Here is a 222,899-nt window from a genome sequence, read left to right as displayed (position 1 = left end):
AAGTCACGCCCAAGGCGTTCGCCTTGTCGCGGTCGATGTCGATCTGCAACTGCGGCGCGTCTTCCAGGCCATCCGGACGCACCTGCGTCAGCAGCGGGCTCTTGCTCGCCATGCCCAGCATCTGGTTGCGCGCGTTGACGAGCGCTTCGTGGCCCAGCCCCGCGCGGTCCTGCAGGCGGAAGGTGAAGCCGCTGGCGTTGCCCAGTTCGGGAATGGGCGGCGGGCTCAGCGGGTAGATGAACGCATCGCGCACGCTCGAGAGTGCACCGAAGGCGCGACCTGCCAATGCATCGGCGGAATGCGCCGGGTCCCTGCGCTGGTCCCAGTCCTTGAGCGTCACGAAAGCGAGACCGGCGTTCTGGCCCTGGCCCGAGAAGCTGAAGCCCAGCACACCGACCATGCTCTCGACTTCAGGCTGCTTGAGGATGTACTTCTCGACGTCCTTGATCACCGACAGCATGCGTTCCTGCGTGGCGCCCGGGGGCAACTGCACGTTCACGATGATGTTCCCCTGGTCTTCCTGCGGCAGGAAGGAGGTGGGCAGCTGTCGATACACCAGCACCACCGCGCCGATGATCGCTGCGTAGATCACGAGATAGCGTGCAGCACGCCGGAGGATGCGTGACACGAGGCTCTCATAGCCCTTGGCCGTGCGCGAGAAACCGCGGTTGAACCAGCCGAAGAAGCCCGTCTTCGCGTGGTGATGACCCGCTTCGACCGGCTTGAGCAGCGTCGCGCACAGGGCGGGCGTCAGCGACAGCGCCATGAACGCCGAGAAGCCGATCGAGGCCACCATCACCGCCGAGAACTGCCGGTAGATGTTGCCGGTAGAGCCCGCGAAGAAGGCCAGCGGCACGAACACCGAGATCAGCACCACCGTCACGCCGATGATGGCGCCGGAGATCTGGCGCATGGCCTTGCGCGTGGCTTCGAGCGGCGATAAACCTTCCTCGCTCATGATGCGCTCGACGTTCTCGACCACCACGATCGCATCGTCCACCACGATGCCGATCACCAGCACCATGCCGAACATCGTGAGCACGTTGATCGAGAAGCCCAGCGCGAAGAGGACGGCGAATGTCCCCAGCAGCGCGATCGGCACCACGATGGTCGGGATGATCGTGTAACGCCAGTTCTGCAGGAACAGGAACATCACGAGGAACACCAGCGCCACGGCCTCGAACAGCGTCTTGACCACTTCGCGGATCGAGATGCTCACGAAGCGCGAACTGTCGTACGGGATCACCCACTTCACGCCCGGCGGGAAGAAGCGCGCGAGTTCCGTCATCTTGGCGCGGATGGCCTTGGCCGAAGCCAGCGCATTGCCACTCGGCGCCAACTGGACACCGATACCGACGGCAGGCTCGCCGTTCAGGCGTGCGGACGTCGAATAGGCCTGGCCGCCGAGCTCGATGCGCGCGACATCCTTCAGCCGAACCGACGAGCCGTCGGTGTTGGCGCGCAGCACGATGTTGCCGAATTGCTCGACCGTCGTGAGCTGGCCGTTGACCACCACCGTCGCGGCGATCGCCTGGCCCGGCACATTCGGCAGGTCGCCGATGATGCCGGAGGACACTTGCGCGTTCTGCGCCTTGATCGCCGCATTGACATCACCCGGCGACAGGTTGAAGCCATGCAGCTTGGCCGGATCGATCCACACGCGCATGGAACGCTCGGTGCCGAACAACTGGGCCTGGCCGATGCCGGAGACACGTTGGAGTTCGGGCACCACGTTGCGCGATGCGTAGTCGCCCAGCGCGATCGGATCGTAGGCGGGGTTGTCCGAAGAAAGGATCGTGAACAGCAGGAAGTTGTTGCGCGACTTGTCGACGCGCACGCCCTGCTGCGTCACCGCGGCCGGCAGGCGCGGCGTGGCGCGGGAGAGGCGGTTTTGCACGTCCACCTGCGCGAGGTCAGGGTTGGTGCCCGTCTCGAAGGTGATCGTGATCGTGCCCGTACCGTCGGCCTGAGCGACCGACTCCATGTAGATGAGACCGGGCGAGCCGTTCATCTCGCGCTCGATCACCGACAACACGCTGTCTTCCAGCGTCTGCGCCGATGCACCGGGGTAGGCCGTGCTGATGACGATCGCAGGCGGTGCCACCGGCGGATATTGCGAGATCGGCAATTGCGTGATTGCAACGCCGCCCATCACGATGATGAACAGCGCGATCACCCATGCAAAGATGGGACGATCAATAAAGAATTTAGCCATGCGGGCGCGCTCCTTACTGCTTCGCGGCGGGAGCCGGAGCTTCTGCCGCGGCAGCAGGAGCTGCCGTCTCGACGGGCTTCCATGGCACCGCCTTCACGGCCGTGCCCGGCGGCATCATCTGCAGCTTCTGGAAGCCGTCGACCATGACCTGCTCGCCGGCCTTCAGGCCTTCGAGCACCACCCACTGGTTGTTCTGCGCGGCGCTGATCTTGACGTTGCGCTTGGTGAGCTTGCCGTCGGCTTCGACCACCGTGAGCGTGTCACCCTGCTGTGTGCGCGTGACCGCCTGCTGCGGAACCGTGATGGCGTTGGCGGCCTGCGCCTGCTCCAGGCGGACCCGCACATACAGCCCGGGAAGCAGCGTGCCGTTGGGATTGGGCACCTCGGCGCGCAGCGTGACCTGGCCCGTCGTGGCGTCGACCGTCAGGTCGGAAAACAGCAGCCTGCCAGGCAGCGGATATTCGCTGCCGTCCTCGAGCACCACGCGCACGCTGGCGGCATTCGCGCCGCTGGCGCGCTTGAACTGGCCGGCTTCCATCGCGCGGCGCAGCCGGAGAACGTCCGTGGCCGATTGCGTGAAGTTCACATACATCGGATCGATCTGCTGGATGATGGCCAGTTCGGTGGCATCGCTTTGGCCCACGAGCGCGCCTTCGGTCACCAGCGCGCGGCCGATGCGGCCGGAGATCGGCGCCGTCACGGCGGCGTAGCCGAGATTGATCTTGGCCGTCGTCAGCGCGGCACGGCTCACGCCCACGTCCGCTTCGGCCGTCTTCTGCGCGGCCACTGCATTGTCATATTCCTGCTTGCTGACGGCGTTGACCGCCACCAGCGGCTTGTAGCGATCGGCCAGCGCCTTCGCCTGCACTGCATTGGCTTCGGCACGCGCGAGGCTCGCCTCGGCACTGCGCGCTGCTGCAGCATAAGGAGCCGGATCGATGCGGAACAGCAACTGGCCGGCCTTCACGTCGCTGCCTTCCTTGAAGACACGCTCCAGCAGGATGCCGGCCGCGCGTGCGCGCACCTGGGACACCCGCGACGCTTCGAGCCGACCCGGAAGCTCGGTGATCAGGCCGACATTCGTCGGTGTGGCGACCACCACGCCGACTTCAGGCGGCGGTGGCGCCGCGCCGCCGTGCCCGGCCGGGGCATCGCCCTTGCCGCAGGCCGTCAGCGTGAGAAGCGCTGCGGCGGCGGCTGCAATGGCCGCGTTGCGCGGCGAAAACAATGGGTGGCGCGAGACATGCAGGACGGGCATGCGATTCCTTTGAAACGAGGACTGGGACGGCGCATGCCCGCGCGGTTGCCAAAGGCAATACGGCGAGGTCGGCCATCGGGAAAGGGCCGTAGTTTACATACATTCATGCATGTATAGTGACAGCCTTGCGCAGCGCAGTGAATTCTATAAAAGGGGACAAGGTGGTTCGTCGTACCAAGGAAGAGGCACAGGAGACTCGGCATCGCCTGCTCGATGCGGCCGAAGTGCTTTTCCAATCGCAGGGCGTATCGCAGACCTCGCTGCAGCAGATTGCCCAGCACGCCGGCGCCACGCGCGGCGCGATCTACTGGCACTTCAAGGACAAGGCCGATCTCTTCAACGCGATGATGGATCGCGTCACGCTGCCGCTGGAGGCCGCCGCGCAGAAGGTGGCCGGCGGCCCCGACGCGGATCCCGTTGAAGACATCGAACGGATGATGGTCGAGGCCCTGAAACAGATGACCAGCGACCCCCAGGTGCGGCGCGTGTTCGAGGTGGCCACGCACAAGGTCGAATACACGCACGACATGGAATCGGTGCACCAGCGGCACCTGGAAGCACGCAACGCCTGTGTGGTCGATTTCGAGAAGGCCCTGCTCGGCGGCGCCCGCCGCGCCCGGATCCGGATGCCGATTCCCGCGGCGGCGGCGGCGCAGGGGCTGCACGCGCTGATCAGCGGGCTGATCCAGGACTGGCTGCTGGATCCCGAGGCCTTCGACCTGGTGTCGACGGGGCGGCGGACGTTCCGGGTCTATCTTTCAGGGCTGGGGTTTGTGCGGCCTTTGGCGAGCGCTGGCTGATAGGCGATAATGCAAGGCTCCTGACACGGTCAGGAGACACCCATCTCGCTGTATTTCAACGGATAGAATTCGGCCCTCCGAAGGCTGAGATCCAGGTTCGATTCCTGGCGGCGGGACCAGTGACCTGAATCACAGCGTCTCACTAAGCATCAAAACCCGCACGTTTCCCCAGCGTAGCGGGTTTTTCTTTGCCTCAAGCTGATTCACGGCGTAGCATCCCATCGCAGACAAATACCGTCACTTTTGTCGGTATCTCGGAAAGTACCGATAACAAGATGCCGTCAAGGGGAAGCGATGGCATTGACAGACACGTTCGTTCGTCGGGCCCCGATCTGGGTGCCCTAGGACGGTCCCCAGCTCGCGGCCTATCTGTCAGAGGCTGACATCGTCTTTTACGGTGGGGCGGCTGGTGGCGGCAAGCCTGACCTGCTGATGGGCGTGTCGCTGACCACTCAGGATCACAGCATCCTATTTCGTCGTGAGGCTGCGGATGTCGATGCCCGGCGTTGGACCGTCATCGCCTTGCCGTTAAAGTCGGGCGCGAGCATCCGAGCCGGTTCACGTCCTCCCGCACGGTGGCAGCCCAATTCGGGCTGCCACTCAGACGCCTCCAGTCTGGAGAGAGCGACAACCCTGGCCACATCGCACGCGCTGGGCATGCCGGCGTTCGCTCGGCGCTTTAAGTGGCGGCTTCGAGCATGTCTTGAGCCAGCGTCTGCTGGTGGATGCTGGCTTGACTGGCACGGCGTTGGCCTGGTGCAGATTGCACTTCGAGGCCGTTGTGCGGGCTGTCTGGGCCGGGCAGAGCAAATGACCAATGGCTCGACACTGCGGATACCACCAAGGGGATGCATTCGTTCGTGCACAGCGGCTCCCAGGCGGTCGCACAAGCCTTGATGCCGTCGTACGCGAACGAGAAGTTGATGGCGGTCATCTGGAATCGCAATCTGATGCTGCTGTACACGGCAAACGCCGCGGTCATGGCAGCCCAAGACCCAGGCCTGATGCCCCGCATGCGCCCGCTGTGTGAAAAGCACGGCGCGTGCATGTCCCCACTTCCAAAGAGTAGGGCGCGCAACCCGCTGCGCGATATCAGTCGATACGAGCTTGAACGTCCGTGTCTTCATGCGCGTTGCTGACGCTGCCAGTGTTGATCACGGAGAGATACATACCTTGATCCTTGAGTACCTCATCCGTCAGCAAGCCGCGTTCGTGCAGGGAAACATACAGGGCAGCCGCATATGCTTGGCAGTTGATGGACCGATCGGGGTTAAAGGCAATATCTGAAAAGGCTTGGTATGCCAGCACTCCTTGCGCGAGCTCTGGGTGCTTGTGCAGCGCATTGATATACAACCAGTCGTAAAACCCGGTTCGCGGTTGCAGGCTCCATTCCATACCAAAAAAGCGGAAATTGACGAGGCGCCCATGCCGGACCAAACGCGGATCGCGCTTTGCGTCGATAGACTTCGCGTTCAAAAGATCGACGAACGGGCCGCCGTGCTCGAAAACCTTGCTTGCCTGGTACGCGCATTCCAAGCTGAACTCCCGTTCATGCTTGACCGTTCTGATCATCAGGTTGAAGGCACTCAGGCTCACCCCAATCTCGGTCGGAGACTTGCTTGAAATTTCCAGAACGTCACTGACCTTGATTTGCTTCTGCGCAGCCGCATGGAGTGATTCAATTGACTTGCGAGACTGGCTCAACGCCATACCAGGGAACCACTGGAACTCTACGTGATGGGTCGAGACCAGCAGCTTCCCGCTAAGTGACGGAGTAAAGATCGGTCTTGTAGCCATAACTATCTCCAGTGAACGTAGTCACTGCGTCCATCGAAATAACCGCCATTCAAATGGCACGCCACGTGCGGATACTGAGCAGTGAATTGCCCATAGGTATTCGACCTTTGAAAGTAGACACCTTTAATGTCGTCGGCCTTTGCTCCGTCGAGGAGCAGTACTTCCGCTTGCGGGTTTGTCGCGTAGTGATCAGGAATTTTGAGAGTGGCACGTTCGATGCGACCATAGTCGCCGAACATGGACTGCAGCGCGGCTAGGCCCTGCCGACGATCGATCGGAACATTAAACATCGACCCATCTCCAGCGTTTGTATCGCTGAATGCACACTTCGTTCGCCACAACAACGAGCGATCCAATTTGACGACTACCCACTCGACGCCCGGATGGTTACACCGGAGTCGATAGAACATTCTGTAGTTCGGGTAGCTGATGGTGGTGCAGATTGCGCCAGTGCCGTCGTACCTATCCGGGTCATTCTTGGAAGGTTGTATCCGGCCCGGACGCATGCCTCAATGGTCAACAAGCCTTTCTCCAGGATTGACGGCAGGTTGTTCAGGCGTGTGAAGTGGAAAAGCGATTTTATTCCACGCTGGTTTGCGAATTCTTCAATCGTTGAGGTCATGGCATCTCCGTAACGGCATGCGACGGGCGCATGTCAATGGCGATCTGTTGCTCGATCGAAATACCTCATCAGCCAGGAAGAAGTTGGCACCCAGGCACTTAAATTCCCCCCGGTCCTGGGATCGAAGCCAGAAGGGCGAAGCCATTCAAGTCGCGTCTCAACCACCATCTTGCTGACCGGGAGCCTCGCCTAGCCTTTGCCGGCTCCCTCTGTGAATCCAGGCGCTTCGGCAGCTAGCGGGCTCGTCGGCAGAGTCCTGCGGCACGAGTTCGCCGGCGAAGGCTTTGGCCAACAGCGCGGCGTCAAGCGGTCGGTGGCAGCCTGGGCCTGAGCGAGTCGAACTTCAAACGCGACGAAGTGGCCGCGTGTTTGGGTCATGGCCGCAAAATGCGATACGTCAATCACCAACGTCGGTCTTTCATGCCCCCGAAAGGAGAAATTTCCTTGGCAAACACGGATTCCACGCGATTAGCTGTTCTGATCGATGCAGATAATGCGTCGTCCTCGGTCGTCCAAGAGTTACTTGAGGAAGTTGCGAAGTACGGCACGGCCACTGTGAAGCGTGCGTACGGAGATTGGACAACCACCAACCTGACTGGTTGGAAGGCGCATCTGCATCGCCACGCGATTCAACCGATCCAACAGTTCGCGTACACACAAGGCAAAAACTCGACGGACTCGGCTTTCATCATCGATGCGATGGACCTGCTGTACGCCGGCAATGTAGATGGTTTTTGCATCGTCTCGAGCGACAGCGACTTCACGCGCCTTGCAACTCGCATGCGCGAGGCTGGGAAGGTGGTTTACGGCCTCGGCGAGCGCAAGACCCCGGAGCCCTTCATCGCCGCCTGCGACAAGTTCGTCTTTTTTGAGGTGTTGAAGAAGTCGCTCGAATCGGCCGTGACGCAACCTGTGCTCGATGTTCCCGACCTGAAGGAACTGTTGTTGCACGCGATCCGAGAGACGCTCCGGGAAAACGGTTGGACCCGCCTTGCCACTGTTGGGTCATACCTGGGCAAAAACCACACGTCGTTCGATTCGCGCAACTACGGTTTCAAGAGACTCAGCGAACTCGTCCGAAAGCAACCCTACCTCGAGGTTGCAGACGCTCCGGATGCGACCGGGTTTGTACACGTCGAAGTCCGTCCGAAATAGCCTCTGCAGGCGCTTTCAAAGCGCCGGGCCACTTCTGCTCAAAATCTGCGCGGGATGTCCAAAGGGCGGCGTCGTAGCGTCTGTTCGACGCAAATCAGAGGACCCGTGGCCCGAGAACACCCTGCTGCTGGAGGAACTGGGTGACCACTTCGCCGGACCGACGGAAGCGGCTTCGTCACGCCAATCTTCGCGATCTTCAACTTGCCTTCGCCGCTTATTCCTTGGCCTTGCCGCGAGTGAAGGCGGCGTCCCCGAACATTTCCACGTCGGCCTCCATGGCACGGAATGCGTCGCTCCCGGCAAAGGCGTCGACGTTCTTGCGAAATGTCTCATCTATCTTTACCTGTTGCTTCGCGGAAACGCTTCCCATCGCCGCAGCGGCTTTTCTGGCCTTGTCGTTTAAGTAAGCCCAGAGCGGACCCGGCAAGACGTAGTTCCGTGGGCCAACCAAGCCCTTATTCGCCTGAACCGCGGTCCCCTTCCAAGCATGCTTGTCTGGGCGGACCATCCCGAAAATCGCAAACCGACCCAACTTCGCGAACGTGAAGATGGTGGTCTTCCCGTGGCAAAGGTCCATCTGAATCGCGCGCGCGAGAAATCGGTTGATGTTCGGCGCCGCGTCCGCCGAGCCGCTCTCGATGATGATGTCCAAGGGCAGAAGGTGCTGTCGAAAGTCCCCAGGATGCGGATGCTTCCCGAGGAGGAACTCGCGCCAGACCAGCTCGGCTTCCCGGCACCGCTGCACGTCTTCGGGTTTCCAATCGCTATCGAACTTGTCCTGTTCCAAGGCGAGGCAAAGCAGGCGCCAAGAGACCGACGCGCAGAAGTGGAGCAGCCAAGGCCCATACGCCCGGGTCTTCGACGAGTCCTCCAAGTATGGGTAGAAGAGCAGACTGGCGAACGCTCGCTCATCCTTGCTAAATCGCTCCTCGCATTCCGCGCACAGCCAATGCTTCTTGATCCCGTCCTGGACTCGCAGGTTCGGTTCCGCTGTGCTTCGCAAATGCGAGCCTCCCGAGCTTTCGCGCTTCCATCGAAAGACGAAGGCGGGCAGGATGTGGCTTAGAAGGAGCGGTCGATTCTTGCCGCAAAGCCTGCACCGCTCTTCCACGTCAACTTCTGGGCCGAAAGAAGTCCCTGATATCGGCCGCTAGCGCGCCATCCATCCCGGAGGCGGCGAACAGGGCTTCGTCGAGGCCGCTGAAGGCGACCTGCGGCACGTCGATGTTGTTCATCACCGACGGGTCGCACGCAGAGGCGTTCTCGAAAAAGGACGAATGCTTCCGGCAGGATAGCGGCCGATCGACATAGACCGAGCACGCGCCCTGTGAATCCAGGAACGGGCAAGGCTTGCCCGCAAACTTGTCGCGCGCATGCCGCGGAGCGGCGGCGACCCGCGCCATGCTCCTGCCGCTCGCCTTCGCTAGCCGCTCGGCTTCCGCCTTCGTGATGCTGACGTTCATGTGGCAACAGGACGAGCACCCCTTCTTGCACGCCACGAAGGGCCCGCGGACGTTCGATAGATCCTCGGCCACTTGGTAGATCCGGTGCAGCTTGCTGCGGGTGGCCGCGTTCAAGCTGCGTACTTCCGCGGGCAACTTGTCCTCCGCGTCGAGCAACTCCGGCGGAATGGCCGACATGAAGCCGGCGCGGCGCGCTTCGGCGGCCTCGATTTCGCTCCGATTGGGTTGCTGCACTACCATGAACCCATCGTATCAGCGAGAAAGCTGTGAGGCATCCATGTTCTTAGGCATCGACGACAACACCGGATTGGTTTACGAGAGCGTGGGCTCGGTGCCGGACCGCCCGGTTCTGCCCATCCCGATGGTGTCACAGGCGAGGTTGATTGCCGACCGCTCCGACTGGGACAGACTGCCGGGCGGATACCGCAGCAGCCCTTTCACTTGGCTTTTTCGCGAGGATTCGTTCGACCCCGTCACTCGCACGCGCAGGGGCCGGCTCTATCAGTCGATGGCTAACGCGACCTATCCCGACCACAACATCCGCGTGATGCCCCACCCGTTTGAGGACCCCGGCGGCCGAAACACGGGCAGCGACGGGAAGCTCAAGCGTCCCCTTAACGTCCATGCCGCCGGCACGAGCCTGTTGGAGCAGCCGCAGCGGGGCCTCGGCGCCACGCTCGCCATAGGCAACAACTTGGCGACCTCGGCATGGCGGATCGTGGGAGTGGAGATCACCGTTTCCGACGACGTGATGCTCGTACTGCGCTCCATATCATCTTTCGGCCTCATGCCGGAGTTGGACACCCTCAAAGTCGACGAGCGTTTCCGCGTGGAGGTCGGTAGGGCCGTGCAGAAGGTCGTTGACTCGGCGTTCCGCGAGTCTGCCGTCGCGGTGGTCGATTGCTGCCGCGACGCGGCCGCCCTCGTCGCCTCCCGGTGGATCTGGCAGGAGACAGGCGACGAGTCGATTCTGCGGAAGGATCTGAGCAATGTCGCAGAGAGCTTAGCTGCCGCACCCCACAACAAGCGGGTGGCCGCCAACGCAGCGCGGACCCTCGCCATTCTGCATGCAAGAGGCAAGAGCAACGAGCAGTTCGACAAAGGCTTGAATCCGCCCACTGAGGAGGATGCCGAATACGCACTGCATGCAGTCGCGCTGATCCTGCGGGAGTTGGGGTGGGCGCGCTCTCGAGCCTGACCGCCGAAAGTGGTTGATGGCCCAAATGAGGGCGGGAAGATATCAGCGTCCTGCGGTTGCTGGTGAGCCAAGTTCGCATTCCGGGGGCGAGACCCGACGTTCGAGCACTTGTCTAATTTATCCCTATGAGGCCCTGTTGATGCGATGGCGCATCGGTATAGCGTTGCACCCGGCGGCGACCGGCCGTCGTTAGCTGCCAACTTGTCGCGTCGACACGGACCAGGCCGCATTGCTGCAGCAGCACCAGGGCCGTGTAGAGCTTGTCGGTCTGCCACGTTGCCCGGAACGGCCCGCTCCGGGGCGGGCCGAGTTCCAAGCCGTACTCGCCTTCGATGAAGTCGAACCGCAGCTTTCCGCCCTTCACCACAGCACGCTGCGAGGCCACCTCGCCGTAGCGAGAGAACACCCAGTCCATGACCAGCTCGCGAGTCCAGCTGGACAGGGACTGGTTCTGGAAGCGCTTGAAGGAGGTGTGCAGTGCCGTGAGGGATGTGCGCTCGGCCGCGATGGAACGCAGGGCTTCGGCATGTTGCAGCTCCCGCCGGATGAAGTTGCCGGTCTCGACGGCGCACACCGCCAGGCCGGTGACGGCGAGCCGCAACCAGCCGCCCGGGCCGTCTTGCCATTTGGCAGCCCTGAGCCTCTCGAGTTGCTCCAGGTAGAAGAACACGTCCGGCGCGTCTTCTCCCGTGGCCGTCGCCGCGAGCGACAGCGTTGCGTGATCGCCCTGCGACCGGACGAGGCTGGCGTGCAAGTCTCCGACCGTGGCAAGCCCGGCTTCGGCAAAGCTGTCCGCCACCGCGACGCCGATGGCATCGGCGCAGTCGATCGTACGTCGGCCCGAACGATCATGCGCCCTGACCCACGCGATGACGAACGCGAGCAGGGTTTCGAGCGCCATCCGCTGCAGCAGGCGCAGCTGCAGGACGGCCCAGATGGCCTGGCATTTCTCCAGGCCGGGCTGTATCACCGATCGGGCCGAAGGTGTAGTGCCGCTTGTCATCGCGGCGCGGATGGCCTGCTCGCCTTGATCGTTGTCGCCTTCGTCCAGTTGAGCGACGGTGTGCAGCACGAGGTGAAGGCTGCACCATCGCAGCGCGTCCCGCGGATCGCGGATCTCCCCCGTCGCGTGCGGATCTTCCGGGAAGAACGATGTGAGGAATGCTTGCTGCTCTTCAGCACTCGGCGGCGTGAGCACCGAGAGCGCAGGCCGCGCGCGCTCGACCTGCACCGCCGTGGCCTCGAGGCATGTCACGTCACGCAGCCATCGGTGGGCCTGGGGGGCACCCAGCTTGCCCTCGAACGCCTGCGCCAGGATTTGCCCGCGGTCGGTGCAGACCCAGTGATCGTTCAGGAACTTCAGGCCGTTGGTCAGGCTGGGCAGGTACTGGGGCGCGGACATGAGGCGCGCGTTCATGTCCCACTGGTCCATGGTGAGCCTTTGGACCGCACCGCCCTCTGTGAACGGCCGGGTCTTTCCGGCCAGCTCGGCTTCCAGGCCGTTGGCCCAGAGCAGCGCCAGCTCCATCTTTTCCATCGCCAGTAGCTGGAGCTCTTCGGCGGCGGTGCTGGTCAGGCCCTGCGCGGACGCCAGATGCCGCTGCACCTGCACTGCCATCCAGCACAGTGCGGAATACACGCCGATGTAGCGCACCACGTTGTTGAAGCCGGGAAACACCGTGTTGTAGAGACGCTCGTTCGTGGAAGCGAGATCCAGGGGGTCGCCCTGGCTGCGGGCGAGTTCGAGCGGCTCGGCATAGCGGGTGTTGTTCCATTCGATCATGGTGTCGTCCTCGGACTTGTCTGGCGGAAACGGAGGATGTCGTCCGGGTAGAGCAGCACGTGCGGCCGCCCGTTTCCGTGCAGCATCCAGCGCTGGTACGTGAGTTCCCTGCGCTCCGTGTCGCTGAAATGCTGGTAGCAGATGGGGCAACCGCCTGAGCGCACCTCGGCCGGCTTCAGCGCCTCAAGGCCGCGCGAACGCTCGGGCCAACGGCTCAGGGCGGCATGGATGGGCGCCATGGAGGCCGGCGTGCGCGGGTCGCCAGGCGGGCTGATCGCGTGCAGCAGCAACTCGTCGAGGGGCGGGGCCTGCGCCAAGTCCGCCACGCAAGCCATGGCGGTCGCGCGGAAGCGGCGGTCCATCCGCAGCATGAGTTCTTCGCGCATGCCCCGCGCCACCAGTTCCGCCACCTCGTTCTGCGCAAGCGGCCGGGCGGCCAAACGGCAGATCGCACCTCGCAGCTGCGCCAGATGCCGCTCCTGTGGGTCGACGAGGGAGGGCACGGCGGCGGCCGTAGCGGCCATCGCGCATGCCACCGGCAACAGGTCGTCGCGGATCTCGGTGGCGAAGCCGTAGCGGCTGATGCAATCGAGCCAGATCACCAGGACGCGGTGGGCGTCGAACCCTCCGGGCTCGCCGGCGGAACGCGCCAGGAACTGTGCCTGGGCGCGCTCCATATCCAGCGCGCAGACCGCCAGCACCAGAAACTCCGCGGAGGCGATCCCTTCGCGGCCGGCCTCAAAGGCTGTCCGAATGGCTTGGCAGGCCTTGAGCAACTGCTCCCGCTCCGCCTGAGCCTGCGGCGTGCGGGCCTGCTGTCGTGGCGGCTGCCGCTCGGGGCGCTGCTCGCCGTTCTCATCGGCGGGGTTGGCTTCGTCCAGCGCGATGCCGTTGGGCCCAGCCTCGCCACCTCTGACCTCGTGGTCGGACTCGGGAAACAGCAGGTCAAGCACCCGGGCGAGGAACGCGCCCGTGCGGCGGCCCAAGGTCGCGCCGGGCGGCATTCGCAGCCGGCCGAAACGCATCCAGTCCGCGTAGTTGAACGCCTCATCGAGTGCCCCGCCGTCTTCCTGCGCGGACTCGGTGTTTCCGCGGCCGCGGTGGGCCTGCCCGTGGATGGAATGGCCGCCGAGCGCGCGCAGGATGAGGTCGGTGGCGAAGCGGTAGTCGGACGCCGCTTGCCCGTTGGCCGTCGAGTGCGGGCTCAGCCGCACGCCATTGCGCACGGCCTGCAGCGCGCGCTGGTCGTTCACCCAGGCCCTGGCCCCGAGGCCTGATGGCCCGTGCACGTGCAGCACCAGGCCGTCGTGTGCCGAATCGACAGGCGCCGAGAGGTCCGCCTTGAGCAAGCCGTTAGCGTCGAGCGTCGTGCTGTCGCGCGCGATCTCGCCAGCCGCGCTGGCCAGGACCCATTCAACATGGGCCTGCGCTGAACCTTCGCCTAGAACCAGCGCCTCCAGCCGATTGCTGCCGACCAGGACCGCCTCCATCGTCCAGGCACAGGCAGGCTCGAAAACCTCCTCCTGCGGCACGAAGTTTTCGGGTTCGCAGGATTCCCACCGGAAAGGGGATGCGGCCGCCCAACGTGCGAGGCTGACTTCTACGTTCTTCGTGGATTGCAAGCTTTGGAAGGTGGCGTTGACTGAGCCGCTGACCACCCACGCGCCGTCGTCCGTCTCGAACTCGAATACTTTGGCGTGGAGAGGTTGGCCCCGTTGGCGGTCGACCGGAGCGACAAAGGCGGCACCGTCGTAGGCTTGCGGGTTGCAGGACACGGTACCGAGATGCGCGATGCGCAGGTCGCTGGCGCCAACCGCATGATGGAGTGCGCGCACCGCCGCACCGTCCCTGGAGTGGAAGGGCGCTAGGACAGTGAGCGTGCGGGTCAGGCGCCCGTCCAGGCGCAGCAATTCTTCCACTTGCTCACTCGCGGAACGCTCGAGCGTATGGATCAGGGTCGTGACCCGCCGTGGCCCGGCGGCAAGCCCTTCGCTGTGGCGCAGCCAGCTCGCTGCTGAACCCAGCATGTCGGCGGCGCGCGGCGATGTGGAGCGGCACCGCTCAGCGAGCATTCGTAGGAATGATTTGAGTTGCGCGGCCACTGCGGGCTCCGACGATAAATCGGTGACGTCGAGGCATTCCAGCTGATGCGCCAAGCCTGAAGCGGTGAGATTGCCGCTGCCAACGCACAGCACTTGGCGATCGTCGGCATCGAGCAGCGCGATCTTGGGATGGAAGATGCCGCCACCAGGCGCGCGCATGGGCGCGACGGCATAGCGCGTGCCGATGTGCTGCGCGTACGAACCCATGGTCGATGCCGCGAGCGGCCCGCCGTCGACTAGCACGTGGATTTGACATCCCTCGGGTCTAAACGCGGCCTGAAGAATGGTGGCCTCGAAGAATGCGGGGTTGAAGGTGTAGGTGGTGAAAAGGGCCCTGCGCGGTTTTAACTCACGCAGTAGGCCGATCAAGCTGTGCGACATCTTTTTCTCTCCTCCTTAGGGCAGCGGGCACGACACTCGGGGCGATGATGCAGTATGGCCAGACTCGATTTGAATGACGCTGATCATCAGGGTGGGTTCGACTTGCCTTCAGGGGCTGCTTTGGGCAGCCCAAACGCGCCACCCGTTTCTGACTTGCGCTGAGCGTTGAAGCTCAGTGCAAAGAGTCGCCGACCCCATGTAGGGTTCGCGCGATTCCCGAGCGCCGGGAACACTCTCGGCCATGGCCTCAATTCCCACGGGCAAGAAGCCCGCTACGCCGAAGAATGGCACCAAGCCCGCACCCAGGAAGCAGGCTGTGGGCGTTCCCGTTCGTGCCAAGACGACGCCCGCCACCGAACGCGCTGCGCCAAGAACTTCACGGCCCGACCAGTCCGCGGCCCTCGAGCCGCGCCAGCAGCGCTTTGTCGATGAGTACCTGATCGACCTCAACGCGACTCAGGCAGCCATCCGGGCTGGCTACAGTCCCAAGAACGCCCGGGTGATTGCTTCTCAAAACCTGTCAAAACTTAACATTCGGGCCGCAATCGCAGAGGCCCGCTCGAAGCAGCAGAAACGCACTCAGATCACCGCCGCCAAGGTGCTCCGCGAAGCCTGGAACATCGCCATTGCCGATGTCCGCGAACTGGTGCAGATCAAGGTCGGATGCTGCCGCCACTGTCATGGCGAAGGATTCCGGCGCCAGCGCACAATCGCCGAGCACTACCACGACCGCGAGGCATGCGCCAAGAAGGGTGGCCTGCCGGCCGAGTTCGAGGACGAAGGCGGCGTCGGCTTTGATTCGCTGCGTCGGCCGAACCCGGGTTGCCCGGAATGTGGAGGCGACGGCCAAGCGCGCACGGTCATCACGGACACCCGCGGCCTGTCTCCCCAGGCCGTAGCCGCTTACGCCGGCGCCAAACAAACGAAGTTCGGCATCGAGGTCCTGCTGCACTCAAAGGACGCCGCGCTGGAAAAGCTCTTCAAGCACCTGGGCCTCTACGAGAAGGACAACCAGCAGCGCGTCGATCCGCTGGCCAGCCTCCTGCTCACGATCGCCCGCGGAAACTCCAGCAGTTTCAAGCCGGTGGAGCGAGACCCCGAGCACGACGAGAAGGACTGAAGCGATTGCGATTTCAGATCGGGACGGTGACCTGCTGCTTCCTCAAGTTGGCCGGTTGGTTCCTACGTCGTTGAGTCAGTCTGATTGAACATCGCCTCCAGCGCGGTCTCTTCCTTGCGCTCCCATGGCTCCACGTTTGCCCCGTGTTCCGATTTCGGCAGGACATCTCATCGAACCTACGCCACAAAGTGCAGCCTATTTGCGACGCTCAGTGCGGGATGCTGCATCTGTGGCGATGGAATCGCTTGTCTGCGCGGTCAGCGCCGCGCAAAATCCGCTCCCAGCAATGGCAAATTGCGGCCGCGAGGCCAATCAACTAAGGGGGCGAGCGCCGAGATGCTGACAGCACCGGTGACTCGCTTTCCCGTCGACTCATTCCGACCACTTCGGTAGGAGAGTCGTCGCTCCACTACCCGCTCTGACTGCTCGCAAAGTGCGTGATCGATCGCGATTGCAGATCGGGACGGTGACCCGCTGCTCCCGCTCACTCATGACGAAGTTGGCAGGTTGGTTCCCTACGTCGTTGGTCCAGTCTGCTGCGGAACGTCGCTTCCAGCGCGGCCTCTTCCTCGCGCTCCCACGGCTCCACGTTTTTCCCGTTTTCCGGTTTCAGCCACCTACGTCCCGATGGCGCGCGGCTGGGTGTACCTGGTGGCGGTGCTGGACTGGGCGAGCCGCCGGGTTCTGGCCCATCGTGTGTCGATCACGATGGAGGCAGACTTCTGCGTGGAGGCATTGCAAGAGGCTACCGCGCGCTGGGGCGCGCCGCAGATCGTCAACACCGATCAAGGTAGCCAATTCAGCGGCGCTGATTTGTATGCGTCTGGCCGTGGCATCTTGAGGTGACGTGGCCGGTGGCTGAGCATCGCGTCCATGATGGACATGGTGGATGCGGCTTGGGCAAAGACAGTGGTGGTTGCCTCGCGCTGGCTCGGCGTCGTCGTGCTGGCCGTGTTCGTTGTCGTTCGATCGGCGGCCGTCTGTGCCCGGCTTCGGGGGTCTGCCTGGTCGAGCTCAGGCGCGGCAGCAACGATTCGTGGACGAAGACCGGATCGACCTCAGCACCGTTACACTTGAAAACGAAATCAACTCGACTGCGCTGCGTGTCAAGGCAAGGAGACACGCACATGGCTGAGGAGAAGCACGGATGACACCAGAAGCCAAGGCCCGCCAATTGATCGACCAAAAGCTGGAGCAAGCCGGCTGGATCGTGCAGGACATGAGGCAACTCAACCTCTCGGCGGGTATAGGTGTAGCCGTTCGCGAATACCCCACCGACACTGGACCGGCCGATTACGTGCTGTTTGTCAATCGTAGCGCCTGCGGTGTGATCGAGGCCAAGAAGGACAGCGCCGGTGAGAACCTCACCGTAACTGAGGTCCAGACCGAGCGCTACGCCACCGCCAACCTGAAATGGCGCAAGGACAGCACGCCGCTGCGCTTCCTGTTCGAGGCTACCGGACAGATCATCCGCTTTACCGACAACGCCGACCCCGCACCGCGCTCGCGCGAGGTCTTCCACTTCTTCAAGCCTGAGCAGCTTGCCGAATGGCTGGCGCAGCCGACTACTTTGCGCCGCCGCTTCGTCGAAAGCATGCCGCCGCTGCCCGAGCGCAATCTGCGTGACTGCCAGATCAGCGCGGTCACCGGCCTGGAGAAATCGCTGGCCGCAAACCGCCCGCGTGCGCTGATTCACATGGCCACCGGCGCCGGCAAGACGTTCACCGCAATTACTGCTGTCTATCGCTTGCTCAAGTTCGCTGGCGCCAAGCGAATCCTGTTTTTGGTCGACACCCGCAATCTCGGCAAACAGGCGCACCAGGAGTTCATGGCCTACACGCCGCCGGACGATGGCCGCAAATTCACCGAGCTGTACAACGTGCAGCGGCTGGCATCGAGTAGCATCGACCCGCATGCGCAGGTGTGCATCAGCACCATCCAGCGTATGTACTCAATCCTCTCCGGCGAGCCCATCGATGAGTCGGCCGAGGACGTCTCGCTCAACGAACTGCAGCAAACCGCCAAACAGGAAAAACTGGTCCGCTACAACCCGACCATCCCGGTCGAGGAATTCGATTTCATCATCATCGACGAGTGCCACCGCAGCATCTACAACCTGTGGAAGCAGGTGCTCGACTACTTCGATGCCTTCCTGATTGGCCTCACCGCCACGCCCGACAAGCGCACCTTCGGCTTCTTCAACGAAAACATCGTCGCCGAATACAGCTACGAGGATTCGGTGGCCGACGGGGTCAACGTGGGCTACGACGTCTTCGAGATTGAAACCGAGATCACGCAGAAAGGTGCTGAACTCAAGGCTAAAGTGTGGGTGGATCATCGCGACCGGCAGACGCGCAAGAAGCGCTGGGCCGAGACCGAGGACGACAACACGTACACCGGCAAGGAACTTGATCGCTCGGTGGTCAACAGCAGCCAGATCCGCCAAGTTATCCAAGCCATGAAGACGGCGGTAGAAACGCAGATCTTCCCCGCGCGCAAGGAAACGCCCAAGACCCTGATCTTCGCCAAGACCGACAGCCATGCCGACGACATCATCAACATCGTCCGCGAGGTCTACGGTCAGGGCAACGCATTCTGCAAGAAGGTCACCTACCGCGCCGAGGAAGACGCCGACAGCATCCTGAGCAGCTTCCGCAACGACTACAACCCTCGCATTGCCGTGACGGTGGACATGATTGCTACGGGCACTGATGTGAAGCCGCTGGAAGTGCTCCTCTTCATGCGCGACGTGCGCAGTAGGGGTTACTACGAGCAGATGAAAGGCCGCGGCGTGCGCAGTCTGGATGCCGACAGTCTCAAGCGCGTCAGCGGTAGCGCCGAAGGCGCCAAGACGCGGTTCGTGCTGATCGACGCGGTTGGCGTCGAAAAGTCCTGCAAGACCGAAAGCCGCCCGCTGGAAAAGAAGCCCGGCGTGGCACTCAAAGACCTGCTGCAAGGCGTGGCCTTGGGGCATCGCGACGACCATACGGTGCTGTCACTGGCCAACCGCCTAGTGCGCCTGAGCAAGCAGCTCGACGACAAGGCGAAAGCGCGCATCGAAAAGATTAGCGGCGGTATTCCCGTCGGCGAGCTAGGCAAAGCCCTGATCAGCGCGCTGGACCCGGACGCTATCGTCCAGACCGCGCTCGCCACCGCAAAGGCCAAGGGCATCACCCGCAGCGAAGACACGTTGCTGCCGGAAGAGATCGCCGCCGCCCGCGCCGGCCGCGTGGCTGCCGCCTGCGCACCTTTCGACAAGCCCGAGCTGCGCGACGAGATCGACGGCGTCCGGCGCGAGCGCGAGCAGCTGATCGACCACATCAATCTCGATCAGGTCACCTTCTCGGGCTTTTCCGACCAGGCCGAAGCTCAGGCCGAGGGCGTGATTCAGCGATTTGCCGACTACATCCGCCAGCACAAGGACGAGATCGCCGCCCTGGGCTTCTTCTACCAGCAGCCCTACCAGCGCCGCGCGCTCACCTTCGACATGCTCGAAGAGTTGCACGAGCGTTTGAGCCGGCCGCCGATGATGCTCACCACCGAGCGCCTGTGGAACGCCTACGCCCGCGTGCAGGCGAGCCAGGTGAAGGGCGCCACCGGCCGCCGCCAGCTCACCGACCTGGTCAGCCTGCTGCGCTTCGCGCTGGGGCTGGATGGCGAGGGCGCCGAACTCAAGCCCTTTGCCGACGAGGTGGACCGCCGCTTCCAGGTCTGGATCTTCCGTCACAACGCGCAGCGCGGCACCTCGTTCACGCCGGAGCAGACCGAATGGCTGCGCTTGATGAAGGACCACATCGCAAGCTCATGCTCGATTGCGCGCGAGGATTTTGATTACGCCGAGCTTGCCGACAAGGGGGGCTTGCAGAAAGCCTGGGGTCTGTTTGGCAAGGAACTGGATGCGCTGATGAATGAGATGAATGAGGAGTTGGTAGCGTGAGTGAGCACCTTCCCGAAGGTTGGCAAGCCTCTTGTCTTCAAGAGATCACCTCCGCGGTTGGAGGTGGCACACCGCCGAAGTCCGACCCCAGATTCTGGATGGGCGGAGCGATTCCGTGGGTTTCGCCCAAAGACATGAAGGCGAACGTAATTGCTGGCAGCGAAGATCATGTGACCGAGGCAGCCTTAGCTCGACTCAGCGTGGTGCCTGCGGGGAGCGTGCTCGTCGTCGTTCGCTCAGGGATCTTGTCGCGGACGCTGCCCGTAGCACGAACGACGGTTCCCGTCACAGTGAACCAGGACATGCGCGCCTTCGTGCCCCTGTCCGACATTTCTAGTTCGTTTCTCGCTTGGCAGTTGATTAGCCGAGAACACGAGATCTTGGACAAGTGCTCGAAAGACGGGACGACAGTTGCAAGTATCGAAGGTTCGGCACTTGCTCAGTTCCCGCTAGTGGTTGCGCCTGCCGGAGAGCAATCCCGCATCGTCGCCAAACTCGAAGAACTACTGTCCGATCTCGATGCCGGCGTGGCGGAGCTGAAGGCCGCGCAGAAGAAGCTGCAGCAATACCGCCAGTCCCTGCTCAAGGCTGCCGTCGAAGGCGCGCTCACCGCCCCCTGGCGCGAAGCGCAGCGCCAGCGCGGTACCACCATCGAGACCGGCGCCCAACTGCTGCAACGCATCCTCACCGAACGCCGCGCCCGTTGGGAAGCTAAACAGCTCGCCAAGTTCAAGGAACAAGGCAAAGCCCCGCCCCAAGGCTGGCAGAAGAAATACCCCGAGACGGTGCAGCCGGATACCACCGATTTGCCGAAACTGCCTGAGGGGTGGGTGTGGGCGAGCATTGAGCAGATTTCAGAGATTCAAGGAGGAATCCAAAAGCAGCCGTCACGGGCGCCAATCAAGAACAAGTATCCATTTCTTCGAGTGGCTAACGTAGCACGTGGAAAACTCAAACTACAAGATGTACATGAAATTGAGCTTTTTCAGGGCGAGCTTGAACGTCTTGCATTGGTCGCCGGCGATGTGCTCATCGTCGAAGGTAATGGGAGCCTCACCGAGATTGGGCGCTGCGCATTATGGGACGGCTCAATCGAGAACGCGGTTCACCAAAATCATTTGATTCGCGTGCGACCCATGGGTGTCGTCAGCCAATTTGTAGAGACATGGCTTAACTCATTGGGCGGCATTGAAATATTGTCAAGACTAGCTGCAACCACGAGTGGTCTGTATACGCTCAGCGTTAGCAAGATCTCCAAGATTTCTGTTCCGATTGCTCCCCGTGCAGAACAAGAAGTCTCCATGCGGGTACTCATTGACAATCTTTCGGCGCTGGATGTCCAAGAGCAATCAGTTGAGCACTCGCTCAAGCAATCCGCTGCCCAGCGCCAAAACATCCTCCGCGCCGCCTTCGCCGGCCAGCTGGTACCGCAGGACCCGAACGACGAAACGGCCAGCGTGCTGCTGGAGCGCATCCGTGATGAGCGAGCGGAGCGCGCCAAGCAGCCCAAGGTTCGCCGCATCAAACAAGAAAAGGAGATCGCCGCCGTGGTGAAAAAACTGATCGACGTGCTCGAAGAAGCGGGCGACTGGGTGCCGGCGCAAGAAGCTTTCCGCCGCTGCGGCGTGGCCGACGGCGCGCTGACCGAGCGCATCGAAGAGCTGTATGCCGAGCTGCGCAAGCTGGACAAGGCGGGCCGCCTGGCGGTGGAGGCGGTTACCAATGCGCAGGGCCGCAAGCTGCACGACAAACTCAAACTGCTCGCTGGCTGAGCATGCGCCTGGACAAGCTCACCATCGGCAGCGCCAAGCAAAGCCCAACGCACCAGTTCAAGAACCTGAAGAACGTCACTATCGACTTCGATCAGGAACACTGGGTCACAGTGGTCATCGGTTGGAACGGCACCGGCAAGTCCAATGTGCTGGAAGCGCTAGCCATCATTTTTCGCGACTTGATCGCCAAGGAGCGTAAGCCGGCCTTTGCCTTTCAGCTCGCCTTTCGCATGGGTTCGGGTGAGGATCTGCGGCACATCCATATCGACGCGGACCCAGATCGTGAAAAAGATCCCTTCACAATCCACATCGCAACGGATGCTCAAGCCCGGGGAAACGGGACGCTAATCCCATTTGCCGCGGATGAGAAACCGGTATCGGCTCTGCGTGGCAAAGCCATCAAGCTCACTGCTTTCTTGAATGCGGGCGCCGAGTACTTGCCGCGCTATGTGTTCAGCTACTACTCTGGCGAGAGCCAGCGCATGCACGAGGTGTTTCGTCCTTACTTGGAGACCTACGACAACAAGCTGCGCAACGGCGAAGATCCCGGGCTGAAGCGGCTGTTCTATGCGATGCCGGTGCACAGCCAGTTTGTGTTGCTGGCTTTCATGATCAAGCAGTCGGCTGAAGTTCGAGAGCTCCTCGAGAATGACTTGGGGATTGATCCTGATGAAGGCATCGAGTCGGTTCTCTTCGTCTTGAAACAGCCTGGCTGGAGCAAACGACGCGGGAAGAAGAAGCTAGATGTTGCTGGTGATGACAGGTTTTGGGGATCCAAAGGCGTTGTTCAGACATTCTTGGATCGACTCCAAGACATCGCGCTTGCTCCCGTTCGGATCAAGCGGGTCAAGCAAATCACCCTTTGGAACGAGGAAAGAACAGAGTTTCAGTATCTCTTCGTCAAGGACATTGACGCTCTCCGACGCCTAGTCGGGGAGCAGCTGCCCGCGCAATTCTTCCGTGACCTGGAGAGCACCTACGTCTCTGAGCTCATCGAAGAGGTGCGTATCCGCGTGCGCCTGAAGAAGAACGATGGCAGCGTGACCTTCCGTGAACTCAGCGAAGGCGAACAGCAGTTGCTGACCGTTCTGGGCCTACTGCGTTTCACCGCCGAGGAAGAGAGCCTCTTCTTGCTGGATGAGCCGGATACGCATTTGAATCCGCGCTGGAGCGTTGACTACATCTCTTACCTGAAGCAGTTCATCGCCAGTAGCACGAAGCAGGAAGAAACCAGCCACATTCTGCTGACGACTCACAACCCATTGGCCATTGCCGAGCTGGATCGCGAGCAGGTGCAGATTCTGCGAATGCACAAACAGGACGGTCACCGTCAGATCTTGGCTTGCTATCCGGAGATGGCGCCGCGCGGTATGGGCTACGCCGCAATCGTGACGAGCGACATGTTCGGCATCACGTCGTCGTTGGATCATCCCACTCAGGAACTTCTGGAGACACAAAGAGCCTTCGCTGCCAAAGAGAAACTCTCGCCAGACGAGCAGCGCGAGTTGGACAACATTAATGCGCAACTCGACAGGCTTGGGTTCCGCTTCTTCCATCCTGATGATGAGTACTCCCGCTACTTGCGCTTGCGGAATGCGTTCCTTGTAGAGCGGTTCAAGACGGAACGACCCGGCGAGCTTGCCAAGAACGTAGTGCAGATGTCCCGCACCGAACGTGAAGATTTGGCCAAACGCCTGATTGCGGAGTTGCTGGCCGACGAAGCTAACGTGTCGCAGGGGGCCGCACCTTGAGGTATGTGGACCGCACGAAGCTGGTGAAACCAACCGGATGGCTTGTGCGCGCGCAGGCGGCGACGCAAGCCGTGGCGGGCGGCGCAGACCCGAACGAACACGGCACTGTTTGGCGCGATCTCAAGGATGGACTCGCCAACCTGCTGCACGACAAATGCTGGTACTGCGAATCGAGTGTTGACCGATCAGACAACGCCGTGGATCACTTCCGGCCAAAAGGCAAGGTCAGCGATGCCGCCTACCCACACACAGGCTATCGTTGGTTGGCTTTTGACGAGAGCAACTTTCGGTATGCATGCACCTATTGCAACAGCAGGCGGAAGGATATTGAGAACGGAACGGCCGGCGGCAAAGCAGACCGCTTTCCCTTGGTCAACGAAGCGCAGCGGGTTTACGCAGTCGGAGCGGTGGCCGGAGAACAGCCGCTGCTGTTAGACCCGTGCGAGTTATCCGACTGGCGCCTGCTGGGGTGCCATCAAGAGAACGGTCAGCCCTGCGCGACAAGCACCGATCCGATCGCCAAGCAGCGTGCTGAAGCTTCCATCGAGATCTATCACCTTCACTACGAAGCCACCTGCAAACGACGGCATGCGAGCGCAGTCCAGTTGATGGCGGACGCAGACGAAGGTAAACGCTTGTTTGAATTGGCCACCCAAGACCCTGCCCGCGCGGCGGACTTCAAGACCGTTGCTGGCCGACTGCGTCGAGCGATCGACCGTGAGTCCCCCTACAGCGGCGATATGCACTTTCTGCTGCGTGGTCAGCGCAGTGACGCGCACCCATGGATACAAGAATTGTTAGAGGCCTGACGTGAACACAAGCACCCTCATCCAGAAAGTCTGGAATTTCTGTCACACGCTGCGCGACGACGGCGTGGGCTATGGCGACTACTTGGAGCAGCTGACTTACCTGCTGTTCCTGAAGATGGCGCACGAATACGCGCAAGAGCCCTACAACCGCAACACACGCATCCCCAAGGGCCACGACTGGGGCAGCCTGCGCAGTAAGACCGGCGAGCCGCTGGAAGCGCATTACCTGGCCACGCTACACAAGCTGGGGCAGGGCACCGGCATGCTGGGCGCGATCTTCTTCAAGGCCCAGAACAAGATCCAGGACCCGGCCAAGCTCTCGCGCCTGGTGCAGATGATCGACGAGCAGAGCTGGGTGGGCATGGATGCCGACACCAAGGGCGATCTGTACGAGGGCCTGCTGCAGAAGAACGCCGAAGACACCAAGAGCGGCGCCGGCCAGTACTTCACGCCGCGCCCCATCATCCAGGCGATGGTGGAGTGCCTGCGCCCCGCGCCAGGCAAGACCATCGCCGATCCGGCCTGCGGCACGGGCGGCTTCTTCCTGGGTGCCTACAACTGGCTGACCCGGCCCGGGGCCAAGCTGGACAAGCGGCAGAAAGAATTCCTGCGCGATGCCACCTTCCACGGCAACGAGATCGTGCCTAACACGCGCCGCCTGTGCCTGATGAACCTGTTCCTGCACAACATCGGCGAGCTGGAGGGAGAGCCTGCGGTCGATCGCTCAGATGCGCTGATCGCCGAGCCCAAGCTGAAGGTGGACTATGTGCTGGCCAACCCGCCCTTCGGCAAGAAGAGCAGCATGACCATCACCAACGAGGAAGGCGAGGAAGACCGCGACGCGCTCACCTACGAGCGTCAGGACTTCTGGGAAACCACCTCGAACAAGCAGCTCAACTTCCTGCAGCACATCGTGAGCATGTTGAAGGTAGATGGCAAAGCGGCCGTGGTGTTGCCCGACAACGTGCTCTTCGAGGGAGGCGCGGGTGAAAAGATCCGCCGCAAGCTGCTCGAGACCTGCGATGTACATACCGTCCTGCGCCTGCCCACTGGCATCTTCTACGCTCAGGGGGTCAAGGCGAATGTGGTGTTCTTTGACAACGCCCCTAAGGACGGCCGGGTGCATACCAAGGGCGTGTGGTTCTACGACCTACGCACCAACAAGCACTTCACGCTGAAGACGCGGACGCTAAAACTAGACGATTTACGGGACTTCATCGCCTGCTATCACGCCGAGAACCGGCACGAGCGGAAAGAGACCGAGCGGTTTAAGTTCTTCAGCTACAAAGAATTGATGGCGCGCGACAAGGCCAGTCTCGACATCTTCTGGCTGAAGGACGACACCTTGGACAACCTCGATGATCTGCCGTCGCCAGATGTGCTGCAGCAGGAGATCATCGAACACTTGGAGGCAGCTCTTGCGGCATTCCGTGACACGGCAACAGCTCTACCCAAGAGCAGGCCAGTGCAGTAGCAGACCGAACCACATCGGGTGCCCAGGTGCGGGTGCAAATCAGGAGTGCAAGATGCCTTGGCACACCGCAAGGCGTGCTCTTTTTTTTGCCACCTGGCGTTCCCACGTCTGCTGATATCGGCATGATTTCGGCATGTGTGTGGGCCGGATGAGACATCCAGATTTTCGTCGGTATTTTTGTTGGTATTTAGAATGTTTGCAGTTGCCAATGCCAGCATTCATGCGGGTTGCGGAAGACTTTTTGATTCCTGGCGGCGAACCAATTCAAAGGCTGGAAGCTTCCACAAGCTTCTAGCCTTTTTCGTTTTACCTCTGAAAATGCCTTGGCGGTCGTGCGAGTGCGTACGCGGAAGTGTGCGTCAATCCGGGGGCATGCGGGGGCATTTTGGGGGCAGTTCGCCCAAATGTGGGGGCATCTAGTCTTAGTATTCGAGGGCCAGTCTGGCGAGCTTTTCCAGCACACTCATCTTCGAGTTTTCGCCGCCCACCAGAACACCTGTGGGAGTTCGCCGCATGCCTTAATAGACTTGGCGCACTGGATGTGAACAAGTGGAAATCCCTTGGGTGATATCGGACTTACGCCGAAGGACGGAGGAGTGGCGGCCGGGCGCCGGGCTTTCCAACCAGCTACTTAACTACATAGATCGGGCTATCTTGTCCGAGGCGAGATTGCTTGGGGTCGGAAGCGATCGACCGAAGAGAAGTGCTCGGTTGTCGGTCGCGTGCCACCCGCCGGGTGTCAGTTCTCGGCGAAAGCAGACTGTTGCGTAGGAAATGCCCGCCAGGAATCAGTCTTGATGTCTCGATGCGAATTCCGAGCGACGGACAGCGCGCCAGGTGGCAAAGCGCTCCGCCTCGTCGCCTTCGTGCCCTGAGCGGAAGCTAGGCGGTCTGAAATCACGCCAGCAAGCCGACGCGCAGGTCGTGTGGGATACGACAGGGGATGGTGGACCACCAGCGCTGGAGTTCTGTGTGGAGCATCAGTTCGGACTCCGCGGGTGAAATGCTCGCGTCTGCGCACCAACCAATAGGCTGAACATGGACGTCACCCACTTGGACACGCTGGGGGACTTTGCTCGCAACTTGCTGTGAAAAACCGAGCACGACCGAATGCTTCGTTCTGAACGCAGCTGCAAAGGCCACCACTTGGTAGAGGTCGCTGCGTCGCCAGTCGGGTCCCAGAGTTCGATACTTGATGTCGCCTATTGCGAAGCTTCCGTTGAAGACCAGATCGGGATTCATCGTCAACCCAGCTGTCGAGATCGGTTCCGAACGCTTCTCGACCGAAACCCCAGGCAAGGCGTGCGACACGACGTTGCGAAGGCCTTCCTCAATCAGTTCAGGCGTCCGAATGAGAAACGCTGTTCCTGACCGAACGCCTAGGCGCAGTGAGACGCCAAGGCTACGGTGGATGAGGTGGGCCAGCGAGACTGCACGCTTGTAGTTGCCGGACGTGCGATCAACGCGTACGAGGAGATCTGCGGGGCGCATCGCTGTGCATTGGATCCTAAATGAGGCCCGTCGGGCGCGGGTGCGAGTGCTGTGTCGCAACGCTTGGTTGGTCGCAAGCCGTTGGCACGCTGCTTTGAGGACTCTGTTGAGCGGCGCATCCTCCGAAAGCTCTTCGAACGTGCAATGCGCGACAGGGCGACCCTGCATGATGGCCAGCGTCGTCTCCACAGCCTTGAGGTGTCCTCGAACGGCTGACAATTCATCTTCGAATGCAAAGTAGTCTGGACGCAACCCTCGCCTGAGCAACCCTTCGATAGCCTGTAGAAACCACAGTGCGAGAACCTCGACGAAGCTGGTATCGGCTTGGACGCCGACCTCTGAGGTCGCGATTCGTGGAGAAAGCGTGGCACGCTCGGCCAAATGGAGGAAGTGTGATTCGGGGATCTTTGGGGTGACTTCAAGTTGAACCTCAGGAAGGCGGATGACGCCAACCATGTTCATGACTATTACCAGGTAGTTTTCACCGCCTGCAGGATTGACTTGGATCACGGAGCGGGGGGACGCTTCGTCGCTCTCTTCGGCGGCGCCCCACCAAGTTGAGGCCGATGCGAACTGCTGCCCCAAGCTGCGAAGTGAGGCCGCATCCTGTTCGCTCAGGACGAGCTCGGTTGGGCGTGACTCAATGATCTTCAGGGCTCGCATGGCATCCGCTGCGGTTAGTCGGCCCAGAAGCGATCGAGCGCGAATTGCCCTAGAAGATCTGGTTGATCAAAGAAGTACTCTTCAATGAGCGGGTAGATTCGTCGCCGCCACGTGCTTTGGAGCATGTCCGCGCTCCAGTTCGGCCGCATGAAGAACGCGTGGCCGACGGTATGGTGGCGGTCCAGGTGTTCGGTGAGCGCTTGGTTCAACGCGACGAAGCCGCGAACAAGACTGCGCGCATCGAAGTCGGCGTTGACCTTGCGGTGGTAGCGTTCCAGTACCTCGGGGTCTGGTCCAAGTTCGAAGACTTCGAAGCGGCGCCGCAGGGCAATGTCAATGGACCGAATGCTGCGGTCTGCAGTGTTCATTGTCCCGATGAAGCGTAGATTGCCGGGAAGCGCGAGCTCACTTGAGTACTGCAGTTGAACTGTTTGATCACGGTACTCGAAGGCAAACATGAGCTCCCCCAGTACTCGGGGCAGGTTGGCACGATTGATCTCGTCCAGGACGATGACATAGTCGACATCCTTTCGGTCTGCGAGGTTCTTTTCGCGCATGTCCGCGACGGTTGCCAAGACCAGCCCGGGCGTGAGCTGGAATTGAATGCTTCCGTTGCTTGGGATAGGGCGAAGACCCTCCATGAAAGATTCATAGCTGTAGCTCGGGTGGAACTGTACGAAGCGCACGAACTCAGGTTGATGAGCCGCTAGGTGGAGCGCGAGTTCGCGAGCAAGCCATGTCTTGCTGGTGCCCGGCGGGCCCGCGAGCAATATTTGGGGCGAGTTCCCGAGCAGGGCGTCCTGCATTTCTTGAAGCAGTTCGAGTCGTAGCCCCGTACGCTCCGCGAGCACCGAGAGATCCTGGCGACGCGGAAGCACCAGATCGGGCACGACTGGAGGGCGCGAGATCGGAGGTTCGTCCTCGATGACGTAGCCAAAGGAGTTTTGATTGAGAACACTGTCTGGCGTCGAGAGCCCAACTGCTGGCTCGAGATCGTCCACAGGGCGGGGAGGTGTGAGCCTTTCGATGGCACCGATGCGAACCCAAGTCTTGAAGATCAAGCTTTGCCTGTCTCCGGCTCGCTTCTTGCCATGCAAGTCTGGATCTGTAGCTTCCGGCCAGGGCGATTCGATGCCGGTGTTTCCGTTGCTGGTACTTAGCTCGACGACAGTCATCCGTGCCGCGAGACGTCGATTGCCTGCATAGGCATACAGGTTGAATGGAGGACGCAGTCGATCGAGCGCACCCTCTTTGATCGGAAAGCTCCACCAACTGGCCCAGCTTCCATTTCTGTCGATCGCTTCTCGCACCTTGGCAAGGTCCTGATCGACCTCTCTCCATGTCCCAATTAGCGAAAGGGGGCGGTCGTCCTTGGCAACACCTTGCTGACGGACCCGGTCCGTCACGATGGGCTCGTACTTGGCGAGAAGGACGAGCAGGTCGTTCTGAAGCTCGCCGTCTGAGGGGACTGCATCCGCGGCGTAGTATTTGGAGGCGATGCTGGACGCCTCGTAGAGGCGAGCCAGGCGAGCGTTGGATCCGAGATCTGACTTCCCAGTCAGGTCCCAGCCTTGGTCGGCGAGATCGGACAGGCCAGGACGCAGCTGATTCGCGCGCTGAGAAAGCACCTCGAAGGCGGATCTCTCTCCAAATTCGTCTTCGACTTCGGTGACGCCTTGCGCAAGTTTGAGGTAGACGCCTTGCCCGCCGTCTTGGAAAAGATAGACAACGTAGGTCCCTCGTTGTGTCGACTTCGTTTCGCGCGTGTCAAGGATTGAGATCCAAGGGATAGTGGCCCAGTTGCCCTTGCCATAAGAAGCGATGACTTGCAGGTTGGGGTTGGCAGTGGTGTTGACCCATCCTTGGAGAATCTCGCGGGCGCGCTTGAAGAGCTCTCGGGCCTCGGCGTTGCCCTTGAATTCTTGCGTGCTGTGCAGAGTCGGGTAGCGGGCCATGATGTCCGCGAACACAGCTCGCAATCCTGCGTCACGGATGCGCTTGATCGCGAAGCCACGGTCACTGAGGTACTTGTTGGTCTCTTGACCGCCCGAAAAGCTGTTGACAGACGTCCCAGTGGCAAGAGAGACGATCTTCTTAGGCGGGTACAGCTGATCGTTGGATTCGACCGCCCACAGCTGTGCTTCATTGCTTTGCCAGTCCTTGTACTCGTCGGTGTGCCTGAGCTCCGCGTCAAAGGTTTGCATCGCTTGTGTGATGGCTTGCGCATCGACTGGTGGAATCGGCATCTCGTTCTCTCCGGACACACTTTTTTGCAAATGTACTTGAGGAGTTGGGCAAATTGGAAGCATCGCAAGCGGACGGTGCGACGGCAATGTGCCTGCACGGGCTTTGAAGCCGTCTGCGCGGCTTGGTTGCCTGACACCCTCAACCCCATGCGCTCGTGGCCACCGACTCGGCGGCGTCCCCGCAAGGCCCTTAGATCCGCCAGGGCATCGCGCCGAACGATCCGGCTCGCGCAGCATGGCCGAGCTGCAAGCCGCACTAGCGCAGCTTCATCCGCGCGCGGACTGCGGGAGCCGCATCGACATGGTCAAGGAACTCCGCACTCACTTGAGATAGGACCAGGCAAGAGCTGCCGAAACAAGCATTCCACGCGCAAGCGCTCCGAGGAGTTTCGTGGTGCTCGATGCCCGCAATCTTGGCGCGCCGCTGGCCGCGCGGATCGTGCGTCCGCGCCGGGTCGTTTCGGGTCTGATGGGTCATGGGGCAGTCGTTGAGGTGCACCCCGAACGTCCGCATTCAGCGATGCTGCTAGATTCGCTCGGGGTGGAAGCGGTCGGGCTGAATCGCGTGCCGCAGAGCTTTCACCATCGCGGCGAAGCGGATCGGTTTCCGAAGAAGTGCAATTGCGATGGCGAAGACGCGAAACATGGAGTTCCTAAGGCCAGTGACAGGGAGAGGTTCAAAGTGACTAGCGACGGGTGCTGAGCTCAAAGCGATGTGAAACGATGTGATTTCACTCATCACCCCTCTCTTAACCAATCGCCGCGAACTGCGACTGGCGCTTGCGAGGGGGGCAAACTACCCCGAGGGGAAGAAGCGCGGGAGTACCTACAGGGGGGCGCATCGGCATCACAGCTCGCAAGTTCCACTTTGCATTCCACCGCGGCAGCGACGTATCAGTCACTTCAACTTGGGCTATCGGCGGAGCGGAATGGACATCAGGCAACGGTCGCAACTAGGCAACCTGTCCAACCTCGTACGTGACGAGCCCCACAGGCATACCTCCCTCAGAGCAAACTGCCGATCTCGCACGCTTTCGCTGATCTTTCAGCTGCACTTGTTCATAGCCGCTGATCGGCCGCGCGCAAGAAAGTCTGTGCGACGGCACGGCCTATGCAAGCTGGTTGACTAGTGCAGCTGGCGAAACGCCGAGCGCTTTGCACACATCGATGAACTCGATCACGTCGAGTTGCCGCTCTCCGTTCTCATACTTCGACACGAAGGACTGTGGTCGCTTCAAGCGATCTGCCACCTGCGACTGCGTCAAAGCTGCGTCACTGCGCGCCTGCGCGAGCAGTTGCCGAAGCTTCGAATAGGGATTGGGTTGCAGTCCACGTGGCACGCGGACGAACGTACATCCCGTTTTCGAATATCCCGTTTCGGGATATTATGACCACAAAGCGAAGGGCCTCGGATGTGACGCGGGTCTCGTCAACTCGCGCATCTTTGCGTAGCGACATGTGGCTCTTCGCGGCAGTTCTACCAACGCGCTTTCAGGGAGACACCATGCACCATTTGCTCAAGCACCTCACTCTCGACATCACATCCTCCAAGCGGCAGACCGCCGAGTCCGCCGAATCGGCTTACCCCACCCGGGCGATCCGCATGGTTGTCGGCAACTTGCGTAACGGCCCTTTCGAAAGCATCGCGCGGGTGGTCGCCGGTAGGCTCGGCGTCGAATTGGGTCAGCCGGTCGCGACCGACAGCAGACCCGGCGTGAGTGGCACGCTAGGTCTCGCGGCAGTTGCACGTGCGGCGCCGGACGGCCACACGCTGCTGATGAGCAGCACCATGACGATGTCGATCGCGCCACACCTCTACAACAAGCTCGAGCACGACCCGTGCGAGGACTTCGTGCCCGTGGCACTGATCAGCCTATTGCCATGCGGGGTGGCAGTGAATTCGTCCATTCCCGCCACAGACCTCCAGGATCACATCGAGTGGCTGAAGAACAGCGGCGGCAAGGTCGGCGGCATCTACGCACCACCGGGCACGTCCGGCGCGATCGTCGACAAGCTGGCCGACGCCATCAAGCGCGCGATCCACACAGCCGACGTGCGGGCGCAATTGTCAAAGCAGGGCGTCGACCTCGTGCTCCTCACGGGGCCCGCCGTCCGTGCCTTCCTCGACCAGGAAGATGAGAGCCAAGCTGCGACTTCCAGTAGCTCTCGCCGCCGACTTTGATCATGATGGCGGGCATGCTGACTACCGACCTCGCCCGCTCCTGGCTAACCTTCAGCGCCCCCGTCGCCGCAGCGCAAGCCGCCGGCCGACCCATCGTCGCGCTGGAATCAACCATCATCGCCCACGGCATGCCGTACCCGGAAAACGTCCGCACGGCACGCGAAGTGGAAGCCCTGATCCGCGCCCTGGGCGCCGAGGCCGCGACGATCGCCGTGATCGGCGGACGCATCCGCATCGGCCTGTCCGACGACGAGCTGGAGCTGCTCGGCCGCTCGAAAGAGGCCCAGAAAGTCAGCCGCCGCGACCTCCCAGCCGTGCTCGCCGCCGGCGGACTCGGCGCGACCACGGTGGCCGGCACGATGATCTGCGCGGCGCTGGCCGGCATCGAAGTCTTCGTCACCGGCGGCATCGGCGGCGTGCATCGCGGCGCGTCGGAGAGCTTCGACATCTCCGCCGACCTGCAGGAACTGGCGCGGACCTCGGTGGCCGTGGTGTGCGCGGGCGCGAAGTCCATCCTCGACATCGGCCTCACGCTCGAATACCTGGAGACCCATGGCGTGCCGGTGCTCAGCTGCGAGCAGGACAACTTCGCGGCCTTCTACACGCGCGACAGTGGCTTCCGCGCCGACTACAGGCTCGACGACGCGGAAGCACAAGCCCGGTTCATCCGCACCAAGTGGGACCTCGGCCTGGCAGGCGGCGTCGTGCTGAGCACGCCGGTGCCGGAAGCCGCGGCGATGCCGCGCGAGGAGATCGACGCGTTGACCGAACAGGCGCTCGACGAGGCGAAGGCGCAGGGCATCACGGGCAAGGCCGTGACGCCTTTCCTGCTGGCGCGCATCAAGGCGCTGACGGGCGGACGCAGCCTGGCCACCAACATCGCGCTCGTGAAGCACAACGCCGAGGTGGGCGCGAGGCTGGCGCTGACATTGGCGTCGCTGTCGGGCCGCCAGGATGCCCGCCTGACGGTTTCTTGCGCGGAGGTTCCGTGACTTATCAACTGCACTATTGGCCCTCGATCCAGGGTCGCGGCGAATTCGTCCGTCTGGCGCTGGAGGCGGCTGGCGCTCCGTATGTCGACGTAGCCCGCGAGCCGCCGTCCAAAGGCGGTGGCGAAGCCGCGCTGATGCGCAAGCTCGATGACCCCGGCAATCCGCGCCCATCTTTCGCGCCGCCGTTTCTGATCGACGGCGACATCATCGTCGGGCAAACGGCCGCCATCCTGCTCTACCTTGGCCCGAAGCTGGGTTTGGCCGGTGCCGGCGATGCCGACGCGCTCTGGACTCATCAACTGCAACTCACCATCGCCGATGCGGTGATGGAAGCGCACGACACGCATCACCCGCTATCGACCGATCTCTACTACGAAGATCAGCGCGACGCAGCACTCGCGCGGGCGGAGGCCTTCCGTGAAGAACGCATCCCGAAGTTCCTCGGTTGGTTCGAGAAGATCCTGCAGCGCAATCGCTCAGGCGATCTGCATCTGGTCGGCGACTCGCTGACCTACGCCGATCTCTCGCTGTTCCAACTCGTGTCGGGTCTGCGCTATGCGTTCCCCAAGGCCACTGCGCGGGCGCTCGCACGAACGCCCGCCGTTGCCAAGCTCGCGACGAACGTGAGCCGCCGGCAGCGAGTGCACGACTATCTGCAGAGCCCGCGGCGCATCGCCTTCAACGAGGACGGCATTTTCCGCGCGTACCCCGAACTCGATGGCTGACGCCGACCGCGGGCGGTCACCGTCAGGTTTTTCACCCGTGCTTCTGGTACTTGCTACGTTGGCCACAGGCCTGCAAAGTCGAAAGACAGTTGCCGGTGATGACGAATCGACAACAGATAGACCACTTCTTCAAACACCGCATACAGCATCAGGTAGTCGCCGTGCAGGTATATCCGCAAGCGATCAAGCGCCCCTGCAGGCAGCTTGGCCAGTTGTTCCAGCGCTTCAACGGATTGGGGCGGTTGCTCAACGTAGCGACGTCCTATCAACGGAAAGCGCGCAAGGTTGGGTACTACTGTCTTGCGCAGACCTGCGAGCAGGTTGTCGTAGGCAAATGGCGCATTGGCCTCTGTCAAGAACAGTTCAATGGATTCGAGGCGCGCAATGAAGCTGTCTGTCAGCTCGACCCGGTGAAGGCGCTCAGCCACGCTTTTTGACTGCCCTGGCCGTCGAGGCTGCGGCAGCCCTTCGTTTCTGGAGCGAAGCCAGAGCCGAGTCCGCGTCATGCGTGCGGCCACCCGTGATGTCGTCGAGCCCGCGCTTGGCGTCGTCGATCAGCAGCAGGTGGATGTGTTCCAGCTCCAGGCGGTGGTAGTAGTCCAGGCGGTCGACGTCGATCAACGCAACATAGCTCTCGCCATTCTTGGTGATGATCTTCTCGGCGCCGGCCCTGACCTGGTCCGCCAGCTCAGAAAGGTTGGCACGGGCCGCCGTGAATGGCACAACATCTCTAGCTGAAAAGCCCATGGCCGGCTCCTTTGAGGGGGTTACAGAATTCTGTGCATTTTATGCCTGCGAGAGAACTCGCTGCGGCCGCACGATCGGCATCTTCCGCGCATACCCCGAACTCGATGGCTGACGCCGACGCGCGGACGGTTCCTAGTCGTCTTGCACGTCGCGCAGCCGAAGGCCAGCTTCGTAGAGCGCATTGCGCGGTGCGCCGCTGATCTCGGCGGCAAGACGCACGGCGCTCTTGAGTGGTAGTTCCGCAAGCAGCAACCGCAGCACGCGCTCGCCCTCCGCGCCATCGTCGGCCGCAGCGGGTTTCGGATGCAACACCAACGCGAATTCGCCGCGCGTGCGATCGCGGCTCTCCGCGAACCAGCCGGGTAGGGCGGCAGCGGCGACGGTCGCGATCTCCTCGAACTGCTTCGTCAACTCGCGCCCGACGGTCACGCGTCGTTCACCGAGGCTCGCCAGCGCACGCGACAACGCCTCGATGCGGTGAGGCGCTTCAAGCAGCACAACGCTGCGCGACTCGCTGGCAAGTTCAAGCACCGCGGCATCGCGCTCGCCGGCCTTGCTGGGGAGGAAGCCGGCGAAAACGAATGCGCTGGCCTGATCACCATCCGCCACCAAACCCGCCGCGCCGACCAAGGTCGTCACGCTGCTCGCACCCGGCAGCGGCAGCACGCGATGGCCGGCCTCACGCACGGCGGCCACCAGACGCGCACCGGGGTCGCTCACGCCGGGCGTGCCGGCATCGCTGACATACGCAATGCGTTCCCCGTTCGCGAGCCGTGCAATCACGGACTGCGCCGCCTCGGCTTCGTTGTGCTGATGCACGGCCAGCAAGCCCGAGGACGGCCGGTCGATGCCGTAGGCACGCAGCAGGCTCTGCGTGTGCCGGGTGTCCTCGCACGCCACCGCATCGACGATCTGCAGCACGTGCAGCGCGCGCAGCGTGATGTCGGCCAGGTTGCCGATCGGCGTGGCGACGACGTAGAGCGTCGCCTGCGGATAATGCTGCGCGCCCGCGGCATCGCTTGCGGCTTGCAGGGCGGCGCCGAACGAAGCGGGAGCGAATGAGTTCAATGGGTTTTCTCCAGAACAAGACAACAGGGACGTCGTCGCGTGTGACGACCAAGCAGCGCGGCGATGCGGCCGAAGACGCCGCGCTCGAACATCTAGAGGCGGCAGGCCTGCGCCTGGTTGCGCGCAATTATCGAACGCCGGGGCGCGGCGGCGGTGAGATCGACCTGATCATGCGAGATCCGCGCGACGGCACGCTGGTCTTCGTCGAAGTCCGCCGGCGCACCGCGGCCACGCATGGCGGTGCCGGCGGGAGCATTACGGGCGTGAAGCAGCGACGCATCGTCTTTGCCGCGCGGCACTACATCAGCCGGCTTCGAGCGCTGCCGCCGTGCCGTTTCGACGTTGTCCTGCTCGAGCAGGAAATTGAATGGATACAGGGTGCCTTCGATGCCGGTTGAGGGCCGATCGGGCACCTCACCGCACTCTCCGCATACACCTTTTGTTTCATCAGTCGCACACGCATGCACAGTTATCATCCCGCCCCATGTTCGAGCAACGGATTCAGCAGCATTTCATCGACAGTGCCGACCTGAAGTATCAGGCGGGTCCTCTCCTCGGGAAATCGGTTTCCCAGGCCATGCAGGCGCTGCTTGCGTGCGTGACCAGCGGCGGCAAGATCCTGGCGTGCGGCGCGGGGGTCTCGGGCTTTCTCGCGGCGCAGTTCGCGGCGCAGTTCGTCGGCCGGTTCGAGCGCGATCGTCCCGAGTTGGCCGCGATTGCATTTTCCGGCGACGCCACCGACCCCGCCGCCGACACGCTCGATGCGCCGGACTCCGACCGCTATGCGCGGCAGGTCCGCGCGCTGGGCCAAGCCGGCGACGTGCTCCTGGTATTGAGCGCGAGCGGCCAATCTGCCTCGGTGCTGGCAGCGGTCGAAGCTGCCCATGCGCGGGACATGACAGTCGTCGCGCTTCTGGGCAATGCGGCGAACACGGGCGGCGGCCCCGGCGGCGCCGTGGGCCGGGCGCTGCGCGAAACCGACGTGCAGATCTGCGTGCCGCATGAGCGCGCCGCGCGCATCCACGAAATCCATCTGCTGGTGCTGCATTGCCTGTGCGACGGCGTGGACGCCCAACTGCTCGGCGATCAGGACAGCGATTCTTCCCTGCTGTCCTCCTGATTTCGTCCTACTGCTGCGCGGCGGCGTTTCGCTTCGAAGCCGCATTGCTTTCGTCGACTCTTTTCAGCACGTCCTGATAGGTCGGCGATTCGCGCAGCAGGCGCCCGCCGAGTTCGCGCAAGCGATCGACGGCTTCGGGGGGCAGGACGAAACTGGTGGGCAGGTTCATGAAGTAGCGCCGCTCGTCGGGGTTCTCGATGGAATCGAAACTCACGTCGATGGCGTCGAAGCTCAGCTTGGGCACGGCCGCTTCGGCTTGGGCCTTCGACATGCCGGCCAGGCGGCGCTCGGCGATCTCCAGTTCCCGCTTGTCGGCCCAGCGCTGCGCGATGTCCTTCAGCAGTTCGACCGACTCGTAAGAGAAGTGATCGATCGGCACGCTCGACGATTGAAAGAGCTGCGAAATGACGCCCGGTGGTCGCTCCCTTCGATCCCAATCGGTGTCCGGGGCGGAACGCGAATTGACGACCACCACGACGATGCGGCGAATGTTCTCGAATCCGATTTCGCGCTGGAAGGTCGGGCTCGCCTCGACCTCTTCGAGCGCTTCGAGGAGCCCGCGCAAGCCCAGGTTGTCGGAGACCCCGCCGTCGACCACATGGATGTAGGGGCGGTTCTTGCTGTCCTGGTAGTTCTGGATGTCGCGATAGCGCAGCAATGCTCGACCGGCCGGTCGGCTGGGTCCGGCCGGATTGGTCACATCCTTCACCCACGCCGGCATCACCGCATTGCAACGGCCGCCGTAGTTGTGATACGTGACGGGCGACAAGACCGCCGGCACCGCGGAAGACGTTGCCGCCGCGCGGGCCAGGCGAACCTTGCCGAGGTCGGAGCACAGCAGGTCGAACTGCTCCTGCGAGAAGCCGAAGCGCGCCCCGGTCGAGAGGTCGGTACCGGTCACGGCCGTCGCCGGCGTCGGCTTGTCGATCAGGTCCGCGAAGGTCGCTCCGTTGAAGAGGATTTCGTCGTAGTAGTCGGCCGCCATTTCCGAGCGACCGTAGAGTCCGCTGCCGAGAGCGAACCAGTTGACGGGGTTCAATGCGCGCCGCGTCAGCGTGCCCTGGACGTCGCGCTTGAGGAATCGAGGCTCGTATTCGGTGAAGAGCTGATCGCCATACAACGCGTAGGCAAGCGCAGTGAAGCTGCCACCTGAAACGCCGGCGATGGCATCGACCTCCGAAAGAAGATTGACGGTCTTGCCCTTGACGACGACATTCGTGCGCTTGAGCTCTTCGAGCACGCCGTACGAGAAGGCCGCGGCGCGCGTGCCGCCTCCTGAGAAGGTCAACAGGAACAAGGTGTCGGCATCGGTTTTGAAGCCGTGCGTTCGCTTGATCATCTTGCTCATTCGATAGCCGCCGTTCACGTCGACCTGATCGATCGGCGGATTGACGGGTGCGAGCGAGTTGCACCCAGCCAGAACCAACGTTGCCAGCCCTCCGCAGAGCCTGCGGGCAAGCCATGTCTGCGACCCGGAGAATGGATTCAAGGAGCTTCCTTTCTCGCTCGGACACTGCGAGCGGACACGTCCCGGCCACTCGCAACATTTGCGCCACCGAGCCTTCAGTCGAGCGGGGATTGTAGGGACGCGGGCTGACCCGCAGCTGTAAATGCCGGACGATGACACGCGGTAACGGGCCTGCAAATCCGCTGGGCTAAACTCGCCGCGATCAGACACAAGGAGCGGGCGAAAGCCTGTCCGGCATTGGCCCGGACCAGAACTTTTCGGCACCGGTCAACTCATCAGGCAAGGCGACAAACGGGTCTCCATATGGATGCCAAAAGTTGTCTTGTGCGCCGTCAATCTCACAATCTCAATACCCAGCATCGGAAGGTCCTACTCATGACGAAGACATCCCCACAACGCATCGCGATCGCACTGGCCGCAAGCGCCGTCTTGGTGGCCGGTCTGCCCGCATGCGTGCCGCTGGCCGTCGGAGGTGCTGCCGCGGTCGGTGCGGGGATGGTGGCCACCGATCGCCGCAGCTCGGGCGCGCAGGTGGACGATCAGTCGATCGAGTTGCGCGGGGCCGCGCGCATACGCGACATCGCCAACGACGACATGAATGTCACCATCACGAGCTTCAATCGCCAAGTGCTGCTCACGGGCTCGGTCGGCACGGACGCCGATCGACGCAAGGTCGAGGATGTGGTTCGGCGCGTTGAAAACGTGCGTTCGGTCGTCAATGAATTGACGGTCGGTCCGTCGAGCACCTTCCAGGAGCGGTCGAACGACACCTTCATCACGGGCAAGATCAAGGCCTCGCTGCTCGATCAGAAGGACATCTTCGGCAACTCGTTCAAGGTCGTGACCGAGCGCGGCACGGTCTACCTGATGGGCATTGCCACCCGACGCGAGACCGATCGCGCCACCGACGTCACGCGCGGCGTGTCGGGTGTCCAGAAGGTGGTTCGCATCGTGGAAATCATCAGTGAATCCGATCTGGCGAACATGCAGTCGCAGCAGCTGCAGCCGGGCGGTACGGGGGCGGCGCCGGCTCCGGCTTCATCCGCACCTGCTTCGCGTTCGAATGTCCCGCTGCCGCCGATGGACCCTCTGCCGGCATCGCCGTCTTCGCCGTCATCGCAGCCGCCGGCCAGCGGCGTGACGACGTCACCCATCCGCTAAGGGCAGGCCAGGCACTGCACTGCGCTACTTGAGCCGGGTGATCAGGCTCGAGGTGTCCCAGCGACGGCCGCCTGCCTGTTGCACGTCGGCGTAGAACTGGTCGACCAGCGCGGTCACCGGCAGTCGTGCACCGTTGCGCTTGGCCTCGTCGAGAACGAGGCCGAGGTCCTTGCGCATCCAGTCCACCGCAAAGCCGAAGTCGAACTTGCCTTCGATCATGGTCTTGCCGCGGTTGTCCATCTGCCAGCTCTGCGCGGCGCCCTTGCCGATGACGGCGAGCACTTCGTTCATGTCCAGGCCGGCCCGTTGGCCAAAGGCGATCGCCTCGGACAAGCCTTGCACCAGGCCGGCGATCGCGATCTGGTTCACCATCTTCGCGAGCTGGCCGGCGCCGCTCTCACCGAGCAGGGCGACCGAACGCGCAAAGGCCGACATGACGGGCTTGACGCGATCGAAGGTGGCCGAGTCGCCGCCGCACATCACGGTCAGGACGCCGTTCTGCGCACCGGCCTGGCCGCCGGAGACGGGCGCGTCGATGAATTGCAGACCACGCTCGATGGCGATCTTCGAGAGTTCGCGTGCGACATCGGCCGAAGCGGTGGTGTGGTCGACGAACACCGCGCCCTTTGCCATGCCGGCGAACGCGCCGTTTTCACCGAGAACCACCGAACGCAGGTCGTCGTCGTTGCCGACGCAGCAGAAGACGATGTCCGCGTTCGAGGCTGCGCCCCGTGGCGTTGCGGCGTGAGCCAGAGTGCCCTTGGCTTGGGACTTGAGTTCTTCCTGCCAGGCGATGGATTTGGCGTCGGTCCGGTTGTAGACCGTCACGCCATGGCCTGCTAGCGCAAGGTGGCCGGCCATGGGGTAGCCCATCACGCCGAGGCCGAGAAAGGCGACCTTCTGCGGCGGGATGGTGTCGTAGGTTTTGGGGTTGAGGCTGCTCATGGGCGCTAGCTTAGCGCCCATCCAGCGGTGCTCAAACGATCGCGAAGTGCTCGGTGCCGGCCGACAAGTCGGTTGTACGCGCACGCTGGCTGTTCAGCTTGATCTGCAGCCGCAGGTCGTTCGCCGAGTCGGCATTGCGGATTGCATCGTCGAAGGAGATCGCATTGCCTTCGAACAGGTCGAACAGCGCCTGGTCGAAAGTCTGCATGCCGAGGTTGCGGCTCTTCTTCATGATTTCCTTGATCTCGCCGACTTCGCCCTTGAAGATCATGTCGGAGATCAGCGGCGTATTGAGCAGCACCTCGACGGCCGCGATGCGCCCATGGCCGTCTTCGGTCGGAATCAGGCGCTGAGAGACCAGCGAACGCAGGTTCAGCGACAAGTCCATGAGCAGCTGCGCGCGGCGTTCTTCGGGGAAGAAGTTGATGATGCGGTCCAGCGCCTGGTTGGCGCTGTTGGCGTGCAGCGTGGCCATGCAAAGGTGGCCGGTCTCGGCGAAGGCCACCGCGTGCTCCATGGTTTCACGGTCGCGGATTTCGCCCATCAGGATCACGTCGGGGGCCTGGCGCAGCGTGTTCTTGAGCGCGGCTTCCCAGCTGTCGGTGTCGATGCCGACTTCGCGCTGCGTCACGACGCAGTTCTTGTGCGGATGCACGAACTCGACCGGATCCTCGACCGTGACGATATGGCCGTAGGAGTTTTCATTGCGCCAGTCGATCATCGCGGCCAGCGTGGTCGACTTGCCCGAGCCTGTCGCGCCCACCAGGATGCACAGGCCGCGCTTGCTCATCGAGACATCCTTGAGCACCTGCGGCATGCCCAGCCCGTCGATCGTCGGCAGCTTGGCGGGGATGGTCCGCAGCACCATGCCGACCTTTCCCTGCTGAACGAAGGCATTGACGCGGAAGCGTCCGATGCCGGTCGGCGAGATCGCGAAGTTGCATTCCTTGGTGCGCTCGAACTCGGCCGTCTGCCGGTCGTTCATGATGGAGCGCGTGAGTGCCAATGTGTGCTGCGCGCCGAGCGCCTGCTGCGACACCTTGGTGACCTTGCCGTCGACCTTGATCGCTGGCGGGAACTCCGCCGTGATGAACAGGTCGCTGCCGTTTCGGCTCACCATGAGCTTCAGCAGGTCGTTGATGAACTGGCTGGCTTGATCGCGTTCCATGTAGTTACTCCGGTACGACGGCTATGGGCTGGTCAGCCAGGGAAATTCTCTGGGATCTTGGCTTTTCCGCGCGCCTCAGCAGATGAGATCACACTGCGGCGCACAAGGTCAGTAAGGTTTTGATCGAGCGTTTGCATCCCCTGGCCGCTGCCGGTCTGGATCGACGAATACATCTGCGCCACCTTGCCCTCGCGGATGAGGTTCCGGATTGCGGGCGTGCCGAGCATGATCTCGTGCGCCGCCACGCGGCCCTGGCCGTCCTTGGTCTTGCACAGCGTTTGCGAGACCACGGCCTGCAGCGATTCCGACAGCATCGCTCGGATCATTTCCTTTTCTTCGCCCGGGAAGACGTCGATGATCCGGTCGATGGTCTTCGCAGCCGACGAGGTGTGCAGCGTGCCGAATACCAGGTGGCCCGTTTCGGCCGCGGTCATCGCGAGGCGGATCGTTTCGAGGTCGCGCATTTCGCCCACGAGGATTGCGTCGGGGTCTTCACGCAGGGCGGAGCGCAGCGCGTTCGCGAAGGAGAGCGTCATCGGCCCGACCTCGCGCTGGTTGATCAGGCACTTCTTGGACTCATGCACGAATTCGATCGGGTCTTCCACCGTGAGGATGTGGCCGTACTCGGTTTCGTTGAGGTAGTTGATCATCGCCGCCAGCGTGGTCGACTTGCCGGAGCCGGTCGGGCCGGTCACGAGCACGAGTCCGCGGGGCTTGAGCGCGAGATCGCCGAAGATCTTCGGCGCGTTGAGCTGCTCCAGCGTCAGGATCTTGGACGGAATGGTCCGGAACACGGCCGCGGCACCGCGCGACTGGTTGAAGGCGTTCACCCGGAAGCGGGCCAGGCCGTCGATCTCGAATGAGAAGTCGACTTCGAGGAACTCTTCGTAGTGCTTGCGGTGCGTGTCGCTCATGATGTCGTACACCATGGCATGCACCGCCTTGTGGTCGAGCGCGTCGACGTTGATGCGCCGCACATCGCCGTGCACCCGGATCATGGGCGGCAGGCCGGACGACAGATGCAAGTCGGAGGCCTTGTTCTTGACGCTGAAGGCCAGCAGTTGGGTGATGTCCACGAAGCTCCTCGGTGACGTTTTGATACGCTTTGATGATTATGACGATGATTAGCGGCAACCTCCAGCAAGTTCGGGCCCGGATCGTGACGGCGTGCACGGCGGTGGGACGCGATCCTGCGAGCGTGCACTTGCTTGCGGTATCCAAGACTTTTCCGGCCGAAGCCGTGCGCGAGGCCTACGCCCTGGGCCAGACGGCCTTCGGCGAAAACTACGTCCAGGAAGGCGTCGCCAAGATCGCGGATCTGCACGACCTGCGCGACAGGCTTCAGTGGCACTGCATCGGGCCGCTGCAGAGCAACAAGACGCGCGTCGTCGCGGAGAATTTCGACTGGGTGCACAGCATCGACCGCCTGAAGATTGCCGAGCGCCTGGCCGAGCAGCGGCCGGCGCATTTGCCGCCGCTGCAAGTGTGTTTGCAGGTCAACGTGGATGCGGGCGCCAACAAGTCAGGCGTGTCGGTCGAAGAAGCGCTGCCGTTGGCGCGCGCTGTGGCGGCGTTGCCACATTTGCGGCTGCGCGGGGTGATGGCGATCCCGGAGCCGACACCGGACTTCGAGGCGCAGCGCGATCTGTTCCTGCGCGCGGCCCGTGTCTTCGACGAGATTCGCAAGGACGGTATCGCGCTCGACACCCTGTCGCTGGGCATGTCCGCCGACCTCGAGGCTGCGGTCGCCGCCGGCAGCACGTTGGTGCGGGTGGGGACGGCGATCTTCGGCCAGCGCTAGGCACCGGCCGCGGCCTATTCGAATAGCCCGAGCAACTCGTCCTTCACCCATTGATGGAGCGCCGAGGTCTCGTGGCGCTGGTGCCAGAACAATTCGACCATGCGGGGCGGCGCCACCAGCGGGACGGGCACGTGCCGCAGGCCGGCCATGCGCGAAGGGTCGAGGCCTCTTGACCACGGCAGCACCGCGACCAGATCGGAACTGCGGACCACGTCGTAGGCGGTCGCATAGTGGTTCACGGTGGCGACCAGGTTGCGCTGGAGGCCTCGGCTGCGCAGGAACACGTCGTAGGTCGGCAGGGTCTTGCCGACCAGGCTGACGTCGATGTGGCGCGCGGCGAGGAATTTCTTGAGGGGAATCTTGTCGAGGCGGGCGAGCGCATGCCCCGTGCGCATGACGCAGACGAAGCCAGGCGACCACAGCGCCCGGGACTTGAGAAAGGCCGGCCGCTGCACTTCATCGGCGTAGACGCTGATCGCGAAGTCCGCGTGGTTGTTCGCGAGCACCGGGCCGAAGTCCACCAGCGTGTTGGGAATGGTGTGGACCTGCATGGAGGGCGCTGCCTCGCTCAATCGGCTGCTCAGCCGGGGCACCACGATGCTGGCGACGTAGTCGGACATCGCGATGCTCAGGCTCGCGGTGCTGCGCAGCGCATCGAAGCTGCCGGCCTCCAGGGTGCCGCGGATCGTCTGCAGCGACTGGGCGAGCGGCTCCCAAAGATCGATCGCCCGCCGCGTCGGCTTGATGCCCGCGCCGCTTCGCACGAACAAGCGGTCGTCGAAGGTATCCCGCAGCCGGCGCAGGGCGTTGCTGACGGTCGGCTGGGTGAGCGACAGTTTTTGCGCCGCACGCGTGACGTTGCCTTCCGTCATGAGCGCTTCAAAGACTTTCAACAGATTGAGGTCGGCACTTCGATAGGTTGTAGCCATGCGGGACCATTCAGCAGATCAATAAACACCATAGTAACTATAAATTTGTCGCAATAAATCGCCGAACCTACGATCCGCCACGGCGCCCATGCCATCCAAAAAGATCAGCGAGACAAAGGGTTAAAGGGTTCACATGACGATTCTTTCAGCGCGCATCGAACGGCTGCCGTTTTCGGGCTTTCATCGGCGGTTGCTTATCGTGGGAGGACTCGGCTACAGCTTCGATGCGATGGATGCCGCCGTGATCGCGTTCGTGCTGCCCGTGCTGCGCACGGCCTGGGCGCTGAGCAGCGTGCAGATCGGCGTCCTGGCGAGCGCGAACTTCATCGGCTTCTTCTTCGGTGCCCTGGCCGCGGGTTCGCTGGGCGATCTGATCGGCCGACGCAAGGTGATGATGTCCGCACTGGCGGTCTACTGCGTGGCATCGCTGTTCAGTGCGATGGTCAATGACTGGAGCCATTTCCTGGTCCTGCGCGTCATCGCCGGCTTCGGCACCGGTGCGGAGAGTGTGATCATCGCGCCCTACCTGTCGGAGTTCGTGGCACGCCGTTACCGCGGCGCTTTCACCGGTGCGCTGGCCGGCTTCTTCTCTTTCGGCTTCGTGGCTGCCGCCTTGCTCGGCTACCTGATCGTGCCCGCGTATGCCGAAGGCTGGCGCATCGTGATCTGCCTCACGGCGACGCCGGTCCTGATGCTGCTGTGGTGGCGCCGCGTGCTGCCCGAGTCGCCACGCTGGCTCGAAAGCCAGGGGCGCGTCGTCGAGGCCGGCGCCATCATGGACGCGGTCGAGGCCGACTTCGAGCGGCGTGGCCATGCACTGCCGGCGCTCGACCCGCAGGACGTCGCGGCGCCGCCGCCCAGCGAGAGTCGGGGAAGCCTCTGGAAGAACTACGCGACCTTGCTGTCGCGCAAGCTCTTCCGCATCACGAGCATGACCTGGCTGATGTGGCTGTCGATCACGTTCAGCTATTACTCCTTCTTCACCTGGATTCCAAGCTTGCTGGTCCAGAACGGAATGACGATCACCAGGAGCTTCGGCTATTCGCTGGTGATGTACCTGGCGCAGGTCCCGGGCTACTTTTCCGCGGCCTGGCTCAATGACCGGATCGGCCGCCAGGCCACCATCGTCAGCTACATGTTGCTGGGCGGGCTGGCCGCGTTGGGGCTGGCGTTCACGCACAGCGATGGGCAGATCATGCTGGCAGGTGTGCTGCTGTCCTTCTTCATGAACGGCACTTACGCGGGGGTCTATGCCTACACGCCCGAGGTGTTCCCTACGCAGGTGCGGGCGACGGGTGCCGGACTGGCATCGGCGATCGGGCGCATCGGCGGGATCACCGCGCCGATTCTGGTCGGCTTCATCTACCCGACGCTGGGGTTCGGAGGTGTCTTCGGGATGACGACGGCTGTGCTCCTGTTGGGATCGGCGGCGGTGATGATCATGGGCGTACCCACGCGCGGCCGGTCGCTGGAAGACATCGCGGCGGCAAAGTTGTCCTGAGGCGCGAGCGATGCCATCCGATATCCAACAACTGCTGTCGACAGTCGCCAGCGCCCACGACGACACACGCCAGCCGCAGGCCACTTTCAAGGCCATCGAAGCGGCTTCGGCGAAGTCGATCGGGCATCGGCTGTTCACGATCCTGGTCCACCACCGCGCCGAGCGGGAGTCCGAGCGGATCTACTCCAACATGCCGGACGTCTACCCCGTGCAGGGGCGCAAGCCCGTCACCGATTCACCCTGGATGCAACAGGTCATGGCGCGCGGCTTGCCGTACATCGGCCGCAACGCCGACGACATCCGCGACGTGTTCTTCGATCACGAACTGATCCTTTCGCTGGGCTGCCAGAGCGTGTTGAACATTCCGTTGCGGTGGCGCGGCCAGACGCTGGGGACGCTCAATCTGCTCCACGAGGAAAACTGGTATCAGGTCCACCACATCGAAATGGCGACGGTGCTGGCGCAATTGGCCGTTCCGGCTGTCATGGCGCAACATCTTCCGGTCTACTTTTGAGGGTCTCCATGACGACTGCCGTACTTTTCAAGAATGCCCATCTGCTCGACCCGCTGCTCGGGGAGTTGCAGGCGGGCCGTGACATCCTGGTCGAAGAGGGTGTGCTGAAAGAGATCTCGGACAGGCCGATTCGCACGAACACTGCGGCACGTGTCATCGACGTCAAGGGCAAGACCGTGATGCCTGGCCTGATCGATCTGCACGTGCACGTGGTGGCGGTGGAACTCAACCTCGCGCAGCAAGTGCGCATGCCCAACGTGCTGGTGACCTTGCGGAGCGTGCCCATGCTGCGCGGGATGCTTCGCCGCGGGTTCACCACTGTTCGCGATGCCGGCGGCGCGGGCTTCGCGTTCAAGCAGGCCGTCGAGTCCGGCCTGGTCCAAGGGCCCCGGTTGTTCGTCTCGGGGCGCGCGCTGAGCCAGACGGGCGGCCACGGCGACATGCGGACTCGCTCCGACTACCTGAGCAACGATCCGCCATGTTCCTGCGTGCGTGTCGGCGCGCTCGCGCGCGTGGTCGACGGCGTCGACGCGGTGCGCAAGGCCGCGAGGGAAGAGCTTCAGATGGGTGCCGACCAGATCAAGATCATGGCTTCCGGTGGTGTGGCCTCGCCGACCGATCCGGTGGGTGCCTTCGGCTACTGCGAGGACGAAATCCGCGCCATCGTTGGCGAGGCCCGGGCGCGCGGCACCTATGTCCTGGCGCACGCCTATACGGCGGAGGCCATCGCGCGGGCGGTGCGTTGCGGCGTGCGGACCATCGAGCACGGCAATCTGGTCGACGCGCCGACCGCCTCGTTGATGGCCGAGGCCGGTGCCTATGCGGTTCCGACGCTGGTGACCTACGACGCGTTGGCCAGCGAAGGCGCGACCTATGGCCTGCCGAAGGAAAGCGTAGCGAAGGTGGCGGATGTGCGCGAGGCCGGCCTGCGCTCGCTGGAGATCTTCAAGGCCGCCGGCGTGAAGATGGGCTTCGGGTCCGACCTGCTTGGGGAATCGCAACGTCTCCAGAGCAACGAATTCCGCCTGCGCGCAGAGGTGCTGTCGCCTGCCGAGGCGGTGGCCAGCGCGACGATCGTGGGCGCCGAGGTACTTGGCATGAGCGACCGCCTTGGCCGACTGGTGCCCGGCGCGTTGGCCGATCTCCTGGTCGTGGACGGCAATCCGCTTCAAGACATCAACTGCCTGCTTGGCCAGGGCGAGCGCATTCCGCTGGTCATGAAAGAAGGCGTCGTTCAATTCGAATCGCTGTGAACTCGCCCTTGGTCAGGAGCCGAGTGGCAGCTTGGCGCTGCTTTTCACTTCTTCCATGACCGCGTAGGTCCGCGTCTCGCGCACGCCGGGCAACTGCCACAGTACCGTTCCGGCGAAAGCGCGGTAGTCGGCCATGTCGGCCATGCGCGTCTTCAACAGGTAGTCGAACCCGCCCGCCACCATGTGGCATTCCATGATTTCGTCGCGCACCTGCACTGCGGCCTTGAATTCGTCGAAGACATTCGGTGTCGTGCGGTCGAGCAGCACTTCGACGAACACCGTAAAGCCCCGGCCGAGCTTCTGCGGATCGAGCCGGGCTTCGTAGCCCAGGATGAAGCCTTCGCGCGTCAGGCGCTGCACGCGCGCCAACACGGCAGTCGGCGAGAGCGCGACGGTTTCGGCCAGCTTGAGGTTGGAAATTCGACCGTCTTCCTGAAGAACCTTCAGGATTTTCATGTCGATGCGGTCAAGATCGGCGGATGGGCTGCTCATTGGTGGTGAATTATCCGGTCGGCGGCTGATATTTGGTGAATAACTCAGCGCGAGAAGGCGGAGCATTCGTTGCATCTCTCGGAGTTGAACCATGCGCCTGCCCACCCCCTACCGACCTGAATCCGAAGTCGTCTCCCACCGCCTCGCCTCGCTGAAAGGCGTCCTGGACTGGACCTTCGTCGCGGCATCCGCCGCACCCTGGGTTCGCGCAGTGCGCGACCATCCGCCGCCCTTCTGGGCCATGGAAAGCCTCCTGCGCGAATACCCGATCTCCAGCGCTGAAGGCCTGGCCCTGATGCGTCTGGCGGAAGCGCTGCTGCGCGTGCCTGACGCCGAGACGGCCATTGCGCTCACGGCGGATCAATTGGGCCGTGCCAATTTCGACGGCGCCGCTGACTCGACGCTGTCGCGCCTTTCAGCTTCCGCCATCGCGTTGTCGAAGAAGTTTCTTCCGCACTTGTCGGCGGAGCCGGGGCAGGCCGAACCCGGACCCGGCCTGATGGCGCGACTGGGCGCCCGGACAGTGGTGGCCGCGACCTTGAGGGCCGTGCAACTGCTCGGTCGCCAGTTCGTGCTCGGACAGACCATCGACGAGGCGATGGGCGAGGCACGATCCGCACACCGAAAGCACGCCGCCCTCCGGTTCAGCTACGACATGCTGGGCGAAGGCGCACGCACAGACGCGGATGCATTGCACTACCTGGACAGCTACGTCAACGCGATCCAGTCGATCGCCGCCGGCGCCGACAGGGCCGGCAAGCCGGAAGACAACGACGGAATCTCGATCAAGCTCAGCGCCCTGCATCCGCGCTATGAAGATGCCCAGCGCGATCGCGTGATGAGCGAACTGGTGCCGCGCGTGTGGCGGCTCTGCGAGCTGGCGGCGGACGCTCAGCTCAATCTCACCATCGATGCGGAAGAGGTGGACCGGCTCGAACTGTCGCTCGACGTGTTCGAAGTGCTGGCAGCGCGTGTCGCGGCCGAGCGTCCCGAGTGGCGGGGCTTCGGGCTCGCGATGCAGGCCTACCAGACGCGTGCGCTCGAACTGATCGAGCACGTCGCCGCGATCGCGCGCAAATACAAGCTGCGCCTGATGTGCCGGCTGGTGAAGGGCGCCTACTGGGATGCGGAAATCAAGCGCACCCAGGAACTGGGGCTGCCGCACTACCCGGTCTTCACGCACAAGCACCACACCGACCTGAGCTATCTGGCCTGTGCGCGCGCGCTGCTCGCCGCGCCCGACGCGATCTATCCGCAATTCGCGACCCACAACGCGGGGACCATCGCGGCGATCTTGCAGATGGCTGGCGATGCGCCCTTCGAGCTGCAACGGCTCCATGGGATGGGCGAGGGCGTTTACCGCGAGGTCATGAAGCGCAGCGGCGTGCCGGTACGGGTCTACGCCCCGGTCGGACGGCACAAGGACTTGCTGGCGTACCTCGTGCGCCGTCTGCTGGAGAACGGGGCCAACTCGTCCTTCGTCAACCAGCTCGGCGACGAGTCGGTTGGAATGGACGAACTGCTCGTGTCGCCCCTCTGGCTGGACCGCGACAGTTCGCTGCCCTTGCCCCATGCGCTTTACGGACCGCCGCCTGCTCGCCGCAACAGCCACGGCGTCGATCTCACGGTCGAATCGATGCGCGCGCCGCTGCTCGACGCATTGGCCGCCGTCAGCGTTCCGGTCGTGCCGGAGGCCGATCCGCGCCGTATGGCCGAAGCCGTCGCTGCGTCGGCGGCGAGCCATCGCTCATGGACCTACGCGCCGGTTGCCCAGAGGGCGGCGGCGCTGCGACACGCGGCCGACGCCCTGGAAGCCGCCTTGCCGCGCTTCTGTGCGCTGCTGGTCAAGGAAGCCTTCAAGACCTGGGGCGATGCAGTCGCCGAAGTGCGCGAGGCCGTCGATTTCCTGCGCTACTACGCCGACGAGGCCGAGCGCGTCATGGCGCCGGTCGTCTTGCCCGGGCCGACCGGCGAGAGCAACGAATTGCGCCTGACGGGGCGAGGCCCCTGGGTGTGCATCAGTCCCTGGAATTTCCCCCTGGCGATCTTCCTGGGCCAGGTGGCCGCCGCGCTCGCAACCGGCAACACCGTGCTGGCGAAGCCCGCGGAGCAGACACCCGCCGTCGCGTCGGAGGCGGTCAAGCTGCTGCATGCGGCGGGCGTGCCGGCGGATGCCCTGCAGTTGCTGCACGGCTCGGGTGAAACCGTCGGCGCTGCGCTCGTGGCAGCGGCCGGCGTGGCGGGGGTCGTGTTCACCGGATCGACGCAGGTCGCGAAGATCATCCATCGCACGCTGGCGGGCAAGGACGGTCCCATCGTCCCGCTGATCGCGGAGACCGGTGGCATCAACGCGATGCTGGTCGACTCCAGCGCGCTGCCGGAGCAGGTCGTCGATGCCGTGGTCCAGAGCGCCTTCCGCTCGGCGGGTCAGCGTTGTTCGGCGCTGCGCCTGTTGCTGATCCACGAAAGCATCGCCGATGACGTGATCGAGATGATCCGTGGCGCGGCGAAGGAACTGGTTGCGGGCGACCCGGCCTTGCTGTCGACGGATGTCGGTCCGGTGATCGACCGCGAAGCATTCGACGGCATCCAGCGCCACCTGGAGCGCCTGAACGCCGAAGCCAAGGTGCTGATCGATTCCGACGGGCCGGCGGCATCGCGCATCGCCAACCTCGTGTTGCCCCATGCCTACGAGGTGCCTTCCATCGAGAGCGTGCAGACCGAGATCTTCGGGCCGGTGCTGCATGTCGTGCGTTGGTCGGGCGATCCGCAGGCTGTCATCGACAAGGTCAACGGGCTCGGTTTCGGACTCACGCTCGGCATCCAGACGCGCATCGACAGCCGTGCGCAGGCGCTGGCGGCTCGGGCGCGCGTCGGCAACGTCTACGTGAACCGAAACATCATCGGGGCCGTGGTCGGCGTGCAGCCTTTCGGCGGCGAGGGCCTGAGCGGAACCGGCCCCAAGGCGGGCGGACCGCACTATCTGCCGCGCTTCTGCGCGGAGCAGACACTCACCATCAACACCACCGCCGCAGGCGGCAACGCGGCGCTCCTTGCCGCTAGCGCATAACTGGAAAAGCAAAGCGCATAGGCATGGCGCGGCCGATGCCGGAGGACTATCGTCGCGGCTATCCGTTCAACCACAAGGAATCCCATGAGTTCCGTCTTGTCCTACGTCCAGCCGACCGCCAACAGCCCCTGGGGCACCTATCTTTCGCAGGTCGACCGCGTGGTCCCCTACCTGGGCGAACTGGCCCGCTGGGTGGAGACGCTCAAGCGCCCCAAGCGCGCGCTGATCGTCGACGTGCCGATCGAGATGGACGATGGCTCCATCGCCCATTTCGAGGGCTATCGCGTGCAGCACAACCTGTCGCGCGGCCCCGGCAAGGGCGGTGTGCGCTTTCACCCGGACGTCACGCTCGAGGAAGTCATGGCCCTGTCGGCCTGGATGACGGTCAAGACGGCCGCCGTGAACCTGCCGTACGGCGGCGCCAAGGGCGGCATTCGCGTCGACCCCAAGAAACTGTCGATGAAGGAACTTGAAAAAGTCACGCGCCGCTACACCAGCGAAATCGGCATCATCATCGGCCCGCACAGCGACATTCCGGCGCCGGACGTCAACACCAACGCGCAGATCATGGCGTGGATGATGGACACCTATTCGATGAACGTCGGCGGCACGGCCACCGGCGTCGTCACGGGCAAGCCGCTGCATCTGGGTGGATCGCTCGGCCGCGTCAAGGCGACCGGCCGGGGCGTTTTCGTGACAGGGCGCGAAGCCGCGCGCCGCCTGGGTCTCGACCTGCGGGGCGCGCGCGTGGCCGTTCAGGGCTTCGGCAACGTGGGTTCGGTCGCGGCGGAACTCTTCGCCGAGGCAGGCGCCAGGATTGTCGCGGTGCAGGACCACACCGGCACCATCTTCAACGACAAGGGCCTCGACCTCGCCAAGCTGGTGCCGCTTTCGCGCACCGATGGCGTCGTCGGCTTCAAGGGCGGTGACGTGATCGAGAACGAGGCCTTCTGGGACGTGGCCTGCGACATCCTGATTCCGGCCGCGCTCGAAGGCCAGGTCACCGCCGAGCGCGCAAGCAAGACCAAGGCGAAGCTGGTACTCGAGGGCGCCAACGGCCCGACCGTGCCGGAAGCCGACGACATCCTTGCCGAGCGCGGCGTGCTGGTCGTGCCCGACGTCATCTGCAACGCGGGCGGCGTGACGGTGAGCTACTTCGAATGGGTGCAGGACTTCTCGTCCTTCTTCTGGGACGAGGACGAGATCAACGAGCGCCTCGACCGCATCATGATGAACGCGCTCAACCACATCTGGGACAAGGCCGACGAGCACAAGATCAGCCTGCGCACCGCCACTTACGCGGTGGCATGCGGACGCATCCTGATGGCTCGCCAGGAGCGCGGTCTCTATCCATGATCGAGGTGCCCGCCGACGCCCTGGCGCGGATCGATGCGCTCTTGGCCGGCGGGCAGCGCCGGTTGCTCGGGCTGGTCGGGGCGCCCGGGTCGGGCAAGTCGACGCTGGCGCAGGCGCTGCTGCAGGCGCTGCCGGGCCGCGCGCAGGTGGTGCCGATGGACGGGTTCCACCTGGCCAACATCGAATTGCGCCGTCTCGGCCGTGCGGATCGCAAGGGCGCGCCGGACACCTTCGACGGCGCCGGCTACGTCGCGCTGCTGAGACGCCTGAGGGAACAGCGCGAGGGCGAGATCGTCTACGCGCCCGAGTTCCGGCGCGAAATCGAAGAGCCCATTGCCGGCGCGATCGCGGTGCTGCCCGAAACCCGGCTGGTCATCACTGAAGGCAACTACCTGCTGCTGGATGACGGGCCGTGGGCCGGGGCCGCGTCCTTGCTCGACGAGGTCTGGTACGTGGATGTCGACGACGCGTTGCGGCATGAACGCCTCGTACGGCGGCACGAGCAGTTCGGGCGCAGCAGGGCCGAGGCACTGGCCTGGGTGGCGCAGACCGACGAACCCAACGCGCGCCGCATCGCGGCCACACGCGGGCGGGCGCAGCATGTGATCCGGCTGGACGGCTGATTCCTGCCGCGAATCGGGAACGCCGGAGCGCCCGGCATGTCCAAGCAGGGCCGCCGACCGGCGGGTTCCCGCTAGCATTGCCGAGTTCCGCCCAATTCCCTGCTGCCCACCCCTGCCCTCATGCGTTTACCGATTTCCCGTGCGGCGGCTGCCGCGCTGTCGATGTCTCTTCTTTTTCTGGTTGCCGGATGCGGCGTCTCGTCGCCGCGACGCGTCTCGTACGAGCCGGAAGAATTCGATTCCACCACCACCCACACACGCACCTACGTCGCCACCGAGGGGCAGACCTGCGAGGCCGCGCGGCGGGCGCTGCTCAGCCAGGGGTACATGATCACCGCGGCCAACCAGGAACTGGTGACCGGCCGCAAGAGTTTCCAGCCGGACGCCGAGGTGCATGTGGAGGTCGAGTTCCGGGTGGTCTGCGCTCGCGAAGCCGGCGGCCGCAAGCGCAGCACCATCGCCTTCGCGAGCGCCTTGCAGGACCGCTACGGGGTGAAGAAGGTCAACAATTCGGCCAGTGTTGGCGTCGGTGCGATCGGCTCGCTGTCGCTGCCGTTCTCGTCGAGCGACGACGCCATGGTCAAGGTGGCGAGCCAGACGCTGACCGATGACCGGTTCTACGATCGCTTCTTCTCGTTGATCGATCGCTTCCTGCCCGAGACGACCGAGGAGCCTCCGGCGGAGGTGCATCCCATCGTTCCCGCCAAGCCGCTCGTCGAGACGCCGCTTCAGCCGGTCCCCGCCTCTCCTCCCACGCAGGGCTGAGGATCGCGGCCCCCCGGGCTTGGCGCTCGCGCGGCATTGTGCGATTCTGCGGGGATGATCAAGATCGGCACGCTCTGCTACGTGGTCCCGAGCTGCGTAGCCAGCCCGTTGACGCAGCGGGCGGTCGGCAGGATCGTCGAAGTGGTGTCGGCACCCTACGATGCACCCGACTGGACTTATCTGCCCGGCACGTACTACGACGTGCAGTTCGAAGGCTGGACTTTCTATTGCCGCAGCGACAAGCTGCAGCCCATCTCGGACCCGGGTATCGATGTGTCCGAACCTGCTTCCGAAAGCATCGGGCAGGACGCCTGACCGGAAAGCCCGCCGCCGCCTTCAGCGGGCCAGCGTGGATTTGCCGAACAGGCTTTCGATCAGCTCCACCGCCACTTCCGCCGTGCGGTTGCGCACATCCAGCGCCGGATTGAGCTCGACCACGTCGAGCGAGCCCAGCCGGCCCGTGTCGGCAATCATCTCCATGCACAACTGCATTTCGCGCCAGGTCGGGCCGCCGCGCACGCCCGTGCCGACGCCGGGCGCGTAGTCGGGGTCGAGGCAGTCGAGGTCGAAGCTCACGTGGAGGTGCGTGTCCTCGTCCACGTCCTGCAGCGCCTCGGTCATCGTCGTGCGCATGCCGTGCTCGTCGATGTGGCGCATGTCGAACACGCTGAGCCCGAGGGCGCGGATGGCAGCCTTCTCGTCCGCGTCGACACTTCGGATGCCGATGAAGCGGATCGCGTCGTGTTCGAGCGCCGCTCGCTCGCCGCTCCAGCCCGTCAGCGCCGCGGGTCCATGGCCGAGCAGGCATGAAACCGGCATCCCATGAAGGTTGCCGCTCGGGCTGGTGGTTTCGGTATTGACGTCGGAATGGGCATCGAGCCACAGCACACGCAGTTTCTTGCCGCGCTGGCGTGCATGCCACGCGACGGCGCTGATGGAGCCGATCGCAATGCTGTGGTCGCCTCCCAACAAGATAGGCAGGTGATTGGCATGGAACGCCCGATCAACGGCCTCGTAGACCGCCCGGTTCCACGCGATGACTTCCTCCAAGTGGTGCAGGCCCTCCGCCGGCGCAACCCAGGGCGTCGCCGGGCCGGCCAGGTTGCCGCCGTCGACAACGTTGAAGCCCAATCGCGCCAACATGACGGCGATACCCGCGACCCGCAGCGCGTCGGGGCCCATGCCGGCACCCCGGGTGCTTGCGCCGATGTCGGTCGGCGCGCCGATCAGTTGAAGGGTCGCGGTCATGTGCAGAGGCCTCCTGGAAAGTGCCGGGCGTTCGGCACCTAACGGTACAGCATGAACATGACGTTGACTTCGATGTGCAACCTTTCAGCGCGCGGCCGCGGCGGCAGTCTTGCGGGCCGTCGTCTTGCGCGGTGCCGCCTTCGCCGCGACGGCAGTGCTTTCGGGCACGTCGAGCGCCTTCACGCGCGCCAGCAGCGCACGGTGTTCCTCGACGAGGTGGTCCGCGATGTCATCCACGTCGGGCACCGCCCGACGGCAGGCGATGAGGCCGAAATCCAGCATGCCGTTGTAGCTCTGCACCGTCATGTTGAGCGCCATGCCGTGGCTCGGGATCGACACCGGGTAGTAGGTCAGCAGCTTCGCCCCCGCGAAATGGAGCGCAACCGGCGCGCCGGGCACGTTGGAGATCACCAGGTTGGCCACTGGCGGCAACCGGTCCGCAAGACGCGAGCGGCCGTACATCGACGCCAGCCCCGACATCAGCCATGGTGCGCCGAATGACGGGAAGTCCGTCGGAATCGCCGCCTTCACGTTGCCCATCAGCGACTTCGCGGCCGCTGACGATTCGGAGATGGCCTTGATGCGCTCCACCGGATCGGCCACGTCGGTGGCCAGCGTCATGACGGTCATCGAGACCTGGTTGTTCGATGTCGTGTCGCCCGGCTCGCGCAGGGTGACCGGAATCGCCGCCGTCAGAGGTTTTTTCGGCAGCTTGCCGAGATCGGACAGATACCGGCGCAGCGCGCCCGCGCAGAGTCCGAGCACCACGTCGTTGAGGCTCGCGCCCAATCGCTTGCCGATCAGCTTGACTTCAGCCAGCGGAATCGAGCGAACCGCATAGGCGCGCTGATTGGTGATCGCCACGTTGAGCGGCGTTCGAGGGCCGAGAAGGCTGAGATTCTTCGGCACGTTCCAGAGCCGGCTGCCCTCGCTCGTCGGCTGCGGAACGACGAGGCTGCGCACCGCGCGCGCCATGTCGGGGAAGGTCTTCACCAGCTTCAGGTACTGCTGCAGCGTGTTGGTCAGCGCGGCGCCTGCGAGTTCGGCCACGCCCAGTTGGTAGCGGTTGCGTCGCGCGATGCTGCGGGGCGCCTTGACGGGGCGCGGCGTCGGCGTCAGGTCCATGATCGCTTCCGCGAAGGCGGCGCCGGCCTGGCCATCGATGCCGGCGTGGTGGAGCTTCGAATAGAGCGCGACGCCGCCGCCCTGCAGCCCATCGATCACGAAGAACTCCCACAGCGGCCGGCTGCGGTCCAGCAGCGTCGAATGCAGGCGTGCCACGTACTGCTCGAGCTGCTTCATCGTCCCCGGTCGCGGCAAGGTGACGCGACGCACGTGGTAGTCGAGATCAACGTCGTTATCGTCCACCCACACCGGATTGGACAGTTCGAAGGGCATGAGCGCGAGCTTGCGCGTGAACACCTCCGACAGATGCATCCGGCTCGCCACATGCGCCTTCACGTCTTCGTAGAAGTCGCCCTTGTAGCCGGCCGGAAGCTCCAGCAGATGCAGCCCGCCGACGTGCATCGGCGTCTCGGGCGTTTCGGTGTGCAGGAAGGTCGCGTCGAGGCCGCTGAGGTGTTTCATCGGGCATTCCGGTTGGATTCGAGGCGGCGACAGGCGCAGCGCGAGGGAAAATGATCCGCAATGTCCAGAGGGCCGGATAGCGGGTAAGCCCGGACAAGCCGAGGCCTGCGAGGCCGGCCGCCCGTCGTAGCATCGTGCTGGCGCGAAATTGGGGCAAATGGACTAACTATCGAACCGTTCTAGTTTTTCAGGCCTAGGGCTTTACGGAGAAGATGACCCCATCGCGTCGGATCCATGGCGCGTTCATCAACTTCAAAGGAAACCACCATGTCCACGCAAAACATCTCCACCGCCGCCATCCACGTCGTCGGCCAGTACAACGACGCAGGCAAGACCCTCGTCAGCGCCTACCGTGCCGGTGCGCATCGCCTGCTGGGCGGCGCCGCTTCGCGCTACAGCGCGTTCCTGGACGCTCGCGAACTGCCGATGGTGAGCGACGACGTCAAGGCCCGCCTGCTGAGCGCGCAAGAAAAGGTGACCGGCTTCCTCGCGAGCCGTCTCGACATCGACACCAGCCGCGTCGTCTCGCTGATGGACCGCGTTGCCACCGGCGCGACCAGCGGCATCGAATCGATCGCCAACATCGCCGCCCGCGTCGAGGCGCCCCTGGGTGCCTCGGTCGTGAACGCCTTCAACCGCGTTCACCAGCCGATCGCCGACGTTTCGGTGAAGATCGCCGACACGATCGCCGCTGGCGCCAAGAAGATCGAAAGCCGCGTGGCCGGCGAAGCAGCTGTTGCGGAAGAAGCCGTGAAGGCCGCCAAGCCCGCAACCCGTCGTGCAACCCGCACGAGCCGCGCCGTCAGCAAGGTCTGATTCCGGAGGCGGGCGGCCGCCTCTCTTCCGTAACGTTCCCTGGAGCAACGCATGGCGACTCGCCGCGATGAAACTGACAGCGTGAAGAAGAAGGCGGCATCGCCGGCCAGGAAGACGGTGTCCGCCAAGAAGGCGGCACCGCGCAAGACACCCGCGGCGAAGAAAGCCGCAGGCACTGATTCCACAGCGGCCCAACCCAAGGAAGAAGCCGGTCAAGCAGGCCCCAAAGGCCTGCTGCGAGCCGGCCTCAAGGCGTTGGGCACGGTGCGCGACGATGTCGTCAAGCACCAGACCAATGTGATCGAAAGCCTCCTCGGCATCGGCAAGATCGACCCGGCGGGCGGCAAGTTTCCCGGCCTCGATACCTTCGGCATCCGCAAGTTCGAGGACGTGTTCGACCAGCGCGTCGCGACGTCGCTGCAACGCCTCGGCATGCCGAGCGCCCAGGAATTCCAGGAACTGCGCGAGCAGATACGACTGCTGCTCGAACACGTCGAGCGGATCGAATCCGGTCGACGCAAGCGCTGAGGTCCGGCGGACAGAGCTATCTTCAGCCCGTGGCCAGTTCCAACACGCGAGAACGCATCCTGCAGACCAGCCTTGCGCTGTTCAATGCGCAGGGGCTCGCGGCGGTGTCGACGCACCGCATTGCAGCCGAGCTCGAAATCAGCCCCGGCAACCTCCATTACCACTTCAAGGCCAAGCAGCTCATCGTCGAGCGGCTTTTCCGGCGTTTCGAGGAGAGCCTCGCGCTGCTCAATGCGTCGGTCGACAACGTGCGCGCGATCGATGACCTCTGGCTGTCGCTGCATCTGCGTTTCGAGGCGATCGACGCCTATCGATTCGTCTATCGCGACATGGCCTTTCTTTCCAGCGAATATCCGGCGCTGGGCCAGCGCGCCCAGGCACTGACGGCGCAGAACCTTCTGGCGGCCAAGTCGCTGTGCGAGACGCTGGTCGCCGCAGGTGTCATCGAGGCGACAGCGGAAGAGGCCCAGATGCTGGCACTTCAGATGGTCTTCACCACGACCTGCTGGCTTTCGTTCGAGCGCCTCGTGCCGGGCCGTGACGCCTTGCAGCAGGCCGATCCGGGGCTTGCGGCTTTCTACACGCTGACGCTGATTTCTCCGTATGTCTCGCGCGAATCGAGGGCTTACCTCGATTACCTGCGAGGCAAATACCTCGGATAAATGGCGCTGTCGGCCGATTGGCTAGAAAGACAAATGGAGCTATCGATGATGACTGCCGCTCATGAACCCATCGCGCCGCCTTCGCGGCTGCTGCTCCTTGCTGAAGGACGTGCCCTCTGGGAGGCCGGTGCCGCCGTGGCGCTATGGCCGCTGCTGCAACTCGCGCCGCGCGGCGACGGCCATTCGGTCCTCGTGCTGCCGGGGCTGATCGCGAGCGATCTTTCCACCAAGCTGCTGCGGCGCTATCTGCGCAGCCGCGGCTACGACGCGCACGGCTGGGGCCTGGGCCGCAACCTCGGGCCGCGCGATGGCGTGGAAGACGGCATGACGCGCAAGCTCGAATCGCTGCATGCCGAGAGCGGCCGCAAGGTCAGCCTCGTCGGGTGGAGCCTGGGCGGTGTCTATGCGCGCCTGCTCGCGTCGAGCAGGCCGGACCTCGTGCGCAGCGTGGTCACGCTGGGCAGCCCATTCACCGGCAGCGCTCGCGCGACGAACGCATGGCGGGTCTATGAAGGCGTGAGCGGCCAGAGTTCGGAAGATCCGCGCCGCATGAAGCGCGTTCAGCCGACGCCTTCGGTGCCGACCACGTCGATCTTCAGTCGCAGCGACGGTGTCGTTGCCTGGCGTTGCAGCATCGAGGAAACCGGGCCGCAATCGGAGAACATCGAGGTGGTGGCGAGCCACCTGGGTCTCGGCGCGCATCCGGCGGTGCTCTACGCGCTGGCCGATCGGCTGGCCCAGCCCGAAGGGAGCTGGAAGCCGTTCGATCGCGGAACGTTCGGGCCGCTGGTCTATCCCGATCCCGCGCGCCCACACTGAACTACGGCGCGGGCGTCGCCGCGGCGGGTCCGTCGACGAAGACATCTGCATGGAAGTCGGCCGCGTCGTGGCCGCAGCGTTGCGCCGTCTCGCGCACCGCCTGGACCATGCCCGGCGAACCGCAGGCGTAGACCTCGTGCCCGGCCAGATCGGGGCAGTGCACGGCAAGCGCTTGGTCGACGCGGCCCGCGAAGGCGCCGTCAGGCGCTTGCGTCGTGTCCTCGCTCAGCGCGGCGACGAAGCGGAAATCTGGCCACTGGCGCTGCCATCGCGCCACCGCCGCGCTCAGATAGATGCCGTTGGCTTGGCGCGCGCCCCAGATCAAGGTGATCGGCCGCGCGATCCGCCGCTTGGCCATGTCGTCGATGAGTGACTTGACCGGCGCAAAGCCCGTCCCGCCGGCCACGAAGACGATGGGCCGGGCCGATGCGCCATCGAGCGTGACGGCGCCGAAGGGCAGTTCGATGTCCAGCAGATCGCCCTGCTGCAAGCCGGGCACGCGCGCGCTGAATGCGCCGCCGGGCACGTGCCGGATGTGCAGTGTCAGCGCATCGCTCTCGTGCGGCGCATTGGCCATCGAATAGCAGCGCCTGGTGCCGTTTCCCACGTCGATCTGCAGGTACTGGCCGGCGTGGAATTTCGCGCGCTGCCCGGCCGGGAGGCGCAGTTGCAGCACCGAGACATCCGGCGCCGCGAGCTGGTTGCGAAACACCTTGGCCTGAAAGCGTTTGCGCGCTGTCGGGTCCACGCGGTGCCACGAGGCGGGGGTGACCGTCACGTCCGTGCGCGGCGCGCACATGCAGAAGAGGACTTGGTCCGGCAGGCAAGTCTCGTTGCGCATCGATGCGCCGCCGAGGCCCGCCACATCGCCGGATTCGACCCGCCCGGCGCAGTTGCCGCACACGCCCTTGCGGCAGGAATAGGGCAGCTCGATGCCTGCGCGCAGCGCGGCATCGAGAACGGATTCGGAATCGGCGCAGTCGAACGCGACGTCGCTGCCCGCAATGGCCACGCGATGAGTCATGGGGTCACTTTTCTGAGAGAGATGGATCCGGCGTGCCCGAGAGCAGCGCGATGGTTCGCAGCAGCGCGGTGCAGTCGGCAATGCCTTGGCCGGCGATATCCATCGCGCTGCCGTGGCCCACGCTCGAGAGCAGCACGTCGGCGCCGATGCTGAGGGCGCTCGCCGCGTTGGGTGCGAGCAGCTTGATGGGGATGTGGCCCTGGTCGTGCAGCATCGCGACATAGAGATCGTGGCGGCGTTGCGCCAGCAACATGTCCGCGCCCGAGGGGCCTTCCACGCGCAAGCCCTCGGCTTGGAGCGTCCGCACGGCAGGCTCGACGACGGATGCATCTTCCGGCCCGAACAATCCGCCCTCGGATGCGTGCGGATTGATGCCGAAAACGCCGATCGACGGTGAAGGGTCGCCCAACAAGGCGCAGGCTCGAGCACCGGCGTGCGCGGCCGCGACGACCAGCGCGGGCGTGAGCCGGTCGAGCGCGGTGCGCACGCTCTCGTGCAGCGTTGCGTGCACGATCCGAAGGCCGCCGCCGACCAGCATCAGGAACACCGTGTCTTCCGGTACTTCGCAGACCCGTGCGACCAGCGAGGGATAGCCGCTGAAGCGGATGCCGGCCTGGTGGATCGCGGTTTCGTGATGAGGGCACGCAATCACGGCGTCGACCTCACCACGCCGGCACGCCTCGATCGCCGCAGTCGCCGACGCCACGGCAGACGCGCCTGCAGCCGCTTCGATGCGACCGGGCCGGGCAACCGCCGCCGGCAGTTCGCCCACATCGTTGACGCGCAGTTCGCGAAGCAGCGCGGAATGGCCCAGAACAGCAGCGGTGCGCTCGAGCACGCTGCCCGGTCCGTACAAGGTGATGCCGGCCCGCGCTTCGGCCGGCAGCGCCGCCATGGCCTTGAGCGCGATCTCCGGGCCGATGCCGTTGGGATCGCCGGCCGCGAGCGCGAGCCGGCGGCGCGTCGATGTGGGCAGAGCGGTCGCGTTCACAGCGGCAATGCGAGCAATGTGTCCGTCACCGTGCTGTCGCACACGGCCACGCGAGACTGCAGCCGCAGCCGTCCGTCCTGTTGCACGAATCGGTCCTGGTAATACCCGGTAGCGAATACATCCGTCTGGCCGGTCGCCATGATGCGCGCCACCATGAATGGCGTGCGCGCCTCGGCGTGGTCGTCTTCGGCTTTCAGCAGCAAGGGAATGCCCAACAGGTGCCGGTAGCGCTGGCGCTCGTAGATATTGGCTTCGCGCAGGGCCGCGATGCGGTCTTCCAGCATCGCGCGCGAGTCGGCGTAGACGATGCCGGCCGGCAGGCCCTCGCGCTCGTTTTCGATGTGCGTGATGCGGTACTGGCCGTCGTCGGCGAAGAAGTCGGGCCATCGTTCGAGCGCATCGCTGTCGATGGCGTCGGCGTAGGCGGCGTTGAAAGCGCAGAGCGCCAGAAGGTCGATCATTGAAGGTGCTCCGCTTTCAGCTGCCCATGTGGTGGCGATAGGCCTTCCAGAAGCCGCGCACGGAGGCTTCGGTGGCGCGACCTTCGCTGGATGCGGCGCTGTCGCCGCCCATTTCGACGACCGCGTCATGGTCGTGCGCGCCGGCGATGCCGCGCTGCACGAAGCCGCCGACCGCACCGTCTTCCATCGAGATGAAGCCGGCCGGGCCGATCAGGTTCGACTGCTTGAGCCGGACCGTTCGCTGCTCGGGCGTGTCGTCGGCATAGCCCAGGTAGGTCCAGTTGAGCTCGGTGCGCTCCACGCCCTTGGGCAGCACCTGGCGCACCGCCAGGCAGTTCTGGATCTGCTGGAGCACGAAACCGGGGAAGACGGAGAGGATCTGCAGCGTCACGCCGTCGCCGTACTCGGTGAATCCGGCGAGCAGCGTCGGATCCTTGAGGCGATAGCGATCGGTGTCAGAGCGCAGGCCCTGCTCCTTGTAGGAGGCATCTTTTTCCGCGGCCGGATCGATCATCGAATAGCTGACGTGATGTCCGCCGCTCTCGTCGACGATCACGCCGCCCTTTTGCGACAGGCGATTGAGCTCGAAGGTGGTGAAGAACAGGTGCAGCAAGCTGGCGTGGTAGCTGTCCTTGACGTTCTCGACGTAGAGCTTCCAGTTGTTCGGCAGCGCCTGCGTGAAGCGGCCGATGACCTCGACCGGTTTGTGCAGCACGCGTTCGATGCGCGCGCAGATTTCGTCGCCGAGGTATTCCTCGATGCCGGGCACGTCTTCGCTGAAGCTGCCGAAGACCAGGCCGCAGAAGGTTGCGATGCGCAATTTGCGCGGGCCGTGTTCTTCCTTGCAGAAGCCTGCCGGCATGCCGCCCTGGCCCTTGACGCCCTTCTCGAACGCGATGCCTGTGAGGTCGCCCTGGCGGTTGTAGCTCCAGGCGTGATAGACGCACTGGAAGTTCTCGGCGCGGCCGGACTTTTCGAGCGCAATCAATGCACCGCGGTGCGCGCAACGATTCTCGAAGGCATAGATCTCGCCGTCGTCGTCGCGCACGACCACGACGGGCGTCTCGCCGGCGAAGGTCGTGCGGTAGCTGCCGCCGTCGGGCAGTTCAGCTTCCAGGCACAGGTAGTTCCAGACTTCGCCGCGAAAGATGCGCGCCTGCTCATCTGCCGCCGTCTGCGCATCGCTGTAGAGCGCGAAGGGAATGCGCGTGAGACCGGGGCCGGCCCACTGGATCGGTTGGGATTGAAGTGCGTCTGTCATGGTGTCAGTCGATGGTCACGTTGGCGTTCTTGATGACCTTGGCCCACTTGGCCGATTCGGCCTGGATGAACTGGCCGGTTCGAGCGCTGTCCCAACCGCGCGGCTCGGCGCCCTGTTCGGCAAACTGCCGCTTGACGTCCGGCAGTGCGAGCGCATCGGCGAAGGCCTTCTGCGTGGCTTGCACCTTGGCCGCTGGGGTGCCGGGCGGAGCGACCAGGGCGAACCAGGTCACGGCATTCATGGCCGGCAACTTCTGTTCGGCAAAGGTGGGCACGTTGGGCAGCGCGGGCGAGCGTTGCTCGTCGGCAATTGCGAGGATGCGCAACTTGCCGCTCTGGTGGAACGGCAGCGACGAACTCAGGTTGTCGAAGAACACGTCGATCTGTCCTCCAATGAGATCGACAAGCGCGGGCGCGGTGCCCTTGTAGGGCACGTGCACCATCTCGGTCCCCGTCAGTTGCATGAACATGCTGGCCGTCAGGTGCGACGTGGTGCCGTTGCCCTGCGAGCCGTAGCTGAGCTTGCCGGGATTGGCCTTCAGGTAGGCGATGAGTTCGGGCACGCTGTGCACCGGCAGCTTGGGGTTGATCACCAGCACGTTCGGCACCGTCGCGATCATGGTGACGGGCACCCACTTCGTGGGATCGAAGCTGAGCTTGCGGTAGAGATGCTGGTTGATCGCGATCGGCGCTGGCGGCGAAGCCAGCAGCGTCTCGCCGTCCGGCGGGGCGTTGTAGACCACCTCGGCGCCGATATTGCCGCCGGCGCCGGTGCGGTTCTCGATCATGACGCCGTCGGGAAAGCTGCCGCGCAGCTTGGCTGCCACCACGCGGGGAAGGATGTCTGCCGTGCCGCCGGCCGGAAAGGGAACCACGATCCTCAGGGGTTTGCCGTTCTGGGCCGCGGCGGCGCCCGCCAGGAAGGCGCCGGCCACGCAAGCCGCGCCAAGGCGCCGGGCGAAGTGTTTGAACATGTGTGTCTGTCTCCGTGTCAGTCGTTCATCGGGGTGGGGGAAGTGTCTTGACGCAGCGCAAGACAAACAAGCTAGATTTGCGCTATGCGCAAAAATCACCTCAGCGATACCACTCCTGCCGCTCCTGCCGCTCCTGCCTTGGAGCCCGTGGACAAGAACTTCGTGGCGTCGCTGCAAAAGGGATTGGACGTGCTGACCTGTTTCGGCCGCCAGCACAGCCGCCTCACGGTGTCGGAGGTGGCGCGGCTCATCGGCGGGTCGCCGGCTTCGGCCCGGCGCTCGCTGCTGACCTTGCGCGCCCTGGGCTACCTGGACAGCGACGGCAAGCGCTTCTGGCTGATGCCGAAGGTCCTGCTCGTTGCCCACGCCTATCTCGCATCGCGGCCGACGCCCTCGATGGCGCAGCCGCTGCTGGATGCGCTCTCGGAGCGCACGCGCGAATCGGCCTCGCTCGGGACGCTGCTGGAGGACGACGCCATCATCATCGCGCGCTCGACCGCGCGGCGCAGCCTCAGCACGGGGCTGGGCATCGGCTCCAGGCTGCCGGCCTATTGCTCGGCGCTCGGGCGCGTGCTGCTGGCGAGCCTGCCGCCCGACGAAGCAGCGCAGCGCGTGCATGCAATGCCGCGTCGCCGTCTCACGCCGCGCACGGTGTTCGAGACCGACGAAGTGCTGGCCCTGATCGCGCGCTGCCGCGAGGAAGGGTATGCCGGCAATGACGGCGAACTGGAGTTGGGCGTGCGTTCGATGGCGGTGCCGGTATTCGACCGCAGCGGCGTGACGGTGGCCGCGATGAGCATCGCCGTGCGCGCCGAGCGGATGGAACTGCTCGAGCTTCGCGATGCCTTCCTGCCGGCGCTGCGCAAGGCGAGCGCCACGCTCACTGGCCGGCTCTATCCCGAATGAGGCGGCGCTTCGGTCAGCCGTCGCGCTCGCGCAGGCCGAGCACTCGCCATGCGAGCCTCGACAGCTCCGCCACCACTTCGTCGGGCGACAGGCGGCCGTCGGGCCGGTACCAGCTGTAGAGAAAGCCCGGCAGGCTGAGCGCGGCGAAAGCGGTGATCTTGGTCTCGCCGAAATCGAGGTCGCCATCGGCGCGCGCCTGCTCCAGCAGCGGGAACAACTGGTCGTAGAAGTGATGGGCCAGCTTCTTCTGCGCAGCAATGTACTCGGGGCGATAGACCTGCGGCTCCTTGTAGGCGAAGAAGGCGCAGGGGTGGTGCGAGACCGTCGCGCGGATCAGGCGTTCGATGCCTTCCTTGACTTTCTCGACGGCGCGGCGCTTGTCGTCCTGCGCGAAATCCGTCGAGGTGAAACAATCGACCGCAGGCCGCCACGACAGCGTCTCGAAGATCTCCTGCTTGTCGCGGAAGTAGTAGTAGACGAAAGGCTTGGTGGCGTCCAGCGCGCGCACGATCTGCGCCATCGTCGTGTTCGCATAGCCCTGCGCCGCGAAGAGTTGCGCCGCTGCCTGCAGGATGCGTTCGCGCTGCACGTCGGTGCCGGCAGTGGCGGTGCGCTGCCGTCCCGTGCCCTGCGGCAGGTCGGTTCTCCCGGAAGGCGCATTGCCGCGCTCAGGGGGTTGGTGAGAGGGTTTGTGCCGTGTCGCCGAAGTTATACCCATGGGTAGGATTGTTGGTGCACCATGGGGCCATGGCAAGCGGCCAAGCCCTATCGATAACCCTGTGAGAGTGACGCCATGGAGACAACCCAGCTTCCCGATCGCCCGCAGCAGCCGCTGCACGAGTACCTCCGCACGCACGCGCGCGAGCGTGGCGATCACCCGGCCTGCATCTGGTACGGCCACGCGACGAGCTACGCCGAGCTGGACGCCGCGAGCGATGCTTTCGCGGCGCGGCTCCAGGCGATCGGCGTTCGCAAGGGCGATCCGGTCGTGCTCTTTCTCAACAACTGCCCGCAGTACCTCGTGGCGCACTTCGGTATCCAGAAGATCGGCGCCATCGTGTGCCCGAGCGGCCCGCTCAACAAGGAGCACGAATTGGCTTATCAGGTCAATGACCTGAAGGCACGCGTGATCGTTGCCGCGTCGTCGCTCCTGCCGGTGGTCGACAAGGTGCGCGCGGCGAGTGCACTGGAGCATGTGTTCGTCGTGCACTACGCCGATCTGCTGCCCGTCACGCCGACGCTCGACGTGCCCGCCGATCTCGTTGCGGCACAGCGCGAGCCGCGCAGTGTGCCCGCCGGCTGCGAGGACTTCCTTGCCGTGACGAAGAGCGGCAAGCATCCCGCACCGGTCGAGATCACGCTCGATGACGTGGCGCTCATGACCTACACGTCCGGCACCACCGGGCTGCCGAAGGGCGCGATGCTGACCTACGGAAACGCGCTCTTCAAGACCCGTGCCGCCGCGGACTGCAACGGCGTCACCGCCAGCGATGTGCTGCTCTCGATCGCGCCGCTCTATCACATCGCGGGCATGCTGATGGGCGTCAATGTGCCGGTGTTCACCGGCGCGACGTCCGTGCTGCTGCATCGCTTCGAGCCGCGCGCCGCGCTGCGGGCGATCGAACGCTACAAGGTGAGCTGGTGGTACAGCATCGCACCGATGAACGTCGCTTGCATGCAGGTCGAAGGCATCGCGAACATCGACCTCTCGAGCCTGCGCATGAATCCGGTGACCAGCTTCGGCATCGCCTTCACCGAGCCGCTGGCGCAGCAATGGCGCGGCTTTGCGAAGAACTGCAGTTCTTTCGAGGCCGCCTACGGCCTGAGCGAGACCCACACCTGCGACACCTACACGCCGCACTACGCACCGCGTTGGGGTACGCAGGGCATTCCGGTGCCGGGCGTCACGATTCGCATCATCGACACCGACACGGGCGAGGACAAGCCGGTGGGTGAGGTCGGGGAGATCGTGCTCGCCAGCGCGGGCTCATTCAAGGGCTATTGGAACAAGCCCGAGGCCACGGCCGCAACGCTGCGCAACGGCTGGGTTCACACCGGCGACATGGGCAAGCTCGATGCCGACGGCTACCTCACCTTCATCGGCCGCTTCAAGGAAATGATCAAGGTCTCGGGCTACAGCGTGTTCCCCGAAGAGGTGGAAACCATCCTGATCAAGCATCCGGCCGTCGCGCAGGCCGCGGTCATCGCGCAGCCCGATGCGGACAAGGGCGAGGTGGTGAAGGCCTTCATCGTGAAGAGGCCCGGCGCGGAACTCGATGCCGATGCGCTGATCGCCTGGTCGCGCGAGAACATGGCCACTTACAAGGCGCCGCGAGCGGTGAAGTTCATCGACGCGCTGCCAACCACCGGCGCCGGAAAAGTACTGCGCCGCCTCCTCAAAGACTGACAGATGATGAAGAAAGTCCTGATTGCCAATCGCGGCGAAATAGCGGTGCGGCTGGTGCGCGCGCTGCGCGACCTCGGCATCGAGAGTGTTGCCGTCCACGCGAAGGACGACGCATCGGCACTCCACGTGCAGTTGGCCGACGTCGCGGTGCCATTGCCTGCGACCGGTCCTTCGGCGTACCTCGACATGGCGGCCCTGATCGCGGTTGCACGCGACCACGGCTGCGATGCGGTGCATCCCGGCTACGGCTTCCTGAGCGAGCGCGCGGACTTCGCCAAGGCCTGCGCCGAAGCCGGCCTGCGCTTCATCGGCCCGACGCCGGACCAGCTCGCGCTGTTCGGCGACAAGGCACGTGCGCGTGCGCTGGCCGAGCAATGCGATGTGCCGGTGATGCCCGGCAGCGTCGGTGCGGTGACGCTGGCCGAGGCGCAGGCTTTCTTCGCTGCGCAGCAGGCCGAAAGCGCGGGCGTGATGGTGAAGGCCATCGGCGGAGGCGGCGGACGCGGCATGCGCGCAGTGCTGAATGCCGACGAACTGCCCGAGGCGCACGCACGCTGCATGTCGGAGGCCAAGGCGGCTTTCGGCGTCGAGGGCGTCTACGTCGAGCGCTTGATGCGCAACGCGCGCCACATCGAAGTGCAGGTGATCGGCGACGGACAGTCCGTCGCCAGCCTGGGTGAGCGCGAATGCACGCTGCAACGGCGCTTCCAGAAACTGGTCGAGATCGCGCCGAGCCCTTCGCTGCCGGAGGCGCTCCGCGAGCAGGTCACGGAGGCGGCGCTTCGCATGGCCAAGGCGGTGGGCTACCAGAGCCTGGGCACCTTCGAATTCCTCGTCGACGAGCATTCGTCGACGCTGCCCTATGTCTTCATCGAAGCCAATCCGAGATTGCAGGTCGAGCACACCGTGACCGAAGCGGTGACGGGCCTGGACCTCGTGCAATTGCAGATCGGTGTCGCGATGGGGCAAACCATTGCCGATCTTGCGGTCGAGACGGGCCGCACAGCGCCGCAGCGCGGGTTCGCGGTGCAGTGGCGCGTCAACGCCGAGACGCTCGATGCGCAAGGCAACGCGCGGCCATCCGGCGGCGCGCTGACGCGCTTCGATCTTCCGGCCGGTCCTGGCGTGCGTGTCGACACGCATGGCTATGCCGGCCTCGCGCCTTCGCCGCACTACGACACGCTGCTTGCCAAGCTGATCGTTCACTCGTCGTCCGCGCGCTTTGCCGACGTGGTGCGGCGCTCGCTGCGCGCGCTGGAGGAGTGCCACATCGACGGCATCACGACCAACCTCTCGCTGCTGCAGGCCATCGCGATGCGGCCGGAATTCGCAACGCAGGCGGTGCACACGCGATTCGTCGAGGCGCACCTGGCCGATCTGCTCGCCGCTGCCGCGCAAGTGGACGCGGCCGCCGCGAAGCACGCGCGTCCTGCGGCGATCCAGGCTGCGCAGGCCGTGTTGCAGGATGAGGACGACGGCCTCATGGTCAAGGCGCCGATGCCGGCCAAGCTCATGCAATTCGAAGTCGATGTCGGCGACGTCGTGCCGGCTGGCGCGCAGATCGGCGTGCTCGAAGCCATGAAGATGGAGCATCTCCTGCACGCGCCGGCCGCGGGGCGCGTGGTCGCGCTCCTGGCGGAGCCGGGCGACTACCTCGTCGAAGGCCAGTCGCTGGTGAAGCTGGAGGCCGTGGATGCGCATGCCATCGAAGCCGAAGCGCGCACGGAGCGCGACCTCGACGAGATCCGCCCCGACCTGCAGAAGGTGATCGAGCGCCACGCGTTCACGCTCGACGAGAACCGCGCCGCCGCGGTGGCGAAGCGTCATGCGCAGGGCGGGCGCACCGCTCGCGCCAACATCGCGGACCTTTGCGACCTGGCCGACGAGCCGGGAAACTTCAGCGAATACGGCGCCTTGGCGATCGCCGCGCAGACGCGCCGCCGCTCGCTCGAAGACCTGATCGCCAACACACCCGCCGACGGCATGGTGACCGGCATCGGCAGCATCAACGCGAAGCAGTTCGGGCCCGAGAAATCGCGCTGCGTGGTCATGTCCTACGACTACACCGTGCTCGCGGGCACGCAGGGCATGCGCAACCATCACAAGACCGACCGCATGCTGGGCATCGCGCACCAGCTGGCGTTGCCGGTGGTGCTGTTCGCCGAAGGTGGCGGCGGACGGCCCGGCGACACCGACATGCCCATCGTCGCGGGCCTGAACAACCACACCTTCAGCCAGTTCGCGGCGCTTTCGGGCAAGGTGCCGGTGGTCGGTATCGTTCACGGGCGTTGCTTCGCGGGCAATGCGGCGCTGTTGGGCTGCGCGGATGTGATCATCGCCACCGAAGCCAGCAACATCGGCATGAGCGGCCCCGCGATGATCGAGGGCGGCGGTCTCGGTACCTTCGCGCCGGAGCAGATCGGGCCGAGCAGCGTGCAGTCGCGCAACGGCGTGATCGACATCCTCGTGAAGAACGAGGCCGACGCGGTGGCCGCCGCGAAGCAGTACCTTTCGTATTTCCAAGGTCCGACGAGCGAGTGGGAATGCGCCGACCAGCGCGCGCTGCGTCACGCCATTCCCGAGAACCGCCTGCGTGTCTATGACGTGCGTGCCGCGATGCGTGGCGTGGTCGACACCGGCTCGCTGCTGGAACTGCGCGCCGGCTTCGGGGCCGGCATCGTGACGGCGCTGGCGCGCATCGAAGGCAAGCCGGTCGGGCTGCTCGCGAACAACCCGCACCACCTCGGCGGTGCGATCGACGTCGATGCCGCAGACAAGGCCGCGCGATTCATGCAGCTTTGCAACGCGCATGGCCTGCCGCTGGTGGCGCTGTGCGACACGCCCGGCTTTATGGTCGGCCCGGAGGTCGAGGCGCAGGCCCAGGTGCGGCATGTGTGCCGCATGTTCATGGTGGCCTCGCATCTGCGCGTGCCGTATTTCGCGGTCGTGTTGCGCAAGGGTTATGGACTCGGCGCGCAGGCGATGACGGCAGGCGGCTTCGATGCACCGGTGTTCACCGTGGCATGGCCCACCGGCGAGTTCGGTGCCATGGGGCTCGAAGGTGCGGTGCGGCTGGGCTTCCGCAAGGAACTCGAAGCCGCTGCCGAAGGGCCGGAGCGCGATGCGCTGTTCAAGAAGCTGGTTGCGCAGCAGTATGCGAACGGCGAGGCGATCCACATGGCGCAGACGCTGGAGATCGACGCCGTCATCGATCCGGCCGACACCCGGGCCTGGCTGGTGCGTGGGTTGGCCTCGTCCGCCGCGTCGCGCCGTCCGGCCGCGGCGTACGTCGACACCTGGTGAAGAGGATTCCGTAAACTGCGCTGCTTTGCGCATGAACCTCGTTGCACGACTCCTTGGCGCGCTGCTGCTGAGCGTGCTGCTGGCGAATCCGCCGGCACTCGCGCAGGCGCGCGATGAGGTGCGCTGGACCGGGAGTTGGGCCGCGGCGCCGCAGGACTACGCACAGGCGCTTCCGTGGAGCGGTGCGCCCTCGTCGCCCCCACCTTTGCTCGACAACCTGACATTGCGCCAGGGTCTGCAGCCCACCTTGGGCGGACAGCGCGTCAGGGTGCGGTTTTCCAATCGCTTCGGCAACATGCCTCTGCATATCGCGTCGGCGAGCGTGGCGCGCAGTACCGGCGGAAATGCCGTTTCCCCCGGCACGCTGCAAAGTTTGCGATTCGGCGGGCGTGCCGACGTCACGATCGCGCCGGGCAGGGAGGTGTGGAGCGATGCGACCTCATTCGCCGTGGCGCCGGACCAGGCCGTCTCGGTCAGTTTTCACGTCGATGCGCCGGTGTCGTTCGCGACCGTGCATCACCTGACACCCGGCGCGACCTGGATCACGCCGGGCGATGCCGTCCGGCAAGCCAACTGGACCCATGCCACACGTTCGGGATGGAACCACATCGTGACCGGTCTGGATGTGGTTGGCCCCCGGGCCTCGCGCGTCGTGGTCGCGTTCGGCGATTCGATCACCGAGGGCGCGGGCATCGTGGGCGATGGGCATGCCGTGCGCTATCCCGAGCGGCTGGCATTGCGCTTGCGCGGAAGGCCGGGCAGCGCAGGGCTGTTCGCGGTGCTCAACGAGGGCATTTCGGGCAATCGTCTGCTCAGCGACGGTGCCGGGGCCAAGGGCGTCGAGCGCTTCGAGCGCGACGTGCTGGGACAGAGCGGCGTGACCCACGTCATCATCCTCATCGGCATCAACGACATCGGCTTGACCTTGCAGGATTCAGGCGGGCGCCTCGGCGCTCCGACTGTTGATCAGATCACCGCTGGCCTGCAGCAGTTGATCGACCAGTCGCGTGCCTGGGGCGTCAAGGTGCTGTTGGGCACGCTGCTGCCCTTCAAGGGCTCGGCCTACTGGAATGAGGAGAAGGAGATTCGGCGACAGTCAGTGAATCGCTGGATCCGCGGCCAGCAGGGCATCGACGGCGTCATCGATTTCGATGCTGCGTTGCGAGATCCCGCCGACCCGCAGTCGCTGAAGCCGGTCTACGACCTGGGTGATCACTTGCATCCGAGCGCTTCGGGCCATGCGGCGATGGCCGATGCGATCGACCTGCGCGCACTCCAGAAATAGCCATCCCATCGCAAATTCGGTCGACACAGGTTTACACAAGACTTCGTCGGCGGCTTACGAACGGTACACTTGAGGCAGGGAGGATGAAGTCTCCAGCAACTCAAAGGAGTCCTCATGAAAAAACTGGCTGTCACTTTTGCGATGGGCGCTGCGTCACTTCTGTCCGTTGGCGCCATGGTCGTGCCGACCGCCGCCCAGGCGCAGGCCGTGATCTCGGTGCAGGTGGGGCCGCCGCCGGCGCCGCGCTATGAGCGCGTGCCGCCGCCCCGCCCCGGCTACGTGTGGGCGCCTGGCCACTACGAGTGGAACCATGGGCGATACGTCTGGCAAGGCGGCAACTGGATGCACGCGAGGCCGGGCTACGCCTACCGCGCTCCCCAATGGCACGAGCGCGGCGGCCGCTGGGAATACCAGGCCGGCGGATGGGACAACGATCACGACGGCGTGCCGAACCGGTATGACCATCGGCCGAACAATCCGTCCCGAAGCTGATCTCCGCAAGGGCGCCGCCTGAGGCGCGGCGCCCTCAGCGAGAAGTGAGTTCTCGCTCCAGTTCTCTTGACTGTTTCAATTTCGTTAACACGGCAGTTCGGATTCATTAGGGTTTCTACTAAGAAATCAGGCGCACAATTCATCCCACAGAACAGCAAGCAAGCAGTTCTGGGTGAACAGGGCCCCCGAGCGAGGTGGCCGCCCTCCAAGGGCCGCCCCCACCCAAGACCGGTTCGAAATCATCCTAAACAGTCAAAGGACATTGAAATGAAGACCTCGAAGATCATCGCCGCAGCCGCCCTCACTCTCCTGGCCGCAGCCGGCGCCCAAGCAGAAACCTACGAAGGCGTGCATCCGCTCGTGTCGGCAAACAGCCGCGCAACGGTCCGCGCCGATGCTGTGACCGCAGCACACCAGGTCAACCCCTATGCCGACGGCGCCGAGTCGGGCGTCCCGGCGGTTGTAGTGAGCGCCAGCACCCGCTCGGCCGTGCGCAACCAGGGTGTTGCCGCTGCGCACAGCGCCGACCCGTATGCGGAAGGCGCCTCGGCCGGTGTGGCACCGATTCTGGCCAGCACCGTCAACCGCGATGCTGTGCGCGCCGAGGCACGTGCTGCGGCACGTGGCAACCCCCTCGCGCTGTAATCCACGCGCCTTGGGCGCAAAACAAGAAGCCGGCCATGCGAATTGCATGGGCCGGCTTTTTTCTGCTTCGCTCAGAAGAGGCGAAAGACCAGTGGCATCAGCAGCGCCGCAAGCACCACCTGCATGCCCAGTGCGAGACCGGCGTAGGCACCGGCATCCGCATTGACGTGCAGCGCCCTGGCTGCGCCGATGCCGTGCGCGGCCGTACCCAGGCCGAAACCGCGCGCGGCGTAGCCTTGAGTGCTGGTGCTGATTCGCAGCGCGTCGAAGAGGTACTTGCCGGACAGCGCGCCGATCATGCCGGTCAGCACTGCGAACACAGCCGAAAGTGCCGGAATACCGCCGATCTTTTCGGCGATCCCCATCGCAACGGGCGCCGTCACCGACTTGGGTGCGAGCGACAGCACCACGTCGTGCGGCAACCCCATCGCCCAACCCAATGCCACGGCAGAACCGCCAGCGGCCGCGCCCCCCAGCAGCGATGCGAGCACCAGCCGACCGAAGCGCGCACGCAACTCGGCGCGCCGCTGCCACAGCGGCCACGCCAGCGCGACCACGGCCGGCCCGAGCAGGAAGTGAATGAACTGCGCGCCTGCGAAGTAGGTCTGGTAGTCCACATGCGTGAGCAGCAGTCCGCTCGCCAGCACGATCACCGACCACAGCACCGGATTGGCCCAAGGCGCCGCACCGAGCCGTGTGTACGCCGCATTCGCGAGCAGATACACGACCAGCGTCGCGGTGAGGCCGAAGAGCGGCGTGGCCGATAGATAGATCCAGAGTTCGACGAAACGCGGCATGTTCAGGCTTCCCTCACGCTTTTTGTTTGCGGTCCGGCCAGTAAAGCACCAGCGCCGTGACGGCCAGCCCGATCCACGTCGACAGCGCGATGATCACGAGCATCCGCCCGCCGAACTGGCTGAGCAGCGCGAGGTGCGTCATCACGCCCACGCCGACCGGAACGAAAAGCAGCGAAAGGTGACCGAGCAGAAACGTCGCGCATTCGGCCACCGGCTCGCGCACAACGGAAAAACGCAAGCCTGCGAGCATCAGCATCATGCCGAGCACGGGCCCCGGAAGAGGCAAGGACAAGCCTCGCGAAAGAACCTCGCCGGCAGACTGGAACACCAGCAGCCAGGCCATGCCGCGCAATCCGTTCATCTCAAAAGCGCGGAAGATCGGCGAACGGCTGCGGCTTGCTGCCGCGGAACACCTGCTTGCCGTATTCGGCGCAGCGCTGCAGCGTCGGAATCACCTTGCCGGGGTTCAAGAGACCCGCCGGGTCGAAGGCGCGCTTCACCCCGAACATCTGCTCGTTCTCGGCCGCCGTGAACTGCACGCACATGCTGTTGAGCTTCTCGACGCCGACGCCATGCTCGCCCGACACCGTGCCGCCCATCGCAACACTGGTCTCGAGGATGTCGGCGCCGAACAACTCGCAGCGGTGAAGCTCGTCGGGATCATTCGCGTCGAACAGCACCAGCGGATGCAGGTTGCCATCGCCCGCGTGGAACACGTTGCAGCAGCGCAGGTTGTATTTCTTTTCCATCTCCTGGATGGCCAACAGGATGTCGGCGAGCCGCTTGCGCGGGATGGTCGAGTCCAGGCACATGTAGTCCGGGCTGATTCGGCCCGATGCGGGGAACGCGTTCTTGCGGCCGCTCCAGAACCGGAGGCGCTCCTCTTCGTTCTCGCTGCAGGCGATCGCGGTGGCGCCGCAGCCGCGCAGCACGTCGGTCATGCGGCCGATTTCCTCCTCGACCTCCTCGGGCGTGCCGTCGGATTCGCACAGAAGGATCGCCGCGGCATCGAGGTCGTAGCCCGCGTGCACGAAGTCTTCGACTGCGGCAGTCATGGGTTTGTCCATCATCTCCAGCCCCGCCGGGATGATGCCGGCCGCGATCACTGCGGCGACCGCATCGCCGGCTTTGCGCACATCGTCGAAGCTGGCCATGATGCAGCGCGCCAACTGCGGCTTCGGCACGAGCTTGACGGTCACTTCGGTGGTCACGGCCAGCATGCCTTCGCTGCCGATCACGAGCGCCAGCAGGTCGAGTCCGGCGCAGTCGAGCGCCTCGCTGCCGAACTCGATCGGGTCGCCCTCGGCCGTGAAGCCGCGCACGCGCAACACGTTGTGCAGCGTCAGGCCGTACTTGAGGCAGTGCACGCCGCCCGAGTTCTCCGCCACGTTGCCGCCGATGGTGCAGGCGATCTGGCTCGAAGGATCGGGCGCGTAGTAGAGGCCGAAGGGCGCCGCCGCCTCGCTGATCGCGAGATTTCGCACGCCGCATTGCACGACGGCCGTGCGGCTCACTGGATCGATCTTGAGGATGCGGTTGAACTTGGCGAGCGATAACGTGACGCCGAGCGCGTTCGGCATCGCGCCGCCGGAGAGACCCGTGCCCGCGCCGCGCGCCACGATGGGCACGCCCTGCGCATGACAGGTCTTGAGCACGGCCTGCACCTGCGCTTCGTTTTCGGGCAGCGCGACGACCAGCGGACGCTGGCGGTAGGCCGTGAGGCCATCGCATTCATAAGGGACGGTGTCCTCGTCGTTCGACAGGACGGCGTGCGATGGGAGCTTCGCCTGCAAGGCGCTCACCACCCTGGCCTGAAGTTCTCTGCGGGAGACGGAGGCGTTCCCGGTTTCGACCGACGCTGTGTTCATGCCGCCATTGTCTCCGTCTTGGCCGCCACGGGCGCCGATCCGAAGCTGAAAACGCCAGCCGCCGCGAGCTTGCCGGCCTCGGCCCGCACCACGTCGGCCACCACGGCGATGGCCGCGTTCTGCGCGCGCTCGATGCGCGTGGCCAGCATCAGCATGCGATGCAACTGCACGCCGGAGACTTCCGACAGGCGCACCGTGCCTTGGCGCTGTTCCTTGAAGACCGACACCGGCATGACCGTCGCCCATCGGCCTTGAAGCACGAGTTCGCGGATGGCATCGACCGAGTCGATCTCTGCTTGGATATTGAGCCGTGTGCCGAGCGGCGCGAGGGTTCTTTCCACGATGCCGCGATGCAGCCGCGTCATCAGCAGCGGAACCTTGGCGAGCGCGGCCAGCGGCACCACCGGCGGTGTGTTGGCTTCCATTGGCGTGATGAGCGCGAAGGGCTCGGCCAGCAGTGGTTGATGGGCGAGGGCGCGGTTGGGCTCGGGGTTGGTCACCACCGCCAGGTCGATCCTGCCCCGTTCGAGGCTCTCCAGCAATTGCGGCGTGAAGGCCTCGCGCACGACCAGCCGAATGCCGGCCAGGCCGTGATGACAGCGCTCGAACACGCCGGGCAGGAGCACCCGCGTGAGCGTCGGCGACACGCCGAGCACCACCGTGGACGCCGAATTGGCATCGCCGTTCGTCAACAACTGCCTCACGCGCGCCGACTCGGCCAGCATGCGCTGCGCCGATTCGTAAAGGGTTGCGCCTTCCTGGGTCAGCCGAACGCCGCGCGGACCGCGCTGCAGGAGTTGGACGCCCAGTTCCGTCTCCAGATCGCGCAATTGCCGCGTCAACGCGGATTGGGCGATGGAAAGCGCCGTCGCCGCGGCGGTGAAACTGCCGGCATCGGCAATGGCGACGAAATAGCGCAGGGTGCGAAGGTTCATGGCGGCTGCCTGTCGATGGGAGCAATCGCAAAATGATATGGCTCCGAACCGATTCGGCATTGGACGACGGTGTAGCGCTTACCTAGACTGCCGCGACATATGACAACCGATAGCAAAACCATATGGATTCCCGGTGAGCGCCTGCGGCGTTTCACCGCCGAGGCGCTGGAGCGGGTGGGCCTTTCCCGCGACGATGCGGATTGCGTCGCTGGCCTGATGGCCGAGGCCGACCTGCAGGGTTCGGACGGCCACGGGATCATCCGTCTGCCGCAGTACGTCCAGCGCATCGAGGCCGGCGGCATCAACGTTCGGCCCCATATTCGCGTGGTCGAGGAGCGTGCCGCCATGGCGGTGGTGGATGGCGACAACGGCATGGGCCATCTGGTGGTGTCGCACGCGGTGCGCATCGCCATCGAGAAAGCGCGCAGTGCTGGTGTCGCCTGGGTGGGCACGCGCGCCAGCAACCACGCGGGACCCGCTTCGCTCTACGCGCGCATGCCGGTGGCGCACGACATGATCGGGCTGTACTTCGCGGTCGGCAACGCCAACCACATGGCGCCCTGGGGCGGCATGGAGATGCTGCTGTCGACCAACCCCATCGCCGCGGGGATTCCCGCCGGAGAGGAGCCTGCCGTCGTGCTCGACATGGCAACGACCGTCGCGGCCTACGGCAAGGTCAAGGCCAAGGCCAAGCGCGGCGAGCCGATGCCCGAGGGCTGGATGATCGATCGCCAGGGGCGTCCGCTCACTGACCCCAAGCGGTCGAACGAGGGGTTTCTGTTGCCGATCGGCGGCCACAAGGGTTACGGTCTCGCGCTCATCGTCGGCCTGCTGGCCGGTACGCTGCAAGGCGCCGCGATGGGGCGCGACCTGATCGATTTCAACGCCGATCACGTCACGCCCACCAATACCGGACAGGCCATCCTCGTGATCGATCTCGCAGCTTTCGGCGGGGCGGGGCCGTTCAAGGCGGCCGTCGACGCGCTGGTGCGCGACATCCGCAACAGCGAGCGCCTGCCGGGCGTGGAGCGCATCTGGCTGCCCGGCGAGCAAAGCCATGGCCGACGCGCGGCGTACGAGAAGAGCGGCGTGCCGGTCGCGGCCGCGCTGGTCGATGATCTCGATCAGCTGGCCGCCCGGCTCGGCATCGCCGCGCTGCGCTGAAGCGCGCGGCCGTTCAAAGAAATAAGAACTACGGAGACTCCCATGACATTCCTGCAACGCCTTCTGGCCGGCCTATGGATCTGCAGCGCCGCGATGCTTGCATCCGCTCAGTCGGCGTATCCAACCAAGCCGATCCGCATGGTGATTCCGCTGGCGGCGGGCAGTGCCGTGGACAACGGTGCACGCGTCCTCACGCAGAAGATGGGTTCCGACCTCGGGCAGCCCTTCGTGCTGGAGAACATTCCCGGCTCTTCAGGCCTGATCGGTGCGGATCGCGTCGCGCACGCGGCACCGGACGGCTACACCCTGGGCGGGTTCAACGACAGCGTGCTGACGATGATTCCGCACATCTATCCCAAGGCGGGTTGGGATGCGCTGACCGACTTCGCGCCCATCTCGCTGGTCGGCACGATCGAATGGGGCCTGGTGGTCAAGCCCGATTCGCCCTTCCACACCGTGGACGATTTCATCAAGGCGGCGAAGGCATCGCCCGGCAAGCTCAACTACGGCTCAGGCGGGAGCGGCAGCCCGCAGCACATCGCGATGGCGATGTTCGCCTCGCGCGCAGGAATCAACGTGACGCACGTGCCGTACAAAGGAGCGACGCCGGCGGCGGTCGCGGTGGCCGGCGGAGAAGTCGATGCCGCGTTCCAGGGGCTGGGGACGGTCACGTCGCTGATACAGGGCGGCAAGCTGCGCCTGCTCGCAGTGTCGACGCAGAAGCGACTGGCTCAGTATCCGGACGTGCCGACAGTGGCCGAGTCGGGCTTGCCGGACTTCTTCTTCAACTCGTGGTTCGCGCTGGTTGCGCCCAAGGGGACGCCGAAGGAGATCATCGATCGGCAATACACGGCGGTGCGCCATGCGTTGGATGACCCGGACACCAACGCCAAGCTGGTCGCCCAGGGCATTACGGTGCGGGGCATGCCGCCCGACGAATTCGGCCGCGCGATCGCCGCGCAGTACGAGCTCTACCGCAAGGTGATCCAGGCGAACAACATCAAGGTCGACTGACTTAGCGGAAGACCACCGTGCGGTGGCCATTCAGCAGCACCCGGTGCTCGCTGTGCCACTTCACGGCGCGCGCGAGCACCTGGCTTTCGGTGTCGCGACCGCGTGCGGTGAGGTCTTCGACCGTGTCGGTGTGGTCGGCGCGCTCCACGTCCTGCTCGATGATCGGGCCTTCGTCGAGGTCGGCCGTCACGTAGTGCGCCGTGGCGCCGATCAGCTTCACGCCGCGGTCATGTGCCTGGTAGTAGGGCTTGGCGCCCTTGAAGCTGGGCAGGAAGGAGTGGTGGATGTTGATGGCGCGGCCCGCGAGCTTGACGCACAGGTCGTTGCTCAGGATCTGCATGTAGCGCGCCAGCACCACGAGGTCGGCACCCTCGGCCTCGATGATCTCGAGCTGCCTGGCCTCTCCCTGCGCCTTGGTCGCGGCAGTCACCGGGATGTGGTGGAAGGGCACGTTGTAGCTCGCCGCCAGCTGATAGAAGTCGCGGTGGTTCGAGATGATGGCGCGCACGTCGATGGAGAGCAGGCCGCTCTTCCAGCGGAAGAGCAGGTCGTTGAGGCAGTGGCCTTCCTTGCTGACCATGATGACCGTCTTCATCGGTTCGGCGGCGGCGTAGAGCTTCCAGCGCATTCCGAATTTCGCCGCCAGTTCGCCGATCTGTTCGCGCAGCGCGGCTTCGCTTTGGTCGCACGCGAAGCGCACGCGCATGAAGAACAGGCCGGTACCGTGGTCGTTGTACTGGGCTGCTTCCTCGATGTTGCCGCCGCGATCGAGCAGGAAACCGGAAACAGCGTGGACGATGCCGGTGCGATCGGGGCAGGAAAGGGTAAGGATGTACGCGGGATTCATAAGGCCGGCCATTGTCGCAGGGCGCACGGTTGACGCGGCCGGTGCCAAAATCAACCTTTTCAAGCAAGAACGTACCTCTCAGGAGCGATTCATGGCCTACAACGACTTCAACATGGACAACCAGTGGTTGCCCTTCACCCCCAACCGCCACTTCAAGAAAGACCCGCGTGTTTTCGTGGCGGCCGACGGGATGGAGTTCACCACGCATGACGGGCACAAGGTGATCGACGGCATCTCCTCGCTCTGGTGCGTGGGCGCGGGCCACAACCGCAAGCCCATCAATGAGGCCATCAAGGCGCAACTCGACACGCTCGACTACGCGACGGCGTTCCAGGTCAGTAACGACAAGGCTTTCAAGGCTGCCGAGATGATCGCCGCCATGGCGCCGGGCGACCTCAACAAGGTGCTGTTCTGCAACTCGGGCAGCGAGGCCGCCGACACGTCGCTGAAGGTCGCGCTGGCCTATCACCGCGCCCGTGGCGAAGGCCACCGCAACGTCTTCATCGGCCGCGAGAAGGGTTACCACGGCGTCGGTTTCGGCGGCATGTCGGTGGGCGGCATCCCGGGCAACCGCAAGGTGTTCGGCTCTGCCTTCCTGCCGCGCGTGGACCACATGCGCTTCATCCACGATCCGGTCAACCATGCGTACATCCACAACCAGGAGCCGGTCTGGGCCGAGGATGCACTGGCCGACCTGGAACAGCGCATCCTGCCGCTGCACGATCCGAGCAACGTGGCCGCGATCATCGTGGAACCCATTGCCGGGTCCGCCGGCTGGTACGTGCCGCCCAAGGGCTACCTGCAGAAGCTGCGCGAGATCTGCGACAAGCACGGCATCCTGCTGATCTTCGACGAGGTCATCACGGGTTTCGGGCGCATGGGCACCAATTTCGCGTCGGACTATTACGGTGTCGTGCCCGACATGCTGAATTTCGCGAAGTGCGTGACCAACGGCGTGATTCCGCTGGGCGGCGTGATCTGCCGCGACAAGCTCTACGACGCGATGATGAACACGTCAGCGCCCGAGCACGTGGTGGAGTTCTTCCACGGCTACACCTACTCGGGCCATCCGGTTGCCTGCGCGGCCGCCATCGCGACGCTGGAACTGTTCCAGAAAGAGCAGCTGTTTGCGCGCGCGGGCGAAATGGGCAAGGTGCTGGGCGACGCCTTCCACAGCACTTTCAAGGGACTGCCGAACGTCATCGGCATTCGCAGCCTGGGGCTCGCAGCGGCGGTCGAACTCGCGCCGATCGCGGGCTTGCCCGGCAAGCGCGCCTATGACATCTTCCTCGAGTGCTTCCACAACGGCGCTCTGGTGCGGCCCGCGGGCGACGTGCTCGTGATCGCGCCGCCTTACATCGTCGAGAAGTCGCACATCGACGCCTTGGTCAATACGCTGGCCGACGCGATCAAGAAGCACGCCTGACGAAGCGGTATCAGCCCGGGCTGCGGCGCTCCGGCCGCAGCGCGGCGCAGTAGTCCTTTTCGGGCAGTGCGGGCGTTTGCCACGCGACGTCGAAGACGTCCGCCGTGGCGCGCGGCGCGCCGGCTTGCATCTGCACTACCTTCACCGAGATGTCGGTCGGCAGGTGTTGCGGAACCCCGAGCGCCTTGTCGGCGTGGCCGGCGCCGCTCACCAGCAGCACCGTCTTGCCGGGCACCCGCGCCTTGACGATCGCTAGCGCCATCGACCGGTCGCGCGCGATCTGGATGCGCGTCATCGGGACGATCTGCGACTCCGGAAGCAGGTTGCAGTGCCCGCTGCGCACAGCCTCACGCTGGGCCGCCCGGGCGTCGTCGGCGAGTTGGGCGTCGAGCGAAACGTCCTTCATCGCGTCCTTCATGTGCTCGCGCGGCAGGTTGGCACCAATCACGGGCACGCCAGCGCGCACGGCGGCCATCACGGCGGGCCCGTAGTCGGTCCAGGGCCAGGCGTTGTCGTTCCAGCTCAACGCCGTCTGTACTTGGGATTCGGTCGCGTCGGCGCCGAGATAGCCGGTGCTGTTGCCTGTGTCGGCCATTTCGAGGGCGAGCGCCGCAAGGTGGCCGTTGGCGGTGAGCGCCTCGACAGTCTGACGTTCGATCGCGTGGTGCTCGGGGGCGTCGTGCTGTTCGCCGAGCAGCAGGGCGTCAGTGGGCAACAATGTCGCCACGCGACGGGCGACAGGGGTGTCGGCAGCCGGCGTGCCGGCTGCGCAACCTGAAAGCACCGTTGCACCGATAAGCGACGCGAGGAATGTCAGTGCGAAAGGGTGTCGAAGGAGCATGGCCGCCACTATGCCCCGGCTGAAGAAAAAAAGAGCGCCGAAGCGCTCTTTTGTCGGGTCAATGGACGAGGACGGGTGTGTGCGCCAACTCGGCATACCCTTCGAGGGTGTCCTCGACTTCTTCCTGCGTGGGCGTGTTGATTTGCCAGGCGGCGATTTGCTGCTGGAAGAGTTCGGCCCAGGAACCGTCCAGATAAACCTCCTTGCCCGAGCGCTTGTCGACGATCTCGAAGCCGTGGCGCGCCAGCACCGGAACGTTGGGCGCCACCGGCGCGTCTCCTTCCGTCGGCTGCACGTGCACGACGACGAAAGAGTCGGAGTCGTAGAGCATTTGCATGTCGGGTCCTGTGAGGATGTCGATGGCATTCATGGTCGTTAGATAGCAATCAACGCGCCAGTTTCAATATCCGGCGTTGCGTTGTAGGAACGCGCCTGTATTTTTTTGTGTCCCTCTCAGGGTTTTGCCTCGACCGGCTGGGGTTCGGGGTCAGCGAGCCAGGCCTCCAGCAGCGTGTACGACACCGCCAGCATGACCGGACCGACAAAGATGCCGACCAGTCCGAATCCGAACAAGCCGCCGATGACACCGGCGAAGATCAGCAGCAGGGGGAGATCGGCGCCGCGTTTGATCAGCCATGGACGCAGGAAGTTGTCCATCGTGCCCACGATGAGGGTCCAGATCAGCAGAAAAACGCCCCAGCCGGTCGATCCGCTCCAGAACACCCAGATCACTGCGGGCGCCAGCACCAGCGTCGGCCCGATCTGGACGATGCAGAACATGAACATGACCGCCGTGAGCAGCGCCGAGAACGGCACGCCGGCGATCGCCAGGCCGATTCCGCCCATGACCGCCTGGACGATGGCCGTCACGCCCACCCCCAGGGCCACCCCGCGGATCGCCTGACCGGCCAGGATCACGGCGTCTTCGCCCCGTTGCCCGCCGAGCTTTCGGCCGAACTGGCGGACTGTCGCTGCCGCGGCCTCGCCCTGGGCGTACATGAGGCCCGCGATGACCACGGTCAGGAGGAACTGCAAGGTCAGTGCCCCCACCACGCCTGCCTGGGCGAACACCCATCCGGTGACCTGCTTGGCGTAGGGCGCGATCTCGGCTTCCAGTCCCGCCACGCCCGAAGCCACTTGCGCGTCCCAGGCGGCGGTCAATCGCGGTCCGACGAAGGGCAGCCGCCCCAGCCACTCGGGCACCTTGGGCGGCCCCTGGCTGATCAGCGACTTGACCCACGTGGTGACTTCGTTCGCGTTGGCGGCGATGGTCGAGATCGCCATCGTCAGCGGCAGCACGAACAGAAGCAGCAGGATCAGCACCATCACCAGCACCGCCAGGCTCCGGCGTCGCCAGAGCCGGGCCTCGAACCACAGCAGCGCCGGCCAAGTCGCCACCACCACCATGGCCGCCCAGATCGTCGCGCCCAGAAACGGCCGCAAGACCCAGAGCGAAGAACCGATGAGCAGGGCGATGCTCAGCACGTTGAGCGTGATCTTGGCCAGGTCGGTACGGGTTTCGGTCATGGTGCGGTGCATTCTTGCCTGAATGCCTCGCAGTGTCCCCGAAGTCGGCCGGCAGGCCATCGACAAGATGCGTGACGCTAGTTGGAAGTGCGCAACGGCACCTGTTCGCGCAGTTGGAGGTCGACGAAATCCTGGTTCGGCTGGGTCTGCCTGATGCGGACCGGCAAATAGCCCAGTTCCGGCGCGAGCCAGAGTTCGATCTTGTCGTCAAAGGGCTGGCGCGGGGCGCGTGTGAGCTTTCGCACCGTAAATTCGCCTGCAGGCACCGTCACTTGCTCTTCGCCCGAGATGGTGAAGGTCCAGATCTCGGCGTCGGAGGGCCCGACCGTCTGCACTGCGATGACCGACGCCGGGGGATAGCGCGCCGGATCGCCGGCCATCAGGGCGCCCAGTTGCATCACCACGCTCAGGCGGTCTTGCGCGCCTGCCAGCAGCGGCACGCTGGGTGAGTTGTTGCTGAAGATCACGGTCTTCTGGTCGCGCACGAAATGGGAGGCGACTTCGGTCTTGCGCTTGTCCGAGAAGCGCATCGGCTCGATCCCCGTCGAACCAATGACGCCGTTGCTGTGCAGGCTACGGAAGGTCTTGAAGAGGAAGGTGAGAGACAGCTGGGCGTCGTAGCGGTCGCCGTCCTGCAGCCAGTCGAGATTCCCGAACACGCCCTGCATGGGCGTCGTTCCTTGCTGGGCGGTCGCGGCGAAGACGAGGCGCACCGACCCTGGGATGTGCAGTGGCACCGAGCCGGGCATGTTGGCATCCGCGGCCTCGTTGCCGGCTGCGGCTGCCCCTTGGCCGTTTCCTGTCGCCGAACCCGCGCCGCCGGCGGGCGCGCTATCCGCTGTTCCCGTATCGGTGGTTGTCTGCGAAGCGAGGTCCTGCGACTGCGGCTCGGGCTGGGCGGCTGTTGCGGGTTCGGGCGCCGGTCTGGGTGCGACCGGCCGCGGCCGGGCCGGCGGGCGCGGACGCACCGGCTTGATCTCGGCGGGAGGCGCGGGCCGTGCGAGTGCAGGTGCGGCGGCGGGCGGCGGCGCGACGACGATGGTTCGGGTGATGAACCTGTCGGCCAGCGGAGAAGGTGGTGTTCCCACGCCCGAAGGCGCAAGACCGAGCAGGACCAGATGCACGATCACAACCACCGCGGTCAGCAGCGCCAGCGCGCGCCACGGCGGGCGCGGTGCTTCGGGCAGGACGGGGGGATTGGTCATTCGCATCGGAGATCGACCCGGTGCAGGCCGCGAGGTTCATCTCGGTACACTGCCGCCCGGTCAATCAGTTTAGTAGCGATGCCGTGCCGGCATCGGCCGCCACCCATGAAACTCGCCACTCTCAAAGACGGTTCGCGCGACGGGCAACTCGTCGTCGTTTCGCGCGATCTCGCCACCGCGCACTACGCCACCGGCATCGCCAGCCGCATGCAGCAGGTGCTCGACGACTGGGGCTTCATGAGCCCCCAATTGCAGGATCTCTATGACGCGCTCAATGGCGGACGGGCGCGGCATGCCTTTCCATTCGATCCGGTCCAGTGCATGGCGCCGCTGCCGCGCGCCTACCAGTGGGCCGATGGCTCGGCCTACATCAACCACGTCGAGTTGGTGCGCAAGGCCCGCAATGCCGAAGTGCCCGAGAGCTTCTACACCGATCCGCTGATGTACCAGGGCGGCAGCGACGATTTCATCGGTCCCTGCGATCCGGTCGTGGTCGCCAGCGAGGCCTTCGGGATCGACTTCGAGGCCGAGATTGCCGTCATCACCGGCGACGTCAGGATGGGCGCCACCCCGGCGCAGGCGCTCGACGGCATCCGCCTCATGATGCTTGCCAATGACGTCAGCCTTCGCAACCTGATCCCCGCGGAGTTGGCCAAGGGATTCGGCTTTTTCCAGAGCAAGCCGTCGACCGCGTTCAGCCCCGTGGCAGTGACCCTCGACGAACTCGGCAACGCCTGGCAGGGAGGCCGCGTACACCTCGCACTGCAATGCACATGGAACGGCCGAAAGGTCGGCATGTGCGACGCGGGCGAGGAGATGACTTTCCACTTCGGTCAGCTCATTGCGCACATCGCCAAGACGCGCAACGTGCGTGCCGGCAGCATCATCGGCAGCGGCACAGTGAGCAACAAGGGCGTCGAGAAGGGCGGCCGCATGGAGTGGCCGAAGGGCTACAGCTGCATCGCCGAGAAGCGGTGCATCGAGACCATCCAGGACGGCCAGCCGACGACCGAATTCATGAAGTACGGCGACACCATTCGTATCGAGATGAAGGGGCAGGACGGGCAGTCGATCTTCGGGGCGATCGAGCAGGAAGCGGTGGCGCCGGGCGGGGCCACGTAGCAATTAATTAATGGCCATTAATAGGAACGGCAACCCCTTTTCATGCTTACAGGCGAACTGAAGAACAAGGTCGACCAGGTCTGGAATGCCTTCTGGACCGGCGGCATTTCCAATCCGCTCGAAGTCATCGAGCAGATCACCTACCTGCTGTTTCTGCGCGGCCTGGACAGCGATCAAACCCGCGAAGAGAACAAGGCTGCGCGCCTGAAGGCTGCACCCGTTCGCATCTATCCCGAGGGCAAGGATGCCAAGGGTCGCAACTTCGACGACTTGCGCTGGTCGCGCTTCAAGAATTTCTCGGCGGCGGAGATGTTCGCCGTGCTCAGCGAGCATGTCTTTCCCTTTCTGCGCAGTCTCAATGAGGCCGAAGATCCGGCAGGGGCGGAATCTGCCGTCTCTCGCTCGACTTTTGCGCATCACATGCGCGACGCGCGCTTCACTATTCCCACGCCGGCATTGCTGGCCAAGGTGGTCGATCTGCTCGACGGCATCCCCATGGATGACCGCGACACTAAGGGTGACTTGTACGAATACATGCTCGGCAAGATCGCGTCCGCCGGGCAGAACGGCCAATTTCGCACGCCGCGCCACATCATCCAATTGATGGTTGCGCTGGCCGCGCCGACGCCGCAAGACACCATTTGCGATCCGGCCAGCGGCACCTGCGGCTATCTGGTTGGGGCCGGCGAATACCTTCGGGATCATTACCCGGAAATGCTGCGCGACAAAAAGCTCAACGCGCACTTTCACGGCGGCATGTTCCATGGCTACGACTTCGACAACACCATGCTGCGTATCGGCAGCATGAACATGTTGCTGCATGGCGTGGAGAACCCCGCCATTGCCTACCGCGATTCGCTGGCGCAAGACCATGCGGAAGACGAAGGGGCGTATAGCCTCATCCTCGCAAATCCGCCGTTTGCCGGCAGTCTCGATTACGAGAACACGGCGAAGGATCTGCTGCAGATCGTCAAGACCAAGAAGACCGAGTTGCTATTTCTTGCGTTGTTCTTGCGATTGCTAAAGACCGGCGGTCGAGCTGCCGTCATCGTGCCTGATGGCGTGTTATTCGGGAGCAGCAAGGCCCACAAGGAGATTCGTCGCAAGCTGGTTGAGGAGCAAAAGCTCGATGCGGTTATCCGCTTGCCGGGTGGGGTGTTCAAGCCCTATGCGGGCGTGAGTACGGCCATCTTGCTTTTCACCAAGACGATGAGCGGTGGCACTGACCGTGTGTGGTTCTACGACGTTCAGGCGGATGGGTGGAGTCTCGATGACAAGCGTCAGTCACAACTGGCAGAGAACAAACTGGGGCTCCGTGCATTTGTCGAAGGGCGTAGCCAGCTGTCTGATGAGGAGCACGCCAAAAACAACCTACCCGACGTATTGACACGTTGGAGATCCTTGTATCCCGATGGAGGGGACTTCGCCCCCGAGTTGCAACGATCGCGCAGTGAGCAGAGCTTCTGTGTGCCGAAATCAGATATCAAAGCGAATAACTACGACTTGAGTTTGAATCGATACAAGGTGGTGGCGCATGCAGAGGTCGTGCATGGCGAGCCAGCCCAGATCATTGATGAATTGAAGCGTCTTGAACGCGAGATCGCGGACGGCACTCGGGAGCTTGAGGAGCTTCTGAGATGAGCGGAAATGCGGCGGTTGGTTTGGGTGAGGTGGCGGAATTCATACGCGGCATCAACTTCAAGCCAGAAGATGTGGTAGCTGTCGGAGAGCCGGGGACGGTCGCGTGCATGCGGACAAAGAATGTCCAATCCCAACTTGATCTTCAGGATGTCTGGGGCGTTCCAGAGCGGTTTGTTCGACGCGAAGAGCAAGTGCTTCGTGAAGGGGATATTCTGGTATCCAGCGCCAATAGTTGGAATCTTGTTGGGAAGTGCTGCCCGATCCCGACACTGCCATGGAAAGCCAGCTTCGGTGGGTTTGTTTCCGTACTGCGAACTAAATCGACGCACGTCAACGCACGATATCTCTACCACTGGTTTGCTTCAGATAGTGTTCAAGCGCTTCTTCGAAGTTTTGGGCAGAAGACGACAAACATTTCGAACTTGAACATCGGTAGATGTTTGGCCATGGAGTTGCCGCTTCCCTCGCTCGCCGAACAGCATCGCATCGCGTCAATCCTTGACCTGGCTAAAAAGCTTCAAGTGAAACGTCGAGAGATGATCGACAACCTCGATAGGTTTGGCCGAGCGATCTTTCTCGACATGTTTGGCGACCCCGCAACTAATCCTCGGCAGTGGCCGTGTGCCAACTTGGGTAATTTAGTGGCCGACGGATTCCAGAACGGGCTCTATAAGCATGCGAGCGAATACGGATCTGGTACGCCTATTTTGAGAATCGACGCGTTCTATGATGGCATGGTTACCGGATTGGAGACGTTGAAGCGTGTCCGTGTCTCGAAAGCAGAAGGCGAACTCTTTGGGTTGTGCGACGGTGATGTCATCATCAATCGTGTGAACAGTATGGAGTACCTTGGCAAGTCGGCGATCGTTCCAGTCTTGAGTGAACCAGTAGTGTTCGAGTCAAACATGATGAGATTCAGAGTCGATAGCAAATTGGTCTTGCCAGCGTACGTGGTGGCATTCTTGCAAACAGATTTTGTCAAGCGGCAAATCCGAATGGCGGCCAAGCGAGCAGTAAATCAAGCCAGCATTAATCAGAAAGATGTCGCGGCATTCCAAGTCAACGTTCCGCCACTTGCGAATCAGCAGAAATTCGTCAAACTCATTCACTTGATGGAGCGACTCAAGTCCGTCCATCGCGCTTCCCTCGTCAATTTCGAAAAGCTGTTCAACGTACTTCAGCAACGCGCCTTTCGAGGTGAGTTGTAGCGGTTGGGAGTTTCGACCCCCGAGGTCGACCCCGGGGGGGCGCTACGAGTTCGCCGCAGGTGCTACCCATAGCGTGCAAACTCATTCCCATCCCGCATCAGCAACTGCATGAGTTTCGGGTGAATGAAGAGCTTTTCTTTCCCCGCCTGAACTTCGCCCAGCACGCCCACGCCGACCAGTTCCTTCAGGTAACGCGATGCGGATTGCCGTTGGGCCACCTGTTTGTCGACCAGGTTGCCAATGCGGCAATAGGGCTGCTCGAAGATAGTTTCGATCAACTCCCGGCTGTAGATCTTGGGCAGCTTCTGGCGCACGTAGTCGGTGGTGTGCTCGGTGAGGTTGCGAATCGCGGCTATTTTTTGCGTGGTCCAGCGGGCGGTTTCCTCCACGGCGCGCAGCATGTAGAGGACCCATTCCTCCCAGGCTTGCGTGCGCGTGACGTCCTGTAGCAGGCGGTAGTAATCAGCTTTGTTGGCAATGATGTAGCGGCTCAGGTACAGCACGGGCAGCTTGAGCAGTTCTTCCTGAATGAGCACCAGGATGTTGAGGACACGGCCGGTGCGGCCGTTGCCATCCGTGAAGGGGTGGATCGCCTCGAATTGGTAGTGACTCACGGCCATGCGGATCAACGGGTCCAGGTCTCGCTCTTCATGGATGAAGCGTTCCCAGTTCGCGAGCAGGCTGCGCAGCGATGCTTCGCCTTCGGGCGGGGTGTAGATGCTTTCCCCGTTGCGGTCGCTGACAAGCTGCGTCCCCGGCGTGCGGCGAATGTCCATCTCGACACCTTTGATGGCGGTGCAGATTTCGACGGCGGTCGTGGTGCAGAGGGGGCGCTTGGCCAGTGAATGAAAGCCTTGGTACAGCGCGCTCCGGTAGCGCAACGCTTCCTTGGTAGCAGGGTCTGCCTGGCTGTCGTGACCGTCCGCATGACGGAAGAGTTGGTCGGTCGTGGTGACGATGTTCTCGATCTCCGAACTGTCCTTGGCTTCCAGCAGGGGGATGGTGTTGATCAGGACGGTGGGGTTGGGGATCAGCTCCGTGGCCTGTTTGAGTTCCGCCAGCGCGGCGCGCGCGGTGATGCACTGCTTGAGCACGGTCTTGCTTTCCAGCTCCGTTCTGGGTGGCAAGGGCGGTAGATCGGCATAGGGGCGATCAGGACGCCACGAGGAGTGGGGCGCTGTCATGTTCGAAAAATCTGGTTTTGACGACATGTTTTGAGGATATGTCGCTGCCATCGACACGTCAATCAAACGTGTCGATGTTTTTCGATTTCATCGACACGTTTTGCGGTCATGTCGCCGGCAGCGACACAAGTGGCGAACGTGTCGCAAATTTGGCCTTTCATCGACAATGCCCCCGGCGGGGCTATGACTCATCCTTGTGCGCCAGGGTTTTAGCTAGGTTTTAGAGAAGAAAAAATCCTTTAAAAACAATGACTTATAAAACCAAGTCTTCAGGAAAAGCTCTTTAGCCACGGGTTAATGACCAACTTTTCGTTCCTCCAGACCGAATGGCCCGACCTGCACGCCGAGGCCCTGCGCGCCGAACGCGCCACGCTGGTCGACCCGCGCACGGCCTGCTTCTATGCGCGCCGAACGCTCGAACTGACCGTGGCGTGGCTCTTCCGGGCAGAAGGTGGTCAGGGCGGCACCCTCCGCACGCCGTACAAGACCGATTTGGCGGCATGCCTGTTTGAACCCAGCTTCCAGCAGCTGGTCGGGCCGGCCCTGCACGCCAAGATGGACGTGATCCGCAAGCTCGGCAACCAAGCCGTGCACAGCGCCCGGCCGGTGCCAGCGCAGGATTCGACCTCCGCACTGCGAGAGCTGTTTCATGTGGCGTTCTGGCTCGCGCGGCACTACGCGAGGAACGCGGCCGGAAGGCCCGAGCCGGCGTTGCAATTTCGGGCCGACCTGCTGCCCAAGCCGGCATCTCCTGACGCCGCCGCCAGCCAGGCCGCATTGCAAAAGCAGGCCGAGATACTGGCAGAACGCGATGCCGCGCTTCGCGAGGCCGAGCAGCGAAGCGCCACCCTGGATGCCGAGTTGGCCGCGCTGCGAGCCGAGGTGGCGGCAGCCAAGGCCGCCAACGCCACACCGACCGACACGCATGACTACAACGAGGCCGCCACACGCGACTTGTTCATCGATCTGCTGCTCAAGGAGGCCGGCTGGGCACTGACAGACACGCGCGACCGCGAGTACGAAGTGACCGGCATGCCCAACCAGCAAGGACGTGGTTTTATCGATTACGTGCTTTGGGGTGACGACGGCAAGCCGCTCGCCATCGTGGAAGCCAAGCGCACGCGTCGCGGCGCGAAGGAGGGCGAGCAGCAGGCCAGGCTCTACGCCGATTGCCTCGAAGCGCAGTTCGGCCAGCGACCGGTGATGTATGGCACCAACGGGTACGAGCATTGGCTATGGGACGACGCGATGTATCCGCCGCGGCCCGTGCAGGGGTTCCACAAGAAGGACGAGCTTCAACTGATGGTCCAGCGCCGCACGAGCCGCAAGCCGCTCGCGCAGGCCACGATCGACGGCGCGATCGTCGAGCGCCACTATCAGCATCGGGCGATCCGGCGTATCGGCGAAACCTTCGAGAAGGATCTCCATCGCAAGGCGCTCGTCGTGATGGCGACGGGTGCGGGCAAGACGCGTACGGTCATTGCGCTGGTCGATTTGCTGATGCGTAGCAACTGGTGCAAGCGGGTGCTGTTTCTGGCCGATCGGGTGGCGCTGGTCAATCAGGCCGTCGGCGCCTTCAAGGCGCATTTGCCCGATGCTTCGCCGGTCAATCTGGTGACGGAGAAGACGACCGAGGGGCGCGTCTATGCGTCCACCTACCCGACCATGATGGGTTTGATCAACGGCGGCGGCGAAGGCGCGCGCCGTTTCGGCGTGGGTCATTTCGACTTGATCGTGGTCGATGAGGCGCACCGCTCGATCTACCAGAAATACCGCGCGATCTTTTCGTATTTCGACGCACTGCTGGTTGGCGTTACAGCGACGCCCAAGGACGAGATCGACCGCAACACCTACAGCCTTTTCGATCTGGAAAGCGGCGTACCCACGGATGCCTATGGGTTGGACGACGCCATCGCCGAGGGGTTTCTGGTGCCGCCCAGGGCGGTGTCGGTGCCGCTCAAGTTCCAGCGCCAGGGCATTCGCTACGACGACCTCAGCGAGGAAGAAAGAGACCAGTGGGACGCATTGGAGTGGGACGAGGACGGCGCTGAAGCGCCTGACGAGGTGAGCGCCGAAGCGGTGAACGCGTGGTTGTTCAATACCGACACCGTCGACAAGGTTCTCGAGTTGCTGATGACGCGTGGTCACAAGGTGGCGGGCGGCGACCGCATCGGCAAGACGATCATCTTTGCCAAGAATAACGACCACGCGGAGTTCATCGCGGCGCGCTTCGATGCGAACTACCCGCAGTTCAGGGGCGCGCACGCTCGCATCATCACGTTCAAAACGGAGTATGCGCAGAGCCTGATCGACGATTTCTCGCAGAAGGACAAGGCGCCGCACATCGCCGTCTCGGTCGACATGCTCGACACGGGCATCGATATCCCCGAGGTGGTGAACCTGGTTTTCTTCAAGATCGTGCGTTCGAAAGCCAAGTTCTGGCAAATGGTTGGACGCGGCACGCGTCTGTGCAAGGACTTGTATGGGCCAGAGCAGGACAAGCGGGACTTTTTGATCTTCGACTTCTGCCAGAACCTCGAATTCTTCAGCCAGAACCTTGAGGGCACTGATGGTGTGCTGGCTGAGTCACTGGGGCAGCGGCTGTTCAAGGCGCGCGTGGAACTGCTGGGCGAACTGGACAGGCGTTCAAGCGCCAATGGTCGGCGTGCAGGCGATGGCGACGGCGGCAACATCGTGTTGACCGATGAGCGCATTCGGCAGGATACGGCGGCGCTGCTGCACACGTTCGTGGCCGGTATGAGTCTTGAGAACTTCGTTGTGCGGCCTCAACGACGTTGGGTCGAGGCTTGGGCTCAGCCCGGGGCTTGGGAGCGACCGACGATGGAGCAATTGGGCGAGGTGTCCGAGCATCTGTCGGGCTTGCCGAGTTCCGTGCGCGACGACGACGAGGACGCCAAGCGCTTCGACATGCTGATGCTTCGCACACAGTTGGCCAGCTTGCGCGCCGAGCCGGGCTTCGAGCGTTTGAAGGCTCAGGTCTGTCAGATCGCCGATGCGTTGCTGGAGCTTCCGAATATTCCGGCAGTGCGCGAACAGTTGATGTTGATCGAGGCGATCGCTGGCGACGAGTGGTGGCAGGACGTGACGCTGCCGATGCTGGAGCAGGCGCGCCGCAAACTTCGCACATTGGTCAAGCTGTTGGAGAAGAAGCGCCGCAGGGTGGTCTACACGGACTTTATCGACGAGCTTGGAGAAGCGGCCGAAGTGCCATTGGCCATTGGCGCTAGTGGGGGAGATTTCGAGCGCTTCCGTCAGAAGGCGCGTGTGTTTCTGCGTGCCCACGAAGACCGGTTGGCGTTGCACAAGTTGCGTCGCAACCTGCAACTCACGCCGGCGGACCTGGGTGAACTCGAAGCGCTGCTTCACGAAGCCGGAGGCTCGGACGGCGATATCGCGCGCGCTCGCGAGTTGCACAAGAGCCTGCCTGCATTTGTGCGTTCGCTAGTGGGGCTCGACCGTGAGGCGGCAAAGCAGGCATTCGGGCATCTCCTGGCGGGCACGACCGCGACGGCAAGCCAGATTCAATTCGTCGACGAGCTGATCAATCACTTGACCGAGCATGGGGCAATGCCGCCCGGGAGGTTATACGAATCACCGTTTACTGACATTCACGCTCAGGGTCCGGATGGCGTGTTTGCGCCAAAGGTGGTGGAGTTGCTCTTCACAGCGTTGAGTGATCTCGAGCTCAAGACTGGTTGAGCAATCGCTGGCACGAATTCAAATGGCAGTCCCGCGCAGCAAATCCTTCAAAGTTCCTATCCCCAACCGCCGAAAAGCCCGGTACTGATGCGTTCGAGCCGTTGTGAGCTCGATACCGATTTCTCGCGCCGCTTCCTTCGCCGTCTTGCCGGCGAGCAGATGGCCGATCACCTCACGCTCGCGCAGGCTCAGGCCGAGCAGGCGCGAGGCCAGGGTCGGCTCCGCAGTGTCCCTCGCCACCACGGCGCTGCGACCGTGCGCCGCCGTCGCATCGGCCAGCAGCATTGCGTGCGCCTCCAGCAAGTCGAAATCGGCCTGGCCGAAATCAGGCTGCGCGAGGCTTCGGTAAAAGCTGACCGCGGCACGCTGCCCGGATGGCAGGAGAAGCAGCACCGACGCCCGCTCGCGGATGCCGACATCTCCGTAACAGGCCGCGCGGTAGGCCGGGTCGGCCACTTCATCGGCGTGCTGGTGTCCCAGCCACAACTGCGCACGCTTCGGCAGCTTGCGGGCGGCAAGCCATGCCATGTTGGGATCGAGAAGGTCGAAACGTTGCGCCACGTAGCGCTCGGCCGTGCGTTCGGCGGTGCTGCCATAGGTGCTCGCGGCCGAGACGGTTTCGATTCGGCCTGTGGAGTCCACCGCGAACACGGTGCAGAAGGTCACGGGTAGCACGACATGCATCGCCGTCAGGTAGCTCGCCGCCAGGTGCGAGGTGCCCACGCCAGCGAGCACATTGCTCACGATCGACGCCGCGATGGGCTGATCGCCACCGCGGACAGGCCAGCGTTTCATGAGATATCGAGGGTTTGCACTTCGTACGAAGTTACGACAACGACCACCCCGATGCATCGGGACAATCCCTCCGCATGACCATTGCTGTCGTGTCCCATCCCTCCGCGCTTGCAGGCGACGCTGCGACCGGCCCGCTGCCTCCGGTGGCCTCGGATCTGCCGCCGTCGGTTGGCGCCTTCCACTACACGCGCCACGAGCCGCGTCTTCCGTCGCTTGTGGACGGGCAAGAACCCGGTCCCCATTCTGTGGTGATTGCCGGCGGCGGCCCGGTCGGCATGTCGCTCGCGCTCGGTTTGGCGAACCATGGGATGCGCAGCGTGATCCTGGAGGCCGACGACACCGTTTGCGTCGGCAGCCGCGCGGCTTGCATTTCGCGCCGGAGCCTGGAGATCGTCGAACGCCTCGGCGCGCTTCCGGCCTTCATGGCGAAGGGCCTGCCCTGGACCGGCGGCCGCAGCTTCTACAAGACCGACGAGGTGTTCCGCTTCGAGATGCCGCACGACGCGAAGCAGAAGCTGCCGCCGATGATCAATCTCGAGCAGTACTACATCGAGCAGTACCTGCTGGACGAGATCGTCCGCCGCAATGAATCGACGCCCGGAGTCATCGACATCCGCTGGGGCAGCGAACTCACCGGCTTCACCGAGGACGCCGACGGCCTCACGCTGGAGGCGCGCAATCCGCTGGGCGCCTATGCACTGCGGGCGCAGTGGCTGGTCGGGTGCGACGGCGGCCAGAGCTTCGTGCGGAAGTCGCTCGGCCTCAACCTCGAAGGCACGGCCTATGAAGGCCGCTACGTGATCATCGACATCGAACTGCACAGTGACCATCCGACCGAACGGCGCGCGTGGTTCGATCCGCCGTGGAACCCGGGTTCGACCGTGCTGATGCATAAACAGCCCGACGACATCTGGCGCATCGACTACCAGTTGCGCGCGGGCCAGAGCACCGAAGAAGCGCTTCAGCCGGCCGCGGTGCAGGATTTCGTGCAGCGCCATCTCGACGCCATCGGCGAAGGCCACCTGCCGTGGAAGACGGTCTGGACTTCGGTCTACCGCGCCGGCGCGATGACGCTGGACAGCTACCGGCACGGCCGCGTGCTCTTCGCCGGCAATGCCGCGCACGCGATGCCGATCTTCGGCGTGCGCGGTTTGAATTCGGGCTTCGACGATGCCGACAACCTGGCCTGGAAGCTGGCGTTGGTTGCGCGCGGCGTGTCCGGCGTGTCGCTGCTAGACAGCTATTCGCAGGAACGCATCGCGGCCTTCCGCATCAACGCCGAGAGCGCGATGCGCAGCACCGAGTTCATGTCGCCGCCCACACGGGGTTTCGATCTGCTGCGGGAGGCTGCGCTGTCGTTGTCCGGTGCCCACCGCGAGATCGCCAACCTGATCAATCCGCGTCAGACGCAGGCGGTGCAATACAAGGATTCGGCGTTGTCGAGCGATGACGACGCATCGATGCCCGGCCCGCGGCCCGGCGACGTGATGCCCGACCAGCCGCTGGCGCTGGACCTTCATCTCACCGACTGGCTGAGGCCGACGTTCACGGTGCTGGTGCTGAACATGGTGCCCGTGGATGCCACATTCGCAGCCGACATCGCCGCGGCGCAGGCGGGCCCGCTGCCGGTGGTGACTTGCGAACTTCCGCCGGGAAGCACGGACGAGTCGGTGTTCGCGGCACTGGGTGCGAACGAGGGCGCCGTCTATCTCTTGCGCCCGGATGGCCATGTGGCCGCGCGATGGCGCCGCGTGCCGTCGGGCGCGCTTCAGCGTGCGCTGGCACGAGCATCCGCCCTTCTGAAAACGGAGCACGCATGACTGTCTTGACCCTCGACGCACGCGATCGCGTCTATGCCGAATGTGCTCGCGCCATCAGCGAGGCTGGCCCCGAGCGAGAATCGCTCTTCCTCGCGCGGCTCGCGCTGCTGCTGTTCGAGCAGGTCGGCGACGAGGCGCGTTGTCGGGCCGCGCTGGCGCAGGCGCTGGACGACCTGCCCGTGCCCTCGCTGTCCGCGGGGCCGACTTGAATTTCACGTCAACGCTCATAAAAACCTGGAGACTATTTGATGGATCGCAGAACCCTGCTCACCACCCTCGCCGCCGGCGCAGCGGCCACAGCCGCACCATGGGCGCGCGCTCAAGCCTTTCCCGATCAGCTGATCAAGTGGGTGGTGCCGTATCCCGCCGGCGGCGGAACGGATGTGATCGCGCGCACGCTCGCCGAGGCGATGCGCCAGACGCTGGGCCAGCAGATCGTCATCGACAACCGTCCCGGCGCCTCGACCAACATCGGCGCGGATCTGGTCGCCAAGGCCAAGCCTGACGGCTACACCATCCTGTCGGCCGACAACGCCGTGCTGGCCTTCAACGAGCATCTCTTCACCAAACTGCCCTTCAATCCGACCAAGGACTTCACGTACATCGGCGCGATCGGCAAGTTCCCATTGGCGCTCGTGGTGCATCCGGATTTCCCGGCGCAGGACTTCAAGGCCTTCCTCGCCTACGTCAAGGCCAATCCGGGCAAGGTCAACTACGCATCGCCGGGCAACGGCTCGCCGCATCATCTGGCGATGGAGTTGTTCAAGAACCGCACCGGCACCTTCATCACGCACATCCCGTATCGCGGCGCGGCGCCGGCCATGGCCGATGTGATGGGCGGACAGGTGCCGTGCATGTTCCTCGATCTCGCCTCGGGGCTCTCGATCATGCAGGGCAAGAAGGTGCGCGTGCTGGCCATCGGTTCCGGCGCTCGCTCGAAGCTGCTGCCCGACGTGCCGACGCTGGCCGAAGTCGGCGTACCCAATGCGGAGGTCTTCGCGTTCCAGGGCGTGCTCGGCCCCGCAGGCTTGCCGCCGTCGGTCGTCACGCGGCTCAACGGCGATCTCAATCGCGCCTTCAGCGTACCCGCCGTGCAGAAGCGTTTCAACGACTTCGGCATGGAGGCGATGCCCGGCACGCCTCAGCAGTTCGCGGCGCTGTCGCGCGCGGAATCGCAACGCTGGGGGCCCATCATCAAGGCCGCCGGCATCAAGCTCGATTGAGATCGGTCAAGGCTTGACGAAGGCCTTGCGCGAGCCGTCCTCGAACACCTCGTCGTCGCGTTCGAGTTTGCCGCTGGTGTCCCACACCCGTTCGCGGGTGACGCGGCCCTTGTCGTCGTAGACCGATTCGGCGATGAGCGTGCCGTTCTCGCTGAAACGCCGATGGGTGCCGATGGGGATCTGCCGGAAGCGGTCGATCGCCGTGAAGCGCCCGTGGGCGGCGCGCTGTCCGTTGTCGTGGAATTCGGTGATGTCGATCAGGCGTGCATCGCCCTCCGCGCCGTACACCGCCTTGCTGCGCGGCTGGCCGTTCAGGTAGAAGCTTTCATCGCTCATCGGATCGCCGGCCGGGTTCCACCGTTGGTCGCGAACCAGCGCGCCCTTCTCTGAAAACTCCTGTTCGCGCTGCTTGACCGGCCCGCGCTCGCTCAGCAACGAGATCACCTCGCGGCGCTTGATGCCTTCGGATGAAAAACGCCGCTCGATGCGCTGGTTGGGCAGGAATTCGTCCGTCGCCGAGGGCTTGCCGTTGTCATAGAAGTCCTCGCTGAGGACCCGTTTGCCGGACAGGTACGACACCCGCGAGCGCAGGATTCCCTTGCTGTCGAACAGATCGACGCGCGACGGTCCCTTTCCGAAGCCGCACAGCCGCGCGTCGTCCGCAGCGGGCGCGAGCACCGGCTTGTCGCCGCAGCGCAAGGCGGAGAGTTGGCCACGCTCCGTGAACTCGACCGATGCGCGCTCGCCCGCGGCGTCCGCGAAGTAGGTGACGCGGCGCATCTGACCGGAAGGGTAGAAGCTGCGTACCAGTCCCGTTTCGTGGCCGTCGTCGTAGATCGCGTCGCGCACCACCTGGCCGTTCGGCGAGAACTCCCGGGCACGGCCGTCCATGTTGCCGGCGGCGTTCACGGCGTATTCCTTTGCGAGCTTGCCGTGCTCGTAGGTGCGTACGCGGCCCATGAAGGTGCCGCCCTGGATCTCCTGTTCGCGGACCAATTCGTGGCTGTCTCGGTCCTTGCAGCGCATCAAGCCCGTCTTGCCGGACGTGCTGTTGCCGTCGGCCGGATTCACGCCGATGCCGTTGATCTCGCAGTCCTGCACCGCATAGGCGGCGCGGGGGCCGAGGAAGAACAAGGCCGCCACCAGTCCCGCGACCCGCAACGAGGTCGACGCGGCAACCGGAGCAGAGCGCAGGCTCATGTGTCGTAGACGGTGTCCAGCGATCGGAAGCCCTTGGCCTCGATCGGATTGCCGAAGGGGTCGCAGAAGAACATCGTCCATTGCTCGCCGGGCTGGCCTTCGAAGCGGACCTGGGGCTTCAGCACGAAGTCCGTACCCGCGGCTTCCAGCCGGTCTGCCAGCGCGCGCCATGCGGGCAGTTCGAGGACGATGCCGAAGTGCGGCATCGGCACCATGACGTCGCCCACGCGTCCGGTGCGGGAGGTGGCGAAGGGTTCGCCAAGATGCAGCGAGATCTGGTGACCGAAGAAGTCGAAGTCCACCCAGGTGTCGGTGCTCCGGCCTTCGGCGCAGCCGAGCGCGCCGCCGTAGAAGCGCCGCGCCTCGTCGAGGTCGCGGACGTGGAAGGCGAGGTGGAAGATGGACATGTGACTTTCTGTGTCGAATCGTTCATTGTCCACAAGCCGGGGGCGGATGGCGAGGGGGTGATTGATAATCCCTGCCGATGTCTCCACTGCGCCGCGCCCACCGCCTGATCAGCTTCGTGCTGATGTGGTTCGTGTTGTCGCTGGGCGTGGCGATTGCATCTCCGGTGGTTCATCCCCAGGCCATGGAGCTCCTCTGCTCCAGCGCCGGTGCGGTCAAGGTGGTCGTGCAAACCGACGACGGCCTCCAGGAGATGGGCGGCGCCCACATGGACTGCCCGCTCTGCCTCTTGGTCGGCGCGCCGCCGCCGACGCCGATCGTCGCCCTGCCTTCGATCCAGCCGCTGGGCCATGCCGTCCAGCCGATACCGGCCGCACGCATCGCCGTGGCCACCGCCGCGCCGCTGCCGGCGCGCGGACCTCCAAGCCTCCTCTGACGTAATTCCGGCCTTGCCGCGCGTGGCGCCATTTCGGGTGCGCCCGCGCCGGCTTTCCGCAATTCGTCGGCGCCACGGACGGCGCCGAGGAGCACTTTTCGATGAACAACAAAGCAATGCTGTCGCTCGCCTTGAGTACGGCATTCCCATGGTTTTCGGGGCCGGCGCTCGCGCAGGCCGCCGACGATGCGCCCGAACGCGTCAAGTCGCTGGGGGTGGTGACCGTCACCGGCGGCCAGCCGACGTCATTGCCGACCCAGATCCCGACCACCATCGAGGGCATCACCGGCGAGGAGATAAAGACGCGTATCAACGCCACCGACAGCGAGGACGCGTTGAAGTACTTCCCCAGCCTGCTCGTGCGCAAGCGCTACATCGGCGACTACAACCACGCGATCCTCTCGACGCGCGCCTCCGGCACCGGCAACAGCGCGCGCTCGGCGGTCTATGCCGACGACATCCTGCTGTCGAACTATCTCGGCAACGGCATCGCCAACGGCACCAACTTCGCGCCTCGCTGGGGCCTGGTCACGCCCGAGGAGATCGAGCGGGTGGATGTGATGTACGGGCCGTTCTCCGCGGCCTATCCGGGCAATTCCGCCGGCGCCGTGGTGGACTATGTGACGCGAATGCCGTCGCAACTCGAGGCCCACGTCAGCACGGGCTTCCAGTCGCAGCCCAACAGCCTGTACAACACCCACCAGACCTTCAACAGCTGGCAGGGCAGCGCGTCGCTGGGCAGCCGCAGCGGCGACTGGTCGTGGTGGATCGACGTCAGCCGCGGCGACAGCGAAAGCCAGCCGCTCACCTTCACCACCGCCACGGTGGCATCGGGCACGCCCGGGCGCGCAGGGACGCCGGTCACAGGCTACGTGCTGGGGCTGAACACCACGAACACGCCCTGGTACATCCTGGGCACCGGCACGCAGTACCACACGATCCAGGATCACGCCAAGCTCAAGCTGGCCTACGACTTCTCGCCCACGGTAACCGCGACCTACACGCTCGGCTGGTGGCAGAACACTTCGGAAGGCCGCCCCGCGACCTACCTGAGCAATGCCGCCGGCCAGCCGGTCTACAGCGGGCTGATCAACATCCTGGGGCGCAGCTTCAATCTCGCGCCCACCGCCTTTCCGCTGACCAACGACGACCAGACCCACTACATGCAAGGCCTCTCGGTCAAGAGCAACACCAAGGGCGAATGGGACTGGGAGGTCGCTGCCAGCCTGTACGACTATTCGAAGGACCAGCAGCGCGCGCCGACGGTGGCGCCACCTCTCGCGAACTTCGGCGGCGCCGGAACCTTGCAGGACCAGGGCGGGGCCACGGGCTGGAACACGCTCGCGGCCAAGGGAACGTGGCGGCCACAGGGGATCGGTGGCGCACACATCGTCGACTTCGGCCTCGAGCGCGATGCCTACAAGCTCGGCATTCTCAAGACCAATGTCATCGGCAGCTGGCTCGATGGCCCCTCCGGAACCCTGGTCAGCAACGTCGGCGGCAACACGAAGACCGTGGCCGGCTGGGCGCAGGACAGCTGGGCCTTCGCGCCGCGGTGGAAGACCGTCCTCGGGCTGCGCGTGGAGAACTGGCAGGCGGACAATGGATTCACATCGACCGCGACCAGCAAGCTGGCCTACCCATCGCGCAACGAGACGGACGCTTCTCCCAAGGGCGCACTGGCCTACCAATGGAGCGACGACACCGTGCTGAAGGGGTCGGTGGGTCGCGCGGTGCGCTATCCCACGGTCGGCGAACTCTACGGTGCCACCACCGGCGGCGCGCTGTCCTTCATCAACGACCCTTTCCTCAAGCCCGAGAAGTCGTGGACCGAAGAGCTGTCCGCAGAAAAGGACCTCGGCAATGCGCTGGCGCGTGCGACTCTCTTCCATGAGATCACGGACGATGCGCTCTTCACCCAGGTGATTCCGGGCACGAACCCGGCGGTCTCGCGCGTGCAGAACGTCAAGCAGGTGCGCACCACCGGCCTGGAGCTCGCCTACTCGGGCCAGGACGTGTTCGTGCGCGGACTGGAACTCGGTGCGAGCCTCACCTACGCCAACTCCAAGATCGCCGAAAACCCGGCCAATCCGGCCAGCATCGGAAAGTGGCAGCCGCGCGTGCCGCGGTGGCGCTCGACGGTGTTCGCCACCTACAAGCCGGACGCCAACTGGTCCTATACCGCTGCGGTCCGCTACAGCGGCACTCAGTACTCCAACCTGGACAACAGCGACGTCAACGGCTTCGCCTATTTCGGCGCAAGCAGGTACATCACACTCGATCTGCGGGTTCGCTATCAGATCGACAAGCAATGGTCGATGGCCTTCGGCATCGACAACGCCAACAACTACCAATACTGGAATTTCCATCCGTACCCCCAGCGCACGTACACCGCTGAACTGCACTGGGATCTTTGACTCCACACTTCACGAAGGATCTGCCATGAACCCCACTCTCACCTACAAGCATCTCGCCGCCTGCATCCTGCTGACGGGCGCCGGCAGCGCCCTGGCCCATGTGACCCTGCCACCCGGCGGCGGTACAGCAGGCACCAACTACGAAGCCGCATTTCGCGTCGGCCACGCCTGCAAGGATGCGAAGAGCACGACCGGCATCGCCGTACGGCTGCCCAAGGGCTTCGCATTCACCGATGCACAGGCGCGCAAGGGCTGGAAGCTCGAAGCGCCGTCGGCCGGCGACAACGGCGGTGAAGTGCGCTGGACGGCGGAGAACCCGCAGTCGGCACTTCCCGCCAGCGAGCGGGCCGACTTCGTGGTGCGCGGCAAGCTTCCGGCCACGCCCGGCGTCCTGTGGTTCAAGGTGCTGCAGACCTGCGACAACGGCAGCGCCGACTGGGCGCAGATTCCGGCCAGTGGCAACGACACCAAGGGTCTCGAGAGTCCCGCCGCCCGGCTCGACGTGCTGGCGCCCGGCGTGGCAGCGGTCGACGTGCGCGATGCCTGGATCCGCGCATCGGTGCCGGGCCAGAGCGGCACTGGTGCTTTCATGAAGCTCAGTGCGCCGTCGGGCGCGCGGCTGGTCGGCGCCTCGACGCCGGTGGCCGGCGTGGCGGAAGTCCACGAGATGAAGATGGAAGGCGACACCATGCGCATGCGCCCCGTCGAGGGTGGCGTCGAGTTGCCGGCGCGGCAGACCGTCGAGCTCAAGCCGGGTGGCTTTCACGTGATGCTGACCGACCTGAAGCAGCCCTTGCCGAGCGGAACCAATGTGCCGATGACGCTGCGCTTCGAAGATGCCAAGGGACAGAAGACTTCGTTGAATATCAACGTGCCCGTGCTCACCGGCGCCGCGGTACCCGCGGGCGGCGAACACAAGCATTGACCCGCCCAAAAGCCCGCGTCCTTGGAGTAAGCTGCCCGGACAACAATACTCTTCCGGAGACCCTCATGAGCGACGCAAGCAAGCCTTTCGCCTTCAGTCAGTTCGTTCCCGGCTTCGACTTCCTGAGGAACCTGGCGAGCGGAAGCGCTTCGGCCGGCGCCAGTGCGGTTCCGGGTATGCCGAGCCTTTCCAGCTGGGTGGCGCCGACGCTCAGCGTCGAGGAAGTCGACAAGCGCATCCAGGAGCTCAAGACGGTGCAGTTCTGGCTCGAACAGAACGGTCACGCCCTCAAGGCGACCATCCAGGCGCTCGAAGTGCAGAAGATGACGCTGTCGACGCTGCGCGGCATGAATGTGCAGATGGAAGATCTGGCGAGCGTCTTCACGCGGCAGGCCGCCGCGGCGACGCCCGCATTCCGCGACGAGGCGCCGGCACAGGCCCCCGCACCGGTGGCCGAGCCGGAGCCGAAAGCGGCAGACAAGGCAGATTCCGAGGAAGCCGATGCGGCCGCCGCCAAGTCGAAGCGCGCAAAGGCCAAGGCTGACGGCCCGTCGGATGATGCGGCAGGCGTTGTGGACCCTCTTCAGTGGTGGGGCGCGCTCACGCAGCAATTCCAGCAGATTGCCAGCTCTGCCTTGCAGGAAGCATCCCAGCTGAAGATGCCGGCCGTGCCCCAACCGCTGTCCGATGCCATGGACCGGGCGATGGCGCCGGTATCCGGCAAGGCAGTGCGCAAACCTGCCCCTGTCGCAACCAAGAAGAGGCCAGCCGCCGGCCGAAGCGCCGTCGCGGCCGGCAAGTCGTCGACTTCGGCGCGCAAGCGGGCGCGCTGACACTGACAACCGTCGTCCCCTTCCCGCACAGAAAGCCGAGCGCATGAAGCTCTTTCCTTCCGGCCACGCCACCCATCCGCAATGGCGCATGGCTGCCGGACTCGTGCTCGCTCAACTGCGGGCGCAAATGGCGTTGCCCGACTACGCACACACGCCCACGCTGGGCCTGCTCTACATCACCGACCACTACTCTGCCGACGCGCAGGAAATCCTCGACCATCTGAGCGCCGAACTGCCCGAGATCACCGACTGGTCCGGCACCGTGGGCGTCGGCGTGGCGGCCAACAACGCCGAGTATTTCGACGAGCCGGCACTCAGCCTGATGCTCTGCGAATTGCCGAGCGATCAATACCGCGTGTTCTCCGGCGTGGCGCCTCTGGCCAATTCGGAGATGAGCGGCTTCGCGGCGAACACGGCGCTCGTGCATGCGGACCCGCGCACGCCGGAACTCGGCGAACTGATCGCCGAGATGGCCGATCGCACCGACACCGGCTACCTGTTCGGCGGTCTCTCGTCCGGGCGCGCCGGCTCCTTGCAGTTCGCGGTCGGCGGCAACGGCAACATCCCGGGACATGGCGCCGTGGGCGGCGTTTTCTCGGGGGGCTTGTCGGGCGTGGTGTTCGGCGAAGGCGTGCGTCTGGTGTCGCGCGTCACGCAGGGCTGCCAACCCGTGTCGGAGGAGCGTGAAATCACCGAGGTCGATGGCAACCTGCTGCTGACGCTCGATGGCGAGCCTGCACTCGATGTGCTGCTGGACGATCTGAACGTATCCCTCGACGCGCCCGAGCATGCGGTGGACGCGGTGCGTGCCACGCTGGTGGGGCTGGCCGAGGCCGGCAGCGACGGCGTCCGTCGTACGCGCGACCTGGGTGCCGATGTCCGGGTGCGGCACATCATTGGCCTCGACCCGACGCGTCGCGGCGTGGCGATTGCCGACGTGGCCGAAGTCGGCATGCGCTTGAGCTTCTGCCGGCGCAACGCGCAGGCCGCGCGCTCCGACCTCATGCGTGTGTGCGCCGAAATCCGGGAGGAACTGGAGCCCGAGGAGCAAACCTTGGCCACCGCGCGCGCAGTGGCGGCCGGCGAGGCCGAAGCGGCGCCGCATCCGGCCCGCCGCATCGCCGGTGCCGTCTACGTGAGTTGCTCAGGCCGCGGCGGCCCGCACTTCGGCGCGCCGGGCGCCGAGTTGCAGATCGTGCGACACGCGCTGGGCGATGTGCCGCTGGTCGGCTTCTTCGCCGCCGGCGAGATTGCGCGGCACCACCTGTATGGCTACACCGGCGTCTTGACGGTCTTCACCAGCGACGACTGAGGCTTCGTTTCTGCGCGCGCGCCGGTGAAGCTGAAATCCACCTCGGGCGCGAGACCGCTGACGATGCGTGCGATCGACTTGCCCGAGCCGCAGGCATGGGTCCAGCCCAGCGTGCCGTGGCCGGTGTTGAGGAACAGGTTCGGCAGTTTCGTCGCGCCGATCAGGGGCACGTTGCTCGGCGTCGCTGGGCGCAGCCCGGTCCAGAACTGAGCTTGCGTGGCGTCGGCGGCACCCGGAAACAATTGTTCGACCCGTCGCACGATGGCTTCGCAGCGCACGCGGTTCAGGTCGCGGTCGTAGCCGTTGAACTCCGCCGTGCCTGCAATGCGCATCCGATCGCCGGTTTCGGAGGTGTAGCGCGAGAAGACGAGCTTGAATTCGTCATCGGTCAACGACACCTGGTAGGCCTTGGGCGCGTCCACGACCGGCATCGTGACCGAATAGCCTTTGGCCGGGTAGATCGGCAGGCGGATGCCCAGCGGCGCGGCAAGCAGCGGGCTCAGGGAGCCCATGGCCAGCACGAAGGCATCGCCCCGGATGCGCTGGAACCGGCCCTCGCTATCGGTCGCTTCCACATGGTCGATCGTTCCGCCGGCCTCACGAAGAGCGGTCACGGTGTGGCTCATCAGGAAGCGAACACCTGCGGCCTTGGCCAGCGCCGCGAGTTCGCGCGCGAAGTGGTTCGCATCGCCCGATTCGTCTTCGGCGGTGTAGGTGGCGCCGGCCAGTTGCGGGCGGACGTGCGCCAGCGCGGGCTCAAGTTTCACTGCTTCATCTGCCGAGATGACGCGGCGATCGCAGCCCAATGCGCGCATCTGTTCGGCTGGCGCCAGAGCGGCGTCGAATTCCTTCTGCGTCGTATAGAAGTGCAGGATGCCCTGGGTCCGCTGGTCGTAGGCGATACCGGTGTCGCGGCGCAGTTGCTGCAGCGTTTCGCGGCTGTAGGTGCCCAGGCGAACGATCTGCTCGATGTTGTGGCGGGTGCGCGCCGGCGTGCATTCGCGCAGGAACTGCAGTCCCCAGAGCCACTGCCGCATGTCGGCGCGGAGGCGGAAGAGCAGGGGAGCGTCCTCCTTGCCGAGCCATTGCAGCACCTTCAGCGGCGCGCTCGGATTGGCCCAGGGCTCGGCATGGCTCACCGATATCTGGCCGCCGTTGGCGAAGCTGGTTTCGGCAGCAGGTGTGGCCTGCCGGTCGATCACGGTCACTTCATGGCCGAGTTGCTGGAGGAAGTAAGCCGAAGTCACGCCGAGCAAGCCGGCGCCAAGAACGATCACGCGCATTTCAAGAACCCTCGAAGGTTGCAGCGCTTGGCTCGAACGGAAACGGATGCTGTGAAAAAGAAAAGCAACCGGACCGTGCGTCCAAGTTGCCGCTCCCCCTGTCCTCGGTACCTGAGAGATTCACCCGTTGCGCCCGCAACAGGTTTGCTCCTTCGGTGCATCACGTGGTGTGATGGCTCTCCAGACGGCTCTGACAGTTGGTGCAGTACAGGCTCGTTTGTGCGAGCCGACCTGAGCGTTTATGGGAGTTTGCGCCTTCGGTGGGGCCGCCAAGCGGCCCGCTCTCCTGCAGTGCGGCGATTGTAGGGGCGCCGCGCCCGGCTGGCTACAGCCCTCTGAAGGCGAAGTCGAGTTCGGGCCGCAAGCCACTGACGATACGGGCGATCGATTTGCTCGCGCCGCAGGCGTGCGTCCATGTCGCCGTGCCCGGGGCGGTATTGAGGAACAGGTTGGGGACTCGCGTCTTGCCGACCATTGGCAGCCGATTGCGGCTCACCGCGTGCATGGCGGTTTCGAACGAAGCCTGCGCGGTGTCAGTCATGCCGGGAAACAGCGCCTCGATGCGCCTGAGGATCGCTTCGAAGCGGTCCGAGTCTGGCTCGCTCTGCTCGTCATGGCTCACGCGCACGGTGGAAGAAACCCGGAGATAGACACCGTTGGCGTTCTCGACGCGTGCGATTCGAAGCTTGCCCTGTCGGTCGTGCAGCGCGATGTGCGGTGCGTGCGCGGCGTCCCTGACCGGCATCGTGGCGATGTACTCGCGAACGAAATTCAGCGGCATGTCGATGCCAAGGTCTTCCGCATGCGGAACGCTCGATGCGCCCAGGGCGAGAACATAGGACTGCGCGCGCACGGTGGTGGGTTGTCCTTGTGCATCCAGCAGGTCGACATGACTGATGCGGCCGTCACGCGTCTTCAGCGAGACCACGGTGTGCTTCATCATGAAGCGCACACCGGCCGCGCGGCAAAGAAAGACGATGCTTGCCGCGAACTGGGCGGGATCGCGTGCCGGGTCCTCGAGCGAGAAAGTCGCTCCGGCGAGCTTGCTGCCGACGGCATGCAATGCAGGCTCCAGGCCCGTGGCCTCTTCGGCGGAGAGCAGACGTTCCTCGCAGCCGAGTTCGGACCAGTGGGGTGCGCGGGCCATGCGCCCATGGAAGGCTTGGGCGTCGGTGAAGAAGTTCATGAGCCCGTTCGAGCGCGGCCGTTGCGACATGCCGGCCTCGTCACGCAGCGCACGTGCGCTCTCGCGGCTGTAGGCGGCGAGACGCACCATGTGCTCAAGCGGGTCGCGTTTCGCCGGTTCGCCAATGGCTCGGTCGAGCAGCTTGGCGATGCGATGACGCACCTTTGCGCGCAGGCGGGACCAGCCGCCTTCTGTTCGTCGCGCATAGGCCGAATACGCTTCGGAGCGTTGCAGCGCAATCGCAGATTCGCTGGGTTCGGCCCGGCCCCGGGCCTTGGCGGCGGGGGTCGCGTGGCGGTCCACCACGATCACCTCGTGACCGAGTTGCTGAAGGTAATAGGCCGTCGTTACACCGAGCAAACCGGCGCCGAGCACAACCACGCGCATGTCCGAATCCTTTTGGGATGGCATGAACGGCGGGTGTTGGTGCTTACTGTGCAAAGCGCCGAGACCCGGGGTTCAGACTGCCGCTCCCTCTGTCTCCTTTACCTGAGAGTTTCATTCGCTGCGCCATGCAGCGGATTTGCTCCGTCGGTGCACCACGTCGCGTGGCGTCTCTCCAGTCGGCGATTGATCAATGTGAGGCAGTCACCGAACCGCTGTTGCGGTTCACCTGAGCGTTCATGGGAGTTTGCGCCAACGGTGGGACGACGAATGCGTCCGCTTTTCTGCGGGGCGAATTTTATAGAGGAAACCGGTTTCTGTGTGTTTCAGGCCCTGCGCAGACGCGTGAACAATTCGAACTCCCAGTTGCGCATGCCCAGGAGCAGGGTGTAGCCCTCCCGCTCCTTGGGCGACAGCTTCTGGTCGGTCTGGTGCTGCTGGGCGAAGTCCTGTGCAACGCGCTGCAGGCGGTCCAGGAAGGCAGGCGCCAGCGATTTGCTGATCGATCCATGCACCAACAGGAGGCCTTCGGCCGGGCCGTCGAAGCCGCCGCGGTAGTAGTCGAGCACGACGTTCTCGCGAAAGAAATCCATCACCGGGCCGTGCGGGCGCCATCGGAAGGTCTTGGCGAGCTTCAGGCGGTAGCGGTTCAGCGGACGCAACTCGATGATGCCGATGCGGTCGAGTTGCGCCAGGTAGCCGATGCATTCGGCCTCGGTGATGCGGTAGGCGGCGACGATCTGCTCCAGCGTCCATTGGCTCAGCACGCAGATGGCGAGCAGCAACAACTTCTTGTCCCTGACGACAGCTTTTTCTTGCTCGAGCGTCAGTTCCTTGAGCAAGGGCTGGGCGTCCGCCACGCGGCGGGCGAGTTCCGCGAAATCGATCTTGAGCGCCCGGCAGATCGCGTCGACCCGCGTCAGCGGCATGTCGCCCTTGGCGAGCATCCGCTTCACGCTGGATTCGGCCATGTCCAGCGACTTGGCGAGATCCGCGTAAGTCATGTGGGCGTTCTTGAGTTCGTTCTTGAGGGCGACGACCAGATCGACAGTGGTGCTCATGAGGTGGTGGTATTGCCGGCTGATACCGGGGGTGGTGAAAAAGTGCTCCGTATCGATTCTCGATGCCAGGGAGGGGGTCGGCAACCTAGATTGCGCCCATCGAGCTATTCATCGGAGTCCGTCATGCCACTGTCGTCCTTCTCCAACCGTGAACGTTGCCTCGTTTCGCTGTTCGCGCTGCTCCTTTTGGCCGCAATCGCCGGGCCGGTCCTTCCGGCCTCTGGCCTCGCCGGGGCGCCGTTCGCCGATCGCCATGCCTGGCACGGCCTGCCAAATGCGATGGATGTGTTGAGCAACCTGCCCTTCGTCGCGATCGGCATCTGGGGCCTGCGCTGGCTGCATTGGCTCGATCGCGCGCACGAAGACGCGCTCGACGCCTCACCGCTGCCCCAAGCGGGCGCTCACCTTCCCGTGAATGCGCTCGATTGCGCCTGGGTGTTCTTTGCCGGCCTGATCCTGACCGCTGCCGGGTCCGCCTTCTATCACCTGCAGTCCGATGGCATGCGCCTGGCAGCCGACCGTGCAGGCATGGCGGTGGCTTTTTCGGGCCTGGTCGGCCTGGTGGTCTGCGAGCGAGTCAGCGCACGCGCCGGATGGCCGGCCGCATGGTTCACGATGGTCGGCGGCCTGCTGGCGGCGGCCGTCTGCCACAGGACCGGGAATGCGCTGCCCTGGGCGCTGGTGCAGTTCGGTGGCATGGCGCTGATCGTGATCCTCTCGCTGGCAAAGCCGTTGAACGGCGCCATCGGGCTGAAGTTGGGCTGGGTGATCTTCTTCTACGCCATGGCCAAGTTGTTCGAGGTGTCGGATCAGGCCATCTATGACGTCACGCAGGACCTGATATCGGGTCATAGTCTCAAGCATTTGACCGCTGCATTGGCGGCGCTGCCGGTGTTGCACGGGCTCCAGGCAATGGGTCGTCAGACCCTGCGGCACAATCCGGGCGCAGCCGCAGTGACGGCTTGAGGAACCCGCCAGCCAGGCTTTGCGAATGACCACAACTGCCAACGCATCATCCTCCCCCATGCCTGATACGCATGCGCACGCCAACCAGTTCGCGCTTCTGGGCCAGCGGCGCTTTGCGCCGTTCTTCTGGACGCAGTTCGCCGGCGCGGCAAACGACAACCTCTTCAAGTTCGCCTTCACGGTCATGGTGACCTACCAGCTGCAGCTCAGCTGGATGCCGCCGGCCATGGCGGGGCTCGCGATCGGGGCGCTGTTCATCCTGCCGTTCCTGCTCTTCTCGGCCACGGCCGGGCAGCTCACGGACAAATATGACAAGACGAAGATGATCCGCTTCGTCAAGAACCTCGAGATCGCGATCATGCTGATCGCGGCATGGGGTTTCATGCGGGCGGACGCCGCGGTGCTGCTTGGCTGCGTCTTCCTGATGGGACTGCATTCCACCTTGTTCGGGCCGGTCAAGTTCGCTTATCTGCCGCAGGTGCTGGACGCGCGCGAGCTCACGGGCGGCAACGGCATGGTCGAGATGGGCACCTTCGTCGCCATCCTGCTCGGCCAGGTCGCCGGCGGCCTCCTGGTCGCTGTACCGCATATCGGCCACACCTCGGTGGCCCTGGCCTGCGTGCTGCTTGCGCTGGCCGGGCGTGGGGTGGCGCAGGCGATTCCGCGCGCGCCTGCCACCGATCCGGGGCTTCGGATCAACTGGAATCCTGTGAGCGAGACCTGGCGCAATCTCAAGCTTGCGCACGGCAACATCGTGGTTTTCCGTTCGCTGCTGGGTATTTCGTGGATGTGGTTCTTCGGCGCCATCTTCCTGAGCCAGTTTCCGAGCTTCGCCAAGGAGGTGCTGCACGGTGACGAGCAAGTGGCCTCGCTGCTGCTGGTGGTCTTTTCCGTCGGCATCGGCATCGGGTCGCTCCTGTGCGAGACGCTGAGTCGTCGCCAGGTGGAGATCGGCCTGGTTCCGTTGGGCGCGATCGGCATGAGCGTGTTCGCGATCGACCTGTACTTCGCGTCGCGCGCGCTGCCTGCGCTTGGCGATCTAGGGCTGGGCGGCTTCCTGCGCGAGAGGGCGCACTGGCGCGTGATGGCCGACCTCGGGCTTCTGTCGCTGTTCGCGGGGCTCTACAGCGTGCCGATGTATGCGCTGATCCAGTTGCGCAGCCAGCCCACGCACCGGGCGCGGATCATTGCGGCCAACAACATCCTCAATGCGCTGTTCATGATCGCCAGCTCAATCATCGCGGGCGCACTGCTGAAGGCGGGCTTCACGATCCCGCAGATCTTCCTCTTCACCGGCATCGCCAACGCGATCGTCGCGTTCTACATCTTCATGCTGATGCCCGAGTACCTGCTGCGCTTCGTGGCCTGGGTGCTTTCGCGCTTCGTCTACCGCTTCGACGTCAAGGGCGATGAACACATTCCTGCCCAGGGTGCGGCGGTGCTGGTCTGCAATCATGTGAGCTTCATCGATGCGGTGCTGCTCATGGCGGCGAGCCCGCGTCCGATCCGCTTCATCATGGATCACCGCATCTTCCGCGTACCCGTGCTGGGCTGGCTGTTCCGGCTGGCCAAGGCCATTCCCATTGCGCCGCAGAAGGAAGACCCCGTCGCCTACGAGGACGCATTCGCACAGGCGGTGCAGGTGCTGCGCGAGGGCGATCTGCTCGCCATCTTTCCCGAAGGCGCGATCACCCGCGACGGCAAGCTGCAGCCCTTCAAGGGCGGCGTGATGAAGATCCTGGAGGCCGCGCATGCCGAAGGTATCGACGTGCCCGTGATTCCCATGGCGCTGACCAATCTCTGGGGGTCGTATTTCAGCCGCGTCGAAGTGCGGGACGGGGAAAACGTCGCCATGGTTCGGCCGTTCCGGCGCGGCGCATTCAGCCGCGTGGGGCTCAACGTGGGCGACGCGATGCGCCAGGCCGATGTCCAACCCGAAGTCTTGCAGCGGCGCGTGAGCGGACTCCTGAGCGCATGATGCCCGCCTGATGCCGCTGCCCTTCCCCCATTGGTTCTGGGCCACTGTCACCTGGTTCGGTGACAGTGGCTTTCTGCTGCCTGTGGCACTGTGGATTGCGGTATGGCTCGGCGTCCGTGATACAACCCGGCCGTCGGCCTGGCGCTGGGCGCTTCTGTTCGGCTTCGGGTGCTGCGTGATCGCTTTGTCCAAGATCGCGTTCCTGGGCTGGGGCATCGGCATTGCCAAGATCAACTTCACCGGCTTCAGCGGGCACACGGCGCTCTCGGCCAGCGTGTGGCCGGTCGCATGCTGGCTGGCCGCCTCGCAGCAGGCGCATCGTGTCAGAGTCGCCGCTGCGTCGTTCGGGTTGGTGTTTGCCGTGTTCATCGGAGCGTCGCGGCTGGCGCTGTACGCGCATTCCAAATCGGAAGTGGCGGCCGGCTTCGCGCTCGGCATGGCGGTCAGCGGCGCTTTTCTCTTGTGGCAGCACCGACTGCCGCACCCGCGGTTGAGCTGGACGCTCGTGGTGCTCAGCCTGGTCACGCCGCTGGCGTTCCTGCATCCCGGCACACCGGCACCCGCGCAGGACGTGCTCGAGGTGATTGCGATGCGCCTCGCCCGAACCGACCGGATCTACACGCGCGACGATCTGCTCGCGCGCCGGTCAAAGCCGCAGGCCAGTATCGAGTAGCGATACCGGAAGCGCTGGAAGTCGCCACTGGTTCGTTAACTTGTTCCGCGAGGTTCAGGTGCGAACCATCATCCGCGCACTTTCACTTCGCCACGAGGCTTCCATGCAGACCACCTCTTCGAATGTTTCCATCCAACGCGATACGCGTGCCTGGCAGCTCCAGGTCTGGGTGTCGTTCGGGCTCGCCGTCTTCCTTTGTGCGACCGGCCTGGGCTGGCTGCCCGGGCAAGCGCTCGATCGCGCATTCATGGTGATGGGTTACGTGTTCTGCCTCTCGGCCGCCTTCGTGCTGGCCAAGTCGTTGCGCGACAACCAGCGCGGCGGCGTGCGGGCCGCCGGCGAAACGCCGATGTGGAAGCTGGTCGTCTGGGGCGGCTTCTTCACTGCGATGGGGCTGACCGGCTGGGGCCTCCTGCGGATGGAGGTCAGCGAAACCTACAAGGCGTTTCTCGGCGTGAGCTGGCTGTTCCTGATCAGTTCCGCCTTCACGCTCGCCAAGACGCTGCGCGATCGTCACGAGGCCGACCTTGCCGATGCGCGCATCCGGGGCCGTCGCGAGGCCCGCTCCGAGATTGCGGCGGCCGAATGAGCCGCCAACCTGTCCTCCACATGTCCAGGAGACCCATCATGAAGCAGTACTTCATCACGATGCTCTTTGCGCTCGGTGCGGCCTTCGCCAACGTGGCCATCCCTTTATCGGCGCATGCGCAGAGCGAAGCGTCTGCCGCCTTGTCGATGTTGCCGGTCGCCTCGGTCGTGGGCACCGCCTCGGTCGCCGGGGCCGCGGCGAGTGCCGCAGTGGCGGTACCGGCTGCGCTGTCGGTGGCCGGCGCAACGCTGACGGTGGTTGCGGTCGAGGCGTCGGTCGACGGCACCGTCTACCTCCTGGAGCGCGCATCGGACGGTGCGAGAGCCACCGTGAAAGTGCTGGGCCGCGCCGCCAATGGCTCCGCGGTCGCGATCGGAAGCACCATCACCGTCAGCGTGATCGGCAGCGGTGTCGTGCTCTCGGCGGCGGGTGAGGTGCTGGCTTTCGTGCCCAACGCGCTCGGCCGCGCGCTGCTTTACAACGAGAAGTTGTCATGAGGCGGACCCCCACCAATTTCGGGCCGTATGAGCGCGAATACCAGGCCCGCGTTTCGGTCACTCGGCGCATCCTGAAAGCAGTGGTGCAGCTGATCCTGACGGCGGTTGTCGTCGCGCTGGCCGGGACGTTCCTGTTCCCGTTGAACGCCCATGCCGGTCGATCGTGCGAGCCGGCGAAGCCCACTGCGGCGGCGGTCATGAAGGGCATGCAACTCGCCGAACGAACGGTGCAGCAGCTCGACGCGAGCGGGGCAAAGGTCGTTTTCCTGGCGCGGGCCGGACAGGACTTGAGCAAGTACGGTCTGCGCTATTCGCACCTCGGTTTGGCCTACAAGACGAACGCTGGAACCTGGCGCGTGGTCCACAAGCTCAACCTGTGCGGTACCGCGGTCGCCGCCGTGTACCGGCAAGGTTTGGGCGAGTTCTTTCTCGATGATCTGTGGCGCTACGAGGCGGCCTGGATCGTGCCGACGCCGAGCGTGCAGGCGCAACTGCTGGCGGCGCTCAACGAGTCTCCAGCGCGCATCATCCGCTTGCACACCGCGCCCTACAGCGTCGTGAGCTATGCGTGGGGCTTGAAGTACCAGCAGTCGAACCAGTGGGCCATCGAGACGCTCGCTGGCGCCATGGAGCCAGCCGCCATCGCAAGCCGCGAGCAGGCGCAGGCCTGGCTGCACTTCAAGGGATACGAGCCGACGACGCTCCGGCTTGGGCCGCTCACGCGCCTCGGCGGTCGCGTCGGATCGGCCAACGTCGCCTTCGACGACCATCCCAACGAGAAGCGCTTTTCCGATCGCATCGAGACGGTAACTGTGGATTCGGTCTTCGCCTGGATGCCCCGCACCGGACTCGGTGCCGCGCCCGTGGTGCTGAAGCTTTAGACCAGAATCGCGACGTCCGGAACCTGAATCCCCAATCCAGAAGGAACTCGATGAGCAAGTCCCTGCGCCTGTCCGAAAAGTGGTTTCGCCGCGGCCTTTGGGTGGTGGCGCTGGTGTTCGCCAGCTTTCTCATCGGACTGGGCAGCACGATCGTCGGAGATCTGCCGCGCGTCGAGCACAGGCTCGACCTCGACGACTTCATCGACCACGCCGCGGCCGACCCGCTGCGCAACACCGTCCGCGAAGCCGAGCGCGTGGAGCAGGATGCGGCACGCGAACGGGAGCAGGCGGACCTCAAGCTCCTTACCGCACGGCAGGCGAGTCGCGCAGCGCGCGAGACCTTCTCGAACTGGGTCGCAACGCGGCACGCCACCGCGCAACCCGACCAGGACACTGAACTTATTTCCCGCACCAAGGCGCTGGATGCGCTGAAGCTCAAGGAGGATGAAGCGGAACGGGCTGTGGGTGCGCAACGGCAGGTTGCGCTCGACGCCCGACAGTCGCGCCAGCGCGCCCAACAGCGGCTCGCCGAGTTGGAGGACCAGGCGCGCACCCGGCTGGATGCGGAAAACCGTCGCGTCGAGCTGCGCGTGTTCAGCTATCGCCTGGCACTCACCCTGCCGCTGCTCGTGATCGCGGGCTGGCTGTTCGCGAAGAAGCGCAAGAGCACCTGGTGGCCATTTGTCTGGGGCTTCATCTTCTTTGCGCTGTTCGCGTTCTTCGTCGAACTCGTGCCGTACTTGCCGAGCTACGGTGGGTATGTGCGCTATGCAGTGGGCATCGTGGTGACGGTGCTCGTCGGGCGGTATGCGATCGTGGCGTTGAATAGGTACCTGGCGCGCCAGAAGCTCGCCGAGGCGCAGCCCGACACAGTGCGTCGCAACGAGCTGAGCTACGACACCGCGCTGGCCCGGCTCGCCAAGAGCGTGTGCCCGGGATGCGAGCGGCCCGTGGACTTGAAGAACACCGAGATCGACTTCTGCCCGCACTGCGGCATCGGGCTGTTCGATCACTGCCACGTATGCAAGGCGCGCAAGAGCGCCTTCTCGAGGTTCTGCCACGCCTGTGGCGCCGGCGCGATGGCGGCCGACGCGCTGCGCGATCTGCGCCCTCAGGTCCAGCCGGCGTCGACGACGTAATCCTGCGCAGTACACATCTTCGAATCGTCCGCCGCGAGGAAGAGCGCCATGCTGGCGATGTCCTCGGCCATCAAGCGACCGGGGAGGCACTGCGCGGCGTCGATCTCGGCACCGGATTCGGGCTTGACCCAAAGGCGCAATTGCCGCTCGGTCATCACCCAGCCCGGAACGATCGAGTTGACGCGGATGTTCTGCTTGCCGAGGTCGCGCGCCAGCGATCGGGTCAGTCCGCGCGCCGCGGATTTGCAGGCCTGGTAGACCGGATAGCCGCGGCCCTTGATCATCCAGCTGATCGATCCGAAGTTGATGATCGAGCCGCCGCCAAGCGCGCGCATGTCGTCTGCCACCGCCTGCGCGGCAAAGAACTGGTGCTTGAAGTTGACGGCGACCAGCCGATCGAAGTCGTCGCTGGTGACGTCGGCCATCTCGTGGCGGCGGTCGTTGGCGGCGTTGTTGACGAGCACCTTGATCGGCCCGAAGCGCGCCCGCGCCGCGGCGATCGTGGCATGCAGTGCGGTCACATCCGTCACGTCGCATTCGAGAAAGAGCGCTTCGTTTTCCGTGCCCAGCTGGCTCGCCAGTGCTCGGCCTGCCGCCACGTCGAGATCGCAGAAGGCGACGCGAGCGCCTTGCCCGTGGAAGGCGCGCACCAGCGCTTCCCCGATGCCGCTCGCGCCGCCGGAGATGAAGACCGTGCGGCCGACCAGCGATGGATAGCGCGCCGACGGGGAAGGGGAGGTCGATTCGGTCATGAAGGCATTTTGACCCTCGGCGGTTCAGCTTTGCCACCCGTGTGAACGAGAATGCCGCGGTCACGACGATCCATGGTGCGAATCGCATGAAAGAGAACAAGACGAGCTTGGTGCAGCTTTCCGCGGGCTCCGTACGGCTGGTGCTGGTGCCGGAACTGGGTGGTGCCATCGGGGCGCTCTATGACGAACAGGCCGACGCGCGCTTCCATTGGCTTCGACCGGCGACCGACGACGCCTTGGCGCGACGAGATCCTTTCGCGATGGCGAGCTTTCCGCTCCTGCCCTGGTGCAACCGCATCAGGGACGGTCGCGCGCACTTCGGAGGCCGCGACATCGCGATCGCAACGGGGCACCCCGCCGGACCTTCGGGCAAGCACACACTGCACGGCATCGGATGGATGCGGCCCTGGAAGGTCGCTCAGTCTTCGCCGACCCAAGCCAGACTCGAGCTCGCCGTCGAAGCTGACACGCAGTGGCCTTGGCGCTTCGAGGCTTCGCAATCGTTCGAGCTCGATCCCTCCGGGCTGCGCTGCACTGTCACGCTGACCAACCGCGACACGGCCCCCATGCCGGCCGGGATCGGCCATCACCCCTACTACCCCCATCGCGCTGGCACGCGTTTGCAGACAACGACCGCAGCCATGTGGCGCGGCGATGCGGAGGTGATGCCGGTGGCGCTCGAGCCGACGCCGGAGGTGGATCGGCTGCGCGAAGGCGTGCTGCTGTCGACGCTGGACCTAGACAACAACTTCACCGGCTGGTCGCGCACGGCTCGCATCGATTGGCCGAATGAAGCACGTGCACTGGAGATGTCGGCCGATTCAACGTTCGATTTCTTCGTGCTGTACTGCCCGCGCGGAGCAGATCACTTCTGCGCCGAGCCGGTGAGCCAGTGCACCGATGCGATCAACCTGTCGGGCCGTTACGGATCGAGCGAACTCGGCGGCGCGGTCCTCGCGCCGGGCGAGACCTTGTCGGGGAACTGGGCCCTTCGATCCGCCTAGATGCCGCGTGCGCGGTCGGCCTTGAATTGCGCGCGGAACTCGGTGAAGCGGCCCGCGTCCAGCGCCTCGCGAATCTCGCGCATCAGGCTCAGGTAGTAGTGCAGGTTGTGGATGGTCGTGAGCATCGGCCCGAGCATCTCTCCGCACCGGTCGAGGTGATGCAGGTAGGCGCGGCTGAAGCCGTCGCGGCCGCCCTCGTTCCACGGCACGCCCGACGTGCCGGCGCACGCATGACACGTGCAGCTTGCGTCGATCGGGTGCGGATCGCTCTTGTGGCGCGCATTGCGCATCTTGAGGTCGCCGTAGCGCGAGAACAGCGTGCCATTGCGGGCGTTGCGCGTCGGCATCACGCAGTCGAACATGTCGACACCCTGTGCCACGCCTTCGACCAGATCCTCCGGCGTGCCGACGCCCATCAGGTAGCGCGGCTTGTCGGCCGGCAATTTGTGCGGCGTGTGCGCCATGATGCGCAGCATTTCGTCCTTGGGCTCGCCCACGCTCACGCCACCGATCGCATAGCCCGGGAAATTCATGTCCACCAACTTCGCGAGCGATTCTTCGCGCAGGTTCTCGAACATGCCGCCCTGGACGATGCCGAAGAGCGCATTCGGGTTTTCGAGTCGCGCGAATTCGGTCTGGCAGCGATGGGCCCAGCGCAGGCTGAGCTCCATGGACTTGCGCGCCTCGGCTTCCGTCGTCATGTGGCCTTGTGTCTCATAGGGCGTGCATTCGTCGAACTGCATGACGATGTCGCTGTTGAGGATGGTCTGGATCTGCATCGAGACTTCGGGTGTGAGAAACAGCTTGTCGCCGTTGACCGGCGAGGCGAACTTCACGCCTTCCTCGCTGATCTTGCGCATGGCGCCCAGCGACCACACCTGGAAGCCGCCGGAGTCAGTGAGGATGGGCTTGTTCCACTTCTCGAACTGATGAAGGCCGCCGAAGCTGGCCATCACGTCGAGGCCAGGGCGCATCCAGAGATGAAAGGTGTTGCCGAGGATGATCTGCGCGCCCATCTCTTCGAGACTGCGCGGCATCACGCCCTTGACGGTGCCGTAGGTGCCCACGGGCATGAAGATGGGTGTCTGCACGGCACCGTGGTTCAGCGTGAGCGTGCCGCGCCGCGCGTGGCTTGACGGGTCGGTGGCGAGGAGTTCGAAGTTCAGCATGGATCAGTGCTTTCTGGCGAGGAGCATCGCATCGCCGTAACTGAAGAAGCGGTAGCGCTCGCGGATGGCGTGGGCATACAGCGCCATGACGTGTTCGTAGCCCGCGAAGGCGCTGACCAGCATCATGAGCGTGCTCTTGGGCAGGTGGAAGTTGGTAACGAGCAGATCGACATGCTCGAAGGCAAAGCCGGGGGTGATGAAGATGCGCGTGTCGCCGGCGGCCTCGCCGCTCTTGGCCCACGATTCGAGCGTGCGGACGGTGGTGGTGCCGACGGCGACGATGCGACCGCCGCGGCCCTTGGCCTCGGCGATTGCACTTTGGGTGGCGGCGGGCACTTCATAACGCTCGGCGTGCATCGTGTGCTCGGCGATGTTCTCCGTCTTGACGGGCTGGAAGGTACCGGCGCCGACGTGAAGCGTGACGTTGGCGCGTTGCACGCCGCGGGCTTCCAATTCGGCGAGCAGGGCCGGGTCGAAATGCAGCGCTGCCGTCGGCGCGGCCACGGCGCCGGGCACGCGGGCGAACACTGTCTGGTAGCGGCTTTCGTCGTCAGCAGAGTCGGTGTGCGTGATGTAGGGCGGCAGCGGCACGTGGCCGCAGCGGGCCATCAATGCGTAGGGGTCTTCGCCCGACGGGCTTTCGAAGCGGAAGCGGAAGAGGGCGCCGTCTTCCTCCGGCCAGCGACCGAGCAGCTTGGCACTGAAGCCGCCGACCATGGTGAGCGTGGTGCCCACCTGCGGCTTCTTGCTGACTTTCATGTGCGCGACGACTTCGTCGCCTTGCAGCACGCGCTCCACGAGGAGTTCGAGTTTGCCGCCGGTTGGCTTTTCGCCGAAGAGCCGCGCCTTGACGACGCGCGTGTCATTGAAGACAAGCAGGTCGCCAGGCCTGAGCAGCGACGGAAGGTCCCTGAAGATCCGGTCGACCGGTGCGTCGCCGGAGCCGTCGAGAAGTCGGGAAGCGCTGCGTTCTGCGGCGGGATGCTGGGCCACCAGTTCGGGCGGCAGGTCGAAATCGAAATGGGAAAGCGTGAAGTCGCGCATGGTGCTTGAGGGCCGGACAGGCCCGTGCCAAGGAGGCGGGGGAACGGATTCGGAATGAATGCGAAGAGGCGGGCAGAATTGTCCCATGCCTGTCGCCGCCAAGCCTTCGTCCCCGGAAAAGCCTTCAGCAGCGCCGCCGCCCTCGCCCGGCACGGGACTGAGCGCCATCCAGCGCGCGCTTCGCAAGCTTGGCCTGCAGCGCGACATCGATTTCGCACTCTATTTGCCGATGCGCTACGAGGACGAAACGCGCGTCGTTCGACTGGCGGACACGCGCGACGGCGACATGGCGCAGATCGAGGCCGTGGTGACCGAGAGCGAGGTCGTCTTTCGCCCGCGCCGCCAATTGATCGTGACCGTCGACGACGGCAGCGACACCTGCCAATTACGCTTCTTCAATTTCTATCCGTCGCAGCAGAAGCAGCTTGCAGTCGGCTCGAAGGTGCGCGTGCGGGGCGAAGTGCGCGGTGGATTCGTGGGGCGCCAGATGATGCACCCCGCCGTCAAGGCTGCCGGCACTGCGTTGCCGGAAGCATTGACGCCGGTCTATTCGACGATCGCAGGGCTGGCCCAGCCGGTCTTGCGGCGCGAGGTCCGCTCGGGCCTCGCACGGGCTGTGCTCGACGAGACGCTCCCGGCAGGCGCTGCCCCGCAAGGCGCTTGGGACCTCCGTCGCGCACTCACCTTTCTCCACTACCCAGCGCCCGATGTCGCGATCGCCACGTTGGAGGATCACAGCCATCCAGCCTGGCAACGGCTCAAGGCGGACGAACTCCTGGCGCAGCAACTTTCGCAACTGCAGGCACGACGTGCGCGCGCAGCCCAGCGCGCGCCGGTCCTTGAAGTCGACGCATCCGGGGGTGCACTCCATCGCGATCTGTTGGCTGCGCTGCCATTTGCGCTGACGGGGGCACAGCAGCGTGTCGGCGGCGAGATCACGCGCGATCTCGCGCGAGAAATTCCGATGCACAGGCTGCTCCAGGGCGATGTCGGATCAGGCAAGACCGTCGTGGCCGCGCTCGCTGCCGCACGCTGCATCGACGCGGGCTACCAATGCGCGCTGATGGCGCCAACCGAAATCCTCGCGGCCCAGCATTTCGGCAAGCTGGTGGGCTGGCTCGATCCGTTGTTGGCCGAGCACGGCCTGCGCGTCGCCTGGCTCACCGGCAGCCAGAAGAAAAAGGAGCGCGACACGATGATGGCTGCGGTCGAGAGTGGCGAGGCGGCCCTTGTCGTTGGCACCCACGCGGTCATCTCCGAAAAGGTGCGCTTCAAGAACCTGGCGCTCGCAGTCATCGACGAGCAGCATCGTTTCGGCGTGGCCCAGCGGCTGGCCCTTCGCGGCAAGGCGAGCGGCGATTTCGAGCCGCATCTGCTGATGATGAGCGCCACGCCGATTCCCAGAACACTCGCGATGAGCTACTACGCCGACCTCGACGTGTCCACGCTCGACGAACTGCCGCCCGGCCGTACACCGATCGTCACGAAGCTGGTCGCGGATCACCGGCGGGACGAAGTCATCGACCGAATTCGTGCCCAGCTCGAGCAGGGTCGTCAGGTCTACTGGGTCTGCCCCTTGATCGAGGAAAGCGAGGCCGTGGACCTGCGCAACGCCACCGAAACCCGCGACGAATTGGCCGAAGCGCTCGGCGCCGAAGTCAGCGTCGGCCTTTTGCACTCGCGCATGCCCACCGCCGAGAAGCAGGTGGTCATGGAGAGCTTCACGGCCAGCCGCCTGCAGGTGCTCGTCAGCACAACAGTGATCGAAGTCGGCGTCGACGTGCCCAATGCGTCGCTGATGGTGATCGAACACGCCGAGCGCTTCGGCCTGTCCCAGTTGCATCAACTGCGAGGCCGCGTCGGTCGAGGCGCGGCCGCATCCGCCTGCGTGCTCCTCTACGCCCCCAATGAAGGCGGCCGAGTCGGAGAAGCAGCCCGAGCCCGTCTCAAGGCCATGGCCGAGACCAGCGACGGCTTCGAAATCGCAAGACGCGACCTGGACATCCGCGGCCCCGGCGAATTCCTGGGCGCCCGCCAATCCGGCGCCCCGCTGCTCCGCTTCGCCGATCTCACCACCGATGCACTCCTTCTAGACTGGGCCCGCGAACTGGCCCCCAAAATGCTGGACCGTCATCCCGACCTGGCCCAAAAACACGTAGACCGCTGGCTAGGAAGCAAAGCCGAATACCTGAAAGCATGATCACCAGGCCAGCGAAGCCAGCCCGTTCCGGAAACACCGTGGAACCGGCTTGGCCGGGCCACCGGTGTTGCCCCCGGTAGGGGGTGGGCGGCTACACGAAGTGAGCCAACCTGGGGGCGAGCAATAATTTCTCTATGACTCTGACCGAACTCAAATACATCGTCGCGGTCGCGCGAGAGCGGCATTTCGGCAAGGCCGCAGAAGCCTGCTACGTGTCGCAACCGACTCTGTCCGTGGCGATCAAGAAGCTGGAGGACGAACTCGAAGTCAAGTTGTTCGAGCGCAGCGCTGGCGAAGTCACGGTCACGCCGCTCGGCGAACAGATCGTCCAGCAGGCCCAGAGCGTGCTGGACCAGGCGGCCAGCATCAAGGAAATCGCCAAGCGCGGAAAGGACCCGCTGTCCGGCCCGTTGAACCTCGGTGTGATCTACACCATCGGCCCGTACCTCCTGCCTGACCTCGTGCGCCAGAACATCGCGCGCACGCCGCAGATGCCGCTGGTGCTGCAGGAGAACTTCACGGCCAAGTTGCTCGAAATGCTGCGCTCAGGCGAGATCGACTGCGCCATCATGGCCGAGCCCTTCCCGGATACGGGCCTGGCCATGGCACAGCTCTACGACGAGCCCTTCATGGCCGCATTGCCGGCCCATCATCCGCTGGCGAACAGAGAGTCCGTGACTTCCGACGAACTCAAGAAGGAGACCATGCTCCTGCTCGGCACCGGCCACTGTTTTCGCGACCACGTGCTGGAGGTTTGCCCGGAGTTCGCTCGCTTTTCAAGCAACGCCGAGGGCATCCGGAAGAGCTTCGAAGGCTCGTCGCTCGAGACCATCAAGCACATGGTGGCCTCCGGCATGGGCGTCACGCTGGTGCCGCGCCTGTCGGTGCCGGCCGATGCCCTCAAGCCCCGGTCCAAGGGGCGCAAGGAGCCGGAACAGATCGTGCGGTACCTCCCGGTCCTCGACACGCAGGGTGGAGACCCGCCGACGCGCCGCGTGGTTCTGGCCTGGCGGCGCAGCTTCACGCGCTACGAGGCCATTGCGGCGCTTCGAAACGCGATCTATGCCTGCGAGTTGCCGGGCGTCAAGCGCCTCTCCTGAAAAACGCGCCATTGGCCTACGAACGGGACCTGCGCCGGACGCAAAGGCTGCGATAGAGTGCGGCTTTCCAGACGTCAATTCACTTGAAGAAAGAGCTCACCGCCATGGCAAAAGTCGTGAAGAAACCCAAGTCTCCTGCCACCGCCGCTCCGTCTGCCGGAAAGGTGCCCAAGAAGGGCGGCGTTGTCGTCGCGGAGGCGTCGGGCAGCCGCAATGCACCGATCATCAACATCGGCATCGAGCGCCAGGATCGCGCCGCCATCGCCGAGGGGTTGAGCCGCGTGCTGGCGGATACCTACACGCTCTACCTCACTACACACAATTTCCACTGGAACGTGACAGGGCCGCACTTCAACTCGCTCCACGCGATGTTCATGACCCAGTACACCGAGCTGTGGGCTTCGACGGATGTCATCGCCGAACGTATTCGTGCGCTAGGTCACTACGCGCCCGGCTCGTACGCCGAATTCAGCAAGATCGCGACCGTGCCTGACGTTCCGCAGAGCCCACCCAAGGCCATGGAGATGGTGCGCATCCTGGTCAAGGGCCATGAAACCGTCTCGCGCATCGCGCGCGAATTCATTCCGGTTGCCGAGGAAGCGGGCGACGATCCGACCGCGGACATGCTGACCGCGCGTTGCACTGTGCACGACCAGACGGCCTGGATGCTGCGTTCCCTGCTTGAAGACTGACGCACCCATGATGCCCGCCGCTGGGCCATTCCAACCCGCGCCCGCGCCGCATCGCGGGCGCTTTGCGCTGTACCTCGACCTGATCCGATGGAATCGTCCAGCGGGGTGGCTGCTGCTTCTTTGGCCGACATTGGGTGGATTGTGGTTCGCCGCCGAAGGATGGCCGGGGTGGCATCTGCTCGCAGTGTTTGTCGCAGGCACCATCCTCATGCGCAGCGCGGGCTGCTGCGTGAACGATGTGGCCGACCGCGATTTCGATCGTCACGTCAAGCGGACGGCGCAGCGGCCAGTCACCAGCGGTGCGATCTCTGTCGGAGAGGCGCTTACGGTCGGCGCGGTCCTGGCGCTCGCCGCCTTTGCGCTGGTCCTGACGACCAATCGTTTCGCGGTTCTGTTGTCCTTCGCTGCGCTTGCCGTGACGCTGATCTATCCGTTTGCCAAGCGGTTTGTGTCGATTCCGCAGGCTGTCCTGGGCATCGCGTTCAGCTTCGGCATTCCGATGGCGTTTGCGGCCGTGCGCGGCAGCGTGCCTGAACTCGCCTGGTGGCTGCTCGCCGGCAACTTGTTCTGGGTGCTGGCGTACGACACCGAATACGCAATGGTGGATCGCGACGACGATCTGAAGATCGGCATGAAGACCTCGGCTATCACATTCGGGCGCTTCGATGTCGCGATGGTCATGGTGAGCTATGCGATCTTTCTGGCTGTATGGGCCGCCGCCGGTGCCGGTAGATCGCTGGGCGCAGTCTTTCATGTGGCGATAGCCATCGCCGGTGCACAGGCGCTATGGCACTGGCGCCTGATTCACGATCGCACCCGCGACGGGTGTTTCAAGGCCTTCCGACTCAATCATTGGCTGGGCTTCACCGTATTTGCGGGCGTCGCGGCAGGCTACTTGCTGCGTTGAGGCGGCCGTCGACCGCCGAAGCCTGAGCCTCGGGTTGGGGATCAGCCTTTTCCGAACTCCTCGCCAAGTTCAGCAGCGCGCTTGTGCGCCGCGCGGATTGCGTCCTTGAATTTCGCCTTGACTTCAGCGTTCTCCAAGGCGGTGATCGCGGCGTAGGTTGTGCCGCCCCTGGATGTCACGCGTTCACGCAGGACTGAAGGCGGTTCGGTCGCATTGCTCGCCAGGGCCGAGGCGCCGGAGAAAGTTCCCACGGCGAGTCGATGCGCCTGTTCGGCCGTCAGTCCGAGTTCGACGCCGGCCTCCGTCATGGCCTCGATGAAATAGAACACGTACGCCGGACCGGAGCCGGAAACCGCCGTCACTGCGTCGAGTGCGGCCTCGGCGTCGACCCACATCAGGTCGCCTGTGGGGGCCAGGACCTGTTCGACGAGCTTGCGACCTTCGCTGTCGACGGCGTCGCGCGCGAACAGGCCGGTCATTCCTTGGCCGATGAGGGCGGGGGTATTGGGCATTGCGCGGACCACCCGCTCCGTGGCGAGCCAGCGCGCGATGCTGTCTGACGGAATCCCGGCCGCGACGCTGAGGTGCAGGGCGTTCGCTGCCAGTCCGCGTACGGCCTGCGCGGCCGTCGCGAAAGTCTGCGGTTTGACCGCCCACACGACGACTTCGCAGCGCGCCAGCGCTGTACTGGCTTCCGCCTGGGCGTTGATGCCGAAATCGTGAGCCAGCCTTGCGCGCGCTTCGTCAAAGGGTTCGACGACTTCGAAGGCGTTCGCAGGAACGTCCTGTTTCACGAGCCCCCCGATGATGGCGCTGGCCATGTTTCCTCCGCCGATGAAGCCGATGGGCGGCAGGGGGGTCGGTTCCCGGCGGGGCAGGAAGGTGACGGCGATATTCATGACTTATCCGGTGAATTCGAATGCTGCGAACTGGGTGATCTGCAGCGGATTGAAATTGTCGTCGCTCACCGCGACCAGCAGTCGGTTGCCGTTCGGCAAATTGGGACCCCAGCAGAGGCCTTCGGTGTTGTCCACGCGCGACAGCCCGAGCGAAGCTAAATCGGCGACCAGTTTCTTTGGCGCAGACCGATGATTGTCCGGCGTGAGGGCTTCGACGGCCAAGATATCGGTGGCGTCCCGGGTATCTATTTCATAGAGACGGACCGAGTTGCCGACCCCGGTGGCATAGGCGCGTTCGAGCACCAGCATGCGGTTGACGTCGATCATCAGCACTTCGCTGACGCCGTTGTCGGCATGCGTCCAGGGTATGAGTGGCCGTGTCGGAATGGCGTCTGGCACGTAGGCGATCTGGCGATCGACCACTCCTGTCGAAATCTTGATCCGCGTGAATCGGCAAGGACCGCCCACCCCGGCGAGCGTAGGAATCGGGCCGTCCTGAATCAGCGCGTTTTCCATGGCCACCCAGGCGTGCCGATTGTCGGGCGTCAGCGCGAGTCCCTCAAGGCCGAGGTTGTCGCGGGCGCCGTGTCGGCCGTCAGCGGACGGCTGAAACATGACCGGAAGCGGAATCTCGCGGACCAGCGCGCCGTCCGGATTCGACTCGTAGAGCGCGGGACCGAAACCGCGCCGCTCATCGCCCTCGCTGGTCCAGAGCAACGTCCCGGTGCCTGGACGCCATCTGATGGATTCCGGATCGGGGACCGGCACGGCTTCAGGCGCATGGCGCCTGGCCGGCCACGGTGTGTTGTTTGACTGTTTTAATACCACCACGGCGGTCAATTGGGGGGCGCCATCGTCCTTCCCAGGCGTCCAATGCATGCCGTAAAACCGAACGGGATTCAAATCTGATCGATCGTCGCTCAGAAGCAAGTACTCACGTCTTTCGGTGTCGTAGTCGATGCCTGAAAGGCCGCCGACGGCTGTTCCCTGAAAGGCGAGGCGATGTGGCCAACGCGCTTCGGCTACGAGACGCAGACGCTCCGGGCCGGTAGTTGCGCAGATTCCGCTTTTGCAACCGAGGGCTCCGCCCGCAATTGCCGCCGCGGAGAGCAGCCATTGGCGCCGGGTGAACGAGATCGAATGTTGGACGCGCACGGCCGGAAGTCTACGGGGTAGGGCCCCATCGCAACGCAAGGTGTTGACGGTCGACAAATGCTGTGCAACAATCGCAGGCTTCGCTTCAGAAAGGCGAAGCTTCTGCCCAGCGGAAGCGCACCGAAGTGGTTTTGGTGCGTGGACGACGGGCCCAAGACTGATCGTTGAGTCGTTTCGGAGTTGTCCGGGCCGGTGAAGCGGTACAAGTTGGGAATATCACGAAATGATCCAAACTGAATCCCGGCTCGATGTGGCCGACAACACGGGCGCGAAATCCGTCCTGTGTATCAAGGTGCTCGGTGGCTCCAAGCGGCGTTACGCCAGCGTGGGCGATGTCATCAAGGTCAGCATTAAGGAAGCCGCTCCGCGGGGTCGCGTCAAGAAGGGCGAGATCTACAGCGCAGTGGTGGTTCGCACCGCCAAGGGCATCCGTCGCAGTGACGGCTCGCTCGTTAAGTTTGATGGCAATGCGGCTGTGCTGCTCAATGCCAAGTTGGAGCCCATCGGCACCCGTATCTTTGGACCGGTCACGCGCGAACTGCGTACTGAAAAGTTCATGAAGATCGTGTCGTTGGCACCTGAAGTTCTGTAAGGACAGTGCCATGAACAAGATTCGCAAAGGCGACCAGGTCATCGTGTTGGCCGGGCGCGACAAAGGCAAGCGTGGCACTGTGTCGCTGCGCAAGGATGACTCGTTTGTCATCGTCGACGGCATCAACCTCGTCAAGAAGCACACCAAGCCGAACCCCCTGAAGGGTACGACAGGTGGCATCGTCGAGAAGGCCATGCCGATTCACCAATCCAACGTGGCGATCTTCAATGCTGCGACCGGCAAGGCCGATCGCGTGGGCATCAAGGTCACGGACGGCAAGCGCGTGCGCGTCTTCAAGTCCAGCGGCGAAGAAATCAAGGCCGCCTAAGGGGTACTCACATGGCTCGTCTCCAACAACACTATCGCGAAAAAGTCGCGAAAGACCTGACCGAAAAGTTCGGCTACACCTCGCCGATGCAGGTTCCGCGCTTGACCAAAATCACCCTCAACATGGGTGTGGGTGAAGCGGTTGCCGACAAGAAGGTGCTCGACAACGCCGTTGCTGATCTGACCAAAATTGCTGGACAGAAGCCTGTAGTGACCAAGTCGAAGAAGGCGATTGCAGGATTCAAGATTCGCGAGAACCAGCCGATTGGCTGCATGGTCACGCTGCGCGGCGTGCAAATGTATGAATTTCTCGATCGTTTCGTGACCGTTGCGCTGCCGCGCGTTCGCGATTTCCGCGGTATCTCGGGTCGTGCTTTCGATGGCCGTGGAAACTACAACATCGGCGTCAAGGAACAGATCATCTTTCCTGAGATCGAGTACGACAAGGTCGATGCGCTGCGCGGCCTCAATATCAGCATCACGACGACGGCAAAGACCGACGAAGAAGCCAAGGCGCTTCTCGCTGGCTTCCGTTTCCCGTTCAAGAACTGAGGTAGTTTGTGGCTAAAGTAGCTTTGATCGAGCGCGAGCTCAAGCGAGAAAAACTGGTCGCAAAGTACGCCGCCAAGCACGCGGAACTGAAGGCGATCGCCAACGACGCGAAGAAGAGCGACGAAGAGCGCGCAGCCGCCCGTCTGGGTCTGCAGAAGCTTCCGCGTAACGCCAACCCGACCCGTCAGCGCAACCGTTGCGAAATCACCGGTCGTCCGCGCGGCACCTTCCGCCAATTTGGTCTGGCCCGCGCCAAGATCCGCGAACTGGCTTTCAATGGCGACATCCCTGGTGTCACCAAGGCCAGCTGGTAAGCCAGGCAGGAGCAAACAACATGAGCATGAGTGATCCCATTGCCGACCTGCTGACGCGTATCCGTAACGCGCAGATGGTGGCGAAGCCCACCGTGTCGGTCCCGTCTTCCAAGGTGAAGGTTGCGATCGCACAGGTCCTTAAGGACGAGGGCTACATCGACGGCTTCAAGGTCAAGACAGAAGCCGGCAAAAGCGAACTCGAAATCGCACTGAAATACTACGCTGGTCGCCCGGTTATCGAGCGCATTGAGCGCGTGAGTCGTCCCGGCCTGCGCGTCTACAAGGCCAGTGCCGCTATTCCGCAAGTCCAGAACGGCCTCGGCGTTGCGATCGTCACGACCCCGAAGGGCGTGATGACCGACCGCAAGGCGCGCGCTGCCGGTGTCGGCGGCGAAGTGCTGTGCTACGTTGCCTAACCGAGACATCGAGGAGAAACTGAAATGTCCCGAGTAGGAAAAATGCCGGTCGCCATCCCCGCAGGCGTGGATGTATCGATCAAGGACGACCAGATCAGCGTCAAGGGTTCGGGCGGCACGCTCAACCTGGCGCGCAATGCGCTGGTGAATATCGTCAACAAAGATGGCAAGCTCAGCTTTGAGCCCGCCAATGATTCGCGTGAAGCCAATGCGATGAGCGGCACGGTTCGTCAGTTGGTAAACAACATGGTGCTCGGCGTGACCAAGGGTTTCGAAAAGAAGCTCAGTCTGGTCGGCGTCGGCTACAAGGCTCAAGCGCAGGGTGCCAAGCTGAATTTGCAGGTTGGTTACTCGCATCCGGTGAACAAGGACATGCCGCAAGGCATTACGGTCGCGACGCCAACCCCGACCGAAGTGATCATCAAGGGCGCCGACCGCCAACGCGTCGGCCAAGTGGCCGCCGAGATCCGCGCTATTCGTCCGCCAGAGCCTTACAAGGGCAAGGGCATCCGCTACGCGGACGAGAAGATCGTGATCAAAGAGACCAAGAAGAAGTAAGGGGCAGCAAAATGATGTTGACCAAAAAAGCACAGCGTCTTCGCCGCTCGCGCCAGACCCGTATTCGCATTGCGACGCAAGGCGTGGCGCGCCTGACAGTGAACCGCACCAATCTGCACATCTATGCCACCGTCATTTCCGACGACGGCACCAAGGTGATTGCTTCCGCATCGACGGCCGAAGCCGAGGTGCGCGCCTCGCTGGGCGGTTCCGGCAAGGGTGGCAACGCCGCTGCGGCAACCGCCATCGGCAAGCGCATCGCTGAAAAGGCGAAGGCTGCCGGCGTCGAGAAGGTCGCTTTCGATCGCGCAGGTTTCGCCTATCACGGCCGCGTCAAGGCGCTGGCCGATGCCGCTCGCGAAGCTGGCCTGCAGTTCTAACCGGACACGAGATTCAAAATGGCAAAGATTCAGGCAAGAACGCAGAACGAAGGCCCCGAAGACGGTTTGCGCGAGAAGATGATCGCGATCAACCGCGTCACCAAAGTGGTGAAGGGTGGTCGTATTCTCGGTTTCGCAGCGCTCACCGTAGTGGGTGACGGCGACGGCCGCGTCGGCATGGGCAAGGGCAAGTCGAAGGAAGTGCCTGCTGCTGTGCAAAAGGCGATGGAAGAGGCTCGTCGCAATCTGGCGAAGATTTCGATCAAGAACGGTACGCTCCATCACCGCGTCACGGGCCATCACGGCGCCGCCTCGGTGGTCATGATTCCGGCACCGAAGGGTACCGGCATCATTGCCGGCGGTCCGATGCGCGCGGTCTTCGAAGTAATGGGCATCACCGACATCGTGGCGAAGAGCCATGGTTCGTCGAATCCTTACAACATGGTCCGCGCCACGCTGGACGGGTTGAAGAACTCGACCACGGCGTCTGAAGTGGCTGCCAAGCGTGGCCTCACCGTCGAAGAACTCTTCGCCTAAACCGGGAGTACCGAGATGACGACGCAACAACAAACATTGAAGGTGCAATTGGTCAAGAGCCCGATCGGCACCAAGGAATCGCATCGCGCCACCGTGCGCGGCCTGGGTCTGCGCAAGCTGAATAGCGTGAGCGAGCTGCAGGACACGCCCGCGGTGCGCGGCATGATCAACAAGATCAGTTATCTGGTCAAAGTGCTCTAAAAGAGTCGCTGAGAGAGACGAATATGGAACTCAATGGCATCAAGCCGGCAGCCGGCGCCAAGCACGCCAAGCGCCGCGTCGGCCGTGGTATCGGCTCCGGCCTCGGCAAGACTGCAGGTCGCGGTCACAAGGGTCAGAAGTCGCGCGCAGGCGGTTTCCACAAGGTCGGCTTCGAAGGTGGTCAGATGCCTCTGCAGCGTCGGCTGCCGAAGCGTGGCTTCAAGTCGCATTTGCTGAAGTACAACGCCGAAGTGACGCTGACCTCGCTCGAAAAACTCGGCCTGGCCGAAGTCGACGTGCTGGCGCTCAAGCAAGCCGGTCTGGTGGGCCAGATCGCAAAGGTGGTCAAGGTCATCAAATCTGGTGAGATCACCAAGGCCGTCAAGCTGACAGGAATCGGCGCGACTGCCGGCGCCAAGGCCGCGATCGAAGCCGCTGGCGGCAGCGTCGCCTAAATACACGGACTGAAAGAAGCTCTTCGTGGCAACCAACGCGGCAACGCTCGCAAAAACGGGCAAATTCGGTGACTTGCGTCGCCGGCTTGTCTTTTTGCTGCTTGCGCTCGTGGTCTATCGCATCGGGGCGCACATCCCGGTGCCGGGTATCAATCCGGACCAACTGGCGCAGCTGTTCCAGGGCCAGCAAGGCGGTATTCTGAGCCTGTTCAACATGTTCTCGGGCGGCGCCCTTTCGCGCTTTACCGTGTTCGCGTTGGGCATCATGCCTTACATTTCTGCGTCGATCATCATGCAATTGATGACCTACGTTGTGCCGACCTTCGAGCAACTGAAGAAGGAAGGTGAAGCCGGTCGCCGCAAGATTACTCAGTACACGCGTTACGGTACGCTGGCTCTGGCACTCTTCCAATCTTTCAGCATTGCAGTCGCTTTGGAGTCGTCGGCCGGTCTGGTGATTTCACCTGGCTTCGGTTTCCGCCTTACCGCGATGATTAGCCTCACGGCTGGCTCGATGTTCCTGATGTGGCTGGGTGAGCAAATCACCGAGCGCGGACTGGGCAACGGGATCTCGATCCTGATTTTCGCCGGCATTGCGGCGGGGCTGCCCAACGCTATCGGGGGACTGCTCGAACTCGTTCGTACGGGCGCCATGAACGTGTTGGTCGCACTGTTCATTGTGGCCGTGGTTGTACTGGTGACGTATTTCGTCGTCTTTGTCGAACGCGGTCAGCGCAAGATCCTAGTGAACTATGCGCGGCGTCAGGTGGGCAACAAGGTGTATGGCGGTCAATCGTCACACCTGCCCCTCAAGCTGAACATGGCCGGTGTGATCCCGCCGATCTTTGCGTCGTCCATCATTCTGCTGCCCACTACGGTCGTGGGTTGGTTCAGCACCGGTGAGAGCATGCGTTGGATCAAGGACGTCGCCAGTGCGCTGAGGCCTGGGCAGCCCATCTATGTGCTGCTTTACGCCAGTGCCATCGTGTTTTTCTGCTTCTTCTACACGGCGCTGGTGTTTAACAGTCGTGAGACTGCCGACAACCTTAAGAAGAGCGGCGCATTCATTCCAGGCATACGGCCGGGTGATCAAACCGCGCGCTATATTGACAAGATCCTGGTTCGCCTGACGCTGGCTGGCGCGGTGTATATCACCTTCGTTTGCTTGCTGCCTGAGTTCCTGATCCTGAAATACAACGTGCCGTTCTATTTTGGCGGCACCTCCCTGTTGATCATCGTGGTCGTCACGATGGACTTCATGGCCCAAGTACAGAACTACATGATGTCTCAGCAGTACGAGTCACTGCTAAAGAAAGCCAATTTCAAGACTTCGTAGGTGTAGATGTCGAAGGACGATGTCATCCAGATGCAGGGTGAGGTTCTAGAAAACCTTCCCAACGCAACTTTCCGGGTGAAGCTCGAAAATGGGCATGTCGTTCTTGGACATATTTCCGGAAGGATGCGGATGCATTACATCCGCATCCTTCCTGGTGACAAGGTCACCGTTGAGTTGACGCCCTACGACTTGAGCCGGGCGCGTATTGTGTTTCGGGCGAAATGAGTCGCCGGGTTGAACAGAGTTTTAGGAGAATGAAATGAGAGTTTCGGCTTCGGTCAAAACCATTTGCCGTAATTGCAAGATCATCCGCCGCAAGGGTGTGGTGCGTGTGATCTGTACCGACCCGCGCCACAAGCAGCGCCAGGGTTGATTGATAGAGTATTAGAGGACGCACATGGCACGTATTGCTGGCATCAACATTCCGCCGCACAAGCACGCTGAAATCGGTTTGACCGCCATTTTCGGCATCGGTCGCACGCGCGCTCGCAAGATTTGCGAAGCAAGTGGCATCGAGTATTCGAAGAAGATCAAGGATCTGACAGACGCCGATCTCGAGAAGATCCGCGATCAGATCGCGCTCTTCACGATCGAAGGCGACCTGCGCCGCGAGACGACGATGAACATCAAGCGCTTGATGGACATCGGCTGCTACCGCGGCTTCCGTCACCGTCGCGGCCTGCCAATGCGCGGCCAGCGCACGCGCACCAATGCCCGCACTCGCAAGGGTCCGCGCAAGGCCGCGCAGTCTCTGAAGAAATAAGGATAGACCAGCATGGCTAAAGCTCCTGCCAACAACGCTGCACAGCGCGTCCGCAAGAAGGTTCGCAAGAACGTTGCCGACGGTATTGCTCACGTGCACGCCTCGTTCAACAACACGATCATCACGATCACTGACCGTCAGGGCAACGCCCTGTCGTGGGCGTCTTCTGGCGGTCAGGGCTTCAAGGGCTCCCGCAAGTCGACTCCGTTCGCTGCGCAGGTTGCCTCGGAAGTTGCCGGGCGCGCCGCGGTCGAGCAAGGCATCAAGAACCTCGACGTCGAGATCAAGGGTCCTGGCCCAGGTCGCGAATCGTCGGTGCGCGCACTCGCCGCACTCGGTATCCGGATCAATTCCATTGCCGACGTGACCCCGGTGCCGCATAACGGCTGCCGTCCGCAGAAGCGTCGTCGCATCTAAAGCGAAGACGTCCGGCGCAGCCCGCTTCGCAGCGGCTGCGCATTTGCTTTTTTAACAAGCCCACCGCCATCGGCACGCCGCTGATGGCTCCCGCAGTCCCCTGCGGCAGATGACACAAAGGAAGATCAAGTGGCACGCTATCTCGGCCCGAAGGCCAAACTCTCCCGGCGCGAAGGCACCGACCTGTTTCTGAAGAGCGCCCGTCGTTCGATCCAGGACAAGGCCAAGTTCGATTCGAAGCCCGGCCAGCACGGCCGCACGTCCGGTCAGCGTACCTCGGATTTTGGCCTCCAACTGCGCGAAAAGCAGAAGGTCAAGCGCATGTACGGCGTGCTCGAAAAGCAGTTCCGCCGCTACTTCGAGGAAGCCGATCGTCGCCGTGGCAATACGGGTGCCAACCTGCTGTTCATTCTCGAATCGCGCCTGGACAATGTCGTCTATCGCATGGGCTTCGGTTCGACCCGCGCAGAAGCACGGCAACTCGTGTCGCACAAGGCGATCACGGTGAACGGCCAGTCCGTCAATATTCCGTCGTACTTGGTCAAGACTGGCGACGTAATTGCGGTTCGCGACAAGTCCAAGAAGCAGAACCGCATTGTCGAAGCACTTCAACTGGCTCAACAGGTCGGTATTCCGGCTTGGGTGGAGGTGAATGCCGACAAGGCCGAAGGCACCTTCAAGAAGGTTCCCGATCGCGACGAGTTCGCAGCCGACATCAATGAATCGCTGATCGTCGAACTGTATTCGCGTTGATTTGTCTGCCTTCGCCCATGGCTTCCATGGAGCCCGTCGAAGAAGGCCGATGTTTTTATTCACGTTCCTGCCTTGAGCTTTGCTGCAAGGCAGGTGCTTCACCAGCCTTACCGGTGTAACGAGCCGGGGGTATTGAGAGGAAGTCTGCATGCAAACCACCCTGCTGAAACCCAAGACCATTCAGGTCGAGCAACTCGCGCCCAACAGGGCCAAGGTGACGCTCGAGCCTTTCGAGCGTGGCTATGGCCACACGCTTGGCAACGCACTGCGCCGTGTTCTGCTGTCGTCGATGGTTGGCTATTCGGCGACCGAAGTCACGATCGCGGGCGTGCTGCACGAGTACTCGTCCATCGATGGCGTGCAGGAAGACGTTGTCAACATTCTGCTGAACCTGAAGGGTGTGGTGTTCAAGCTGCACAACCGCGACGAGGTCACGCTGAGCCTGCGCAAGGACGGCGAAGGTGCTGTCACGGCTTCGGACATCCAGACGCCTCATGACGTCGAGATCATCAATCCCGATCATGTGATCGCGCATCTGTCGCAAGGCGGCAAGCTCGATATGCAGATCAAGGTTGAAAAGGGTCGCGGCTACGTGCCCGGAACGATGCGCCGTTACGCGGATGAGCCGACCAAGTCGATTGGCCGCATCGTCCTCGATGCCTCGTTCTCGCCGGTCAAGCGCGTGAGCTATACCGTTGAAAGCGCTCGCGTCGAACAGCGCACGGACCTCGACAAGCTGCTAGTTGAAATCGAAACCAACGGCGCGATCACCGCTGAGGACGCGGTCCGCGCTTCGGCCAAGATCCTGGTAGAGCAATTGGCTGTGTTCGCTCAACTCGAAGGTGGCGAATTGGCCGCATTCGATGCGCCGGCACCGCGCAGCGCCCAGCAGTTCGATCCGATTCTGCTGCGTCCAGTCGACGAGCTTGAACTCACCGTGCGCTCCGCGAACTGCCTGAAGGCGGAGAATATCTACTACATCGGTGACCTGATCCAGCGGACCGAAAATGAGTTGCTCAAGACCCCGAATTTGGGGCGCAAGTCGCTCAACGAAATCAAGGAAGTGCTTGCCTCGCGCGGCCTGACCTTGGGCATGAAGCTCGAAAGCTGGCCCCCGGCTGGTCTCGACAAGCGTTGATTTTTGGATATGGCCCATAGGGGCCTGTGCACCGGGCAGTACCTGACACGGCTGCCTGTTTTTATAAAGTAAAGGAAAGCACTATGCGTCACGGACACGGACTCCGCAAACTCAACCGCACCAGCTCGCACCGCCTCGCGATGCTGCAGAACATGATGAACTCGCTCATCGAGCACGAAGTCATCAAGACCACGGTCCCGAAGGCCAAGGAACTGCGTCGCGTCATCGAGCCGATGATCACTCTGGCCAAGAAGCCGACGGTCGCCAACAAGCGCCTAGCATTCGACCGCCTGCGTGATCGCGACAGCGTCGTGAAGCTTTTCGGCGAACTTGGTCCTCGCTACCAGGCTCGTCCTGGCGGCTATACGCGCATCCTGAAAATGGGTTTCCGTGTGGGCGACAACGCGCCGATGGCGCTGGTCGAACTGGTGGATCGTCCTGAAGTAAATGAGGCAGTTGCAGACGAGCAAAACGCTGCAGAATAGGCTATAATTCCATCTTGCCGCGCGATGGAGCAGCCTGGTAGCTCGTTGGGCTCATAACCCAAAGGTCGCAAGTTCAAATCTTGCTCGCGCAACCAAATTTTCGGCGACAAAAATCGCTGATTGAAAAAGCCCACTTTGGTGGGCTTTTTTTTGGTCGTCCAAGCGGCGCGCAATTGGCAATTGATCTCTGCCGCTGAGTGCCGCGGAAAGAGCTATGCGCCCAGCCGCACATCGGCATCTGGGCGGCGGGCGGGCGGCACGTCTCTATGTGCTCAAGAGCTGAGGCCTAGTCAGGCACTACGGCCGTCACTTCAATCTCAACCTTGGCGCGCGATTCGACGAGTGCCGCAACCTGCACGCAGGTCATTGCCGGGAAGTTCTTCCCCATGGCGTCGCGATAGACAGGGCCGAGTTCGCCCAAGCGGCGGTTGTATTCGTCCCGGTCGATCACGTACCACGTCATGCGCACCATGTGCTCCGGTCCTGCACCTGCCTCGCGCAGCACTGCGGCGATGTTTCGGAGCGCGAGGCCCGTTTGTTCGATGAAGTCATCCGATTCGAACTGCTGTTGTGCATTCCAACCGATTTGTCCGCCGACGAACACCATGGTTCCGCGTGCGGCGACGCCGTTGGCATAGCCCTTCGGAGGAGCCCAGCCCGGGGGTTGCAGAAATTTGATCATGCCAATTGCCTCAGTTTGAATCGTTGGAGTTTCCCGGTCTCGGTTCGCGGCAGGCTCGCCACGAATTCGATCTCCCGGGGGTATTTGAAAGGCGCGATGGTCGCCTTGACGTGGTCTTGGAGTGCCTTGACCATGATGGCGTCACCGGCATGGCCGGGCTTGAGCACGCAGAAGGCCTTGACGATCATGCCGCGCTCTTCGTCGGGTTTGCCGATCACGCCGCATTCAGCTACGGCCGGGTGTTTGAGGAGTGCGTCCTCGACCTCCGGCCCGCCGACGTTGTAGCCCGCCGTGACGATCATGTCGTCAGCGCGGGACTGGTAGAAGAAGTACCCGTCCTCGTCCTCGACAAACGCATCGCCAGGGTAGTTCCATCCATTCCGCACGTAGTCCGCCTGGCGGGCGTCGTCGAGATAGCGACAACCCACGGGGCCGATGATGGCCAGCTTGCCAACCGTGCCTCGGGGGACTTCATTGCCCTCATCGTCGACGATCTTGGCGGTGAATCCCGGAACGGCTCTTCCCACCGCCCCACGACGGATTTCGTCACCCGCGGCGGAAATGTAGATGTGAAATACCTCGGTTCCACCGATGCCATCGAGCATCTCCAGGCCGGTCGCCTGCTTCCAGAGTTGACGTGTCGCATCTGGCAGTGCCTCACCGGCGCTGACGCTGATGCGGAGACTCGGCACGCCGGCCTCTTTCGCGAACGCGGCCATCTGCCGATAGAACGTGGGCGCTGTGTAGCTGATGGTCGCACCGACGTTGTGGATCACCTGCACCATCGATTCGGGCGTGTACGGCGCATCGTGAAAGTACACGGAGGCGCCCGCGTACATCGGGAAGATCAACAATCCGCCCAACCCGAAAGTGAATGCCAACGGCGGAGAGCCGATCACGACGTCGTCGCTGCGAGCCCGCAGGACATGGCGCGGCCAGGTCTCGCACATCGCCAGCACGTCTCGATGCGTGGTGACCGGCGCCTTGGGCTTGCCTGTCGTTCCGGACGTGAAGGCAAGCAGTGCGATGTCGTCGGCAGAGGTTGGACACGCGTTGAAGGCGCCGTTCTTGCCAGCCGCTCGCGCCGATAGCGAGTCTGGTGTGTCTGGCTGGTTGAATGCCACGATCGTCTTCAGAACGGGATGCTGCAGTTGCGCCGCCTGAAGCTCGTCGAGCAGCTTGCCTTCGCAAAGCGCGACGGTAGGCTGCGCCTTGTCCAGGATCTCTCCCAGCTCCTTCGCGCGCAGCAGGGGCATCGTGGCGACGGCAATCATCCCGGCCTTGACCACGCCGAGCCATGACAGCGCCATGGCGATCGAGTTTCCGCCTCGCAGCAGCACGCGATTGCCCGGCACCAGGCCGAGGTCTTCGGTCAGCACCTGGGCGATGCGGTTGACTTCGACCGCCGCCTCGGCATAAGTCAAGGTCTGGCTCGGTGAACGCAGCATCGGCTTGTCGGCGAAGCCCTTGGAGGCCGCCTTGTCCAGCAGCTCTTCCACCAGATTCAAGCGGTCCGGCAACTGAAGTTCGGGCAGGTCGTACCGGAAGATCGGTAGTTGATCCGCCGGCGGGAGCCGGTCATGTACAAAGCGATCGATCTGCGCAGTTGAAGTCATTTGGCCCTCAATACGGATTTGCCGATGATGAGTTGTTGTACTTCCGTCGCGCCTTCGTAGATGCGCAGCGAGCGGATGTCGCGATAGAGGCTTTCGACCTTCGTGCCGACCTTGACGCCGAGGCCGCCGTGCATTTGAAGTGCCATGTCGATCACGCGGCTTGCGTTCTCGGTTGCGGTCATCTTGGCCATGGCCGCGGCAGCGGTCAGGTCGCCCACCGGAGCCTCGCCGCGGCGTTCGCTGTCGTCGCGCATCCATGCGGCGCGATAAGTCAGCAGAGCGCCGGCGTCGATCAACGCCGCCATCTCGCCGAGCTTCGCCTGCGTGAGTTGGAAGTCCGCCAGCGTCTGGCCGAACATCTTTCGCTTCTGCGCGTGTTGGACGGCCTCGGACAACGCGCGGCGAGCCATCCCGAGCGCGGCGCCGGCGACCGACGCGCGGAAGATATCGAGCGTGCGCATCGCAAGCTTGAAGCCGCCGTGCAACTCGCCCAATTGGGCACTGCGCGGCACCACGCAACCTTCGAAACGCAGGGTCGCGAGCGGATGCGGCGCCATGACGTCGATGTGCGCCGACGTGTCGAGTCCGGGCGTCTTGGCATCGACGATGAAGGCGGTGATCCCGCGGGCGCCGGCGGTCGGATCGGTCTTTGCGAACACGCAATAGAAGTCGGCGATGCCGCCGTTGCTGATCCAGGTCTTCTCACCCGTCAGGCGCCAGCCGTCAGCCGTTTCCTCGGCGCGCATCGCCATGGCACCGACGTCCGAGCCCGCTTCGGGTTCGCTGAGCGCGAAGGCCGCGATCTTGTCGCCGCGCCCGACGGGCGCGAGATAGTCCGCATGCTGCGCAGCAGTGCCTGCCAGCGTGATGGCACCGCTGCCCAGGCCCTGCATCGCGAATGCGAAGTCAGCCAGTGGAGAGTGGAACGCCAGCGTCTCGCGCAGCAGCACGAGGGCACGCGAATCGAGCTTGTCGAGCGCGCCACCCGAAGCAGCGGGCACGCAGTAGCGCAGCCAGCCAGCATCGCCCAGCCTCCGGACCCAGTCGCGGCAGGCCGCGCGGTCGTCGTGCTCGTCCACGGACTGGGCTGCGGCCCAGGGCAGGAGTTCGCGCGCGAGCGCTCGGTGCGCCTCTTCGAAGAAGGGCAGCGCCAAGTGCCCCGTGGAGGGATCGACAGCAGATGCAACCATGGATCAATCCCCTCCGAACACGGGCTTGCGCTTCGCGGCGAAGGCTTCGTAGGCGCGCTTGAAGTCCTCGGTCTGCATGCAGATCGCCTGCGCCTGCGCCTCGGCTTCGATGGCCTGGTCGATCGTCATCGACCATTCCTGCGACAGCATGGTCTTGGTCATGCCATGCGCAAAGCTCGGGCCTTCGGCCAACTCGCGGGCCATCGCGGTGGCGGCGCCGACAAGGGCATCGCTCTCGTGCAACGCATTGAAGAAGCCCCATGCTTGCCCTTCCTGAGCCGTCATCGCGCGGCCGGTAAAGAGCAGTTCGGAGGCACGCCCCTGGCCGATGACGCGAGGCAGGAGCGCGCACGCGCCCATGTCGGCGCCCGCGAGTCCGACGCGGGTGAACAGGAATGCGGTGCGCGTGGAAGGCGTTCCATAGCGAAGGTCGCAAGCCAGGGCGATCATCGCGCCGGCCCCGGCGCAGACGCCGTCGATCGCGCCCACGATGGGTTGCGGGCAGTGGCGGATCGCCTTCACGAGGTCACCCGTCATGCGCGTGAACTCCAGCAGTTCCGGCATGCGCATGCGGGTCAGCGGCCCGATGATCTCGTGCACGTCACCGCCGGAGCAGAAGTTGCCGCCCGCACCAGTCACCACGATCGCCTTCACGTCGGTGGCGAAGCTCAATGCGCGAAACAAGTCGCGCAGTTCCGCGTACGAATCGAAGGTCAGCGGGTTCTTGCGCTCCGGTCGGTTCAGCGTGATCGTGCCGACGCCAGCGTCGAAAGACCACGAGAAATGCGTGGCCACGTAGCCGGCCTTGGGTTCGAACTGCGCGCGCATGGGACTGTCCGCGCCGATGTAGTGCTTCATAGAGCCTCCGCCAATTGTTGATGTGAATGTTGCTTGACCTTGCCCAGCAGTTTGTGCAGCTGGGCGATTTCCTTGCTGTTCAGCGCGGAGAAGGCATCGCAGATCCATGCCTCGTGCTGCTGTGCCATGTCGTTGAAGAGCTTGCGGCCTCGCGTCGTGAGGCGAACGCGCCACGCACGGCGGTCGCCTGCGACGTCGACACGCTCCACCAGCCCTTCCGTGACCAGCTGGTCGGTGATGCCGGTGACGTTGCCGCCGGTGACCATCATGCGTCGCGAGAGCTCGTTCATCTTGAGCCCTTCGGGTGCACGCTCGAGTTGCGACATGAGATCGAATCGGGGCAGCGTCGTCGCGAACTGCTCGCGCAGTTCATTGCGAACCTGCTTCTCGATCAGCTGGGTGCAGGTCAGCAGGCGCAACCAGAGACGAAGCTCGTCGGGGTGCTCGCTGTGGGCTCTGGCTTCGAGGTCCATCTATTGCTCCTCTTCGGGCACGCGTGGTGCTGTCGCCAGCGCTGCCGCGAGTTGCTGCTGCTTTGCGATCTCGCGGTACATCTGGTCGCGCCCGCTCAGATACTGCTTCGGCCATTCGATATCGCGGTTCTGCAGCTTGGCGGTTTCGTGCAAGGTCCACGCGGGGTCTGCCAGGTGCGGTCGCGCAATGGCACACAAGTCGGCGCGACCCGCAGCGATGATGCTGTTGGCCTGATCGGCATCGGTGATGGCGCCGACGGCGATGGTCGAGATGCCCACCTCGTTGCGAATGCGATCCGCGAACGGCGTCTGGTACATGCGGCCGTACACCGGCTTTGCGGCGCGCGTGGTCTGACCCGACGAGACATCGATGAAGTCGCAACCGGCTTCCTTGAAAGCGCGCGCCATCACGATCGCATCGGCGTCGGTATTGCCGCCGGGCGCCCAGTCATGCGCCGAAATGCGAACGCTCATCGGCCGATCGGCCGGCCATGCGGCGCGCATCGCGCGGAATACTTCGAGCGGATAGCGCAGGCGGTTGTCGATGTCGCCGCCATACTCATCCGTGCGCAGATTGGTCAGCGGACTGAGGAAGGACGAAAGCAGATAGCCGTGCGCACAGTGCAGCTCGAGCCAGTCGAAGCCGGCCTCGGCCGCGCGCTTCGTGGAGGCGACGAACTGGTCGCGCAGGAGGTCCATGTCGGCCCGCGTCATCTGCGCGGGCATTTGGTTCTGTTCGCCATACGCCAGCGCGCTGGCAGCGATCAGCGGCCAGTTGCCTGCCGGCAGCGGCTCGTCGGTGCCTTCCCAGCCGACTTGCGTGGAGCCCTTGGGACCGCTGTGACCCAACTGCATGCCGATCTTCGCGCTCGACTGCGTGTGCACAAAATCGACGATGCGCTTGAATGCCGCCGATTGCGCATCGTTGTAGAGGCCGGTGCACGCCGGCGTGATGCGGCCTTCGGGTGTCGGGCTGGTCATTTCCACGAACACCATGGCGGCGCCGCCGAGTGCGCGTGCGCCAAGATGGACCAGCAGGAAGTCCTGCGGCACGCCATCGACCGCGCTGTAGGTTGCCATCGGCGAGCAGACGATGCGGTTCTTGAGCGTCAGCCCGCGCACGGTGAGCGGCATCAGCATCGGAGGCAGCGGTTTGCCGCCGGACAGCCATTGCTCGTAGCCGCCCAGCCATTTCGTGTCGCGCAGGCGCAGGTTCTCGTGGCTGATGCGCTGCGATCTGGTGAGCAGCGAGTAGGCGAACTGTTCGATCTCCATGCCCGTGTAGCGCGGCACGTTCTCGAACCATTCGGTCGAGTTGCGGGCTGCGTTCTGGATCTTGAGCACTTCGACGCTGCGCCGGGCCTCGTAGGCCTCGAGCACTTCGTCGATGCCGCCGCCAGTGGCGAATTCGTTGGCAAGGTCGATGGCATCTTCGAGCGCGAGCTTGGTGCCCGAACCGATGGAGAAGTGCGCCGTGTGCGCGGCATCGCCCATGAGCACAACCGGCACGGGCTTGCCATTGACCTCGATGCGGTGCGTCCAGTGCTTGCACACGACCCGCGGGAAACGAATCCAGTTGGCCGAGCCGCGCAGGTGCGTGGCATTGCTGATCAGCTTGTGGCCATCCAGGTACTTCGCGAAGAGCTGCTCGCAGAAGGCGATCGCTTCCGGCTGCTCCATCTTGTCGAGACCATGGGCCTGCCAGACGGCTTCGGGCGTCTCGACGATGAAGGTCGACGTCTTGTCGTCGAACTGGTAGGCGTGGGCCTGGAACCAGCCGTGCTCCGTCTTTTCGAAGGCGAAGGTGAAAGCGTCGAAAGTCTGATTCGTGCCGAGCCAGACGAAGCGACATTGACGCAGGTCAATGTCAGGTTCGAAAACGTCCGCATAGCGCTGGCGGATGCGGCTGTTGAGCCCGTCGCAGGCGATCACGAGGTCCGCGTTGTACTGGGCGGCCAATGCCTGGTCGTCCGTGACGTCGGTTTCGAACACCAGCTTGACGCCGAGCGCCAGGCAGCGCTCCTGCAGGATGTTGAGGAGCCGCTTGCGGCCGATGCCGCAGAAGCCGTGCCCGCCCGATCGCACCTGGCGTCCCTTGAAGAACACCTGGATGTCGTCCCAATGGTGGAACTCGCTGCCGATCAGGGCCGCGGTGTCCGGGTCGGCCGCCGCCAGGTTGGCGAGCGTCTGGTCGCTGAGCACGACACCCCAGCCGAAGGTGTCGAAGGGGCGGTTGCGCTCGACGACGGTGACGTCGAGGGCCGGCTGCCGGGCTTTCATCAACAGCGCGAAGTACAGGCCGGCAGGGCCGCCGCCGATGCACAACACACGGTGAAGGTTCGGGGTGAAGCTATTCATGGATAAATAGTTTAGACATAAACGATCTGCTGTCAAGCCGGGTGTGCCCTGGGGTTGTCCCGGTACCCCAGTTGACGAGCCCGCGCGCGCTGGCAAGAATCAGTGACATGCAAAGCCTGATACCGAAGATCGAGTCCCAGCTTTCCACTTTGTCGGTTCCCATCACGCTGCAACTGCCAGATGGTCGGCGAGTTGCCAAGCCTGGCTCACGCGTGACGCTTGCTTTCAACGAATGGTCGGCGCTCGCCAAGCTTGCAGGGCGCCAGATCGGTGCCATCGGCGAGGCCTACGTCGAGGGTCGTGTCCAGATCGAGGGTGCGATGCGCGACCTGTTCGGCGCGGCGGTCGGCCTCCTGCCGGGCAATCCTGCCGAGACCAACACGAGCTGGTGGAGTCGTCTGCAGCGGCGTGCCAAGTCGCGCGGCGCGCACTCCCTGGGCAGGGATGCGGCGCAGGTCCAGTTTCACTACGACGTCTCCGACGACTTCTACGCGTTGTGGCTCGATCCGCGCCGCGTGTATTCGTGCGCCTATTTCCGTGACGCGGGCATGACACTCGCCGAGGCGCAGGAGGCCAAGCTCGACCACATCTGCCGCAAGCTCTTGCTGAAGCCCGGCGAGCGGTTCCTCGACATCGGCTCGGGCTGGGGCGCGCTCCTGATGTGGGCCGCCGAGCACTACGGGGTGGATGCGACCGGCATCACGCTGTCCAAGAACCAGCATGCGCACGTGCAGCGGCTGATCGAGGAGAAGGGTCTGCAAGGCCGCGTCCGCGTCGAACTGCGCGACTACCGCCAGCTCGACGAAGCCAAGCCCTTCGACAAGATTTCATCGGTGGGCATGTTCGAGCATGTCGGCAGCGCCAACATGCCGACCTATTTCCGGAAGATCCATTCGCTGCTGAAGCCCGGCGGCCTGGTTTTGAACCACGGCATCACGTCCGGGCAACTCAACTACCACCAGCTCGGCGCCGGCATGGGGGACTTCATCGAGAAGTACATCTTCCCCGGCGGCGAACTCCTGCATGTGACGCACGTGCTGCGCGAGACGGCCGCTGCGGGGCTCGAGATGGTCGACACCGAGAACCTGCGCCCGCACTACGCGCGCACGCTCTGGGCTTGGTCCGACTCGCTCGATGCGCAGCTCGACACGGCGCGCGAAGTCCTGAAGCGCGGGGGAGGGCGGCAGGAAGAGAACGCCGAGCGCATCCTGCGCGCCTATCGCCTCTATCTGGCGGGTTCAGCCATGAGCTTCGAGCAGGGCTGGATCTCGTTGCACCAGATGCTGTCCACCAAGCGGGACGGCAACGTGGAAGCCAGGACGCTGCGCGGCGCGCAATCGGAGTACCCTTTCGTCCGGGATTACATCTACAAGTGAGGCTCCATGCTGTATCGATTCAACTCTCGGGCGACGCCCCCTTTCGTGATGCTCGAAGTCCATGCTCGGCAGCTGTTCGACATCATCGGCAAGGAGCCGGCGCCGCAGGGTGTCGTCACCATCGAGCAGATGCCCGCCGCCATTTCGGCGCTGGAGGCAGCCATGGCGCGTGAGGGAAAGAACGCCCACAACGCCGATAACTATGCGGTCGAGGGCCACGACGAGGATGCCGAGAAGCAGCACATCGGGCTGCGGCAGCGTGGGCAGCCTTTGCTGCACATGCTCAAGGAGTCCCTTGCCGACGGCAAGGACGTGACCTGGAGTGTTTGACTCGCCCCCAGGTTGGCTCACTTCGTGTAGCCGCCCACCCCCTCGCCGGGGGCAACACCAGCGGCCCGGCGGAGCCGGTTCCGCGGTATTTCTGGGATGGGGCCGGGGCTGATTTAGTCGACTTTGGCGCCGGATGCTTTCACGACTGCGGCCCACTTGACGTGTTCGCTTTCGATGAGCTTCGCGAATTCGGCGGGGGTATTGCCGCTGGGGATGGCGCCTTGGGCAACCATCTTTTCCTTGAGGGCGGGGGTGGCGAGGGCCTTGGCGACTTCGTGCTGGATGCGGTTGATGATGTCCGGGGAGGTGCCGGCCGGGGCGAGCAGGCCGAACCATGAACTGGCCTCGTAGCCCTTGAGCATGGGGCCGCCGACTTCTTCAACGGTGGGCACGTCGGGGAGCGCCGGGGAACGCTGTGAACTGGTCACCGCGAGTGCCTTGAGCTTGCCGCTCTTGATCTGCTGCATGGAAGACGGCAGGTTGTCGAACATGACGTCGGCGTTGCCGCCCACCAGGTCCATCAGCGCAGGGCCCGATCCGCGGTAAGGGATGTGGATCATGTAGCTGCCCGTCATGCTCTTGAAAAGCTCGCCGGCCAGATGGATGGACGTGCCGCTGCCGCTCGATGCCATGTTGAGCTTGCCGGGGTTCGCCTTGGCGTACTTGACGAAGTCGGCGACGTTGTTGATGTTCAGCGCCTTCGCCTTGTCGACGTTCATTTCCATCACGTTCGGCACCGCCGCGACCAGGGTGATGGGAGCGAAGTCCTTGATGGGATCGAAGGGCAGCTTGGGGTAGAGCGCGCGGTTGATGCCATGAGTGCCCACTGTGCCCATCAGCAGCGTATAGCCATCGTTGGGCGACTTCGCCACGATCTCGGCGCCGACGTTGCCGCCGGCGCCCGCCCGGTTGTCGACGATGAACTGCTGGCCAAAAGCCTTCGAGAGTTCGGGCGCGACGGCGCGCGCGAGGATGTCGGTGGTGCCGCCCGGCGCGAAGGGCACCACGATGCGCACGGGCTTGGTGGGCCAGGCGGTGTCCGCGGCGGCGGGGCCGGCGATAGCGATAAGCGCCGCGCTCGCGACAAGGGTCAGGGCGCCGCGGCGGGCGAGAGAGAAGAGGGGCATTCGCGTGTTCCTTTGAATCCGGTTTTTACAGTCGAAGCGCGCCCGTCGTCGCGGGTGGAAACCCCGTGCGACCGGCGCTGCTCCCGGCCACCGAGGCGATCAGCTTGTCGAGCGTGGCGTCCAGTCGCTGCAACTCGTCAGCGCCAACGCCTGCGAACAACTCGGCCTCGCGTTCGTGAGCCTGCACGACGACCGTGGCATACAGCGCCTTGCCGACGCTGCTCAGGAAGAGCCGGCTGCGCCGCAGGTCGGTCGGATCCTCGTGGCGGTGCAGGCGCTTGTTGCGTTGCAGACCCGCCAGCGCGCGGCTGACGGCCATCTTGTCGAGCCCGGTGAGGTCGGCGACCTGGGTGGCCGTGAGTCCCGGCTGCGCACCCAGCACGGCCATGGCGCGCCATTCGTTCAGCGTGAGCTGGTGCTGTCGGCCGACGCGCTGCTGGAACGGCCTCGCCGTGAGGTTGACGACGCGGACCAGCTTGAAGAAGACCGAGTCCCCCGTTGCCGGGACCTGCGGTCCCTTGGGCGCGGTTGCGTCCACGTCAGTGTCGGCGTTCATCCCCGCAACGTCCTGGCCGCGTTCACGATCTGATCGACGCTCACGCGCGATTGGGCTTCCAGCACCGGCGCGTAGCCGACGGGAATACGCGGCGCGCCCAGGCGGGCGATGCGGCAGCCGGTCGCTTCGGCCGCCGTCGCCGCGATCTCCGCGCCGAAGCCCGCGGCTTGCACGGCCTCGTGAACCACCAACAGGCGCCCGGTGCGTCCGCACGATGCAAGCACGGCCTCGCGGTCCCAGGGCCACAGCGTGCGAAGGTCGATGAGGTCGACGTCGATGCCTTCCGCCGCCAGCCTGTCGCAGGCGGCGATGCAGGCATGCATCTGGCGGCTCCAGCTGACCAGCGTCAGCGTGTTGCCGCGGCGCAAGTGCGCGGCCTTGCCAAGCGGCACCTCCTGCGTCACGTCGACAGGGCCCCGTGTACCCCACAGCGTCTTGTGCTCGATGTAGACCACCGGATCACCGCACTGCATGGCGGCGCGCAGGAGCGCGTAGTTGTCCTGCGGCGTGGACGGGCTCACCACGACCACGCCGGGCAGGTGCGCGAACCAGGCCTCCAGCGATTGCGAATGCTGCGCTGCCGAGGCGTCCCAGATGCCGCCCGGCATGCGCGCCACCAGCGGCACGCGGCCTTGGCCGCCGAACATGAAGCGGTTCTTGGCGGCCTGGTTCACGAGTTCGTCCATGCCGCAGAGCGCAAAGTCGACCACGCGCATCTCGACCATCGGGCGCAGGCCCGCGAGCGCCATGCCGACGCCGGCGCCCATGATCGCGGCTTCGGAAATCGGCGTGTCGATCACGCGCTCGTGGCCGAATTCGTCCTGAAGGCCCTTGTATTGGCCGAAGATGCCGCCGCGGCCAACGTCTTCGCCGAGCACCACGACGCGCGGGTCGGCTTGCATCTCGCGCCGCACCGCGAGCACCGCGGCCTCTGCGTAGCTGAGTTCCTGGACGGCTGGCGATGCGACAGGGCGGTCCCGGGCGATGTCGTTGCTCATGTCCATTGACCGGCTCCGGTGGTCTGCACGTCGGTGAATGCGGTGGAAGGCTCCGGCCACGGTGCCGCGTCGGCGGCCGCGAGCGCGGCCTCGACTTCCGCATGCGCCTCGTCTTCGATGGTGTCGAGCACCAAGCCGTCGATGCCGTCATCGATCAGACGGCCCCGTGCATGCGCGATCGGGTCGGTTTCGAGCGCCGCGGCCAGTTCGGCCGGGTCGCGGTAGGCGGCGGGATCGACCGACACGTGGCCCTTCACCCGGTAGGTCAGTGCGTGCAGCATCCGCGGCCCCTTTCCTGCGCGTACTTCGGCGATCAACTTTCCCGCCGCCGTGTGCACCTTGAATACGTCGTTGCCGTCGACCTGCGTCGCGGCGATGTCCATGGCTTCGGCGCGCGCCGAAGCACCGTCGCCGGCCGTCATCGGGCCGCTGGCCGTGGTGGCGCTCCAGCGGTTGTCTTCGCAGACGAAAAGCACCGGCAACTCATACACGCGGGCCCAGTTGAGCGCTTCGAGAAAGGGCCCGCGATTGATCGCGCCGTCGCCGAAGAAGCAGACAGTGATCGCGTCCTTCTGCAGCAGCTTCTGCGCGTGCGCCGCGCCGACCGCGATCGGCAGACCGGCCGCCACGACGCCGTTTGCGCCCAGCATGCCGACCGAGAAGTCAGCGATGTGCATGGAGCCACCCTTGCCGCCGTTGAAGCCGGTCGCCTTGCCGAAAAGCTCGTCCATCATGCGGCCCAGGTTCGCGCCCTTGGCCAGCGTGTGGCCGTGGCCGCGATGGGTCGAGGTGAGGTAGTCGGCGGCGGTCAGATGCGCGCAGACACCGGCCGGAACCGCCTCCTGGCCGGTGGACAGGTGGAGCGGCCCGCGCACCTTGGCGGCGCCGGCGGCCTGCTGGCCATAGGCACTCACGCCGCCCTGGCTTGCGGCCTCCGCGGCATTTTCGAACGCGCGGATGCGCACCATCGTTCGGTAGAGCGCGGCGCTCGCCGCAACGGAAATCTCGGTCTCCATATGTTCTCCAGCGCACACAGGGCGTGCGTTTCAGCCGAAATCGTATCGCTCGTGACGAATCGCGATGTAGCGCATTTACCCGCAGGGATAGTCCCGATGGCCGCCGAATCCGTGGGCTGCGATAGTTAGTTCGGCACTCGAACTAACTCGAGCCAATGAACCATCACAGCCTGGAGACATGCCCATGAAGCTCGCCCGCACCCTGACCACCCTGGCCTTCGGCCTGACCGCCATCGGCGCTTGCGCCCAGACCGTGGTGGGCGTCAGCTGGTCCAATTTCCAGGAGGAGCGCTGGAAGACGGACGAGGCGGCCATGAAGGCGCAGCTCGAGAAACTCGGCGCGAAGTACATCAGCGCCGACGCGGGCGGCTCCCCCGAAAAGCAGCTTGGCGACATCGAGGGCCTGATGTCGAAGGGAGCGAAAGCCCTGATCGTGCTGGCCATGGACAAGGACGCCATCCTGCCGGCGGTCAACAAGGCCCTGAAGCAGAAGGTGCCTGTGGTCGCCTATGACCGCCTGATCGAAACGCCCGGCGTTTTCTACATCACCTTCGACAACGTCGAGGTCGGCCGCATGCAGGCACGCGCGGTCTACAAGATTCAGCCCAAGGGCAACTACGTGATGATCAAGGGCTCGCCCACCGACCCGAACGCCAACTTCCTGCGCTCGGGCCAGCAGGAGGTGATCGCCGATGCGGTGAAGAAGGGCGACATCAAGATCGTCGGCGACGAGTACACCGACGGTTGGAAGCCCGAGGTCGCGCAGAAGAACATGGAGCAGATCCTCACGAAGGCCGGCAACAAGGTCGACGCGGTGGTGGCTTCCAATGACGGCACGGCAGGCGGCGCGGTGGCCGCGCTCACGGCGAAGGGCATTCGCGGTATTCCGGTGTCGGGGCAGGATGCCGACTTCGCTGCGCTCAATCGCGTCGCACACGGTACTCAGACCGTCACGGTGTGGAAGGACGCGCGCGAACTCGGCCGCGAAGCCGCTTCCGCCGCCGTCGCGCTGGCACAAGGCAAGCCCGCCGAGAAGGCGGCCGACTGGAGCGGCGGCGAGAAGAAGGTCGCCATCTCCTCGCGCTTCCTCACGCCGGTGCCGATCACGCGCGACAACCTCGATGTCGTCGTGAAGGCCGGCTGGATCAAGAAGGATGAGCTCTGCAAGGGCGTCCCGGCCGACAAGGCCCCCGCGGCATGCAAGTGACGCGATGAGTTCCCCTGGGTGGTGGCGCCGGACCGGCGTCGACCTCCGGCTGCTGCTCATGTGCTTGCTGCTGGTGGTGATGGCGATCGTGTTCAACCTGCTCTCGGGCGGGGTGTTTCTCTCGCCCGAAAATCTCTACAACATCGCGCAGCAGACGGCGGTGGTCGGCATCGTGTCCACCGTGATGGTGCTGATCATCGTGGCACGCCACATCGACCTGTCGGTGGGCTCGGTGATGGGCTTCGTCGGCGTGCTGGTGGCGTATCTGCAATACACGTCCGGCTGGTCGTGGCCGGCGGCGAGCCTGGCCGGACTGGCGGTGGCGTTGCTGGTGTCGCTGTACCAGGGCGGCCTCACGGCGGTGCTGGGCGTGCCGTCTTTCGTGGTCACGCTGGGTGGCCTGATGTCGTTCCGGGGCGCGGCCTTTCTCGTCGCGGACGGCAAGACGCAACCGGTCAATGACGAGTTCTTCCAGCGGCTGGGCGGCGGCTACGACGGCGGCATCGGCACGACGGCGACGTGGGTGCTGGTGGTGGTCGTGGGCGTCATTTTTTTTGCGCGCATGTGGCAGAAGCGTCGTGCGCGGCAGCGTCACGAGATGCCGGTGGAACCCCTCTGGATGGACCTGCTGCTGACGGCCGTGCCCGTTCTCGTCGTCTTCGCCTTCGCGGCGACGATGAACAACTACCAGATCTCGTCGAAGACGGAAGCGCAAGGCATGCCGATCCCGGTGTTGATCTGGGCCGCAGTGGCGGTGGTGCTGTCCTTCATCGTGCATCGGACGCGGTTCGGTCGCTATGTTTTCGCGATGGGCGGCAACCCGGATGCGGCGGCGCTGGTCGGCATTCCGGTCAAGCGCGTGACGCTGATGCTCTTTGCGCTGCTTGCGGTCCTGGTGACCATCGCCGCGATCGTTTCCATCGCCCGTCTCAACGCCGGCACCAACTCGCTGGGCACCGGCATGGAGCTCTACGTCATCGCGGCGGCCGTCATCGGCGGCACCGCGCTGGCCGGCGGCAGCGGCTCCATCTTCGGTTCGGTGCTCGGCGCGCTGATCATGCAGTCGCTGGACAGCGGCATGCTGCTGCTGGATGTGCCCATCGGCAAGCGCATGGTGATCATCGGACAGGTGCTGATCGTCGCCGTGGTCTTCGACGTGCTCTACCGCAAGAAATTCGGGGAGAACTAGATGACCACGAACCCACCCCTGGTCGAACTGCGCGACATTCACAAGGCCTTCGGCGGCGTGAAGGCCGTCGACGGTGTCAGCGTCAACCTCCATCCCGGCGAAGTGGTCGCGCTGCTCGGCCACAACGGCGCGGGCAAGTCCACGCTCATGAAGATGCTCGCGGGCGCCTATCCGATCGATTCCGGCGAGACGTTGATCGCGGGCGAGAAGGTCAACATCCGCACGCCTTCGGAAGCGCAGGCACAAGGCATCGAGACCATCTACCAGACGCTGGCGCTGGCCGACAACCTCGACTCGGTCGCCAATCTCTTCCTCGGCCGCGAAAAGCTCACGCCCTGGCGCACGCTGGACGACCACTTCATGGAAGGACAGGCGCGCAAGGTGTTCCAGCGCCTGAACAAGAACTTCACCAACATCCGCGTGCCGGTGCGGCGCCTTTCGGGCGGGCAGCGGCAGGTCGTGGCGATCTCGCGGGCGCTGTACTTCAACGCCCGCATCCTGATCATGGACGAACCCTGTGCGGCCCTCGGTCCCGAGGAGACAGCGATGGTCGGTGCGCTGGTGAAGCAACTCAAGGCCGATGGCGTCGGCATCTTCCTGATCACGCACGACATGCCTGACGTATTCGGGCTGAGCGATCGTCTCGCGGTGATGAAGAACGGCCGATTGGTCGGCACCTACCGCACGGCAGACGTGACCGAAGACGAAGTGCTCGGGATGATCATTGCCGGCAAGCGGCCGGAGGGCAAAGAGCAGGCGCACAGGTGACAACGAGCGGGGTGAGTCCGTGACCACGATCGGCGACCAGCAACTGGTCAAGCGCATCAACCGCAGCGTGTTGCTGCGCCTGGTGCGAGCGCAGCCGGGTCTCTCGCGCGCCCGGCTGGCGGTGGAGAGCGGCCTCACCAAATCGACCGTGAGCCTGCTGGTGCGCGAGCTGCTCGAAGACGGCTGGCTCGACGAGGCCGGCGCGCCGGTGGTCGATGGCCTCGGGCGCCCGTCGACGCCGCTGCGCATCAACGTCGGCGTGCGCGCGTTGATCGGCGTGGAGATTGCGATCGAGATCGTGCGCGTCGTGTGCGTCTCGCTGCAAGGCGATGTGCTCCATGCCGATGCGCAGTCGCTCGACGACCACGCGCCGCCGGCGGTCTGCGCGCAAGTCGCGCGCATGGTGGCGGCCGCGCACCGTCATCTGCTGGCGTCGGGACTTCGGCCATCGGGCATCGGTGTGGGTGTTCCGGGCGCCGTGCACGACGCAACCGGCGTGGTGCGATTCGCGCCCAACCTCGGCTGGCGCAACGTCAGCCTGCTGCCGGGGCTCACCGGGGCACTTGCCAGCGAGGGCGTTTCGGGCATCGCCGTGCAGTTGCAGAACGACGCCGATGCGGCGGTGCTGGGCGAGTTCGAGTTCTCGCCGGGCGAGGGCGAGGACCCGCTGATCTATGTGAGCTGCGACGTCGGTGTCGGTGCCGGCATCGTGCTGAATGACCGGCTGTTCATCGGTGCACAAGGCATGGCCGGCGAGATCGGGCATACGGTGCTGCAGATCGATGGACCGCGGTGCTCGTGCGGTCGGAAGGGGTGCGCGGAAGTCTTCCTGAGCTCGCGTGTGCTGGACCGCGGTGCCGCTGAACGAGAGCGTGCCGCGGGCTTCCTGGGCGTGCTGCTCCAGAACCTGTGGGTCACTTTCGAGCCGCGTGCGATCGTCGTGGGCGGCAAGTCGTGCCAGGCGCATCCCGAGTTCCTGCGCGGCGCGATCGAGACGGTGAAGCGCTATGCCGAAAGCGCGGGCATCCCTCCGCCGGTCGTGCGCGGCGTGCGCTATGGCGAATGGACGCCGGCGATCGGCGCCGCGGCGCTTGCGTTGCATGAATACCTGCGGCCGCTGCATCCGAACTCCGAAGCGAGGCGCGAACGTGCTTCGGCGGCCTGATTCGAAGGCGAGGGCGGCCTAACCGGATCAGCGTCCCGTCAATCGGCGTAGACGCCGGCAGCCTTGATGATGGGACTCCATTTGGCGATCTCGGCCGCCACGAACTTCTTGTGGCCTTCGGGTTCGATCCTGCCATCGGTCGCCACCACGGCGCCCAGGCCCTCCTGTTTCTTGACGAAGTCAGGGTCCTTCAGCGCAACCTTGAGCGCATCGTTGAGCTTCTTCGTGACCCCCGCCGGCGTTCCCTTCGGTGCGTAGAGGCCGTGCCAGATGGTGACCTGGAAGTCCTTCAGCCCCGATTCCTGAAGGGTCGGCAGATCCTTCAGCAACGGCGTGGTCAGGCGCTTGTCGGTGGTGACGGCGAAGGCTTTCACCTTCTTGGCTTCGATCTGCGGCGAGGTGTTCGTCGTCTGGTCGCACAGCAGGTCGATCTGGCCGCCGATCAGGTCGGTGATGGCGGGCGCCGTGCCCTTGTAAGGCACGGGCGTCATCTCGGTCTTCATGGCGCTCTGGTAGAGCAGGCCGCACAGGTGCGAGGCCGAGCCGACACCGGCGTTGCCGAGATTGATCTTGCCCTTGTTGGCCACGATCCAGGCGGTCAGTTCCTTGTAGTTGTTCGCCTGCATGCTCGGCTTGGAGATCAGGGTCATCGGCACATCGTTGACGATGCCGAGGTACTCGAAATCGGTCTCGACCTTGAACGGCACGTTGCGCACCAGCGTCGGGACGGTCGACATGGCGATGTGATTGAGCAAAAGCGTGTAGCCGTCCGGCGCTGCGCGCGCCACCTTGGTCGCGCCGATCGAGCTGCCGGCGCCGGGCACGTTGTCGATCACGATGCTCACTCCCCCCAGCGGCTTGCGCAGGGCTTCGGCGAGATCCCGCGCGACACGGTCGGTCGGGCCGCCGGCGGCAAAGGGCACCACGATGCTGATGGGCTTGCTGCCAGGGTAATCCTGGGCGTGAACGCCCGCGACAGCTGCGGCAATGGCCGTGAAAGCGAGCAATTTCTTCATGATCATTCCAAGTTGAAAACGCGGCGATCTTATCGGCTGACCAGAACCTGACTCATCCCGGATTGCCCTTAGGGAAGCAGGAAATGCCTGCGCCGCGCCCGCACGCTGCGCGACACGGCGGCGCATGCAAAAATTCCAGGCCTCGCCCTGCAGATTCCTCGCCCCAGCCGACCGATGCCCGAAAGCCCGCAACCGCTAGAGACCGCCATCGAGTTGCTGCGAGCGGCGAGGCGCATCGTCGTTTTCTCGGGCGCGGGCCTGTCGAAGGCGTCCGGCATCCCGACCTACCGCGACGCCGACGGCCTCTGGATGAACCAGAACGCCGTCCAGTTCTCGCATGCCGACGATCTGGCGCGTGATCCGGCCGGTTTCACGCGGTTCTGGGCGCAACGGCTTGCGGTCGCCGAGGGCGCCAAGCCCAATCCCGGGCACCTGGCCCTGGCGCGATTGCAGCGCCTGCGCCCGGCGACGCGGCTCATTACGCAGAACGTCGACGGCTTGCTGACACTGGCCGGCGGTGTCGACGTGCTCGAACTGCACGGTTCTCTGCGCCGGTGGCGCTGCGACCATTGCGGCAATCGGCGCGGTCCCTGGCTGTTGCACCGGTGCAAGCGCTGTGGGTCGCGCGCCCGGCCGGACGTCGTCATGTTCGGCGAGATGCTGAACGATGGCGTGCTGCTCGACGCCCGGACGGCCGCGCAGGAAAGCGACGCTTTCATCGTCGTCGGCAGCACGGCCGTGGTCTACCCGGCCGCCGACCTGCCGCTGGAAGCCATGGCGCACGGCGGCAAGCTCATCACGCTCAACATGGAGCCGCTGCGCCTCGACGCGGCCGCCAGCGCGGTCTTGCGAGGTCCGGCGGAAGATCTCCTGCCGAAGCTGGTCGCGGGCGTCGACTACGCCAGCACCACCCTCGGAAAATAGAACGACACCACCCAGTTCGGCACGTCGACGATCGAGCTGATGCGAAGGTCCGCGCACACGCTGCACAGCATGTAGGCGTCGAGCGGGTCGTAGCCGTAACGGCGACTCAGGAGTTCGATCATTTCCGACACCGCCATGCGGGCGCCCGCCATGAGATCGGGTCCGATGCCGGTCGTGACCTCGTAGCCGTGCGTGTCGAAATGCCGGCTGACCGGTCCCGGCGTGACATAGCGCGGTGAGCGCAGCCGGGCGTCCTTCACCAGTTCGAACTTGAGCGCCACATCGATCGGACTCTCGATCGCCGTGCCGCAGACTTCGCCGTCGCCCTGCGCCGCATGCGTGTCGCCCACGGAGAAGAGGGCGCCCTCGACCTCGATCGGAAGGTAGAGCTCGGTTCCTTCCGCGATGTCGCGGGCATCCATGTTGCCGCCGACGTTGCGCGGCGGAATGATGCTGTGCAAGCCCGGTTCCGCAGGTGCGACGCCGATCGTCCCGGTGAACGGCTTCAAGGGCACGCGGCCGCCGGGCCCGTACATCGCGGGCGTCAGGCCGGGGTCGTAATTCCAGTGATGGAGCCTCGCGTTCGGGAATTGGTCGGTGAGCAGCCCGAAGCCGGGAATGTTCGCAGTCCAGCCCCAGCCCGAGGGCCGCAGCGACAGCACGGTGACCTTGAGCGCATCGCCCGGCTTGGCACCGTCGATGTACACCGGCCCCGTGACCGGATTCACGTGCGCGAGGTCGAGCTTCTCGACATCGGCGGACGTTGATGTGCGCGTGAGTTGGCCGGAGGACGCGTCGAGCGTCTCGAACTGCACCGTCTCGCCCGGCGCGATCGTCAGGCAGGGCGGGAAGGCGTTGTTCCACCCGTGATGGATGTGCTTCCTGTGGATGGTGTGCTGCGTGGCGAGTTCGCTCATGGCCAGCGCTCCTAGACGGCCACCGTCAGCGCGCCGTCGATGACCAGGTTGGTGCCGGAGACCCGGCTGGCGGCCGGGCTCGAAATGAACACCACGCCGCGCGCCACTTCGTCGGCGGTGCCGAACTTGCCGGTGGGATTGACCTTGAGCGTCGACGCGAAAAGGTCGGGCATATTCTTCTCGGCGCTTTGCCAGAAGCCACCGTCGAAGTAGGTGTTGCCCGGCGAGACGCAGTTCACGCGGATGCCTTTGCCGGCAAGCTGCCGGCTCAGGCCCTTGGCGTAGTGGATGAGCGCCGCCTTGGTTGCGCCGTAGGAGCCTGCAGCGAAGTCGACCTCGAAACCGGAGACGCTCGAGATCAGCACGATCGAGCCGCAGTCGGATTTCTCCAGGAACGGCACGGCGGCGGCCACGGCATTGACCGTATGCATCATGTCGGTGCGGAACGATTTTTCCCAGGACTCCGCGTTGTCTCCGACCGCCAGTGCGCTCACGTTGCAGACCAGGGCGTCGATACCGCCCAGAATGCCGGCGCTGGCGGTGATCCATGCGCTCAGCGCCGGGCCGTCGGCCACGTCCAGCGCGCGACCGAAGGATTTGACGCCCTTGGCCTGCAGGGCGCCGGCAGCTTCGCCCACCTCGTCTTCCTTGCGCGCGCAGATCGCGATGTCGGCGCCCTCGTCGGCGAAACATTCGGCGATCGCCCTGCCGATTCCCCGACTGCCGCCTGTCACGACAGCGCGCTTGCCCTTGAGACCGAGATCCATGACCACTCTCCTTTGAGGGATGGGGGCATGCATTCTGAGCGTCCGCCGCGGCGCTGTAAATGTCGGCACGGGCGTCGGGTGCATTCACTTGTGACGGCCGTGCGGGCCGCGCAGAATGGAAACGCTTGCCCCTTCCGGAGAAGACGACTCATGAAAACAGTGGCTGAAATCCTCAAGGCCAAAGGCGATTCGACGGTCTATTCCATCGAGCCCTCGGCCTCGGTCCTTGATGCTGTCAAGCGAATGGCAGAGAAGAACGTCGGCGCACTCCTCGTCATGGAGGGCGACCGCATCGTCGGCGTGGTGACGGAGCGCGACTACGCGCGCAAGGTCGTCCTGCTGGCCCGCTCGTCGAAGGACACGCCGCTGCGCGACGTGATGACCTCGGCGGTGATCTACGTACGACCGAGCCAGACCAGCGAAGAATGCATGGCGCTCATGACCGAGAACCGGGTGCGTCACCTGCCGGTCATGGACGAAGACAAGCTGGTGGGGCTGATCTCGATCGGCGACATCGTGAAGGGGATCATCTCGGAGCAGAACTTCATCATCGAGCAGTTGCAGCACTACATTGCCGGAGAACCCCGCTGATTCGGCGGTGACCGGAATGCCCCTGACGCCCGAAGACCTCGAACGCATCGAAGCACTCACGCTCGCGCACTACGACGGACAGGCCGAGGATTTCTGGGCAGGCACGCGCGGCCACGACGTGAGCCAGAACATCGCGGCCTTGCTGCAGTACATCGAGGCCCCGCCGCCTTTCGAGATCCTGGATTTCGGCTGCGGCCCTGGCCGCGACCTGCGGACCTTCAGGCAACTCGGTCATGTCGCAGTCGGCCTCGATGGCGCCGCGCAGTTCGCGGAGATGGCGCGTTCCTACAGCGGTTGCGAGGTGTGGCAACAGAACTTCCTGTCCCTGGACCTCCCGGGCAGCCGGTTCGACGGCGTGTTCGCGAATGCATCGCTGTTCCACGTGCCTGCTCAGGAGTTGCCGCGCGTGCTCGCGGAATTGCGCGAGACGCTCAAACCCGGCGGTGTGCTGTTCAGCTCCAATCCTCGCGGCGAGGGGCAGGAAGGCTGGCGCGGAGAGCGCTATGGCGCCTTTCACGACCTTGAAGGCTGGCGCAGACTCATGACGGCGGCGGGTTTCGTCGAACTTGCGCACTACTACCGGCCGATCGGCGTGCCCTTCGAGCAGCAGCCGTGGCTGGCGAGTGTGTGGCGCAAGCCGCTCAGTCCGCCCTCTCGCCGCCCTTGAAGCCAAGTTCGCCAGGACCGCGGGCCAGCAGTTGGCGCAGCCGGTTCCGAAGTGCTGGAACCGGCTGGACGAGGTGGGTGGCGTCCCATTGCCGGTACACCTCCCTTTCCCTGTCGAGACACTGGCCGAGCGCCGAGAGGTTGCGCTCGTTGTACGCCCAAGTGCCCCGGACCACGAAGTTGCCCGGTATTTCCGAGTCGGGCATGGGCGAGATCGTCACCCCTTCCGCACCCATGGCCTGCAAGAGCGCGGAGCGAGCGCCGGCCACTTGCATTCCGTCTCCGTGCATCTCGATTTCGCGGCTCAGCACATAGCTCACGGCCTGCAGGCCCTGGAAATGCTCGGCCAGGAACGCGGTCGTTTCCAGCAGCACCAGGGGGCCGAAATTCCGCTTCTGGTCTTTCACGAACTGCGAGGGAACGAAGCGCCCGAGGAACACTTCCGTCCCATCGCGGCTGACGATCACGGGATCGAGCGTTCCAAGGTGGATGTTCCCGTCATGAACCTGCATGGCTTCGCCGAGTTCGTAGTCTTTTCCGTGTCGTCCGGTTATTCGAAGTCTCTCAAAGGTCATCGTTTCATCGAGCTGCGCCTTCGGTTGAAGGCGTATCGAGGATGCCACGTGTGACCGCGCCCGGATGCAGCGTCCATCGCGCCAGGCTCGGCCCTCGGCAAGACCGCACGAAATGACGCGAAAACTTGCGGCTTCGGACGCTCAGGAAACCATGAGATCGTCGAGCAGGCGGTAGTCGGGCAGCGTGGTGTCGATCGCGCGGCCGGCACGAACGATCGTGCGGTCGAACTGCGTGCGCGCGAGCATCTCGGAATAGTTGCGCGCCTTCAGCACGAGAAAGTCGGCCGGTGCGCCGGCTTTCAGCACGCCGCGGTCGATGCCCATGATGGCGGCCGGCGTCTCGGTGGCGGCGCGGATCCAGTCGCCGAGCGGATGGTCCAGGTGCAGGATCTTCACCGCCTGCGTGAAGGTGTCGAGCATGTCGTGATCGCCGTACGCATGGAACGGGTCGCGGCAGTTGTCGCCCGCCACCGCCACGCGCAGGCCGCGCGCCTTCATCTCGTGCAGCGTGGTCACGCCACGCCAGCGCGGTGTGCGTTCTTCCTGGCTGCGGTCCTGGAGGTACATGTTGACCGTCGGCAGGCTCACGATGTCGATGCCCGCGTCCTTGCAGGCGGCGATCGTCTCTTCGATGAACTCGTCGGTCTGCAGGGCCAGTGAAGTGACGTGGCCGCACAGGATGCGCCCTGCGAAATCCTGCGCTACCGCAGTGCGCGCGACGCGAATCAGCGCGCGGGCACGCGGGTCTGTCGATTCGTCGACGTGCAGGTCGAGATTCAGGCCCCGTTCCGTTGCGAGCTGGAACACGCGGACCAGCGCCTCGTCCAGGTCCGGCGGCATGGTCTCGGTCGGATGGTTGGCGGAGCGTGTCACGCAGCCCAGCTTGCCGCCGCTTTCGGCCACGATGTCCGCGAGCTGGCGGCCTTCGTCCGTCAGGAAGATGTTGAGCGGTGCGATGGAAGACACCTGCAGATCGACGCGTCCGGCCCAGCGTTCGCGCATCTCCCGCAACACGGGGAACGAGATCGACGCCTGCGGCGCAAGCGAGTCGAGGTGGGTGCTGATGGCGACCACGCCCTTGGCATAGGCGGTACTGAGGCCGAACTCCATGCGTCGGCGCACGTCGTCCGCGTTCCACCGAGCGGTGCGGTCGCGCATCGTCGCCATCGAGGCGCCTGCGCCATCGCCGGTCGGATTGGGCTGGCGCGGCCAGATATGGCCCTTGTCGAGATGGGTGTGGCAGTCGACCATGCCCGGCAGCACCATCGAGGCGTCGAGATCGGGGCCGAGCTCCGCGGGCATGGCGCCTGCCGTGTCGATCGCGGCGATGCGGCCGTTGTCCACCAGCAGGTCGACCGCGACGAGTTCGTCATCGACGCGGCTCGGCAGTTCGGCGGCGATGAGACAGCGGGGCGCGCGAAGATTGCGCAGGGCGTAGCGCGTGGCGGCGGGAGGCTGGAGAAAAGAGTGGGTCATCGACAAAAGGAGGAATGATTCTTGCGCAGATGACTGCCGCAAGGAGCATGCCTGTGTTTCCACCGAAGCGCTCCCTGATAATCCGTTCCGACGGAGCGCTTTCGCGGCGACCCCACTTGCAGTTTGATGAAACGAGGATCTGATCTTGGGCACCGACAACGCTTTTGCCGAACTGGGCCTGCCCTCCGGCGCCACCGAGCGCGAAGTCAAGGCCGCATGGCGCCGGCTGGTGTCGCAGTGGCACCCGGACCGCAACAACAGCGCCGATGCCGTCGCGAGGATGCAGCGCATCAACCGGGCTTTCGAGGAAATCCGCAACGCAGGATTCGCCGAAGGCCCGGAAAGCGCCACCGCAACCGCAGGTGCCAGTGACGTCGAACCTCACCCGGAGGCCGCTGCCGCAGCCGACGCGGACGACGCCGAACCCCGGCGCCGGTCCATCCATCGCAAGATCAAGCTCACGCTCGAAGAGGCGGCGGCCGGCTGCATCAAGACCGTGCGCGGAAAAATGACGCATGTCTGCGCGACCTGCGACGGCGCGGGCCACCAGGTGCTCGGCGGCAATTGCGCGCATTGCGGCGGCTCGGGCGCCGTGGCAAAGCGCTCTTTCTTCGGTTGGCCCGGCGGCATGAGCGAGTGCGGAGCCTGCCACGGCGGCGGCATCGCGCAGCGGACTTGCCCCGATTGCGAGGGCGCCGGGACGCAGACGAGTGCCTACCAGCTGAAAGTCCGCATTCCGCCGGGTGTGCGCCAGGGTGACCTGCTGCATGTCGACGGACGGCGCGCGCGTGCGAATCCGTCGCAGGCCGATCTGGAGATCCGCGTCGAACTGATCGACCACGCATTCTTCGAACTCGACGACGACGGCACGATCCGCTGCGAGATTCCAGTCGACGGATTCGCATGGATCGCCAATCGCCAGATCCAGGTCCCCACCGTCTCGGGGTTTCAGCCGATCAACTTGCGCCGCGACAAATTGATGTATCGCCTGAAAGGCCACGGCTTTCCGGTGGCGCGACGCGGTCCGCGCGGAGACCAGATGGTCACGGTGAAGCCGGTGTTCCCGGAACAGCTGAGCGCCGACCAGGAGATCCTGCTCGATCAACTCATTGCCAGCGCGTCGGGCAGCGGAGACGGTGCGGACGAGCGTCTGCGCGCATGGAACCGTAGCCTGCGCGCCTGGGAGCGCAGCCAGAAGGCACGCGGCTGAGTTCCACGTCAGCGGTAGCTGCGCAGATCCTCGATCACCTTGCCGTCGTTCGGCAGGCTTCCCGGCCCGACGAACTCCACCGCGCCACGCAGCTTGGTGACATCTCGCACCGCTTCGCCGATGCGGTCCGCGAGTCCCTTGGGCGCGGCAGCGCATTCGAGCCGGAGCGTCATGCGGTCGTCGGCCATCTCGCCTTCGACCACCAATCGTGCGCGCAGCACTTCGGGAAAGCGTCGCGCGATCTCCGCGACCTGGCCGGGATGAACGAACATGCCGCGCACCTTGGTCGTCTGGTCGGCGCGGCCCAGCCAGCCCCTGATGCGCGTGTTGGTGCGCCCCGTGGCGCAGTGCCCCGGCAGCACCGCAGAAAGATCGCCGGTGCCGAACCGGATCAGTGGGTAGTCGGGATTGAGCGTGGTGACGACGATCTCGCCGACCTCGCCTTCCGCCACCGGATCGCCGGTGCCGGGCCGCACGATCTCCACGATCACGCCCTCGTCGAGGACCAGTCCCTCACGGCTGCTCGTCTCGTAGGCCACCAGCCCGAGGTCGGCGGTCGCATAGCACTGCGTGCCGGTCACGCCACGTTCGGCGATCCAGTCGCGCAGGCTTGGCGGAAAGGCTTCGCCGGAGACCAGCGCCTTCGTGAGCGAGGGGAGGGCGACGCCTTTTTCAGCCGCCTTCTCAATGATGATCTTCAGGAAGCTAGGGGTGCCCGCGTAGCCGGCTGGCCGCAGGTCGGCAATGGCTTCCACCTGCTGTTCCGTCTGTCCCGTGCCGCCTGCAAACACCGTGCAGCCCAATGCGCGCGCGCCGCATTCCATGATCGAGCCGGCAGGCGTCATGTGATAGCTGAAGCTGTTGTGAATCAGTTCGCCGTTGCGAAAGCCCGCGGCGTGGAGTGCGCGCGCCGTACGCCAGTAGTCGCGTGCCTCGCCTTCGGGCTCGTAGATCGGGCCGGGACTCGCGAAGACACGCGTCATGCGCGCGCCGAAGCGGATCGCCGAGAAACCGCCGAACGGGTCGCTCGCGCGCCGTTCCTTCTGCAAGGCCAGCAATTCGGACTTGCGGGTGACCGGCAGCCTTGCAAGCGCCTCAAGGCTCGTGATGTCGCCCGGCTTGACGCCGTCGAGGATTTTCGCGAAAGCCGGCGCTGCCGATTGCGCCTGCATGATCTGGCGCGGCAAGGCGGCGAGCAGATCGCGCTCCCGCTGCTCGGGGTCGCGCACTTCGAGCGCGTCGTAGAAGTCGCTCATGCCAGCCACCGTTTCCTGCGCTTGTAGCTTTTCACATCTTTGAAGCTCTTGCGATCCGCGCCGCCGACGCCGAGATAGAACTCCTTGACGTCCTCGTTCTCGCGCAGGCTCTTCGCCTCGCCGTCCATCACGATGCGGCCGTTTTCGAGGATGTACCCGTAGTCGGCGAAGCGCAGCGCCATGTTGGTGTTCTGCTCGGCGAGCAGGAAGGTCACGCGCTCCTTCTCGTTGAGGTCCTTCACGATGTCGAAGACTTCTTCCACGATCTGCGGCGCGAGGCCCATCGAAGGTTCGTCGAGCAGCACCATGTTCGGATTGGCCATCAGCGCGCGGCCGATGGCGCACATCTGCTGCTCGCCGCCGGAGGTATAGGCCGCCTGCGAAGTTCGCCGCGTCTTGAGGCGAGGGAAGTAGGCGTAGACTTTCTCCAGCGTCTCTGCAACGGCGGCCTTGCCGTCGGTGCGCGTGTAGGCGCCCGTCATCAGGTTGTCCTCGATCGACAGGTGCGCGAAGCAGTGCCGTCCTTCCATCACCTGGATCAGCCCGCGCTTCACCAGCTCCGCGGGTGACAGCGCCTCGATGCGCTCGCCACGCAGCTCGATCGTTCCCTTCGTCACCGCGCCGCGCTCGCCGGCCAGCAGGTTGGAGACGGCGCGCAAGGTGGTCGTTTTGCCCGCGCCGTTGCCGCCGAGCAGCGCCACGATGCCGCCTTCGGGCACCGTGAGCGAAACGCCCTTCAGCACGAGGATCACATGGTTGTAGATGACCTCGATGCCGTTGACGTCGAGAAGGACGTTGCGTTCGCTCATGGTGCCTCGAAATGCGCGCAGTTCAGGAAGCGCTGCAGTCGGCGGCGTCGCGCCGATTCACTTTCTTTTCACCCGCGTACTTCTCGCCGGCCACCTTGACCATCGGCTTGATGATCTGTTCGTCGGCCTCGTACCACTCGGGCGCGATGTTCCACTTGCTGCCGTCCCATGTCTCGATCCGTGCCCAGCTCGATCCCATGTGGTCCTGGCACGAGGTGCTGATCGGCCGCATCACGCCGGCAAAGCCCAGCGCATCGAGCTTCTTCTGATCAAGGGCGAGGTTCTCCAGGCCCCAGCGCACCTGCTCGCCGGTCATGACCTTGCCCTTGCCGAAGCGCTCCTGTGCGCGCCGGACGGCTTCCACGCCAAGCATCTGGATGATCACGCCGCGCGTGTAGAGGACCGAGCCGACTTCTTCCTTCGGACCCGTGCCCTGACCCTTGTCATGCACGTTCTTGAGGATGTCCTGGATGACCTTGGGTTGCGTCCCGGAGGTGTTGAGTGCCAGCGCGTTGTAGCCCTTGGCGTTGGCGCCGACGTCCTTCACGTCCGGCTCGGCGCCGGCCCACCACACGCCGTACATCTTCTCGCGCGGGTAGCCGGTGGCGACCGCTTCCTTGAGCGCGGTCGAGTTCATCACGCCCCAACCCCAGAGCAGCACATAGTCGGGCCGCTGCTGCCGCACCTGCAGCCAGGCCGATTTCTGCTCGATGCCCGGCGCCGCGACCGGAATCAGCGAAAGCTCGAAGCCGTTCATCTTGGCGCGTTCCTGCAGCAGCGGGATGGGCTCCTTGCCGAATGGCGAGTCGTGATAGACCAGCGCGATCTTCTTGCCCTTAAGCTTGTCGGCGCCGCCTTCCTTCTTGGCGATGTGCTGGATCAGGATGTCGGCGGCCGTCCAGTAGCTGCCCATCAGCGGGAAGTTCCACTTGAAGACATTGCCGTCCTGCGAGGCCGAGAGGCCGTAGCCCAGCGTCAGCAACGGGATCTTGTCGACCGGCGCCTTGTCGGTCAGCGCGAAGGTGATGCCGGTGGCCTGCGGATCGATCAGCGTGGCGCCCTTGTCCTTGAGGCGCTCGTAGCATTCGACGCCTTTGTCGGTCGCGTAGCCGGTCTCGCATTCCTCGTAGCTGATCTTCACGCCGTTGATGCCGCCGGTCGCGTTGATGAGCTTGATGTAGTCCTGCTTGCCGTTGGCCCAGGGCGTGCCGTTCGGCGCATACGGCCCGGTGCGGTAGACCAGCAGCGGGAAGAACTGCTCCTTGGCCTGCGCCTGCGCGAGCGAAGGTGCGAGCATCGCGCCGATGGTGCTGGCCACCAGAGCGGCGGTCACAGCGAGCGATTTCAGTTTCATGCCTGTCTCCTTATGGGGCACCGCGGTGCCGGGGGTTGCGAACGAAATCAATGCGGGAAGGGCCAGAGGCGCAGTTTTTCCTTGCCGGTCGACCACAGCCGAGCAAGGCCATGCGGTTCGACGATCAGGAAGAAGACGATCAGCGCGCCGAAGATCATGAATTCGAGGTGCGACGCGAATGCTGTGGAGATCGAGATCCCGAGCCAGCCCGGCAACTGGTTGAGCAGGATCGGCAGCAGCACGATGAAGGCCGCGCCGAATAAGCTGCCCATGACGGAACCCAGTCCGCCGATGATCACCATGAAGAGCAACTGGAACGAACGGTCGATGTTGAAGGCCGCGGGCTCCCAGGTGCCGAGATGCACGAAGCCCCACAGCGCGCCCGCCACGCCGACGATGAAAGAGCTCACCGCGAAGGCCGTGAGCTTGGCGTAGACCGGACGAATGCCGATCACCGCTGCCGCCACGTCCATGTCGCGGATTGCCATCCATTCGCGGCCGATGGCGCTGCGCACGAGGTTCTTCGCGAGCAGCGCGAAGACCGCCAGCAGCGTCAGGCACAGCAGGTATTTCTGCACGGCGGTCTCGACCGGAAGCCCGAACAGGCTGAGCCCCGAAACAGTCACCGAGCCCGAAGACGAGTTGTTCGTCAGCCAGTTGATCCGCAGGAATGCCCAGTCGATGAAGAACTGCGCGGCCAGGGTAGCGACCGCGAGATAAAGACCCTTGATGCGCAGGCTCGGAATGCCGAAGAGCACGCCGATCGCCGTCGAGCACAACCCGCCGAGCAGCAGCGAGAGGATGAGCGGCATGCCTTCGATGCGAACGTGGAAGTTGTAGGCCGCATAGGCGCCGACCGCCATGAAGGCGCCCGTGCCGAGCGAGATTTGTCCGCAGTAGCCCACGAGGATGTTGAGGCCCAGCGCGGCAAGCGCGAGGATGAGGAACGGGATCAGGATCGCGCGGAACCAGTATTCCGGTGCAATCACCGGCACCACCGCGAAGGCGAAGACCAGCAGCGCGAGGATGAGCACGCGGTCCTGCCGGATCGGAAAGATCTGCTGGTCGGCGCGATAGCTCGACTTGAATTGGCCGTTCTCGCGGTAGAACATGTCAGTGCCCGCCCGGCCGCCCGAAGGGCACTGAGCGTCCCCTCGGGGGGCAGCGATACACGAAGTGATGAGCGTGGGGGCTTTTCATCTCTAGACCCTGTCGATGATTTTTTCGCCGAAGAGACCTTGTGGGCGAACTAGAAGGAAGACAAGCGCCAATACATACGCAAACCAGATCTCGATGCCACCGCCGAGCATCGGGCCGAGGTAGATCTCCGAGAGTTTCTCGCCGACACCGATGAGCAACCCGCCGACGATCGCGCCGGGGATAGACGTCAGGCCACCGAGGATCACCACCGGCAGCGCCTTCAACGCCACCAGCGACAGCGAGAACTGCACGCCCAGCTTCGACCCCCAGATGATCCCGGCGACCAGCGCCGCGAAGCCCGCGACGGACCACACGATGACCCAGATGCGATTGAGCGGAATGCCGATCGACTGCGCGGCCTGGTGATCGTCCGCCACCGCGCGCAGCGCGCGGCCGGTCGATGTCTTCTGGAAGAAGAGCGCCAGCACCACGACCAGCGCGGCGGCGACGAGAGCGGCGATCAGGTCTTCCTGGCTCAGCAGCAGGCCGCCCTGGAAGAGGTTGTCGAGCACCATCAGCGGCTCCTTCGGCATGCCGACATCGATCTTGTAGATGTCGTTGCCGAAGATCGACTGGCCGAGCCCGTCGAGGAAATAGGCGATACCCAGCGTCGCCATCAGCAGCGTGATGCCTTCCTGGTTGACCAGCTTGCTGAGCACCAGGCGCTCGATCAGCCAGGCCACGACGATCATCACCGCCATCGCCGCGAAGAAGGCGAGCACGTTGGCCAACACCTGGCTCTCGAAGCCCAGCCAGTGCGGAATCCATTCGGAGAAGCGCGCCATCGCGAGCGCCGCGAACAGCACCATCGCACCCTGCGCGAAGTTGAAGACACCGGACGCCTTGTAGATCAGCACGAACCCAATCGCGATGAGCGAATAGAGCATGCCGACCATCAGGCCGCCGAACAAAGTTTCAAGAAAGAAACCCATTTCAGTGCTCCGTTCCCAGGTAGGCGCGAATGACATCCGGATTGGCGCGCACTTCATGCGGCGTTCCGTCGCCGATCTTCTTGCCGTAGTCGAGCACCACCACGCGGTCGGAGATGTCCATCACCACGCCCATGTCGTGCTCGATCAGCACGATGGTCGTGCCGAACTCGTCATTCACATCGAGGATGAAGCGGCTCATGTCCTGCTTCTCTTCCACGTTCATGCCCGCCATCGGTTCGTCGAGCAGCAGCACCTGCGGCTCCATCGCGAGCGCGCGGCCCAGGTCGACGCGCTTCTGCAGGCCGTAGGGCAGGCGCCCGACCGGCGTCTTGCGATGCAGCTGGATCTCCAGGAAGTCGACGATGCGTTCGACGAACTCGCGGTGCGCAAGCTCTTCGCGCTCGGCCGGGCCCCAGCGCAGCGCCTGGGCGAGCAGGCCGCTTTTCATCTTGAGGTTGCGGCCCGTCATGATGTTGTCGAGCACGCTCATGCCCTTGAAGAGCGCGAGATTCTGGAAGGTGCGCGCCACGCCCATCTCCGCCACCTGGCGCGAGTTCATGTGCTTGAACTGCTTGCCGCGGAAGGTGATGGAGCCTTGCTGCGGCTGGTAGACGCCGTTGATGCAGTTGAGCATCGAACTCTTGCCCGCGCCGTTGGGGCCGATGATGGCGCGCACCTCGTGCTCGCGCACATTGAAGCTGATGTCCGTCAGCGCCTTCACGCCGCCGAAGCTCAGCGAGATGTTCTGCACATCGAGGATGACGTCGCCGATGTTCCTGCTGCTCATGCGGCGGCTTTCAGGGGCGCGAAGCGTTTGGCTTCGACGATCTTCAAGGTCGCGCTGACTGTGCCGGTGCGCCCGTCCTCGAACTTGACCTGCGTCTCGATGTACTGCTCGGCCTTGCTACCGTAGAGCGCATCGACCAGCACCGCGTACTTGCCGGCGATGAAGCCGCGCCGCACCTTGCGCGTGCGGGTGAGTTCGTCGTCGTCCGGGTCCAGTTCCTTGTGCAGCACCATGAAGCGCGCGATCTGCGTGTCGGCCATGCCTTCCTCGGCGGCGAGGTCGGCGTTGACCTTGGCGATGCATTCGGCCACGAGCGTCAGCACTTCGGACTTGCCGGCGAGGTCGACATATCCGCCGTAGGGCAGCCCGCGCCGCTCGGCCCAGTTGCCGACGGCCTCGTAGTCGATGTTGATGAAGGCGCAGACCTCGTCGCGCTCGTGGCCGAAGCACACGGCTTCCTTGATCTGCGGGAAGAACTTGAGCTTGTTCTCGATGTAGTTGGGCGCGAACATCGCGCCCGCGCAACTGCCGCCCGGGCCGGTCATGCGCCCCACGTCCTTTGCGCGGTCGATGATGCGCAGGTGGCCTTCCGCATCGAGCACGCCCGCGTCGCCCGTGTGGAAGTAGCCGTCGGCATCGAGCACTTCGGCGGTCGCGTCAGGCCGCTTGTAGTACTCCTTGAGCACCGACACGCCGCGCACCAGCACTTCGCCGTCCGGCGCGATCTTGAGTTCGATGCCCGGCGCCGCGCTGCCCACCGTCTGCAGCTTGACCTTGCCGTCCTGCTGGAGGCACACGTAGGCGCAGGTCTCGGTCTGGCCGTAGAACTGCTTGAGGTTGACGCCGATGGAACGATAGAAGCGAAACAGGTCCGGTCCGATCGCCGCGCCGGCCGTGTAGGCCACGCGGATGCGGCTCATGCCGAGCACATTGCGCAGCGGACCGTAGATCACGAGATTGCCGATGGCATACAGCAATCGATCGCCGAAGCTGACCGGCGCGCCGTTGAGGATGTCGGCGCCCACGCGCCGCGCCAGCGCCATGAACTTCGCGTAGAGCCAGCGCTTGGGCGCGGCCGCATCCTCCATGCGAATCGAGACTGCGGTCAGCAGGCCTTCGAAGGTGCGCGGCGGGCCGAAGTAGTAGCTCGGCCCGATCTCGCGCATGTCGTTCATCACGGTCTCGGCGGACTCGGGGCAGTTGAGCGTGAACCCGCCGACCAGCCATTGCGCGACCGAGAAGAGATGGTCGCCGACCCAGGCCATCGGCAGGTAACTCATGATGTTGTCGCCGGGACCGAGCCTGTCGGTCTCCACGCCGCCGCGCCCCGCCGCGATGAAGCTCGCGTGCGTCTGGCACACACCCTTCGGCCGGCCCGTGGTGCCCGACGTGTAGAGGATGACCGCGACATCGGTCGGCTCGCCGGCTGCCACGCTGCGCGCGAAGAAGTCGGGATGCGCCGCGTCCCACACGCGGCCGAGCTCGCGCAACTGCTCGTAGCTCATCAGGCCCGGCTGGTCGTAGTGGCGCAATCCGCGCGGGTCGTCATAGATGATGTAGCGGATCGCCGGTCGTTTGTCCTTCTGGATGTCGCGGCATTCGAGCAGCTTGTCGACCTGTTCCTGATCCTCCGCGATCACGAATTCCACCGCCGCGTCTTCCAGCATGAAGACCATCTCGGCGGCCACCGCGTCCTGGTAGAGCGGCACCGGTACACCGCGCAGGCTCTGGGCGGCGACCATCGCCATGTAGAGATGCGGCCGGTTGGCGCCGACGATGGCGAGGTTGTCGTCGGCCTTGAAGCCCAGGCTTGCCAGCCCGCAGGCGATATCGCGCACCTCGCGGGCGGTGGCGGCCCAGCTCCAGGTTTGCCAGATGCCGAGGTCCTTTTCGCGAACGGCCGGCGCGTCGGGTTGCCGCTCGGCGTGGCCTTGCAACAGGCGAGGAAAAGTGAGGGCTTTGGTCTGCACGATGGGGCGGACTGTAGAACCAACTTTGACGCCAACTTGTCGTTCCGACGACAATCCTAGGGACACTACTCCCCGGAGTTTCCCGATGCCTATCGGCAACGACAGCGGCACGTCGTCCATCCGAGACCGCGTGCGCCCGGCGCGCGAAGACGAACTGAACAACATCCCCTGGCTGCACACGCTCACGCAGGCGGAACGGCGCCGCGCCGAAGCGGCGGTGGTGGTCGGCGACGCCGAGCCGGGCGACCTCGTATGCCGCATCGGCCGCCCGCCGACTTACTGGTTCGGCGTGGTCGCCGGCTTGCTCAAGATGAGCAACGACAACGCCGACGGCACCTCCATGACCTACAGCGGTCTGCCGCCCGGCGGCTGGTTCGGTGAGGGCACGGCGCTCAAGCGCGAGCCCTATCGCTACAACATCCAGGCGCTGCGCAAGAGCGTGGTGGCGGGGCTCCCGGTGGACGATTTTCATTGGCTGCTCGACCACTCGATCGGCTTCAACCGGTTCGTCATGAACCAGCTCAACGAGCGCCTGGGGCAATTCATTGCGGCGCGGGAAGCCGATCGGCTCAACAACCCGGATGTCCGGGTGGCTCGCAATCTGGCGGCGCTGTTCAATCCGGTGCTGTTTCCGGGTGTGGGTGAGTTGCTGCGCATCACGCAACAGGAGCTGGCTTACCTGATCGGGCTGTCGCGCCAGCGGGTCAACGAAGCCTTGCGCACGCTGGAGGCACAGGGCGCGATTCGCGTCGAATACGGCGGGCTGCGGGTGATCGATCTCGCGGCGCTGCGCACCAGCGGAACGATGGGGAAGGGCGTCTAGCGTGTCGTGACCAACGACGCTGCCGGCAGCGTCTGGCGCACGAGCTTGTCATCCGCGTAGGGCCGGAGATAGGCCGCGGTTTCTTCGACGGGGCAATGCAGCCAGTCGTCGATCCATGCATCGCGCAGGATGACGGCGCGTCGGCGTTCTGGCTGCTCGGGCGTGCCGAAAGTCAGCAGGGCAAAGCTCTCGACGCATTCGCCGGCGGGCGAGCGCCAGCCGTTCCACAGGCCCGCCAGTGCCAGCGGTTCGCCGTCGGCACGCGAGACGCGCACGACCGAATCCTCGGTGTCGCCGCCCTGGAACACGGCATCCGCGAGGATCACGCACCGGTGCCCGCGCTTCCAGGGCTGGTAGAAATTGCGCTCGGCGGATGCGGTCTCGCTGCGCGCTTCAAAGGTGTCCGCGTCCAGGCCGTCCTTGGAAAAAAGCGGGATCAGGCCCCATCGGCCCGGGGCGATCTCGAAGCGTGCCGTGGCTGCGTCGACTGTGCGATCCGCGCGCGGCTGGCGCACGAACATTCCCTGCTCGCCGGGGCGGACGATCGACTCTTCGGGGCGGAATGAGATACCAAAGCGCTTGGCGAAGTGGCTTGGCTCGCTCGCTGCTTGGTAATGGGTAGGCATGGGCCGGGGCTGTAAAGAAACGTCGCAATTCTAGTGAGCACACCGATACCATCTGTCGCGCGGCACCATCGTCCATGCTTTGTTCATAAGACCTTTCTCACAAAACCCATGACTTCATTTCATCTCACCGTGATCACCGGCGCCTCCCGCGGCTTGGGCCGCGCGATGGCCGAACAGCTCCTGCAACCAGGCCGGCGCCTGCTGTGCATTTCGCGCCAGAGCGACGACGCACTCGCTGCCCGAGCCCGTGAGGCCGGTACCGAACTGGAGCAATGGCATCAGGATCTCGCCGATCCAGTCCCCGCCGCCACGCGCCTCGCGGCATGGATTCAGCAACTCGACGCCGAGGACTTCGACACCGCCACCCTGATCAACAACGCCGGCACCATCGGCCGACCGCGACCGCTTTCGGGCGCCGACCCCACCGAATTGGCGCAGGCCCTGCGCGTGGGCCTGGAGGCGCCGATGCTCCTTACCGCCGCCTTCCTGGGTGCAACCAAGACCTGGCGCGCCGAACGAAAAGTGCTGAACATTTCTTCGGGCCTCGGCCGCAACGCAATGGGCAGCCAGGCACCGTACTGCGCCGCCAAGGCCGGCATGGATCATTTCTCGCGCGCTGTCGCCCTGGAGGAGAAAGGCATCGGTGGCGCGAAAATCGTCTCGCTGGCGCCCGGCGTCATCGACACCGACATGCAAGTCCAATTGCGCGAAACCGATCCGGCCCTCTTCCCCGACCGCACCCGCTTCGAGACCCTCAAGTCCGAGGGCAAGCTGGACTCCCCCGAATCCGCCGCCGCCAAGGTCCTCAGCTACCTGGCCCGCCTCGACTTCGGCGTCAACCCCGCAGCCGACGTCCGCGACTAAGAAAACGGCCGGCAAAGCCCGGCCCGTTCGTGAAACACCGCGGAACCGGCTTCGCCGGGCCGCCGGTGTTGCCCCCGGTTGGGGGTGGGCGTCTACACGAAGTGAGAGAGCCTGGGGGCGAGCAACATGAACACCGCGGAACCGGCTTCGCCGGGCCGCCGGTGTTGCCCCCGGTTGGGGGTGGGCGTCTACACGAAGTGAGCCAACCTGGGGGTGCTACTCAATGGTCGCGCCAGAGGCCTGAACGATGCCGCGCCACTTTTGGTAGTCATTCTTGAGCAGCGTGGCCAGTTGCTCGGGCGTCATGCTCTGCGGCTCCGCGCCCTGGGCGATGATCGCCGCCTTCATGTCGGGCGTCGCGAGCAGCTTGTTCACTTCGGCGTTGACCTTCGCGACGATGTCCTTCGGCGTACCGGCGGGCATGAAGAGACCGTACCAGGTGCTCACGTCGAAATCCTTGTAGCCCAGTTCCGCCACGCTCGGCACGTCAGGCAGCGAGCTGCTGCGGCGCAGGGAGGTCACGGCCAGCGGGCGCAACTTGCCCGACTTGATCTGGCCCATTGCCGAGGGCAGCGACGACACCATCAGGTCGACGTTGCCGGCCAGCACGTCCATCATCGCGGCGTTGGAGCCCTTGTAGGGCACGTGCCGCATCTTGATGTTGGCGGCGGTGTTGAAGATCTCGCCGGCCAGGTGAATGGTCGTGCCGTTGCCGGGCGAGCCGTAAGTGATGGTGTCGGGCGCCGCGCGCGCCGCATTGACGACATCGGCCAGCGTCTTGAACTTCGAATCGCTGCGCGTGACGATGACCACGGGGGTGTAGGCCACGTGCGCGACGGCCGTGAGGTCCTTGGTGGGGTCGTAGCTCAGGTTCTTGTAGAGCCAGGGCGCGACGACCATGTTGTCCTTCTGGCCCATCACCATCTCGTAGCCGGTGGGTGCCGCACGCACCGCTTCGGCGATGCCGATCGTGCCGCCGGCACCGGCCCGGTTGTCGGGCACCACGGTCCAGTGGCTGACTTCGGTGAGTTTGTTCGCGACCAGGCGGGAGAGGATGTCGGTGCCGCCGCCCGGCGGGAACGGCACGATCATGTGGATCGGCTTGGAAGGATAGGTCTGGGCTTGCGCGGCGGCGGTGAAGGCCAGTGCCACGGTGACAGCGCTGATGGCGGTGAGGAGTTTTCGGATCATGGGGGTGTCTCGTCGTTCGGGGTGCCGGCAAGGTGCGGCGCTGGATGCGCCGTCAGTGTGCCGGAACGAGACTGCCCGAGGACTCGCAATTCGAGATGACCGTCGTATCGAATCGCGAGCCCGCCGCGGCGGACCGGGCGTTCAGTGGACGGTGGGCGGTCCGAGATCCTCGAACGGGTCCACGAAGGCCGTGACGATGGGTACGCCGCCGGCGTCCGGGCCGCGTGCATCGGCACGGCGCTGCAGCGCGGCGATGCCGGCCATCATGGCCGCGCCGTAGGTCGGCATCGGGCCTTCGGCGGCGTCGATGGGCCGGCAGTCAGCGCCGTCCTGCTTCTGGAGGACCCAGTAGAAGTGGCCTGCGATCGGCTCGTCGACGACCAGTGCGATGGCTTCGGTATCCATGGTGTGCCCTTTCGAATCACGTGGAGAAGGGTTGTACGCACCATGCGAACCGGCAGATAGCAACGATTTCACGGGGCTGCGGGTGCCATTGCAACAACGGATGCTTGTGTGAAATCGCGCACGCCCGGCGCCTTCGCTGCCGCGCGTATTTACGCTTTCTTTACGGCCGCGCGTCGAGTCTGTTCCCCCTTTTTATGCGCTCTTGCCGAGACTGAAATCCTTGTCTCGCATGCAGGAGTGATTGGATGGACATCGTATGGATTGCCGCGCTGGCGGCACTGTGGATCGTGATGGTCGGTATGGTGGCCGGGCTCTTCAAGCTCGAAACGCCAAGGGGAGAACGTCCGTGATCGGCCTTGAAGTTGTCTACGGATTCGGCGGGCTGATCGCCGTGATCCTGTTCGCCTACCTTGTATTCGCGCTCATCTGCGCGGAGGAATTCTGATGGACGCCTCTGCCTGGGGCCTGCTGGCTCTCTATCTGGTCGTGCTCGGCGTGCTTGCCTGGCCGCTGGGGCGCTACCTGGCCGTTCTGTGCGATGGGCGCCTGCCGCGCTGGATGCAGCGTGTCGAAGCGCCGCTCTACAAGCTTGCCGGCACTTCGGCCGGGCAATCGATGCACTGGCGCGGCTACGCCGTCGCGCTGTTGGCCTTCAATACGATCGGCGCGCTGGCGGTCTACGGCCTGCAACGTCTGCAGGCGTTGCTGCCGTTGAATCCCGCAGGCATGGCCGCCGTGTCTTCGGACTCGTCCTTCAACACCGCGGTGAGCTTCGTGACCAACACCAACTGGCAGGGCTATGCCGGCGAATCGACGATGAGCTATCTGACGCAGATGCTCGGGCTCACGGTGCAGAACTTCTTCTCCGCCGCGACCGGTATCGTGGTTGCTTTCGCGCTGGCGCGCGGCTTCGCGGCGCGCAACACCGACGGCAAGGGCTTCGTCGGCAACTTCTGGGTCGACGTGACGCGGATCACGATGTGGCTGCTGCTGCCGATTTCGTTCGTGATCGCCATGTTCTTCGCCGGGCAGGGCGTCATCCAGAACTTCGATGCCTACAAGACCGTGACCACCATCGAGGCCACGGCCTACCAGAGCCCCAAGGTCGATGCCGCGGGCCAACCGGTCAAGGATGCGCGAGGCAATCCGGTGACCGAAGCCGCGACCACCACCACGCAGACGCTCGCCATGGGCCCCGTCGCTTCCCAGGAGGCGATCAAGATGCTGGGAACCAATGGCGGCGGCTTCTTCAACGCCAATTCCGCGCACCCCTACGAGAACCCGACGGCGCTGTCGAATTTCGTCCAGATGCTGGCGATCTTCCTGATCCCGGCTGCGCTGTGCTTCGCGTTCGGCCGCGTGGTCGGCGATCTGCGCCAAGGCTGGGCGGTGCTTGCGGCGATGACGGTGCTCTTCGTCGCGGCCGTGATCGTGGTCATTCCCGCGGAGCAGGCCGGCAACCCGTTGATCGGTGCGCTGGGCGCGGACCAGGTCTCCAGCGCACTGCAGGCGGGCGGCAACATGGAAGGCAAGGAAGTGCGTTTCGGCATCGCCGCATCGGGCCTGTTTGCCGCCATCACCACCGCCGCGTCGTGCGGTGCGGTCAATGCGATGCACGACTCGTTCACACCGCTGGGCGGCATGGTGCCGCTGGTGCTGATGCAACTCGGCGAGGTCGTCTTCGGCGGCGTCGGCACGGGCCTCTACAGCATGCTGATCTTCGCGATCCTCGCGGTCTTCATCGCGGGGCTGATGATCGGACGCACGCCCGAATATCTCGGCAAGAAGATCGAGATCCACGAGATGAAGCTGACCTCGATCGCGATTCTCGTCACGCCCATCCTTGTGCTTGCAGGCACTGCCGTCGCAGTGATCGCGGACGCGGGCAAGGCCGGTATCGCCAACCCCGGTGCACATGGGTTCTCGGAAATCCTGTACGCGTTCACCTCGGCCGGCAACAACAACGGCAGCGCCTTCGCCGGGCTCTCGGTCAACACACCCTTCTACAACACGCTGTTGGCCATCGTCATGTGGTTCGGTCGCTTCGGTGTGATCGTGCCGGTGCTCGCCATCGCGGGCGCATTGGCCGCCAAGAAGCGCCTGCCGGTGACGTCCGGGACCATGCCCACGCACGGACCGCTGTTCGTGACGCTGCTGATCGGCACCGTGCTCCTCGTGGGCTTGCTCAACTACGTACCGGCGCTGGCCTTGGGTCCGATCGTCGAGCACCTGATGCTCTGGAAGTCATGGACATGAAAACGAAAACTTCGCTCTCGCTGCTCGACCCCGTCCTGCTGCGCCCGGCGCTGTGGGCATCGGTCACCAAGCTGAGCCCGCGCGTGCAATGGCGCAACCCTGTGATGTTCATCGTCTACATCGGCAGCATTCTCACGACGCTGCTCTGGGTTCACTCGCTGAGCTATCCCGGCGAGACCGGCATGTCGGCCACCTTCGTGCTGGCGGTGTCGATCTGGCTGTGGTTCACCGTCCTGTTCGCCAACTTCGCCGAGGCCCTGGCCGAAGGCCGCAGCAAGGCCCAGGCGGCCTCGCTGCGTGGACTGCGCAAGGACACCTGGGCCAAGAAGATGGTCGAGCCTTTCCACGGCGGCAAGTGGCTGCCACTGCAGGCGCCAGAACTGCGCCGCGGCGATGTCGTGCTGGTGGAAACGCATGACGTGATCCCGCTCGACGGCGAGGTGATCGAGGGCGTGGCCTCGGTCGACGAAAGCGCGATCACCGGCGAATCTGCCCCCGTGGTGCGCGAGGCGGGCGGCGACTTCTCGGCCGTGACCGGCGGCACGCGCGTGCTGTCGGATTGGCTGGTGGTGCGGATCTCGGTCAACCCGGGCGAGTCCTTCCTCGACCGCATGATCGGCATGGTCGAGGCCGCCAAGCGCCAGAAGACGCCGAACGAGATCGCGCTCACGATCCTGCTGGTCGCGCTGACCATCGTGTTCCTGGTCGTCACCGCGACGCTGCTGCCTTACTCGGTGTTCAGCGTCGGCGCCGTGGGCGCGGGCACGGTGGTGTCGATGACCGCCCTGGTCGCACTGCTCGTGTGCCTGATCCCCACGACCATCGGCGGGCTGTTGTCGGCGGTGGGCGTGGCGGGCATGAGCCGCATGATGCAGGCCAATGTGATCGCGACCTCGGGTCGCGCGGTCGAAGCCGCGGGCGACGTCGACGTGCTGCTGCTCGACAAGACGGGCACTATCACGCACGGCAATCGGCAGGCCAGTGCGTTCCTCACGGCGCCTGGCATTTCGCAGGAAAAGCTGTCGCGCGCCGCGCTGCTGGCATCGCTGGCCGACGAAACACCGGAAGGCCGCAGCATCGTGGAACTGGCCCGCCGCGGCGGCACCGCAGACCACGGCGCCGAAGGCGCGCACTTCGTGCCCTTCACGGCGCAAACGCGCATGAGCGGCGTGAATCTGCCGCCTGCACCGAACAGCCTGGACGCTGACGTGGTCGCCCTGCGCAAGGGCGCGGTCGATGCCGTGCGCAAGCATGTGGAAGCGATCGGCGGCGCCATGCCGGCCGAGGTGCTGCGCGCCGCCGACGCTGTCGCGCGCCGCGGCAGCACGCCGCTCGCAGTCGCAGAAGGCAACCGCGTCCTGGGCATCGTCGAGCTCAAGGACATCGTCAAGACCGACATCAAGGAGCGCTTCGCGGAACTGCGCCGCATGGGCATCAAGACCGTGATGATCACCGGCGACAACAAACTCACGGCCGCCGCGATTGCCGCCGAGGCCGGGGTCGACGACTTCCTCGCCGAAGCCACGCCCGAGGACAAGCTGGCGCTGATCCGCCGCTACCAGTCCGACGGCAGCCTGGTCGCGATGACCGGCGACGGCACCAACGACGCGCCGGCGCTCGCGCAGGCCGACGTGGCTGTCGCGATGGGCAGCGGCACGCAGGCCGCGAAAGAGGCCGGAAACATGGTCGACCTGGACTCCAACCCGACCAAGCTGCTCGAAGTGGTGGAAACGGGCAAGGCGTTGCTCATGACGCGCGGCTCTCTCACGACCTTCTCGATCGCCAACGACGTCGCGAAGTACTTCGCCATCATTCCGGCGATCTTCGTATCGACCTATCCGCAGCTTGCCGCGCTCAACGTGATGCGGCTCGCGAGCCCGTCGTCCGCCATCCTGTCGGCGGTGATCTTCAATGCGCTGGTGATCGTGTTCCTGATCCCGCTGGCGCTGAAGGGCGTGCGCTACCGGCCCGTCGGCGCCGCGGCCTTGCTGCGGCGCAATCTGGCGATCTACGGACTCGGCGGCCTCGTCGTTCCTTTCATCGGCATCAAGTTGATCGACTGGTTGCTGGTCGCTGTGCATCTGGTCTGAGGATCTCTCATGAAAAACATTCTTCGTCCCGCCCTCGTGCTGTTCGTGCTGCTCAGCGCGCTCACGGGCATCGTCTATCCGCTCGCCGTCACCGGCGCCGCGCGGGCAGTCTTTCCGGCGCAGGCTGCCGGCAGCCTGATCGTTCGCGACGGCGTACCGGTCGGCTCCACGCTGATCGGGCAGAACTTCACTGATCCCAAGCACTTCTGGGGCCGCCCGTCGGCGACATCGCCGATGCCCTACAACGGGGCCTCATCCGGCGGTGCCAACCAGGGGCCGCTGAACCCGGCGCTGGCCGACGCCGTCAAGGGTCGCATCGAAGCGCTGCGCGCAGCCGATCCGGGCAACACGGTGCCGGTGCCGGTGGATCTGGTCACAGCCTCGGCGAGCGGGCTCGATCCGGACATCAGTCCGGCTGCCGCCCGCTACCAGGCACCGCGCGTGGCGCGGCTGCGCAATCTGCCAGTTGCCCAGATCGAGCAGTTGATCGACGCGCACACCGAGTTGCGGCTGTGGGGGCTGTTCGGCGAGGCGCGCGTGAACGTACTGGCGCTCAATCTCGCGCTGGATGCGCAACCTTCGCCCTGAGCCGGAGGAATGGCGCTGATGCGCTAACCTGCGGCGCATCGCCTCATGAACGACGATCTCCGCCCGGATCCCGACACCCTGCTCGCGCAGTTGCGCGCGGACGAACAGCGCGCGCAGCGCGGCAAGCTGCGCATTTACTTCGGCGCCAGCGCGGGCGTCGGCAAGACCTGGGCGATGCTGAGCGCAGCCCAGCGTGAACGCGCGGCCGGGCGCGATGTCCTGATCGGCGTCGTCGAAACGCATGGACGCAGCGAGACCGCAGCGCTGCTCGCCGGACTCGACACGCTGCCCCTGCGCGAAGTCGCCTACCGCGGTCACAAGCTCGCCGAGTTCGATCTGGACGCCGCGCTCGCGCGCAAGCCGGCGGTACTGCTGGTCGACGAACTGGCCCACACCAACGCACCCGGTTCGCGCCACGCCAAGCGCTGGCAGGACGTGCAGGAACTGGTCGCGGCCGGCATCGAAGTGTGGTCGGCGCTCAACGTCCAGCATCTGGAAAGCCTCAACGGCACGGTCGGCGCGATCACCGGCGTGCGCGTGCACGAGACCGTGCCCGACACCGTGCTCGACGAGGCCGACGAGGTGGTGCTCGTCGATGTCACGCCCGACGAACTCACCTCGCGGCTTGCGGCAGGCAAGGTCTACATGCCGCAGCAGGCCGAGCGGGCGGCGCAGAACTTCTTCCGCAAGGGCAACCTCATCGCGCTGCGCGAGATCGCGCTGCGCCGCACCGCCGAGCACGTGGAAGACGACGTGCGCGGCTGGCGCGTCGAGCAGTCCGGCCCGCAGGGCGACGCTGGCCCCCCGGCATGGAACACTTCGGGCGCGATCCTCGCGTGCGTCGGTCCGCACGAGGGGGCGGGCCAGACGGTGCGCACGGCGGCCCGGCTGGCCGGTCAGCTCAACGTGCGCTGGCACGCGGCCTACGTCGAGACGCCGCGCCTGCAGCGCCTCGACGCGAAGCAGCGCGACGGCATCCTCGCCGTGCTCAAGCTGGCCGAGGAGCTGGGCGCGGAGACGGCGGTTCTCACCGGCGTCGACATCGCCAAGGAACTCGCGGGGCAGGCGCAGCGGCTCAATTGCGCGACGCTGGTCGTGGGGCGTCCGGAGCCGGCCACGGGCTTGGCACGCTGGCGTTGGTCTCCCGTGCTGACGCATGATCTGGCGCGTCTCGCGCCGGGCGTGGACATCGTCGAAGTCGCGCGCGCCGAAAGCTCGCGCCGTCTCGCGCAAGTCCGTCCGGGCGTGCGGCGCGGTGAGCTGGAGGTGGAAGATGCCGACCGCCCGCGTGCGCGGTGGCCCGGCTACGCATGGGCGACGGCCAGCAGCATCGCGATCACATTGCTTGCGCTGCCGCTCGCGGGGGTGCTCGAGCTGGCCAACATCGTGATGCTGTTCCTGCTCGGCGTGGTCGGCGTGGCGATACGGTTCGGCCGCGGCCCGGCTGCCTTGGCGGCGGCCCTCAACGTCGCCGCCTTCGACTATTTCTTCGTCTCACCGCGGTTCTCGTTCGCTGTCAGCGACGTGCAGTACGTGGTGACCTTCGGCGTCATGCTGGGTGTCGGTCTGCTCGTCGGGCAGCTGACGGCGGGCCTGCGCTTCGCGGCGGGTGTGTCGGCGAGCCGTGAGCGGCGGGCGCAATCGCTGTTCGAGCTGACGCGCGAGCTCTCCGCAGCACTGGAGAGCGCGCAGGTCGCGGCACTCGGCACGGCCGCGGTGGAAGGGCATTTCGGCGGCCACGCACTGGTGCTGGTGACGGACGCCAACGACCGCCTCGTGATGCCCGACCAGCCTCCGTCCGGCTTCGACCCGAGCGTGGCCGACTGGACCTTCCGCCAGGGTCAGCCGGCTGGACTCGCGACGAGCACGCTGGCGGCGCAGCCCTGGCACTACGTGCCGCTGAAGGCACCGATGCGGGTGCGCGGCGTGCTCGCACTCGAACCCGCGCAGCCGCGGTGGCTGCTGATCCCGGAGCAGGCCCGGCAACTTGACACCTTGGCGCGTCAGATCGCGATCGCGCTGGAGCGCGTGCACTACGTCGAAGTGGCGCAGCAGGCCGTCGTCGAGATGGAATCGGAGCGGCTGCGCAATGCGCTGCTCGGCGCCATTTCGCACGACGTCCGCACGCCACTGACCGCGCTCATTGCGCTGGCGGAGTCGTTCCAGGCGCTGCCCGATCCCGGTGGCGAGCATCGCGCCGTGGCGCGCGCGATCGTCGCGCAGGCGCACCAGCTGCATGCGCTCGTCAGCAACCTGCTCGACATGGCGCGGCTCGAAAGCGGCATCGCCGGCGGCGCCGTCAACCTGCGGCGCGACTGGCAGTCGGTGGAGGAGGTGGTGGGCTCGGCCATTCGCGCAGCGCGGCCCGCGCTCGGCGACATGGCAGTGCAGACGGCGCTGCCTGCGGATCTGCCGCTGGTCGAATTCGACGCGGTGCTGATCGAGCGTGTGCTGGTCAACCTGCTCGAGAACGCCGGCAAATACGGCGCGCCGCCGGTCGTTGTTGGCGCTCGCGTCACCGACAGCACGCTGGTATTGAGCGTGCGCGATCACGGCCCGGGCCTGCCGTCGGCACGCCTGGGGCGCGAGCAGACCCTGTTCGACAAGTTCACGCGCGGCCAGGCGGAATCCGCCACGCCGGGCGTCGGACTGGGGTTGGCGATTTGCAAGGCGGTCGTGAGTGCGCATGGCGGCGAGATCGCGGCCGCCAATGCCGTGGGCGGCGGGGCAGAATTCACCGTGACGCTGCCACGTCGCGCACCGCCGGTGCCGTTGGAGGCATCGGAACCGACCCGAATTTCCGCCTGAAACCGCCATGCCCAGCCCCACCGCCATCGTGATCGAGGACGAGCCCCAGATCCGCCGCTTCGTGCGCGGTGCGCTGGAAGCCGAAGGCTGGCAAGTGCACGAGGCCGGCTCGCTGCGCGATGGCCTCGCCGCCGCCGGCACGCGCCAGCCCGATCTGGTGGTGCTCGACCTGGGGTTGCCGGACGGCGACGGGGTCTCGCTCATTCGCGACGTTCGGGGATGGTCGGGCGTGCCGATCATCGTGCTCTCGGCCCGTACGGACGAGGCCGACAAGATCGCGGCCCTCGACGCCGGCGCCGACGACTACCTCACCAAGCCCTTCGGCACCGGCGAACTGCTGGCCCGCGTTCGCGCCAACCTGCGCCGGCCGCGGGCGGCAACTGGCGGCGAGGAGCCCGAGCCCGTGTTTCGCTTCGGCGAGATCGAGGTGGACCGTACCGCGCGGTTGGTGCGGCGCGGGGGTGCCGAGGTGCATCTGACGCCGACCGAGTACCGTCTGCTGTCGGTCCTTGTCGCCAACGCGGGCCGGGTGTTGACTCAACGCCAATTGCTGCACGAGGTGTGGGGGCCTTCGCACGGCGAGCAGAGCCACTACCTGCGCATCTACATGGGCCATCTGCGGCAGAAGCTGGAAGCCGATCCCGCGCAGCCGCGCCACTTGCTCACCGAGACGGCGGTGGGCTATCGGCTGATGGCTTGAGCGTGCTGCCCCGTGGCGCGTGGCCGCGCGCGAGCAGCACGATCGCAACCCCGCCGAGCACGAGCACCGAGGCGATCACCAGGCGCAAGCTTGCGGTTTCGCCGAGAAAGGCCACGCCGCCGAAGGCCGCGATGACAGGCACGCTCAACTGAACGGTGGCGGCGCTGGTCACCTTCAGGTCGCGCAGGGCGGCATACCAGATCACGTAGCCGAGGCCGGAAGTCAGGATGCCCGAAGCCAGCCCATACCCGATGCCCGCCAAGCTCCAGTGCATCGAAGGCAGCGTCGCGGCGCTGACAGCCAACGCCAGGGGCGCGGCGCGGATGAAGTTGCCTGCGGTGGCGTTCGTGGGGTCGCCGGCGCCCTTGGCTTTCAGCGAGTAGATGGCCCATGCCACGCCGGCCGCCGCCATCAACAATGCGCCGCCGAGGGGCGGTGCTGACAGGCCGGGCAGCAGCAGGAAGACCAGGCCGCCGACAGCCAGGACGAAGCCGGCAAGCTGCGCCCGTGTGAACTGCTCGCCCCGGGACAGCCCCCAGCCGATCATGCTGAGCTGCACCGCCGCGAAGAGCAGCAGCGCACCGGTGCCCGCCGACAGGTTGAGGTAGGCGAAGGAAAACGCTTCCGCGTAGGCGAACAAGGCCAGGGCCGAAAGCCAGCCGCCAGCGAGGCGAGTCCCGCGCGGCGTGCGTTGCGATGCGATGAGCCAGAGCACCAGCGCGCCCGAGACCAGGCGCACGGAAGTGAAGGTGCCCGCGTCGATGCCGGTGTGCAGCAGCGCCAGGCGGCACAGCAGCGAGTTGCCGGCAAAGGCCAGCATCGCGAGCGAAGTGAGGATGACCAGATTCATCGAGCGCCATGGAAGCCGATGGATGTGCGATTGGAACACCGGCGCCGAATCACGGAGAATCTTTGGCTACCCGACCGCCGCCGATTCATGTCCGATATCCCCGAACCCTCCCGTCTCAACAAACGCATGGCCGAGTTGGGCCTGTGCTCGCGCCGCGAGGCCGACGACTGGATCGCGCAGGGCTGGGTCAAGGTCAACGGCCGGGTGGCGGAGATGGGCGTCAAAGTGACGCCGACCGATCGCATCGAAGTCGACAAGAAGGCGCAGCACCAGCAGCAGCAACAGGTCACGATCCTGCTGCACAAGCCCATGGGCTACGTGAGCGGGCAGGCCGAGGACGGTCATGAACCGGCGGTGGTGCTGATCAATCCGCGTACGCACTGGCGCGAAGACCCGAGCCGCAACCGCTTCTCGCCGCCGCAACTGCGCGGTCTCGCGCCGGCCGGCCGGCTCGATATCGATTCGGTGGGGTTGTTGGTGTTGACGCAGGACGGCCGCGTGGCTCGCCAGTTGATCGGCGAGGACTCGGGGATCGAAAAGGAGTATCTGGTGCGCGTCTCCTACGGACCGGTCGCGCAGAACTCGCAGGCGGCTTTTCCGCGCGAGGAACTCGCGAAGCTGCGCCACGGCCTGAGCCTCGACGGCCAGGCGCTCAAGCCGGCCGGTGTCGATTGGCAGAACCCGGAGCAGTTGCGCTTCGTGCTGACCGAAGGCAAGAAACGCCAGATCCGCCGCATGTGCGAACTCGTCGGCCTCAAGGTCGTCGGCCTGAAGCGCATCCGTATCGGCAATGTGGTGCTGGGCAACCTCCCGGTTGGCCAATGGCGCTACCTAGGCCCCCAAGAACGCTTCTAAGCTTCGGCAAGCGATTCGGGAACTGCAGCGGAACCGGCTTCGCCGGGCCGCAGTGCAGTACCCCCGGCAGGGGGTTGGCGAAGCGACACGAAGTGCGCGAAGCCTGGGGGCGAGCCTTATGTACATGCTTTGTTGTGGGAAGGGTGCATGCCTTTGGCCTTGGCGTCGGCTTCAGTCATGTACTCGCCCTTCTTGGTCTTGCCGTAGTAGCGATCACCCATGCAGTGGTAGACCTGGGTTTCATCGTTGGCCCAGACCTTGCCCGCGCCGCCGCCGGGTGCCGCCGTCATCTTGGAAGGGTCTGGCGGCATCGTCCTGGCTTTGGCCGTGGTCGCGGCGGGTGCAGCCGCCGCGGCGGCCGCGGCGGCTGCAGCTGGCGCCGCAGCCGCTGGCGCAGGTGCCGCAGCAGCGCCCTTGGCGTCCGCCTTCCCATACCAGGTCTTGATGCCCTTGTGGCCATGGCAGGCGCCCGACTTGGAGTCGGGCGCCGCATAGCTGCCATCCTTGCACTGGACTGTGGTCCCGGCCGGTGCGTCCGCCGGGATTTGTTGTGCCTGGGCGCTCCAAGCGCCCAACATGCCGGCCACGACCAGCGTCGCCCTGAGGGAAAACTTCATCCCGACTGCTCCTGAAACGATGTGTGACTAGACGAGGCCATGTTGCGGGGCCGAACCCAGCAGAAGCTGACTTAAGCTGCCGTCAAGAAACCCAACCATCAGCGAAATCCATGACTCACTTCTTTCCGCCGCCACATGTCAGCCCCCTCGAAAGCATCCTGCCCGACGAACCGCTATTGATGATGGGCGCCGGTCCCGTTCCGATTCCGCACCGGGTGGCCTACGCAAACTCCATCGTCATCAACCATCTCGGCGAGACGATGGGCAAGGTCATCGATCAAGTGAAGGCCATGGGGCGGTACGTTTTCCAGACCACTTCGCCGCATGTTCTCGGTGTGGCGGGGCCCGGTTCCGCGGCGATGGAAATGGCGATCACGAACCTGGTGGCTCCCGGCTCCAAGGTCCTGAGTGTTGCGAACGGGTATTTCAGTCAGCGGATGGCCGAAATGGCGCGTCGTGTAGGCGGAGACGTGGACGTTCTCGAGATACCGGGAAATCAAAGCGCAAGTCCCGATCTGGTGGGGGCCCAGCTGCAAGCCAAGGCTTACGACGTCCTCACCATCGTTCAAGGCGAGACCTCGAACACGGTCTGGAACCGGGAACTCCCGGCCATTGCAGCCCTGGCAAAGGCCCGTGGGTGCCTCGTGGTCGTCGACGCGGTTTGCACGCTCAGCACCATGCGCCTCGACATGGATCAGTGGCAGATCGACGCCGTCATTACAGGCGGCCAGAAGGGCCTGTCTTCGATCCCTGGCGTCTCGTTGCTGGCGTTCTCACAAGCCGCCTGGGAGGCGATCGAGCGACGCAAGGGCATCCTGCCGCACTGGTGCCTCGATGCCAAGCTCGCGGACAAGTTCTGGAACCAGAACTCCTACCACTACACCGCGCCCGTGTCCGGCATCCTGGCCCTGCACGAGGCGCTGCGCCTGGTGTGCGAAGAGACGCTGGAGGCGCGTTTTCATCGTCATCTGGTTTGCTCCGAGGCGCTGCAGGCGGGGATCGAGGCGATGGGCCTGACGCTGCTGGTCGACAAGGCCTCCCGGCTGAACTCGGTGGTCGGCATCAACGTGCCGGACTCCGTTTCGGCCGATGGCGCCCGCGCCTACATGTCCAGCGTCCACAAAGTGGAAATATCCGGATCGTTCGGCCTGAATATCCTGCGTATCGGCCAAATGGGCGAGCAATGCCGAGAGCACAACCTTTTCAGGACTCTGCATGCGCTGGGGATCAGCCTGGTCGCCAATGGGGCGAGTCTGAATGTTCCTGTCGGGATGGCCGCACTGGAGCGGACGCTTTCTGAAAGAGGGCGGGCGACTCCCGACTGAGTTGCCCCTGCCGCCGGGCGGGCCACCAGACTGCGCGCTCATGCGTGCCTCATAAATCCGGCGTAGCCTCTTCCCGAATTGTGTGTCGGACCCAAGGAGACCCCGTGCGCGCCCTGCTCGTGGAAGACGATGAAATGATCGGTCGCAGCCTGGTGCATGCGCTCGACAACGCCGGATGGTCGGTCGACTGGGTGCGCGACGGGGCGCTGGCGCACAGCGCCCTGGCCGACGGCGGCTACACCTGCGTGTTGCTCGATCTCGGCCTTCCCAAGGAAGACGGCACCGAAGTGCTGCGGCGCGCTCGCAGGCGTGGCGACGCCACGCCCGTGCTGGTGCTCACCGCGCGAGACGGGCTGGACGATCGCATCCAGACCCTCGATCTCGGCGCCGACGACTACCTGCTCAAGCCCTTCGAGTTGCGCGAACTGCTGGCGCGCATGCGCGCCGTGGTGCGCCGCCGCGACGGCGCGGCACATTCGGTGATCGGTACTCCCACGCTCCAGCTCGACCTCACCACGCGCGACGTCGTCGTCAACGGCGCGCGAGAGGTCCTGACCGCACGCGAGTTCGCGCTGCTGCACGCGCTGCTGGAGCGGCCCGGTGCGATCCTGTCGCGCGAACAGCTGGAGGACCGCATCTACGGCTGGGGCGACGAGGTCACCAGCAACGCGATCGACGTGCTGATCCACGGCATGCGGCGCAAGCTCGGCGCCGAGGCGATTCGCAACGTCCGCGGGCTTGGCTGGCGAGTCGTTCCGGCGTGAAGGCACCTTTTCGACTCCGGTCTCTGCGCGGACGGCTGCTGCTGTGGCTGATTGCGTTGTATGTGGTTGCCATTGCGGCCACGATCTGGTTCTCGTACGGTGCCTACGGCCGCCTGATCAACAACTTCATGGACGACCAGATGCGCATGGTGGCCGAATCGCATGCGATCCACCATCGGCCGCCGACCCTCCAGTCCGTGACCCGTGAGGATGCCATTCGACGCGGCGCCTTCGTCGTCCAGGTCTGGAGCGCCGACGGCGGCACGCTGCTCGCCAGTTCATGGCCCGGCCTCGACGTGCCGCTGCAATCGGAGCCCGGCTTCAGCGAAGTGACCACCGGCAACAAGGCCGAGGACGCGTGGCGTGCCTACACCGCGAAGGTTGGAACGGGGATCGACATGCCGCGCGTGCAAGTGGTGCAGAACGACAGCTTCCGGCGCAACCGCATCGTTCGCCGCGCGGTGCTGGAGAGCCTGCCGATCCTGCTGATGCTGCCCGTGACGCTGCTGATCCTGATGTTCATCGTATCGGCGGCTTCGCGCTCGCTGCGCGGCGTCGCGCACGATGTGGCCGCACAGGAAGTGGGTGAGACGGGGGATGTGGCCATTGCCCGCGTGCCGGAGGAAATCGTGCCGCTGGTCACCGCATTCAACAGCCTGCTCGGGCGGATGCGCAACACCCTTTCCGCGCAGCGGCGTTTCATGCAGGACGCGGCGCATGAGTTGCGCACACCGATGGCAGCGATCGGCCTCCAGATCGAGAACCTGCGCGCCCACGTGCCGGCCGGCGACGCCGCCGAGCGCTTCGCCCAACTCGAAAGCGGCGTGAAGCGCGCGCAGCATCTCATCGAGCAGTTGTTGCGCCTCTCGCGACAGGACGCACCCACGGCGAGCGCCCGCGGGCCGGTCGATGTTGCGGCGCTGTTGCGCGACAGCGTGGGGCAAATGATGGTGCTCGCAGACCAGCGCCAGGTCGACGTGGGCTTCGAGGGACGCATCGCGCCGCTCGTCACTGCGCCGGCGGCCGAGCTGCGCAGCGTCTTCGACAACCTGATCGACAACGCCGTGCGCTATGCGCCGCAGGGCGGGGTGGTCGACGTGCGGCTGCACATGGTCGACGGCCATGCGGTGGTCGATGTGCTCGATGACGGCCCGGGCATTCCGTCGGACCAACTGGATCGGGTCTTCGATCGGTTCTTTCGCGTCACGGGTGCGCCGGTCGGCGGCAGCGGCCTGGGCCTTGCCATTGCGCGGGCGGCGGCGTTGCGCAACGGGCTGCGCATCGTGCTCGCGAACAGGTCGGATGGTGCCGGCCTGCTCGCGCGGGTGTACCTGTCGGCCTCGCCCTCATCGTGAGCTAATTCTTCGCTCACTCCCGCCTCAGACGGCCTGCCTAGAGTGAAAGCAGGTCCTTCGCGGCGCGTGTCGCGCCGCGGGGCGCGACCCCATGGAACTCGAGGAGACTCCTTATGCATGCTTCCGTCAAAGTGTTGGCCGTTGGCACCTTCGCAACCCTCGCGGCATTCGCCTCCGTGACCGCCAGTGCGCAGTCGACGCAGGGGTCCGATGGGTCGGACTATCGTCCGATGCAGACGAACAACTCGGCGCCGAGGCCTGAAGTGACTCAGGGTGCGATGGACGCGGCACGCCCGACCGGCACCGAAGCCGTCGGCCAGTCGACTGCGGCGCCGATGGGCACTTCACAGCTCACGCGCGAAGAGGTCCGCAAGGGCGCCATCGAAGCGGCGCACCCGATGCAGACCGAGGCGCTCGGCCAATCGACCGGCATGGCCGGCATCACGGGCGGCGCGGCCCACTGATTGCTGTCACTCCAAGCGGACTGCGCGATTCGCTGGGTCAGGCGCTATCCTGCGGCTTCCTTCGTGAAGCCCGGGATGCGCCATGCGTTTTTTCGTTTGCAGATCATTCGTCGTCGTCGGCGCACTGATCGCCTTGGCGACGTCGACGAATTCCAGCGCGCAGGGGGCGGTCAATGCCCTCTGCAGCACCGACGCCGGTTGGTGCGAGGCGGCGGCCGCGGAATTCGGGCGCGCCACCGGCATCCGGGTGCTCCAGGCGCACAAGGGCACCGGCGAGATCGGCGCCCAGTTGCGCGCGGAAGCCGCCAATCCCAAGACCGACATCTGGTGGGGCGGCACCGGCGATCCCTTTCTCCAGGCCGCCGAGCAGGGTCTGCTCGATCCTTACAGGCCGGCCTATATCAACGATCTGTACGACTGGTCCGTGCGCCAGTACGCCATGTCGCAGAACATGGTCGGCGGCTTCTACACCAGTGCGATGGGCTTCGGCTTTAACACCGAGGTGCTCAAGAAGAAGCATCTGCGCGAACCCCGCTGCTGGGCCGATCTGATCAAGCCCGAATACAAGGGCGAGGTGGAGATGTCGCACCCCGGCACGAGCGGCACCGGCTACACGATCGTCGCCGGCCTGGTGCAACTGATGGGCGAAGACCAGGCCTTCGACTACCTGCGGAAGCTGCACCGCAACACCATCGCCTACACCCGCAGCGGGCAGGCCCAGGCGCCCAATGTGGCAAAGGGCGAGGTCGCCATCGGCGTGAGCTTCATCTTCGGCTTCGACAAGTGGCGATTCGACGACTATCCGGTCAAGGCGGTGGCGCCCTGCGAAGGCACGGGCTACGAGATCGGCGGCATTGCGCTGGTGAAGGGCGCGCGCAACAAGGCCAATGCGATCCGCTATTACGACTGGCTCATGAGCCCGGCGGGCCAGTCGATCGGCGCGAAGGCAGGCAGCCTCCAATCGCCGGCCAACAAGACGTTCAAGCCCGATCCGCGAATCCCGTCGATGGACGGGGTGCGGCTCATCAAGTATGACTTCGAGAAGTACGGGAGCGCGGCTGAGCGCAAGCGGTTGATCGAGCGTTGGACGCGGGAAGTGGAATCGCAGCCGCGGTGAGGGCTGGGTCAGAGGTCGTGATTGGCATCCCGCTCAACGGGACTTCATTTTCTGGCGGCTTTGCCGATATTGGGATATCGGGCGCTACACGACGCCCCGAACCCTATGTTGCGAGCCTAAGCCCCCATGTCCAGAAGTGTGTTCCGAACATTCCCGGCCGGCCTGAGCCTGACGCGCGTGGCGGCGCTGACCGCCTTGTGTACCTTGCTTCAACTGCCGTTGCCCAGCGAAGCGGAGCCCCTGCTCGGTGCGAGCACGGCGACGGGACGTTTCCAGGTCAAGTTGGTGATCCTCCCTGTGTTCAAGGTTCTGGAGGTCACGCCCGTGAAGGACGGATACGAATATCGCGTGTGGACCAACACCCAATCGATGGTCATCGGCGGTCGCGAATATCGATTCACCAAGGTCGGGGAGACCACGTTGAAGGTCGACGGCCGCGTCAGCGACATTGACAAGCAACTCAACCTGGACAGGAGGCAGGGGCTCGCGTGGAGAAGTGTCGTGCGAGCCGGCACCGCGATGGGCACGGGCGCGGACAACACCTCATCAGTGCCCGCGAGTGACCCCGTCGACATCCACACCGTGACGGTGACCTATTAGTGAACGCCGGTGATCGCCGTCAGTACCTGACGGTGACGGTGACGGTGTCCTTGTAGTCGTCGGGCCTGACGTTGACGCTGGTGCCGAGAACCCGGCCATACACGGTCAGGGACTGGGTCGTGCCATCGCCGGTGCGCTGAAGGGTATTGGTCCCCACCTGACCGCCCCAGGGAGTAGCGCGATTGGCATCGCTATAGAGCTGGTAGGGGACCTTGTCCGTATTGCCCCCGATCGTCGGCAGCATGGTGCCGACCCCCGCCGTGTTGCCGTTGGACGGCGTCAGAGCGACTGTGTAGGCCGTTGGCTTGGAGCACATGACGCCGATGGTGGTCGACTTGTCGACATTGGCGGCGCCCGGCAAACCGTCCACGCTGCCGAAGTCCAGGGGGTTCGCAGACACCACGCAGCTCTTGATGATGGTGGCCTTGGCGGTGAAGGGAAAAGTGGTCGAGCTGTTGCCGCTGCAACTGGTCGGTGGAGCGGTGGTGCTCTCAGTGATGGTGACCGCCGTATGGTTCGCGATGAATTGACCTTGGTAGCTTCCGGGCGGCACCGTCGTCTGGCCGCTGACGAGGCGGCCTTGCATCGACGCGCTGCCGTTGCTGGCAGCGCCCTTGGCGAGATCCAGATTCACCACATAGGGCGTCGGCGTGATGGTGTTGTACTCCGAGCCCAGCACGATGCTGAAGCCCGGTGGCTGGTAGATCTGGAATTGCAGCGAATTGCCGGAGGTGTCTTTCATGACACGCGGATTGAAGTTGCCCGTGCCTTCGATTCCGTCGCCGACATCGAAGCAGACGCGTGCGTAAGTCCGCGCGTTGTTGTTGTTGGTGCAGGTGTAGTTCAGCGTGGCGGTGGTCGTGAAGCTGCCGCCGCTGACCAGGTCCACGCTGCCGAAGTCGACATTGGTCATCGTCGCGGTACAGCTGACAGCGGCCTGCGCTCTTTCCGCGGGCAGTCCCCATAGCACGACACACAGTAGCGGCAGCAGCAAAGCGTGCCAGGCGCGGATCGAAAGACTCATGGGGTGCCCTCCTTGATGCAGCGCAGCGGCCCGATCTGGGGGATGCTGTCGCCTTCCTTGTGGTAATCGAAGCTCGTGTGGCATTTGCTGCCGCTGGGCATCTGCACGACGAGCGTGTTGTGAGTGTCCAGGGTATCGAGATATGCCGCGCCGTCGAAGCCGACCATGGCGGGCTCCGTCTGGCCGTTGACGCGCACCAGGCTGCCCACGGGCAGCGGCTGGCCGGCCTCGTCCACAAGTGTCAGGGCGGTCGCGCGGATCGGCGAGATTCCGAAGCGCACCAGCGTGCCGGCACGGTCGCTGGGGGTGGCGAGGGTCTTGACGCGCTCGATGCGCACATCGGCGGGCAGTTGCATCGGATCGATGGCGAGCTGGTTGTTCTGGTAGGCGTTGAGCGGTGTCACCAGCAGCATGCCCTTGCTGTCCGTGGTGCCGATCGGGCGATTCTCGAGTTTCACGGGCACGCCCGCGACACCATCGGTGGAGACCACGGCGAAGGCATCGTCGATATGCTGCGCCGCGAAGGTCTGGCCGCCCATGAATACGACCGAGCCGGAGCTGCCAGCGTAGGCATAGCTGCTGTTGCCGAGCACGCTGACGCCCGCGACGGCCCGGCCGTAACGGCCCAGGTAGTCGATTTCGCCCCGGGCTCCGTTCTGGCCCTCCCCCTGGCTCACGCCGGCACGCCAACCGATGCCGCCGTCGCTTGGCGTCGAGCGCTGGGCATCGGCGGTGTAGACGTTGCGGTCGTTGTTGCGCTGGACGCCGGCGTTGGCCGTGACATTGCCGTCCAGTGCCCAGGTGAAGCCAACGAAGAGACTGCGCTCGCGCCGGTCGGTCAGGTTCTGGTTGAGGCTCACGCTCAGCGACGCGTTCCGCCCAAGCGACTTGTACCAATAGGCGTTTGCAAAACGCGTGGCGTCCTGTTGGGGATATTGCAGATAGAGATAGCTGAGGCCGAAGCTGCCGAAATTGTCGGTGCTGTAGCCGATCGTGGCGCGGCCGGTTCCGCGGGGCGTGGGGCTTCCATAGAGCGACGCGACATCACGATACTCACCCCGCGTGGTGGTCTCGTCGAAGCCGAAATTGAACCGGTCATTGCGCCAGCTGTAGCCCAGGTTCAGCAACTGGCCCTGATGCCCCTCGTTGCTGCTGGCGCCCACGGCGCTCGACAGCACGCCGGCCTGTCCGAGGAGCCAGGCGCCGCCGACACCACCCGCGACCAGCCCGCGAGTGGCCTCCGCGTGCGTTTCCACTGTGAGGTTGTTGCTCACGCCATAGCGCCAGACGCCGCTGGTGGCGGGGTCGTTGCCGTAGTCGAACGAGCTGATGCCGTAGTTCTTCCGCACCGCACCGAGGTCCACCGACCAGTCGGACAGACCTTCCTGCAGCAGGCGCTGCGTGTCGTAGAGAGAGAAGTTGAGCGTTGTTGCCCGCCCGAGCGCATCGGTGAGCACCACCTGCGCGTTGCCGGCGCCACTGATGCCGGGCACCGTGTTGAGCTGGAACGGGCCAGCCGGCACTTGGTTCGTGGACTGGCGCATGCCGTTGATGAAGAGATCGACCTGCGACGGCAGCACCGCCGAACCCATGAACTCCGGCAGCGGCGCCGTGATGCGATAGGGCTGCAGCGAGAAGTTGCGCGCCAGCTGGATGCCGCCGATGCGCGTGGAGCGCGACCAGGGCAGCGCGGCCGTGACCGTGTCGCCCATGCGCAGCGTCAGCATGTCGTCGGGAAAGGAAGTGCTGACCGTGGTGTCCAACCGGATCGACTGGCGGTCCCAACCCTCGCCTTCGAGCCGTGTCGCTTGCGAGAGCATGGTGTTGCTGAGCACATACGCTCCGGCGAATGCGCGCAGTTCCGTGAACGCATTCAGGCTCGACGCGCCGCGGCGGCCCTGGGTGCCATAGAGGTCGTAGTTCAGCAGCAGCCCCGGCGTGGCGCTGGCCTTCTGGGTTGCGACAGGCGGAGGGTTCACCACGGTCACGGGCAGGCGAAGCAGGTCGGTTCCGGCGCTGAGGGCCAGGCTCTGGCGCCCCGCGTCGTAGTCGATCTTCAGGCCGCGCAGGCTGCGCAGCCGCACCGGGTCGGTGGCGTCCGGCGGTAGCAAGAATCCCAGTTCACGCAGCTTGGACGCGCTGCCCCACAACTCACCATCGCGCAGGCCGAAGTGGACCAGACCCTGTGGATTGCCGTTGAGGCTGAGCTCCAGGTAGAGATCGTTGCCGCGCGGGCCGGCGAGATCGCCTTCGGCAGCGGCAGCGGCGGCGGTGATCGGTGCGGGCGCAAGGCTGGCTGCGGCTGCAGGCTCCCCTGCCTGCGCGGCGAATGCCAGCAGGCTGGAAAGGAGCAGCAGACTTTCAGCGCGCGCGTTCGATGGCCGGGAGACTTTGCTGCGTCGTGTTGCCATTGACCATCGTTTCCATGAAGCCACCGGCGGCAAAGGTGGCAACCGGCGTCTTCAATGACCAGCGCATCTTTGCGCCAGGCAACACGTAACCCAGCAGGCCGCCATGGACGGCTGTTCGGCGTCCGGCGGCATCGACGAAATTGAGATCGGCCAGTTGAGCGTGCGTGCCGCCGGCGTTGGCCACTTCCAGGACGGCATGGTCACCCTCACGGCTCAGCGACCACGTCAGTTGCGGCGCGCTGGGCGCAGTTCCGGCCGGTTCGAGGAAGATCGGAACCGAGTAGCGCAGCACGAACTGCAGGCCTTTCTTGGCCTCCTGGTTCTCGACCGGTAGCTCGTCGATGATGACGCGGTATGCGTCCTCGACCGCGCCGGCTCCGCTGGGCGGCGCGCCGGTACGGATGACGCGGATCAGTTGCCGGTCCGATGCTGCGAGTTGCATCATCGGCGGGCTCACCAGGATGTTGCGCGAGGGCGTGAGCTTGTCCTCGCCGTTTTCCTGCGTCCAGTGATAGACCCGTACCTGCGCATGCACCACGTTGTCGCCCGTATTGCTGAGCCACAGGCCGTCGGCGTTCTGCGACGGCTGCAGCGTCAGCGTGACCGGTGAGACCTGCAGGCCGCTTGCGGCGGCAATTCCGCAGGCAAGGCCGAGCACGACGAGGGCAACGTGTCGCAAGCGCATGGTTCGGGCGTTCAGTCTTAGTAGTTGACGTGGATGGTGACGGTGTCGGCGTAGCTGTCCGGCGTCACATTGGCGCTCGTACCCGGAATCGTTGCATACACCGTATGCGTCTTCGCTGCGCCGCTACCGGTACCTGCTACACCGTTTCCGACCGCGGTACCGCTGGCGGTATCCCCCCAGATGGCCCCCGCGGCACCCGCCGCCGAACGCAGCTGGTAGGGCACCGAATCCGAATTGCCGGTGACCGGCGCCACGTTCTGGGCAGCCATGCTGCCCGCGCCGGCGGTGTTGGCGTTCGAGGGAACCAGTCCGATGAAATAGGGCGTGTTCTTGGAACAGGTCACGCTGAAGGTGTTATTTGCAGCCAGGCCGGTCGCCGAGGAATCCTGGGTGCCGAAGTCAATGTTGGATGTCGAGCCCGCCGTGACCGAGCAGGCCTTGTTGACCTTGATCAGAACTTGGAACGTGGCCGTGGCCGGATTCGGTGCTGCAATGGCCGCACTTGCGAATGCGGCTGCTGCGGCGACGGTCATGGCGGCGAATGGAAACAGCTTTCTCATCAATGGCTCCAAGGTTTGTGAACGAGTTATGAAAGGAATGGCAGAAATGTAGGGGTCCTCCTACAAACGATGTAGGACATAGTTCTCAGAAAAGTCTCAATGAGTACTTTTGTGGTCGCATCTGTGATGTAAGTCTTTGCAACTAACGTCAAGCGTCCATCCCCACGGTCCGCCTTCGTGACGTTCTTCACGTTGGCCGCTGTGGAGCGCGTCTTGTAAAGTTCCCTGTTCGCCATAGGCGATGTGTTTTCTCTTTGATAGCCACTGCGTCATGACCATTTCCAAGACCAAACTCCCATTCCAGGCCGAAGTCGCGCAACTGCTTCACCTCGTCACCCACTCGCTCTACTCCAACAAGGAAATCTTCCTGAGGGAGCTGATCTCGAATGCGTCCGACGCCTGCGACAAGCTGCGCTTCGAGGCCATCGACCAACCCGCGCTGTACGAAGACCAGCCCAATCTCGACGTGCGCGTCTCCTTCGACAAGGACGCCAAGACGCTGACCATCACCGACAACGGCATCGGCCTGAGCCAGCAGGAAGCCATCGACAACCTCGGGACCATCGCGAAGAGCGGGACCAAGGAGTTCATGAGCAAGCTGTCGGGCGACCAGAAGGCCGATGCGCAGCTCATCGGGCAATTCGGCGTGGGCTTCTATTCGGGCTTCATCGTGGCCGACAAGATCACCGTCGAATCGCGCCGCGCAGGTTTGCCTGCCGAAGAGGGCGTGCGCTGGGTCAGCGCCGGCGCCGGCGACTTCGAGGTCGACAGCATCGCGCGCCCGCAACGCGGCACCAGCGTGACGCTGCACCTGCGCGACGACGCCGAGGAATACCTCAACGCCTGGAAGCTCAAGTCCATCATCGGAAAGTATTCCGACCACATCTCCTTGCCGATCCTCATGGAAAAAGAAGAGTGGAAAGAGGGTGAGGACAACAAGGGCGGCGCGATGGTCAAGACCGGCGAGTGGGAGCCGGTCAACCAGGCGAACGCACTCTGGAGCCGTCCCAAGAAGGACATCACCGAGGAACAGTACGTCGAGTTCTACAAGAACATCAGCCACGACTTCGAGGCGCCGCTGGCCTGGAGCCACAACCGCGTCGAGGGCAACACCGAGTACACGCAGCTTCTCTACATCCCGGCCAAGGCGCCGATGGACCTCTGGAATCGCGACAAGGGCGCGGGCGTCAAGCTCTACGTCAAGCGCGTCTTCATCATGGACGATGCCGAGGCCTTGCTGCCGAGCTACCTGCGCTTCGTCAAGGGCGTGATCGACTCCGCCGACCTGCCGCTCAATGTGAGCCGCGAACTGCTGCAGGAAAGCCGCGACGTGAAGGCGATCCGCGAGGGCAGCACCAAGCGCGTGCTGAGCATGCTCGAAGACCTCGCGAAGAAGCAGAAGGCCGAGGGCGACAGCAGCGAGGGCAAGATCGACGTGGGTTCGGGCGAATCGGTGCCCTCGCCCGAGCCGACCGAAGGCGTGACCGACGTCGTCGACAAGAACGCCACGCCCGCTGCCGAAGCTGCTGCGAGCTACGCCGACGAGTCGGGCAAGTACGCCAAGTTCTACGCCGAGTTCGGCGCGGTGCTCAAGGAAGGCCTGGGCGAAGACTTTGCCAATCGCGACCGCATCGCCAAGCTGCTGCGCTTCGCGTCGAGCACGAGCGACACGATCAGCGTGAGCTTTGCCGACTACAAGTCGCGCATGAAAGAAGGCCAGGACGCGATCTACTACATCACCGCCGACACGCTGGCCGCCGCCAAGAACAGCCCGCAACTCGAGATCTTCAAGAAGAAGGGCATCGAGGTTCTCCTGATGACCGATCGCGTCGACGAATGGGCGCTCAACTACCTCACCGAATTCGACGGCACGCCGTTGCAAAGCGTGGCGAAGGGCGCGGTCGATCTCGGCAAGCTGCAGGACGAGGCCGAGAAGAAGGCCGCCGAGGAAGCCGCCGAGTCGTTCAAGCCGGTGCTGGAGCGCCTCAAGGAAGCGCTCAAGGACAAGGCGGAGGACGTTCGCGTGACCACGCGGCTCGTCGACTCACCGGCCTGCCTCGTGGTGAAGGACGGCGGCATGAGCACCCAGCTTGCGCGCATGCTCAAGCAGGCCGGGCAGCCCGCGCCTGAGGTGAAGCCGGTGCTGGAAGTGAATGCGGAGCATCCGCTGGTCAAGAAGCTGGAAGGCTCCGATCACTTTGATGATTTGGCGAACATCTTGTTCGACCAGGCGCTGTTGGCTGAAGGTGGTCTGCCTGCAGACCCGGCCGCCTACGTTCGCAGGGTCAACGCATTGCTGGCCTAGGCTGGAGCGCGGACGCGTGGCTGAGCGCCGGCGTCACGCGCGCCTCGCGCTCGGCGTGGCAGGTTTGCAGGGACGCTAGTGCTAGTTGGGCTTGAACCGAAAGCCATCGGGCGTTTCTGTCGGCGGCGCTTGGTGGCAGTGGTACATGTCCATGTACACCATGCGTTTTACCGGACCACATGAAAGCTTGTATTCATCAATGACGTGGTAGTCCGGTTCACCGGGCTTGAGAGGCGCGCCGCTGATATTGCGCTCCAGCAACGCGGACGCATCTTCGCGGGTGAGGTCCTTTGGCAGATCGGTGCGCGTGCCGATGCCACCGACGCGACGATAGACAAGCGCCGAACCATCGGAACATTGAAGACGATCAAGGTGGGCTCGCTCGCCGAACGGCCCGCAGACTTCGATCGCGGTCTCTTTGGCTTCGCCTCGACCATGAGAGCGAGACGCCGACGAAGCGGGTTGCGAAGAGGGCGCCGCGCAGCCCAGCAGTGCAGATGCCGCAACTGCAGCAACCATCAGATTTCGAATGCTCATTTTTCTCCCTGAGACGCCAGATTAGTTGTTTGGGGCGTTCCGTTCCAGTGTAACGACGCAGTCAATTACGCACTCGCGGGTTGCGGTCATTCAGAGAATTCTCATGCTTCCCTTATCGAGGCGTGGCGGCGTTCCGACATTGGATGACGAAGTGCGTGAAGGCATGGAAGGGTCATCCCCGAGGTGTGCATAGAATCCAAAAAAATTCAAAGCGCTCAGGGAGAAAAAGATGACTCGACGCATCGGCATTGGCTACGTCGTGGCTAGCCGGAGGCTTCAGTTGAAGCTTCAATCATTGATCAGAGTGGCCCCGCGAACTACGCGATCCGCGGCTTCTGTCGGCCCGATCAATTTTGACAATTCACAAAGGCCGTCAATGGGCTTTTGTGCTCGTCGCCTTCTCAGTTTGTTGGCAGGGCTTGCGCTCGGCGCCTGCTCATCCACGACCAGCACATCCCCTATTCATTCGGAGGAAAAGATCATGTCCAGTCCAGCCCCTACAACGGCGCCGCGCCCCGATGCGCCCGAAGTTCTGCGCCGACTGCTTGCGCTGATCGACACCTTGCATCAGCCGCAGGACCTGACGATTGAACGGGTGGCGCAATTCAGCGGCTTCGCCATGATTCCGTATTCGGACAAGCCGAACAACGATGCGTATGGGATATTTCGGCCGCTCACGGAGATGTGGTGGTACGGGTACACCTGGAAGTTGAATAACACCACACGGCTTCCAAATCTTGGCTTCGGGTTCGACAAGGCTGAAAAATACGCCGATCGCCCTCCGATGACAGGGATCTGCCAATTCGATGTGGCGCAGTTTCACGATGCGCTGCTCAAGATGGGCTACCGGCACGTCGGCAATACGCGCCGCGAGAGTCCAGCCCGCCAGTACCAGCGCGGACTGGCAAAGGTCGACATCGGGATCGTCGGCGAGAGCAGCGAGAGTCTCGAAAAGATTTCGCATGACTGCATCAACAGGGTCTCCATCGGTTTCCTTGAGAAATACATGGATTTGGGGGCGCTGTAGTGAGCACCATCAGCGCCCAACTGGAGCGGGTGATCCGTGAGGTTGGCGACCCGACTTCGCCGGCTCACCAGAATCTGCGCGCGGTCATTGAAGAGTCGCCGGTATTGATGCAGCAGGTGAACGAGGCCGTCGCACAGGGCCACTTGAAGCATTTCGCGTTGATGCCAGCGAGCGAGAACGCCGGAGCCAGCTACAGCCCCGACACACAGACCGCGAACCTCAAGCACAGCAATCTCTTGGATCCCGAAGGGCGCGATATGCTCACCTTCCTCATGGGCCATGAAATCCAGCACGGCGTCAACCGTGAGCGGACGAGAAAGAGTCTGGAACAGTTCGACCAGAAAGTCCGACGCGTGTTGGAAAGCGGTCACCCGTTCCATGACTACAGTTCTGCCCTGGACGAGATGCTGGCGATGAACCGTCGCGACGAAGCCAGCGCGCATATTGCCGGTTGGAACGCGCTGGTCAGCCGAGTGAAGCATCGCCATCCAGAAGCCGGTTTGCACGACATTGGCAAATTGTCGAGAGACGTTGGCTACATCAAGGATTTTCTCGAGAGCAAGGAAATCGACGGGCGCGAGCAGTTCACTGCGAAAGATGGCTTCACTCTCAACGCGGATCTTTCCATCACACCCAACTCCCGCAACATCGAGGCCGCCGGAAGGCACTATTTCGACAAGAAACCGGGCGAAACCCGACTGGGCCACCACGGCAATTCCGACTACGCCAACTACTACGCGGCTGCGCTGGTCAGTTCCGTCTGCCAATACGAAATCCTCAATCCGACCTTGGCCGGCAAGGTGCAACTGGACATGCATGGGCTCGGCCTGCAAGAGAAATTGCTCGAGCAAAACGGCATTTCGCTCGGCAGGCCGGCGGCGCGCTGCGCGTACCAAGACATCCGCGCTCCAGAGGTCGCAGGCCACTTCGACCATACGGCTGACAGCCACGAGCACATACCGATCCACGGCCTGCCCACGCCGAGCCGGCTGTCGCCCGGATTGGATCGAAGCTCAACGGTTGTGCAACTCGACCACCCCACGCATCCCGACCACGCGCTATTCGGCCAAGCCCAAGCCGGCGTGCATATGCTCGATGCCAAAGTGGGGCGCACCCCCGATCAGCAAAGCGACCAGTTGGCATCAGCCCTCGTCGCAACTGCTCGCACACACGGAATGAATCGCATCGACCACGTGGTGCTTAGCACCGATGCTTCGAAGGTGTTTGCTGTCCAAGGAGCGCTGGACTCAGCCCTCAAACGAATCGCCAGCGTGCCGACCGTGGAAGCCCTCAACACGCCTATCGCGCAAAGTACCCAAGCCTGGGAGCAGGCATCCGAACGGATTCAGCAACAGGCCCAGGACCGCGTCCTGGAGCAACAGCACACCGCCATTCAGCGACAGGCGCCGGTGATGAGGCTTTAGAGGAAGTCGCTTCCGGGCGTCAGCGGCGCATGCCGGTAGGTTGCCGGCGTGCGGCTGAGCTTGACCGGTGACGCGATGCCGCGGTAGCCGCCTTCGAGCTCGACCACCATCCCTCGATGCGCAGTGTGGGGATGCGTGAGCGCCGCGTCCACCGGCAGCACCGGCGCGGCGGGCACGCCAGCAGCCATCAACGTCGGCACCAGCGTGCGGCCGTCGAAATCCGCAAGCGCCGCTTCGAGCTGCTGCTTGAGGCCTTCGCGATGCACCGATCGCTGGCCGGCCGTACTGTAGAGCGGGTCTTCGGCGAGCGCCGGCTGCCCGATGCAGGCGCAGAAGCTCGCGAACTGCCGGTCGTTGCCGACGGCCACGAAGATCGGGTCGGTCCGGGTCGCCAGCGCGTCGTACGGATAGATGTTCGGATGCGCGTTGCCCGTGCGTCGCGGCGCCGTGCCATCCATGAACCAGTTGGCTGCGTGCGGATGCAGCAGCGACAGGCCGCTGTCATAGAGCGCTGCTTCCACGAACTGGCCCCGTCCGCTGCGTTGCCGCTCGTTCAGCGCCAGCAGCACGCCGATCACTGCGTTGAGGCCGGTCACCATGTCGACCACCGGCAAGCCGACGCGCAGCGGACCGCCGTCTGCTTCGCCGTTGACGCTCATGATGCCGGTCATGGCCTGCACCGCCGCGTCGTAGCCCGGTAGGGCACCAAGCGGCCCATCCGAGCCGAAGCCCGACACGCGGCACCACACGAGACGCGGGAAGCGTTGCGACAGCGTGTCGTAGCCGATGCCCCAGCGCTCCATCGTGCCGGTCTTGAAGTTCTCGATCAGCACGTCCGCTTCCGCCACGAGTGCGAGCAGTGCGTCGCGTCCCTCGGGCGAACCCAGGTCGAGGTGTTGGATGCGCTTGTTGCGGTTGAGGCCGTGGTAGTACGAAGCAACACCGTCCTTGAAGGGCGGGCCCCATGTGCGCGTGTCGTCGCCTTGCGGCGGCTCGACCTTGAGCACGTCGGCGCCGTGGTCGCCCAGGATCTGCCCGCAATAGGGGCCGCCGAGAATGCGCGAGATGTCGAGCACGCGAATGCCCGCCAGCGCGCCGGTCGTGGGAGTTGTCGCAGCGGAGGTCATGGTGCGTTCAGTCCAGTTGCGCGCCCGATTGCTTGACGACGGCGGACCACTTGGCCATCTGACCGCCGATGAACTTGCCCAGTTGCTCGGGCGAGTTCGACGGCGCCGGCTCCAGGCCTTGCGAGGCGAACAGTTGCTTGACCTTGGGGGTCGCCAGCACTTCGACAAACGCCTTGTTGAGCTTGGCGACGCGATCGGGCGGCGTTCCGGCCGGCGCGACGATGCCGAAAAACACGCTCACGTCGAAGCCCGGAACGCCTTGCTCGGCCACGGTGGGCAGGTCGGGCAGCGCCTGCGAGCGCGCGGCGGTGGTGACGCCGAGCGCACGCAGCTTGCCGGCCTTGACGTAGGGCAGGGCGGTGAGCACGTCGGTGAAGCTCATGCTCACCTGGCCGCCGAGCAGGTCGTTCAGCGCCGGGCCGGTGCCCTTGTAAGGGATGTGCTGCAGATCGACGCCGGCCATCGCGTTGAACATCACGCCGGCCAGGTGCGACGAGGCCCCATTGCCCGACGACGCATAGCTCAGCTTGCCCGGATTGGCCTTGGCATAGGCCACGAGCTCTTTGACGTTTTTCGCCGGCACGGAGGGGTTGACGACCAGGATGTTCGGCAGATGGCCGACCTGGATCACCGGCGCGAAGCTCTTCACCGGGTCGTAGTTGACCTTGCGGTACAGGCTCGAATTGATGGCCAGCGGCCCTGAGGTGCCGAACAGCAGTGTCTGGCCATCGGGTGCGGCGCGTGCCACGAACTCGGCGCCGATGTTGCCGCCTGCGCCAGCGCGGTTCTCCACGATCATCGGCTGGCCGAGGCGGTCCTTCATTTCAGCGGCGAGGGTGCGCGCCATCGCATCGGTCGGACCGCCCGGCGGGAAGGGCACGACCAGCGTGACGGGTTTGTCCGGGAAGGTGTCGGCGTGTGCAGCCGGCAGCAAGGGCAATGCCGCGGCGGCAGTCATGAAGAAGGTCGCAAGAATTCGCATGTGTGTGTCTCCGTCTTTTGTGGGTCGAATGAGGTGTGGCGCGATCAAGCCACTCAGGCCGTGGCGAGTGCTGACGCTGCGGGGCTGGCCGCCCAGCCGACCGGGATTGCATCGGGTGTCAGCGGGTCGCGCGGAAGCACGCGGTGCAGCAGCACCAACTGCGCCCACTCGACGCGCTGCGCCGAACCGGAGCGTGAGCCCTCCCATGCCATCGCGATCGCGCTGCAGGTGTGATACAGGGCGGAGGCAGCCTGGCGGGCGATCACGTCGCCGCCTTCCTGAGTCGCGGTGGTGGCGAGTGCGGCAGCGCGGGCCAGCGCGTCGCGCAGGGCCGATGCAAAGGCAGGTGCCACCACGGTCTGGTCGAGCAGCGTGGAGAAGTGGTCCCGCAGTGCGCTCAGCGAGTCCTCGCGCTTGATGGCGCGAAGCACGTCGAGCGCGACGATGTTGCTGGTGCCTTCCCAGATCGAGCCCAGGTGCGCATCACGCACCAGGCGCGGATCGGCCCATTCCTCGATGTAGCCGCAGCCGCCGCGCACTTCCATGGCGTCGCCCGTCACCTTGCGGGCATCGCGGCAGGCGCGGAACTTGATGAGCGGCGTGAGGATGCGCAGCAGCGGATAGGCGGCCTTGTCGCCCTGGTCCGAACGCGCCAGCGCCAGCGCGGTCTGGAACACCATGGTGCGCGCCTGCTCGGAGGGCAGTCGCAGCTTCAGCAACTGGCGCTGCATCAGCGGCATGTCGGCGAGGCGCTTGCCAAAGGCCCGGCGTTCACTCGCAATGTATTCGGCCTCGGCAACGGCGCGGCGCATCAGCCCGGCGGCGCGCACGCCGTTCGACAGGCGCGAGTTGTTGACCATATCGGCCATCTGCACGAAGCCGCGTCCCTGTTCGCCGACGAGATAGGCAACGGCGCCTTCGAGACGAATCTCGCCGCTCGCCATCGAACGCGTGCCGAGCTTGTCCTTGAGGCGGATGATCCGATAGTGGTTGGCGCTGCCGTCGTCGAGCTGACGCGGCAGCAGGAACAGCGAGACGCCCTTCATGCCGGCCGGTCCACCGTCGACGCGCGCCAGCACCATCGCGAAATCGGCGTCGGGGTTGGAACAGAACCACTTGTCCCCGCTGAGGCGCCATTGGCCGGCTTCGTCCTGCCAGGCGCGCGTGACGGTGGCAGCGATGTCGGAGCCGGCTGCCTGCTCGGTCATGAACATGGCGCCCTGCGCCAGCGTGTCGAAGTCCAGCGACTGGAAGCGCGGCAGGAAGCGCGCCACCAGTTCGGGGCTGCCGAACTTCTTGAGCGTGCGCGCCAGCGAGTCGGTCATCGAGACCGGGCAGCACAGGCCGAACTCGGCCTGCACGAAGAGATAGGTCAGGATGTACTTGACCAGTGGCGGCATCTTGCCCTTCCAGCCCAGCGTCTCGTCGCGGTGCGACATGGCGGCGAGCCCGAATTCGCTCAGCGCCAGGCGTTCCATCTCGACATAGGCCGGGTGCTTGATCACCTTCTGGTCGTCGATGCCGGTGCGCGTGCGGAGCTTGAGCGTCGGCGGGTTGCGGTCGGCGGTCTGCGCCAACTCGTCGAGCGGGCCGCCGGCCAGTGCGCCCAGTCGCTCGAAATGCGGCTGCATGTGCCGCGCCAGATCGGGCGGGAGGTACAGCGCAATGAGCTTGTGCAGCTCGGTGTCGGTGGTGAAGAGGTTCTGCCCGTGGCGGTCGGGCACGGGATGGGCGGCGTTCGCTCCGGCTGGGCCGGTTGTCGATGCGGTGCTGGACATGGCTCGTCTCCTTTGTGCCCGGATGTTCGAGCGCTCGACGATTCTTGTCCAATATCAAATAGGTCTCGATTGATCTGGTTTGCCTATCGTGGGAGACTGCGCCGCATGGAACTGCGACATCTGCGCTACTTCGTCGTGCTGGCCGAGGAACTGCATTTCGGCCGCGCCGCGCGGCGGCTTTCGATCTCGCAACCGCCGCTCAGCGTCGCGATCCGGCAGTTGGAGGAGTCGGTCGGTGCCCGCCTGTTCGACCGCAACAGCAAGGAAGTGCGCCTGACGCCGGCCGGCGATGCGCTGCTTGCTTCGGCCCGCGCACTGCTGCGGCAGGCCGAGGAGGCGGCGCTGGAGGCGCGCGATGTGTCACAGGGCTCGGCAGGACGACTGCGCATCGGCTTCGTCGGCGCGATGCTCTACCGCGGGCTGCCACAGGCCTTGCGCAAGTTCCAGGCAAAGCACCCGGCGGTGCGCGTCACGCTGTCCGAACTCAATTCGGGCGAACAGATCGCCGAGTTGCTGCATGACCGGCTCGACTTCGGCTTCGTGCACACGAGCCGCATGCCGGCGGAGTTGAGGCACGTGCTGTTGATGACCGAGCCCTTCGTCGCGTGCCTGCCTGTCGGTCATCGCCTCGCGCGGCGGCGCACCGTGCCCACGGCGAGTCTGCGCGACGAACCTTTCGTGCTGTTCGCGCGCAACGTGTCACCGGACTATCACGAGCGAATCCTCGCCATCTGCGCGGACGCGGGTTTCCGGCCGGAGGTACGCCATGAAGTGCGTCACTGGCTCTCGGTGGTGTCGCTGGTGTCTCAGGGCATGGGCGTCGCACTGGTGCCGAATGCGCTTCACCATTCGGCGTTGCGCGGCGCGGTCTTCCGGCCGCTGGAAGAGCAGGGCGCGCACTCCGAGTCGTATTGCGTGTGGCGCGATGGGCCGGAGAACGTGGTGGTCCAGGCCTTTCTGCGCACGGTGCGAGCTGGGCGTATGAGTTGACTCAGGCGTAGAGGGCTCTTCGGCCATCCCCTCGCACTGGTCCAGCAGCATCTGGATCCGAACCATGGGAAGTTGATCGGGAAGATCGTCGCGGGCTATTCGTGGCGCACCATGAGAACGGCGCTGTGAGTCTAGAAGGCAACGATGTCCAGGGGGCCGAGCGAGTGGGCGGCGAACCTCGCGAGGCGGCACGGACTGCATCCGCGTCCAATCCCTGGGCTTGGACGGGCGGTTGAACTCACGTCCGAAGAATCCGCATGCTGTATGGAGTGGCTTCTACAGAGCAGCATTACAGCGCAACGAGATACGGCGGGCGTGATGGCAATCCATCGCGCCTCGCAGGCGTGTCGGATAGAGGTTATCACCTCGAACCTATGAAACTGGGCGGCAGTGGGCGCTGCGCGGCGCCGCGCCTAAACCCCCTTCCGAAAATCCCGCGCGTCTGGTGGCGGCATGCTGCCCGTATAGGAGTTACGAAGCGTTTCTGTATGGCATAAGATGCCCATACGCATACGAACAGGAGGCCGCTTTTTATGCTCACCGACATTTTTGCCGATCGCTATTTGAAACGAAAAATTTGGGAAAATGTCGGTGAGACCGAGAAGCGTCTATTGGTTCAGGCCTTCACCTTGCTCAAAGAAGACGTCATCCCGTATTGGACGAAAGACGGCAAGGTTAATGACATATACAAACCCCACTGGGAGTCTATACAGAAAAAATTGTCCCGCGAACTTGGGATGCAGAGCCTCTCGCCGCTTGCAGGCGGATACTGGAACCAATTCAACGGCGCGAAGAATTGGGTTGGATTCACCTACTCGTTAGACAAGGTTTGCGAGAACTTCCTTCTCGCTGATTACAACGGCGGTGAGCCTGATCGCTGGATGAAAGAGCGAGTTAGTCTTGTCGAATTGGGATTTCGCGAGAGGCATAACGATATTGAGCGTGCGAATTTAATTTTTTCGCTGCAAAGCGCCAAAGAGCGCGAAAAATTGGACCAAACAGTTCAATTGATTAACAAGCTGGCGGAATTTGGGCAAGCCCAAGGAGGAAAACATGATTCAATCTATTCCTCCCCGGCGGCTAGGGCAAATCAAGATTTAAACAGAAAATACGAACAATATGCACACGAACTCAACGTTCGATTTCAGCGTGCCGGAGTGCCTCTCAACTATCACAATGGTTTCATCCAAATTGCGGAGGATGAGCAGGTTGAGCGCAATATCGCGACGCCTTTCTGGAGACTCGTGAGTGCCCCCAAATGGGCAAACGTGGACACCGACATGAAAGAGGCGGTGGATCGCAGGGAGTCCAATGATCGCGACCCGTCGATGTACGCGGCGAAAGCCTTGGAAAGCACCATAAAGATCATCTCCGGCGAGAAGGGCTTCACGCGTGGGACTGAGAAGAACGCCAATCACTACATCGACAACTTGGTCTCGGACAAGAATGGTCGCTTTATTGAAGTTTGGGAAGGTGATGCGCTCAGACACATCTTCAAAGAGACTCGCAATGATTTTGTCCACGGCCCAGGAGAGAAGCCGATGCCCGCGCTCACAAAGCAGCAGGTGGACTGGGCAATCGAGTCATGCATGTCCTGGATAAAGTCTCTGATTGGACGCTTGTCAATTACCTGAGCGAGGACGCGAATGGACTACAAAACATGGCTACCGCTCGCTGGTGTGATAGTTGGTTGGTTGTTGGGTCAAGGTACAACCCTGTCACGAGATTGGTGGGCCGCGAGGAATCTGCGAAAGGGACTGCTCACCGAGCTGGAGGATGTGTACGCCCAGACGGAGCGATTGGTCTGGATTCATAGTCGGCACCTTCAGCTTGCGACTATCAAGGCCGTTGAGAACACAGTCCCTCTTCCTGTGCAGGCGATGTTCTATGAGAAATTCTTCAAGGAGGCTTTCCGGCACTTGAATCGAGAACAGCGGTTGTCCTACCAACTCATTCACGGACAGCTCAACAACTACAACGAGCAATCTGGCATGTTCAGCAAAGAGACCCGAGAGTTTTATGACGAATTCAGCGACACAGACCCTTCCGATAAAAAGACAGAAGCCATCGAAAAATGGGGCGACCGAAGCAAGGAGCTTTACAGATTAGCAACGGTCATCCGATGGCACATTCGTTTTCACCTAGACAATAGAAAAATGCCAAAGATGGACATAAAAGGGGCAGTGCACGAATCCTATGTAAAATTTCTCAACGAATTGGAAGAGGAAATCAAGAAGATTATGGAGGGGGCAAAAAATCTGAAGCCAGACGCTTTCCGGAAGATTTATGACCCGACGCATTTCAAAAAGACCTTGGCTCCGGCCGAGTGACTTCGTCCGGAGCGAAGTCGAATCGGCGCGATCTTGGTGGTCTCAGGTCAAGGGGGCAGCGGCGGGTCGAACGAGTAGCGGAAGAAGCCGTACATCACCAGCAGTGCGTCACGTGCGTCCTGCTCCATGATCGACTTCGGATGAGACTTGCGGCTTGACACGCGTTGGCTAATCGTGTCTTGGTCGCTCTCATGGCGGCGGTGCACGAATGGATTGCGGAAGTCGTTCAGTACGGTCGCCCCGATCAGCAGGTCTTCGTTGAACAGCCCCGCCTCGCGCGCTTGGTTAATCGCCGCAGTCATCGTCGGAGACTTCTTTTTGGGCGGCAGCGGTGGTAGGGCGTCATTGATCACGTGCTCGACGTAGGCGAGCGCCAGGACCAACGTCGCGATGAAATTGCCGTTGACGAAGCTGCTGCGGGCCTCCTGCATCACCCCAGACGTTTCCGAGCGTTCCCAATAGGCGCCGACCTGAACATGATGCTTCCCCATCCAAATATGGCGCTCTGCGCGCTCGTTGCGGTCCTCCGGATCGAGTTGCTCAAGGCAGGCAATCACGCGCTCGCGATATTCATCGTCGGTTTCTGGCCTTTTCGTTCCATCGGGATTCGTGCGAGGCGCAAACGGATATGTCGCGGCCATACCTAGCCGCGCTCTGCCACTGCGCGCACCACTATGAACAGCAGCACCATCGCAAGGGCAAACAGCACCTTCCAAACAGGCGACGAGTACTGGCGGTGGCTCGGCGGCGGCCCGGTGTAGGGGCCATCCGTGTTGTCGGGCAGGTAGAACGTGCCGCCACGCTCAACCGTTTCGGCATCCTTGCCCGTTCGCCGCTTCCACCAAGCCCGTTGTTCTGGCGTCATCCGGCCAATATACAAGCGCGCCGTTGACGTTTTGCAGGTGGCACAAGCTCATTCTTCGTCGCCGTGAAATTCTTCGTACAGGTCCGCCAACGATTTTCCATTGAACGACCAATACAACTTCGACGCCACACCGCGACCAACGATTTCAGGCATGAGCTTGAGCGAGACGCGCTGCAACGAGGATTCCTCGCCTTGGTAATTCACCGTGTGCGGCCCGGCAATCGTTGCTGTCGTGACGCCGTCCCTGAACGTAATGACGTCGCCGACCTGTAGCCCAATCTGCAAGTAGTCGATCTTTGGGCGCATCTTCCGCTTGTCCTTGGCTGCGGATTCAAGTGCTTCAGGGTCCGTCTTGGCCTCCGCCTGTGCCTCCACCTGCGCCGTCACTACCTTCCCCTGGTGTAGCAACTCCAGAATAGCCACTACTTGACTGGGCTTGGTTCTGAAAAACTCGCGCGAAGGATTGATGCGGTCTGGAGCGAACGCAAGGTGAAGCGCCTGCTCCACCTTTCTTGCGTCTGGAACATTGCAGGCATAGACGCAATCGAAGGGAAGTGGAACCGCGCTGCTGCTACCCAGGGTTGCGATGCGCTCGCCTGCATCTGAAGCCCGCGTCATTCCAATCTTGACGATACCGGGCATCGCTGGATTCGTCAGCACGTAGACCGTTTGAAGTTCCTGCTGCGAGTTCGTCTCGTCCATTTTTGTTCTCTCGGTGTTGTCCAACGCATTGTCGCCGCGCGTGGGGCGTTGACGCGAGGAGGGGCGCGGCAGGCTGACCGGCTGCCGCCTGTGTAGGGTAGGGTGGTCCACCGCCCCGAACGGCCTCCGGACACTTCCCTTCAAGCGCCTACCCGCCTCCCGCCTCCCGGCGCCCGCAGGCGCGGCGACTTCAGCCCGTAGGAGTGCCCGTCCGGTGGCCCGTACACCGCGCGACAGGATCGGAGTACAAAACGGAGTGGAATTTGCCAAAAACCACCGTTCTTCAGAGGGAACTGAGGTTTTGATCGAGAACATCTCTTGCTTCTGCGAAGAGCTTCAGCGATAGATCATCGCTGCTGGCAGCACGTGGTTCCCGACTCAGCGAGAGATCACGCCGCAGCCAGATGCGGCGGCAAGTAGGAGAAGCGGGTCGTCACGAAATCATGCGAAACCCCTGCAGGGCGCGCCTGACTGAGTAGTTCGCCGCTGATGTGAGTAGTGCGCTACGCATGGCCGAAGAGGGTCAGGCTGCAGTCATTCGCATCCGCACAACCGGAAGCCGCCCCCGCTGCACACCGGCCGTATTGACTGCCGCAGGCGAAAGGCAGAGTAGGGCCCGCATGAGCCGCTTAGCGGGCAGACAGTCGGTCCTCGACGGAAGCCCTCCGACATCAAACCGGAATTCTTGACGCGGATTGGCAACTGCAAGGCATGCAAGTGCGCGTCGCACCTTGCACGGTCGTCCCATACGCAATGGCTGCTGCGGCAGCCCCTGGCTATACTGCGCCGGTCACGTCAAAAAAAGAGGCGTGATCGGGTGTGGAAGCCCGTGTAACCCGCTGCGACGCAAGCCGCAGTTCTCCGCAGAGGGTCTGCGGCTTCGCTGTTCGTGCCACCATTTTTAGGCGGCTCGGGCGGGGAGCCGAAAGGCTCGCCGGTTCGCGCAAGCGGGTTCCCGGTCTTCCACACCTGTTCGAGCCGCCGCCCCATGTGGAAGTGGGTACGTCGGCCATACCAATCCGAACCCGCAGGGAGGCCATCCATGGCTAAATCCAATCGCGCATCCGTGTCACCGCTGCGCAAGGCGTCGTTATCTGCTGTGCAGCTCGACGACGATTTCTGCAATCTCAAGCAAGCCCTTCGCGCTGTCACATGCCTCGAAGGCCTGCTGACGCCGATCTACCTGACGCCACCCCACGAGCAGTTCAGCATCGAGCCCGGCGACCTGCGCGCGCTGGTCGCGGTAATCAATGCCGAACTGGTCCGCTGCGCCGAGCCCGTCGACGCTTCCATTCGTTCGCTCCGCAAGGCCCTCAAGCACAAGGTGCACTGAGCGGGGCTCGGGTCAGGCGTAGAGCGGCTCTTCCGCCATCGACTCGCACTGGTCCTGCAGCATCTGGATCTGCCCCTTCCAGTAGTCGCTGGTGCCGAACCATGGGAAGTTGATCGGGAAGATCGGGTCTTCCCACCGCCGCGCGAGCCATGCGCTGTAGTGGATGAGCCGCAGCGTGCGCAGCGGCTCGATCAGCGCCAGTTCGCGCCGGTCGAAATCGCGGAACTGCTCGTAGCCATCGAGCAGGCCGCTCAATTGGCCCGTGCGCTGCGCGCGGTCGCCCGACAGCAGCATCCACAGATCCTGCACCGCAAAGCCGGTGCGCGCGTCGTCGAGATCGACAAAGTGCGGGCCGCCGTCGGGCCGGTCGGTCGGCGTCCAGAGGATGTTGCCGGGGTGAACATCGCCGTGCAGGCGCAGCTTCTTCAGCGCCGGGTCCGCGGTGCCTCGATCGTCCGACCCCAGGGCGGTGACCGCAATCATCTCGAAGGCCGCATTGCAGGCGGTTTCCCATTCGCGCTGCACGTCGAGCGGCACCATGTCGTGGCCCAGCAGCCAGTCGCGTGATGCGATGCCGAAGGTCTGCAGGTCGAGTGTGGGGCGCGATTCGAAAGGCTTGCGCGCCCCGACGGCGTGGATGCGTGCCAGGAAGCGGCCGACCCATTCCAGCACTTCGAAATCGTCGAGTTCCGGCGCGCGGCCGCCGCGGTACGGGCTCACGCTGAAGGCGAAGCCGCCGTGGCGGTGCAACGTCTGGCCGTCGATCGCGATCGGCGCCACCGCGGGCACTTCCGCCGCCGCGAGTTCGAGCGAAAAGCCATGCTCTTCGAGGATGTCGGCTTCGCTCCAGCGCCCCGGCCGGTAGAACTTGACCACCACGGCGCTACGGTCTTCCAGGTACACCTGGTAGACGCGGTTCTCGTAGGAGTTCAGTGCAGTCAGGCGGCCGTCGCCGTGCAGGCCGAGCGTTGCCAGCGCGTCGAGCACCACGTCCGGCGTGAGACTCTCGTAGGGGTGGGCGGAGGCTTTCGCCGCAGACTGGGTCATGCGGCGATTGTCGCTATCTGAAGGACTAGTTTCTCGACAGCGAAAGAATGTGCCCGACGCGCGGATCGCTTCGGGCCGCGAGCACTTCGGCATAGGCGGCTTGCACTTCGGCCGCGCCGTCGTGGTGCTCGGCCCGAAGCCACGGCGCCTTCGGGTTGGTCACCCGCTCGATGAAGGCATGCCATGCCTGCTTCATGCGTTGGCCAAAGGCCTCCGGGCCCCATTCAGAGGTGCGCTTCTTGATCTGCGCCGGCGCGAAGAAAAAGGTCGCGCGCGGGCCCGGAAGATCCTTGCCGCTGCCGGGCGCGGCCCGCTGGTCGACGTGTGTGCTGCCGATCGAGGCGCTGTGCTTGAGCTGGCTGAATCGCGTGTGGATCGCCTGGCGCAGCGCGCCGTTGCCGGCGAAGTCCACGTAAACGCATGGCGTGTCTGCGGAAATCTGATCGAGCTCTTCGTAGGCCAGCACGCGGTGGTAGCAGCCCAGGCTCTCGCAGAAGGCCTTGTTGGCGGCGGACGTGAGGCCGATCACCTCGATGCCTTCGCGTTGCGACAACTGAAAGGCGGTGCCGTAGGCCGTCTTGCTCGACGCGCTCGACAGCAACACCGCGCCGGGGCGCGCGCCGAAGAAGTCGTTGTCGTCGAGGAAGTCGTCGATCAGCCAGGAGGTGATGAAGAGCGGGCGCAGCAGCGCCTGGATGTCTTCGGTGTCGGCCGTGTAGAGCGGATCGGACTTGCTGCGGAAGTACTGGTTGTAGACCACCGGCAGCGCCGCACGGTGGGGCGCAGCGTCGGCGAAGCGCTCGGGCGACAGGCGCTCCGGCGTCAACACGACGGCGGACGCCATCGGGAAGTAGCCATACAGGCGCTCACCCACCGCGACGCCCGGGTGCAGCGAATGCACGACGGTCGCGAAACCCCACACGGGAATGCTGCCCCAGCCTTCCTCGCCGGTCGGATAGAACTGCCAGTAGCTCATCGCCTCGCCGAACGCGGCATAGGTGATGTTGTTGGACGTGAGGGCGAATCGTTCGATCCGCACGCGGACCTGCCCGTCGGCAAGCCGCGCGTCCTCCGCGGTACGCATGCGGGTGGAAGCGAGATCGTCCTTGCGGATCAAGAAGTCGGTCGTGCTCATGAGTCACCTCCTGTTTGCCATGGGCGCGCGGAGACCTTAGCGCAGACCTGCGTCGGTTGCATGAAAAAGACCCGCCCGATCGTCGCATAGGCGACGCCCGGACGGGCCTTGTCGAAAGCGCTGCTGGGATCAGGTGATCAGGCGATCGACAGTTCCACTTCGACGTTGCCGCGCGTGGCGTTCGAGTACGGGCACACCTGGTGCGCCGTTTCAACCAGCAGTTTCTTCTGTGCGTCGTCGAGGCCCGGCAGCGTGATCGCCAGCTTGACCGCGATGCCGTAGGCTGCACCGTCGTCGATCGGGCCGAGGGAAACGCTGGCATCGATCGCCACGTCGTCCGGCACCTTGACGTTGATCTTCGGCGCCACGGCCCTCATCGCGCCGATGAAGCAGGCCGAGTAGCCGACCGCGAACAGCTGCTCGGGGTTGGTGCCGGGCTTGCCCGAACCGGGCGGGCTGAGCTTGACGTCGAGCGCGCCGTCGCTGGTCTTGCCGGCGCCGTCGCGGCCGCCGATGGTGTGTGCTTGCGCGGTGTAGAGGACCTTGTCGAGTTTCTTGACCATGATGATTCCTTCTGGCTGGTTGGAGAAATGAATGCTTCGACAACGCGAAGCGCGGGAGAAAACCGGAAAACTAGGCGGCCTTGATGCGGTCCCGCAGTTGCTGCACCTGCTGAGTGAGCGAGACCAGGTCGTCGATCGAGCATTGCGAGGCCGCCAGGAGACAGGCCGGCACGCTGGCCGCGCGCACCTTGAGCTTGCGGCCGGCGGCAGTGAGGCTGATGCGCACGCGACGCTCGTCCTCGACGTCGCGGATGCGCGCCACCATGCCATTGACTTCGAGCCGCTTCAACAGAGGGGTCAGCGTGCCGGAGTCGAGCGAGAGCTTTTCGCCGAGTTCCGACACCATGAGGCGGTCGCGCTCCCACAGCACCAGCATGACGAGGTATTGGGGATAGGTCAGCCCGATCTTGTCGAGCAGGGGCTTGTACAGCTTGGTCATCGCCAGCGATGCCGAATAGACCGCGAAGCAGAGCTGATTGTCCAGACGCAGCATCTCGTCGGCGGAGGGTGCGGAAGGGGCTGGAGTGCGCATGGGCTGAAGTGTAGCTGACAATTAAATTGTGTGCAATTTAAATTGTTGCCGGATGTTCCGGCAAAGAGTTCCAGGGTCAGCGACCGGAGAAACGCGCCGGCCGGCGCTCGATGAAGGAACGCACGCCTTCGGCCGCGTCCTCGCTGTTCGACAGTGTCTTCTGCACCGGGATGAAATCCTCCACCGCGGCGAGGGGACCTTGCTCGATCGCCTTGATGACGTTGAGCCGCGTCGCGACCACCGCCAGCGGGGCCTGTGCCGCGATGCGCTGCGCAATGCGCAGGGCTTCGTCGAGTTCCTGCCCGGCAGGGACCACGCGTTGAACGAAGTTCAGGCGCAGCGCCTCGGCGCCGTCGAACTCGTCGGCGGTCAGCAGGTGCAGCATGGCATTGCCGACACCCGCGCGCTCTGCCATGCGCAGCGTGGCGCCGCCCGTGGCCATGATGCCGCGCTGCACTTCCATCTGCGAGAAGCGGCAGTCGTCGGCCGCGACCACGATGTCGGCGCCGAGCATCAACTCGATCCCCACGGTGAAGCAGATGCCCTTGACCGCCACCACCATCGGCTTGGTGCGGCGACGGTAGCCTGGCAGTCCGAAGTCGTGCGGCTCCACCAGCCCGGTCGGAACGGCCTTTTCGCCGCGCTTCATGAACTCGGCCACCGCCGGCAAGTCGAGCCCTGCCGTGAAGTGATCGCCGAACGCGTGCAGCACGCCCACCCGCAACGCCGGTTCGTCATCGAGCCGCGTGTAGGCCTCGGCGAGTTGCCGGAACATCGCGGGCGTCCATCCGTTGCGCTTGGCCGGGCGGTTGATGCCGATCAGCAGGACGTGGTCGAGCACCTGCGTGTCGATGCAACCCTCGGGCGGTGGCGTGGTGGGCGTGGCGGTCATCCATGTCTCCATGTTCAAAATGAAATTCCCAATTCCAGGAATACCGCGGAACCGGCTCTGCCGGCCCGCTGGTATTGCCCCCCTGCAAGTGCACCCGCGGTCGAGGCATTAAAAAAAGTGTTCCTCGAGTGAAAAAGTGCATCGGTGTGGCTCATTTTCAGGCCGGTGTATCCCGAAAAGTATCCCTTTTATCCGGCCTCGATCGTCGAGGCGGATTGGGAGCCGACAGAGTACACGAACGCCCACGCGTGCTGTGATGATCGAACGCTCACACGGCGCACAATCTCCGACGTGTGTTGACCACCCCAGGGGGGCGCTCCGATGCCAGATTCACGAACACCGACCGAGCGGCTCGTCGACGAGCTCTCGCGACAGCTTGCCGAATGGCCGAGCCGCGCAGTCAGCATGCGCGCAGCAGTGCTTTTCATAGGCCTGCACGAGCGGCTCGCCGACACGCTCGCGGAGAGCGGCAGCACGCCTCGTGCCGAAGCCGAGGCCACTGCCACGGAAGTCGTTTTTAGCCTGCTCGACGGCTTCGCTGGCGCTGCCGAGGCGATGGTGTCGGCCATGACCCGCGCAGCAGCTGCGGCAGCGTGCGCGACGCGCCACTAAGCCGACGCAGAGCCATCGCGCCGCCGTTCGGCGATGCAACGAGGTCGCTTCTATGAGCGGGCACTGAAGTAGAGAAGCGATTCGCTCAGCTATCCTTCAGTGCGATGGATCATGGACCTTACGTCATACACGAATTTGGTGAAGCCGCGGAAGAGCACTATGGCAAGCACATAGGTTGGCTTACAGCGGCCACACATAGCGCCATCTCATGGCCACAGGAAGACGTTCGGGTTTGCTACGACGGCGACGACTATTTTCTTCGCGGCGTGAGGGCGCGAAACGGACACATGAGCAGTCCAGCCATCACCATGCGTTGGTCCGACGGCGAGACGAACACGGTGCTGGGCAAGATGTACAGGTTTGCCTCGATTCTCGGTTGGTACAAACGGAGCTACGTCGATGTCGGCCAACACATATATGGTTCCCATGCGATGCTCTTTTCCGAAGCATCGAACATCTCCGAGACCCTCGCGAGCAGCCCTCATGGATTCAGCTGCAACTATTTGCCTTTGATTCGCGACGAGCAGACGAGGCGAGCGTTGGCATTCTGGCGCGAGGGCTCCAGGCTCCGGTATCTGCACGCGGGGTACTCGTTCCTAAGCTTCTTCAAGGTCATCGAATCGCAACTAAGTGCGGCTGCGGCCCGCAAGTCCTGGTTAGGCCAAGCGATTCCACAGTTGGTCGACGAGGCGGGCAAGCGAGTCGGTGAGCTTGCTGCCCAAGGATTGGATGTCGGAAAGCACCTCTATGAAAGCGGAAGGTGCGCGATTGCTCATGCCCAGTTCAGTGATGGTCGAGGCGACCCAGACATCGCACAGGACCGCGTGAGGCTTGCCCGAGAACTCGACATCGTGGAGGCCCTTGCGCGCAAGTACATCTCGGAAGTGCTCGAGGTTCCGGACGAGATGGACGTCTATCGCACGCGCAACCGCCTCGAACCGCTTGCCTCCTACGTTTCTGAGTCGCAACGGAATGCGCTCCGAGCGCTTGAGCATGTGTCTCGGCGAAGCTTCGGATTGCGTGAACTGCGCGTCGGCTTCGCAGAATGGCCAGAAGCACCGGCTGCGGAGTTCTCCAATTTGCGCCTGCGCGTCGCCGCCGTCCAAAACGGCATCGTTTTTCTCCAGGCGATCAACGACGCGGAAACCATCAAGATCAACTTCACACTGGATTTCCCGCGAGGGAAGGCTCACATCGATCCTTATCAGTCGGTCTATTCAAAGCCCGTACGGATCGGCTCTGCTGCCGACGCCATCGCCGCGGTCTTGTTCCGCAAGGCAGTGCTCGGGAATGGGCGAATGGAGTTGTGGCTTCCCGACGGCGGGCGGATGGACTTCGAGGTCGTCATTCCCGTAAACATCGACTTCGGAGCTACCTACCGCGACATGGATGCGGAGATTGAATCGCTCCGGCGTCTGGGATCGCAGTCGCTGAACCCGGATCCAGCGTCGCCCGCTTCCGCCGCTCCTTGATGCGGGGGGCGGGTCGCTCGCGCACGAGTGACCGAGTGACACCACGCCCTCACGGCGAAGAGAGATTTTTTCTCCCAAAAGGGCGATTCCAGTGCGGGTCTCCTAATTCACCGCCAACTGCGGTTTGATCTTCCGAAACTGCGCGCAATCGAGAAAAATCTATCCGATTCGGCGAGCGAAGTTGGACAATCTCGCCATGTCCGACGAAGCGCCTGCACTCCGCTTGAGCTATTGGGGACGCCCCGGCGCGGCGATCGACCAAGCGCTCACGCATGAGCTCACCGAGCACGCGCGCGCTTGTCATCGTGAACAAAGGCGGCGCGACGACGCCGAAGCCATCGGCTCTCTCGTGCGTGACGCGATCCTCGCCGGTGAGGTGTCGCAGGCCGCTGTCATGAGCCTCCTGGTCGCCGCGCCGCCACCCGTGCCGAGCCTGCGCCAGCACATCGCCGCGACGCTGCGCCAGTGGGCCGGTGCGTTGATCCCTTCGTCACTTCGAAAAGGAGCCCCGCATGGCTGAGACCACCACCACCACGAAAACAGTGAGGGGCTCCTTCTGGAACGACGGCGACGGAAATCAGGACGCCGAGTTCGAGCTCGCTCGTGCAATGCATCTCAACACGATCGAGATGAGGCACGAGGCCCAACTTGCGGCGACCGCCGAGCGCGTGGCCGAGGCCGCGAGCAGCGCTATCCTGAGCGGCGCTTCGAGAGACGCGCTCGTCGCTGCCGTGCTCGGGGCGCTTAAACCCGTCGAGACTGGCCGTCGTCCCGACCTCATGGGCGGCTTCGTCGCACGGCCATGAGCTACTGGACCGTCGCCGATTCGGCGCCGCTTGCTGCTGCGCTCACTGCGTCTTTGCCGCGGGACAAGAACGGCCTCTTTGTCGTGGAGCACGGCGGGCGCATTGAACGCACGGCGCGGGCCGAAGTCGCACTGCTGCTCGTGCTGCACGGCACTGTGGGGAAGCCCCGCGCTCAGCGATCGACGCGCCAGGTTGGCGCACTGGAGCGCGCACAGCAGGCGATCGCCCGCGCCGACGCTGCCGTCGGCAAGACGCGCGACTCTGCCCTGAGCAAGAGCGAGCGCGCTGCGGTCGATAAGCTGCCGAATGCAGCCGTGATCGACGTATTCGGCAGCGTTCTCGGGCGCGAGCTCGCCGTGCGCGATCGACGCCTGCTCGACCTCGAATCGCGGCTCGGGGCCGCGCCGACGGAACGCGCCGACACGCTTTCACGGGCACGGGCGGCGCTACGCCACGCCGAGGCCGTCTTGTAGACCCCGCAGAGGCGCGCAATGACCACGCGGCGCAGCACGCTCTCGCGCGACGAGAAAGCCGTCCTCGCCCACGGTCGCCGCCTCGGGCTTGAGGTCGCCGTTGCGATCCTGCGCCGCGAGGTCGAGCGACAGCCCACGGCCGCCGTGCGCGAGACGGCAGACCGCGAGACGACGACAGAAGGCCAAGCGCGCGCTCTCGTCGGCGCTCCGACTCGATCGGGCTACCTCACGAAGGGCGCGCCATGACATCGCGGATGCAGAATCGGACCGCAGAAATTTCCCGGCGACGGTGCGACACGAACCGGCCAGTGCAGACAGCAGGAGCTCCGGCCATGCGCACTGGTCCGGGCCGCGTCGAGCGGCAGCAACACCCCAGCCCCAACCCCGTGCGCGACGCTGAGACCCTGCGGTTGGCGCTCGTGCAGTTGCGCTCGGGGCGCTTCACCGCCGCCGAATCAACGCTCTCGAAGGCGCTCGAGCCGCAGAAAAAAACTGGCGGCTAAGGCTCGACGGCCATGCTCAGCAAGACAGCGCTTCGGCAAGCTGCCGCGCCCGTCGTGCGGCTGTACGCGAGCGAGCCCATGAGTCTGGAACAAGTCGGCACGGTGCTCGGTCTCTCACGCGAACGCGTGCGGCAAGTCGAGCAAGAGGCCCTCACGAAGTGTGCAGCGATGCTCGCGCAGCGCGGTTACCGGCTAGAAGACCTGATCGGCGATCCGCGCGAAGCCGTGGGGCTGCCGAGGCGGCGAATCCATCGCGACGAATGACTGCCGACTTGGTCCCCGTTGCACTCACCCCTTTACTTTTCCTTCGACCTGAATCCACGGACTACCCAGAAGACGGCCAAGCCAAGTGCGCCCACGACGATGCATGGAATCAGCGCCCTCAATGTGTACTCCAGAATCACTTCGCTCCGACGCTCCTGACGATACGCACGATCGGCGATAGTGACATAAGCATTCCAGACCTGTTGTTGTTGCTCTTCGGTCACCCCGACACGCAGTTTCTGAATGCGATCGGATCGTTCGTCTCCTCTGATCAAAAAGAACTGGTCCCCCGCCGGGGTCAGATCGTCAAGCACCAATTGATCGCGAAGAGCACGCGGCAGCTCATCGAAGAACGCAGGACGATGGACAGCCAAATATTGCTGTCTCGTTGCAGTTACCTCGTTGAACTTTGAGACGCCGTCGATCGCGGCGATCACGACCCATATCACCGACAGCAAAATCCACAGACGGGTCCAACCATTGAAACGAACTGAGCGAGAAATCAACAGGATCTCCGTGTTGGGGAATGAACTAAGGAGCCAAAATCAAGTAGCCCCGAGCGCACGGTGTTCCTGCGACTCTAACCGGCGCGCGACCGTCCGCTAAGACACCGCTAGTGGGATTCCGGCAGGCTCGTGACGAACTTCCGGCCTGGGCTCGCCGCACGTAGCGCGCCCCAGAGCCGTTTTCGCGGCCCGACGCTACTTCGGCTATGTCCTGAGCCTGTTCGCGTCGCCTTGCCCCGCGTGGGCGTGTGCACGGCTTCACTTCACAGGAGCTATGTGCAGCGTCGCAAACCGATTTGCCCCGAGTACGAGCACGCCAGACGCGGGGCCACCTTTGAACAGATCGGCGTACTGCGGTTTGGTGAGCTCGTAGACTTTCAAGCCGAGGCCAATGCCTTGCCTGTTGCGAGCGTAAAAGTTGACCGACTCCCACGCGTCCGTCGTCCATTCGTCGACCGCTCGGCTCTTATGCAATTCGTCGAAGTTTGCGGTCGGAACCCATACCTTTGCGAAGTAGCTGCCGTCGGCAGCTGGTTGGAGTGGCGCATAGCCGTTGACTCGAACGATTTCATCGTCCATGGGCGCACTCAGCGCGTGGATTTTTAGGTGGTCCGGGATGTCGACCTCGATCGTGTACTCATAGGCACGGTCCTTCGTGACCAAGCCGTTCGTGATGGCCGCAGCCACCGAGACATGCTCGATGTGTGAAGGGAGTTCACTGAGGTAGGAGCGATAACTCTTTGCGAAGGACGCCGAGAGGTGCCCGACGGTTCGTCCTTCGATCATCACCTTGACCGCATTCGCGTCGTGTGGGTTTTGATCGTCGGGCACGAGGTACGCGAGACAAATGACCAGCGAATGGGTGTTCGGCGGGTTTTGCGCTATCGCAGCGATCGCGCTGCGATAGCGCGACGTTCCGGCGACGGTGATCTTGAATGCACCTTTGGATTCCCAGTGCGCGTATTGCGGCAGACCCTTCATTCCGAACGCTCCTCTTGCCCTTCTGGCCGAAATTGGCCTCGCAGATTCTCGTGCAGGCCGACGCAGGGTCTTCCCGAAGCGTGCCGCATGCCGAGCGAAGCGAATAGAGCGCTTGAGAGGCGTCTTCAAAGGGTCAGTTCGGGGTGTCGTCGGCCATGTCGTCGAACCTCGAAGCCCCTGCACTCGTGGCACGGTGCCACAGCGCAGCGGCCTGCTCGCGCGACGACGACGCAGCAGCTTTGGCCGACGGGCGCGCTGCTGCGCCGATGCGCGCTCAGGTTGCGTGGCCCGCGCGGCGGTGACCGCCCGGTCAACACGTGCGCGTTCATGCGCAGTCAACACCGCGTCGACCGTCATGCTCGCCTGCACGTGCGGCTCACCGTCGGACCCGGTCCACGTGCCGAGCTTGAGCGCGCCGCTGACCGAGAGCGCCGCGCCCCTGCCGAGCGCGCAAAGGATGTCCTGAACCGTCGCCGAGAACGCGAACAGCGTCACGAACAGGCTCGCATCGCCGTCGTGAACGTGCAGCTTCGCGAGCGTATAGGGCTTGCCGCTCGGGCCCGTGCGGCGCTCGGGATCGGCGCTGAGCTTGCCCGTGGCGATGGCAACGATGGTCATGGCTCACACCTAAAAGGCTCGCCGAAGCGTTGAGCAACGATGCCCGCAAGCGCCGCCTGCACCCTTATTGGCTCGCCGACGGTGCGCGGCGAGTCGAACGAGCAGTGGAGAGGAGGCGGCGAGTGGTTTGCCTCGTAAGCGATCAAACAAGCACGCCCTTCCTTGCAACGCGATGAACTGAGAGGCTACCTGTCCATGTAGATCAACATGGACAGGTGGACATGACAGAAAAGCACGCAGAGTTGAAGGCCCGATTGGTCGTGGGGTACAAGCGCGACGGTCGAAGCGTCTACGACGAAGGGGCCAAGCAGGAATTGATTTTGGCGTGCCTGAAGCCGGGGGTTTCGGTTGCACGCATGGCGATGGAACACGGGGTGAACGCGAACTTGCTGAGGGCGTGGATTGCTGCCCACCAGCAACGCAGCGTCAAGGAGACGTCCACCACGATTGCGCAAACGCAGGATGAGGCATTCATTGCCGTGCACGTCGAGACAGGCCAGGACAAGGTGAACAGCGTGTCGCAGTGCGAGCGGGCGATGGGAGTGCCCGCGGTGGTCAGCGCACCTGCGATGGCCGTGCCGGTGAATCGTGACGAGGCGTCTTCGCCGCGGGCTGCCCCGGTGGTCGGGCTGCACGTGCGGCTTCCCAACGGTGTGCAGTTGGATCTGGGAGAGGCGAGCTTGCATGAGCTGTCGTCGCTGGTGCAGATGTTGGGGCGACTGCCATGTTCCGCTTCGACGAAGGACTGAGGGTCTACCTGCACCGCGAGGCCATCGACTTCCGAGTCGGCCTCAATGGCTTGGCGATCCTGGTTGAACAGGCGTTGGGTTTGGATCCGTTTGCGAAGGCGGTGTACGTCTTCCGCAATCGGCGACGTGATCGTGTGAAGATTCTCGCCTGGGACCGCAACGGGTTCTGGCTCATGATGAAACGGCTTGAGGAACAGGACCGTTTCAGCTGGCCCGACGCGGCGACGGTGCCGACGCTGACGGTGGAGCAACTGCACTGGTTGCTCGACGGCATCGACCTCGCCGTCATCCGCAAGCATCCCCATCGCTTCTACACGCGCGTGGCCTGATAGAGGGCCAGTCGCGGCGCGCAGCGCCACGAGGAATTCGCATGAAGATGCGATGATCCCGGAACGCTCGCGTTCGATGTGGATCGAAGCAGGCGATGGTTCAGATGCCCACCGCCGAAGAATTCGCCGCTTTGCAAAAGGCCTTGGCCGACGCCATGGGCGAGCTCCGCGTGGTGACCACCGAGCGGGACCTGGCGCTCGAGCGGCTTCGCGCGTTGCAGCGTCAGTTGTTCGCCGCCAAGAGCGAGGCGCGCGGCACTGATCAGAAGGACCTGTTCCTCAACGAGGCCGAGGCGCTCGCGCCGACCGCGCAAACACTGCCAGCCGAAATCGATGATGAGGACTCGACGCCGGTCGCTGGCCATCATCGCAAGAAGCGCGGACGCAAGGCGCTGGATCCCGCACTGCCGCGTGACATCGTTCGTCACGAGCTGCCTGAGTCCGAGCGTGTATGCGCGCACGACGGCCACGCGTTGGTGGAGATCGGCGCCGAGGTCAGCGAGCAGATGCACGTCATCCCCGAGCAGGTGCGCGTGCTCCAGCACCACCGCATCAAGTACGCGTGCCCCTGCTGTGACCTGAGTCTGAAGGTCGCGCCGACACCGGCGCGCATCATCCCGCGAGGCCTTCTCACTGAAGAGGCGCAGGCCTGGGTCATCACGGGCAAGTACCAGTTCGGCATGCCGTTGTATCGCACGGCCGTTCTGCTGCGCCGCTTCGGCGGCGACATCGTGAGCAACACCCTGGCCGCGGGCGTGGTGCGTATCGGCCTGGCCGTGCAGCCCATCATCAACCTGCTGCGTGACCACCTGTTGGACTCCGACCTGATCTACGGGGACGAGACTACTGTGCAAGTGCTCAAGGAGCCCGGTCGCAAGGCTCAAACCAAAAGCTTCATGTGGGCTCAGATGAACGGCAGCGGACCGCCGGTGCGACTGTTCGCCTATGCACCGGGTCGCGGTGCCGTGCACGCGCAGAAGCTCTATGCCGGTATCCGGCGCGGCGCCACGCTCGTGAGCGACGGGTATCAGGTCTACGACGGGATCGCCCAGGACCATGGCCTGACGCATCTTGGATGCTGGGTGCATGCGCGCCGACCGCTCATCAAGGCCGAGGAGTCGATCCCGAAGGCCGCCCGATCGCCGGACCAACTGGCCACACGGATCATCAAACTCATCGGCAAGCTTTATCGTGCGGAGGCGCTGGCCAAGGGGTGGGCGCCGCAACGCCGTCTCCGGCTGCGCCAGCGCTACAGCGCCTCAGTGGTCAAGCAGATCGAACAGTTGCTGCTCATGCACCTGCACGCCGTCACCCCAACGAGCCTGCTGGGCGAGGCGCTGCACTATCTGCACGGCCAGTGGCCCAAGCTCATCCGCTTCCTGGACAACGGGACCTGGCCGCTGGACTCCAACCCGGTTGAAAACGCCATCAGACCATTCGTCGTTGGTCGCCGTTCATGGCTCTTCGCCGACACTGTCGGCGGTGCGAATGCCAGCGCGAATCTCTACTCGCTCATTGAGACTGCCAAGGCCAACAACGTCGAGCCGTATCGCTACCTCGTCGCCCTGTTCAAGAAGCTGCCGCTCGCGCAGACGGCCGACGACTACGAGGCCTTGCTGCCCTGGAACATCGCGCTGCCAACTCCGTAACCCAACCCCGCACTTCATCAGCGTCGATGAACAGGGCGCGGTTTATTGACTGCTTACG

Annotated in this window: 220 protein-coding genes, 2 tRNA genes, 1 pseudogene and 3 riboswitches (1 of these 226 running past the window's edge); of the genes and pseudogenes, 128 read left to right on the top strand and 95 right to left on the bottom strand. The window is 64.3% G+C overall.

Annotated features, from left to right (window positions below):
- Window positions 1-2,215, bottom strand: the 5' portion of a protein-coding gene (locus AC1DN9_RS08435; RefSeq protein WP_478099073.1) for an efflux RND transporter permease subunit. Its footprint begins 947 nt before the window's first position; the window shows 2,215 of its 3,162 coding nt (coding positions 1-2,215); the start codon lies at window positions 2,213-2,215; its stop codon lies off the left edge, out of view.
- A 13-nt stretch (window positions 2,216-2,228) separates the two neighbouring features.
- Window positions 2,229-3,473, bottom strand: a complete 1,245-nt coding sequence (locus AC1DN9_RS08430; protein ID WP_478099072.1) for an efflux RND transporter periplasmic adaptor subunit — start codon at window positions 3,471-3,473, stop codon at window positions 2,229-2,231.
- Between the two features lie 161 nt (window positions 3,474-3,634).
- On the opposite strand from AC1DN9_RS08430, the gene AC1DN9_RS08425 reads away from it, so the two are divergent.
- From AC1DN9_RS08425 to AC1DN9_RS08405, 5 genes are all read left to right on the top strand, one after another.
- Entirely contained in the window at window positions 3,635-4,273 is a 639-nt protein-coding gene (locus AC1DN9_RS08425; protein ID WP_478099070.1) for a TetR family transcriptional regulator, read from the top strand.
- 44 nt (window positions 4,274-4,317) lie between these two features.
- A tRNA-Arg gene (locus AC1DN9_RS08420) sits at window positions 4,318-4,392 on the top strand.
- Window positions 4,393-4,779: 387 nt separating this feature from the next.
- Entirely contained in the window at window positions 4,780-4,956 is a 177-nt protein-coding gene (locus AC1DN9_RS08415; protein ID WP_478099068.1) for a transposase, read from the top strand.
- Between the two features lie 38 nt (window positions 4,957-4,994).
- Window positions 4,995-5,087 carry a hypothetical protein gene (locus AC1DN9_RS08410; protein ID WP_478099169.1) on the top strand — a complete coding sequence of 31 codons (93 nt, stop codon included), beginning with the start codon at window positions 4,995-4,997 and terminating at the stop codon, window positions 5,085-5,087.
- Window positions 5,088-5,121: 34 nt separating this feature from the next.
- Window positions 5,122-5,412: a DUF6988 family protein gene (locus tag AC1DN9_RS08405; RefSeq protein ID WP_478099066.1), complete on the top strand. Its 291-nt coding sequence runs from the start codon at window positions 5,122-5,124 to the stop codon at window positions 5,410-5,412.
- On the opposite strand, the gene AC1DN9_RS08400 is transcribed toward AC1DN9_RS08405, so the two are convergent.
- Complete coding sequence (locus tag AC1DN9_RS08400; protein ID WP_478099064.1) at window positions 5,366-6,070, bottom strand: DarT1-associated NADAR antitoxin family protein; 705 nt, start codon at window positions 6,068-6,070, stop codon at window positions 5,366-5,368. The two genes, AC1DN9_RS08405 and AC1DN9_RS08400, sit on opposite strands and share 47 nt — an antisense overlap.
- Before the next feature lie 2 nt (window positions 6,071-6,072).
- On the bottom strand, window positions 6,073-6,576 hold the full coding sequence (locus tag AC1DN9_RS08395; protein ID WP_478099063.1) for a DarT ssDNA thymidine ADP-ribosyltransferase family protein: 504 nt from the start codon (window positions 6,574-6,576) through the stop codon (window positions 6,073-6,075).
- 560 nt (window positions 6,577-7,136) lie between these two features.
- Here AC1DN9_RS08395 and AC1DN9_RS08390 point away from each other — a divergent pair.
- Window positions 7,137-7,847: an NYN domain-containing protein gene (locus tag AC1DN9_RS08390; RefSeq protein WP_478099062.1), complete on the top strand. Its 711-nt coding sequence runs from the start codon at window positions 7,137-7,139 to the stop codon at window positions 7,845-7,847.
- Between the two features lie 214 nt (window positions 7,848-8,061).
- Here the strand turns inward: AC1DN9_RS08390 and AC1DN9_RS08385 are convergent, their stop codons facing one another.
- Together AC1DN9_RS08385 and AC1DN9_RS08380 are read right to left on the bottom strand one after the other, a co-directional pair.
- Window positions 8,062-8,634, bottom strand: a complete 573-nt coding sequence (locus AC1DN9_RS08385) for a hypothetical protein (RefSeq protein WP_478099060.1) — start codon at window positions 8,632-8,634, stop codon at window positions 8,062-8,064.
- Window positions 8,635-8,959: 325 nt separating this feature from the next.
- A complete protein-coding gene (locus tag AC1DN9_RS08380; RefSeq protein WP_478099059.1) occupies window positions 8,960-9,487 on the bottom strand; it encodes a YkgJ family cysteine cluster protein in 528 nt (175 codons plus the stop codon).
- Between AC1DN9_RS08380 and AC1DN9_RS08375 the strand changes: the two genes are divergently transcribed.
- A complete protein-coding gene (locus AC1DN9_RS08375) occupies window positions 9,477-10,508 on the top strand; it encodes a hypothetical protein (protein WP_478099057.1) in 1,032 nt (343 codons plus the stop codon). The two genes, AC1DN9_RS08380 and AC1DN9_RS08375, sit on opposite strands and share 11 nt — an antisense overlap.
- Window positions 10,509-10,620: 112 nt before the next feature.
- On the opposite strand, the gene AC1DN9_RS08370 is transcribed toward AC1DN9_RS08375, so the two are convergent.
- Both AC1DN9_RS08370 and AC1DN9_RS08365 read right to left on the bottom strand, forming a co-directional pair.
- Window positions 10,621-12,291, bottom strand: a complete 1,671-nt coding sequence (locus tag AC1DN9_RS08370; RefSeq protein ID WP_478099055.1) for a hypothetical protein — start codon at window positions 12,289-12,291, stop codon at window positions 10,621-10,623.
- Window positions 12,288-14,774 carry a phospholipase D-like domain-containing protein gene (locus AC1DN9_RS08365; protein ID WP_478099053.1) on the bottom strand — a complete coding sequence of 829 codons (2,487 nt, stop codon included), beginning with the start codon at window positions 14,772-14,774 and terminating at the stop codon, window positions 12,288-12,290. The genes AC1DN9_RS08370 and AC1DN9_RS08365 overlap by 4 nt, the downstream gene beginning before the upstream one ends.
- Window positions 14,775-15,015: 241 nt before the next feature.
- On the opposite strand from AC1DN9_RS08365, the gene AC1DN9_RS08360 reads away from it, so the two are divergent.
- The 7 genes and pseudogenes from AC1DN9_RS08360 to AC1DN9_RS08330 all read left to right on the top strand — a co-directional run bounded on the left by AC1DN9_RS08360 (window position 15,016) and on the right by AC1DN9_RS08330 (window position 25,637).
- Complete coding sequence (locus tag AC1DN9_RS08360; RefSeq protein WP_478099051.1) at window positions 15,016-15,894, top strand: terminase small subunit; 879 nt, start codon at window positions 15,016-15,018, stop codon at window positions 15,892-15,894.
- 615 nt (window positions 15,895-16,509) lie between these two features.
- A pseudogene (locus AC1DN9_RS08355) lies at window positions 16,510-16,704 on the top strand (DDE-type integrase/transposase/recombinase); the annotation flags it as partial.
- Window positions 16,705-17,041: 337 nt separating this feature from the next.
- On the top strand, window positions 17,042-19,831 hold the full coding sequence (locus AC1DN9_RS08350) for a type I restriction endonuclease subunit R (protein WP_478099049.1): 2,790 nt from the start codon (window positions 17,042-17,044) through the stop codon (window positions 19,829-19,831).
- Entirely contained in the window at window positions 19,828-21,603 is a 1,776-nt protein-coding gene (locus AC1DN9_RS08345) for a restriction endonuclease subunit S (RefSeq protein WP_478099047.1), read from the top strand. The genes AC1DN9_RS08350 and AC1DN9_RS08345 overlap by 4 nt, the downstream gene beginning before the upstream one ends.
- Before the next feature lie 2 nt (window positions 21,604-21,605).
- A complete protein-coding gene (locus AC1DN9_RS08340; protein ID WP_478099046.1) occupies window positions 21,606-23,354 on the top strand; it encodes an AAA family ATPase in 1,749 nt (582 codons plus the stop codon).
- A 5-nt stretch (window positions 23,355-23,359) separates the two neighbouring features.
- Window positions 23,360-24,163 carry an HNH endonuclease family protein gene (locus tag AC1DN9_RS08335; protein ID WP_478099044.1) on the top strand — a complete coding sequence of 268 codons (804 nt, stop codon included), beginning with the start codon at window positions 23,360-23,362 and terminating at the stop codon, window positions 24,161-24,163.
- Between the two features lies 1 nt (window position 24,164).
- Window positions 24,165-25,637 (top strand): class I SAM-dependent DNA methyltransferase, encoded by a 1,473-nt coding sequence (locus AC1DN9_RS08330; protein ID WP_478099042.1) that lies wholly within the window; start codon window positions 24,165-24,167, stop codon window positions 25,635-25,637.
- Between the two features lie 897 nt (window positions 25,638-26,534).
- Here the strand turns inward: AC1DN9_RS08330 and AC1DN9_RS08325 are convergent.
- Together AC1DN9_RS08325 and AC1DN9_RS08320 are read right to left on the bottom strand one after the other, a co-directional pair.
- Window positions 26,535-27,791 (bottom strand): McrC family protein, encoded by a 1,257-nt coding sequence (locus AC1DN9_RS08325; RefSeq protein WP_478099041.1) that lies wholly within the window; start codon window positions 27,789-27,791, stop codon window positions 26,535-26,537.
- 14 nt (window positions 27,792-27,805) lie between these two features.
- Complete coding sequence (locus AC1DN9_RS08320; protein ID WP_478099039.1) at window positions 27,806-30,037, bottom strand: MrcB family domain-containing protein; 2,232 nt, start codon at window positions 30,035-30,037, stop codon at window positions 27,806-27,808.
- 391 nt (window positions 30,038-30,428) lie between these two features.
- On the opposite strand from AC1DN9_RS08320, the gene AC1DN9_RS08315 reads away from it, so the two are divergent.
- Window positions 30,429-30,740 carry a hypothetical protein gene (locus tag AC1DN9_RS08315; protein WP_478099037.1) on the top strand — a complete coding sequence of 104 codons (312 nt, stop codon included), beginning with the start codon at window positions 30,429-30,431 and terminating at the stop codon, window positions 30,738-30,740.
- Between the two features lie 406 nt (window positions 30,741-31,146).
- On the opposite strand, the gene AC1DN9_RS08310 is transcribed toward AC1DN9_RS08315, so the two are convergent.
- Window positions 31,147-31,377, bottom strand: a complete 231-nt coding sequence (locus AC1DN9_RS08310) for a helix-turn-helix domain-containing protein (RefSeq protein ID WP_478099035.1) — start codon at window positions 31,375-31,377, stop codon at window positions 31,147-31,149.
- 164 nt (window positions 31,378-31,541) lie between these two features.
- Here AC1DN9_RS08310 and AC1DN9_RS08305 point away from each other — a divergent pair, with 164 nt between their 5' ends.
- The 3 genes from AC1DN9_RS08305 to AC1DN9_RS08295 are packed head-to-tail and all read left to right on the top strand — an operon-like array spanning window position 31,542 to window position 33,936.
- A complete protein-coding gene (locus AC1DN9_RS08305) occupies window positions 31,542-32,219 on the top strand; it encodes a Bug family tripartite tricarboxylate transporter substrate binding protein (RefSeq protein ID WP_478099034.1) in 678 nt (225 codons plus the stop codon).
- A 17-nt stretch (window positions 32,220-32,236) separates the two neighbouring features.
- Window positions 32,237-33,211: a pseudouridine-5'-phosphate glycosidase gene (locus tag AC1DN9_RS08300; RefSeq protein ID WP_478099167.1), complete on the top strand. Its 975-nt coding sequence runs from the start codon at window positions 32,237-32,239 to the stop codon at window positions 33,209-33,211.
- The gene (locus AC1DN9_RS08295; RefSeq protein WP_478099033.1) at window positions 33,208-33,936 is read left to right on the top strand and encodes a glutathione S-transferase; all 729 of its coding nucleotides are present in this window, start codon (window positions 33,208-33,210) and stop codon (window positions 33,934-33,936) included. The genes AC1DN9_RS08300 and AC1DN9_RS08295 overlap by 4 nt, the downstream gene beginning before the upstream one ends.
- A gap of 53 nt (window positions 33,937-33,989) precedes the next feature.
- On the opposite strand, the gene AC1DN9_RS08290 is transcribed toward AC1DN9_RS08295, so the two are convergent.
- The 3 genes from AC1DN9_RS08290 to rsmI form a co-directional block, all read right to left on the bottom strand.
- Window positions 33,990-34,364: a type II toxin-antitoxin system RelE/ParE family toxin gene (locus AC1DN9_RS08290; protein ID WP_478099031.1), complete on the bottom strand. Its 375-nt coding sequence runs from the start codon at window positions 34,362-34,364 to the stop codon at window positions 33,990-33,992.
- The gene (locus AC1DN9_RS08285) at window positions 34,357-34,683 is read right to left on the bottom strand and encodes a type II toxin-antitoxin system Phd/YefM family antitoxin (RefSeq protein ID WP_478099030.1); all 327 of its coding nucleotides are present in this window, start codon (window positions 34,681-34,683) and stop codon (window positions 34,357-34,359) included. Before AC1DN9_RS08285 ends, AC1DN9_RS08290 begins: the two co-directional genes overlap by 8 nt.
- Before the next feature lie 132 nt (window positions 34,684-34,815).
- Complete coding sequence (rsmI, locus tag AC1DN9_RS08280) at window positions 34,816-35,751, bottom strand: 16S rRNA (cytidine(1402)-2'-O)-methyltransferase (protein ID WP_478099028.1); 936 nt, start codon at window positions 35,749-35,751, stop codon at window positions 34,816-34,818.
- Between rsmI and AC1DN9_RS08275 the strand changes: the two genes are divergently transcribed.
- Together AC1DN9_RS08275 and AC1DN9_RS08270 are read left to right on the top strand one after the other, a co-directional pair.
- A complete protein-coding gene (locus tag AC1DN9_RS08275) occupies window positions 35,751-36,149 on the top strand; it encodes a YraN family protein (protein ID WP_478099026.1) in 399 nt (132 codons plus the stop codon). The genes rsmI and AC1DN9_RS08275 overlap by 1 nt on opposite strands.
- 86 nt (window positions 36,150-36,235) lie before the next feature.
- Window positions 36,236-36,871: an SIS domain-containing protein gene (locus AC1DN9_RS08270; RefSeq protein ID WP_478099024.1), complete on the top strand. Its 636-nt coding sequence runs from the start codon at window positions 36,236-36,238 to the stop codon at window positions 36,869-36,871.
- A gap of 7 nt (window positions 36,872-36,878) precedes the next feature.
- Here the strand turns inward: AC1DN9_RS08270 and AC1DN9_RS08265 are convergent, their stop codons facing one another.
- Entirely contained in the window at window positions 36,879-38,360 is a 1,482-nt protein-coding gene (locus AC1DN9_RS08265; protein WP_478099023.1) for a patatin-like phospholipase family protein, read from the bottom strand.
- A gap of 354 nt (window positions 38,361-38,714) precedes the next feature.
- Between AC1DN9_RS08265 and AC1DN9_RS08260 the strand changes: the two genes are divergently transcribed.
- The gene (locus AC1DN9_RS08260; RefSeq protein ID WP_478099021.1) at window positions 38,715-39,500 is read left to right on the top strand and encodes a BON domain-containing protein; all 786 of its coding nucleotides are present in this window, start codon (window positions 38,715-38,717) and stop codon (window positions 39,498-39,500) included.
- 24 nt (window positions 39,501-39,524) lie between these two features.
- On the opposite strand, the gene AC1DN9_RS08255 is transcribed toward AC1DN9_RS08260, so the two are convergent.
- From AC1DN9_RS08255 to AC1DN9_RS08245, 3 genes are read right to left on the bottom strand one after another with little or no spacing between them, the layout of a single operon-like run.
- Window positions 39,525-40,445: an NAD(P)-dependent oxidoreductase gene (locus tag AC1DN9_RS08255; RefSeq protein ID WP_478099019.1), complete on the bottom strand. Its 921-nt coding sequence runs from the start codon at window positions 40,443-40,445 to the stop codon at window positions 39,525-39,527.
- 31 nt (window positions 40,446-40,476) lie between these two features.
- Entirely contained in the window at window positions 40,477-41,613 is a 1,137-nt protein-coding gene (locus AC1DN9_RS08250; protein WP_478099018.1) for a PilT/PilU family type 4a pilus ATPase, read from the bottom strand.
- 32 nt (window positions 41,614-41,645) lie between these two features.
- Window positions 41,646-42,689, bottom strand: coding sequence for a type IV pilus twitching motility protein PilT (locus AC1DN9_RS08245; protein ID WP_478099016.1), 1,044 nt, complete (start codon window positions 42,687-42,689; stop codon window positions 41,646-41,648).
- 38 nt (window positions 42,690-42,727) lie between these two features.
- On the opposite strand from AC1DN9_RS08245, the gene AC1DN9_RS08240 reads away from it, so the two are divergent.
- Window positions 42,728-43,414: a YggS family pyridoxal phosphate-dependent enzyme gene (locus AC1DN9_RS08240; RefSeq protein ID WP_478099014.1), complete on the top strand. Its 687-nt coding sequence runs from the start codon at window positions 42,728-42,730 to the stop codon at window positions 43,412-43,414.
- A 14-nt stretch (window positions 43,415-43,428) separates the two neighbouring features.
- On the opposite strand, the gene AC1DN9_RS08235 is transcribed toward AC1DN9_RS08240, so the two are convergent.
- A complete protein-coding gene (locus AC1DN9_RS08235) occupies window positions 43,429-44,343 on the bottom strand; it encodes a LysR family transcriptional regulator (protein ID WP_478099012.1) in 915 nt (304 codons plus the stop codon).
- A 133-nt stretch (window positions 44,344-44,476) separates the two neighbouring features.
- On the opposite strand from AC1DN9_RS08235, the gene AC1DN9_RS08230 reads away from it, so the two are divergent.
- Genes AC1DN9_RS08230 through AC1DN9_RS08220 form a run of 3 tightly spaced genes read left to right on the top strand, consistent with a single transcriptional unit; the run spans window position 44,477 to window position 47,611 of the window.
- Window positions 44,477-45,844 (top strand): MFS transporter, encoded by a 1,368-nt coding sequence (locus tag AC1DN9_RS08230; protein WP_478099010.1) that lies wholly within the window; start codon window positions 44,477-44,479, stop codon window positions 45,842-45,844.
- A 10-nt stretch (window positions 45,845-45,854) separates the two neighbouring features.
- Window positions 45,855-46,358, top strand: a complete 504-nt coding sequence (locus AC1DN9_RS08225; RefSeq protein WP_478099009.1) for a GAF domain-containing protein — start codon at window positions 45,855-45,857, stop codon at window positions 46,356-46,358.
- Between the two features lie 8 nt (window positions 46,359-46,366).
- The gene (locus tag AC1DN9_RS08220) at window positions 46,367-47,611 is read left to right on the top strand and encodes a metal-dependent hydrolase family protein (RefSeq protein ID WP_478099007.1); all 1,245 of its coding nucleotides are present in this window, start codon (window positions 46,367-46,369) and stop codon (window positions 47,609-47,611) included.
- Between the two features lie 12 nt (window positions 47,612-47,623).
- On the opposite strand, the gene AC1DN9_RS08215 is transcribed toward AC1DN9_RS08220, so the two are convergent.
- Window positions 47,624-48,103, bottom strand: coding sequence for an Lrp/AsnC ligand binding domain-containing protein (locus tag AC1DN9_RS08215; RefSeq protein WP_478099006.1), 480 nt, complete (start codon window positions 48,101-48,103; stop codon window positions 47,624-47,626).
- A gap of 91 nt (window positions 48,104-48,194) precedes the next feature.
- Between AC1DN9_RS08215 and AC1DN9_RS08210 the strand changes: the two genes are divergently transcribed.
- The 5 genes from AC1DN9_RS08210 to AC1DN9_RS08190 all read left to right on the top strand — a co-directional run bounded on the left by AC1DN9_RS08210 (window position 48,195) and on the right by AC1DN9_RS08190 (window position 54,232).
- Window positions 48,195-51,173, top strand: coding sequence for an L-glutamate gamma-semialdehyde dehydrogenase (locus AC1DN9_RS08210; protein WP_478099005.1), 2,979 nt, complete (start codon window positions 48,195-48,197; stop codon window positions 51,171-51,173).
- 84 nt (window positions 51,174-51,257) lie between these two features.
- Window positions 51,258-52,529, top strand: a complete 1,272-nt coding sequence (locus AC1DN9_RS08205) for a Glu/Leu/Phe/Val family dehydrogenase (RefSeq protein WP_478099003.1) — start codon at window positions 51,258-51,260, stop codon at window positions 52,527-52,529.
- On the top strand, window positions 52,526-53,152 hold the full coding sequence (locus AC1DN9_RS08200; protein ID WP_478099002.1) for a nucleoside/nucleotide kinase family protein: 627 nt from the start codon (window positions 52,526-52,528) through the stop codon (window positions 53,150-53,152). The genes AC1DN9_RS08205 and AC1DN9_RS08200 overlap by 4 nt, the downstream gene beginning before the upstream one ends.
- 162 nt (window positions 53,153-53,314) lie before the next feature.
- Window positions 53,315-53,917 carry a DUF2242 domain-containing protein gene (locus AC1DN9_RS08195; RefSeq protein WP_478099001.1) on the top strand — a complete coding sequence of 201 codons (603 nt, stop codon included), beginning with the start codon at window positions 53,315-53,317 and terminating at the stop codon, window positions 53,915-53,917.
- Window positions 53,918-53,971: 54 nt separating this feature from the next.
- A complete protein-coding gene (locus AC1DN9_RS08190; RefSeq protein ID WP_478098999.1) occupies window positions 53,972-54,232 on the top strand; it encodes a hypothetical protein in 261 nt (86 codons plus the stop codon).
- 21 nt (window positions 54,233-54,253) lie between these two features.
- On the opposite strand, the gene rocF is transcribed toward AC1DN9_RS08190, so the two are convergent.
- Both rocF and AC1DN9_RS08180 read right to left on the bottom strand, forming a co-directional pair.
- Window positions 54,254-55,165, bottom strand: a complete 912-nt coding sequence (rocF, locus tag AC1DN9_RS08185; RefSeq protein ID WP_478098998.1) for an arginase — start codon at window positions 55,163-55,165, stop codon at window positions 54,254-54,256.
- Window positions 55,166-55,249: 84 nt separating this feature from the next.
- Entirely contained in the window at window positions 55,250-56,752 is a 1,503-nt protein-coding gene (locus AC1DN9_RS08180; protein ID WP_478098996.1) for a WS/DGAT/MGAT family O-acyltransferase, read from the bottom strand.
- Window positions 56,753-57,019: 267 nt separating this feature from the next.
- On the opposite strand from AC1DN9_RS08180, the gene AC1DN9_RS08175 reads away from it, so the two are divergent.
- The 4 genes from AC1DN9_RS08175 to AC1DN9_RS08160 are packed head-to-tail and all read left to right on the top strand — an operon-like array spanning window position 57,020 to window position 59,577.
- Complete coding sequence (locus AC1DN9_RS08175) at window positions 57,020-57,568, top strand: hypothetical protein (protein WP_478098994.1); 549 nt, start codon at window positions 57,020-57,022, stop codon at window positions 57,566-57,568.
- Between the two features lie 51 nt (window positions 57,569-57,619).
- Window positions 57,620-58,096, top strand: a complete 477-nt coding sequence (locus tag AC1DN9_RS08170; RefSeq protein ID WP_478098992.1) for a phasin family protein — start codon at window positions 57,620-57,622, stop codon at window positions 58,094-58,096.
- Window positions 58,097-58,125: 29 nt separating this feature from the next.
- Entirely contained in the window at window positions 58,126-58,758 is a 633-nt protein-coding gene (locus tag AC1DN9_RS08165) for a TetR/AcrR family transcriptional regulator (protein ID WP_478098990.1), read from the top strand.
- A 45-nt stretch (window positions 58,759-58,803) separates the two neighbouring features.
- The gene (locus AC1DN9_RS08160) at window positions 58,804-59,577 is read left to right on the top strand and encodes an esterase/lipase family protein (RefSeq protein ID WP_478098989.1); all 774 of its coding nucleotides are present in this window, start codon (window positions 58,804-58,806) and stop codon (window positions 59,575-59,577) included.
- Window position 59,578: 1 nt separating this feature from the next.
- Here AC1DN9_RS08160 and AC1DN9_RS08155 read toward each other — a convergent pair whose 3' ends face one another.
- The 5 genes from AC1DN9_RS08155 to AC1DN9_RS08135 are packed head-to-tail and all read right to left on the bottom strand — an operon-like array spanning window position 59,579 to window position 64,287.
- Window positions 59,579-60,601: a 2Fe-2S iron-sulfur cluster-binding protein gene (locus AC1DN9_RS08155; protein ID WP_478098987.1), complete on the bottom strand. Its 1,023-nt coding sequence runs from the start codon at window positions 60,599-60,601 to the stop codon at window positions 59,579-59,581.
- A 4-nt stretch (window positions 60,602-60,605) separates the two neighbouring features.
- Complete coding sequence (locus AC1DN9_RS08150) at window positions 60,606-61,592, bottom strand: PdxA family dehydrogenase (protein WP_478098985.1); 987 nt, start codon at window positions 61,590-61,592, stop codon at window positions 60,606-60,608.
- Window positions 61,589-62,053, bottom strand: a complete 465-nt coding sequence (locus AC1DN9_RS08145; protein ID WP_478098984.1) for an aromatic-ring-hydroxylating dioxygenase subunit beta — start codon at window positions 62,051-62,053, stop codon at window positions 61,589-61,591. Before AC1DN9_RS08145 ends, AC1DN9_RS08150 begins: the two co-directional genes overlap by 4 nt.
- 16 nt (window positions 62,054-62,069) lie before the next feature.
- Window positions 62,070-63,314, bottom strand: a complete 1,245-nt coding sequence (locus AC1DN9_RS08140) for a Rieske 2Fe-2S domain-containing protein (RefSeq protein ID WP_478098983.1) — start codon at window positions 63,312-63,314, stop codon at window positions 62,070-62,072.
- Window positions 63,315-63,318: 4 nt separating this feature from the next.
- Window positions 63,319-64,287 (bottom strand): Bug family tripartite tricarboxylate transporter substrate binding protein, encoded by a 969-nt coding sequence (locus AC1DN9_RS08135; RefSeq protein ID WP_478098981.1) that lies wholly within the window; start codon window positions 64,285-64,287, stop codon window positions 63,319-63,321.
- Between the two features lie 147 nt (window positions 64,288-64,434).
- On the opposite strand from AC1DN9_RS08135, the gene AC1DN9_RS08130 reads away from it, so the two are divergent.
- Window positions 64,435-65,193: an IclR family transcriptional regulator domain-containing protein gene (locus AC1DN9_RS08130; protein WP_478098980.1), complete on the top strand. Its 759-nt coding sequence runs from the start codon at window positions 64,435-64,437 to the stop codon at window positions 65,191-65,193.
- A gap of 13 nt (window positions 65,194-65,206) precedes the next feature.
- Here AC1DN9_RS08130 and AC1DN9_RS08125 read toward each other — a convergent pair whose 3' ends face one another.
- A complete protein-coding gene (locus AC1DN9_RS08125) occupies window positions 65,207-65,911 on the bottom strand; it encodes a TetR/AcrR family transcriptional regulator (protein ID WP_478098979.1) in 705 nt (234 codons plus the stop codon).
- Window positions 65,912-65,986: 75 nt separating this feature from the next.
- Between AC1DN9_RS08125 and AC1DN9_RS08120 the strand changes: the two genes are divergently transcribed.
- The 5 genes from AC1DN9_RS08120 to AC1DN9_RS08100 all read left to right on the top strand — a co-directional run bounded on the left by AC1DN9_RS08120 (window position 65,987) and on the right by AC1DN9_RS08100 (window position 73,325).
- Window positions 65,987-67,600 carry an AMP-binding protein gene (locus tag AC1DN9_RS08120; RefSeq protein ID WP_478098977.1) on the top strand — a complete coding sequence of 538 codons (1,614 nt, stop codon included), beginning with the start codon at window positions 65,987-65,989 and terminating at the stop codon, window positions 67,598-67,600.
- Between the two features lie 3 nt (window positions 67,601-67,603).
- Window positions 67,604-70,903 (top strand): carboxyl transferase domain-containing protein, encoded by a 3,300-nt coding sequence (locus AC1DN9_RS08115; RefSeq protein WP_478098976.1) that lies wholly within the window; start codon window positions 67,604-67,606, stop codon window positions 70,901-70,903.
- Window positions 70,904-70,934: 31 nt separating this feature from the next.
- A complete protein-coding gene (locus tag AC1DN9_RS08110; RefSeq protein WP_478098974.1) occupies window positions 70,935-72,188 on the top strand; it encodes an SGNH/GDSL hydrolase family protein in 1,254 nt (417 codons plus the stop codon).
- 114 nt (window positions 72,189-72,302) lie between these two features.
- Window positions 72,303-72,680 (top strand): YXWGXW repeat-containing protein, encoded by a 378-nt coding sequence (locus tag AC1DN9_RS08105; RefSeq protein WP_478098973.1) that lies wholly within the window; start codon window positions 72,303-72,305, stop codon window positions 72,678-72,680.
- Window positions 72,681-72,947: 267 nt separating this feature from the next.
- Window positions 72,948-73,325: a helicase SNF2 gene (locus AC1DN9_RS08100; protein ID WP_478098971.1), complete on the top strand. Its 378-nt coding sequence runs from the start codon at window positions 72,948-72,950 to the stop codon at window positions 73,323-73,325.
- Window positions 73,326-73,396: 71 nt separating this feature from the next.
- Here the strand turns inward: AC1DN9_RS08100 and AC1DN9_RS08095 are convergent, their stop codons facing one another.
- From AC1DN9_RS08095 to AC1DN9_RS08080, 4 genes are read right to left on the bottom strand one after another with little or no spacing between them, the layout of a single operon-like run.
- Entirely contained in the window at window positions 73,397-74,122 is a 726-nt protein-coding gene (locus tag AC1DN9_RS08095; RefSeq protein ID WP_478098969.1) for an LrgB family protein, read from the bottom strand.
- Between the two features lie 13 nt (window positions 74,123-74,135).
- Window positions 74,136-74,483 (bottom strand): CidA/LrgA family protein, encoded by a 348-nt coding sequence (locus tag AC1DN9_RS08090; RefSeq protein ID WP_478098967.1) that lies wholly within the window; start codon window positions 74,481-74,483, stop codon window positions 74,136-74,138.
- 1 nt (window position 74,484) lies between these two features.
- A complete protein-coding gene (locus AC1DN9_RS08085; protein WP_478098965.1) occupies window positions 74,485-75,990 on the bottom strand; it encodes an FAD-linked oxidase C-terminal domain-containing protein in 1,506 nt (501 codons plus the stop codon).
- A complete protein-coding gene (locus tag AC1DN9_RS08080) occupies window positions 75,987-76,925 on the bottom strand; it encodes a LysR family transcriptional regulator (RefSeq protein ID WP_478098963.1) in 939 nt (312 codons plus the stop codon). The genes AC1DN9_RS08085 and AC1DN9_RS08080 overlap by 4 nt, the downstream gene beginning before the upstream one ends.
- Before the next feature lie 99 nt (window positions 76,926-77,024).
- Here AC1DN9_RS08080 and AC1DN9_RS08075 point away from each other — a divergent pair, with 99 nt between their 5' ends.
- Together AC1DN9_RS08075 and AC1DN9_RS08070 are read left to right on the top strand one after the other, a co-directional pair.
- The gene (locus AC1DN9_RS08075) at window positions 77,025-78,089 is read left to right on the top strand and encodes an Ldh family oxidoreductase (protein WP_478098962.1); all 1,065 of its coding nucleotides are present in this window, start codon (window positions 77,025-77,027) and stop codon (window positions 78,087-78,089) included.
- 42 nt (window positions 78,090-78,131) lie between these two features.
- Window positions 78,132-79,103, top strand: coding sequence for a Bug family tripartite tricarboxylate transporter substrate binding protein (locus AC1DN9_RS08070; protein WP_478098960.1), 972 nt, complete (start codon window positions 78,132-78,134; stop codon window positions 79,101-79,103).
- A 1-nt stretch (window position 79,104) separates the two neighbouring features.
- Here AC1DN9_RS08070 and purU read toward each other — a convergent pair whose 3' ends face one another.
- Entirely contained in the window at window positions 79,105-79,950 is an 846-nt protein-coding gene (purU, locus tag AC1DN9_RS08065) for a formyltetrahydrofolate deformylase (RefSeq protein ID WP_478098959.1), read from the bottom strand.
- 91 nt (window positions 79,951-80,041) lie between these two features.
- Between purU and aptA the strand changes: the two genes are divergently transcribed.
- Window positions 80,042-81,376: an omega-aminotransferase AptA gene (gene aptA / locus AC1DN9_RS08060; RefSeq protein WP_478098958.1), complete on the top strand. Its 1,335-nt coding sequence runs from the start codon at window positions 80,042-80,044 to the stop codon at window positions 81,374-81,376.
- Window positions 81,377-81,386: 10 nt separating this feature from the next.
- Here the strand turns inward: aptA and AC1DN9_RS08055 are convergent, their stop codons facing one another.
- From AC1DN9_RS08055 to AC1DN9_RS08040, 4 genes are all read right to left on the bottom strand, one after another.
- The gene (locus tag AC1DN9_RS08055; RefSeq protein WP_478098956.1) at window positions 81,387-82,217 is read right to left on the bottom strand and encodes a ChaN family lipoprotein; all 831 of its coding nucleotides are present in this window, start codon (window positions 82,215-82,217) and stop codon (window positions 81,387-81,389) included.
- A gap of 58 nt (window positions 82,218-82,275) precedes the next feature.
- On the bottom strand, window positions 82,276-82,587 hold the full coding sequence (locus AC1DN9_RS08050) for a BTH_I0359 family protein (protein ID WP_478098954.1): 312 nt from the start codon (window positions 82,585-82,587) through the stop codon (window positions 82,276-82,278).
- 83 nt (window positions 82,588-82,670) lie between these two features.
- A complete protein-coding gene (gene ydiK / locus AC1DN9_RS08045; protein ID WP_478098953.1) occupies window positions 82,671-83,744 on the bottom strand; it encodes an AI-2E family transporter YdiK in 1,074 nt (357 codons plus the stop codon).
- A 77-nt stretch (window positions 83,745-83,821) separates the two neighbouring features.
- Window positions 83,822-84,949 (bottom strand): DUF3108 domain-containing protein, encoded by a 1,128-nt coding sequence (locus AC1DN9_RS08040; protein WP_478098952.1) that lies wholly within the window; start codon window positions 84,947-84,949, stop codon window positions 83,822-83,824.
- Window positions 84,950-85,054: 105 nt separating this feature from the next.
- Between AC1DN9_RS08040 and AC1DN9_RS08035 the strand changes: the two genes are divergently transcribed.
- From AC1DN9_RS08035 to AC1DN9_RS08025, 3 genes are read left to right on the top strand one after another with little or no spacing between them, the layout of a single operon-like run.
- The gene (locus AC1DN9_RS08035; RefSeq protein ID WP_478098950.1) at window positions 85,055-86,071 is read left to right on the top strand and encodes a fumarylacetoacetate hydrolase family protein; all 1,017 of its coding nucleotides are present in this window, start codon (window positions 85,055-85,057) and stop codon (window positions 86,069-86,071) included.
- Window positions 86,072-86,113: 42 nt separating this feature from the next.
- A complete protein-coding gene (locus tag AC1DN9_RS08030; protein ID WP_478098948.1) occupies window positions 86,114-87,712 on the top strand; it encodes a type I restriction-modification system subunit M in 1,599 nt (532 codons plus the stop codon).
- Complete coding sequence (locus tag AC1DN9_RS08025; RefSeq protein WP_478098946.1) at window positions 87,709-88,920, top strand: restriction endonuclease subunit S; 1,212 nt, start codon at window positions 87,709-87,711, stop codon at window positions 88,918-88,920. Before AC1DN9_RS08030 ends, AC1DN9_RS08025 begins: the two co-directional genes overlap by 4 nt.
- Window positions 88,921-88,982: 62 nt before the next feature.
- Here AC1DN9_RS08025 and fic read toward each other — a convergent pair whose 3' ends face one another.
- Entirely contained in the window at window positions 88,983-90,161 is a 1,179-nt protein-coding gene (gene fic, locus AC1DN9_RS08020; protein ID WP_478099166.1) for a protein adenylyltransferase Fic, read from the bottom strand.
- Between the two features lie 240 nt (window positions 90,162-90,401).
- Between fic and AC1DN9_RS08015 the strand changes: the two genes are divergently transcribed.
- Window positions 90,402-93,824: a DEAD/DEAH box helicase family protein gene (locus AC1DN9_RS08015; RefSeq protein ID WP_478098944.1), complete on the top strand. Its 3,423-nt coding sequence runs from the start codon at window positions 90,402-90,404 to the stop codon at window positions 93,822-93,824.
- An 18-nt stretch (window positions 93,825-93,842) separates the two neighbouring features.
- On the opposite strand, the gene AC1DN9_RS08010 is transcribed toward AC1DN9_RS08015, so the two are convergent.
- Window positions 93,843-94,619 (bottom strand): LuxR C-terminal-related transcriptional regulator, encoded by a 777-nt coding sequence (locus AC1DN9_RS08010; RefSeq protein ID WP_478098942.1) that lies wholly within the window; start codon window positions 94,617-94,619, stop codon window positions 93,843-93,845.
- A gap of 74 nt (window positions 94,620-94,693) precedes the next feature.
- Between AC1DN9_RS08010 and AC1DN9_RS08005 the strand changes: the two genes are divergently transcribed.
- Genes AC1DN9_RS08005 through AC1DN9_RS07995 form a run of 3 tightly spaced genes read left to right on the top strand, consistent with a single transcriptional unit; the run spans window position 94,694 to window position 97,662 of the window.
- Entirely contained in the window at window positions 94,694-96,439 is a 1,746-nt protein-coding gene (locus tag AC1DN9_RS08005) for an FAD-dependent monooxygenase (protein WP_478098940.1), read from the top strand.
- Window positions 96,436-96,648, top strand: coding sequence for a hypothetical protein (locus AC1DN9_RS08000; protein WP_478098938.1), 213 nt, complete (start codon window positions 96,436-96,438; stop codon window positions 96,646-96,648). Before AC1DN9_RS08005 ends, AC1DN9_RS08000 begins: the two co-directional genes overlap by 4 nt.
- Before the next feature lie 39 nt (window positions 96,649-96,687).
- Window positions 96,688-97,662, top strand: a complete 975-nt coding sequence (locus AC1DN9_RS07995; RefSeq protein ID WP_478098936.1) for a Bug family tripartite tricarboxylate transporter substrate binding protein — start codon at window positions 96,688-96,690, stop codon at window positions 97,660-97,662.
- 6 nt (window positions 97,663-97,668) lie between these two features.
- Here the strand turns inward: AC1DN9_RS07995 and AC1DN9_RS07990 are convergent, their stop codons facing one another.
- Both AC1DN9_RS07990 and AC1DN9_RS07985 read right to left on the bottom strand, forming a co-directional pair.
- The gene (locus AC1DN9_RS07990; protein WP_478098934.1) at window positions 97,669-98,862 is read right to left on the bottom strand and encodes a toxin-antitoxin system YwqK family antitoxin; all 1,194 of its coding nucleotides are present in this window, start codon (window positions 98,860-98,862) and stop codon (window positions 97,669-97,671) included.
- Complete coding sequence (locus tag AC1DN9_RS07985; protein ID WP_478098932.1) at window positions 98,859-99,269, bottom strand: VOC family protein; 411 nt, start codon at window positions 99,267-99,269, stop codon at window positions 98,859-98,861. The genes AC1DN9_RS07990 and AC1DN9_RS07985 overlap by 4 nt, the downstream gene beginning before the upstream one ends.
- Before the next feature lie 77 nt (window positions 99,270-99,346).
- Here AC1DN9_RS07985 and AC1DN9_RS07980 point away from each other — a divergent pair, with 77 nt between their 5' ends.
- From AC1DN9_RS07980 to AC1DN9_RS07960, 5 genes are all read left to right on the top strand, one after another.
- The gene (locus AC1DN9_RS07980; RefSeq protein WP_478098930.1) at window positions 99,347-99,703 is read left to right on the top strand and encodes a DUF2946 family protein; all 357 of its coding nucleotides are present in this window, start codon (window positions 99,347-99,349) and stop codon (window positions 99,701-99,703) included.
- Between the two features lie 101 nt (window positions 99,704-99,804).
- The gene (locus AC1DN9_RS07975; protein WP_478098928.1) at window positions 99,805-102,120 is read left to right on the top strand and encodes a TonB-dependent receptor; all 2,316 of its coding nucleotides are present in this window, start codon (window positions 99,805-99,807) and stop codon (window positions 102,118-102,120) included.
- Between the two features lie 25 nt (window positions 102,121-102,145).
- Entirely contained in the window at window positions 102,146-103,045 is a 900-nt protein-coding gene (locus tag AC1DN9_RS07970; protein WP_478098926.1) for a copper chaperone PCu(A)C domain-containing protein, read from the top strand.
- Window positions 103,046-103,110: 65 nt separating this feature from the next.
- Window positions 103,111-103,878, top strand: coding sequence for a PhaM family polyhydroxyalkanoate granule multifunctional regulatory protein (locus tag AC1DN9_RS07965; RefSeq protein ID WP_478098924.1), 768 nt, complete (start codon window positions 103,111-103,113; stop codon window positions 103,876-103,878).
- 43 nt (window positions 103,879-103,921) lie between these two features.
- Complete coding sequence (locus tag AC1DN9_RS07960; RefSeq protein ID WP_478098922.1) at window positions 103,922-105,190, top strand: FIST signal transduction protein; 1,269 nt, start codon at window positions 103,922-103,924, stop codon at window positions 105,188-105,190.
- Here the strand turns inward: AC1DN9_RS07960 and AC1DN9_RS07955 are convergent.
- The 3 genes from AC1DN9_RS07955 to AC1DN9_RS07945 form a co-directional block, all read right to left on the bottom strand.
- Window positions 105,151-106,473, bottom strand: coding sequence for a D-amino acid dehydrogenase (locus AC1DN9_RS07955; RefSeq protein ID WP_478098921.1), 1,323 nt, complete (start codon window positions 106,471-106,473; stop codon window positions 105,151-105,153). The two genes, AC1DN9_RS07960 and AC1DN9_RS07955, sit on opposite strands and share 40 nt — an antisense overlap.
- A gap of 88 nt (window positions 106,474-106,561) precedes the next feature.
- Window positions 106,562-106,667, bottom strand: a riboswitch (glycine riboswitch).
- A gap of 4 nt (window positions 106,668-106,671) precedes the next feature.
- A riboswitch (glycine riboswitch) is annotated at window positions 106,672-106,772 on the bottom strand.
- A 26-nt stretch (window positions 106,773-106,798) separates the two neighbouring features.
- Window positions 106,799-108,070, bottom strand: coding sequence for an FAD-dependent oxidoreductase (locus AC1DN9_RS07950; RefSeq protein WP_478098919.1), 1,272 nt, complete (start codon window positions 108,068-108,070; stop codon window positions 106,799-106,801).
- A gap of 55 nt (window positions 108,071-108,125) precedes the next feature.
- Window positions 108,126-108,232, bottom strand: a riboswitch (glycine riboswitch).
- A 137-nt stretch (window positions 108,233-108,369) separates the two neighbouring features.
- Entirely contained in the window at window positions 108,370-109,104 is a 735-nt protein-coding gene (locus tag AC1DN9_RS07945; protein WP_478098917.1) for a helix-turn-helix domain-containing protein, read from the bottom strand.
- A gap of 123 nt (window positions 109,105-109,227) precedes the next feature.
- On the opposite strand from AC1DN9_RS07945, the gene AC1DN9_RS07940 reads away from it, so the two are divergent.
- From AC1DN9_RS07940 to AC1DN9_RS07910, 7 genes are all read left to right on the top strand, one after another.
- Window positions 109,228-110,070, top strand: a complete 843-nt coding sequence (locus tag AC1DN9_RS07940) for a hypothetical protein (RefSeq protein WP_478098916.1) — start codon at window positions 109,228-109,230, stop codon at window positions 110,068-110,070.
- 25 nt (window positions 110,071-110,095) lie between these two features.
- Window positions 110,096-112,048, top strand: a complete 1,953-nt coding sequence (locus tag AC1DN9_RS07935) for an MFS transporter (protein ID WP_478098915.1) — start codon at window positions 110,096-110,098, stop codon at window positions 112,046-112,048.
- A gap of 10 nt (window positions 112,049-112,058) precedes the next feature.
- Window positions 112,059-112,721, top strand: a complete 663-nt coding sequence (locus tag AC1DN9_RS07930; protein WP_478098913.1) for a phosphatase PAP2 family protein — start codon at window positions 112,059-112,061, stop codon at window positions 112,719-112,721.
- A gap of 103 nt (window positions 112,722-112,824) precedes the next feature.
- A complete protein-coding gene (locus AC1DN9_RS07925; protein ID WP_478098911.1) occupies window positions 112,825-113,310 on the top strand; it encodes a YiaA/YiaB family inner membrane protein in 486 nt (161 codons plus the stop codon).
- A gap of 38 nt (window positions 113,311-113,348) precedes the next feature.
- On the top strand, window positions 113,349-113,807 hold the full coding sequence (locus tag AC1DN9_RS07920) for a hypothetical protein (RefSeq protein ID WP_478098910.1): 459 nt from the start codon (window positions 113,349-113,351) through the stop codon (window positions 113,805-113,807).
- Between the two features lie 92 nt (window positions 113,808-113,899).
- Window positions 113,900-114,688: a DUF2145 domain-containing protein gene (locus tag AC1DN9_RS07915; protein WP_478099164.1), complete on the top strand. Its 789-nt coding sequence runs from the start codon at window positions 113,900-113,902 to the stop codon at window positions 114,686-114,688.
- A 50-nt stretch (window positions 114,689-114,738) separates the two neighbouring features.
- A complete protein-coding gene (locus AC1DN9_RS07910) occupies window positions 114,739-115,827 on the top strand; it encodes a serine endopeptidase (RefSeq protein ID WP_478098909.1) in 1,089 nt (362 codons plus the stop codon).
- On the opposite strand, the gene AC1DN9_RS07905 is transcribed toward AC1DN9_RS07910, so the two are convergent.
- Window positions 115,800-116,579, bottom strand: a complete 780-nt coding sequence (locus AC1DN9_RS07905; protein WP_478098907.1) for an SDR family NAD(P)-dependent oxidoreductase — start codon at window positions 116,577-116,579, stop codon at window positions 115,800-115,802. The two genes, AC1DN9_RS07910 and AC1DN9_RS07905, sit on opposite strands and share 28 nt — an antisense overlap.
- 86 nt (window positions 116,580-116,665) lie before the next feature.
- Here AC1DN9_RS07905 and AC1DN9_RS07900 point away from each other — a divergent pair, with 86 nt between their 5' ends.
- Entirely contained in the window at window positions 116,666-117,583 is a 918-nt protein-coding gene (locus AC1DN9_RS07900; RefSeq protein ID WP_478098906.1) for an aldose 1-epimerase, read from the top strand.
- Here AC1DN9_RS07900 and tgt read toward each other — a convergent pair.
- Window positions 117,580-118,752 carry a tRNA guanosine(34) transglycosylase Tgt gene (tgt, locus tag AC1DN9_RS07895; protein ID WP_478098905.1) on the bottom strand — a complete coding sequence of 391 codons (1,173 nt, stop codon included), beginning with the start codon at window positions 118,750-118,752 and terminating at the stop codon, window positions 117,580-117,582. The genes AC1DN9_RS07900 and tgt overlap by 4 nt on opposite strands.
- 3 nt (window positions 118,753-118,755) lie before the next feature.
- Window positions 118,756-119,796 carry a tRNA preQ1(34) S-adenosylmethionine ribosyltransferase-isomerase QueA gene (queA, locus tag AC1DN9_RS07890; RefSeq protein WP_478098903.1) on the bottom strand — a complete coding sequence of 347 codons (1,041 nt, stop codon included), beginning with the start codon at window positions 119,794-119,796 and terminating at the stop codon, window positions 118,756-118,758.
- An 85-nt stretch (window positions 119,797-119,881) separates the two neighbouring features.
- On the opposite strand from queA, the gene recG reads away from it, so the two are divergent.
- The 4 genes from recG (at window position 119,882) to ubiA (ending at window position 124,695) form a co-directional block, all read left to right on the top strand.
- Window positions 119,882-121,996 carry an ATP-dependent DNA helicase RecG gene (gene recG / locus AC1DN9_RS07885; protein ID WP_478098902.1) on the top strand — a complete coding sequence of 705 codons (2,115 nt, stop codon included), beginning with the start codon at window positions 119,882-119,884 and terminating at the stop codon, window positions 121,994-121,996.
- A gap of 134 nt (window positions 121,997-122,130) precedes the next feature.
- The gene (locus AC1DN9_RS07880) at window positions 122,131-123,096 is read left to right on the top strand and encodes a LysR substrate-binding domain-containing protein (protein ID WP_478098900.1); all 966 of its coding nucleotides are present in this window, start codon (window positions 122,131-122,133) and stop codon (window positions 123,094-123,096) included.
- 104 nt (window positions 123,097-123,200) lie between these two features.
- Window positions 123,201-123,788, top strand: coding sequence for a Dps family protein (locus AC1DN9_RS07875; RefSeq protein ID WP_478098899.1), 588 nt, complete (start codon window positions 123,201-123,203; stop codon window positions 123,786-123,788).
- A 7-nt stretch (window positions 123,789-123,795) separates the two neighbouring features.
- Entirely contained in the window at window positions 123,796-124,695 is a 900-nt protein-coding gene (gene ubiA / locus AC1DN9_RS07870; RefSeq protein WP_478098898.1) for a 4-hydroxybenzoate octaprenyltransferase, read from the top strand.
- 41 nt (window positions 124,696-124,736) lie between these two features.
- Here the strand turns inward: ubiA and proC are convergent, their stop codons facing one another.
- Window positions 124,737-125,594, bottom strand: a complete 858-nt coding sequence (proC, locus tag AC1DN9_RS07865) for a pyrroline-5-carboxylate reductase (RefSeq protein WP_478098896.1) — start codon at window positions 125,592-125,594, stop codon at window positions 124,737-124,739.
- A 3-nt stretch (window positions 125,595-125,597) separates the two neighbouring features.
- The gene (locus tag AC1DN9_RS07860; RefSeq protein ID WP_478098895.1) at window positions 125,598-126,749 is read right to left on the bottom strand and encodes an esterase-like activity of phytase family protein; all 1,152 of its coding nucleotides are present in this window, start codon (window positions 126,747-126,749) and stop codon (window positions 125,598-125,600) included.
- A 223-nt stretch (window positions 126,750-126,972) separates the two neighbouring features.
- Between AC1DN9_RS07860 and rplN the strand changes: the two genes are divergently transcribed.
- The 19 genes from rplN to AC1DN9_RS07765 all read left to right on the top strand — a co-directional run bounded on the left by rplN (window position 126,973) and on the right by AC1DN9_RS07765 (window position 136,068).
- Entirely contained in the window at window positions 126,973-127,341 is a 369-nt protein-coding gene (rplN, locus tag AC1DN9_RS07855) for a 50S ribosomal protein L14 (RefSeq protein ID WP_093105273.1), read from the top strand.
- Between the two features lie 10 nt (window positions 127,342-127,351).
- The gene (rplX, locus tag AC1DN9_RS07850; protein WP_478098893.1) at window positions 127,352-127,669 is read left to right on the top strand and encodes a 50S ribosomal protein L24; all 318 of its coding nucleotides are present in this window, start codon (window positions 127,352-127,354) and stop codon (window positions 127,667-127,669) included.
- An 11-nt stretch (window positions 127,670-127,680) separates the two neighbouring features.
- Complete coding sequence (gene rplE / locus AC1DN9_RS07845) at window positions 127,681-128,220, top strand: 50S ribosomal protein L5 (protein WP_028250827.1); 540 nt, start codon at window positions 127,681-127,683, stop codon at window positions 128,218-128,220.
- Between the two features lie 8 nt (window positions 128,221-128,228).
- A complete protein-coding gene (gene rpsN / locus AC1DN9_RS07840; protein ID WP_068674578.1) occupies window positions 128,229-128,534 on the top strand; it encodes a 30S ribosomal protein S14 in 306 nt (101 codons plus the stop codon).
- A gap of 20 nt (window positions 128,535-128,554) precedes the next feature.
- The gene (gene rpsH / locus AC1DN9_RS07835; protein ID WP_088954787.1) at window positions 128,555-128,950 is read left to right on the top strand and encodes a 30S ribosomal protein S8; all 396 of its coding nucleotides are present in this window, start codon (window positions 128,555-128,557) and stop codon (window positions 128,948-128,950) included.
- 24 nt (window positions 128,951-128,974) lie between these two features.
- Entirely contained in the window at window positions 128,975-129,508 is a 534-nt protein-coding gene (gene rplF, locus AC1DN9_RS07830) for a 50S ribosomal protein L6 (RefSeq protein ID WP_478098891.1), read from the top strand.
- Between the two features lie 14 nt (window positions 129,509-129,522).
- Window positions 129,523-129,888, top strand: a complete 366-nt coding sequence (rplR, locus tag AC1DN9_RS07825) for a 50S ribosomal protein L18 (protein WP_478099163.1) — start codon at window positions 129,523-129,525, stop codon at window positions 129,886-129,888.
- 18 nt (window positions 129,889-129,906) lie between these two features.
- Entirely contained in the window at window positions 129,907-130,425 is a 519-nt protein-coding gene (gene rpsE / locus AC1DN9_RS07820; protein WP_028250822.1) for a 30S ribosomal protein S5, read from the top strand.
- A gap of 15 nt (window positions 130,426-130,440) precedes the next feature.
- Window positions 130,441-130,626, top strand: a complete 186-nt coding sequence (rpmD, locus tag AC1DN9_RS07815; RefSeq protein WP_009124818.1) for a 50S ribosomal protein L30 — start codon at window positions 130,441-130,443, stop codon at window positions 130,624-130,626.
- Between the two features lie 23 nt (window positions 130,627-130,649).
- Window positions 130,650-131,081 (top strand): 50S ribosomal protein L15, encoded by a 432-nt coding sequence (rplO, locus tag AC1DN9_RS07810; protein WP_478098890.1) that lies wholly within the window; start codon window positions 130,650-130,652, stop codon window positions 131,079-131,081.
- A 25-nt stretch (window positions 131,082-131,106) separates the two neighbouring features.
- Entirely contained in the window at window positions 131,107-132,417 is a 1,311-nt protein-coding gene (gene secY, locus AC1DN9_RS07805) for a preprotein translocase subunit SecY (RefSeq protein WP_478098888.1), read from the top strand.
- Between the two features lie 6 nt (window positions 132,418-132,423).
- Window positions 132,424-132,642 carry a translation initiation factor IF-1 gene (infA, locus tag AC1DN9_RS07800; protein WP_150590309.1) on the top strand — a complete coding sequence of 73 codons (219 nt, stop codon included), beginning with the start codon at window positions 132,424-132,426 and terminating at the stop codon, window positions 132,640-132,642.
- A gap of 34 nt (window positions 132,643-132,676) precedes the next feature.
- Window positions 132,677-132,790, top strand: a complete 114-nt coding sequence (rpmJ, locus tag AC1DN9_RS07795; protein ID WP_038201958.1) for a 50S ribosomal protein L36 — start codon at window positions 132,677-132,679, stop codon at window positions 132,788-132,790.
- A 24-nt stretch (window positions 132,791-132,814) separates the two neighbouring features.
- Window positions 132,815-133,180: a 30S ribosomal protein S13 gene (rpsM, locus tag AC1DN9_RS07790; RefSeq protein WP_019653977.1), complete on the top strand. Its 366-nt coding sequence runs from the start codon at window positions 132,815-132,817 to the stop codon at window positions 133,178-133,180.
- 12 nt (window positions 133,181-133,192) lie between these two features.
- Window positions 133,193-133,597, top strand: coding sequence for a 30S ribosomal protein S11 (rpsK, locus tag AC1DN9_RS07785; protein WP_009124825.1), 405 nt, complete (start codon window positions 133,193-133,195; stop codon window positions 133,595-133,597).
- A 129-nt stretch (window positions 133,598-133,726) separates the two neighbouring features.
- Window positions 133,727-134,350, top strand: coding sequence for a 30S ribosomal protein S4 (gene rpsD / locus AC1DN9_RS07780; RefSeq protein WP_478098886.1), 624 nt, complete (start codon window positions 133,727-133,729; stop codon window positions 134,348-134,350).
- A gap of 148 nt (window positions 134,351-134,498) precedes the next feature.
- On the top strand, window positions 134,499-135,488 hold the full coding sequence (locus AC1DN9_RS07775; RefSeq protein ID WP_093162415.1) for a DNA-directed RNA polymerase subunit alpha: 990 nt from the start codon (window positions 134,499-134,501) through the stop codon (window positions 135,486-135,488).
- A gap of 83 nt (window positions 135,489-135,571) precedes the next feature.
- On the top strand, window positions 135,572-135,973 hold the full coding sequence (gene rplQ, locus AC1DN9_RS07770; protein ID WP_478098885.1) for a 50S ribosomal protein L17: 402 nt from the start codon (window positions 135,572-135,574) through the stop codon (window positions 135,971-135,973).
- Between the two features lie 18 nt (window positions 135,974-135,991).
- A tRNA-Met gene (locus AC1DN9_RS07765) sits at window positions 135,992-136,068 on the top strand.
- 191 nt (window positions 136,069-136,259) lie between these two features.
- Here the strand turns inward: AC1DN9_RS07765 and AC1DN9_RS07760 are convergent.
- From AC1DN9_RS07760 to AC1DN9_RS07735, 6 genes are read right to left on the bottom strand one after another with little or no spacing between them, the layout of a single operon-like run.
- Window positions 136,260-136,655, bottom strand: a complete 396-nt coding sequence (locus tag AC1DN9_RS07760; RefSeq protein WP_478098882.1) for a RidA family protein — start codon at window positions 136,653-136,655, stop codon at window positions 136,260-136,262.
- A complete protein-coding gene (locus AC1DN9_RS07755; RefSeq protein ID WP_478098880.1) occupies window positions 136,652-138,271 on the bottom strand; it encodes an AMP-binding protein in 1,620 nt (539 codons plus the stop codon). Before AC1DN9_RS07755 ends, AC1DN9_RS07760 begins: the two co-directional genes overlap by 4 nt.
- Window positions 138,268-139,461: an acyl-CoA dehydrogenase family protein gene (locus tag AC1DN9_RS07750; protein ID WP_478098878.1), complete on the bottom strand. Its 1,194-nt coding sequence runs from the start codon at window positions 139,459-139,461 to the stop codon at window positions 138,268-138,270. Before AC1DN9_RS07750 ends, AC1DN9_RS07755 begins: the two co-directional genes overlap by 4 nt.
- Before the next feature lie 3 nt (window positions 139,462-139,464).
- Window positions 139,465-140,319 (bottom strand): enoyl-CoA hydratase family protein, encoded by an 855-nt coding sequence (locus AC1DN9_RS07745; RefSeq protein WP_478098876.1) that lies wholly within the window; start codon window positions 140,317-140,319, stop codon window positions 139,465-139,467.
- The gene (locus AC1DN9_RS07740) at window positions 140,316-140,792 is read right to left on the bottom strand and encodes a MarR family winged helix-turn-helix transcriptional regulator (protein WP_478098874.1); all 477 of its coding nucleotides are present in this window, start codon (window positions 140,790-140,792) and stop codon (window positions 140,316-140,318) included. The genes AC1DN9_RS07745 and AC1DN9_RS07740 overlap by 4 nt, the downstream gene beginning before the upstream one ends.
- Window positions 140,793-143,150 carry a bifunctional salicylyl-CoA 5-hydroxylase/oxidoreductase gene (locus tag AC1DN9_RS07735; RefSeq protein ID WP_478098872.1) on the bottom strand — a complete coding sequence of 786 codons (2,358 nt, stop codon included), beginning with the start codon at window positions 143,148-143,150 and terminating at the stop codon, window positions 140,793-140,795.
- 107 nt (window positions 143,151-143,257) lie between these two features.
- On the opposite strand from AC1DN9_RS07735, the gene AC1DN9_RS07730 reads away from it, so the two are divergent.
- Window positions 143,258-144,526, top strand: a complete 1,269-nt coding sequence (locus AC1DN9_RS07730; RefSeq protein WP_478098871.1) for a class I SAM-dependent methyltransferase — start codon at window positions 143,258-143,260, stop codon at window positions 144,524-144,526.
- Between the two features lie 6 nt (window positions 144,527-144,532).
- Window positions 144,533-144,856, top strand: coding sequence for a DUF1840 domain-containing protein (locus AC1DN9_RS07725; protein WP_478098870.1), 324 nt, complete (start codon window positions 144,533-144,535; stop codon window positions 144,854-144,856).
- Window positions 144,857-144,969: 113 nt separating this feature from the next.
- Here AC1DN9_RS07725 and AC1DN9_RS07720 read toward each other — a convergent pair whose 3' ends face one another.
- Genes AC1DN9_RS07720 through AC1DN9_RS07705 form a run of 4 tightly spaced genes read right to left on the bottom strand, consistent with a single transcriptional unit; the run spans window position 144,970 to window position 148,553 of the window.
- Window positions 144,970-145,983, bottom strand: coding sequence for a Bug family tripartite tricarboxylate transporter substrate binding protein (locus AC1DN9_RS07720; protein ID WP_478098868.1), 1,014 nt, complete (start codon window positions 145,981-145,983; stop codon window positions 144,970-144,972).
- A gap of 25 nt (window positions 145,984-146,008) precedes the next feature.
- On the bottom strand, window positions 146,009-146,539 hold the full coding sequence (locus AC1DN9_RS07715; protein ID WP_478098867.1) for a MarR family winged helix-turn-helix transcriptional regulator: 531 nt from the start codon (window positions 146,537-146,539) through the stop codon (window positions 146,009-146,011).
- Window positions 146,536-147,543 carry an alpha-ketoacid dehydrogenase subunit beta gene (locus AC1DN9_RS07710; RefSeq protein WP_478098866.1) on the bottom strand — a complete coding sequence of 336 codons (1,008 nt, stop codon included), beginning with the start codon at window positions 147,541-147,543 and terminating at the stop codon, window positions 146,536-146,538. Before AC1DN9_RS07710 ends, AC1DN9_RS07715 begins: the two co-directional genes overlap by 4 nt.
- Window positions 147,534-148,553: a thiamine pyrophosphate-dependent dehydrogenase E1 component subunit alpha gene (locus tag AC1DN9_RS07705; RefSeq protein WP_478098863.1), complete on the bottom strand. Its 1,020-nt coding sequence runs from the start codon at window positions 148,551-148,553 to the stop codon at window positions 147,534-147,536. Before AC1DN9_RS07705 ends, AC1DN9_RS07710 begins: the two co-directional genes overlap by 10 nt.
- A 184-nt stretch (window positions 148,554-148,737) precedes the next feature.
- Between AC1DN9_RS07705 and xylF the strand changes: the two genes are divergently transcribed.
- From xylF to AC1DN9_RS07685, 4 genes are read left to right on the top strand one after another with little or no spacing between them, the layout of a single operon-like run.
- Window positions 148,738-149,760, top strand: coding sequence for a D-xylose ABC transporter substrate-binding protein (gene xylF, locus AC1DN9_RS07700; protein ID WP_478098862.1), 1,023 nt, complete (start codon window positions 148,738-148,740; stop codon window positions 149,758-149,760).
- 4 nt (window positions 149,761-149,764) lie between these two features.
- Window positions 149,765-150,949, top strand: a complete 1,185-nt coding sequence (locus tag AC1DN9_RS07695; protein ID WP_478098860.1) for a sugar ABC transporter permease — start codon at window positions 149,765-149,767, stop codon at window positions 150,947-150,949.
- The gene (locus tag AC1DN9_RS07690; RefSeq protein WP_478098859.1) at window positions 150,950-151,717 is read left to right on the top strand and encodes an ATP-binding cassette domain-containing protein; all 768 of its coding nucleotides are present in this window, start codon (window positions 150,950-150,952) and stop codon (window positions 151,715-151,717) included.
- 19 nt (window positions 151,718-151,736) lie between these two features.
- Window positions 151,737-152,882, top strand: a complete 1,146-nt coding sequence (locus AC1DN9_RS07685; protein WP_478098857.1) for an ROK family transcriptional regulator — start codon at window positions 151,737-151,739, stop codon at window positions 152,880-152,882.
- Between the two features lie 38 nt (window positions 152,883-152,920).
- Here AC1DN9_RS07685 and AC1DN9_RS07680 read toward each other — a convergent pair whose 3' ends face one another.
- A complete protein-coding gene (locus tag AC1DN9_RS07680) occupies window positions 152,921-153,898 on the bottom strand; it encodes a tripartite tricarboxylate transporter substrate-binding protein (protein ID WP_478098856.1) in 978 nt (325 codons plus the stop codon).
- A 174-nt stretch (window positions 153,899-154,072) separates the two neighbouring features.
- On the opposite strand from AC1DN9_RS07680, the gene AC1DN9_RS07675 reads away from it, so the two are divergent.
- Window positions 154,073-154,822, top strand: coding sequence for an SIR2 family NAD-dependent protein deacylase (locus tag AC1DN9_RS07675; protein WP_478098855.1), 750 nt, complete (start codon window positions 154,073-154,075; stop codon window positions 154,820-154,822).
- On the opposite strand, the gene AC1DN9_RS07670 is transcribed toward AC1DN9_RS07675, so the two are convergent.
- Window positions 154,795-155,739, bottom strand: a complete 945-nt coding sequence (locus tag AC1DN9_RS07670) for an acetamidase/formamidase family protein (RefSeq protein ID WP_478098853.1) — start codon at window positions 155,737-155,739, stop codon at window positions 154,795-154,797. The two genes, AC1DN9_RS07675 and AC1DN9_RS07670, sit on opposite strands and share 28 nt — an antisense overlap.
- An 11-nt stretch (window positions 155,740-155,750) precedes the next feature.
- Window positions 155,751-156,506, bottom strand: a complete 756-nt coding sequence (locus AC1DN9_RS07665; RefSeq protein WP_478098852.1) for an SDR family NAD(P)-dependent oxidoreductase — start codon at window positions 156,504-156,506, stop codon at window positions 155,751-155,753.
- 150 nt (window positions 156,507-156,656) lie between these two features.
- Here AC1DN9_RS07665 and AC1DN9_RS07660 point away from each other — a divergent pair, with 150 nt between their 5' ends.
- Both AC1DN9_RS07660 and AC1DN9_RS07655 read left to right on the top strand, forming a co-directional pair.
- The gene (locus tag AC1DN9_RS07660) at window positions 156,657-157,097 is read left to right on the top strand and encodes a CBS domain-containing protein (protein WP_478098851.1); all 441 of its coding nucleotides are present in this window, start codon (window positions 156,657-156,659) and stop codon (window positions 157,095-157,097) included.
- A gap of 16 nt (window positions 157,098-157,113) precedes the next feature.
- The gene (locus tag AC1DN9_RS07655) at window positions 157,114-157,764 is read left to right on the top strand and encodes a class I SAM-dependent methyltransferase (RefSeq protein ID WP_478098849.1); all 651 of its coding nucleotides are present in this window, start codon (window positions 157,114-157,116) and stop codon (window positions 157,762-157,764) included.
- Here AC1DN9_RS07655 and AC1DN9_RS07650 read toward each other — a convergent pair.
- Both AC1DN9_RS07650 and AC1DN9_RS07645 read right to left on the bottom strand, forming a co-directional pair.
- Entirely contained in the window at window positions 157,739-158,275 is a 537-nt protein-coding gene (locus tag AC1DN9_RS07650) for a hypothetical protein (protein WP_478098847.1), read from the bottom strand. The two genes, AC1DN9_RS07655 and AC1DN9_RS07650, sit on opposite strands and share 26 nt — an antisense overlap.
- 204 nt (window positions 158,276-158,479) lie before the next feature.
- A complete protein-coding gene (locus AC1DN9_RS07645; RefSeq protein WP_478098845.1) occupies window positions 158,480-159,814 on the bottom strand; it encodes a cytosine deaminase in 1,335 nt (444 codons plus the stop codon).
- Window positions 159,815-159,959: 145 nt separating this feature from the next.
- Between AC1DN9_RS07645 and AC1DN9_RS07640 the strand changes: the two genes are divergently transcribed.
- Window positions 159,960-161,024: a DnaJ C-terminal domain-containing protein gene (locus AC1DN9_RS07640; RefSeq protein WP_478098843.1), complete on the top strand. Its 1,065-nt coding sequence runs from the start codon at window positions 159,960-159,962 to the stop codon at window positions 161,022-161,024.
- 8 nt (window positions 161,025-161,032) lie between these two features.
- Here AC1DN9_RS07640 and AC1DN9_RS07635 read toward each other — a convergent pair whose 3' ends face one another.
- From AC1DN9_RS07635 to AC1DN9_RS07605, 7 genes are all read right to left on the bottom strand, one after another.
- Window positions 161,033-162,280, bottom strand: coding sequence for a phenylacetate--CoA ligase family protein (locus AC1DN9_RS07635; RefSeq protein ID WP_478098842.1), 1,248 nt, complete (start codon window positions 162,278-162,280; stop codon window positions 161,033-161,035).
- Window positions 162,277-163,089 carry an ABC transporter ATP-binding protein gene (locus tag AC1DN9_RS07630; RefSeq protein ID WP_478098840.1) on the bottom strand — a complete coding sequence of 271 codons (813 nt, stop codon included), beginning with the start codon at window positions 163,087-163,089 and terminating at the stop codon, window positions 162,277-162,279. The genes AC1DN9_RS07635 and AC1DN9_RS07630 overlap by 4 nt, the downstream gene beginning before the upstream one ends.
- A gap of 22 nt (window positions 163,090-163,111) precedes the next feature.
- A complete protein-coding gene (locus tag AC1DN9_RS07625) occupies window positions 163,112-164,443 on the bottom strand; it encodes an ABC transporter substrate-binding protein (RefSeq protein WP_478098838.1) in 1,332 nt (443 codons plus the stop codon).
- A 47-nt stretch (window positions 164,444-164,490) separates the two neighbouring features.
- On the bottom strand, window positions 164,491-165,555 hold the full coding sequence (locus AC1DN9_RS07620) for a branched-chain amino acid ABC transporter permease (protein WP_478098837.1): 1,065 nt from the start codon (window positions 165,553-165,555) through the stop codon (window positions 164,491-164,493).
- A 90-nt stretch (window positions 165,556-165,645) separates the two neighbouring features.
- Entirely contained in the window at window positions 165,646-166,575 is a 930-nt protein-coding gene (locus tag AC1DN9_RS07615) for a branched-chain amino acid ABC transporter permease (RefSeq protein ID WP_478098835.1), read from the bottom strand.
- A gap of 1 nt (window position 166,576) precedes the next feature.
- A complete protein-coding gene (locus tag AC1DN9_RS07610) occupies window positions 166,577-167,362 on the bottom strand; it encodes an ABC transporter ATP-binding protein (protein ID WP_478098834.1) in 786 nt (261 codons plus the stop codon).
- Window positions 167,359-169,332 (bottom strand): AMP-dependent synthetase/ligase, encoded by a 1,974-nt coding sequence (locus AC1DN9_RS07605; protein ID WP_478098832.1) that lies wholly within the window; start codon window positions 169,330-169,332, stop codon window positions 167,359-167,361. Before AC1DN9_RS07605 ends, AC1DN9_RS07610 begins: the two co-directional genes overlap by 4 nt.
- An 85-nt stretch (window positions 169,333-169,417) precedes the next feature.
- Between AC1DN9_RS07605 and AC1DN9_RS07600 the strand changes: the two genes are divergently transcribed.
- Window positions 169,418-170,155 (top strand): Crp/Fnr family transcriptional regulator, encoded by a 738-nt coding sequence (locus AC1DN9_RS07600; protein WP_478098830.1) that lies wholly within the window; start codon window positions 169,418-169,420, stop codon window positions 170,153-170,155.
- Here the strand turns inward: AC1DN9_RS07600 and AC1DN9_RS07595 are convergent.
- Window positions 170,152-170,781, bottom strand: coding sequence for an SOS response-associated peptidase family protein (locus AC1DN9_RS07595; RefSeq protein ID WP_478098828.1), 630 nt, complete (start codon window positions 170,779-170,781; stop codon window positions 170,152-170,154). The two genes, AC1DN9_RS07600 and AC1DN9_RS07595, sit on opposite strands and share 4 nt — an antisense overlap.
- A gap of 108 nt (window positions 170,782-170,889) precedes the next feature.
- Here AC1DN9_RS07595 and AC1DN9_RS07590 point away from each other — a divergent pair, with 108 nt between their 5' ends.
- Window positions 170,890-171,645, top strand: a complete 756-nt coding sequence (locus AC1DN9_RS07590) for an SDR family NAD(P)-dependent oxidoreductase (protein WP_478098826.1) — start codon at window positions 170,890-170,892, stop codon at window positions 171,643-171,645.
- 216 nt (window positions 171,646-171,861) lie between these two features.
- Here AC1DN9_RS07590 and AC1DN9_RS07585 read toward each other — a convergent pair whose 3' ends face one another.
- Complete coding sequence (locus AC1DN9_RS07585) at window positions 171,862-172,836, bottom strand: Bug family tripartite tricarboxylate transporter substrate binding protein (RefSeq protein WP_478098824.1); 975 nt, start codon at window positions 172,834-172,836, stop codon at window positions 171,862-171,864.
- A 141-nt stretch (window positions 172,837-172,977) separates the two neighbouring features.
- Entirely contained in the window at window positions 172,978-173,241 is a 264-nt protein-coding gene (locus AC1DN9_RS07580) for a hypothetical protein (RefSeq protein WP_478098822.1), read from the bottom strand.
- Window positions 173,242-173,587: 346 nt separating this feature from the next.
- Between AC1DN9_RS07580 and kdpF the strand changes: the two genes are divergently transcribed.
- The 6 genes from kdpF to kdpE are packed head-to-tail and all read left to right on the top strand — an operon-like array spanning window position 173,588 to window position 181,683.
- Window positions 173,588-173,686 carry a K(+)-transporting ATPase subunit F gene (kdpF, locus tag AC1DN9_RS07575; protein ID WP_478098820.1) on the top strand — a complete coding sequence of 33 codons (99 nt, stop codon included), beginning with the start codon at window positions 173,588-173,590 and terminating at the stop codon, window positions 173,684-173,686.
- Window positions 173,686-175,497: a potassium-transporting ATPase subunit KdpA gene (kdpA, locus tag AC1DN9_RS07570; RefSeq protein ID WP_478098818.1), complete on the top strand. Its 1,812-nt coding sequence runs from the start codon at window positions 173,686-173,688 to the stop codon at window positions 175,495-175,497. Before kdpF ends, kdpA begins: the two co-directional genes overlap by 1 nt.
- Window positions 175,488-177,587, top strand: a complete 2,100-nt coding sequence (gene kdpB, locus AC1DN9_RS07565) for a potassium-transporting ATPase subunit KdpB (protein ID WP_478098816.1) — start codon at window positions 175,488-175,490, stop codon at window positions 177,585-177,587. The genes kdpA and kdpB overlap by 10 nt, the downstream gene beginning before the upstream one ends.
- Before the next feature lie 9 nt (window positions 177,588-177,596).
- Window positions 177,597-178,175: a potassium-transporting ATPase subunit KdpC gene (kdpC, locus tag AC1DN9_RS07560; RefSeq protein ID WP_478098814.1), complete on the top strand. Its 579-nt coding sequence runs from the start codon at window positions 177,597-177,599 to the stop codon at window positions 178,173-178,175.
- Window positions 178,176-178,220: 45 nt separating this feature from the next.
- Window positions 178,221-180,983: a DUF4118 domain-containing protein gene (locus tag AC1DN9_RS07555; RefSeq protein ID WP_478098813.1), complete on the top strand. Its 2,763-nt coding sequence runs from the start codon at window positions 178,221-178,223 to the stop codon at window positions 180,981-180,983.
- 7 nt (window positions 180,984-180,990) lie between these two features.
- Window positions 180,991-181,683, top strand: a complete 693-nt coding sequence (gene kdpE / locus AC1DN9_RS07550; protein ID WP_478098811.1) for a two-component system response regulator KdpE — start codon at window positions 180,991-180,993, stop codon at window positions 181,681-181,683.
- Here the strand turns inward: kdpE and AC1DN9_RS07545 are convergent.
- The gene (locus AC1DN9_RS07545; RefSeq protein ID WP_478098809.1) at window positions 181,646-182,533 is read right to left on the bottom strand and encodes a DMT family transporter; all 888 of its coding nucleotides are present in this window, start codon (window positions 182,531-182,533) and stop codon (window positions 181,646-181,648) included. The genes kdpE and AC1DN9_RS07545 overlap by 38 nt on opposite strands.
- A gap of 87 nt (window positions 182,534-182,620) precedes the next feature.
- On the opposite strand from AC1DN9_RS07545, the gene AC1DN9_RS07540 reads away from it, so the two are divergent.
- A complete protein-coding gene (locus tag AC1DN9_RS07540; protein WP_478098807.1) occupies window positions 182,621-183,388 on the top strand; it encodes a pseudouridine synthase in 768 nt (255 codons plus the stop codon).
- Window positions 183,389-183,504: 116 nt separating this feature from the next.
- Here the strand turns inward: AC1DN9_RS07540 and AC1DN9_RS07535 are convergent, their stop codons facing one another.
- Window positions 183,505-184,005, bottom strand: coding sequence for a DUF3761 domain-containing protein (locus tag AC1DN9_RS07535; protein WP_478098805.1), 501 nt, complete (start codon window positions 184,003-184,005; stop codon window positions 183,505-183,507).
- Window positions 184,006-184,115: 110 nt separating this feature from the next.
- Here AC1DN9_RS07535 and AC1DN9_RS07530 point away from each other — a divergent pair, with 110 nt between their 5' ends.
- The 6 genes from AC1DN9_RS07530 to AC1DN9_RS07505 all read left to right on the top strand — a co-directional run bounded on the left by AC1DN9_RS07530 (window position 184,116) and on the right by AC1DN9_RS07505 (window position 189,630).
- Window positions 184,116-185,330 (top strand): pyridoxal-phosphate-dependent aminotransferase family protein, encoded by a 1,215-nt coding sequence (locus AC1DN9_RS07530; protein WP_478098803.1) that lies wholly within the window; start codon window positions 184,116-184,118, stop codon window positions 185,328-185,330.
- Window positions 185,331-185,434: 104 nt separating this feature from the next.
- Entirely contained in the window at window positions 185,435-186,094 is a 660-nt protein-coding gene (locus tag AC1DN9_RS07525) for a response regulator (protein ID WP_478098801.1), read from the top strand.
- Window positions 186,091-187,449 (top strand): ATP-binding protein, encoded by a 1,359-nt coding sequence (locus AC1DN9_RS07520; RefSeq protein WP_478098800.1) that lies wholly within the window; start codon window positions 186,091-186,093, stop codon window positions 187,447-187,449. Before AC1DN9_RS07525 ends, AC1DN9_RS07520 begins: the two co-directional genes overlap by 4 nt.
- Before the next feature lie 113 nt (window positions 187,450-187,562).
- Window positions 187,563-187,913, top strand: a complete 351-nt coding sequence (locus AC1DN9_RS07515; RefSeq protein WP_478098798.1) for a hypothetical protein — start codon at window positions 187,563-187,565, stop codon at window positions 187,911-187,913.
- Window positions 187,914-187,995: 82 nt separating this feature from the next.
- The gene (locus AC1DN9_RS07510; protein WP_478098796.1) at window positions 187,996-189,030 is read left to right on the top strand and encodes an ABC transporter substrate-binding protein; all 1,035 of its coding nucleotides are present in this window, start codon (window positions 187,996-187,998) and stop codon (window positions 189,028-189,030) included.
- A 138-nt stretch (window positions 189,031-189,168) separates the two neighbouring features.
- On the top strand, window positions 189,169-189,630 hold the full coding sequence (locus tag AC1DN9_RS07505) for a hypothetical protein (RefSeq protein ID WP_478098794.1): 462 nt from the start codon (window positions 189,169-189,171) through the stop codon (window positions 189,628-189,630).
- 19 nt (window positions 189,631-189,649) lie between these two features.
- On the opposite strand, the gene AC1DN9_RS07500 is transcribed toward AC1DN9_RS07505, so the two are convergent.
- Genes AC1DN9_RS07500 through AC1DN9_RS07485 form a run of 4 tightly spaced genes read right to left on the bottom strand, consistent with a single transcriptional unit; the run spans window position 189,650 to window position 194,310 of the window.
- The gene (locus tag AC1DN9_RS07500; protein ID WP_478098792.1) at window positions 189,650-190,654 is read right to left on the bottom strand and encodes a Csu type fimbrial protein; all 1,005 of its coding nucleotides are present in this window, start codon (window positions 190,652-190,654) and stop codon (window positions 189,650-189,652) included.
- On the bottom strand, window positions 190,651-193,065 hold the full coding sequence (locus AC1DN9_RS07495) for a fimbria/pilus outer membrane usher protein (RefSeq protein ID WP_478098791.1): 2,415 nt from the start codon (window positions 193,063-193,065) through the stop codon (window positions 190,651-190,653). Before AC1DN9_RS07495 ends, AC1DN9_RS07500 begins: the two co-directional genes overlap by 4 nt.
- Window positions 193,016-193,750: a fimbrial biogenesis chaperone gene (locus AC1DN9_RS07490; protein WP_478098790.1), complete on the bottom strand. Its 735-nt coding sequence runs from the start codon at window positions 193,748-193,750 to the stop codon at window positions 193,016-193,018. The genes AC1DN9_RS07495 and AC1DN9_RS07490 overlap by 50 nt, the downstream gene beginning before the upstream one ends.
- A gap of 17 nt (window positions 193,751-193,767) precedes the next feature.
- Window positions 193,768-194,310: a Csu type fimbrial protein gene (locus AC1DN9_RS07485; protein WP_478098788.1), complete on the bottom strand. Its 543-nt coding sequence runs from the start codon at window positions 194,308-194,310 to the stop codon at window positions 193,768-193,770.
- Between the two features lie 271 nt (window positions 194,311-194,581).
- Between AC1DN9_RS07485 and htpG the strand changes: the two genes are divergently transcribed.
- Window positions 194,582-196,615 (top strand): molecular chaperone HtpG, encoded by a 2,034-nt coding sequence (gene htpG / locus AC1DN9_RS07480; protein WP_478098787.1) that lies wholly within the window; start codon window positions 194,582-194,584, stop codon window positions 196,613-196,615.
- An 81-nt stretch (window positions 196,616-196,696) separates the two neighbouring features.
- On the opposite strand, the gene AC1DN9_RS07475 is transcribed toward htpG, so the two are convergent.
- A complete protein-coding gene (locus tag AC1DN9_RS07475; RefSeq protein WP_478098785.1) occupies window positions 196,697-197,152 on the bottom strand; it encodes a hypothetical protein in 456 nt (151 codons plus the stop codon).
- Between the two features lie 229 nt (window positions 197,153-197,381).
- Here AC1DN9_RS07475 and AC1DN9_RS07470 point away from each other — a divergent pair, with 229 nt between their 5' ends.
- Window positions 197,382-198,179: a hypothetical protein gene (locus tag AC1DN9_RS07470; RefSeq protein ID WP_478098784.1), complete on the top strand. Its 798-nt coding sequence runs from the start codon at window positions 197,382-197,384 to the stop codon at window positions 198,177-198,179.
- A complete protein-coding gene (locus AC1DN9_RS07465) occupies window positions 198,179-199,603 on the top strand; it encodes an XVIPCD domain-containing protein (protein WP_478098782.1) in 1,425 nt (474 codons plus the stop codon). The genes AC1DN9_RS07470 and AC1DN9_RS07465 overlap by 1 nt, the downstream gene beginning before the upstream one ends.
- On the opposite strand, the gene AC1DN9_RS07460 is transcribed toward AC1DN9_RS07465, so the two are convergent.
- From AC1DN9_RS07460 to AC1DN9_RS07450, 3 genes are read right to left on the bottom strand one after another with little or no spacing between them, the layout of a single operon-like run.
- Window positions 199,600-200,730, bottom strand: a complete 1,131-nt coding sequence (locus AC1DN9_RS07460; RefSeq protein ID WP_478098781.1) for a CaiB/BaiF CoA transferase family protein — start codon at window positions 200,728-200,730, stop codon at window positions 199,600-199,602. The genes AC1DN9_RS07465 and AC1DN9_RS07460 overlap by 4 nt on opposite strands.
- A gap of 7 nt (window positions 200,731-200,737) precedes the next feature.
- Complete coding sequence (locus tag AC1DN9_RS07455) at window positions 200,738-201,712, bottom strand: Bug family tripartite tricarboxylate transporter substrate binding protein (RefSeq protein ID WP_478098779.1); 975 nt, start codon at window positions 201,710-201,712, stop codon at window positions 200,738-200,740.
- 53 nt (window positions 201,713-201,765) lie between these two features.
- Window positions 201,766-203,490 (bottom strand): acyl-CoA dehydrogenase family protein, encoded by a 1,725-nt coding sequence (locus AC1DN9_RS07450; protein ID WP_478098777.1) that lies wholly within the window; start codon window positions 203,488-203,490, stop codon window positions 201,766-201,768.
- Between the two features lie 105 nt (window positions 203,491-203,595).
- On the opposite strand from AC1DN9_RS07450, the gene AC1DN9_RS07445 reads away from it, so the two are divergent.
- The 3 genes from AC1DN9_RS07445 (at window position 203,596) to AC1DN9_RS07435 (ending at window position 206,810) form a co-directional block, all read left to right on the top strand.
- Window positions 203,596-204,480, top strand: coding sequence for a LysR family transcriptional regulator (locus AC1DN9_RS07445; RefSeq protein ID WP_478098776.1), 885 nt, complete (start codon window positions 203,596-203,598; stop codon window positions 204,478-204,480).
- Window positions 204,481-205,013: 533 nt separating this feature from the next.
- Window positions 205,014-206,114, top strand: coding sequence for an AbiJ-NTD4 domain-containing protein (locus AC1DN9_RS07440; protein ID WP_478098775.1), 1,101 nt, complete (start codon window positions 205,014-205,016; stop codon window positions 206,112-206,114).
- A 12-nt stretch (window positions 206,115-206,126) separates the two neighbouring features.
- Window positions 206,127-206,810: a hypothetical protein gene (locus AC1DN9_RS07435; RefSeq protein ID WP_478098774.1), complete on the top strand. Its 684-nt coding sequence runs from the start codon at window positions 206,127-206,129 to the stop codon at window positions 206,808-206,810.
- A 47-nt stretch (window positions 206,811-206,857) separates the two neighbouring features.
- On the opposite strand, the gene AC1DN9_RS07430 is transcribed toward AC1DN9_RS07435, so the two are convergent.
- Genes AC1DN9_RS07430 through AC1DN9_RS07420 form a run of 3 tightly spaced genes read right to left on the bottom strand, consistent with a single transcriptional unit; the run spans window position 206,858 to window position 208,377 of the window.
- On the bottom strand, window positions 206,858-207,451 hold the full coding sequence (locus AC1DN9_RS07430) for a hypothetical protein (protein ID WP_478098772.1): 594 nt from the start codon (window positions 207,449-207,451) through the stop codon (window positions 206,858-206,860).
- A 2-nt stretch (window positions 207,452-207,453) separates the two neighbouring features.
- On the bottom strand, window positions 207,454-207,675 hold the full coding sequence (locus tag AC1DN9_RS07425; protein WP_478098770.1) for a hypothetical protein: 222 nt from the start codon (window positions 207,673-207,675) through the stop codon (window positions 207,454-207,456).
- 48 nt (window positions 207,676-207,723) lie between these two features.
- On the bottom strand, window positions 207,724-208,377 hold the full coding sequence (locus tag AC1DN9_RS07420; RefSeq protein WP_478098768.1) for a GIY-YIG nuclease family protein: 654 nt from the start codon (window positions 208,375-208,377) through the stop codon (window positions 207,724-207,726).
- 1,042 nt (window positions 208,378-209,419) lie between these two features.
- Between AC1DN9_RS07420 and AC1DN9_RS07415 the strand changes: the two genes are divergently transcribed.
- Window positions 209,420-209,710 (top strand): hypothetical protein, encoded by a 291-nt coding sequence (locus tag AC1DN9_RS07415; RefSeq protein ID WP_478098766.1) that lies wholly within the window; start codon window positions 209,420-209,422, stop codon window positions 209,708-209,710.
- Between the two features lie 12 nt (window positions 209,711-209,722).
- Here the strand turns inward: AC1DN9_RS07415 and AC1DN9_RS07410 are convergent, their stop codons facing one another.
- The 5 genes from AC1DN9_RS07410 to AC1DN9_RS07390 all read right to left on the bottom strand — a co-directional run bounded on the left by AC1DN9_RS07410 (window position 209,723) and on the right by AC1DN9_RS07390 (window position 213,879).
- The gene (locus tag AC1DN9_RS07410) at window positions 209,723-210,757 is read right to left on the bottom strand and encodes a serine/threonine protein kinase (protein ID WP_478098764.1); all 1,035 of its coding nucleotides are present in this window, start codon (window positions 210,755-210,757) and stop codon (window positions 209,723-209,725) included.
- A 25-nt stretch (window positions 210,758-210,782) separates the two neighbouring features.
- The gene (locus tag AC1DN9_RS07405) at window positions 210,783-211,892 is read right to left on the bottom strand and encodes a DUF2855 family protein (RefSeq protein WP_478098763.1); all 1,110 of its coding nucleotides are present in this window, start codon (window positions 211,890-211,892) and stop codon (window positions 210,783-210,785) included.
- Window positions 211,893-212,029: 137 nt separating this feature from the next.
- On the bottom strand, window positions 212,030-212,455 hold the full coding sequence (locus AC1DN9_RS07400) for an organic hydroperoxide resistance protein (protein ID WP_478098762.1): 426 nt from the start codon (window positions 212,453-212,455) through the stop codon (window positions 212,030-212,032).
- Between the two features lie 70 nt (window positions 212,456-212,525).
- A complete protein-coding gene (locus AC1DN9_RS07395) occupies window positions 212,526-212,987 on the bottom strand; it encodes a MarR family winged helix-turn-helix transcriptional regulator (RefSeq protein WP_478098760.1) in 462 nt (153 codons plus the stop codon).
- Between the two features lie 76 nt (window positions 212,988-213,063).
- Entirely contained in the window at window positions 213,064-213,879 is an 816-nt protein-coding gene (locus AC1DN9_RS07390) for a crotonase/enoyl-CoA hydratase family protein (protein ID WP_478098758.1), read from the bottom strand.
- A gap of 321 nt (window positions 213,880-214,200) precedes the next feature.
- Between AC1DN9_RS07390 and AC1DN9_RS07385 the strand changes: the two genes are divergently transcribed.
- The 5 genes from AC1DN9_RS07385 (at window position 214,201) to AC1DN9_RS07365 (ending at window position 217,242) form a co-directional block, all read left to right on the top strand.
- Window positions 214,201-214,491 (top strand): hypothetical protein, encoded by a 291-nt coding sequence (locus AC1DN9_RS07385; RefSeq protein ID WP_478098756.1) that lies wholly within the window; start codon window positions 214,201-214,203, stop codon window positions 214,489-214,491.
- Window positions 214,492-214,778: 287 nt separating this feature from the next.
- Window positions 214,779-215,963: a methylamine utilization protein MauJ gene (mauJ, locus tag AC1DN9_RS07380; RefSeq protein WP_478098754.1), complete on the top strand. Its 1,185-nt coding sequence runs from the start codon at window positions 214,779-214,781 to the stop codon at window positions 215,961-215,963.
- 196 nt (window positions 215,964-216,159) lie between these two features.
- Window positions 216,160-216,483 carry a hypothetical protein gene (locus AC1DN9_RS07375; protein ID WP_478098752.1) on the top strand — a complete coding sequence of 108 codons (324 nt, stop codon included), beginning with the start codon at window positions 216,160-216,162 and terminating at the stop codon, window positions 216,481-216,483.
- Window positions 216,476-216,769 carry a hypothetical protein gene (locus AC1DN9_RS07370; RefSeq protein ID WP_478098751.1) on the top strand — a complete coding sequence of 98 codons (294 nt, stop codon included), beginning with the start codon at window positions 216,476-216,478 and terminating at the stop codon, window positions 216,767-216,769. The genes AC1DN9_RS07375 and AC1DN9_RS07370 overlap by 8 nt, the downstream gene beginning before the upstream one ends.
- Entirely contained in the window at window positions 216,766-217,242 is a 477-nt protein-coding gene (locus AC1DN9_RS07365) for a hypothetical protein (protein ID WP_478098750.1), read from the top strand. Before AC1DN9_RS07370 ends, AC1DN9_RS07365 begins: the two co-directional genes overlap by 4 nt.
- Here AC1DN9_RS07365 and AC1DN9_RS07360 read toward each other — a convergent pair.
- Window positions 217,216-217,428, bottom strand: a complete 213-nt coding sequence (locus AC1DN9_RS07360; RefSeq protein WP_478098749.1) for a hypothetical protein — start codon at window positions 217,426-217,428, stop codon at window positions 217,216-217,218. The two genes, AC1DN9_RS07365 and AC1DN9_RS07360, sit on opposite strands and share 27 nt — an antisense overlap.
- Window positions 217,429-217,574: 146 nt before the next feature.
- Here AC1DN9_RS07360 and AC1DN9_RS07355 point away from each other — a divergent pair, with 146 nt between their 5' ends.
- Together AC1DN9_RS07355 and AC1DN9_RS07350 are read left to right on the top strand one after the other, a co-directional pair.
- The gene (locus AC1DN9_RS07355) at window positions 217,575-217,745 is read left to right on the top strand and encodes a hypothetical protein (protein ID WP_478098747.1); all 171 of its coding nucleotides are present in this window, start codon (window positions 217,575-217,577) and stop codon (window positions 217,743-217,745) included.
- A 12-nt stretch (window positions 217,746-217,757) separates the two neighbouring features.
- Window positions 217,758-218,009, top strand: coding sequence for a sigma factor-like helix-turn-helix DNA-binding protein (locus AC1DN9_RS07350; RefSeq protein ID WP_478098745.1), 252 nt, complete (start codon window positions 217,758-217,760; stop codon window positions 218,007-218,009).
- A 32-nt stretch (window positions 218,010-218,041) separates the two neighbouring features.
- Here AC1DN9_RS07350 and AC1DN9_RS07345 read toward each other — a convergent pair whose 3' ends face one another.
- On the bottom strand, window positions 218,042-218,515 hold the full coding sequence (locus AC1DN9_RS07345; protein WP_478098743.1) for a hypothetical protein: 474 nt from the start codon (window positions 218,513-218,515) through the stop codon (window positions 218,042-218,044).
- A 258-nt stretch (window positions 218,516-218,773) separates the two neighbouring features.
- The gene (locus AC1DN9_RS07340; protein WP_478098741.1) at window positions 218,774-220,114 is read right to left on the bottom strand and encodes an HIRAN domain-containing protein; all 1,341 of its coding nucleotides are present in this window, start codon (window positions 220,112-220,114) and stop codon (window positions 218,774-218,776) included.
- A 221-nt stretch (window positions 220,115-220,335) separates the two neighbouring features.
- On the opposite strand from AC1DN9_RS07340, the gene AC1DN9_RS07335 reads away from it, so the two are divergent.
- The 3 genes from AC1DN9_RS07335 (at window position 220,336) to tnpC (ending at window position 222,841) form a co-directional block, all read left to right on the top strand.
- Window positions 220,336-220,863 carry a transposase gene (locus AC1DN9_RS07335; RefSeq protein WP_478098739.1) on the top strand — a complete coding sequence of 176 codons (528 nt, stop codon included), beginning with the start codon at window positions 220,336-220,338 and terminating at the stop codon, window positions 220,861-220,863.
- Entirely contained in the window at window positions 220,839-221,192 is a 354-nt protein-coding gene (gene tnpB, locus AC1DN9_RS07330) for an IS66 family insertion sequence element accessory protein TnpB (protein WP_478098737.1), read from the top strand. Before AC1DN9_RS07335 ends, tnpB begins: the two co-directional genes overlap by 25 nt.
- Before the next feature lie 104 nt (window positions 221,193-221,296).
- Complete coding sequence (gene tnpC, locus AC1DN9_RS07325) at window positions 221,297-222,841, top strand: IS66 family transposase (RefSeq protein WP_478098735.1); 1,545 nt, start codon at window positions 221,297-221,299, stop codon at window positions 222,839-222,841.
- Window positions 222,842-222,899 lie beyond the last annotated feature (58 nt).

It is taken from the genome of Variovorax sp. 05L425 (assembly GCF_056397705.1).
The sequence above is the reverse complement of the archived record's forward strand: the minus strand, read 5'-3'. Positions and strand labels throughout refer to the sequence as shown.

Coding starts and splice junctions, on each gene's coding strand:
- AC1DN9_RS07750 (WP_478098878.1), bottom strand. CDS start 139,461: ATGGTTGCATCTGCTGTCGATCCCTCCACGGGGCACTTGGCGCTGCCC.
- AC1DN9_RS07340 (WP_478098741.1), bottom strand. CDS start 220,114: ATGACCATCGTTGCCATCGCCACGGGCAAGCTCAGCGCCGATCCCGAG.
- AC1DN9_RS07475 (WP_478098785.1), bottom strand. CDS start 197,152: ATGAGCATTCGAAATCTGATGGTTGCTGCAGTTGCGGCATCTGCACTG.
- AC1DN9_RS07455 (WP_478098779.1), bottom strand. CDS start 201,712: ATGCGAATTCTTGCGACCTTCTTCATGACTGCCGCCGCGGCATTGCCC.
- AC1DN9_RS08145 (WP_478098984.1), bottom strand. CDS start 62,053: ATGATCGACCTTCTGGCGCTCTGCGCTTTCAACGCCGCCTACGCCGAC.
- AC1DN9_RS08250 (WP_478099018.1), bottom strand. CDS start 41,613: ATGGAACGCGATCAAGCCAGCCAGTTCATCAACGACCTGCTGAAGCTC.
- AC1DN9_RS08380 (WP_478099059.1), bottom strand. CDS start 9,487: ATGTCGGCCATTCCGCCGGAGTTGCTCGACGCGGAGGACAAGTTGCCC.
- AC1DN9_RS07980 (WP_478098930.1), top strand. CDS start 99,347: ATGTCTCCACTGCGCCGCGCCCACCGCCTGATCAGCTTCGTGCTGATG.
- AC1DN9_RS08360 (WP_478099051.1), top strand. CDS start 15,016: ATGGCCTCAATTCCCACGGGCAAGAAGCCCGCTACGCCGAAGAATGGC.
- rpsE (WP_028250822.1), top strand. CDS start 129,907: ATGGCAAAGATTCAGGCAAGAACGCAGAACGAAGGCCCCGAAGACGGT.
- AC1DN9_RS07490 (WP_478098790.1), bottom strand. CDS start 193,750: ATGCGCTTGCGACACGTTGCCCTCGTCGTGCTCGGCCTTGCCTGCGGA.
- AC1DN9_RS07760 (WP_478098882.1), bottom strand. CDS start 136,655: ATGATCAAATTTCTGCAACCCCCGGGCTGGGCTCCTCCGAAGGGCTAT.
- AC1DN9_RS08095 (WP_478098969.1), bottom strand. CDS start 74,122: ATGCCGCGTTTCGTCGAACTCTGGATCTATCTATCGGCCACGCCGCTC.
- AC1DN9_RS07460 (WP_478098781.1), bottom strand. CDS start 200,730: ATGACCTCCGCTGCGACAACTCCCACGACCGGCGCGCTGGCGGGCATT.
- AC1DN9_RS07960 (WP_478098922.1), top strand. CDS start 103,922: ATGAAGCTCTTTCCTTCCGGCCACGCCACCCATCCGCAATGGCGCATG.
- rpmD (WP_009124818.1), top strand. CDS start 130,441: ATGACGACGCAACAACAAACATTGAAGGTGCAATTGGTCAAGAGCCCG.
- AC1DN9_RS07730 (WP_478098871.1), top strand. CDS start 143,258: ATGCAAAGCCTGATACCGAAGATCGAGTCCCAGCTTTCCACTTTGTCG.
- ubiA (WP_478098898.1), top strand. CDS start 123,796: ATGATGCCCGCCGCTGGGCCATTCCAACCCGCGCCCGCGCCGCATCGC.
- AC1DN9_RS08075 (WP_478098962.1), top strand. CDS start 77,025: ATGACAACCGATAGCAAAACCATATGGATTCCCGGTGAGCGCCTGCGG.
- AC1DN9_RS08055 (WP_478098956.1), bottom strand. CDS start 82,217: ATGCTCCTTCGACACCCTTTCGCACTGACATTCCTCGCGTCGCTTATC.
- tnpB (WP_478098737.1), top strand. CDS start 220,839: ATGTTCCGCTTCGACGAAGGACTGAGGGTCTACCTGCACCGCGAGGCC.
- AC1DN9_RS07875 (WP_478098899.1), top strand. CDS start 123,201: ATGGCAAAAGTCGTGAAGAAACCCAAGTCTCCTGCCACCGCCGCTCCG.
- AC1DN9_RS08000 (WP_478098938.1), top strand. CDS start 96,436: ATGACTGTCTTGACCCTCGACGCACGCGATCGCGTCTATGCCGAATGT.
- AC1DN9_RS07775 (WP_093162415.1), top strand. CDS start 134,499: ATGCAAACCACCCTGCTGAAACCCAAGACCATTCAGGTCGAGCAACTC.
- AC1DN9_RS08225 (WP_478099009.1), top strand. CDS start 45,855: ATGCCATCCGATATCCAACAACTGCTGTCGACAGTCGCCAGCGCCCAC.
- aptA (WP_478098958.1), top strand. CDS start 80,042: ATGGCCTACAACGACTTCAACATGGACAACCAGTGGTTGCCCTTCACC.
- AC1DN9_RS07675 (WP_478098855.1), top strand. CDS start 154,073: ATGCCCGAAAGCCCGCAACCGCTAGAGACCGCCATCGAGTTGCTGCGA.
- AC1DN9_RS07930 (WP_478098913.1), top strand. CDS start 112,059: ATGCCGCTGCCCTTCCCCCATTGGTTCTGGGCCACTGTCACCTGGTTC.
- AC1DN9_RS08175 (WP_478098994.1), top strand. CDS start 57,020: ATGTCCACGCAAAACATCTCCACCGCCGCCATCCACGTCGTCGGCCAG.
- AC1DN9_RS08115 (WP_478098976.1), top strand. CDS start 67,604: ATGATGAAGAAAGTCCTGATTGCCAATCGCGGCGAAATAGCGGTGCGG.
- kdpA (WP_478098818.1), top strand. CDS start 173,686: ATGGACGCCTCTGCCTGGGGCCTGCTGGCTCTCTATCTGGTCGTGCTC.
- AC1DN9_RS07950 (WP_478098919.1), bottom strand. CDS start 108,070: ATGCCATCCCAAAAGGATTCGGACATGCGCGTGGTTGTGCTCGGCGCC.
- AC1DN9_RS07985 (WP_478098932.1), bottom strand. CDS start 99,269: ATGTCCATCTTCCACCTCGCCTTCCACGTCCGCGACCTCGACGAGGCG.
- AC1DN9_RS08240 (WP_478099014.1), top strand. CDS start 42,728: ATGACGATGATTAGCGGCAACCTCCAGCAAGTTCGGGCCCGGATCGTG.
- AC1DN9_RS08160 (WP_478098989.1), top strand. CDS start 58,804: ATGATGACTGCCGCTCATGAACCCATCGCGCCGCCTTCGCGGCTGCTG.
- AC1DN9_RS08325 (WP_478099041.1), bottom strand. CDS start 27,791: ATGCGAGCCCTGAAGATCATTGAGTCACGCCCAACCGAGCTCGTCCTG.
- AC1DN9_RS08260 (WP_478099021.1), top strand. CDS start 38,715: ATGACGAAGACATCCCCACAACGCATCGCGATCGCACTGGCCGCAAGC.
- AC1DN9_RS08085 (WP_478098965.1), bottom strand. CDS start 75,990: ATGAACACAGCGTCGGTCGAAACCGGGAACGCCTCCGTCTCCCGCAGA.
- AC1DN9_RS08365 (WP_478099053.1), bottom strand. CDS start 14,774: ATGTCGCACAGCTTGATCGGCCTACTGCGTGAGTTAAAACCGCGCAGG.
- rplO (WP_478098890.1), top strand. CDS start 130,650: ATGGAACTCAATGGCATCAAGCCGGCAGCCGGCGCCAAGCACGCCAAG.
- tgt (WP_478098905.1), bottom strand. CDS start 118,752: ATGCTGAACTTCGAACTCCTCGCCACCGACCCGTCAAGCCACGCGCGG.
- AC1DN9_RS07390 (WP_478098758.1), bottom strand. CDS start 213,879: ATGACCGCCACGCCCACCACGCCACCGCCCGAGGGTTGCATCGACACG.
- AC1DN9_RS07435 (WP_478098774.1), top strand. CDS start 206,127: ATGGACTACAAAACATGGCTACCGCTCGCTGGTGTGATAGTTGGTTGG.
- AC1DN9_RS08170 (WP_478098992.1), top strand. CDS start 57,620: ATGGCGACTCGCCGCGATGAAACTGACAGCGTGAAGAAGAAGGCGGCA.
- AC1DN9_RS08275 (WP_478099026.1), top strand. CDS start 35,751: ATGGGTTTTCTCCAGAACAAGACAACAGGGACGTCGTCGCGTGTGACG.
- rpsK (WP_009124825.1), top strand. CDS start 133,193: ATGGCTAAAGCTCCTGCCAACAACGCTGCACAGCGCGTCCGCAAGAAG.
- AC1DN9_RS07935 (WP_478098915.1), top strand. CDS start 110,096: ATGACCACAACTGCCAACGCATCATCCTCCCCCATGCCTGATACGCAT.
- AC1DN9_RS07690 (WP_478098859.1), top strand. CDS start 150,950: ATGACCACGAACCCACCCCTGGTCGAACTGCGCGACATTCACAAGGCC.
- htpG (WP_478098787.1), top strand. CDS start 194,582: ATGACCATTTCCAAGACCAAACTCCCATTCCAGGCCGAAGTCGCGCAA.
- AC1DN9_RS07425 (WP_478098770.1), bottom strand. CDS start 207,675: ATGACGCCAGAACAACGGGCTTGGTGGAAGCGGCGAACGGGCAAGGAT.
- AC1DN9_RS07665 (WP_478098852.1), bottom strand. CDS start 156,506: ATGGATCTCGGTCTCAAGGGCAAGCGCGCTGTCGTGACAGGCGGCAGT.
- AC1DN9_RS07590 (WP_478098826.1), top strand. CDS start 170,890: ATGACTTCATTTCATCTCACCGTGATCACCGGCGCCTCCCGCGGCTTG.
- rplX (WP_478098893.1), top strand. CDS start 127,352: ATGAACAAGATTCGCAAAGGCGACCAGGTCATCGTGTTGGCCGGGCGC.
- AC1DN9_RS08405 (WP_478099066.1), top strand. CDS start 5,122: ATGCATTCGTTCGTGCACAGCGGCTCCCAGGCGGTCGCACAAGCCTTG.
- AC1DN9_RS07655 (WP_478098849.1), top strand. CDS start 157,114: ATGCCCCTGACGCCCGAAGACCTCGAACGCATCGAAGCACTCACGCTC.
- AC1DN9_RS08180 (WP_478098996.1), bottom strand. CDS start 56,752: ATGAAACACCTCAGCGGCCTCGACGCGACCTTCCTGCACACCGAAACG.
- AC1DN9_RS08195 (WP_478099001.1), top strand. CDS start 53,315: ATGTCTCTTCTTTTTCTGGTTGCCGGATGCGGCGTCTCGTCGCCGCGA.
- AC1DN9_RS07970 (WP_478098926.1), top strand. CDS start 102,146: ATGAACCCCACTCTCACCTACAAGCATCTCGCCGCCTGCATCCTGCTG.
- rpsH (WP_088954787.1), top strand. CDS start 128,555: ATGAGCATGAGTGATCCCATTGCCGACCTGCTGACGCGTATCCGTAAC.
- AC1DN9_RS08035 (WP_478098950.1), top strand. CDS start 85,055: ATGAAACTCGCCACTCTCAAAGACGGTTCGCGCGACGGGCAACTCGTC.
- rplQ (WP_478098885.1), top strand. CDS start 135,572: ATGCGTCACGGACACGGACTCCGCAAACTCAACCGCACCAGCTCGCAC.
- rpmJ (WP_038201958.1), top strand. CDS start 132,677: ATGAGAGTTTCGGCTTCGGTCAAAACCATTTGCCGTAATTGCAAGATC.
- AC1DN9_RS07755 (WP_478098880.1), bottom strand. CDS start 138,271: ATGACTTCAACTGCGCAGATCGATCGCTTTGTACATGACCGGCTCCCG.
- AC1DN9_RS08320 (WP_478099039.1), bottom strand. CDS start 30,037: ATGCCGATTCCACCAGTCGATGCGCAAGCCATCACACAAGCGATGCAA.
- AC1DN9_RS07735 (WP_478098872.1), bottom strand. CDS start 143,150: ATGAATAGCTTCACCCCGAACCTTCACCGTGTGTTGTGCATCGGCGGC.
- AC1DN9_RS07530 (WP_478098803.1), top strand. CDS start 184,116: ATGACTCACTTCTTTCCGCCGCCACATGTCAGCCCCCTCGAAAGCATC.
- AC1DN9_RS07350 (WP_478098745.1), top strand. CDS start 217,758: ATGCTCAGCAAGACAGCGCTTCGGCAAGCTGCCGCGCCCGTCGTGCGG.
- AC1DN9_RS08015 (WP_478098944.1), top strand. CDS start 90,402: ATGACCAACTTTTCGTTCCTCCAGACCGAATGGCCCGACCTGCACGCC.
- AC1DN9_RS07955 (WP_478098921.1), bottom strand. CDS start 106,473: ATGCGCGTGATCGTTCTTGGCGCCGGCTTGCTCGGCGTGACTTCGGCT.
- kdpB (WP_478098816.1), top strand. CDS start 175,488: ATGGACATGAAAACGAAAACTTCGCTCTCGCTGCTCGACCCCGTCCTG.
- AC1DN9_RS07515 (WP_478098798.1), top strand. CDS start 187,563: ATGCATGCTTCCGTCAAAGTGTTGGCCGTTGGCACCTTCGCAACCCTC.
- AC1DN9_RS07705 (WP_478098863.1), bottom strand. CDS start 148,553: ATGGAGACCGAGATTTCCGTTGCGGCGAGCGCCGCGCTCTACCGAACG.
- AC1DN9_RS07540 (WP_478098807.1), top strand. CDS start 182,621: ATGTCCGATATCCCCGAACCCTCCCGTCTCAACAAACGCATGGCCGAG.
- AC1DN9_RS08090 (WP_478098967.1), bottom strand. CDS start 74,483: ATGAACGGATTGCGCGGCATGGCCTGGCTGCTGGTGTTCCAGTCTGCC.
- AC1DN9_RS07635 (WP_478098842.1), bottom strand. CDS start 162,280: ATGAGCGACTTCTACGACGCGCTCGAAGTGCGCGACCCCGAGCAGCGG.
- AC1DN9_RS07645 (WP_478098845.1), bottom strand. CDS start 159,814: ATGACCCACTCTTTTCTCCAGCCTCCCGCCGCCACGCGCTACGCCCTG.
- AC1DN9_RS08370 (WP_478099055.1), bottom strand. CDS start 12,291: ATGATCGAATGGAACAACACCCGCTATGCCGAGCCGCTCGAACTCGCC.
- AC1DN9_RS08235 (WP_478099012.1), bottom strand. CDS start 44,343: ATGGCTACAACCTATCGAAGTGCCGACCTCAATCTGTTGAAAGTCTTT.
- rplR (WP_478099163.1), top strand. CDS start 129,523: ATGTTGACCAAAAAAGCACAGCGTCTTCGCCGCTCGCGCCAGACCCGT.
- rplN (WP_093105273.1), top strand. CDS start 126,973: ATGATCCAAACTGAATCCCGGCTCGATGTGGCCGACAACACGGGCGCG.
- AC1DN9_RS08340 (WP_478099046.1), top strand. CDS start 21,606: ATGCGCCTGGACAAGCTCACCATCGGCAGCGCCAAGCAAAGCCCAACG.
- AC1DN9_RS08220 (WP_478099007.1), top strand. CDS start 46,367: ATGACGACTGCCGTACTTTTCAAGAATGCCCATCTGCTCGACCCGCTG.
- AC1DN9_RS08070 (WP_478098960.1), top strand. CDS start 78,132: ATGACATTCCTGCAACGCCTTCTGGCCGGCCTATGGATCTGCAGCGCC.
- AC1DN9_RS07995 (WP_478098936.1), top strand. CDS start 96,688: ATGGATCGCAGAACCCTGCTCACCACCCTCGCCGCCGGCGCAGCGGCC.
- AC1DN9_RS07740 (WP_478098874.1), bottom strand. CDS start 140,792: ATGGACCTCGAAGCCAGAGCCCACAGCGAGCACCCCGACGAGCTTCGT.
- AC1DN9_RS07925 (WP_478098911.1), top strand. CDS start 112,825: ATGCAGACCACCTCTTCGAATGTTTCCATCCAACGCGATACGCGTGCC.
- AC1DN9_RS07725 (WP_478098870.1), top strand. CDS start 144,533: ATGCTGTATCGATTCAACTCTCGGGCGACGCCCCCTTTCGTGATGCTC.
- AC1DN9_RS07440 (WP_478098775.1), top strand. CDS start 205,014: ATGCTCACCGACATTTTTGCCGATCGCTATTTGAAACGAAAAATTTGG.
- AC1DN9_RS08080 (WP_478098963.1), bottom strand. CDS start 76,925: ATGAACCTTCGCACCCTGCGCTATTTCGTCGCCATTGCCGATGCCGGC.
- AC1DN9_RS07630 (WP_478098840.1), bottom strand. CDS start 163,089: ATGAGCGAACGCAACGTCCTTCTCGACGTCAACGGCATCGAGGTCATC.
- rpsM (WP_019653977.1), top strand. CDS start 132,815: ATGGCACGTATTGCTGGCATCAACATTCCGCCGCACAAGCACGCTGAA.
- AC1DN9_RS07905 (WP_478098907.1), bottom strand. CDS start 116,579: ATGACCGAATCGACCTCCCCTTCCCCGTCGGCGCGCTATCCATCGCTG.
- AC1DN9_RS07710 (WP_478098866.1), bottom strand. CDS start 147,543: ATGGACATGAGCAACGACATCGCCCGGGACCGCCCTGTCGCATCGCCA.
- AC1DN9_RS08110 (WP_478098974.1), top strand. CDS start 70,935: ATGAACCTCGTTGCACGACTCCTTGGCGCGCTGCTGCTGAGCGTGCTG.
- AC1DN9_RS07375 (WP_478098752.1), top strand. CDS start 216,160: ATGTCCGACGAAGCGCCTGCACTCCGCTTGAGCTATTGGGGACGCCCC.
- AC1DN9_RS07745 (WP_478098876.1), bottom strand. CDS start 140,319: ATGAAGCACTACATCGGCGCGGACAGTCCCATGCGCGCGCAGTTCGAA.
- AC1DN9_RS08200 (WP_478099002.1), top strand. CDS start 52,526: ATGATCGAGGTGCCCGCCGACGCCCTGGCGCGGATCGATGCGCTCTTG.
- AC1DN9_RS08375 (WP_478099057.1), top strand. CDS start 9,477: ATGGCCGACATGAAGCCGGCGCGGCGCGCTTCGGCGGCCTCGATTTCG.
- AC1DN9_RS07625 (WP_478098838.1), bottom strand. CDS start 164,443: ATGAAACTGAAATCGCTCGCTGTGACCGCCGCTCTGGTGGCCAGCACC.
- AC1DN9_RS08025 (WP_478098946.1), top strand. CDS start 87,709: ATGAGCGGAAATGCGGCGGTTGGTTTGGGTGAGGTGGCGGAATTCATA.
- AC1DN9_RS07945 (WP_478098917.1), bottom strand. CDS start 109,104: ATGAGCACCACTGTCGATCTGGTCGTCGCCCTCAAGAACGAACTCAAG.
- AC1DN9_RS07485 (WP_478098788.1), bottom strand. CDS start 194,310: ATGAGAAAGCTGTTTCCATTCGCCGCCATGACCGTCGCCGCAGCAGCC.
- mauJ (WP_478098754.1), top strand. CDS start 214,779: ATGAGCAGTCCAGCCATCACCATGCGTTGGTCCGACGGCGAGACGAAC.
- AC1DN9_RS07430 (WP_478098772.1), bottom strand. CDS start 207,451: ATGGCCGCGACATATCCGTTTGCGCCTCGCACGAATCCCGATGGAACG.
- kdpC (WP_478098814.1), top strand. CDS start 177,597: ATGAAAAACATTCTTCGTCCCGCCCTCGTGCTGTTCGTGCTGCTCAGC.
- AC1DN9_RS08100 (WP_478098971.1), top strand. CDS start 72,948: ATGAAGACCTCGAAGATCATCGCCGCAGCCGCCCTCACTCTCCTGGCC.
- AC1DN9_RS07670 (WP_478098853.1), bottom strand. CDS start 155,739: ATGAGCGAACTCGCCACGCAGCACACCATCCACAGGAAGCACATCCAT.
- recG (WP_478098902.1), top strand. CDS start 119,882: ATGCCTGTCGCCGCCAAGCCTTCGTCCCCGGAAAAGCCTTCAGCAGCG.
- AC1DN9_RS08190 (WP_478098999.1), top strand. CDS start 53,972: ATGATCAAGATCGGCACGCTCTGCTACGTGGTCCCGAGCTGCGTAGCC.
- ydiK (WP_478098953.1), bottom strand. CDS start 83,744: ATGACCGAAACCCGTACCGACCTGGCCAAGATCACGCTCAACGTGCTG.
- AC1DN9_RS08255 (WP_478099019.1), bottom strand. CDS start 40,445: ATGAGCAGCCTCAACCCCAAAACCTACGACACCATCCCGCCGCAGAAG.
- AC1DN9_RS08230 (WP_478099010.1), top strand. CDS start 44,477: ATGACGATTCTTTCAGCGCGCATCGAACGGCTGCCGTTTTCGGGCTTT.
- AC1DN9_RS08305 (WP_478099034.1), top strand. CDS start 31,542: ATGCACCATTTGCTCAAGCACCTCACTCTCGACATCACATCCTCCAAG.
- AC1DN9_RS07555 (WP_478098813.1), top strand. CDS start 178,221: ATGAACGACGATCTCCGCCCGGATCCCGACACCCTGCTCGCGCAGTTG.
- AC1DN9_RS07420 (WP_478098768.1), bottom strand. CDS start 208,377: ATGGACGAGACGAACTCGCAGCAGGAACTTCAAACGGTCTACGTGCTG.
- AC1DN9_RS07450 (WP_478098777.1), bottom strand. CDS start 203,490: ATGTCCAGCACCGCATCGACAACCGGCCCAGCCGGAGCGAACGCCGCC.
- AC1DN9_RS07385 (WP_478098756.1), top strand. CDS start 214,201: ATGCCAGATTCACGAACACCGACCGAGCGGCTCGTCGACGAGCTCTCG.
- AC1DN9_RS07400 (WP_478098762.1), bottom strand. CDS start 212,455: ATGGTCAAGAAACTCGACAAGGTCCTCTACACCGCGCAAGCACACACC.
- AC1DN9_RS07580 (WP_478098822.1), bottom strand. CDS start 173,241: ATGGATACCGAAGCCATCGCACTGGTCGTCGACGAGCCGATCGCAGGC.
- AC1DN9_RS07620 (WP_478098837.1), bottom strand. CDS start 165,555: ATGTTCTACCGCGAGAACGGCCAATTCAAGTCGAGCTATCGCGCCGAC.
- xylF (WP_478098862.1), top strand. CDS start 148,738: ATGAAGCTCGCCCGCACCCTGACCACCCTGGCCTTCGGCCTGACCGCC.
- AC1DN9_RS08005 (WP_478098940.1), top strand. CDS start 94,694: ATGACCATTGCTGTCGTGTCCCATCCCTCCGCGCTTGCAGGCGACGCT.
- AC1DN9_RS08210 (WP_478099005.1), top strand. CDS start 48,195: ATGCGCCTGCCCACCCCCTACCGACCTGAATCCGAAGTCGTCTCCCAC.
- AC1DN9_RS07585 (WP_478098824.1), bottom strand. CDS start 172,836: ATGATCCGAAAACTCCTCACCGCCATCAGCGCTGTCACCGTGGCACTG.
- AC1DN9_RS07660 (WP_478098851.1), top strand. CDS start 156,657: ATGAAAACAGTGGCTGAAATCCTCAAGGCCAAAGGCGATTCGACGGTC.
- AC1DN9_RS08010 (WP_478098942.1), bottom strand. CDS start 94,619: ATGAAACGCTGGCCTGTCCGCGGTGGCGATCAGCCCATCGCGGCGTCG.
- AC1DN9_RS07500 (WP_478098792.1), bottom strand. CDS start 190,654: ATGAGTCTTTCGATCCGCGCCTGGCACGCTTTGCTGCTGCCGCTACTG.
- AC1DN9_RS07720 (WP_478098868.1), bottom strand. CDS start 145,983: ATGCCCCTCTTCTCTCTCGCCCGCCGCGGCGCCCTGACCCTTGTCGCG.
- AC1DN9_RS07680 (WP_478098856.1), bottom strand. CDS start 153,898: ATGAAGAAATTGCTCGCTTTCACGGCCATTGCCGCAGCTGTCGCGGGC.
- AC1DN9_RS08125 (WP_478098979.1), bottom strand. CDS start 65,911: ATGGGTATAACTTCGGCGACACGGCACAAACCCTCTCACCAACCCCCT.
- AC1DN9_RS07355 (WP_478098747.1), top strand. CDS start 217,575: ATGCGCACTGGTCCGGGCCGCGTCGAGCGGCAGCAACACCCCAGCCCC.
- AC1DN9_RS08400 (WP_478099064.1), bottom strand. CDS start 6,070: ATGGCTACAAGACCGATCTTTACTCCGTCACTTAGCGGGAAGCTGCTG.
- AC1DN9_RS07535 (WP_478098805.1), bottom strand. CDS start 184,005: ATGAAGTTTTCCCTCAGGGCGACGCTGGTCGTGGCCGGCATGTTGGGC.
- AC1DN9_RS07470 (WP_478098784.1), top strand. CDS start 197,382: ATGACTCGACGCATCGGCATTGGCTACGTCGTGGCTAGCCGGAGGCTT.
- AC1DN9_RS07965 (WP_478098924.1), top strand. CDS start 103,111: ATGAGCGACGCAAGCAAGCCTTTCGCCTTCAGTCAGTTCGTTCCCGGC.
- AC1DN9_RS07600 (WP_478098830.1), top strand. CDS start 169,418: ATGCCTATCGGCAACGACAGCGGCACGTCGTCCATCCGAGACCGCGTG.
- AC1DN9_RS07650 (WP_478098847.1), bottom strand. CDS start 158,275: ATGCAGGTTCATGACGGGAACATCCACCTTGGAACGCTCGATCCCGTG.
- AC1DN9_RS08105 (WP_478098973.1), top strand. CDS start 72,303: ATGAAAAAACTGGCTGTCACTTTTGCGATGGGCGCTGCGTCACTTCTG.
- rplF (WP_478098891.1), top strand. CDS start 128,975: ATGTCCCGAGTAGGAAAAATGCCGGTCGCCATCCCCGCAGGCGTGGAT.
- AC1DN9_RS08040 (WP_478098952.1), bottom strand. CDS start 84,949: ATGACCAATCCCCCCGTCCTGCCCGAAGCACCGCGCCCGCCGTGGCGC.
- tnpC (WP_478098735.1), top strand. CDS start 221,297: ATGCCCACCGCCGAAGAATTCGCCGCTTTGCAAAAGGCCTTGGCCGAC.
- AC1DN9_RS08050 (WP_478098954.1), bottom strand. CDS start 82,587: ATGAATGCCATCGACATCCTCACAGGACCCGACATGCAAATGCTCTAC.
- AC1DN9_RS07410 (WP_478098764.1), bottom strand. CDS start 210,757: ATGACCCAGTCTGCGGCGAAAGCCTCCGCCCACCCCTACGAGAGTCTC.
- AC1DN9_RS07900 (WP_478098906.1), top strand. CDS start 116,666: ATGAAAGAGAACAAGACGAGCTTGGTGCAGCTTTCCGCGGGCTCCGTA.
- AC1DN9_RS07615 (WP_478098835.1), bottom strand. CDS start 166,575: ATGGGTTTCTTTCTTGAAACTTTGTTCGGCGGCCTGATGGTCGGCATG.
- AC1DN9_RS07415 (WP_478098766.1), top strand. CDS start 209,420: ATGGCTAAATCCAATCGCGCATCCGTGTCACCGCTGCGCAAGGCGTCG.
- AC1DN9_RS08155 (WP_478098987.1), bottom strand. CDS start 60,601: ATGACTCATCGCGTGGCCATTGCGGGCAGCGACGTCGCGTTCGACTGC.
- AC1DN9_RS07370 (WP_478098751.1), top strand. CDS start 216,476: ATGGCTGAGACCACCACCACCACGAAAACAGTGAGGGGCTCCTTCTGG.
- AC1DN9_RS07545 (WP_478098809.1), bottom strand. CDS start 182,533: ATGAATCTGGTCATCCTCACTTCGCTCGCGATGCTGGCCTTTGCCGGC.
- AC1DN9_RS07910 (WP_478098909.1), top strand. CDS start 114,739: ATGAGCAAGTCCCTGCGCCTGTCCGAAAAGTGGTTTCGCCGCGGCCTT.
- infA (WP_150590309.1), top strand. CDS start 132,424: ATGTCGAAGGACGATGTCATCCAGATGCAGGGTGAGGTTCTAGAAAAC.
- AC1DN9_RS07595 (WP_478098828.1), bottom strand. CDS start 170,781: ATGCCTACCCATTACCAAGCAGCGAGCGAGCCAAGCCACTTCGCCAAG.
- AC1DN9_RS07365 (WP_478098750.1), top strand. CDS start 216,766: ATGAGCTACTGGACCGTCGCCGATTCGGCGCCGCTTGCTGCTGCGCTC.
- queA (WP_478098903.1), bottom strand. CDS start 119,796: ATGCGCGACTTCACGCTTTCCCATTTCGATTTCGACCTGCCGCCCGAA.
- AC1DN9_RS07990 (WP_478098934.1), bottom strand. CDS start 98,862: ATGAGCCTGCGCTCTGCTCCGGTTGCCGCGTCGACCTCGTTGCGGGTC.
- AC1DN9_RS07405 (WP_478098763.1), bottom strand. CDS start 211,892: ATGAGCACGACCGACTTCTTGATCCGCAAGGACGATCTCGCTTCCACC.
- purU (WP_478098959.1), bottom strand. CDS start 79,950: ATGAATCCCGCGTACATCCTTACCCTTTCCTGCCCCGATCGCACCGGC.
- AC1DN9_RS08430 (WP_478099072.1), bottom strand. CDS start 3,473: ATGCCCGTCCTGCATGTCTCGCGCCACCCATTGTTTTCGCCGCGCAAC.
- AC1DN9_RS08270 (WP_478099024.1), top strand. CDS start 36,236: ATGTTCGAGCAACGGATTCAGCAGCATTTCATCGACAGTGCCGACCTG.
- AC1DN9_RS07495 (WP_478098791.1), bottom strand. CDS start 193,065: ATGGCAACACGACGCAGCAAAGTCTCCCGGCCATCGAACGCGCGCGCT.
- AC1DN9_RS07920 (WP_478098910.1), top strand. CDS start 113,349: ATGAAGCAGTACTTCATCACGATGCTCTTTGCGCTCGGTGCGGCCTTC.
- kdpE (WP_478098811.1), top strand. CDS start 180,991: ATGCCCAGCCCCACCGCCATCGTGATCGAGGACGAGCCCCAGATCCGC.
- AC1DN9_RS07335 (WP_478098739.1), top strand. CDS start 220,336: ATGACAGAAAAGCACGCAGAGTTGAAGGCCCGATTGGTCGTGGGGTAC.
- AC1DN9_RS08350 (WP_478099049.1), top strand. CDS start 17,042: ATGACACCAGAAGCCAAGGCCCGCCAATTGATCGACCAAAAGCTGGAG.
- AC1DN9_RS08215 (WP_478099006.1), bottom strand. CDS start 48,103: ATGAGCAGCCCATCCGCCGATCTTGACCGCATCGACATGAAAATCCTG.
- AC1DN9_RS07695 (WP_478098860.1), top strand. CDS start 149,765: ATGAGTTCCCCTGGGTGGTGGCGCCGGACCGGCGTCGACCTCCGGCTG.
- AC1DN9_RS08285 (WP_478099030.1), bottom strand. CDS start 34,683: ATGGGCTTTTCAGCTAGAGATGTTGTGCCATTCACGGCGGCCCGTGCC.
- AC1DN9_RS07610 (WP_478098834.1), bottom strand. CDS start 167,362: ATGAGCAGCAGGAACATCGGCGACGTCATCCTCGATGTGCAGAACATC.
- AC1DN9_RS07975 (WP_478098928.1), top strand. CDS start 99,805: ATGAACAACAAAGCAATGCTGTCGCTCGCCTTGAGTACGGCATTCCCA.
- AC1DN9_RS07940 (WP_478098916.1), top strand. CDS start 109,228: ATGCCACTGTCGTCCTTCTCCAACCGTGAACGTTGCCTCGTTTCGCTG.
- AC1DN9_RS07510 (WP_478098796.1), top strand. CDS start 187,996: ATGCGTTTTTTCGTTTGCAGATCATTCGTCGTCGTCGGCGCACTGATC.
- AC1DN9_RS07445 (WP_478098776.1), top strand. CDS start 203,596: ATGGAACTGCGACATCTGCGCTACTTCGTCGTGCTGGCCGAGGAACTG.
- AC1DN9_RS08030 (WP_478098948.1), top strand. CDS start 86,114: ATGCTTACAGGCGAACTGAAGAACAAGGTCGACCAGGTCTGGAATGCC.
- rocF (WP_478098998.1), bottom strand. CDS start 55,165: ATGACCGCGACCCTTCAACTGATCGGCGCGCCGACCGACATCGGCGCA.
- proC (WP_478098896.1), bottom strand. CDS start 125,594: ATGAATATCGCCGTCACCTTCCTGCCCCGCCGGGAACCGACCCCCCTG.
- AC1DN9_RS07715 (WP_478098867.1), bottom strand. CDS start 146,539: ATGAACGCCGACACTGACGTGGACGCAACCGCGCCCAAGGGACCGCAG.
- AC1DN9_RS08135 (WP_478098981.1), bottom strand. CDS start 64,287: ATGTTCAAACACTTCGCCCGGCGCCTTGGCGCGGCTTGCGTGGCCGGC.
- AC1DN9_RS07395 (WP_478098760.1), bottom strand. CDS start 212,987: ATGCGCACTCCAGCCCCTTCCGCACCCTCCGCCGACGAGATGCTGCGT.
- AC1DN9_RS08120 (WP_478098977.1), top strand. CDS start 65,987: ATGGAGACAACCCAGCTTCCCGATCGCCCGCAGCAGCCGCTGCACGAG.
- AC1DN9_RS08395 (WP_478099063.1), bottom strand. CDS start 6,576: ATGCGTCCGGGCCGGATACAACCTTCCAAGAATGACCCGGATAGGTAC.
- AC1DN9_RS07880 (WP_478098900.1), top strand. CDS start 122,131: ATGACTCTGACCGAACTCAAATACATCGTCGCGGTCGCGCGAGAGCGG.
- AC1DN9_RS08205 (WP_478099003.1), top strand. CDS start 51,258: ATGAGTTCCGTCTTGTCCTACGTCCAGCCGACCGCCAACAGCCCCTGG.
- rplE (WP_028250827.1), top strand. CDS start 127,681: ATGGCTCGTCTCCAACAACACTATCGCGAAAAAGTCGCGAAAGACCTG.
- AC1DN9_RS08140 (WP_478098983.1), bottom strand. CDS start 63,314: ATGACAGACGCACTTCAATCCCAACCGATCCAGTGGGCCGGCCCCGGT.